This is a genomic window from Pseudomonas moraviensis, from assembly GCF_900105805.1.
GTDB classification, from domain to species: Bacteria; Pseudomonadota; Gammaproteobacteria; order Pseudomonadales; family Pseudomonadaceae; genus Aquipseudomonas; species Aquipseudomonas moraviensis_A.
The window spans coordinates 5,809,582-6,039,349 of sequence record NZ_LT629788.1 but is presented as its reverse complement, the minus strand read 5'-3'; the positions used below and the strand labels follow the sequence as shown (position 1 = coordinate 6,039,349).

Annotated in this window: 202 protein-coding genes and 2 pseudogenes (1 of these 204 cut by a window edge); 102 read left to right on the top strand and 102 right to left on the bottom strand. The window is 60.2% G+C overall.

What is annotated here, in order from left to right:
• On the bottom strand, positions 1 to 1,099 hold the 5' portion of the coding sequence (lptF, locus tag BLU71_RS26955) for an LPS export ABC transporter permease LptF (RefSeq protein ID WP_042607733.1). The gene continues 23 nt to the left of window position 1, outside the view; only the first 1,099 of its 1,122 coding nucleotides appear in the window; the start codon lies at positions 1,097 to 1,099; its stop codon lies beyond the left edge, outside the window.
• Positions 1,100 to 1,673: 574 nt separating this feature from the next.
• Between lptF and BLU71_RS26950 the strand changes: the two genes are divergently transcribed.
• From BLU71_RS26950 to BLU71_RS26935, 4 genes are all read left to right on the top strand, one after another.
• Positions 1,674 to 3,164 carry a leucyl aminopeptidase gene (locus tag BLU71_RS26950; protein ID WP_042607732.1) on the top strand — a complete coding sequence of 497 codons (1,491 nt, stop codon included), beginning with the start codon at positions 1,674 to 1,676 and terminating at the stop codon, positions 3,162 to 3,164.
• 57 nt (positions 3,165 to 3,221) lie between these two features.
• A complete protein-coding gene (locus BLU71_RS26945; protein WP_083354272.1) occupies positions 3,222 to 3,650 on the top strand; it encodes a DNA polymerase III subunit chi in 429 nt (142 codons plus the stop codon).
• Positions 3,651 to 3,658: 8 nt separating this feature from the next.
• Entirely contained in the window at positions 3,659 to 4,048 is a 390-nt protein-coding gene (locus BLU71_RS26940; protein WP_065615844.1) for a DNA polymerase III subunit chi, read from the top strand.
• A 267-nt stretch (positions 4,049 to 4,315) separates the two neighbouring features.
• A complete protein-coding gene (locus BLU71_RS26935) occupies positions 4,316 to 7,162 on the top strand; it encodes a valine--tRNA ligase (protein WP_083354271.1) in 2,847 nt (948 codons plus the stop codon).
• 82 nt (positions 7,163 to 7,244) lie between these two features.
• Here the strand turns inward: BLU71_RS26935 and BLU71_RS26930 are convergent, their stop codons facing one another.
• Complete coding sequence (locus tag BLU71_RS26930; protein WP_083353292.1) at positions 7,245 to 8,216, bottom strand: IS110 family transposase; 972 nt, start codon at positions 8,214 to 8,216, stop codon at positions 7,245 to 7,247.
• Positions 8,217 to 8,609: 393 nt separating this feature from the next.
• Between BLU71_RS26930 and rlmF the strand changes: the two genes are divergently transcribed.
• Complete coding sequence (rlmF, locus tag BLU71_RS26925) at positions 8,610 to 9,629, top strand: 23S rRNA (adenine(1618)-N(6))-methyltransferase RlmF (RefSeq protein WP_064364401.1); 1,020 nt, start codon at positions 8,610 to 8,612, stop codon at positions 9,627 to 9,629.
• Positions 9,630 to 9,824: 195 nt separating this feature from the next.
• Here rlmF and BLU71_RS26920 read toward each other — a convergent pair whose 3' ends face one another.
• Positions 9,825 to 10,106 carry an HU family DNA-binding protein gene (locus BLU71_RS26920; protein ID WP_003221909.1) on the bottom strand — a complete coding sequence of 94 codons (282 nt, stop codon included), beginning with the start codon at positions 10,104 to 10,106 and terminating at the stop codon, positions 9,825 to 9,827.
• Between the two features lie 395 nt (positions 10,107 to 10,501).
• Between BLU71_RS26920 and yejK the strand changes: the two genes are divergently transcribed.
• Positions 10,502 to 11,506, top strand: coding sequence for a nucleoid-associated protein YejK (gene yejK, locus BLU71_RS26915; protein ID WP_039759184.1), 1,005 nt, complete (start codon positions 10,502 to 10,504; stop codon positions 11,504 to 11,506).
• A complete protein-coding gene (locus BLU71_RS26910) occupies positions 11,506 to 11,856 on the top strand; it encodes a glutaredoxin family protein (protein WP_083354270.1) in 351 nt (116 codons plus the stop codon). The genes yejK and BLU71_RS26910 overlap by 1 nt, the downstream gene beginning before the upstream one ends.
• Before the next feature lie 148 nt (positions 11,857 to 12,004).
• Here BLU71_RS26910 and BLU71_RS26905 read toward each other — a convergent pair whose 3' ends face one another.
• The 5 genes from BLU71_RS26905 to BLU71_RS26885 form a co-directional block, all read right to left on the bottom strand.
• Positions 12,005 to 12,940: a glutathione S-transferase family protein gene (locus BLU71_RS26905; protein WP_083354269.1), complete on the bottom strand. Its 936-nt coding sequence runs from the start codon at positions 12,938 to 12,940 to the stop codon at positions 12,005 to 12,007.
• Between the two features lie 84 nt (positions 12,941 to 13,024).
• Positions 13,025 to 13,327 carry a GIY-YIG nuclease family protein gene (locus BLU71_RS26900; RefSeq protein ID WP_064364404.1) on the bottom strand — a complete coding sequence of 101 codons (303 nt, stop codon included), beginning with the start codon at positions 13,325 to 13,327 and terminating at the stop codon, positions 13,025 to 13,027.
• Between the two features lie 40 nt (positions 13,328 to 13,367).
• Positions 13,368 to 13,838: a nuclear transport factor 2 family protein gene (locus tag BLU71_RS26895; RefSeq protein ID WP_042607724.1), complete on the bottom strand. Its 471-nt coding sequence runs from the start codon at positions 13,836 to 13,838 to the stop codon at positions 13,368 to 13,370.
• 185 nt (positions 13,839 to 14,023) lie between these two features.
• Positions 14,024 to 15,328, bottom strand: coding sequence for a CynX/NimT family MFS transporter (locus tag BLU71_RS26890; RefSeq protein WP_083354268.1), 1,305 nt, complete (start codon positions 15,326 to 15,328; stop codon positions 14,024 to 14,026).
• Positions 15,318 to 15,977 (bottom strand): FadR/GntR family transcriptional regulator, encoded by a 660-nt coding sequence (locus tag BLU71_RS26885; RefSeq protein ID WP_042607722.1) that lies wholly within the window; start codon positions 15,975 to 15,977, stop codon positions 15,318 to 15,320. The genes BLU71_RS26890 and BLU71_RS26885 overlap by 11 nt, the downstream gene beginning before the upstream one ends.
• Before the next feature lie 166 nt (positions 15,978 to 16,143).
• Between BLU71_RS26885 and BLU71_RS26880 the strand changes: the two genes are divergently transcribed.
• On the top strand, positions 16,144 to 16,455 hold the full coding sequence (locus BLU71_RS26880) for a type II toxin-antitoxin system MqsR family toxin (protein WP_083354267.1): 312 nt from the start codon (positions 16,144 to 16,146) through the stop codon (positions 16,453 to 16,455).
• Positions 16,452 to 16,940 (top strand): type II toxin-antitoxin system MqsA family antitoxin, encoded by a 489-nt coding sequence (locus BLU71_RS26875; protein WP_042607720.1) that lies wholly within the window; start codon positions 16,452 to 16,454, stop codon positions 16,938 to 16,940. Before BLU71_RS26880 ends, BLU71_RS26875 begins: the two co-directional genes overlap by 4 nt.
• Positions 16,941 to 16,996: 56 nt before the next feature.
• Here BLU71_RS26875 and BLU71_RS26870 read toward each other — a convergent pair whose 3' ends face one another.
• The 4 genes from BLU71_RS26870 to BLU71_RS26855 all read right to left on the bottom strand — a co-directional run bounded on the left by BLU71_RS26870 (position 16,997) and on the right by BLU71_RS26855 (position 21,159).
• The gene (locus BLU71_RS26870; protein ID WP_016771581.1) at positions 16,997 to 17,761 is read right to left on the bottom strand and encodes an amino acid ABC transporter ATP-binding protein; all 765 of its coding nucleotides are present in this window, start codon (positions 17,759 to 17,761) and stop codon (positions 16,997 to 16,999) included.
• A gap of 13 nt (positions 17,762 to 17,774) precedes the next feature.
• The gene (locus BLU71_RS26865; RefSeq protein ID WP_083354266.1) at positions 17,775 to 18,869 is read right to left on the bottom strand and encodes an amino acid ABC transporter permease; all 1,095 of its coding nucleotides are present in this window, start codon (positions 18,867 to 18,869) and stop codon (positions 17,775 to 17,777) included.
• 10 nt (positions 18,870 to 18,879) lie between these two features.
• Entirely contained in the window at positions 18,880 to 20,061 is a 1,182-nt protein-coding gene (locus tag BLU71_RS26860; protein ID WP_065615838.1) for an amino acid ABC transporter permease, read from the bottom strand.
• A 66-nt stretch (positions 20,062 to 20,127) separates the two neighbouring features.
• The gene (locus BLU71_RS26855) at positions 20,128 to 21,159 is read right to left on the bottom strand and encodes an amino acid ABC transporter substrate-binding protein (RefSeq protein ID WP_016771583.1); all 1,032 of its coding nucleotides are present in this window, start codon (positions 21,157 to 21,159) and stop codon (positions 20,128 to 20,130) included.
• Between the two features lie 468 nt (positions 21,160 to 21,627).
• Between BLU71_RS26855 and BLU71_RS26850 the strand changes: the two genes are divergently transcribed.
• From BLU71_RS26850 to BLU71_RS26830, 5 genes are all read left to right on the top strand, one after another.
• A complete protein-coding gene (locus BLU71_RS26850) occupies positions 21,628 to 22,284 on the top strand; it encodes an alpha/beta hydrolase (RefSeq protein ID WP_083354265.1) in 657 nt (218 codons plus the stop codon).
• Between the two features lie 96 nt (positions 22,285 to 22,380).
• Complete coding sequence (gene rhlB / locus BLU71_RS26845) at positions 22,381 to 23,859, top strand: ATP-dependent RNA helicase RhlB (RefSeq protein ID WP_083354264.1); 1,479 nt, start codon at positions 22,381 to 22,383, stop codon at positions 23,857 to 23,859.
• Positions 23,860 to 23,976: 117 nt separating this feature from the next.
• The gene (locus tag BLU71_RS26840) at positions 23,977 to 24,930 is read left to right on the top strand and encodes an ornithine cyclodeaminase family protein (RefSeq protein ID WP_083354263.1); all 954 of its coding nucleotides are present in this window, start codon (positions 23,977 to 23,979) and stop codon (positions 24,928 to 24,930) included.
• Between the two features lie 131 nt (positions 24,931 to 25,061).
• Positions 25,062 to 26,189 (top strand): NAD(P)/FAD-dependent oxidoreductase, encoded by a 1,128-nt coding sequence (locus BLU71_RS26835; RefSeq protein ID WP_083354262.1) that lies wholly within the window; start codon positions 25,062 to 25,064, stop codon positions 26,187 to 26,189.
• An 84-nt stretch (positions 26,190 to 26,273) separates the two neighbouring features.
• Positions 26,274 to 26,900, top strand: coding sequence for a helix-turn-helix transcriptional regulator (locus BLU71_RS26830; RefSeq protein ID WP_083354261.1), 627 nt, complete (start codon positions 26,274 to 26,276; stop codon positions 26,898 to 26,900).
• Positions 26,901 to 26,983: 83 nt separating this feature from the next.
• On the opposite strand, the gene BLU71_RS26825 is transcribed toward BLU71_RS26830, so the two are convergent.
• The 6 genes from BLU71_RS26825 to BLU71_RS26800 form a co-directional block, all read right to left on the bottom strand.
• On the bottom strand, positions 26,984 to 27,760 hold the full coding sequence (locus tag BLU71_RS26825; RefSeq protein ID WP_042607712.1) for an ABC transporter substrate-binding protein: 777 nt from the start codon (positions 27,758 to 27,760) through the stop codon (positions 26,984 to 26,986).
• A 269-nt stretch (positions 27,761 to 28,029) separates the two neighbouring features.
• Entirely contained in the window at positions 28,030 to 28,482 is a 453-nt protein-coding gene (gene moaE / locus BLU71_RS26820) for a molybdopterin synthase catalytic subunit MoaE (protein ID WP_064364414.1), read from the bottom strand.
• A gap of 2 nt (positions 28,483 to 28,484) precedes the next feature.
• Positions 28,485 to 28,727, bottom strand: a complete 243-nt coding sequence (locus BLU71_RS26815; protein ID WP_042607710.1) for a MoaD/ThiS family protein — start codon at positions 28,725 to 28,727, stop codon at positions 28,485 to 28,487.
• Complete coding sequence (gene moaC, locus BLU71_RS26810; RefSeq protein WP_042607709.1) at positions 28,724 to 29,197, bottom strand: cyclic pyranopterin monophosphate synthase MoaC; 474 nt, start codon at positions 29,195 to 29,197, stop codon at positions 28,724 to 28,726. The genes BLU71_RS26815 and moaC overlap by 4 nt, the downstream gene beginning before the upstream one ends.
• Before the next feature lie 236 nt (positions 29,198 to 29,433).
• Complete coding sequence (locus BLU71_RS26805) at positions 29,434 to 30,828, bottom strand: PhoH family protein (RefSeq protein ID WP_042607708.1); 1,395 nt, start codon at positions 30,826 to 30,828, stop codon at positions 29,434 to 29,436.
• A gap of 338 nt (positions 30,829 to 31,166) precedes the next feature.
• On the bottom strand, positions 31,167 to 32,291 hold the full coding sequence (locus BLU71_RS26800) for a polysaccharide deacetylase family protein (protein ID WP_065615834.1): 1,125 nt from the start codon (positions 32,289 to 32,291) through the stop codon (positions 31,167 to 31,169).
• A 257-nt stretch (positions 32,292 to 32,548) separates the two neighbouring features.
• Here BLU71_RS26800 and yaaA point away from each other — a divergent pair, with 257 nt between their 5' ends.
• The 15 genes from yaaA to BLU71_RS26725 all read left to right on the top strand — a co-directional run bounded on the left by yaaA (position 32,549) and on the right by BLU71_RS26725 (position 52,345).
• Positions 32,549 to 33,328, top strand: coding sequence for a peroxide stress protein YaaA (yaaA, locus tag BLU71_RS26795; RefSeq protein WP_064364416.1), 780 nt, complete (start codon positions 32,549 to 32,551; stop codon positions 33,326 to 33,328).
• Positions 33,329 to 34,137: 809 nt separating this feature from the next.
• The gene (locus BLU71_RS26790) at positions 34,138 to 35,454 is read left to right on the top strand and encodes a nucleotide sugar dehydrogenase (protein WP_042607705.1); all 1,317 of its coding nucleotides are present in this window, start codon (positions 34,138 to 34,140) and stop codon (positions 35,452 to 35,454) included.
• Between the two features lie 98 nt (positions 35,455 to 35,552).
• Positions 35,553 to 37,034: a mannuronan synthase gene (gene alg8, locus BLU71_RS26785; RefSeq protein WP_162276426.1), complete on the top strand. Its 1,482-nt coding sequence runs from the start codon at positions 35,553 to 35,555 to the stop codon at positions 37,032 to 37,034.
• A 35-nt stretch (positions 37,035 to 37,069) separates the two neighbouring features.
• A complete protein-coding gene (locus BLU71_RS26780; protein WP_042607703.1) occupies positions 37,070 to 38,239 on the top strand; it encodes an alginate biosynthesis protein Alg44 in 1,170 nt (389 codons plus the stop codon).
• 9 nt (positions 38,240 to 38,248) lie between these two features.
• Entirely contained in the window at positions 38,249 to 39,754 is a 1,506-nt protein-coding gene (algK, locus tag BLU71_RS26775; RefSeq protein WP_173867379.1) for an alginate biosynthesis TPR repeat lipoprotein AlgK, read from the top strand.
• The gene (locus BLU71_RS26770) at positions 39,751 to 41,232 is read left to right on the top strand and encodes an alginate export family protein (protein WP_083354260.1); all 1,482 of its coding nucleotides are present in this window, start codon (positions 39,751 to 39,753) and stop codon (positions 41,230 to 41,232) included. The genes algK and BLU71_RS26770 overlap by 4 nt, the downstream gene beginning before the upstream one ends.
• 26 nt (positions 41,233 to 41,258) lie before the next feature.
• Entirely contained in the window at positions 41,259 to 42,830 is a 1,572-nt protein-coding gene (gene algG / locus BLU71_RS26765) for a mannuronan 5-epimerase AlgG (RefSeq protein WP_064364545.1), read from the top strand.
• Between the two features lie 11 nt (positions 42,831 to 42,841).
• A complete protein-coding gene (locus BLU71_RS26760; protein ID WP_042607700.1) occupies positions 42,842 to 44,308 on the top strand; it encodes an alginate O-acetyltransferase in 1,467 nt (488 codons plus the stop codon).
• Between the two features lie 8 nt (positions 44,309 to 44,316).
• Positions 44,317 to 45,441, top strand: a complete 1,125-nt coding sequence (locus tag BLU71_RS26755) for a mannuronate-specific alginate lyase (protein WP_064364419.1) — start codon at positions 44,317 to 44,319, stop codon at positions 45,439 to 45,441.
• Between the two features lie 285 nt (positions 45,442 to 45,726).
• Positions 45,727 to 47,292 carry an MBOAT family O-acyltransferase gene (locus BLU71_RS26750; RefSeq protein ID WP_065615832.1) on the top strand — a complete coding sequence of 522 codons (1,566 nt, stop codon included), beginning with the start codon at positions 45,727 to 45,729 and terminating at the stop codon, positions 47,290 to 47,292.
• A 10-nt stretch (positions 47,293 to 47,302) separates the two neighbouring features.
• The gene (locus BLU71_RS26745) at positions 47,303 to 48,475 is read left to right on the top strand and encodes an alginate O-acetyltransferase (protein WP_083354259.1); all 1,173 of its coding nucleotides are present in this window, start codon (positions 47,303 to 47,305) and stop codon (positions 48,473 to 48,475) included.
• A gap of 14 nt (positions 48,476 to 48,489) precedes the next feature.
• A complete protein-coding gene (locus BLU71_RS26740; protein ID WP_042607696.1) occupies positions 48,490 to 49,146 on the top strand; it encodes an alginate O-acetyltransferase AlgF in 657 nt (218 codons plus the stop codon).
• 156 nt (positions 49,147 to 49,302) lie between these two features.
• Positions 49,303 to 50,754 (top strand): mannose-1-phosphate guanylyltransferase/mannose-6-phosphate isomerase, encoded by a 1,452-nt coding sequence (locus BLU71_RS26735; protein WP_042607695.1) that lies wholly within the window; start codon positions 49,303 to 49,305, stop codon positions 50,752 to 50,754.
• A gap of 265 nt (positions 50,755 to 51,019) precedes the next feature.
• Positions 51,020 to 51,484: a multidrug transporter gene (locus BLU71_RS26730; RefSeq protein ID WP_083354258.1), complete on the top strand. Its 465-nt coding sequence runs from the start codon at positions 51,020 to 51,022 to the stop codon at positions 51,482 to 51,484.
• A gap of 36 nt (positions 51,485 to 51,520) precedes the next feature.
• Positions 51,521 to 52,345, top strand: a complete 825-nt coding sequence (locus BLU71_RS26725) for an SDR family oxidoreductase (protein WP_083354257.1) — start codon at positions 51,521 to 51,523, stop codon at positions 52,343 to 52,345.
• 89 nt (positions 52,346 to 52,434) lie between these two features.
• On the opposite strand, the gene BLU71_RS26720 is transcribed toward BLU71_RS26725, so the two are convergent.
• The 4 genes from BLU71_RS26720 to BLU71_RS26705 form a co-directional block, all read right to left on the bottom strand.
• The gene (locus BLU71_RS26720) at positions 52,435 to 53,301 is read right to left on the bottom strand and encodes an HlyD family secretion protein (protein ID WP_042607692.1); all 867 of its coding nucleotides are present in this window, start codon (positions 53,299 to 53,301) and stop codon (positions 52,435 to 52,437) included.
• A 23-nt stretch (positions 53,302 to 53,324) separates the two neighbouring features.
• Entirely contained in the window at positions 53,325 to 53,525 is a 201-nt protein-coding gene (locus tag BLU71_RS26715) for a DUF1656 domain-containing protein (protein WP_041479478.1), read from the bottom strand.
• On the bottom strand, positions 53,515 to 55,707 hold the full coding sequence (locus tag BLU71_RS26710) for an FUSC family protein (RefSeq protein ID WP_083354256.1): 2,193 nt from the start codon (positions 55,705 to 55,707) through the stop codon (positions 53,515 to 53,517). Before BLU71_RS26710 ends, BLU71_RS26715 begins: the two co-directional genes overlap by 11 nt.
• Positions 55,708 to 55,883: 176 nt before the next feature.
• Entirely contained in the window at positions 55,884 to 57,383 is a 1,500-nt protein-coding gene (locus tag BLU71_RS26705; protein ID WP_083354255.1) for an efflux transporter outer membrane subunit, read from the bottom strand.
• A 279-nt stretch (positions 57,384 to 57,662) separates the two neighbouring features.
• On the opposite strand from BLU71_RS26705, the gene BLU71_RS26700 reads away from it, so the two are divergent.
• The 4 genes from BLU71_RS26700 (at position 57,663) to BLU71_RS26685 (ending at position 61,986) form a co-directional block, all read left to right on the top strand.
• Positions 57,663 to 58,631 carry a LysR family transcriptional regulator gene (locus BLU71_RS26700; protein ID WP_042607688.1) on the top strand — a complete coding sequence of 323 codons (969 nt, stop codon included), beginning with the start codon at positions 57,663 to 57,665 and terminating at the stop codon, positions 58,629 to 58,631.
• A 413-nt stretch (positions 58,632 to 59,044) separates the two neighbouring features.
• A complete protein-coding gene (locus BLU71_RS26695; RefSeq protein ID WP_042607687.1) occupies positions 59,045 to 59,419 on the top strand; it encodes a DUF6124 family protein in 375 nt (124 codons plus the stop codon).
• A gap of 933 nt (positions 59,420 to 60,352) precedes the next feature.
• A complete protein-coding gene (locus BLU71_RS26690; protein ID WP_083354254.1) occupies positions 60,353 to 61,327 on the top strand; it encodes a 2-hydroxyacid dehydrogenase in 975 nt (324 codons plus the stop codon).
• 149 nt (positions 61,328 to 61,476) lie between these two features.
• Complete coding sequence (locus tag BLU71_RS26685) at positions 61,477 to 61,986, top strand: DUF2165 family protein (protein ID WP_042607685.1); 510 nt, start codon at positions 61,477 to 61,479, stop codon at positions 61,984 to 61,986.
• 18 nt (positions 61,987 to 62,004) lie between these two features.
• Here the strand turns inward: BLU71_RS26685 and BLU71_RS26680 are convergent, their stop codons facing one another.
• Complete coding sequence (locus tag BLU71_RS26680; protein WP_065615828.1) at positions 62,005 to 62,907, bottom strand: DMT family transporter; 903 nt, start codon at positions 62,905 to 62,907, stop codon at positions 62,005 to 62,007.
• A 141-nt stretch (positions 62,908 to 63,048) separates the two neighbouring features.
• Here BLU71_RS26680 and BLU71_RS26675 point away from each other — a divergent pair, with 141 nt between their 5' ends.
• Complete coding sequence (locus BLU71_RS26675; RefSeq protein WP_083354253.1) at positions 63,049 to 63,924, top strand: helix-turn-helix domain-containing protein; 876 nt, start codon at positions 63,049 to 63,051, stop codon at positions 63,922 to 63,924.
• 198 nt (positions 63,925 to 64,122) lie between these two features.
• On the opposite strand, the gene BLU71_RS26670 is transcribed toward BLU71_RS26675, so the two are convergent.
• From BLU71_RS26670 to BLU71_RS26645, 6 genes are all read right to left on the bottom strand, one after another.
• Positions 64,123 to 66,552, bottom strand: a complete 2,430-nt coding sequence (locus BLU71_RS26670; protein WP_083354252.1) for a TonB-dependent siderophore receptor — start codon at positions 66,550 to 66,552, stop codon at positions 64,123 to 64,125.
• A gap of 195 nt (positions 66,553 to 66,747) precedes the next feature.
• Positions 66,748 to 67,737, bottom strand: a complete 990-nt coding sequence (locus BLU71_RS26665) for a FecR family protein (RefSeq protein WP_083354251.1) — start codon at positions 67,735 to 67,737, stop codon at positions 66,748 to 66,750.
• The gene (locus BLU71_RS26660) at positions 67,734 to 68,300 is read right to left on the bottom strand and encodes an RNA polymerase sigma factor (RefSeq protein WP_064364430.1); all 567 of its coding nucleotides are present in this window, start codon (positions 68,298 to 68,300) and stop codon (positions 67,734 to 67,736) included. Before BLU71_RS26660 ends, BLU71_RS26665 begins: the two co-directional genes overlap by 4 nt.
• Position 68,301: 1 nt before the next feature.
• On the bottom strand, positions 68,302 to 68,628 hold the full coding sequence (locus tag BLU71_RS26655; protein WP_083354250.1) for a DUF3325 domain-containing protein: 327 nt from the start codon (positions 68,626 to 68,628) through the stop codon (positions 68,302 to 68,304).
• Positions 68,628 to 70,211: a PepSY-associated TM helix domain-containing protein gene (locus BLU71_RS26650; protein ID WP_083354249.1), complete on the bottom strand. Its 1,584-nt coding sequence runs from the start codon at positions 70,209 to 70,211 to the stop codon at positions 68,628 to 68,630. Before BLU71_RS26650 ends, BLU71_RS26655 begins: the two co-directional genes overlap by 1 nt.
• Positions 70,208 to 70,513 (bottom strand): DUF3649 domain-containing protein, encoded by a 306-nt coding sequence (locus BLU71_RS26645; RefSeq protein WP_042607677.1) that lies wholly within the window; start codon positions 70,511 to 70,513, stop codon positions 70,208 to 70,210. Before BLU71_RS26645 ends, BLU71_RS26650 begins: the two co-directional genes overlap by 4 nt.
• Before the next feature lie 188 nt (positions 70,514 to 70,701).
• Here BLU71_RS26645 and BLU71_RS26640 point away from each other — a divergent pair, with 188 nt between their 5' ends.
• The 4 genes from BLU71_RS26640 (at position 70,702) to BLU71_RS26625 (ending at position 75,203) form a co-directional block, all read left to right on the top strand.
• On the top strand, positions 70,702 to 71,190 hold the full coding sequence (locus BLU71_RS26640) for a sigma-70 family RNA polymerase sigma factor (protein WP_042607676.1): 489 nt from the start codon (positions 70,702 to 70,704) through the stop codon (positions 71,188 to 71,190).
• Positions 71,187 to 72,119, top strand: a complete 933-nt coding sequence (locus BLU71_RS26635) for a DUF4880 domain-containing protein (RefSeq protein WP_083354248.1) — start codon at positions 71,187 to 71,189, stop codon at positions 72,117 to 72,119. The genes BLU71_RS26640 and BLU71_RS26635 overlap by 4 nt, the downstream gene beginning before the upstream one ends.
• 144 nt (positions 72,120 to 72,263) lie before the next feature.
• The gene (fecA, locus tag BLU71_RS26630) at positions 72,264 to 74,597 is read left to right on the top strand and encodes a TonB-dependent Fe(3+) dicitrate receptor FecA (protein WP_083354247.1); all 2,334 of its coding nucleotides are present in this window, start codon (positions 72,264 to 72,266) and stop codon (positions 74,595 to 74,597) included.
• 237 nt (positions 74,598 to 74,834) lie between these two features.
• Entirely contained in the window at positions 74,835 to 75,203 is a 369-nt protein-coding gene (locus tag BLU71_RS26625) for an endonuclease domain-containing protein (RefSeq protein WP_083354246.1), read from the top strand.
• A gap of 369 nt (positions 75,204 to 75,572) precedes the next feature.
• Here BLU71_RS26625 and BLU71_RS26620 read toward each other — a convergent pair whose 3' ends face one another.
• Together BLU71_RS26620 and BLU71_RS26615 are read right to left on the bottom strand one after the other, a co-directional pair.
• A complete protein-coding gene (locus BLU71_RS26620; RefSeq protein WP_016771629.1) occupies positions 75,573 to 75,980 on the bottom strand; it encodes an HPF/RaiA family ribosome-associated protein in 408 nt (135 codons plus the stop codon).
• 200 nt (positions 75,981 to 76,180) lie between these two features.
• Positions 76,181 to 77,128: a LysR substrate-binding domain-containing protein gene (locus BLU71_RS26615; RefSeq protein ID WP_065615820.1), complete on the bottom strand. Its 948-nt coding sequence runs from the start codon at positions 77,126 to 77,128 to the stop codon at positions 76,181 to 76,183.
• A 135-nt stretch (positions 77,129 to 77,263) separates the two neighbouring features.
• On the opposite strand from BLU71_RS26615, the gene BLU71_RS26610 reads away from it, so the two are divergent.
• A complete protein-coding gene (locus BLU71_RS26610; protein ID WP_083354245.1) occupies positions 77,264 to 78,640 on the top strand; it encodes an L-serine ammonia-lyase in 1,377 nt (458 codons plus the stop codon).
• Positions 78,641 to 78,903: 263 nt separating this feature from the next.
• Complete coding sequence (locus BLU71_RS26605; RefSeq protein WP_083354244.1) at positions 78,904 to 79,221, top strand: DUF3509 domain-containing protein; 318 nt, start codon at positions 78,904 to 78,906, stop codon at positions 79,219 to 79,221.
• Here BLU71_RS26605 and BLU71_RS26600 read toward each other — a convergent pair.
• Positions 79,218 to 79,718, bottom strand: coding sequence for a phosphate-starvation-inducible protein PsiE (locus tag BLU71_RS26600; protein ID WP_016771633.1), 501 nt, complete (start codon positions 79,716 to 79,718; stop codon positions 79,218 to 79,220). The two genes, BLU71_RS26605 and BLU71_RS26600, sit on opposite strands and share 4 nt — an antisense overlap.
• Positions 79,719 to 80,053: 335 nt before the next feature.
• Between BLU71_RS26600 and BLU71_RS26595 the strand changes: the two are divergent.
• Positions 80,054 to 80,308 (top strand): annotated as a pseudogene (locus tag BLU71_RS26595) (YebG family protein); the annotation flags it as partial.
• Between the two features lie 166 nt (positions 80,309 to 80,474).
• Here BLU71_RS26595 and BLU71_RS26590 read toward each other — a convergent pair.
• Positions 80,475 to 81,494: a Glu/Leu/Phe/Val dehydrogenase family protein gene (locus BLU71_RS26590; protein ID WP_042607669.1), complete on the bottom strand. Its 1,020-nt coding sequence runs from the start codon at positions 81,492 to 81,494 to the stop codon at positions 80,475 to 80,477.
• 184 nt (positions 81,495 to 81,678) lie between these two features.
• Between BLU71_RS26590 and BLU71_RS26585 the strand changes: the two genes are divergently transcribed.
• A complete protein-coding gene (locus BLU71_RS26585; RefSeq protein WP_065615818.1) occupies positions 81,679 to 82,482 on the top strand; it encodes a SirB1 family protein in 804 nt (267 codons plus the stop codon).
• A 92-nt stretch (positions 82,483 to 82,574) separates the two neighbouring features.
• Here the strand turns inward: BLU71_RS26585 and BLU71_RS26580 are convergent, their stop codons facing one another.
• The 4 genes from BLU71_RS26580 to hmgA all read right to left on the bottom strand — a co-directional run bounded on the left by BLU71_RS26580 (position 82,575) and on the right by hmgA (position 87,350).
• Positions 82,575 to 83,945 carry an MFS transporter gene (locus BLU71_RS26580; RefSeq protein ID WP_083354243.1) on the bottom strand — a complete coding sequence of 457 codons (1,371 nt, stop codon included), beginning with the start codon at positions 83,943 to 83,945 and terminating at the stop codon, positions 82,575 to 82,577.
• A 144-nt stretch (positions 83,946 to 84,089) separates the two neighbouring features.
• The gene (gene maiA, locus BLU71_RS26575; protein ID WP_083354242.1) at positions 84,090 to 84,725 is read right to left on the bottom strand and encodes a maleylacetoacetate isomerase; all 636 of its coding nucleotides are present in this window, start codon (positions 84,723 to 84,725) and stop codon (positions 84,090 to 84,092) included.
• Positions 84,726 to 84,737: 12 nt separating this feature from the next.
• The gene (gene fahA, locus BLU71_RS26570) at positions 84,738 to 86,042 is read right to left on the bottom strand and encodes a fumarylacetoacetase (RefSeq protein WP_083354241.1); all 1,305 of its coding nucleotides are present in this window, start codon (positions 86,040 to 86,042) and stop codon (positions 84,738 to 84,740) included.
• A gap of 3 nt (positions 86,043 to 86,045) precedes the next feature.
• Positions 86,046 to 87,350 (bottom strand): homogentisate 1,2-dioxygenase, encoded by a 1,305-nt coding sequence (hmgA, locus tag BLU71_RS26565; RefSeq protein WP_065615814.1) that lies wholly within the window; start codon positions 87,348 to 87,350, stop codon positions 86,046 to 86,048.
• A gap of 163 nt (positions 87,351 to 87,513) precedes the next feature.
• On the opposite strand from hmgA, the gene BLU71_RS26560 reads away from it, so the two are divergent.
• A complete protein-coding gene (locus tag BLU71_RS26560) occupies positions 87,514 to 88,293 on the top strand; it encodes an IclR family transcriptional regulator (protein ID WP_042607663.1) in 780 nt (259 codons plus the stop codon).
• 27 nt (positions 88,294 to 88,320) lie between these two features.
• Here BLU71_RS26560 and BLU71_RS26555 read toward each other — a convergent pair whose 3' ends face one another.
• From BLU71_RS26555 to BLU71_RS26540, 4 genes are all read right to left on the bottom strand, one after another.
• Positions 88,321 to 91,785 (bottom strand): dermonecrotic toxin domain-containing protein, encoded by a 3,465-nt coding sequence (locus BLU71_RS26555; protein WP_083354240.1) that lies wholly within the window; start codon positions 91,783 to 91,785, stop codon positions 88,321 to 88,323.
• A 153-nt stretch (positions 91,786 to 91,938) separates the two neighbouring features.
• Entirely contained in the window at positions 91,939 to 94,494 is a 2,556-nt protein-coding gene (locus BLU71_RS26550) for a helix-turn-helix transcriptional regulator (RefSeq protein WP_083354239.1), read from the bottom strand.
• Positions 94,495 to 94,632: 138 nt separating this feature from the next.
• The gene (locus BLU71_RS26545) at positions 94,633 to 96,000 is read right to left on the bottom strand and encodes a DUF1329 domain-containing protein (protein WP_042607660.1); all 1,368 of its coding nucleotides are present in this window, start codon (positions 95,998 to 96,000) and stop codon (positions 94,633 to 94,635) included.
• A 23-nt stretch (positions 96,001 to 96,023) separates the two neighbouring features.
• Entirely contained in the window at positions 96,024 to 97,817 is a 1,794-nt protein-coding gene (locus tag BLU71_RS26540; protein ID WP_083354238.1) for a DUF1302 domain-containing protein, read from the bottom strand.
• A 709-nt stretch (positions 97,818 to 98,526) separates the two neighbouring features.
• Between BLU71_RS26540 and BLU71_RS26535 the strand changes: the two genes are divergently transcribed.
• Genes BLU71_RS26535 through BLU71_RS26530 form a run of 3 tightly spaced genes read left to right on the top strand, consistent with a single transcriptional unit; the run spans position 98,527 to position 101,211 of the window.
• The gene (locus tag BLU71_RS26535) at positions 98,527 to 100,740 is read left to right on the top strand and encodes an S-type pyocin domain-containing protein (protein WP_231982449.1); all 2,214 of its coding nucleotides are present in this window, start codon (positions 98,527 to 98,529) and stop codon (positions 100,738 to 100,740) included.
• The gene (locus tag BLU71_RS27845; protein ID WP_231982448.1) at positions 100,703 to 100,957 is read left to right on the top strand and encodes a hypothetical protein; all 255 of its coding nucleotides are present in this window, start codon (positions 100,703 to 100,705) and stop codon (positions 100,955 to 100,957) included. Before BLU71_RS26535 ends, BLU71_RS27845 begins: the two co-directional genes overlap by 38 nt.
• The gene (locus BLU71_RS26530; RefSeq protein WP_065615807.1) at positions 100,954 to 101,211 is read left to right on the top strand and encodes an immunity protein; all 258 of its coding nucleotides are present in this window, start codon (positions 100,954 to 100,956) and stop codon (positions 101,209 to 101,211) included. The genes BLU71_RS27845 and BLU71_RS26530 overlap by 4 nt, the downstream gene beginning before the upstream one ends.
• 44 nt (positions 101,212 to 101,255) lie before the next feature.
• Here the strand turns inward: BLU71_RS26530 and BLU71_RS26525 are convergent, their stop codons facing one another.
• The 4 genes from BLU71_RS26525 to BLU71_RS26510 all read right to left on the bottom strand — a co-directional run bounded on the left by BLU71_RS26525 (position 101,256) and on the right by BLU71_RS26510 (position 104,684).
• Positions 101,256 to 102,167: an SDR family oxidoreductase gene (locus BLU71_RS26525; RefSeq protein ID WP_065615806.1), complete on the bottom strand. Its 912-nt coding sequence runs from the start codon at positions 102,165 to 102,167 to the stop codon at positions 101,256 to 101,258.
• Between the two features lie 201 nt (positions 102,168 to 102,368).
• Positions 102,369 to 103,271: an alpha/beta fold hydrolase gene (locus tag BLU71_RS26520; RefSeq protein ID WP_064364446.1), complete on the bottom strand. Its 903-nt coding sequence runs from the start codon at positions 103,269 to 103,271 to the stop codon at positions 102,369 to 102,371.
• Positions 103,271 to 104,053: a class II aldolase/adducin family protein gene (locus tag BLU71_RS26515; protein ID WP_083354237.1), complete on the bottom strand. Its 783-nt coding sequence runs from the start codon at positions 104,051 to 104,053 to the stop codon at positions 103,271 to 103,273. The genes BLU71_RS26520 and BLU71_RS26515 overlap by 1 nt, the downstream gene beginning before the upstream one ends.
• Positions 104,054 to 104,228: 175 nt before the next feature.
• Positions 104,229 to 104,684, bottom strand: a complete 456-nt coding sequence (locus BLU71_RS26510; RefSeq protein WP_042607655.1) for a flavodoxin — start codon at positions 104,682 to 104,684, stop codon at positions 104,229 to 104,231.
• A 153-nt stretch (positions 104,685 to 104,837) separates the two neighbouring features.
• Here BLU71_RS26510 and BLU71_RS26505 point away from each other — a divergent pair, with 153 nt between their 5' ends.
• A complete protein-coding gene (locus tag BLU71_RS26505; RefSeq protein ID WP_083354236.1) occupies positions 104,838 to 105,314 on the top strand; it encodes a PAS domain-containing protein in 477 nt (158 codons plus the stop codon).
• Between the two features lie 54 nt (positions 105,315 to 105,368).
• Positions 105,369 to 105,974 (top strand): hypothetical protein, encoded by a 606-nt coding sequence (locus BLU71_RS26500; RefSeq protein WP_064364449.1) that lies wholly within the window; start codon positions 105,369 to 105,371, stop codon positions 105,972 to 105,974.
• A 3-nt stretch (positions 105,975 to 105,977) separates the two neighbouring features.
• Here the strand turns inward: BLU71_RS26500 and BLU71_RS26495 are convergent, their stop codons facing one another.
• Positions 105,978 to 106,937: a MerR family transcriptional regulator gene (locus BLU71_RS26495; protein WP_083354235.1), complete on the bottom strand. Its 960-nt coding sequence runs from the start codon at positions 106,935 to 106,937 to the stop codon at positions 105,978 to 105,980.
• A 211-nt stretch (positions 106,938 to 107,148) separates the two neighbouring features.
• Here BLU71_RS26495 and BLU71_RS26490 point away from each other — a divergent pair, with 211 nt between their 5' ends.
• From BLU71_RS26490 to BLU71_RS26470, 5 genes are all read left to right on the top strand, one after another.
• Complete coding sequence (locus BLU71_RS26490) at positions 107,149 to 107,718, top strand: antibiotic biosynthesis monooxygenase (RefSeq protein ID WP_042607651.1); 570 nt, start codon at positions 107,149 to 107,151, stop codon at positions 107,716 to 107,718.
• Positions 107,719 to 107,776: 58 nt separating this feature from the next.
• A complete protein-coding gene (gene folM, locus BLU71_RS26485; RefSeq protein ID WP_083354234.1) occupies positions 107,777 to 108,487 on the top strand; it encodes a dihydromonapterin reductase in 711 nt (236 codons plus the stop codon).
• 72 nt (positions 108,488 to 108,559) lie between these two features.
• A complete protein-coding gene (gene folX / locus BLU71_RS26480) occupies positions 108,560 to 108,931 on the top strand; it encodes a dihydroneopterin triphosphate 2'-epimerase (RefSeq protein ID WP_016771653.1) in 372 nt (123 codons plus the stop codon).
• Positions 108,932 to 109,026: 95 nt separating this feature from the next.
• Entirely contained in the window at positions 109,027 to 109,323 is a 297-nt protein-coding gene (locus BLU71_RS26475) for a DUF1244 domain-containing protein (protein WP_056782977.1), read from the top strand.
• The gene (locus tag BLU71_RS26470; protein ID WP_064364453.1) at positions 109,316 to 109,654 is read left to right on the top strand and encodes a HopJ type III effector protein; all 339 of its coding nucleotides are present in this window, start codon (positions 109,316 to 109,318) and stop codon (positions 109,652 to 109,654) included. The genes BLU71_RS26475 and BLU71_RS26470 overlap by 8 nt, the downstream gene beginning before the upstream one ends.
• Positions 109,655 to 109,843: 189 nt before the next feature.
• Here the strand turns inward: BLU71_RS26470 and trxB are convergent, their stop codons facing one another.
• The gene (gene trxB, locus BLU71_RS26465; protein ID WP_042607647.1) at positions 109,844 to 110,806 is read right to left on the bottom strand and encodes a thioredoxin-disulfide reductase; all 963 of its coding nucleotides are present in this window, start codon (positions 110,804 to 110,806) and stop codon (positions 109,844 to 109,846) included.
• A gap of 314 nt (positions 110,807 to 111,120) precedes the next feature.
• Between trxB and cysZ the strand changes: the two genes are divergently transcribed.
• On the top strand, positions 111,121 to 111,873 hold the full coding sequence (cysZ, locus tag BLU71_RS26455) for a sulfate transporter CysZ (RefSeq protein ID WP_083354233.1): 753 nt from the start codon (positions 111,121 to 111,123) through the stop codon (positions 111,871 to 111,873).
• Positions 111,874 to 111,913: 40 nt separating this feature from the next.
• Positions 111,914 to 113,113, top strand: coding sequence for a glycosyltransferase family 4 protein (locus BLU71_RS26450; RefSeq protein ID WP_083354232.1), 1,200 nt, complete (start codon positions 111,914 to 111,916; stop codon positions 113,111 to 113,113).
• Positions 113,114 to 113,240: 127 nt separating this feature from the next.
• On the opposite strand, the gene BLU71_RS26445 is transcribed toward BLU71_RS26450, so the two are convergent.
• The 3 genes from BLU71_RS26445 to BLU71_RS26435 all read right to left on the bottom strand — a co-directional run bounded on the left by BLU71_RS26445 (position 113,241) and on the right by BLU71_RS26435 (position 115,631).
• Complete coding sequence (locus BLU71_RS26445; protein ID WP_083354231.1) at positions 113,241 to 114,344, bottom strand: NADH:flavin oxidoreductase; 1,104 nt, start codon at positions 114,342 to 114,344, stop codon at positions 113,241 to 113,243.
• A gap of 195 nt (positions 114,345 to 114,539) precedes the next feature.
• Positions 114,540 to 115,022, bottom strand: a complete 483-nt coding sequence (locus tag BLU71_RS26440) for a glutathione peroxidase (protein WP_064364456.1) — start codon at positions 115,020 to 115,022, stop codon at positions 114,540 to 114,542.
• Between the two features lie 123 nt (positions 115,023 to 115,145).
• Complete coding sequence (locus BLU71_RS26435) at positions 115,146 to 115,631, bottom strand: FKBP-type peptidyl-prolyl cis-trans isomerase (RefSeq protein ID WP_016771661.1); 486 nt, start codon at positions 115,629 to 115,631, stop codon at positions 115,146 to 115,148.
• Between BLU71_RS26435 and BLU71_RS26430 the strand changes: the two genes are divergently transcribed.
• Genes BLU71_RS26430 through BLU71_RS26420 form a run of 3 tightly spaced genes read left to right on the top strand, consistent with a single transcriptional unit; the run spans position 115,600 to position 118,983 of the window.
• Positions 115,600 to 115,926 (top strand): DUF3565 domain-containing protein, encoded by a 327-nt coding sequence (locus tag BLU71_RS26430; RefSeq protein WP_073473919.1) that lies wholly within the window; start codon positions 115,600 to 115,602, stop codon positions 115,924 to 115,926. The two genes, BLU71_RS26435 and BLU71_RS26430, sit on opposite strands and share 32 nt — an antisense overlap.
• Before the next feature lie 51 nt (positions 115,927 to 115,977).
• Positions 115,978 to 118,077 carry a phosphate acetyltransferase gene (pta, locus tag BLU71_RS26425; RefSeq protein WP_083354230.1) on the top strand — a complete coding sequence of 700 codons (2,100 nt, stop codon included), beginning with the start codon at positions 115,978 to 115,980 and terminating at the stop codon, positions 118,075 to 118,077.
• A complete protein-coding gene (locus BLU71_RS26420) occupies positions 118,078 to 118,983 on the top strand; it encodes an acyltransferase (protein WP_064364458.1) in 906 nt (301 codons plus the stop codon). It begins immediately after the preceding gene.
• 171 nt (positions 118,984 to 119,154) lie between these two features.
• On the opposite strand, the gene cysN is transcribed toward BLU71_RS26420, so the two are convergent.
• From cysN to BLU71_RS26405, 3 genes are all read right to left on the bottom strand, one after another.
• The gene (gene cysN / locus BLU71_RS26415) at positions 119,155 to 121,053 is read right to left on the bottom strand and encodes a sulfate adenylyltransferase subunit CysN (protein ID WP_083354229.1); all 1,899 of its coding nucleotides are present in this window, start codon (positions 121,051 to 121,053) and stop codon (positions 119,155 to 119,157) included.
• A gap of 9 nt (positions 121,054 to 121,062) precedes the next feature.
• On the bottom strand, positions 121,063 to 121,980 hold the full coding sequence (gene cysD / locus BLU71_RS26410) for a sulfate adenylyltransferase subunit CysD (protein WP_007912374.1): 918 nt from the start codon (positions 121,978 to 121,980) through the stop codon (positions 121,063 to 121,065).
• Positions 121,981 to 122,229: 249 nt separating this feature from the next.
• Positions 122,230 to 122,988, bottom strand: coding sequence for a Nif3-like dinuclear metal center hexameric protein (locus BLU71_RS26405; protein ID WP_064364460.1), 759 nt, complete (start codon positions 122,986 to 122,988; stop codon positions 122,230 to 122,232).
• A 104-nt stretch (positions 122,989 to 123,092) separates the two neighbouring features.
• Here BLU71_RS26405 and algW point away from each other — a divergent pair, with 104 nt between their 5' ends.
• The 3 genes from algW to BLU71_RS26390 all read left to right on the top strand — a co-directional run bounded on the left by algW (position 123,093) and on the right by BLU71_RS26390 (position 127,176).
• On the top strand, positions 123,093 to 124,250 hold the full coding sequence (gene algW / locus BLU71_RS26400) for a Do family serine endopeptidase AlgW (RefSeq protein ID WP_042608743.1): 1,158 nt from the start codon (positions 123,093 to 123,095) through the stop codon (positions 124,248 to 124,250).
• Between the two features lie 88 nt (positions 124,251 to 124,338).
• Positions 124,339 to 126,444: a TonB-dependent siderophore receptor gene (locus tag BLU71_RS26395; RefSeq protein WP_083354228.1), complete on the top strand. Its 2,106-nt coding sequence runs from the start codon at positions 124,339 to 124,341 to the stop codon at positions 126,442 to 126,444.
• Positions 126,445 to 126,456: 12 nt separating this feature from the next.
• Positions 126,457 to 127,176 carry a DUF4198 domain-containing protein gene (locus BLU71_RS26390; RefSeq protein ID WP_065615793.1) on the top strand — a complete coding sequence of 240 codons (720 nt, stop codon included), beginning with the start codon at positions 126,457 to 126,459 and terminating at the stop codon, positions 127,174 to 127,176.
• A gap of 193 nt (positions 127,177 to 127,369) precedes the next feature.
• Here BLU71_RS26390 and hisC read toward each other — a convergent pair whose 3' ends face one another.
• The 10 genes from hisC to BLU71_RS26340 form a co-directional block, all read right to left on the bottom strand.
• Entirely contained in the window at positions 127,370 to 128,422 is a 1,053-nt protein-coding gene (gene hisC, locus BLU71_RS26385) for a histidinol-phosphate transaminase (protein ID WP_083354377.1), read from the bottom strand.
• Between the two features lie 2 nt (positions 128,423 to 128,424).
• Positions 128,425 to 129,762 (bottom strand): histidinol dehydrogenase, encoded by a 1,338-nt coding sequence (gene hisD / locus BLU71_RS26380; protein WP_042608748.1) that lies wholly within the window; start codon positions 129,760 to 129,762, stop codon positions 128,425 to 128,427.
• Positions 129,763 to 129,887: 125 nt separating this feature from the next.
• Positions 129,888 to 130,523 (bottom strand): ATP phosphoribosyltransferase, encoded by a 636-nt coding sequence (gene hisG / locus BLU71_RS26375; protein WP_016771668.1) that lies wholly within the window; start codon positions 130,521 to 130,523, stop codon positions 129,888 to 129,890.
• Positions 130,524 to 130,651: 128 nt separating this feature from the next.
• Positions 130,652 to 131,917 carry a UDP-N-acetylglucosamine 1-carboxyvinyltransferase gene (gene murA, locus BLU71_RS26370; RefSeq protein WP_042608749.1) on the bottom strand — a complete coding sequence of 422 codons (1,266 nt, stop codon included), beginning with the start codon at positions 131,915 to 131,917 and terminating at the stop codon, positions 130,652 to 130,654.
• A gap of 22 nt (positions 131,918 to 131,939) precedes the next feature.
• Positions 131,940 to 132,179 (bottom strand): BolA family protein, encoded by a 240-nt coding sequence (locus BLU71_RS26365; protein ID WP_008085051.1) that lies wholly within the window; start codon positions 132,177 to 132,179, stop codon positions 131,940 to 131,942.
• A gap of 115 nt (positions 132,180 to 132,294) precedes the next feature.
• Entirely contained in the window at positions 132,295 to 132,600 is a 306-nt protein-coding gene (locus tag BLU71_RS26360; protein ID WP_039759362.1) for an STAS domain-containing protein, read from the bottom strand.
• A complete protein-coding gene (locus BLU71_RS26355; protein ID WP_065615792.1) occupies positions 132,597 to 133,250 on the bottom strand; it encodes an MlaC/ttg2D family ABC transporter substrate-binding protein in 654 nt (217 codons plus the stop codon). The genes BLU71_RS26360 and BLU71_RS26355 overlap by 4 nt, the downstream gene beginning before the upstream one ends.
• A gap of 11 nt (positions 133,251 to 133,261) precedes the next feature.
• On the bottom strand, positions 133,262 to 133,729 hold the full coding sequence (gene mlaD, locus BLU71_RS26350; RefSeq protein WP_016771673.1) for an outer membrane lipid asymmetry maintenance protein MlaD: 468 nt from the start codon (positions 133,727 to 133,729) through the stop codon (positions 133,262 to 133,264).
• Complete coding sequence (mlaE, locus tag BLU71_RS26345; RefSeq protein WP_083354227.1) at positions 133,729 to 134,526, bottom strand: lipid asymmetry maintenance ABC transporter permease subunit MlaE; 798 nt, start codon at positions 134,524 to 134,526, stop codon at positions 133,729 to 133,731. Before mlaE ends, mlaD begins: the two co-directional genes overlap by 1 nt.
• The gene (locus BLU71_RS26340) at positions 134,526 to 135,335 is read right to left on the bottom strand and encodes an ATP-binding cassette domain-containing protein (RefSeq protein ID WP_083354226.1); all 810 of its coding nucleotides are present in this window, start codon (positions 135,333 to 135,335) and stop codon (positions 134,526 to 134,528) included. The genes mlaE and BLU71_RS26340 overlap by 1 nt, the downstream gene beginning before the upstream one ends.
• Before the next feature lie 272 nt (positions 135,336 to 135,607).
• Between BLU71_RS26340 and BLU71_RS26335 the strand changes: the two genes are divergently transcribed.
• The 10 genes from BLU71_RS26335 to BLU71_RS26290 all read left to right on the top strand — a co-directional run bounded on the left by BLU71_RS26335 (position 135,608) and on the right by BLU71_RS26290 (position 142,611).
• Complete coding sequence (locus BLU71_RS26335) at positions 135,608 to 136,582, top strand: KpsF/GutQ family sugar-phosphate isomerase (RefSeq protein ID WP_042608754.1); 975 nt, start codon at positions 135,608 to 135,610, stop codon at positions 136,580 to 136,582.
• A complete protein-coding gene (locus BLU71_RS26330; protein ID WP_016771677.1) occupies positions 136,582 to 137,106 on the top strand; it encodes a KdsC family phosphatase in 525 nt (174 codons plus the stop codon). The genes BLU71_RS26335 and BLU71_RS26330 overlap by 1 nt, the downstream gene beginning before the upstream one ends.
• Before the next feature lie 8 nt (positions 137,107 to 137,114).
• Positions 137,115 to 137,687 (top strand): LPS export ABC transporter periplasmic protein LptC, encoded by a 573-nt coding sequence (gene lptC / locus BLU71_RS26325; protein WP_042608756.1) that lies wholly within the window; start codon positions 137,115 to 137,117, stop codon positions 137,685 to 137,687.
• Positions 137,674 to 138,219 (top strand): lipopolysaccharide transport periplasmic protein LptA, encoded by a 546-nt coding sequence (gene lptA, locus BLU71_RS26320; protein WP_016771679.1) that lies wholly within the window; start codon positions 137,674 to 137,676, stop codon positions 138,217 to 138,219. Before lptC ends, lptA begins: the two co-directional genes overlap by 14 nt.
• On the top strand, positions 138,219 to 138,944 hold the full coding sequence (gene lptB, locus BLU71_RS26315) for an LPS export ABC transporter ATP-binding protein (RefSeq protein ID WP_024011621.1): 726 nt from the start codon (positions 138,219 to 138,221) through the stop codon (positions 138,942 to 138,944). Before lptA ends, lptB begins: the two co-directional genes overlap by 1 nt.
• A gap of 166 nt (positions 138,945 to 139,110) precedes the next feature.
• Positions 139,111 to 140,601 carry an RNA polymerase factor sigma-54 gene (locus tag BLU71_RS26310; protein WP_042608757.1) on the top strand — a complete coding sequence of 497 codons (1,491 nt, stop codon included), beginning with the start codon at positions 139,111 to 139,113 and terminating at the stop codon, positions 140,599 to 140,601.
• A 73-nt stretch (positions 140,602 to 140,674) separates the two neighbouring features.
• The gene (gene hpf / locus BLU71_RS26305) at positions 140,675 to 140,983 is read left to right on the top strand and encodes a ribosome hibernation-promoting factor, HPF/YfiA family (protein WP_042608758.1); all 309 of its coding nucleotides are present in this window, start codon (positions 140,675 to 140,677) and stop codon (positions 140,981 to 140,983) included.
• A 12-nt stretch (positions 140,984 to 140,995) separates the two neighbouring features.
• Positions 140,996 to 141,460 (top strand): PTS IIA-like nitrogen regulatory protein PtsN, encoded by a 465-nt coding sequence (gene ptsN, locus BLU71_RS26300; RefSeq protein WP_042608759.1) that lies wholly within the window; start codon positions 140,996 to 140,998, stop codon positions 141,458 to 141,460.
• A gap of 2 nt (positions 141,461 to 141,462) precedes the next feature.
• Complete coding sequence (rapZ, locus tag BLU71_RS26295) at positions 141,463 to 142,320, top strand: RNase adapter RapZ (protein ID WP_042608760.1); 858 nt, start codon at positions 141,463 to 141,465, stop codon at positions 142,318 to 142,320.
• Between the two features lie 15 nt (positions 142,321 to 142,335).
• A complete protein-coding gene (locus BLU71_RS26290) occupies positions 142,336 to 142,611 on the top strand; it encodes an HPr family phosphocarrier protein (RefSeq protein ID WP_065615791.1) in 276 nt (91 codons plus the stop codon).
• Between the two features lie 38 nt (positions 142,612 to 142,649).
• Here the strand turns inward: BLU71_RS26290 and BLU71_RS26285 are convergent, their stop codons facing one another.
• The 6 genes from BLU71_RS26285 to pmbA form a co-directional block, all read right to left on the bottom strand.
• A complete protein-coding gene (locus tag BLU71_RS26285; RefSeq protein ID WP_083354225.1) occupies positions 142,650 to 143,543 on the bottom strand; it encodes a ZIP family metal transporter in 894 nt (297 codons plus the stop codon).
• A 29-nt stretch (positions 143,544 to 143,572) separates the two neighbouring features.
• On the bottom strand, positions 143,573 to 144,184 hold the full coding sequence (locus BLU71_RS26280) for a superoxide dismutase (protein WP_083354224.1): 612 nt from the start codon (positions 144,182 to 144,184) through the stop codon (positions 143,573 to 143,575).
• A gap of 1 nt (position 144,185) precedes the next feature.
• Positions 144,186 to 144,626, bottom strand: coding sequence for a hypothetical protein (locus tag BLU71_RS26275; RefSeq protein ID WP_042608764.1), 441 nt, complete (start codon positions 144,624 to 144,626; stop codon positions 144,186 to 144,188).
• A gap of 27 nt (positions 144,627 to 144,653) precedes the next feature.
• Positions 144,654 to 146,030, bottom strand: a complete 1,377-nt coding sequence (locus BLU71_RS26270; RefSeq protein WP_083354223.1) for a class II fumarate hydratase — start codon at positions 146,028 to 146,030, stop codon at positions 144,654 to 144,656.
• On the bottom strand, positions 146,011 to 146,418 hold the full coding sequence (locus BLU71_RS26265; protein WP_042608766.1) for a hypothetical protein: 408 nt from the start codon (positions 146,416 to 146,418) through the stop codon (positions 146,011 to 146,013). Before BLU71_RS26265 ends, BLU71_RS26270 begins: the two co-directional genes overlap by 20 nt.
• A gap of 252 nt (positions 146,419 to 146,670) precedes the next feature.
• Positions 146,671 to 148,017 carry a metalloprotease PmbA gene (gene pmbA, locus BLU71_RS26260; RefSeq protein WP_083354222.1) on the bottom strand — a complete coding sequence of 449 codons (1,347 nt, stop codon included), beginning with the start codon at positions 148,015 to 148,017 and terminating at the stop codon, positions 146,671 to 146,673.
• A gap of 108 nt (positions 148,018 to 148,125) precedes the next feature.
• On the opposite strand from pmbA, the gene yjgA reads away from it, so the two are divergent.
• Complete coding sequence (gene yjgA / locus BLU71_RS26255) at positions 148,126 to 148,650, top strand: ribosome biogenesis factor YjgA (RefSeq protein ID WP_042608768.1); 525 nt, start codon at positions 148,126 to 148,128, stop codon at positions 148,648 to 148,650.
• A gap of 51 nt (positions 148,651 to 148,701) precedes the next feature.
• On the opposite strand, the gene tldD is transcribed toward yjgA, so the two are convergent.
• From tldD to mreB, 8 genes are all read right to left on the bottom strand, one after another.
• The gene (tldD, locus tag BLU71_RS26250) at positions 148,702 to 150,144 is read right to left on the bottom strand and encodes a metalloprotease TldD (RefSeq protein WP_016771693.1); all 1,443 of its coding nucleotides are present in this window, start codon (positions 150,142 to 150,144) and stop codon (positions 148,702 to 148,704) included.
• Positions 150,145 to 150,148: 4 nt separating this feature from the next.
• Positions 150,149 to 151,009: a carbon-nitrogen hydrolase family protein gene (locus tag BLU71_RS26245; RefSeq protein ID WP_083354221.1), complete on the bottom strand. Its 861-nt coding sequence runs from the start codon at positions 151,007 to 151,009 to the stop codon at positions 150,149 to 150,151.
• A gap of 151 nt (positions 151,010 to 151,160) precedes the next feature.
• Positions 151,161 to 154,964 carry a YhdP family protein gene (locus tag BLU71_RS26240; protein ID WP_083354220.1) on the bottom strand — a complete coding sequence of 1,268 codons (3,804 nt, stop codon included), beginning with the start codon at positions 154,962 to 154,964 and terminating at the stop codon, positions 151,161 to 151,163.
• 75 nt (positions 154,965 to 155,039) lie between these two features.
• Positions 155,040 to 156,497 carry a ribonuclease G gene (rng, locus tag BLU71_RS26235; protein WP_016771696.1) on the bottom strand — a complete coding sequence of 486 codons (1,458 nt, stop codon included), beginning with the start codon at positions 156,495 to 156,497 and terminating at the stop codon, positions 155,040 to 155,042.
• A 58-nt stretch (positions 156,498 to 156,555) separates the two neighbouring features.
• Positions 156,556 to 157,152: a Maf family protein gene (locus BLU71_RS26230; RefSeq protein WP_083354219.1), complete on the bottom strand. Its 597-nt coding sequence runs from the start codon at positions 157,150 to 157,152 to the stop codon at positions 156,556 to 156,558.
• A 37-nt stretch (positions 157,153 to 157,189) separates the two neighbouring features.
• Positions 157,190 to 157,681: a rod shape-determining protein MreD gene (mreD, locus tag BLU71_RS26225; RefSeq protein WP_042608773.1), complete on the bottom strand. Its 492-nt coding sequence runs from the start codon at positions 157,679 to 157,681 to the stop codon at positions 157,190 to 157,192.
• Entirely contained in the window at positions 157,681 to 158,784 is a 1,104-nt protein-coding gene (gene mreC / locus BLU71_RS26220) for a rod shape-determining protein MreC (protein WP_080902498.1), read from the bottom strand. The genes mreD and mreC overlap by 1 nt, the downstream gene beginning before the upstream one ends.
• Positions 158,785 to 159,089: 305 nt before the next feature.
• A complete protein-coding gene (gene mreB, locus BLU71_RS26215; protein ID WP_002555108.1) occupies positions 159,090 to 160,127 on the bottom strand; it encodes a rod shape-determining protein MreB in 1,038 nt (345 codons plus the stop codon).
• Positions 160,128 to 160,338: 211 nt separating this feature from the next.
• Between mreB and gatC the strand changes: the two genes are divergently transcribed.
• The 6 genes from gatC (at position 160,339) to BLU71_RS26185 (ending at position 165,554) form a co-directional block, all read left to right on the top strand.
• Positions 160,339 to 160,626: an Asp-tRNA(Asn)/Glu-tRNA(Gln) amidotransferase subunit GatC gene (gene gatC / locus BLU71_RS26210; RefSeq protein WP_024011606.1), complete on the top strand. Its 288-nt coding sequence runs from the start codon at positions 160,339 to 160,341 to the stop codon at positions 160,624 to 160,626.
• Between the two features lie 16 nt (positions 160,627 to 160,642).
• Complete coding sequence (gene gatA / locus BLU71_RS26205) at positions 160,643 to 162,094, top strand: Asp-tRNA(Asn)/Glu-tRNA(Gln) amidotransferase subunit GatA (RefSeq protein ID WP_042608774.1); 1,452 nt, start codon at positions 160,643 to 160,645, stop codon at positions 162,092 to 162,094.
• A 10-nt stretch (positions 162,095 to 162,104) separates the two neighbouring features.
• Positions 162,105 to 163,550: an Asp-tRNA(Asn)/Glu-tRNA(Gln) amidotransferase subunit GatB gene (gatB, locus tag BLU71_RS26200; RefSeq protein WP_016771702.1), complete on the top strand. Its 1,446-nt coding sequence runs from the start codon at positions 162,105 to 162,107 to the stop codon at positions 163,548 to 163,550.
• A 147-nt stretch (positions 163,551 to 163,697) separates the two neighbouring features.
• Positions 163,698 to 164,069: a septal ring lytic transglycosylase RlpA family protein gene (locus BLU71_RS26195; RefSeq protein ID WP_042608775.1), complete on the top strand. Its 372-nt coding sequence runs from the start codon at positions 163,698 to 163,700 to the stop codon at positions 164,067 to 164,069.
• Between the two features lie 97 nt (positions 164,070 to 164,166).
• Positions 164,167 to 165,177, top strand: a complete 1,011-nt coding sequence (locus BLU71_RS26190; RefSeq protein WP_064364547.1) for a calcium/sodium antiporter — start codon at positions 164,167 to 164,169, stop codon at positions 165,175 to 165,177.
• Complete coding sequence (locus tag BLU71_RS26185; RefSeq protein WP_065615782.1) at positions 165,174 to 165,554, top strand: carboxymuconolactone decarboxylase family protein; 381 nt, start codon at positions 165,174 to 165,176, stop codon at positions 165,552 to 165,554. Before BLU71_RS26190 ends, BLU71_RS26185 begins: the two co-directional genes overlap by 4 nt.
• Positions 165,555 to 165,670: 116 nt before the next feature.
• On the opposite strand, the gene BLU71_RS26180 is transcribed toward BLU71_RS26185, so the two are convergent.
• Positions 165,671 to 166,612 carry an AEC family transporter gene (locus tag BLU71_RS26180; protein WP_042608778.1) on the bottom strand — a complete coding sequence of 314 codons (942 nt, stop codon included), beginning with the start codon at positions 166,610 to 166,612 and terminating at the stop codon, positions 165,671 to 165,673.
• A 246-nt stretch (positions 166,613 to 166,858) separates the two neighbouring features.
• Here BLU71_RS26180 and BLU71_RS27405 point away from each other — a divergent pair, with 246 nt between their 5' ends.
• Entirely contained in the window at positions 166,859 to 167,356 is a 498-nt protein-coding gene (locus BLU71_RS27405) for a hypothetical protein (protein WP_156889247.1), read from the top strand.
• A gap of 190 nt (positions 167,357 to 167,546) precedes the next feature.
• Here BLU71_RS27405 and garD read toward each other — a convergent pair whose 3' ends face one another.
• From garD to kdgD, 4 genes are all read right to left on the bottom strand, one after another.
• A complete protein-coding gene (garD, locus tag BLU71_RS26175; protein ID WP_083354218.1) occupies positions 167,547 to 169,100 on the bottom strand; it encodes a galactarate dehydratase in 1,554 nt (517 codons plus the stop codon).
• Positions 169,101 to 169,111: 11 nt separating this feature from the next.
• On the bottom strand, positions 169,112 to 170,473 hold the full coding sequence (locus BLU71_RS26170) for an MFS transporter (RefSeq protein WP_051600602.1): 1,362 nt from the start codon (positions 170,471 to 170,473) through the stop codon (positions 169,112 to 169,114).
• A gap of 160 nt (positions 170,474 to 170,633) precedes the next feature.
• Positions 170,634 to 172,079 carry an aldehyde dehydrogenase family protein gene (locus BLU71_RS26165; RefSeq protein ID WP_042608781.1) on the bottom strand — a complete coding sequence of 482 codons (1,446 nt, stop codon included), beginning with the start codon at positions 172,077 to 172,079 and terminating at the stop codon, positions 170,634 to 170,636.
• A 71-nt stretch (positions 172,080 to 172,150) separates the two neighbouring features.
• The gene (gene kdgD / locus BLU71_RS26160; protein ID WP_039759443.1) at positions 172,151 to 173,062 is read right to left on the bottom strand and encodes a 5-dehydro-4-deoxyglucarate dehydratase; all 912 of its coding nucleotides are present in this window, start codon (positions 173,060 to 173,062) and stop codon (positions 172,151 to 172,153) included.
• A gap of 298 nt (positions 173,063 to 173,360) precedes the next feature.
• On the opposite strand from kdgD, the gene BLU71_RS26155 reads away from it, so the two are divergent.
• Together BLU71_RS26155 and BLU71_RS26150 are read left to right on the top strand one after the other, a co-directional pair.
• Positions 173,361 to 173,741, top strand: coding sequence for a hypothetical protein (locus BLU71_RS26155; RefSeq protein ID WP_083354217.1), 381 nt, complete (start codon positions 173,361 to 173,363; stop codon positions 173,739 to 173,741).
• A 131-nt stretch (positions 173,742 to 173,872) separates the two neighbouring features.
• Positions 173,873 to 174,235, top strand: coding sequence for a hypothetical protein (locus BLU71_RS26150; protein WP_083354216.1), 363 nt, complete (start codon positions 173,873 to 173,875; stop codon positions 174,233 to 174,235).
• Between the two features lie 7 nt (positions 174,236 to 174,242).
• Here BLU71_RS26150 and BLU71_RS26145 read toward each other — a convergent pair whose 3' ends face one another.
• From BLU71_RS26145 to BLU71_RS26130, 4 genes are all read right to left on the bottom strand, one after another.
• A complete protein-coding gene (locus BLU71_RS26145; protein WP_042608783.1) occupies positions 174,243 to 174,989 on the bottom strand; it encodes a FadR/GntR family transcriptional regulator in 747 nt (248 codons plus the stop codon).
• Between the two features lie 189 nt (positions 174,990 to 175,178).
• Positions 175,179 to 176,906, bottom strand: a complete 1,728-nt coding sequence (locus tag BLU71_RS26140; RefSeq protein WP_042608784.1) for an ABC transporter ATP-binding protein/permease — start codon at positions 176,904 to 176,906, stop codon at positions 175,179 to 175,181.
• Positions 176,907 to 177,002: 96 nt separating this feature from the next.
• Positions 177,003 to 177,563, bottom strand: a complete 561-nt coding sequence (locus BLU71_RS26135; protein ID WP_003221630.1) for a response regulator transcription factor — start codon at positions 177,561 to 177,563, stop codon at positions 177,003 to 177,005.
• Positions 177,556 to 178,818 carry an ATP-binding protein gene (locus BLU71_RS26130; RefSeq protein ID WP_042608786.1) on the bottom strand — a complete coding sequence of 421 codons (1,263 nt, stop codon included), beginning with the start codon at positions 178,816 to 178,818 and terminating at the stop codon, positions 177,556 to 177,558. Before BLU71_RS26130 ends, BLU71_RS26135 begins: the two co-directional genes overlap by 8 nt.
• 402 nt (positions 178,819 to 179,220) lie before the next feature.
• Between BLU71_RS26130 and BLU71_RS26125 the strand changes: the two genes are divergently transcribed.
• A complete protein-coding gene (locus BLU71_RS26125) occupies positions 179,221 to 179,937 on the top strand; it encodes an SIMPL domain-containing protein (protein WP_065615777.1) in 717 nt (238 codons plus the stop codon).
• Between the two features lie 169 nt (positions 179,938 to 180,106).
• Here the strand turns inward: BLU71_RS26125 and BLU71_RS26120 are convergent, their stop codons facing one another.
• Positions 180,107 to 180,469, bottom strand: a complete 363-nt coding sequence (locus BLU71_RS26120; protein WP_042608788.1) for a DUF6124 family protein — start codon at positions 180,467 to 180,469, stop codon at positions 180,107 to 180,109.
• A gap of 1,187 nt (positions 180,470 to 181,656) precedes the next feature.
• On the opposite strand from BLU71_RS26120, the gene BLU71_RS26115 reads away from it, so the two are divergent.
• The 9 genes from BLU71_RS26115 (at position 181,657) to BLU71_RS26075 (ending at position 194,288) form a co-directional block, all read left to right on the top strand.
• Positions 181,657 to 183,258: an ABC transporter substrate-binding protein gene (locus BLU71_RS26115; RefSeq protein ID WP_083354215.1), complete on the top strand. Its 1,602-nt coding sequence runs from the start codon at positions 181,657 to 181,659 to the stop codon at positions 183,256 to 183,258.
• A gap of 260 nt (positions 183,259 to 183,518) precedes the next feature.
• On the top strand, positions 183,519 to 185,144 hold the full coding sequence (locus tag BLU71_RS26110; RefSeq protein ID WP_042608790.1) for an ABC transporter substrate-binding protein: 1,626 nt from the start codon (positions 183,519 to 183,521) through the stop codon (positions 185,142 to 185,144).
• A 300-nt stretch (positions 185,145 to 185,444) separates the two neighbouring features.
• Positions 185,445 to 187,043: an ABC transporter substrate-binding protein gene (locus BLU71_RS26105; RefSeq protein WP_064364479.1), complete on the top strand. Its 1,599-nt coding sequence runs from the start codon at positions 185,445 to 185,447 to the stop codon at positions 187,041 to 187,043.
• Positions 187,044 to 187,219: 176 nt separating this feature from the next.
• A complete protein-coding gene (locus BLU71_RS26100) occupies positions 187,220 to 188,635 on the top strand; it encodes an OprD family porin (RefSeq protein WP_042608792.1) in 1,416 nt (471 codons plus the stop codon).
• Positions 188,636 to 188,711: 76 nt separating this feature from the next.
• A complete protein-coding gene (locus BLU71_RS26095) occupies positions 188,712 to 190,307 on the top strand; it encodes an ABC transporter substrate-binding protein (protein WP_042608793.1) in 1,596 nt (531 codons plus the stop codon).
• 73 nt (positions 190,308 to 190,380) lie between these two features.
• A complete protein-coding gene (locus BLU71_RS26090) occupies positions 190,381 to 191,391 on the top strand; it encodes an ABC transporter permease subunit (protein ID WP_016771720.1) in 1,011 nt (336 codons plus the stop codon).
• Between the two features lie 11 nt (positions 191,392 to 191,402).
• Complete coding sequence (locus BLU71_RS26085; RefSeq protein WP_016771721.1) at positions 191,403 to 192,329, top strand: ABC transporter permease subunit; 927 nt, start codon at positions 191,403 to 191,405, stop codon at positions 192,327 to 192,329.
• 10 nt (positions 192,330 to 192,339) lie between these two features.
• Positions 192,340 to 193,308 carry an ABC transporter ATP-binding protein gene (locus BLU71_RS26080; RefSeq protein WP_016771722.1) on the top strand — a complete coding sequence of 323 codons (969 nt, stop codon included), beginning with the start codon at positions 192,340 to 192,342 and terminating at the stop codon, positions 193,306 to 193,308.
• Complete coding sequence (locus BLU71_RS26075; protein WP_042608794.1) at positions 193,308 to 194,288, top strand: peptide ABC transporter ATP-binding protein; 981 nt, start codon at positions 193,308 to 193,310, stop codon at positions 194,286 to 194,288. Before BLU71_RS26080 ends, BLU71_RS26075 begins: the two co-directional genes overlap by 1 nt.
• A 192-nt stretch (positions 194,289 to 194,480) precedes the next feature.
• On the opposite strand, the gene BLU71_RS26070 is transcribed toward BLU71_RS26075, so the two are convergent.
• The 4 genes from BLU71_RS26070 to BLU71_RS26055 form a co-directional block, all read right to left on the bottom strand.
• Positions 194,481 to 194,744: a hypothetical protein gene (locus tag BLU71_RS26070; protein ID WP_042608795.1), complete on the bottom strand. Its 264-nt coding sequence runs from the start codon at positions 194,742 to 194,744 to the stop codon at positions 194,481 to 194,483.
• Between the two features lie 159 nt (positions 194,745 to 194,903).
• The gene (locus BLU71_RS26065) at positions 194,904 to 196,085 is read right to left on the bottom strand and encodes an MFS transporter (protein ID WP_083354214.1); all 1,182 of its coding nucleotides are present in this window, start codon (positions 196,083 to 196,085) and stop codon (positions 194,904 to 194,906) included.
• A gap of 674 nt (positions 196,086 to 196,759) precedes the next feature.
• The gene (locus BLU71_RS26060; RefSeq protein ID WP_156889246.1) at positions 196,760 to 197,230 is read right to left on the bottom strand and encodes a hypothetical protein; all 471 of its coding nucleotides are present in this window, start codon (positions 197,228 to 197,230) and stop codon (positions 196,760 to 196,762) included.
• Positions 197,231 to 197,535: 305 nt separating this feature from the next.
• Positions 197,536 to 199,119, bottom strand: a complete 1,584-nt coding sequence (locus tag BLU71_RS26055; protein ID WP_016771727.1) for a peptide chain release factor 3 — start codon at positions 199,117 to 199,119, stop codon at positions 197,536 to 197,538.
• Between the two features lie 450 nt (positions 199,120 to 199,569).
• On the opposite strand from BLU71_RS26055, the gene BLU71_RS26050 reads away from it, so the two are divergent.
• From BLU71_RS26050 to BLU71_RS26030, 5 genes are all read left to right on the top strand, one after another.
• Positions 199,570 to 200,259 carry an ABC transporter permease gene (locus BLU71_RS26050; RefSeq protein ID WP_172667905.1) on the top strand — a complete coding sequence of 230 codons (690 nt, stop codon included), beginning with the start codon at positions 199,570 to 199,572 and terminating at the stop codon, positions 200,257 to 200,259.
• A 21-nt stretch (positions 200,260 to 200,280) separates the two neighbouring features.
• Positions 200,281 to 201,174 carry a glycine betaine ABC transporter substrate-binding protein gene (locus BLU71_RS26045; RefSeq protein ID WP_083354213.1) on the top strand — a complete coding sequence of 298 codons (894 nt, stop codon included), beginning with the start codon at positions 200,281 to 200,283 and terminating at the stop codon, positions 201,172 to 201,174.
• 13 nt (positions 201,175 to 201,187) lie between these two features.
• The gene (locus tag BLU71_RS26040) at positions 201,188 to 201,841 is read left to right on the top strand and encodes an ABC transporter permease (protein WP_042608800.1); all 654 of its coding nucleotides are present in this window, start codon (positions 201,188 to 201,190) and stop codon (positions 201,839 to 201,841) included.
• The gene (locus BLU71_RS26035) at positions 201,838 to 202,995 is read left to right on the top strand and encodes a betaine/proline/choline family ABC transporter ATP-binding protein (RefSeq protein ID WP_039759487.1); all 1,158 of its coding nucleotides are present in this window, start codon (positions 201,838 to 201,840) and stop codon (positions 202,993 to 202,995) included. The genes BLU71_RS26040 and BLU71_RS26035 overlap by 4 nt, the downstream gene beginning before the upstream one ends.
• Before the next feature lie 650 nt (positions 202,996 to 203,645).
• A complete protein-coding gene (locus BLU71_RS26030) occupies positions 203,646 to 204,809 on the top strand; it encodes a type III PLP-dependent enzyme (RefSeq protein WP_016771733.1) in 1,164 nt (387 codons plus the stop codon).
• A gap of 264 nt (positions 204,810 to 205,073) precedes the next feature.
• Here BLU71_RS26030 and BLU71_RS26025 read toward each other — a convergent pair whose 3' ends face one another.
• Together BLU71_RS26025 and BLU71_RS26020 are read right to left on the bottom strand one after the other, a co-directional pair.
• On the bottom strand, positions 205,074 to 205,829 hold the full coding sequence (locus tag BLU71_RS26025) for a tetratricopeptide repeat protein (RefSeq protein WP_083354212.1): 756 nt from the start codon (positions 205,827 to 205,829) through the stop codon (positions 205,074 to 205,076).
• The gene (locus BLU71_RS26020) at positions 205,826 to 206,506 is read right to left on the bottom strand and encodes a Fe2+-dependent dioxygenase (protein ID WP_083354211.1); all 681 of its coding nucleotides are present in this window, start codon (positions 206,504 to 206,506) and stop codon (positions 205,826 to 205,828) included. The genes BLU71_RS26025 and BLU71_RS26020 overlap by 4 nt, the downstream gene beginning before the upstream one ends.
• 207 nt (positions 206,507 to 206,713) lie before the next feature.
• Between BLU71_RS26020 and BLU71_RS26015 the strand changes: the two genes are divergently transcribed.
• From BLU71_RS26015 to BLU71_RS26005, 3 genes and pseudogenes are all read left to right on the top strand, one after another.
• Complete coding sequence (locus tag BLU71_RS26015; protein WP_083354210.1) at positions 206,714 to 209,029, top strand: TonB-dependent receptor; 2,316 nt, start codon at positions 206,714 to 206,716, stop codon at positions 209,027 to 209,029.
• Between the two features lie 235 nt (positions 209,030 to 209,264).
• Positions 209,265 to 211,793 (top strand): PepSY domain-containing protein, encoded by a 2,529-nt coding sequence (locus BLU71_RS26010; RefSeq protein ID WP_083354376.1) that lies wholly within the window; start codon positions 209,265 to 209,267, stop codon positions 211,791 to 211,793.
• Between the two features lie 240 nt (positions 211,794 to 212,033).
• Positions 212,034 to 212,400: pseudogene (locus BLU71_RS26005) on the top strand (endonuclease domain-containing protein); the annotation flags it as partial.
• A 214-nt stretch (positions 212,401 to 212,614) separates the two neighbouring features.
• On the opposite strand, the gene BLU71_RS26000 reads toward BLU71_RS26005, so the two are convergent.
• From BLU71_RS26000 to ptsP, 4 genes are all read right to left on the bottom strand, one after another.
• Positions 212,615 to 214,156: an alkaline phosphatase D family protein gene (locus BLU71_RS26000; RefSeq protein WP_083354209.1), complete on the bottom strand. Its 1,542-nt coding sequence runs from the start codon at positions 214,154 to 214,156 to the stop codon at positions 212,615 to 212,617.
• 181 nt (positions 214,157 to 214,337) lie between these two features.
• Positions 214,338 to 216,071, bottom strand: a complete 1,734-nt coding sequence (locus tag BLU71_RS25995; RefSeq protein ID WP_083354208.1) for a PTS fructose-like transporter subunit IIB — start codon at positions 216,069 to 216,071, stop codon at positions 214,338 to 214,340.
• Positions 216,072 to 216,082: 11 nt separating this feature from the next.
• Positions 216,083 to 217,024, bottom strand: coding sequence for a 1-phosphofructokinase (pfkB, locus tag BLU71_RS25990; protein WP_083354207.1), 942 nt, complete (start codon positions 217,022 to 217,024; stop codon positions 216,083 to 216,085).
• Positions 217,024 to 219,885 (bottom strand): phosphoenolpyruvate--protein phosphotransferase, encoded by a 2,862-nt coding sequence (gene ptsP / locus BLU71_RS25985; protein WP_083354206.1) that lies wholly within the window; start codon positions 219,883 to 219,885, stop codon positions 217,024 to 217,026. Before ptsP ends, pfkB begins: the two co-directional genes overlap by 1 nt.
• A 305-nt stretch (positions 219,886 to 220,190) precedes the next feature.
• Here ptsP and cra point away from each other — a divergent pair, with 305 nt between their 5' ends.
• Positions 220,191 to 221,186, top strand: coding sequence for a catabolite repressor/activator (gene cra, locus BLU71_RS25980; protein WP_042608873.1), 996 nt, complete (start codon positions 220,191 to 220,193; stop codon positions 221,184 to 221,186).
• Between the two features lie 3 nt (positions 221,187 to 221,189).
• A complete protein-coding gene (locus BLU71_RS25975; protein ID WP_083354205.1) occupies positions 221,190 to 221,966 on the top strand; it encodes a TatD family hydrolase in 777 nt (258 codons plus the stop codon).
• 124 nt (positions 221,967 to 222,090) lie between these two features.
• Here the strand turns inward: BLU71_RS25975 and BLU71_RS28255 are convergent, their stop codons facing one another.
• From BLU71_RS28255 to BLU71_RS25955, 4 genes are all read right to left on the bottom strand, one after another.
• Positions 222,091 to 222,780: a methyl-accepting chemotaxis protein gene (locus BLU71_RS28255; RefSeq protein ID WP_370695133.1), complete on the bottom strand. Its 690-nt coding sequence runs from the start codon at positions 222,778 to 222,780 to the stop codon at positions 222,091 to 222,093.
• Between the two features lie 1,629 nt (positions 222,781 to 224,409).
• On the bottom strand, positions 224,410 to 225,249 hold the full coding sequence (ampE, locus tag BLU71_RS25965; protein ID WP_042608870.1) for a regulatory signaling modulator protein AmpE: 840 nt from the start codon (positions 225,247 to 225,249) through the stop codon (positions 224,410 to 224,412).
• Positions 225,246 to 225,806 (bottom strand): 1,6-anhydro-N-acetylmuramyl-L-alanine amidase AmpD, encoded by a 561-nt coding sequence (ampD, locus tag BLU71_RS25960; RefSeq protein ID WP_042608869.1) that lies wholly within the window; start codon positions 225,804 to 225,806, stop codon positions 225,246 to 225,248. The genes ampE and ampD overlap by 4 nt, the downstream gene beginning before the upstream one ends.
• A 64-nt stretch (positions 225,807 to 225,870) precedes the next feature.
• Complete coding sequence (locus tag BLU71_RS25955) at positions 225,871 to 228,045, bottom strand: DUF1631 domain-containing protein (protein WP_083354203.1); 2,175 nt, start codon at positions 228,043 to 228,045, stop codon at positions 225,871 to 225,873.
• A gap of 267 nt (positions 228,046 to 228,312) precedes the next feature.
• Between BLU71_RS25955 and nadC the strand changes: the two genes are divergently transcribed.
• Positions 228,313 to 229,161: a carboxylating nicotinate-nucleotide diphosphorylase gene (gene nadC, locus BLU71_RS25950; protein ID WP_065615757.1), complete on the top strand. Its 849-nt coding sequence runs from the start codon at positions 228,313 to 228,315 to the stop codon at positions 229,159 to 229,161.
• Positions 229,162 to 229,229: 68 nt separating this feature from the next.
• Here nadC and BLU71_RS25945 read toward each other — a convergent pair whose 3' ends face one another.
• Positions 229,230 to 229,529: a DUF6388 family protein gene (locus BLU71_RS25945; RefSeq protein ID WP_083354202.1), complete on the bottom strand. Its 300-nt coding sequence runs from the start codon at positions 229,527 to 229,529 to the stop codon at positions 229,230 to 229,232.
• Positions 229,530 to 229,768 lie beyond the last annotated feature (239 nt).

The window sequence follows — 229,768 nt, the reverse complement described above, 5'->3', positions numbered from 1 at the left end:
CGGCGCTGCGACGGCTGGCCAGCTTCAGGCGCATCGGCTCCCAATAGAGCAGGCCGAGGCCGATGACCAGGAAGATCGCGTGCACCCACCACAAGCCAAGGGCCGGCGGGATCTTGCCTTTTTCAAGGGCGCCGCGGGCGGCAATCAGGATGGTCAGGTAAGCCATATAAAGAAGGATCGCCGGGAGCAGCTTGAGGAAACGCCCCTGACGCGGATTCACCCGCGACAGCGGCACCGCCATCAGGGTCACGATGAACACCAGCAACGGCAGGGACATGCGCCATTGCAGTTCGGTTTTCGAACGGATGTCGTCACTGCCCCACAGGGACGAGGTCGGCATCGCGTCACGATCGGTGACTTCTTCGCTGACATCCGGCTTGGGCAGTAGCACGCCGTAGGTTTCGTAATGGATGGCACGATAGTCGGCCTGACCCGGACTGCCGTCATAGCGATAACCGTTGTCGAGAATCAGGTAGCGATTGCCGTCGGGGCGAATTTCCTGACGGCCCGATTCGGCAACCAGCACGGAAATCCCGCGATCCTTCTGGTCGGCGCCAAGGTTTTTCTGCGAGATGAACACGCTGCCGAGATTGACTCGATCGTCGCTCAGGGTTTCGGTATAGGTCACTCGAGTACCGTCACGCAACGCCTGGAAGCGGCCCGGTTCGAGCGTATCGAACTCGGTCAGCGCGTCCTGCTTGTTCAGCAACAGCTGAAACTGGTTGGCGCCCTGCGGAGCCAGGCCAAGGCTCAGCCAAGCCACCACCAGTGCCACCAGCGTCGCCGGAAACAGGGTCATGCGAAACAGTTTCTGCTGGCTCATGCCGGTGGCCGAGAGCACGGTCATTTCGCTTTCGAGGTACAGGCGACCGTAGGCCAGCAGGATCCCGAGGAACAGGCCCAGCGGCAGAATCAGTTGCAGGAAACCCGGCAGACGAAAGCCCATGATCAGGAACAGCGAGCCCGGATCGAGCTGACCGGCCGCAGCCTGCGCCAGGTATTTGATGAAGCGACCGCTCATGATGATGACCAGCAGCACGGCACTTACGGCGCTGAGGGTCAACAGGACTTCGCGGGACAGATAACGGAAGACGATCAAACCAGACACTCCAGGGTTGTCAGGCTAAGGCGGCCAAACAAGCAAACACATCGACCGCCCGCCATGCAGAGCGGTCGAAAAAAGATGCGGCATTATCCTGTGATTGGGTGCGCCTGTCACTGCGCACACTCATCCATCTCTGTAATCCTTTGCTGATCGTACAACCCAGGGGGCGTTCTCAATTAGTTTTCACACCGCGCCGGGTCTGCTGTTGTGCAGGACAAGGCGCGAGAAGCGTGGCTTGGTCATTCCAGATAAGCTTCGAGCAACGCAGCCCTGCACAACAGCAGGCCCGGCCCTTCGGGTTGTGCCTTAAAGCCGGCCAGTCTGCGTTGCAGGCCTTGGAAAGGGAACAACCATTCCCAGCGGCCTGCGCCTTGCCTGGCTGGCTTTAAGGCGACAACGCGGTGTGAAAACTAATTGAGAACGCCCCCTAGGGTTGTCAGGCGCGGGGAGCGAGGTTCAAACTGCGGCCCTTGTCGCGGGCTTTGGCCTGCGTCTCTTCTATTTATAAGCAGGCGACTGCGGACAGCGTCGAACGCCTGCATGTTGACCATTCATTAGGGATCCGGACATGGAACTGGTTGTAAAAAGCGTTAGCCCAGAAACGTTGAAAACCGCCACCCTGGTGGTTGCCGTCGGCGAAGGCCGCAAACTCGGTGTCGCCGCCAGACTGGTCGACGAGTCGAGCGGTGGTGCGATCAGCACCGTGCTCAAGCGTGGCGACCTGGCCGGCAAGGTCGGGCAAAGCCTGTTGCTGCACAGCCTGCCGAACCTGAAAGCCGAGCGCGTGTTGCTGGTCGGCGTGGGCAAGGACGAAGAACTGGGCGACCGTCCGTTCCGCAAAATCGTCGCCGGCATCCTCAACACCCTCAAAGGCCTGGGCGGCGGCGATGCCGTGCTGGCGCTGGATGAAGTCATCGTCAAAGGCCGCGACAGCTACGGCAAGACCCGTCTGCTGGCGGAAACCCTGGTCGACGGCGGCTACACCTTCGACCAGTTCAAGAGCCAGAAAGCCGAACCGCGCGCCCTGAAGAAAATCACCCTGCTGACCATCAAGGCTGCACAGGCCGAAGTACAGCGCGCCGTGAACCACGCCACCGCAATCGCCAACGGCATGGCCTTCACCCGCGATCTGGGCAACCTGCCGCCGAACATCTGCCACCCGACGTTCATGGGCGAACAGGCGAAAAACCTCGGCAAAGAGTTCAAGGATCTGAAAGTCGAAGTACTCGACGAGAAGAAGATCAAATCCCTCGGCATGGGTTCGTTCTATGCCGTTGGCCAGGGCAGCGCCCAGCCGCCGCGCCTGATCGTCATGCAATACAACGGTGGCAAGAAATCCGAGAAGCCGTACGCGCTGGTCGGCAAGGGCATCACCTTCGACACCGGCGGCATCAGCCTGAAGCCGGGCGCCGGCATGGACGAGATGAAGTACGACATGGGCGGCGCTGCCTCTGTGTTCGGTACGCTGCGTGCGGTGCTTGAGCTGAAACTGCCGATCAATCTGGTGTGCATCCTCGCCTGCGCCGAAAACATGCCGAGCGGCAACGCGTCGCGTCCGGGCGACATCGTTACCACCATGAGCGGCCAGACTGTGGAAATCCTCAACACCGACGCCGAAGGCCGTCTGGTGCTGTGCGATGCGCTGACCTACGCCGAGCGCTTCAAGCCACAAGCGGTGATCGACATCGCCACTTTGACCGGTGCTTGCGTGGTAGCCCTGGGCGCCCATACTTCCGGCCTGCTGGGCAACAACGACGAACTGATCGACCAGTTGCTCAGCGCCGGCAAGGCCGCCGACGACCGCGCCTGGCAACTGCCGCTGTTCGATGAGTACCAGGAGCAACTGGACAGCCCGTTCGCCGACATCGCCAACATTGGCGGGCCGAAGGCCGGCACCATCACCGCCGCCTGCTTCCTGTCGCGCTTCACCAAGAACCTCAACTGGGCGCACCTGGACATCGCCGGCACCGCATGGACCAGCGGCGGCAAGGACAAGGGCGCCACTGGCCGTCCGGTTCCACTGCTGACCCAGTACCTGCTGGATCGCGCCAAAGCCTGAACCTGCTGAGGGGCGGCGTCGCTTCATGGCGACGCCGCTCGCTGCTCTGGAACCGCAATGACCAAAGTCGACTTCTACATCCTGCCGAGCGCCGATCCTTCGGCGCGCCTGGATTTTGCCTGCAAGCTCACCGAGAAAGCCTGGCGCATGGGCCATCGCATCTACCTGCATTGCAGCGATGCGAGCCAGCGGGACGATCTCGATGCGCGCCTGTGGGCTTTCAAGGGCGAAAGCTTCGTGCCCCACGGCCCTGCCGACAGTGAACCGGACGGCTTGATCGTGCTGGGATTCGGGGAAGACTGCGGTGAGCATCAGGATCTTCTGGTCAACCTCGACCTGAAAGTCCCGGCCTTCGCCAGCAAGTTCGCCCGCGTGGCGGAGATGGTGGTGGAAGACCCGACCATCCGAGCGGCGGCGCGGGAGAGTTTCCGCTTCTATCGCGAACAGGGCTATTCTCTGCAAGACCACCGTTTACAGCGACTCTGAGCATTCCAATGGACACTCCGAAACCGCAACAGAAATCCGCACACCTGCTGGACGATCTTGAATCGATCCGCCAGTTGCTCGGCGATGACAACCTGCAACCGCCGCTCTTGACCGATACGGTCGATGACAGCGAACAGGAACAGATTCCAATGCTGTTCGATTCCGTCGGCAACGAGCCGGCGGCCGTCGCGCCACCCCCGGCACCAGCCCCGGCTGCCCAGGCTGCGGCACCGGTCGATAAAGGCCCGGACGCCCTTCTCCATCTGGACAGCGAACTGCGCGCGGCCGCGCAACTGATCATGCAAGACGTGATCGACGACTTCGCTCCGCACATCGAGACCGAAATCAAACGCCGCCTCGAGGCGCGGATGGAGCGGCTGCTCAGCCAGTACGAATAACCCCGCCTTCGGTATTTTTTGTGGCGACGGAGCTTGCTCCCGCTGGGGTGCGAAGCGCCCCCAAAACCATTCAACAGTGTTTTTGCCGCGAAGCCTGCGTGACAGTGTTTACGACTGCTGCGCAGCCGAGCGGGAGCAAGCTCCCTCGCCACAGAGTTCGCGATCACATTTAGATCTCCATCCGGCCCACCCCGCTCGCCCTCGGCACCATGCCCCGCTATACTTCCCGGCTTTTCCTGAATAAATGCCAATAGGGTCCCGCCGCGCATGGATAAGACCTACCAGCCGCACGCCATTGAAACTTCCTGGTACAAGACCTGGGAGTCCGAGAACTACTTCGCCCCGCAAGGCGCGGGCGAGTCCTACACCATCATGATCCCGCCGCCGAACGTCACCGGCAGCCTGCACATGGGTCACGGTTTCAACAACGCGATCATGGACGCCCTGATCCGTTTCCGCCGCATGCAAGGTCGCGACACCCTGTGGCAACCGGGCACCGACCACGCCGGTATCGCTACGCAGATGCTGGTGGAGCGCCAACTCGAAGCCCAGGGGCAGAATCGTCACGATCTGGGTCGCGAGAAATTCCTCGAGAAAGTCTGGGAGTGGAAAGATCAGTCCGGCGGCAATATCAGCCGACAGATCCGTCGCCTCGGCTCGTCCGTCGACTGGAGCCGCGAGCGCTTCACCATGGACGACGGCCTCTCGGAAGCGGTGAAAGAAGCATTCGTGCGTCTGCATGAAGACGGCCTGATCTACCGCGGCAAGCGTCTGGTCAACTGGGACACCAAACTGCACACGGCGATTTCCGACCTCGAAGTGGAGAACCACGAAGAGAAAGGTTTCCTGTGGAACCTGAAATACCCGCTGGCCGGCGGCGTCAAGACCGCTGAGGGCAATGACTTCCTGATCGTTGCCACCACCCGCCCGGAAACCATGCTCGGCGACTCCGCCGTCGCGGTTAACCCGAACGATGAACGCTACAAAGCCCTGATCGGCAAATTCGTCGAGCTGCCATTGGTTGGCCGTCGTATCCCGATCATCGCCGACGATTACTGCGACCCGGAATTCGGCACCGGCTGCGTGAAAATCACTCCGGCGCACGATTTCAATGACTACGAAGTCGGCAAGCGCCACAACCTGCCGCTGCTGAACATCTTCGACAAGAACGCCAACGTGCTGCCGGCAGCCCAGGTGTTCAACCTCGACGGTACGCTGAACGAAAGCATCGACGGCAAGATTCCGGCCGAGTTCGCTGGCCTGGAGCGTTTCGAAGCGCGCAAGCAGATCGTCGCCGCGTTCGACGCCGCCGGCCTGCTGGTGAGCGTCAATGATCACAACCTGAAAACGCCGAAAGGCGACCGCTCCGGCACGGTCATCGAGCCGTGGCTGACCGACCAGTGGTACGTATCGACCAAGCCTTTGGCCGAGCCGGCGATTGCTGCGGTCGAAGACGGGCGCATCCAGTTCGTGCCCAAGCAGTACGAAAACATGTACTTCTCGTGGATGCGTGACATCCAGGACTGGTGCATCAGCCGTCAGCTGTGGTGGGGCCACCGGATTCCGGCCTGGTACGACGAGTCCGGCAAGGTCTACGTCGGCCGCGACGAAGCCGAAGTGCGTGCCAAGCACAACCTCGGCCCGGACGTTGCGCTGCAACAGGACAACGACGTACTCGATACCTGGTTCAGTTCCGGCCTTTGGACATTCTCGACCCTGGGCTGGCCTGAGCAGACCGAGTTCCTGAAGAAATTCCACTCCACCGACGTTCTGGTCACCGGTTTCGACATCATCTTCTTCTGGGTTGCCCGGATGATCATGATGACCATGCACCTGATGAAGAACGAAGACGGCACGCCGCAGGTTCCGTTCAAGACTGTCTACGTACACGGCCTGGTGCGCGACGGCCAGGGCCAGAAGATGTCCAAGTCCAAGGGCAACGTTCTTGACCCGCTGGACATCATCGATGGCATCGACCTCGAGTCGCTGGTGCAGAAACGCACCTCGGGCCTGATGCAGCCGAAACTGGCGAAGAAGATCGAAAAGCAGACCCGCGAAGAGTTCGCCAACGGCATCGAAAGCTACGGCACCGACGCCCTGCGCTTCACGTTCTGCTCGCTGGCCTCGACTGGTCGCGACATCAAGTTCGACATGGGCCGCGTCGAAGGCTATCGCAACTTCTGCAACAAGATCTGGAACGCCGCGCGCTACGTTCTGGACAAGGGCGAAGACTGCGGCCAGAACGGCGAAGCCTACGAGCTGTCGCTGGCCGATCGCTGGATCATCTCGCAACTGCAACGCACCGAAGCCGAAGTGACCCGTCAACTGGATCAGTTCCGTTTCGACCTCGCCGCGCAAGCGCTGTACGAGTTCATCTGGAACCAGTACTGCGACTGGTACCTGGAGCTTTCCAAGCCCGTGCTGTGGGACGAGAACGCGCCGGTCGAACGTCAGCGCGGCACTCGCCGTACGCTGGTGCGCGTGCTGGAAGTGGCGTTGCGTCTGGCACATCCGTTCATGCCGTTCATCACTGAAGAAATCTGGCAGCGCATCGCGCCGCTGGCCGGCATTCAGGGCAAGACCATCATGCTGCAACCTTGGCCGGTGGCCAATGAAGAGCGCATCGATCCGGCGGCCGAAGACGATATCGAATGGCTGAAAGGCCTGATGCTCGGCACGCGCAACATTCGTGGCGAAATGAACATCGGCCCGGGCAAGCCACTGCCGATCTACCTGAAGAACGTCAGCGCTGAAGACCAGCGCCGTCTGACCGAGAACGAAGCGCTGCTGAAGAAGCTGGCGCGTCTGGAATCGATCACCGTTCTGAAGGCTGGCGAAGAAGCACCGCTGTCCGCCACCGCACTGGTCGGCGAGATGGAAGTGCTGGTGCCGATGGCCGGTCTGATCGACAAAGGCGCCGAACTGGCACGCCTGGACAAGGAAATCCTGCGTCTGCAGGGCGAAGTCCAGCGGGTTGGCGGCAAACTGTCCAACGCCGGTTTCGTTGACAAGGCCCCGGCCGAAGTCATCGAGAAGGAACGCGCCAAACTGGCCGAGGCTGAACAGGCCTTGGGCAAACTGGCCGAGCAGCACGCGCGGATTGCCAGCCTGTAACGGCAGATCGCAATGAAAAAGGGAGGCCCAGGAGGCCTCCCTTTTTGTTTCCCACATTTCCCTGTAGATACCGTCTTGAGCCTTACCGGGCAAGCGCAAGTTTCGGGTCATATGGCAGTCCTGACTTGAGCACTCCGTAAACGAAGTGCAGCAGCTTGCGCATTGCTGCGCAGATGATCTGCTTGGGAGCCTTGCCGTTGGCTTCCAGGCGTTCTTTCATCGCCTTGATCGCCTTATTGTGTTTCAGCGCCACCATGCCAGGCATGTAGAGGCCTGCACGCAGCCGTGCTGACCCTACTCTTGAGATCAGGGTATGACCTTTGAGCTTTCCTGATTCCTGCAGCTTTGGATTGAGCCCCGCAGCAGCGACCAGTTGGCGAGGGTCACTGTATTTGCGCAAGTCACCCAGTTCGGCCAGCAATCGTTCAAGCGTTTTTTGTCCGATGCCGTCGATGGTTACGATCAGATTCCGCATCTGACGCATATCCGGGTCGTCATCGATGTGTTTTTTGATCGCCTTATGCGTTTCCACGATCTCTTTTTCGATATGGCGCAGAACAGAGTTGATCGAGTCTTTGACCTTTTCGTCGGAAACGTCCAGACGATTAAGCTCCATTTGTTCCATTTCCTGAAGGTCATCCAGGCGGCGCACCATTGCTTTCAACTGGCGGTATTTCAGCGGCTCAGGCGCCCATGGGTGAAGTTTTTGATCCTTTTCCCGGGCAAAGTCAGCGATCAGTTTGGCATCACTTTTATCAGTCTTGATGCGGCGCAGTTCGCTGTCAGCGTACGCTTTGGTCGTAGCCGGGTTCACGACGCAGACCCGGAAGCCTTTGTTGTAAACGAACTCCGCGAGCTCCAAGTGGTAGACGCTCGTGGCTTCCATCACGATCAGGGCCGAACGCTCGGCGTTTTTTTCTAGCCACGCCTCAAACTCTTTAAAGCCCTTTGGGTCGTTGGCCAGCTTGGCCTTGGTTTTGTGCTTGCCATTGGGCAGGTGTGTAGCGATATCAAAGGTGTTCTTTGCGATGTCGACGCCAACGAAACCAGACATGATCGTTTCTCCACTTGTTCCCTGTTGCGATCATCACTTCACTCTGTCCAACCTTGCGAATGCGGGCTCTCGCCGGAGGCGGGCCCAAGATACCGTGCGAACTGTACGAGTGAGTGTGGAGGGCTGGAGCACGATCTACGTCACAGGCAAAAAGCCTAAGGAGCTGCGCGGCTTCCAAGTCCCTCCCTCGATGATCAGTCGAGAACTATCGCTCCTGGCGGAGCGTTAGTCGAGATACAAGGAGCTGCCGAAGGCTGCGATCTTTTGATTTGCTTCTAAAAATCAACATCAAAAGATCGCAGCCTTCGGCAGCTCCTACATGGGTTCGGCGTATGGCGCATCAATGTGGGACAATACCCGCCACTTTCAGCCATACCCGAATCGACCACGCCCATGACCGCCCCCCGCACACCCAAACCTGCGCGCAAGAAGCCTGACTCCGCGACCCCGGCCAAGACCGTAGAGCCGCGTGAGAAGGCCAGCCTGCATCCGCGCAATCGCCATCAGGGTCGTTACGACTTCCCGGCGCTGATCAAGACCACGCCCGAGTTGGCCAAGTACGTGATCACCAACCCGTACGGCAAGGAAAGCATCGACTTCGCCAGCCCCGACGCGGTACGCGTGTTCAACCGGGCGCTGCTCAAGTCGTTTTATGGCATCCAGCATTGGGACATTCCGGCGGACTACCTCTGCCCACCGGTGCCGGGGCGTGCCGATTACGTGCACTTTCTCGCCGACCTGCTGGCGAGCATGAACGACGGCAAGGTCCCGCGCGGCGCAATCGTCAATGTGCTGGACATCGGCATGGGCGCCAACTGCGTGTATCCGCTGATTGGCAACAGCGAATACCGCTGGCACTTCCTCGGCTCGGAGATCGATCCGACGGCCGTGGCGGCGGCTCGAGCCATCGTGCAATCCAACGACCTGAGCAAGGTGATCCAGCTGCGCCAGCAGGAAAACCGCAAGCACATCCTGATCGGCTTGCTGGAGCCGGGCGAGCGCTTTGACCTGACCATGTGCAACCCGCCCTTCCACGCTTCGATGGAAGAAGCGACCAAGGGCAGCGAGCGCAAATGGCGCGCCCTGGGCAAGGCCGATCCGAAACGCAAGTTGCCGGTGCTGAACTTCGGCGGCCAGTCGGCGGAACTGTGGTGTGAAGGCGGAGAAGCACGTTTTGTGACGCAATTGATCGCCGAGAGCGCGAACTTCCAGCACAAAGTGCTGTGGTTCAGCACGCTGGTGTCAAAAGCTTCGAACCTGCCAGCCATCGAAACCGCGCTGAAAAAGGCCGGCGTGCTGGAAAGCCAGGTCGTGGAGATGTCCCAGGGACAGAAGCAGAGCCGCTTCGTGGCCTGGACCTTCCAGACCAAGTCCGAGCAGCAGATCTGGCGGCGCGAGCGCTGGGTGCGCTAACACACTGCGGATTACCTTGTGGGAGCGAGCCTGCTCGCGAAAGCGGTCTATCAGTCGACATCCAAGGTGACTGAACCACCGCATTCGCGAGCAGGCTCGCTCCCACAATGCTTCAGTGACATACCCACCGAATTGCAGACACAAAAAAACCGTGCCCCGGATCTCTCCGAAGCACGGTTTTTTTATCGCTGCGTCTTACTTGTTCACAGCGTCGGTCAGGCCTTTGGCCACAACCAGCTTGATCACTTTCTTGGCAGGGATTTCGATGGCAGCGCCAGTCGAAGGGTTACGGCCAGTGCGGGCAGGACGCTCGGTCACTTTCAGCTTGCCGATACCTGGCAAGGTGATTTCGCCGCCGTTTTCCAGCTGATCGGCAACGATTTGGCCCAGTTGGTCCAGAGCGTTACGCGCGGTGGTTTTCGGCGCGTCGATAGCTTCAGCGATGTCGGCGATCAGTTGGTCTTTAGTAAGAGCCATGTAGTGTTCCTTCCCTATCAAATTCATATGGATTGCAGAGTGCAGTGTCAGCCATCGAGCCCGATCTTCTGGATCTGGCACCCTCGGCGATAACCACGACGAGTCGGGTTATAGATGCCGAAATCAGGGTTTGGTTCGACCTGACAAATGCTGAATGCACGCTTAACGCAGTGACTTCGCGTAAGACCGCGCAAAACTAGCACAGCGACAAGGAAATATCCGCCTCTAGCTACCCATTTGGTCAGCTTTATTGCGCTAAATCGGTAAAAAACCGCATAAGGCCGGGCGCGCGCCCCGGTTTTGCCGTGCAACCCGCGCCAAAACCAGTGGTTGCGGTACACTGAGCGCTTTTTCGGGGGAGCCTGCCCTCCTCCCTTCCAACAGCCGAGAAGCCCATGCCGATCCGTCATTGCATCGTCCACCTGATCGACAAAAAACCCGACGGCACGCCCGCAGTTCTGCACGCCCGTGACTCTGAACTGGCGGAGTCCGCAGCCATCGAAAACATGCTCGCCGACCTCAATGAGAGCTACAACGCCAAACAGGGCAAAGCCTGGGGCCTGTTCCATCCGGAGTCCGGCGCGTTCCCCTTCAGCGGCTGGCTGAAGGAGTACATGGAAGGCGGCCGTGACTTCACCGCATTCAGTAAAGTGGCGGTCGAGCACCTGCAGAAGCTGATGGAAGAATCCAACCTGTCGGTGGGCGGCCATGTGCTCTTTGCCCACTATCAGCAAGGCATGACCGACTACCTGGCGATCGCCCTGCTGCACCACAGCGAAGGCGTCGCGGTGACCGATGAGCTGGACGTTACGCCGTCGCGCCATCTTGACCTTGGCCAACTGCATCTCGCCGCGCGGATCAACGTCTCCGAGTGGCAGAACAACAAGCAGTCCAAGCAATACATCTCGTTCATCAAAGGCAAGAACGGCAAGAAAGTCTCGGAATACTTCCGCGACTTCATCGGCTGTCAGGAAGGCGTCGACGGCCCCGGCGAAACGCGTACTTTGCTCAAGGCCTTCAGTGACTTCGTCGAAAGCGAGGACCTACCGGAAGACTCCGCCCGCGAGAAAACCAAGACCCTGGTCGACTACGCCAGCAGCCAGGCCAAGCTCGGCGAACCGATGGGCCTTGAAGAACTGTCGGAGCTGATCGACGAGGAGCGCCCGAAAGCCTTTTACGATCACATCCGCAACAAGGACTACGGCCTGTCACCAGAGATTCCGGCAGACAAGCGCACCCTCAACCAGTTCCGCCGCTTCACCGGCCGCGCCGAAGGCCTGTCGATCAGCTTCGAAGCGCATCTGCTGGGCTCGAAGATCGAATACGACGAAGAGAACGGCACGCTGATCATCAAAGGCCTGCCGACTTCGCTGACCGACCAGTTGAAGCGGCGTAACTGATGCTCGGCAATGTGTTGAAGAAAGTTGCCCTGGTGCTGCTGGTAGTCGTGGTCTACCAGAACTGGGGCAAGATCGAGCGGGTGTTCAATCCCTCGCAAATGGTCTCGGAGCAGACGCGCGCGCAAGCCAATGTCGTGCTCTACGCCACCGACTGGTGCGGCTACTGCAAGCAGACCAAACGCTTTCTCGACAGCAAGGGCATACCTTTCAAGGAGTTTGATATCGAGAAGGATGCCCAAGCGCGCAAGGCGTACGAGGCATTGGGCGGACGCGGGATTCCGCTGATCGATGTGAACGGTACGTTGATCCGCGGGTTTGATCCGGAAGAAATTCTCGCCGCCCTGAAATAACACATAACCTGTGGCGAGGGAGCTTGCTCCCGCTCGACTGCGCAGCAGTCGCAAAACCTGCAAACCTGCTATCGCGCTGAAAAGCAGGGGCCGCTTCGCAGCCCAGCGGGAGCAAGCTCCCTCGCCACAGAGTGTTGCGTGTGATCCGTTATTTGGCTTCGATACGGAAACCAAAACGCGGAAAGTGCACATGCACCACGCCGCCACGTTCGTCTTCTCGACGGATGATCAACTCCTCGCTGCCGGCAAACAGCAATTCGCCTGCCACCGGATCGACGCCGTAATCGATAGCGGCAATCGCCACCTGCTGCCCGGGCTTGAACCCGTTCGGATCAACGAACTGCTCATCCGGCAATGCCGCCGGCGTCGCGTTACGCGCCACCTCCAGCGCCTCTGCAGAGCTCATCTCGCTTGCCGCACCATGGCCGAACCCCAGCACCCGACCCAGCCACGCCGCAACCGCCGGATAGTCATCCACCAGCGGCGCCGTCACGTGGGTCGCCTTGAGGAACCACAGCGGATGCGCCAGGGCGAAGTCAGCAATCGATGGTTCGCCAAACAGGAAGTCCCCCTGCTCGCGCTGCAACTGCTGCTCGAGCCGCGCCATGATCGTCGGCCACTGATGCTTGGCCTGCTCGGCGGACAGACGCGTGGCGCTGCCGCCGCTGAACAAACCGGCGCGGTCGGCGAGGAACGCCTTGATCGCTTCCGGCGGCAATTTGCCGAAACGCACGGCCACCGATTCCGGCTGGAACACCAGGCTCACCGCGTGTTGAAACACCACCGAATCGGCCCACGCGGCAAAACTGGCGCTGGTCATTTCCTGGCCTTCGGGGAAAAACGCCGGCAGGGCTTTTTCCTGTTCCAGGCGACGAGCAATCAGTGCAGTGTCGCAATAAATGTCTGCGCCAATCTGCAGCACCGGGGTCTTGCGGTAGCCACCGGTCAGAGCGGTCAGATCCGGTTTCGGCATCACCGGCGAGATATGCACCGAGCGCCACGACAAGCCTTTGAACCCCAGCAGGAGGCGGGCCTTCTCGGCAAAGGGGGAGGTCGGGTAATGATGCAGAATCAACTCGGACATGCTCGGCTCCGCCGCTCAGATAGTGAGCCAGCAGCTTAGCGCGCATTTGCTTAGCAGCCTACAGATCTGCCTGATGGGAACCAATCAGTCAGATTGATAAGACGCCACCAGGCACTCCTTGGCGCTCTTCCTGAGTTTCTTGATCAAGCGTTCCTGGCGCAACGCATCGCTCTTGTCGCGGCACAGCTCGGTATAAACCAGCGCCATGGCCGGACTGGAGAGGAAGAACCGCGCGCCTTTACCGCTTTGATGCTTGGCGAAACGGCGCACCGGGTCGTCGCTGATTCCGCAATACAACGAGCCATTGGCGGCACGCACGAGGTAGACGAACCAGGATTTGCTCACGGGTTCGGCAACATCGACGGTTTTTTCGCTAAGGCTGGTCACTTCGGGATCTGAACGTGTAGGAAAACAGGCGGCGATCTTATCAGCGCCCGGCCTGAAATGCCTTCAGTCCCTTCAACGCTTGCGCGCGTACGGCGTTGCGCACCAGCGGCGTCCAGCCCAGCAGCAGGCCTTTGAAACCCAGTGCCTGACGCGACCAGCGCCACAGATCGAAGCGGTCGTGGTGCTCGCAGATCTTGCCGTCGCGGAAGACGAAACGCGCGTGGATATCGTTGATAACGATGTTGCCGGTCTGGCTGAACAGGTAGGTCGCGACCCAATGCGCGCCACCGGTACGCTCGTCGGCGCGGACGTTGTCGAAGGTCAGCGAGAAGTCTTTGGCGCGGGTGGTGAGCATGCGCCACATGTCGCCGGCATCGCGCCCGTGCAGCTCGCCAAAGGCCGGATCGCTGAACACGACATCGTCGGTGTAGCAGGCGGCCATGGCTTCGGCGTCGAGGCGCTGAAAGGCCTGGTAGAAGCGGGTGATCAGGGCGCTATGGGCTTCGCTCAAGGCAATCTCCAAAGAAATAGGTACAGATTGCCAGCACCATAATCCGCCGCGCCCAGAAACACTATCGGCAATACGCAAAACCCTTGTCGGAGCGAGCCTGCTCGCGATAGCGCCCTTGCAGTCGACATTGTGCTGACTGAAGCACCGCCATCGCGAGCAGGCTCACTCCTACAGTTTCAATAGCGTCAGATCTTTTCGCTTTGCACCTGCACATACAGCGCCCGTCCGGCGCCCAGTCCGGCAATGATCGCACCCACGCCAATAACGCCGAAAATCCAGCCCAGGGCATTCCAGCCGCCGGTCCAGTCATGCACCACGCCCACGGCGAACGGCCCCATCGACGCCAGCGTGTAACCGAAACCCTGGGACATGCTCGACAGGTTCGCCGCGACATGGGAATCGCGCGAACGCAGCACGATCAGCGTCAACGCCAGACTGAACGTCCCGCCCTGCCCCAGTCCGAGCAGAATCGCCCAGCCCCACAGGCCTTCGATCGGTGCGTACAGGCAGCCGAACAGGCCCGCCAGCGTCAGCGCCATGACCACTACGATCGCCAGACGCTGATCCTTGCCACGAGTCGCCAGCCACGGCGCGGCCAGCGAACTGGCCAGTTGAATGATCACCGAACCGGACAGCACCAATCCTGCCTGGGTCGGTGTCAGCCCGCGTCCGATGAGGATCGACGGCAACCAGCCAAACACGATGTAGGCCAGCGATGACTGCAGGCCCATGTACAAGGTCACCTGCCAGGCCAGCGGATCACGCAGCAACCCGCGCACGCGATAGGCGACGTTGTGCGCGCCGTGCTTCGAGCCGACCTGAGGCAACCAGAACACCGCCGCCACCAAGGCTGGAATCACCCAGAAACCCAGGCCCATCGCCCAGCTGTTACCGAAATGTTCACTCAGTGGCACGGTCGAACCCGCCGCCATTGCCGCGCCCAGACACAGGGCCATGGTGTAGACACCGGTCATGGTGCCGGCGTGTCTGGCGAAGTCGCGCTTGACGATGCCGGGCAGCAGCACGCCGACGATGCCGATGCTGGCGCCGCCGAGCACACTGCCGGCGAACAGGCCGATCTCACCGAAGTTGCTGCGCAGGATAATCCCGCCGGCCAGCGTCAGCAGAATGCCCAACACCACCCGTTCAGCGCCGAAACGTCGCGCCAGAATCGGCGCCAGCGGCGCGAACAGGCCCAGGCACAGCACCGGCAACGTAGTCAGCAATCCCGCCTGCGCCGCGGACAGCCCGAGACTTCTGGAGACCTCGCTGAGCAACGGCGCCATGCTCGACAGCGCCGGGCGCAGGTTCAATGCCACCAGAATCAGTCCGAGCAGCAACAGCCACGGACGTTTTACCAACGGGTGGCTTTGCTGCACCTGCTCGTCATCGGCTTCGGCATCAATCAGCAGCTCTTCCAGCTCGGTGGTGCGTTTCGACGCTGTGGATAACTCAGTGCGGGACATGGCTTTCTCGGTTTCAAGGTTCATTGATCAACTGCCTCGACAAGGCTTTGGCCCGTTCCGGGTCGCGTTGCTCGACCGCATCGAGCAGGTCGATATGCAGGTCGAACACTTCCTGGCGGCGCGGGGAGATATTCAGGGTCTGGCGCAATTGCGCGCCGACGATGCTGGAGAAATAGCGATACAGCTCGCTGAGAGTCGGGTTATGCGCGGCGTCGACCAGACGTCGATGGAACACCAGATCGCAGGCGATGTAGGTGTCGAGATCGCCGTGGTAATGGCTGCCGCTGGTGCCGAGCGCTTCGCGCAGTGCGGCCAGATCCTCATCGGTACGGCGCAACGCCGCCAGGCCGATGGCCTCGACTTCAAGGATGTGCCGGGTTTCCCGGGCCTGCTCCAGGGAACAGCGGGACAACGCCTTCAGCGTATCCAGCGGGTCGACCACTGCACGCAGATAACTGCCGTCGCCCTGACGAATTTCGATCAGTCCGGAGAACGCCAGAACGCGCATCGCTTCGCGCACCGTGTTGCGGCTGATGCCCAGCTCGGCGCATAGCTCAGGCTCGGTGGGCAGACGCTCGCCGACCTGCCAGACACCACTGTTGATGCGCTGACGTAGTTGGTCCAGAGCCTGATCGACCAGGGACCGCTTGATCAAAGGGGAAATTTCGGACATGAGCCTCGCCTTTTCATCCAATCATAGGATGAATTTTCCGACATGTTAGTCAGACCCATGTAGGACGGCAACCACCTAGGGTCAATCGGAGACACATGGAGCGGCATTTTCGATTGGTCAAAATTACCCTTTAAGGGTAATTTCAGGGACAGGGTTTTGGCTTCTTATGGAAAAGAACACACCCCATTACGACTTGGCGGTGATCAAGTCTGAAGTGAGGCGACTGGGTCAAAATGCTTTCACCAAAACTTCAGTAAGGTCAGCTGAGAAGCTCGGCTTCAACGTCAGCGAAATGCAGGAGATTGTTTTCGAGCTACAAACCAGGATGTTGTACAAATCGATGACTGCCTATGACGATCATCGAATCTGGCAAGACGTGTATCACATCAATTCGCGAGATCAGGAGATTTACATCAAGGTGACATACCGCCCCGGCGGCAGCCCACCGGTGATCTCCTTTAAGGAGAAAAACCCATGAAAACCCAGCAATGTGTCAGCTGCGGGGCGCGTGAGGGAATGAGGCATTTTCAGGGGCGCGGCGAAACCCTGAGAGTCAAAGACATGGAGCGTCGTGTCGATAATCTTTCTGGATGGGAATGCCAGAAGTGCGGTGAGATCGAATGGGACCCCGACACCGATAGTGCGCAGCGGTATTGCAAAGCAGGTGATGAGTTGGTTATCGCTGCGAGGCAAATGATTGGTGACGAGATGAAGCGTATCCGTCGCAAATTGCACCTGACGCAAAAAGAGACGGTACAACTGCTGTCTGGGGGTGGGCATAACGCATTTTCCCGCTATGAGCGCGGCGATGTATTGCCGCCCAAAGCTCTCATACTGTTGATGCGTTTATTGGATCGTTATCCGTACTTGCTAACCGATGTAAAGACTCTCGGCGAAGGTGCCGACTTGAGAGGTTTCGAGCACATCGTCCACAAAGAACACGAATCCCTCTCCGTGTCCTGAACTGTTCAGAAAAAACAAACCCGGCACATCGCCGGGTTGGTTTTATACATCCGCCATCAATGCAAAATCTGACTCAAGAACAACTTCGTCCGATCATTCTGCGGATTATCGAAGAAGTCATTCGGCGCTGCCTGCTCGACGATCTCGCCCTTGTCCATGAAAATCACGCGGTTCGCCACGGTGCGGGCGAAGCCCATTTCGTGGGTCACGCAGAGCATGGTCATGCCGTCTTCGGCCAGGCCGATCATGGTGTCGAGAACCTCTTTCACCATTTCCGGATCGAGTGCTGAAGTCGGTTCGTCGAACAGCATGATTTTCGGCTTCATGCACAAGGCGCGGGCGATCGCCACACGCTGCTGCTGACCGCCGGACAGTTGCCCCGGGTATTTGTGCGCCTGTTCCGGGATGCGTACGCGTTCCAGGTAATGCATGGCGATTTCCTCGGCCTTGCGCTTGGGCATCTTGCGCACCCACATCGGCGCCAGGGTGCAGTTCTGCAAAATGGTCAGGTGCGGGAACAGGTTGAAGTGCTGAAACACCATGCCGACTTCGCGGCGGATCGCTTCGATCTGCTTGAGGTCGTTGGTCAGTTCCACGCCATCGACGACGATGCGGCCCTGCTGGTGTTCTTCCAGACGATTCAGGCAACGAATCGTCGTGGATTTACCGGAACCCGACGGGCCGCACAGCACGATGCGTTCGCCCTGTTTGACGTTGAGGTTGATGTCTTTGAGTACGTGAAACTGGCCGTACCACTTGTTCACGCCCTGCATCTGGATGATGCCTTCCGGACCCACAGGCTTTTTGATTGCTTCGCTCATTTACAGAGAACTCCTAACGCTTGTGGCCAGTGTCGAGCTTGCGTTCCAGATGCATGGAATAGCGCGACATACCAAAACAGAAAATCCAGAACACCAGGGCGGCGAACACGTAGCCTTCGGTGGCCATGCCCAGCCATTTCGGGTCGGCGGCGGCTTGCTTGACGCTGTTGAGCAGGTCGAACAGGCCAATGATGATCACCAGGCTGGTGTCCTTGAACAGCGCAATGAACGTGTTGACGATGCCCGGAATCACCAGCTTCAAGGCCTGCGGCAAAATCACCAGGCCCATCGAACGCCAGTAACCGAGGCCCATCGCCGCAGCCGCTTCGTACTGCCCTTTGGGAATCGCTTGCAGACCGCCGCGCACCACTTCGGCGACGTAGGCCGACTGGAACAGGATCACCCCGATCAGCGCCCGTAGCAGTTTGTCGAAGTTCATGCCTTCGGGCAGGAACAGCGGCAGCATCACCGAGGACATGAACAGCACCGTGATCAACGGCACGCCGCGCCAGAATTCGATGAAGGTCACGCAGACCACTCGAATCGCCGGCATGTTCGAACGCCGCCCCAGCGCCAGTACGATGCCCAGCGGCAAAGCGCCGGCAATGCCGACGGTGGCGATCACCAGGGTCAGCATCAGCCCGCCCCACTGGCTGGTCGGCACGGTGGTCAGACCGAAACCGCCGTGCAACAAGGTGAAGGCGATGATCGGGTACATCACCAGAAAGCTCAGGCCATAGACCGCTTTACGCGGCATCCGCGAGATGAACAGGGGTGCTGCGCCGATGACCGCCAGCCACACGGTCAGGTCGACGCGCCAGCGCAGTTCGGTCGGGTAATAACCGTACATGAACTGGCCGAACCGCTGCTGGATGAACACCCAGCAGGCGCCCTCCTTGGTGCAGTCGGCGCGGGTGGTGCCAACCCAGTTGGCATCGACGATCGCCCAACTGAGGATCGGAGGTACCACGAGATAAATCAGGTAGAACGCAAACAGCGTCAGCAGGGTGTTGAGCCAGCTGGAGAACATGTTCGCGCGCATCCACGCCACCACGCCGATGCTGCTGTTGGGTGGAGGCATGTCGGGTTTGAAAGTATGAGTACTCATGCGCTTTTCCTTACCGCTCGATCAGCGCAATGCGCTTGTTGTACCAGTTCATCAGCAGGGAAATGCTGATACTGATCGCCAGGTACACGCTCATGGTGATGGCAATCACTTCGATGGCCTGCCCGGTCTGGTTGAGCACGGTGCCAGCGAACAGCGAAACCATTTCCGGGTAACCGATACCGGCGGCCAGCGAGGAGTTTTTCGCCAGGTTGAGGTATTGGCTGGTCAGCGGCGGAATGATCACGCGCAAAGCTTGCGGGATGATCACTTTGCGCAGGGTCGGGCCGTTGCGCAGGCCAAGCGAACGCGCCGCTTCGGTCTGGCCATGGCTGACCGACTTGATCCCGGAACGCACGATTTCAGCGATGAAGGCCGCGGTGTACACGGTGAGCGCCAGGGTCAAGGCCAGCAGTTCCGGGATCAGCACCCAGCCGCCGACAAAGTTGAAGCCCTTGAGCTCGGGCATTTCCCAGTGCAGCGGAGCGCCGAAGATCAGCGCGCACAAGGTCGGGATCACCAGCACAATTGCCAGGCCGGTCCAGAACTTGTGGAACGGCACACCGGTTTCTTCGAAGCGCTTGTTGGCCCAGCGGCACATCAGCACGATGCCGACGATCGCCAGCACGATGCTGCCCACGAACGCCCAGAAACCGTCAGCTGCGAGTGCGGCCGGCATGTTCAGGCCACGGCTGCTGACGAAGAAGGTGTCGCCGAAGTTATGGCTGTTGCGCGGCCCCGGCATGGTCAGGAATACCGCGAAGTACCAGAACAGGATCTGCAGCAGTGGCGGAATGTTGCGGAACACTTCCACATATACCGTCGCCAGTTTGGCGATGATCCAGTTCTGCGACAGCCGCGCCACGCCGACGATGAAACCGAGAATCGTCGCCAGAATCACGCCGATAAAGGTCACCAACAGGGTGTTGAGCAGGCCGATGACAAACACCCGCGCGTAGCTGTCCGCTTCGGTGTAGTCGATCAGGTGTTGAGCGATGCCGAACCCGGCACTGCGCTCCAGAAAGCTGAAACCGGAAGTGATGCCCCGGTGCTGAAGGTTGGTTTGCGTATTGTCGAACAGGTACCAGCCAAGCGAGACCACCGCCACAACCGTGATGATCTGGAATAGCCACGCACGCACTCGTGGATCGCTGAGGCTGAGCCTCTGCTTTGGTGCGCCGATAGAATTTTGCATGAAGTGCCCCGAAAGAAATGGAACAAGAACATCACCCGGCGGTTGGCCCGCCGGGTGATAGAACCATTAGCGCACTGGTGGTGCGTACTGAATGCCGCCGTTGTTCCACAGGGCGTTCAGGCCACGGTCGATTTCCAGCGGAGTGCTCTTGCCGAGGTTTTTCTCGAAGATTTCACCGTAGTTGCCGACCTGCTTGACGATCTGCACAACCCAGTCTTTCGGCAGTTTCAGGTCTTTGCCGTATTCGCCGTCAGCGCCGAGCATACGGGCCACGTCCGGGTTCTTGGTCGACTTGGCTTCAGCTTCGACGTTCTTCGAAGTGATGCCGGCTTCTTCGGCATTGAGCAGCGCGTAGCCGACCCAACGCACGATCGCCAGCCACTCGTCGTCGCCATTACGTACGACCGGGCCCAGTGGCTCCTTGGAAATGGTTTCCGGCAGAACCACGTAGTCCTTCGGCGAGGCCAGCTTGCTGCGCTGGGCGAACAGCTGGGACTTGTCGGAGGTCAGCACGTCGCAACGACCGGATTCCAGCGACTTGGCGCTTTCATCGGAGGTGTCGAAGGTGATCGGGGTGTATTTCAGACCGTTGCCACGGAAGTAGTCGGAAACGTTCAGCTCGGTGGTGGTACCGGCCTGGATGCAGATGGTCGCGCCGTCGAGCTCTTTGGCACTTTTCACGCCCAGCTTGTTGTTCACCAGGAAGCCGATGCCGTCGTAGTAGGTAATGAAGCCCGGAAATTTCAGACCCATGCCCGCGTCACGGGAGCTGGTCATGGTGGTGTTGCGCGACAGGATGTCGATCTCGCCGGACTGCAGCGCGGTGAAGCGCTCCTTGGCGTTCAACTGGCTGAACTTGACCTTGTTGGCGTCGCCGAAAACGGCAGCGGCCACAGCGCGGCAGACGTCGGCGTCGATGCCGAGGATCTTGCCGGTCGCATCCGGTACCGAGAAGCCCGGCAGACCGTCGCTCACGCCACACTGCACGAACCCTTTTTTCTGTACCGCATCCAGGGTTGCACCCGCCTGAGCGAACCCGCTGACACCGAGTACTGCTGCAGCAGTCACGACCGCCAGAGTGGATTTCAACATCTTCATTCAAACCTCCAGTTTTGCTCTTGTTGTGTCGGAGCTTGAGTCCTGTCGCACCCTTTTGAGGCGTTGTTGACCCGTGTTGGCTTTTTTTGGGGTCAACCGACGTAAGACCTTCGCTATGAGTCTAGTAGGAGAAGATCCACATCATGGATCACTCACTTCTCACCAATCGGCCGAACGGGCTGTAGCCCTTTCACGTTCGCTAAGCCCGTAGCGGCCATTGGCGAACATCCATCACCGGATTCGTTGCTATCCCATCGCGCGACTGACACTGATAGTGTTACCGCCGCACAAGGGATGCTTCGTACGCAAAGCTTCATAGCAAAGGCCGTACCACACCGCTTGCCGAAGTCATTGCGCGACACGTCAATAGCTAAACTTGTAACCTTGCGACATCTTGTTAACGGATCAACCGGGCGCGCACTTCAATCACGCACTCAATGAGAGCGCCCGCACATTTTTGGAGCAGACATGACCGAGCCCTTGATTCTTCAGCCTGTTAAGCCCGCGGATGCCTGCGTGATCTGGCTGCACGGCCTCGGCGCCGACCGTTACGACTTCCTGCCGGTCGCCGAGGCGTTGCAGGAAAGCCTGCTGAGCACACGTTTTGTGCTGCCCCAGGCACCCACTCTTCCAGTGACGATAAATGGCGGATATGCCATGCCCAGCTGGTACGACATCAAGGCCATGAGCCCGGCCCGGGCGATTGACCGTGACCAGTTGGAAGCGTCGGCGGATCGCATCATCGAACTGATCGAGAGCGAGCGCACCAGCGGAATAGACGCCTCGCGGATTTTTCTGGCCGGATTCTCCCAGGGCGGCGCCGTGGTATTGCACACCGCTTTCCTGAAATGGCAGGGGCCGTTGGGTGGGGTGCTGGCATTGTCGACATATGCGCCGACCTTCACTGACGAGATGGAGCTTTGCGCCAGTCAGCAGCGCATTCCTGCGCTGTGTCTGCACGGTCAGTTCGATGGGGTGGTGCAGAACTCGATGGGGCGCAGTGCCTATGAGCATTTGGTGAAGCATGGTGTCACCGTGACATGGCAGGAATACCCAATGGAGCACGAAGTGTTACCTGAAGAGATTCGCGACATCGGCGTCTGGTTGAGCGAACGCCTGCGCTGATTGGCGACCAATCCCTGCCCTTTGATCCCTCCTACTACGCCGCGCCCGTTTCTTGCATTACACTGGCCGGCGTACATTCCTTAACCAATTGATGAGATGACCGTGCTCAAAGCACTCAAGAAAATGTTCGGTAAAAGCGAGGCTGAGCAGCTCGCGCCAGTTTCCAGCGCGCCGTCGCACGCCCCCGGTCATCGCACCGATGCCCCACAGGCCGACCGCCCCGCTCCCGCAGCCACACCGAAGCCAGAAGAAAAACCCGCTACGGCCGCGCCAATTGCCGCCGAGCCTGCGCGCAGCGAAGCACCGAAACCGGCCAGACCGCGTCGCGAACCGAAGCCCAAGGCGGCGGTAATTCCCTGGAAACTCGAAGACTTCGTCGTCGAGCCGCAGGAAGGCAAAACCCGCTTTCACGATTTCAAGCTCGCCCCGGAACTGATGCACGCCATCCAGGACCTGGGCTTTCCTTACTGCACGCCGATCCAGGCGCAAGTGCTGGGCTTCACCCTCGCCGGCAAAGATGCCATCGGCCGTGCGCAGACCGGCACCGGCAAGACCGCCGCGTTCCTGATCTCGATCATCACCCAACTGCTGCAGACGCCGCCGCCTAAAGAGCGCTACATGGGCGAACCGCGCGCGTTGATCATCGCGCCGACCCGCGAACTGGTGGTGCAGATCGCCAAGGACGCGACAGACCTGACCAAGTACACCGGCCTCAACGTGATGACGTTCGTCGGCGGCATGGACTTCGACAAACAGCTCAAGCACCTCGAAGCGCGCCATTGCGACATTCTCGTCGCGACCCCGGGCCGCTTGCTCGACTTCAACCAGCGCGGCGACGTGCACCTGGACATGGTCGAAGTGATGGTGCTGGACGAAGCCGACCGCATGCTCGACATGGGTTTCATCCCGCAGGTTCGGCAGATCATTCGTCAGACCCCGCCGAAGTCCGAGCGCCAGACCTTGCTGTTCTCCGCGACCTTTACCGAAGACGTGATGAACCTTGCCAAGCAATGGACCACGGATCCGGCGATCGTCGAAATCGAAATCACCAACGTCGCCAATGAGAACGTCGAGCAGCACATCTACGCCGTGGCCGCCGCCGACAAATACAAACTGCTCTACAACCTGGTCAACGACAACGGTTGGGAGCGGGTCATCGTGTTTGCCAACCGCAAGGACGAAGTGCGCCGCATCGAGGATCGCCTGGTGCGTGACGGCATCAACGCCGCGCAATTGTCCGGCGACGTGCCACAGCACAAACGCATCAAGACCCTGGAAGGTTTCCGCGAAGGCAAGATTCGCGTGCTGGTGGCCACCGATGTCGCCGGTCGCGGCATTCACATCGACGGTATCAGCCACGTGATCAACTTCACCCTGCCGGAAGTGCCGGACGATTACGTGCACCGCATCGGCCGTACCGGTCGCGCCGGCGCTGACGGTGTGTCGATCAGCTTCGCCGGTGAGGACGACTCCTATCAGTTGCCGTCCATCGAAGAAAAGCTCGGTCGCAAGATCAGCTGCGAAACACCGCCGACGCATCTGCTCCGCGCGGTTGAGCGCAAGCGCCCACAATAAGCCTCGCGATACGAAAAAGCGCAGCCGGAAACGGACTGCGCTTTTTTTACGCCCGACGGTTGCTCGCCAGAACCAAAAGTCCATAATGGAATAATAAGTTTATCTTTGGAGAGCGAGATGTCCGGTACCCCGTACGTGATCGATCAAGCCCTGGCCCGTGATCTGCTGACGCGAATCGACGTGCCGCAGATCCTGCGCAAACTGTTCCGTGATCTGGCGGCCGGTAACGCCGTGCAGCCAGCTCAGCAGTTAGTGGAATTCCCACAGGGCGCCGGCGACTTCATCAATTATCTGGGCGTGCTGGCCGAGGACGGCGTGTACGGCGTGAAGACTTCGCCGTATATCGTTCGTGAGCAGGGTGCGCTGGTGACGGCGTGGACCCTGCTGATGTCGATGAAAACCGGCCAGCCGCTGCTGCTCTGCGATGCCGGCGAACTGACCACCGCGCGTACCGCCGCGACCACGGCAGTGGCGGTTGACGCCCTCGCACCGGCGAATGCCCAACGACTGGCGATCATCGGCAGCGGGAAAGTCGCTCAGGCGCATCTGCATTACGTCAAAACCTTGCGCGAATGGCAAAGCATCAGCGTGTACTCGCCGTCGCTGCTGGAAGATCCTGAAACACAGGCCGTGTTGAGGACCACCGCGCCGAAACTGAAGATTGCCGACAGCCGCGAGGCCGCTATCGCCGAAGCTGACGTGATCATGCTCTGCACCTCGTCTGCCGGGCCGGTGATCGATCCTGCCGAATTGAGCAAACCGGCGCTGATCACCTCGATCAGCACCAACGCCCCCCGCGCACATGAAGTGCCGCCGGGCAGCCTCAACGACATGCAGGTGTTCTGCGACTATCGTCAGACCACGCCGGGGTCGGCGGGTGAGATGTTGATTGCCGCTGAGCAGCATGGATGGCACAAGGAATCGATTGTGGGCGATCTGGCGGATTTGCTCAGCGACAAAGTCCCGCGCCCTGATTACCAGCGGCATGTGTTTTTCCGTTCGATCGGTCTGGGCCTGGAAGACATTGCCTTGGCCAATGCGGTTTATCACCTCACCACAAATCCCTTGTAGGAGTGAGCCTGCTCGCGATAGCGGTCTGACATTCGATATTGATGTCGGCTGATCGACCGCTATCGCGAGCAGGCTCACTCCTACAGGGGGCGACGTCATTTCTGGATATCGCGTACACACCGGAGAGTTTCATGAACCACGCAGATTTCATCATCATCGGCGGCGGGATTGCCGGCGCTTCCACCGGGTTCTGGCTGGCGCCGCACGGCAAAGTGATCGTGCTCGAACGTGAAACCCATCCCGGCTATCACTCCACCGGTCGTTCCGCCGCGCTGTACACCGCCGCCTACGGCACCGCTCAGGTACGCGCACTCACTCAGGCCAGCCGCGCGTTCTTCGACAATCCTCCCAGCGGCTTCTGCGAGCATCCGCTACTGACCCCACGCGGCGAAATGACCGTCGACTTCATCGGCGACCCTGCCGAACTGAACAACCAATACCTCAGCGCCAAAGCCACCGTGCCGCAGATGCAGCTGCTCAGCGCCGACGAAGCCTGCGCACGCCTGCCGATCCTGCGCCGGGATAAAGTCCACGGTGCGATCTACGATCCTTCGGCGTGCGACATCGACACCGACGCGCTGCATCAGGGCTACCTGCGCGGCATCCGGCGCAACCACGGCGAAGTCCACACCGATTGCGAAGTGCTTGGCCTGGATCGCGATGCCGATGGCCTGTGGATCGTGCAAACCAACGGCGAGACGTTCAGCGCACCGGTGCTGATCAACGCCGCCGGTGCCTGGGCCGACAGAATCGGTGCCCTGGCAGGTGCGCAGCCGCTGGGTCTGCAACCGAAACGTCGCGCTGCGTTTATCTTTGCCGGTCCTGAAGGCGTGGATATTCATCACTGGCCGATGCTGGTCAGCCTCGACGAATCCTTCTACATGAAGCCCGACGCCGGCATGTTCCTCGGCTCGCCGGCCAACGCCGACCCGGTTGAACCGCACGACGTGCAGCCGGAGGAACTCGACATCGCCATGGGTATTTATCAGATCGAAGAAGCCACCACACTGACCATCCGCCGCCCGACCCGCACCTGGGCCGGTCTGCGCAGTTTCGTTGCCGACGGTGATCTGCTCAGCGGTTTCGATCCAAAAGTGCCAAGGCTGTTCTGGGTCGCCGCACAGGGCGGTTACGGCATTCAGACATCGCCAGCGATGGGTCAGGCCAGTGCGGCGCTGGTGCGCGGCGAGCCGTTCCCCGAGCAGCTGCAGCAATTCGGTCTGGACAGCGCCATGCTCTCCCCCGCCCGACTGGGGTGATCGCATCGACTCGCCCAAGAGATTGCGGCACACTCGCAGCGCCCCGGCACATGGGGCGCTGACGCTGCCTGGAGCTCCACTGTCATGACCGCCTCCGAATTCGACCCGGCGCTGGATAACTTCCGCGCCATCGCCGATGCCATCGCCACGCTGTTCTTTCCCCATGCCGAGGTGGTGCTGCACGACCTGCGCACGCAGAAGGTCGACTACATCGCCAACAACCTGTCCAAGCGTGAAATCGGCGACGACTCCTCGCTGGAAGACATGCTCAGCGAGGAGGTCAGCGAAAGAAACATCGGCCCGTACGAAAAGCTCAACTGGGACGGTCAGAAGATTCGCAGCCTGAGCACTGTGCTGCGCGACAGTGAAGGTCGACCGCTCGCAGTGCTGTGCATCAATCTGAATATTTCCCTGTTCGAGAACGCCAAAGCGGCGCTCGACCTGTTTCTGTCGCCGAGCAAACTGATTCCGCAGCCGGACTCACTGTTCCGTGATGACTGGCAGGAACGCATCAACACCTTCCTCCACGCGTGGCTGCGCGAGCGGCAGTTGAGCCTGAATCTGCTGACCCGTGATCACAAACGCGAACTGGTGCTGGCGCTGCACGCCGAGGGCGCGTTCAAGGGCAAAAGCGCCTCGAACTACGTGGCCAATGTGCTGAACATGGGCCGGGCGACGGTGTACAAGCATTTGAAGGAATTGAAGGGCTGAAAAGCAAAAGATCGCAGCCTTCGGCAGCTCCTACAGGAGAACGCATTCCCATGTAGGAGCTGCCGAAGGCTGCGATCTTTTTATCAGTCGCCGTAGATATCGGTCTGGAAATACTTCTGGGAAATCTTCTGATACTCGCCACTCGCGCGAATCCCGTCGATGGCGCTGTTCAACTGGCTGACCAGCTCGGCATTGCCCTTGCGCACCGCAATCCCCGCGCCTTCGCCGACATACTTGGGATCCTTCAACTCCGGACCGACAAACGCATAACCCTTGCCGCGGGGCATCGACAGGAAGTCATTGAGCGGAATGGTGTCGGCGAAAATCGCATCGAGGCGCCCCGCCGCCAGGTCCATGTAGATTTCTTCGTTATTGCTGTAGCGCTTGACGTTGATGCCCTTGGGTTCGAACACCTCGGTGGCATAACGATCGGTGGTGGTCGCGCGCTGCACGCCAACATTCTTGCCTTTGAGGCTGGCGTACTGATCATCGACGCTGGCGCCTTCCTTCATCACCAGGCGCGAGGATGTGAAGTAGTACTTATGGCTGAAATCCACTGACTTCTTGCGATCTTCGTTGATGGTCATCGACGACAGCGCCATGTCGATCTTCTTCACTTTCAGCGAAGGAATCAGCCCGTCGAACTCACCTTCGACCCACACACACTTGACCTTCATCTGCGCACACAAGGCATTGCCGATGTCGTAGTCGAAACCGACGATTTCACCCTTGTCGGTTTTCGACGCGAACGGCGGATAGGCCGCTTCGATGCCGATGCGCAGGGTTTTCTCGGCGGCGAACACGCTGGCGGAGGCCAACAGGCTGAGGGCCAGACCGGTGATGAGGGGAAGTTTCTTCATGTTCGTTCTCTCGCGAAGTTGTTGTTGGTTTGGCAAGAAAGCAGCTACAAGCGGCAAGCTATTAGCTGCAAGACAGAAGCTTTTTTTGTACTTGGAAATCCATACTGGACTCTCAGGTACAAATCGTCAATTGGCCTTAGCGGTGTGTCAGCGAGATTTTGGGTGATGCAGAAGGCGTCATCGCGAGCAGGCTCACTCCTACATTTGCAATGCGTTCCCCTGTAGGAGTGAGCCTGCTCGCGATAGCGGATTTGAGGGCAATACAGAACTTACTTCTTCCAGCGATCCGCAGCCACATGATCACTGTCCCGCCCCTCAACCCAACGGGGCCCATCGCTGGTGTTTTCTTTCTTCCAGAACGGCGCGCGGGTTTTCAGGTAGTCCATGACGAACGCGCAGGCATCGAACGCGGCCTGGCGATGGGCGCTGGCAGCGCCGACGAAGACGATCGGCTCGCCCGGCTCCAGCGCGCCGATGCGGTGCAGCACTTCCAGTTTCAGCAGCGGCCAGCGCTGCTGCGCTTCGACAGCGATCTTGCCGAGGGCTTTTTCGGTCATGCCCGGGTAGTGCTCGAGAAACATCCCCGCGACGTCGAGCCCGTCGTTGAAGTCGCGCACGTAACCGACAAAGCTCACCACCGCACCGACGCCCACATTGGCCGCGTGCATCGCATTGACTTCAGCGCCCGGATCGAACGGCATGGCCTGCACGCGAATCGCCATGTTCAGCCCCCGGTCACAGTTGGAAAAAACGCCACTTCGTCGCCGTCGGTCACCGGCTCGTCGAGCTGACAAAGATCCTCGTTGCGTGCGCACATCAGGTTCTGCTCGCTCAACACCTCAGCGCCATCACGTTGCGCCAACAATGCGCGAACGTCATCGACGCTCGCGAAATCGCCTTCAACCACGACTGAATCCACGCCCAGCGCCTCGCGGTAACGAGCAAAAAACTTCACGGTCAGTTTCATGCCGGGTCCGCCTGGAAATGGCCGCTCTTGCCGCCGACTTTTTCCAGCAGACGCACGCTTTCGATGGTCATGCCACGATCGACGGCTTTGCACATGTCATAGATGGTCAGGGCGGCGACACTGGCGGCGGTCAGCGCCTCCATTTCGACGCCGGTCTGCCCGGACAACTTGCAGCGGGCGACGATGCGCACGCTGTCTTCGCCTTCGGCGCTGAGTTCGACTTTGACCCCCGTCAGCATCAGCGGATGGCACAGCGGAATCAGATCGCTGGTTTTCTTCGCTGCCTGAATCCCGGCAATGCGTGCCACGGCGAACACATCACCTTTGGGATGGCCGCCGCTGACGATCATCTGCAGGGTTTCAGGGAGCATGCGCACCAGCGCTTGAGCCGTCGCTTCACGGAACGTCACGGCTTTTTCAGTGACGTCGACCATGTTGGCGCGACCTTGGGAATCGAGATGAGTCAGCACGGGATTACTCCTGATCAGGAGCGTGGATTGTAAACCTGTGGGTCAGATATCCGCATCACTGATTATGAAATCACCGCTATCACCTGTAGGAGTGAGCCTGCTCGCGATAGCGGTCTGGTATTCAACATTGATGTCGACTGATCGACCGCTATCGCGAGCAGGCTCACTCCTACATTTTGATTTGCATAGGCCATAAAAACGGGCGGCCGACTGGCCGCCCGGTTTTGGGTGAAGGATTACAAATGCGATTCGGCGTATTCGGCCAGGATCGAGCGAGGCACCCCTTGCAGGGTGATGTGCACACCGTTGGGGAAATCCTTGAAGCGTTCGGTCAGGTAAGTCAGCCCGGAGCTGGTCGCGGACAGGTAAGGGGTATCGATCTGTGCCAGGTTACCCAGGCACACCACTTTGGAACCGGCGCCGGCACGGGTGATGATGGTCTTCATCTGGTGCGGCGTGAGGTTCTGGCATTCGTCGATCAGGATCAGGCTCTGCTGGAAGCTGCGACCGCGAATGTAGTTGAGCGATTTGAACTGCAACGGCACTTTGCTGAGGATGTAGTCGACGCTGCCATGGGTGTTCTCGTCATCCATGTGCAAGGCTTCGAGGTTGTCGGTGATGGCGCCCAGCCAAGGCTCCATTTTTTCCGCTTCGGTGCCGGGCAGGAAACCGATTTCCTGATCCAGCCCCTGCACGCTGCGGGTGGCGATGATGCGGCGGTAGCGCTTGCTGACCATGGTCTGCTCGATCGCAGCGGCCAGCGCCAGGATGGTTTTACCCGAACCGGCGGCGCCGGACAGGTTGACCAGATGAATGTCCGGATCAAGCAACGCGTACAGCGCCAGACTCTGATAGATGTCGCGCGGCTTCAGCCCCCACGCCTCCTGATGCAGCAGCGGTTCCTGATGCAGGTCGAGGATCAGCAGTTTGTCTTCCTGGATTTCCTTGATCCAGCCGACAAAGCCCTGCTCGTCGATAATGAATTCGTTGATATGCACCGCTGGCAGGTTGTCGATCAGCTGCACCTGGTGCCAGGTGCGGCCATGGTCCTGGCGGGTTTCGACCTTGCTCACGCGGTCCCAGAAGGAGCCGGTCATGTTGTGGTAGCCATTGGGCAGCAGGGACACGTCATCGACCAATTGGTCGGTGCTGTAGTCCTCGGCGTCGATGCCGCAGGCGCGCGCCTTGAGGCGCATGTTGATGTCTTTGGTGACCAGCACCACCGGTTTCTGCGGATCGCGAGTGTGCAGATCGATCAGTTGGTTGATGATTTTGTTGTCGTTCAGGTGCTCGGGCAGAATCAGATTCGACTCGGCCTGCTTGCTCATCAGAATTGACAGCAAGCCCTTTGGCCCGCCCTTGCCACGCTGGATCGGCACGCCCAGTTCAACGTCTTCAGGGGACGCATCGCCCAGGGTCTTGTCGATCAGGCGGATCGCCTGGCGGCATTCGGCGGCCACGCTGTGATGGCCGCTCTTGAGCTTGTCCAGCTCTTCCAGCACGGTCATCGGGATGGCGACGTGGTGTTCTTCGAAATTCAGCAGGGCATTTGGATCGTGAATCAATACGTTGGTATCGAGTACATACAGGATTGGCTGGTTGGAGGAAGGGCTGCGTCCGTGATCATCCATACTCGGTCACCTATGTGGGAGCCATTCGACGCAATACCGTGACAGTGCTGCGCCTCGAGGTGACTGCCGAATTCATCCACGAGGGCCTGGATGAACTGCACACAATAGGAGTCTGGGAAGACGCCACCTGTGTTGCAGGTTTCGGCGGTCTGTCTTCGTAATACTCCAAAACCGATGACATAAAAAAGTACTTTGACGGTTTTTTTAAGTTTATTTTGCAGAGTGACGAAAAGGCCTTGGCGGACTCCCCAGACACCGCTAAAGTCGGAAGTCCGCCTGCATCGAATTCCCGTCAAAAATCACCCCAAGCCCAATGTTTCCGGGCTTTGTTTAGTTTCTCAACGAAACGCGTCCTGGCAGTCTTCCCAACCGATACCGCTCTGCGCAGTCTGGGTGATCAGCCACGGCAGCGAAGTCTTCACGGCGTCCTGTTTCATGTTGAAATTGATCACCCCGTGACGCCACAACAGCATCAGGGTCAACACCCGCTGCGCGCTGGCCGGGCCCTTGAGCTTGCCCGCGCCGTCTTGAGCATCGATGTCCCACAGCGCCACTTGCAGGCCCTGGGTATTGAAGAAACCTTGCGCGTCGCTGCGGCGCTGGCCATCCGGCGGACGGAACAGCGGCACGAAGTTTTCCGGCAGCTTGTTCTTCACCAGATCGGCGCTGCGCCGTACCGAATCCTGCCAGTCCTGCCAATGGCTGTGGGAGCGGAATTCCCAGCCCTGCACGCCAACGCACTGCCGGGAGAAGCTCGCTTGCAGGCTGCTGACCGAACGGCCGGCGAGCCGCGCCTGGATATCCTTGCCCAAGACGAAAAATGTTCCGCTCAGATTCGATTTACGCAGATATTCGGTCAGCCAGTCGGTGTTGTCCGGTTGCAGGTTGGCGGCGCTGTCGAAAGTCAGCAGAAACAGCCGGTCGTGCATGTCTTCGCCGTTACGCTCGTAGTCACCGAAACGATCGAATTCATTGCTGGTTTGCGGCGACAGCGCGGCCTTGCGCATCAGCTCGTCCAGATACTGCAAATGGAAGATCCGGCTCGGCTCGGCCCATTTGGTGTAATAACTGTCGTCGCTGACCACGAACTTGGCGGCCTGCTCGCGCAGGGTCGGCAGGTCTTCGACAAGGAAGCAGAACGAGGCGTCCTGATCGCAGCTTTGCTGGGCGTGATTGTAATTGGTCAGCAAGCGCTGCCAGAGACGCTGGCGCAACTGATTGATCGCATCGATATTGACCGTGCGCAGGCCCAGGCGCTGGGCGAGTGCCGCCTCGTCGATGGATTCGGTGCCGAGCAGGCCGCGAGCGAACATAAGGATTTCCGCCCGCGACGCGACGTCGAACAGGGTCGGATTGCTCAACTGCTCCGGCCAGGTCGTGCGATCCAGCGTCGCCGCATCGCCAGGCGCCGCCACGGCCGCGTAGCTCAGCAGCCACGCGGTGAATAAAAGAACAATGCGCAAAGGGATGCCTCCATAACAAAACCCGCGCGGCACTATATCGCGGGTGGATCAAAACAAAGATCAAAAGATCGCAGCCTTCGGCAGCTCCTACCTGTCCCCATTGAATTCATTGCGGTTTCATCTCGAGCGCAATCTGTAGGAGCTGCCGAAGGCTGCGATCTTGTTCCATGACACCACCGATCACCTATCACGCTCATAGCTGGAGTCAACAAGGACAACCCCCTAGAATCGCCCCCACGATTAAAGGAGACGACTTCATGCTGATGGTGATTTCCCCCGCCAAGACCCTCGACTACGAAACACCGCCGGCGACCCAGCGCTTCACCCAGCCGCAATACCTCGACCATTCCCAGGAGTTGATCCAGCAGCTGCGCGAGCTGAGCCCGGCGCAGATCAGCGAATTGATGCACGTGTCCGACAAGATCGGTGGCCTCAATGCCGCGCGATTCGGCAGCTGGACGCCAGCCTTTACCCCAGAGAACGCCAAGCAGGCCCTGCTCGCATTCAAGGGTGACGTGTATACCGGCCTTGACGCTCAGTCCTTCAGCGAGGCGCAATTCGATTACGCGCAAAAGCACTTGCGCATGCTCTCCGGCCTCTATGGCCTGCTGCGCCCGCTGGACCTGATGCAACCGTATCGTCTGGAAATGGGCACCAAACTGGCCAACGCCCGTGGCAAGGATCTGTATGCGTTCTGGGGCACGCGCATCAGCGAATGGCTGAATGAGGCGCTGGCCGAGCAAGGCGATGACGTGCTGCTCAACCTTGCATCAAACGAGTACTTTTCCGCGGTCAAGCGCAACGCTCTGAAGGCGCGGATCATCAACACCGAGTTCAAGGACCAGAAGAACGGCCAGTACAAAATCATCAGTTTCTACGCGAAGAAAGCGCGCGGCCTGATGAGCCGTTTTGTGATTCAGGAACGCATCAACGACCCGGCTCAGCTCAAGCAGTTCAATGTGCAGGGTTATCGCTACAGCGCCGAGCAATCGAAACCCGACAATCTGGTGTTTTTACGCGACCACGCCCCGGAATAAAGCATGCCCTTTGCACGACTCTTTTCTCTGGGAGTCGTGCAGTCCGCCCGAAGTCAAAATCCCCCCGCAGCATATCGCCAATTTCATGGCGCCAATAAAACCACGACCTGTTTTCTAATTTTAGTTTCACTCGACACTCAAGTTTTTTTTCAGTAGTGGCACCTAAATTTTTTACCCGTAGTGGCACAAAACTATCGACCCCGTTTTCACCTCGATCAATAAAGGCCCAAGTCGCTAGTGCTATCAATTTGCTCTCAGTGCCATCTTGGTCAATATTTCAAAAAATTTCGGGTGGCACGATGAGCGGGCTGGAACTATGTCCAAATGCGTTGCTCATACCACCGGTAACGATTCTCGCCGAGTTTGTACGAGATAACTTACGCAGAGCTGATAGCCATGTAACCAAGTTGTCACACCAACTTGCCTGAGTGACTAACGAGTCTCAAAACAATCGAAGGACAGGAGATACGCACCATTAATATCCCCTACTAAGGCCAAGGCCGCGCCCCTATAAACGTGCTCGCCTGAGCACCTAACTGCTTGATTTACGGGCCCCCTACCCGACGTCGAGCAGGCTACATAACTGCACAAGAGTCTTCCCGCACGGAAGATCGGCTGCATAACAGGGCAAGTCATAACAACAAGGCCTAGTTGCGCACTTCTTGAGTGCATTTATTAGACACTCGGAACTTTGTATGCCTGCACACGGCATTGTGGCGCCTGTAAGCCGCACTTTCGAGTGCACTAGTGACCGCTGAACACCATTAACTCCGGCCATCTAAGGCCAGATATATACAGAGGTAATTGCGATGCGCATCAGCATATTTGGTTTGGGTTACGTTGGCGCAGTATGTGCCGGTTGCCTGTCTGCACGGGGCCATGACGTAGTTGGCGTCGACGTTGCCAAAGACAAGATCGACATGATTAACGCCGGCAAATCGCCAATCGTTGAACCGGGCCTGGGCGAACTTCTGCAACAGGGCGTCCAGACCGCTCGTCTGCGCGGTACGACCAACTTCGCCGAGGCGATTCGTGATACTGACCTGTCGATGATCTGCGTCGGCACGCCAAGCAAAAAGAACGGCGACCTGGAACTGAACTACATCGAGGCCGTGTGCCGCGAGATCGGTTTTGTCCTGCGTGAAAAAACCACCCGTCACACCATCGTCGTACGCAGCACCGTGCTGCCAGGCACCGTGGCCAACGTGGTAATCCCGATTCTGGAAGACTGCTCGGGCAAGAAGGCTGGCGTCGATTTCGGCGTAGCGGTCAACCCGGAATTCCTGCGTGAATCCACCGCCATCGCCGACTACGATCACCCACCGATGACCGTCATCGGCGAGTTCGATACCGCGTCGGGCGACGTTCTGCAATCGCTGTACGAAGAACTCGACGCACCGATCATCCGCAAGGACATCGCCGTTGCCGAGATGATCAAGTACACCTGCAACGTCTGGCACGCCACCAAAGTGACCTTCGCCAACGAGATCGGCAACATCGCCAAAGCGGTCGGCGTCGATGGCCGTGAAGTGATGGACGTGGTCTGCCAGGACAAGACACTGAACCTGTCCCAGTACTACATGCGCCCGGGCTTCGCTTTCGGCGGTTCGTGCCTGCCCAAGGACGTACGTGCGCTGACCTACCGCGCCGGCTCCCTGGACGTCGAAGCACCGCTGCTCAACTCGCTGATGCGCAGCAACGAATCGCAAGTGCAGAACGCTTTCGACATCGTTGAAAGCCATGACAAACGCAAAGTCGCCCTGCTCGGTCTGAGCTTCAAGGCCGGCACCGACGACCTGCGCGAAAGCCCGCTGGTCGAACTGGCGGAAATGCTGATCGGCAAGGGCTACGACCTGAGCATCTACGACAGCAACGTCGAGTACGCCCGCGTCCACGGTGCGAACAAGGACTACATCGAATCGAAGATTCCGCACGTGTCGTCCCTGCTCAACTCGGACTTCGACTCGGTGATCAACAACTCCGACGTGATCATCCTCGGTAACCGCGACGAGAAATTCCGTTCGCTGGCCCACGAAGCGCCGCAAGGCAAGCAAGTCATCGACCTGGTGGGCTTCATGTCCAAAGCCACCAGCGCCGGTAGCCGCACCGAAGGCATCTGCTGGTAAAGCAGCCCTAAGCGACAAGCCTCGAGCTGCAAGCCAAAGCGTTTCGCTTGCAGCTCGAAGCTTGCGGCTTGAAGCCTTCTCACCTTCGGATGACGGTTATGACCAAGCTCAAACATTTTTTTCTGCAATCAGCCGGCTGGCTTTTTTATCTCAGTCTGCTGATGGGCCTGGCCTTGATGCTGCCCACGTCCACATTCGACTCCGAGTCGAAGGACTTCATTTTCCTGATTGGCGCCGTGGGTATCTGGCGCTACTCGATGGGTGCAACGCACTTTGTGCGCGGCATGATTTTTCTCTACATCGTTTACCCGCACCTGCGTCGCAAAGTACGCAAGCTGGGTAAAGCGGCCGACCCGTCGCATGTGTTTCTGATGGTCACCAGCTTCCGTATTGACGCGCTGACAACCGCGCAGGTCTACAGCTCGGTGATCCGCGAAGCCATCGACTGCGAACTGCCGACCACCATTGTCTGCTCGATCGTGGAAATGTCCGACGAGTTGCTGGTCAAGGCGCTGTGGGCGCGGATGAATCCGCCGGAGCGAGTCAAGCTCGACTTCGTACGCATTCCCGGTACCGGCAAGCGCGATGGTCTGGCGTTCGGTTTCCGCGCGATCTCCCGTCACCTGCCGGACGACCGTGCCGTGGTGGCCGTGATCGACGGCGACACCGTGCTCGGCGAAGGCGTCGTGCGCAAGACCGTGCCGTGGTTCCAGCTGTTCGGCAATGTCGGCGGCCTGACCACCAACGAGTTTTGCGAAGTGCGCGGCGGCTACATCATGAGCGAATGGCACAAGCTGCGTTTCGCCCAGCGCCACATCAACATGTGCTCGATGGCCCTGTCCAAGCGCGTACTGACCATGACCGGTCGGATGTCGGTGTTCAAAGCCTCTGTGGTGACCAATCCGGAATTCATCGCCGACGTTGAAAGCGACTCGCTGCAACACTGGCGTCTGGGGCGTTTCAAGTTCCTGACCGGTGACGACAAGTCGAGCTGGTTCAGCCTGATGCGCCTGGGTTACGACACCTTCTACGTGCCGGACGCCGCGATCAACACCGTTGAGCACCCGCCGGAAAAGAGCTTCATCAAGGCCAGCCGCAAGCTGATGTTCCGCTGGTACGGCAACAACCTGCGCCAGAACTCGCGCGCACTGGGCCTGGGTATCCGTCGCCTCGGCGTGTTCACCTCGGTGGTGCTGTTCGACCAGCGCGTGTCGATGTGGACCTCGCTGCTCGGTCTGACCGTGGCACTGATCGCCAGCTTCAAATACGGCACCGCGTTCATCCTCGTATACCTGCTGTGGATCGGCATCACCCGCCTGATCCTGACGCTGTTGCTGTCGTGTTCCGGCCACCGTATCGGCCCTGCTTACCCGGCGATTCTGTATTACAACCAGATCGTTGGCGCCATGGTGAAGATCTACGTGTTCTTCCGCCTCGACCAACAATCCTGGACTCGCCAGCCCACATCCCTGACCCGTGATCTCGCCAGCTTTCAACGTTGGTTCAACACCTGGTCGTCTCGGACCATGACCTTCTCCGCCGGCAGCATTTTTGTCGCCGTGCTGCTGATGATGGTCTGACCCGCTCCTATTGAATTAACAAGGAAATCGCCCCTATGAATACCGCCGTCAACGTCAACGTAGTGCATGAATCCGAAGCCCAGCGCCAGCACGCTCGCGTGAAAATCCCGGCCAAGCTGCGTTTCTTCGGCCCTGACCGGACTCCGCTCGAAGCGCGGGTCCTCGATCTGTCCGCTGGCGGTCTGGCGTTCAACGCCGGGCAGATGCCGCTGACCATCGGCGAGGTGTACAAGGCGCGTCTGCAATTCGTCATCGACAACCTCGGCCTGGCCATGGACGTTGAACTGCAGGTGCGCTCCTTTGATCGCGCTACCGGCCGTGCCGGCTGCCAGTTCCAGAACCTCGAGCCGCAGGACATTTCCACCCTGCGCCACCTGATCACTTCGCACCTGGCCGGCGACATCGTCAGCATCGGCGAAGTGCTGGCGACCCTGCAGCGCGACAACTTCACCAAGGCGCGCAAGAACAAGACCGACGATACCGGCATGACCCCGTTCGGCCGCCTGAAAGCCGTGACCTTCAGCGCCGGTATTTTCGCTGTCGGCCTGGTCGCTGCCGGTTTCATCTTCAAGTCGGTGTACGGCATGTACTTCGTCAGCCATGCGCAGGCCGGTCTGGTCAGCGTGCCGGGGATGAACATCACCATGCCGCGCGACGGCACCGTGCAAAGTCTGGTCAAGTCCGACGGCGTCGCTGCCAAAGGCGCACCGCTGGCGACCTTCAGCACCAGCATGCTCGACGTGCTCAAGGGCCATCTGGCCGAAGATCAACTGGCCCCGGCCAAGGTTGAAGAATTGTTCGGCAAGCAAATGACCGGCACCCTGACTTCGCCGTGCGACTGCACCGTGGCCCAGCAACTGGTGGCTGACGGTCAGTACGCGAGCAAGGGCGACGTGATCTTCCAGTTGGTGCCGCGCAACACCCAGGCCAACGTTGAAGCACGCTTCTCCTATCGCCAGTTCGGCGACGTGCGTCCGGGTACGCCAGTCAGCTTCCAGATCGCCGGCGAAGACAAGACCCGCACCGGCAAGATCGTCAGCAGCACCAGCCTGAAGAGCGCCGACCTGTCCTCCGACATCCGCGTGCAGATCCAGCCAGACGAGCCGCTCGACAGCAGCCTCGCCGGCCGCCCGGTGGAAGTGAACAGCGACCGTGGCCCGAACCTGAACTGGCTGATCGACAAAGCCATGGCTGCCGGTCTTTAAGTCGAGGACATGCCTGTGACTACGCATAACTTGAACACACCGCCGACCCTGTGGGAGCGAGCCTGCTCGCGATGGGATCGCCGCGGTTTGTCTGATGTACCGAGTCGCTTGCATCGCGAGCAGGCTCACTCCTACAAGGGAACGGTGTGTGCCCTGGCATTGGCAGTGAGTCTGGCCGGTTGCGCCGGGCTGCCCGATCAGCGTCTGGCCAACGAAGCGCTCAAGCGTGGCGACACCGCCACCGCCGCGCAGAATTACCAGCAACTGGCCGATCTGGGTTACAGCGAGGCGCAAGTCGGTCTGGCCGATATCCAGGTCGACAGCCGTGACCCGGCGCAGATGAAACAGGCCGAAGCGACCTATCGCGCAGCGGCCAGCGTATCGCCGCGTGCCCAGGCACGTCTGGGTCGTCTGCTGGTGGCCAAGCCGGGCTCCACCGAAGCCGAACACCATGAAGCCGAAACCCTGCTGAAAAAAGCCGCCGCCAATGGCGAAGGCAATACGTTGATCCCGCTGGCGATGCTGTACCTGCAATACCCGCACAGCTTCCCGAACATCAACGCCCAGCAGCAGATCGATCAGTGGCGCAAGTCGGGCTACCCGGAAGCCGGTCTGGCGCAGGTGCTGCTGTATCGCACCCAGGGCACTTACGACCAGCACCTGGATGACGTGGAAAAGATCTGCAAGGCCGCAATCAACACCACCGACATCTGCTATGTCGAACTGGCTACCGTCTACCAGAAACGTGGCCAGGCGGAGCAACAGGCCGAACTGATCAAGCAGATGCAGGCCGGTTACAGCCGTGGCACCGTCACCGCGCAGCGAGTCGATTCCGTGGCCCGCGTGCTGGCCGATTCGACCCTGGGCAAGACCGACGAAAAAACTGCGCAGGCGCTGCTCGAGCCGATCGCTCCGGGCTACCCGGCGTCGTGGGTCACCCTCGCCCAATTGCTTTACGACTTCCCCGAACTGGGCGACGTCGACCAGATGATGAAGTACCTGGACAATGGCCGCGCCGCCGATCAGCCGCGCGCCGAACTGTTGCTGGGCAAGGTCTACTACGAAGGCAAAATGGTTCCGGCCGACGCCAAAGTCGCCGAGGAACACTTCCAGAAAGCCGTTGGCCGCGAAGTCGCCGCCGACTACTACCTCGGCCAGATCTATCGCCGTGGCTACCTCGGCAAGGTCTATCCGCAGAAGGCCCTCGACCACCTGCTGACCGCTGCGCGCAACGGCCAGAACAGTGCCGACTTCGCCATCGCCCAGCTGTTTTCCCAAGGCAAGGGCACCAAGCCCGATCCGCTGAACGCCTACGTATTCAGCCAACTGGCCAAGGCGCAGAACACCCCGCAAGCCGATGAACTGGCAGCGACCCTCGAGGCGCAATTGCCGCCCGAGCGCCTTCCCGAAGCCCGCCGCCTGTTGCAACAGGAACAGGCCAGCCGTGGCGCCCTGAACTCGAACACGCTGCAACTGCACGCCCTGCAAGAAGAAGACGGCGAGGAAAAACTATGAAGCTGAACCCATTCGTGAAGGCCGGTATTGGCCTCACCTTCGCGCTGATCTGGTCTTGCCCGACACTGGCTGCGATGACTGAAAGCAAGAACTTCGGTCTGGAAGTGAAACTCACCGGTCAATCCGAAGACGACCGTGACCTCGGCACTGCCGGTGGCGGCGACGTCAACGGCGTCGGCCTGGACCTGCGTCCGTGGATCTACGGCGAAAGCGGCGCGTGGAGCGCCTACGCGATGGGCCAGGTGGTGACTTCCACCGACATCATCGAGACCGACACCCTGCAGCAGTCCGACGGTGAACAGACCACCGACAGCGGCGATCGCGAAACCAAGAAAAACTACCTGGCGATGCGCGAGTTCTGGGTCGGCTACAGCGGCTTCACGCCGTACCCTGGCGAGATCCTCAAGTTCGGTCGCCAGCGTCTGCGCAATGACGACGGCCAATGGCGCGACACCAACATCGAAGCCCTGAACTGGACCTTCGACACCACCCTGCTGCGCGCCAATGCCGGTGTGGCCGAGCGCTTCAGCGAATACCGCACCGACCTCAAAGAGCTGGCGCCGAAAGACAAGGATCGCCTGCACGCCTACGCCGATGCCGCTTACCAGTGGACACCGGGCCAGTGGGTCGGCATTCGCGGTCACCACACTCACGACGACGGCAAACTCGATTACGCCGAGCCGGGCGTCCCGCGCGACTCGCTGGACAAGACCGAGAACGGCGACATCAGCTGGATCGGCCTGACCGCTGACAGCGACGCCTACAACTGGCGCAACACCAACACCGTCAACTACTGGGGCAGCATCACCGGCATGAGCGGCGACCGCGATACGGTCAACGCGCTGAACGCCGATGGCACGCGCCCGACACAAGCCAAGCGCAGCGATGACATCAGCGGCTGGGCCGCCGATGTCGGCGTGCGCCTGCGCCTCGATCCGCAATGGCAAGTCGGCGGTGCCTACGCCCGCGCCAGTGCCGATTACGAACAGAACGGTCTGGAGAGCAACCGCTCCAACTACACCGGTACCCGTTCGCGCGTACACCGTTTCGGCGAAGCGTTCCGTGGCGAAATGAACAACATGCAGACCGCCACCCTGTTCGGTTCGTGGATGGTCAACGACGAGTACGACGCCAGCCTGATCTACCACAAGTTCTGGCGTGTCGACGGCAACAAGCCGGTCGGCAGCAACGGCATCAACGCGGTGGAAAACAACACCGACGACGTCACCGGCGCGATCCTCTCCAGCACCTCGCTGCCGCTTGAAGATGGCAACAAGGACCTGGGTCAGGAAATGGACCTGGTCGTCACCAAGTACTTCAAGCAAGGCCTGTTGCCGGCGGCGTTGAGCCAGTCGATCGACGAGCCTTCGGCACTGGTGCGTTTCCGTGGCGGTGTGTTCAAACCGGGCGATGCCTACGGCAGCCAGGTTGATTCCTACATGCACCGCGCATTCATTGACGTGATCTGGCGCTTCTGATGCAAACCGCCAAGGGAGTGCCCGACATGATCAGCACCAGAACAGGCTCACTCAGCCTGCTGGCCGGCGCGATGCTGCTGGCCAGCGCCGGCGCCTTCGCCAATGTTGAACCGGCGAAACCTGCGACCGTGGCCAAGGAACTGCAACAGGCCAAGACCTACACCGTCAGCAGCGCGCCGACCGAGGCGCTGCAACTGGCCAAGCCGAAACTGCCCGACCTGTCCGGCTTCACCGCCGAGGCCGCTGCGGCGAAAATCGTGCGTAGCAAACCGGGCAAGATCAGCGTGCGCCGGATGATGCAGGAAAACGCCCTGAAGGATTTCATCGGCGGCGATAACAAGATGGCCGAATGGGTCGTGCGTCAGCACGGCATCCCGCAGGCGATCTTCATCGACGACGGCTACATGAACCTCAAGGATCTGGCGAAAAAACTGCCCAAGCAGTATTTCAGCGAGACCTCGCCGGGCGTGTACCTGGCCAAATTGCCGATCGTGGTCGGCGAGAAAGGCATCCTCGAAATCGACGGTCAGACCCAGGAACTGCGCCTGTCGCAAGAGGCCGGTTCGTTCCTGATCAACGACGGTCAGTTGTTCGTGCGTGACACCAAAGTCACCGGCTGGCGCGAAAAGGACAACGGCCCGGCAACCTTCCGTTCGCCGAAGGAATTCCGTCCGTTCCTGCTCGCCTGGGGCGGCACCGAGACCTACATCGTCAACAGCAAGATGGCCAGCTTCGGTTACGCCAACAGTAAGTCGTACGGAGTGAGTATTTCCCAGTACACGCCGAACATGGCCAAGGTTCTCAAGCGCCCGGAACCGACCGGCTGGATCGTCGGCTCCGAGTTCTCGGACATGTGGTACGGCTTCTACTGCTACGAAACCCGCGACTTCGTGGTCAAGGGCAACACCTACAAAGACAACATCGTCTACGGCATCGACCCGCATGACCGCTCGCACCGTCTGATCATTGCCGAGAACACCGTTCACGGCACGAAGAAGAAGCACGGGATCATCATTTCCCGTGAGGTCAACGACAGCTTCATCTTCAACAACAAGAGTTACGACAACAAGTTGTCGGGCCTGGTGATCGACCGTAACAGCGTCAACAACATCATTGCCTACAACGAGATCTACAAGAACCACACCGACGGCATCACGCTCTATGAGTCCGCCGACAACCTGCTGTGGGGCAACAAGGTCATCAGCAATACCCGTCACGGCATCCGTATTCGTAACAGCGTGAACATCCGCCTCTACGAAAACGTCGCCATGACCAACGGCCTCACCGGTATCTACGGCCACATCAAGGACCTGACCGACACCGACCGTGACATCAAGCTCGACCCGTTCGACGCGCAGGTGTCGCTGATCGTGGTTGGCGGCGAACTGGCGGCCAATGGCAGCGGCCCGCTGTCGATCGACTCGCCGCTGAGTGTCGAGCTGTATCGCGTGTCGATGCTGGCGCCGACCAAGTCCAGCGGCATCAGCTTCAACGGCATCCTCGGCGAGCGCCAGGATGAAATTCTCGACCTGCTGGTGCGCCAGCAGAAAGCCGTGCTGATCGACCCTGTCGAACGCCAGACCGAATTGCAGGACTGAGGATAATTTTTATGCACCCACACATGATCAAACTGCTCAGCCTCTCGGCCCTGACTCTCGGCATTCTTGCTGCCGGCAACGCACGCGCCGACGCTGAAGGCGCAAGCGTCACCCCACCGAAGTTCACCGCCGAGCCATGCTGCAACCTGTGCCCGGCGGCCCATGACGCGAAAAACTACACAACGCGTTATCAGCAGAACTTCACCACCCTGGTACAGGCGCAGGGCGACTGGCTGTTCCGTACCCAGGAAGATTTGCGCACCGAGTTCAACACCACGCCGGCCGGCTACAAGCGCCTGCAACAGTTGCACGATGCGTTCAAGAGCAAAGGCGTCGAACTGGTGATCGTTTACCAGCCGACCCGAGGCCTGGTGAACCGCAACAAGCTCAACCCGCAGGAGAAAGCCGCGTTCGACTACGAGAAAGCCTTGGGCAACTACAAGACCATGCTCGGCCGTTTCGCGAAGATGGGTTACGTGGTGCCGGACCTGTCGCCCCTGACCAACGAATCGTTGCCGGACACCCTGCCCGCCCACGATTTCTACTTCCGTGGCGACCAGCACTGGACGCCATACGGCGCTCAGCGCACGGCAAAAATCGTGGCGGAAAAGGTCAAGCAGATCCCGGCTTTCGCCGACATTCCCAAGCGTGAATTCGAGACCAAGAAGTCCGGGCGCATGGGCAAGACCGGCACCCTGCACAACATGGCCGGGCAACTGTGTGGCACCAGCTACGCGATCCAGTACATGGACCAGTTCACCACCGAGCCGAAAGGCGAGGCAGGCGACGGCGATCTGTTCGGCGATTCCGGCAATCCGCAGATCACTCTGGTCGGTACGTCGCACAGCGGCAAGAACTACAACTTCGCCGGTTTCCTTGAAGAAGCCATCGGCGCCGACATTCTCAACGTGGCCTTCCCCGGCGGCGGTCTGGAAGGTTCGATGTTGCAGTACCTGGGCAGCGAAGAATTCCAGAAGACCCCGCCGAAGATTCTCATCTGGGAATTCTCGCCGCTGTACCGCCTCGACCAGGAAACCATCTATCGCCAGATGATGGCGCTGCTCGACAACGGTTGCGAAGGCAAAGACGCACAGATGTCCGCCAGCACCACGCTGAAACCGGGCAGCAAGCAAGAACTGCTGGTCAACAGCAAGAACCTGAACCTGCAGAACGCCAGTCATCAGGTCGACATCCGCTTCGCCGACACCTCGGTGAAAACCCTGCAAGCCACCCTCTGGTACATGAACGGTCGCCACGAGGACATCAAGATCGAGAAACCGGAAACCTCCGACACCGACGGTCGTTTCGCCTTTGAGCTGCGCACGGACGAAGACTGGGCCTCGCAAAACCTGCTGGCGGTCGAAGTCCAGGGTCCTGAAGCCGGACCTGGCGCCGCGCCACAAAAAGTCGAAGCGAAAATCTGCAAACGCAACGTATTCCCGGGCGCTGGTCAACAGACCGCGCAGCTCGGGCAATGAGGTCTGCTATGCGAAATCCGAAACTGAAAAATCTGTTGGCACCGACGCTCCTGAGCCTGGCGATGTTCGCCGGGGCGACCCAGGCCGCTGCGCCATTGCGTCCACCGCAGGGCTACTTCGCCCCGGTGGATAAATTCAAGACCGGCGACAACAGCGATGGCTGCGATGCCATGCCGGCGCCGTACACCGGACCGCTGCAATTTCGCAGCAAATACGAAGGTTCGGACAAGGCCCGCGCAACGCTGAACGTGCAGTCGGAAAAAGCCTTTCGCGACACCACCAAAGACATCACCACGCTGGAGCGCGGCACCGCCAAACGCGTCATGCAGTTCATGCGCGACGGTCGCCCGGAGCAGCTCGAATGCACGCTCAACTGGCTGACCGCGTGGGCCAAGGCCGATGCGTTGATGTCGAAAGACTTCAACCACACCGGCAAGTCGATGCGCAAATGGGCGCTGGGCAGCATGGCCTCGTCGTACATTCGCCTGAAGTTTTCCGACTCGCATCCGCTGGCCCAGCATCAGCAGGAAGCGCAGCTGATCGAAGCCTGGTTCAGCAAAATGGCCGATCAGGTGGTCAGCGACTGGGACAACCTGCCGCTGGAAAAAACCAACAACCACTCGTACTGGGCCGCCTGGTCGGTGATGGCCACCGCCGTCGCCACCAACCGCCGCGACCTGTTTGATTGGGCGGTGAAGGAATACAAGGTCGGCGTCAATCAAGTCGACGCCGACGGCTTCCTGCCCAACGAACTCAAGCGCCAGCAACGCGCCCTCGCCTATCACAACTACGCCCTGCCGCCGCTGGCGATGATCGCCAGTTTCGCTCAGGTCAACGGTGTCGATCTGCGTCAGGAAAACAACGGCGCACTGAAGCGTCTCGGTGATCGTGTGCTGGCCGGTGTGAAGGACCCTGATGAGTTCGAAGAAAAGAACGGCAAAAAGCAGGACATGACTGACCTGAAAGAGGACATGAAATTCGCCTGGCTCGAACCGTTCTGCACCCTCTACACCTGTGCGCCGGATGTGATCGAGAAGAAGCACGGCATGCAGCCGTTCAAGACCTTCCGCCTTGGCGGCGACCTGACCAAGGTCTACGACCCGTCCCATGAAAAGGGCAACAAGGGTTCTTGAAAGGCGAAAAGCAAAAGCCCCTCACCCTAACCCTCTCCCGGAGGGAGAGGGAACTTGACGAGGTGCTTTTCTGAAATTCGCCGACCTGCAATATCGAGCCGATCTCCTTTTCTGAAAACCATGGAGATCAGGCTCCCTCTCCCTCCGGGAGAGGGCGGGGGGTGAGGGGCGTGGTTTGACGGCCAGCCCAGACCTCAAGCAAACACTGTGTCACCCCTCCACTACCACGGGGGGTTTGGGGGGGCTTTGGCCCTTGACTGTTGGTTCAAACATGGAGAGATCGGGATGGTATTTTCATCCAACGTGTTCCTGTTTCTGTTCTTGCCGATCTTTCTCGGCTTGTACTACTTGAGCGGGCAACGCTATCGCAACCTGCTGCTGCTGATCGCCAGCTACGTGTTCTACGCCTGGTGGCGAGTGGACTTCCTCGCACTGTTCGCCGGCGTCACGCTGTGGAACTACTGGATCGGCCTTAAAGTCGGTGCCGCCGGTGTGCGAACCAAACCGGCGCAGCGTTGGCTGTTGCTCGGCGTGGCCGTCGACCTCTGCATCCTCGGCTACTTCAAGTACGCCAACTTCGGCGTCGACAGCATCAACGCGATCATGACCTCGTTCGGTCTCGAGCCGTTCATCCTCACCCACGTGCTGCTGCCGATCGGTATTTCGTTCTACATCTTCGAATCGATCAGCTACATCATCGACGTGTACCGTGGCGACACTCCGGCGACGCGCAACCTGATCGACTTCGCAGCGTTCGTGGCGATCTTCCCGCACCTGATTGCCGGCCCGGTTCTGCGTTTCCGCGACCTCGCCGATCAGTTCAACAACCGCACGCACACCCTCGACAAATTCTCCGAGGGCTGCACGCGGTTCATGCAGGGTTTCATCAAGAAAGTATTTATTGCCGACACCCTCGCCGTGGTCGCCGACCATTGCTTCGCCCTGCAGAATCCGACCACGGGTGACGCCTGGCTCGGCGCACTGGCGTACACCGCACAGCTGTATTTCGATTTCTCCGGTTACAGCGACATGGCCATCGGTCTGGGCTTGATGATGGGTTTCCGCTTCATGGAAAACTTCAAACAGCCGTACATCAGCCAGTCGATCACCGAGTTCTGGCGCCGCTGGCACATCAGCCTGTCGACCTGGCTGCGTGACTATCTGTACATCACGCTCGGCGGTAACCGCAAAGGCACGTTGATGACCTATCGCAACCTGTTCCTGACCATGCTGCTCGGTGGTCTGTGGCACGGCGCGAACATCACTTACATCATCTGGGGCGCCTGGCACGGCATGTGGCTGGCGATCGAAAAAATGCTCGGCCTGAACACCTCGCCGCGCAGCCTCAATCCGATCCGCTGGGCACTGACCTTCCTGCTGGTGGTGATGGGCTGGGTGATCTTCCGTGCCGAGAACCTGCACGTTGCCGGACGCATGTACGGCGCGATGTTCAGCTTCGGTGACTGGTCGCTGTCGGAACTCAATCAGGCCAGCCTGACCGGCCTGCAAGTGGCAACCCTGGTGGTGGCTTACGTGACCCTGGCGTTCTTCGGCCTGCGTGATCTGTACACCAATCAGCCGCCAGCCAAGACCAAACCTGAAGTCAACGTCGAAGCCGATGGCCCTGCCACTGCGACCCCGGGAATGATCAAGGCAGCGCCTGGTGAAAATCCTGCGAGCATCCATGAACCTGGCTACACCGTCGGCGTCGAAGCCCAGGTGCAACCGGCCTACTGGACCGCGGACTGGTCGCGCTACGTGATGCGCGGGCTGATCCTGCTGCTGTTCATCGCCTCGATTCTCAAACTCTCGGCGCAAAGTTTCTCGCCGTTCCTTTACTTCCAGTTCTGAGGGATCTGACATGACCCGCTCATTACGCATCTTCTACATCGCCCTGTTCCTGGTGACGCTGTTGGTCCTGGGCCTGTGGTCGGTTCGCAGCTTCTTCGGCTTCAGCACCAACGCCGATGCGACGGTGCTCAACGGCCGCTGGACGAAGGCGGTGGAAACCCACTATGACGATGAATTCCCGATCAAGCGTCTGGGCACCAACCTCTGGGCCGCGCTGGATTTCAAACTGTTCAACGAAGGTCGTCCGGGCGTCGTGCTCGGCCGCGACCAGTGGTTGTACAGCGATGAGGAATTCAACCCGATCGTCAACGAAGAGCAGAACCTGCAAGGCAACTACGCGCTGGTCGAAGGCGTGCGCCAGACCCTGAAAGAGAAAGGCGTGAAACTGGTGATGGCGATCGTGCCGGCCAAGGTGCGTCTGTACCCGGAGCATCTGGGTGAAGTGAAGCCTGCGAGCATTCACCAGAACCTGTATCAGGATTTCCACGCCCGTGTCGCTGCCGACAAGATCCTCGCCCCTGACCTGCTCGGCCCGCTGCAACAGGCCAAGCAGAATGGTGAGCAAGTGTTCCTGCGCACCGACACCCACTGGACCCCGGAAGGCGCCGAAATCGCGGCCAACACGCTGGCGAAGACCATTGCCGAGAAATTCCCGCTGAGCGGCGAGCCACAGCGCTTCGTCACCACGCCAGCTGAGAAGGTCACGCACAAGGGCGATCTGCGTCTGTTCCTGCCGCTCGATCCGCTGTTCGAAAACATGATGCCGGCGCCTGAGCCTCTGCTCAAACGCAACACCGTGGCCGCCGAGCAACCTGCCGGTGACGACGCCCTGTTCGCCAACAGCGAAGTACCGGTGGCACTGATCGGCACCAGCTACAGCGCCAACCCCAACTGGAACTTCGTCGGTGCGCTCAAGCAAGCGCTGCACAGCGACGTCGTCAACTACGCCGAAGACGGCCACGGCCCGATTCTGCCAATGCTCAGCTACCTGAAAAGCGATGACTTCAAGAACAGCCCGCCACAAGTGCTGATCTGGGAGTTTCCTGAACGATATCTGCCTGTGAACAACGAAATCGGCGACGCCGACCCACAGTGGGTCGCAGAGCTCAAACAAGCCGGCGCCCGCCAACAAAACGTAGCCATCAACACTAAATCCGAGACGCCCGATCGGGCGCAAAACTGAAAGAGAGGTACACCATGACTTTCACTACTACTCCTCGTCGTCTCGCTAAAAGCTTCGCACTGGTTGCTGGCCTCAGCGTGCTTTCCGTCCCAGCCTTCGCCGGTGGCGATGCTGCACTGTACGGCCCGACCGCGCCGAAAGGCTCGACCTTCGTACGTGTCTACAACGCCAGCAACGCTGAAGTCAGCGCCACTGTCGGCAGCACCAGCCTGAGCGATATCGCGCCACTGGCCAGCAGCGACTTCAGCTTCATGCCGGGCGGCGACTACAGCGCCAAGATCGGCAGCCAGACCCTGCCGGTGAAACTCGCCGGTGACCACTACTACACCCTGGTCAACAACGCTTCCGGCGCGCCACAACTGATCGAAGAACCACCGTTCAAGAACAAGCAGAAATCCCTGGTGCGCGTGCAGAACCTCAGCGACAAGCCGCTGACCCTGAAGACCGCCGACGGCAAGACCGAAGTGGTGCCGAACGTCGCGGCCAAGGGCCGTGGCGAACGTGAAATCAACCCGGTGAAAGTCAGCCTGGCGCTGTACGAAGGCGACAAGAAAGTCGGCGACGTAAAACCGGTCGCGCTGGAGCGTGGTGAGGCAGCCGTGCTGTACGTCACCGGCAACGGCAGCAACCTGTCGCCAGTCTGGGTAAAACGCCCGGTGTCGACTCGCTAACCCTTTTCCCGAACTGACGCAGTAACCCTTGTAGGAGCGAGCCTGCTCGCGAATACGGTCTGACATGCAGCATCAATGTCGACTGAGCCAGCGCTTTCGCGAGCAGGCTCGCTCCCACAGGGCTCTAACCAAATTGATTTTATGGAGTAAAAAACTATGATTCCGGTGATCTTGTCAGGTGGTAGCGGTTCGCGTCTGTGGCCTCTTTCGCGCAAGCAATTCCCCAAGCAATTCCTCGCCCTGACCGGCGAACACACCCTGTTCCAGCAAACCCTCGAGCGCCTGGTGTTCGAAGGTATGGACACGCCGATCGTGGTCTGCAACAAAGAGCACCGTTTCATCGTCAACGAGCAACTGGCCGCCCGCAATCTGGAATGCCAGCGCATCCTGATGGAACCGTTCGGCCGCAACACTTCGCCGGCCGTGGCCCTGACCGCGATGATGCTGGTCAATGAAGGTCGCGACGAACTGATGCTGGTGCTGCCGGCCGACCACGTGCTGGAAGACCAGAAAGCCCTGCAACGCGCCCTGGCCCTGGCCACCGTCGCGGCGGAAAACGGCGAAATGGTCCTGTTCGGCGTGCCGGCGACCAAACCGGAAACCGGCTACGGCTACATCAAGTCCACCGCTGATTCGCTGCTGCCCGAAGGCGTCAGCCGTGTCTCGCACTTCGTCGAAAAACCGGACGTGAAGCGCGCCACCGAGTACGTCGAATCCGGCGGTTACTACTGGAACAGCGGCATGTTCCTGTTCCGCGCCAGCCGCTTCCTCGAAGAACTGAAAAAACACGATCCGGACATCTACGACACCTGCCTGCTGACCCTCGAGCGCAGCCAGCAGGACGCCGACAGCGTCACGTTCGATGAAGCCACCTTCGCTTGCTGCCCGGACAACTCCATCGACTACTCGGTGATGGAAAAGACCCAGCGCGCCTGCGTGGTGCCGCTGACTGCAGGCTGGAGCGATGTCGGTTGCTGGTCGTCGCTATGGGAAGTCAACGAAAAAGACGCCAACGGCAACGTCAGCAAAGGCGACGTGGTGATTCAGGACAGCAAGAACTGCATGATCCACGGCAACGGCAAACTGGTTTCGGTAATCGGTCTGGAAAACATCGTCGTGGTCGAAACCAAGGACGCGATGATGATCGCCCACAAGGACAAGGTCCAGGGCGTCAAGCAGATGGTCAACACGCTCAACGAGCAGGGCCGCAGCGAAACCCAGAACCATTGCGAAGTGTATCGTCCGTGGGGCTCGTATGACTCGGTGGACATGGGCGGGCGTTTCCAGGTCAAGCACATCTCGGTCAAGCCGGGCGCGTGCCTGTCGCTGCAAATGCACCACCACCGCGCCGAACACTGGATCGTGGTCAGCGGCACCGCCGAAGTGACCTGCGACGAGAACGTGTTCCTGCTCACTGAAAACCAGTCGACCTACATCCCGATCGCCTCGGTGCACCGCCTGCGCAACCCGGGCAAGATCCCTCTGGAAATCATCGAAGTGCAATCGGGCAGCTACCTGGGCGAAGACGATATCGAGCGTTTCGAAGATATCTACGGCCGCTCCACCCCGGTCGAGCGCGGCGTCTCGGTGAAAACCATCGCGCAGTAATCGCTCGCTGAAACAAGAAGCCCTCGTCCAGCCCGTTGCGTCCCCTATCCGCAGCGGGCTGGGCGGGGGCTTTTTTTGTCTTGATTCTGTGTAGCCAGAAATGGCCTCTTCGCGAGCAGGCTCGCTCCCACACTTGAAAACTTTCCCTGTGGGAGCGAGCTTGCTCGCGAAGAGGCCCTCTCAGACACCCTTGGTGCCAATGCCCATCGCCAACCTCCCCTGCGCTTAGGTAGGATGCCTCTCTGTCTCTGCGAGGTTATCCGACATGTTCATCGGCATCCTGCTGGTCATCACCTGGTTGATCCTGCTGCTGCGCTATCCGGCCAAGGCCTTGCCGGTTTCGGTGGCGGCGGCAATCGGGCTGGGTTTTGTGGCCATGTGGGTGGTGTGGCTGGACAACCGCGAGATCAAGCAACTCGCGCGCCTGGAACTGCGCATCGCTTACGCTCCCGAACAATGCCCGGCCGACCGTCCGCTGCAATTGAAAATGAACAACCGCAACGACGTGCCGTTGACCGAACTGCGTTGGCGCATCGCTGCCTATGCGCCGGGCGATACGGTCAACCTGGCGGACAATCAATACACAGCCCCGCGTTATCGCGGCCCCGGCGAACTGCAGGCCGGCGCCACGTGGGAGGACTGCTTGCCACTGCCGCCGCTGCGCCCCGGCTATCGCCCGCAAAGCCTGGAGTTTCGCGCCGAGCACTTGCAGGGCAGTTTCTCCGACTGATCTCCTCCACACCTTATTTTGCACAAGGAATGCGCCATGCCCGTTGCGTTGATTACCGGTTGTTCCAGCGGCATCGGCCGCGCCCTTGCCGATGCGTTCAAAGCCGCCGGCTACGAAGTCTGGGCCAGCGCGCGCAAGACGCAAGACGTCGCCGCGCTCAGCGCCGCCGGTTTCATCGCGATCCAGCTGGACGTCAACGATGGCGCCGCGCTGGAACAACTCGCCGAGCGCCTCCACCAGCAACACGGCGGCCTCGATGTATTGATCAACAACGCCGGTTACGGCGCCATGGGGCCGTTGCTCGACGGCGGCGTAGCGGCCATGCAGCGCCAGTTCGAGACCAATGTCTTTTCGATTGTCGGTGTCACCCGCGCGCTGTTTCCGCTGCTGCGTCAGGCCAAAGGTCTGGTGGTGAATATCGGCAGCGTGTCCGGTGTGCTGGTCACGCCATTCGCCGGTGCCTACTGCGCGTCGAAAGCGGCGGTGCATGCGCTGAGCGATGCCCTGCGCATGGAGCTGGCGCCGTTCGGTATCCGCGTGATGGAAGTCCAGCCCGGCGCGATTCAATCGAGTTTTGCCAAAAACGCCGGGCACGAGGCCGAGCAGTTGATCAACGAGCAGTCGCCGTGGTTTCCGCTGCGTGAGGGCATTCGCGCGCGGGCCAAGGCGTCGCAGGATAAGCCGACACCGGCCAATGAGTTTGCCGCCGAGGTGCTCAAGGCTGTGCAGCAGAGCAACCCGCCACGCTTGATCCGCATCGGCAATGGCAGCCGCGCGTTGCCGTTGTTGGCGGCGTTGCTGCCCAAGGGTTTGCTGGAATCGACGTTGATGAAGCGGTTCGGCTTGCGCGCGAAACTCTAGGCAGGGCGGCCCGCTCTCACAGGGATCTTCGGTGCGGCCTGGATTCAGTGTGGGAGCGAGCCTGCTCGCGAAGGGGACGACGCGGTCTGTCAGAGCTTCGCAGCAGTCTGGTTCACCACCACCGTGCAAGTAATCCCTGCCGCCAACAAAACCCCTTCCGGCACCTCATCGATGTGTATCCGCACCGGCACGCGCTGCGCCAGGCGCACCCAGTTGAACGTCGGGTTCACATCGGCGATCAGCTCGCGACTTTCCGGGTTGTCGCGGTCGTAGATGCCGCGTGAAATGCTCTCGACATGGCCCTTGAGCACTTCGCCGCTCATCAATTGCATATCGGCTTCGTCACCGACTTTCACATGCGGCAGTTTGGTCTCTTCGAAGAAGCCGTAAACCCAGAACGAGTTCATATCGACCACAGCCATTTTCGCCTCGCCGATGCGTGCATAGTCGCCGCGATGCACGTTGAGGTTGGTCACGTAGCCGTCCACCGCGGCGCGCACTTCGGTGCGTTTGAGGTTGAGTTCGGCCGCTTCCAGTTGTGCCTGGGCATGTTGGTAGTCAGCCAGCGCGGCGTCGGCGATGTTGCTGGCGTCGTCGCGGTTTTCCTTGGAGATCACCAGGTTGTCGAGGTCGGCGCGGCGGTGGGCGTTGACCTTGCGCATCTCCCAGGTCGACTTGCGCGAGGCAACCAGCGACTGCGCCTGCCTGACCGCGATGCGGTAGTGCTCAGGGTCGATGCGCATCAGCAGATCGCCCTTCTTCACCAACTGATTGTCACGCACCGGCACTTCTACCACTTCGCCAGTGACGTCGGCGGCGACGTTGATGATGTCGGCACGAACGCGGCCATCGCGAGTCCACGGCGTGTTCATGTAGTGCTCCCACAACGTGCGGCCGATCCACAGCGCCAGGGCCAGTACCAGCAGGGTCGCGAGCAGGCTGAAAAACTTTTTCATCGGGGCCTTCTTCAGAGAGAGAGTCAGCGGTAGACAGTCAGCGCCATGGCGCCGAACAGACAGGTAAACAGGCTCAGACGCAGCAGCGCCGGGTGCCAGAAAAAACGGTACAGATCGAACCCCGAGAGAAAGCGGTCCAGCGCCCAGGCCAGCCCCGCAGCGACGAAAAACATCAGGGTCATGGTCGGCATGTACACGCCGTGGAAAGCGATTTCACGAGGCATGGGCAAGTCCTTCGGGCCTGACGGGAGCGAATTCGGCGAGGGGTGATTGCGGGTCGAGCAATGAGGTGCGGATGAAGTGCAGATAGCTTTTCACCCGCCGTAGCGCCGAGGTATCGAAGTGCGGCGCGAACGGTTCATCGGTGGCGGCGACGCGGCTGATGGCATGATCGACCGCCACCAGTGCACGCTCAAGATTGCTCGCGTTCGGCTGCAGGAACAGGCGCACCAGCGCGCGGCCCATCACACGGATTGCCTGGCGCCACGGCTGCGATTCGGCGTACGCCGGATGCACCGGCAGGATCGCCTGCTCCTTGCGCAACTCGATGATCGCGTGACCGACTTCGAGCACCACGAACATCCAGCGCAGCAGACTCTTCTGCACCTTCGGTTGCCCGGCCGCCAGGCCATACGCCTGATGCAACAAGTCGCGGGTGCGGCTCTCGAAACTCGAGGCCAGGCCCTTGAGCTTGCCGCTGATCGCGTAGACCACTTGCCCGCGCAGATCCTGCTCCAGGCGCTGCCATAACCAGCGGCTGTTCGGCGGCAGAATGATCGCCCCGGCGGCGGCACACACGAGCATGCCCATGACCATGGCGATGTAGTCGTTGATGAAGGTGTAAGGGTTGTAAATCGTGAGGTTGTCCGGCACCGAACCGGTGCTGAAAAAAATCAGCAGGCCCAGCCCGACACCGGCGTACTGCGGCCGTGAGGCGAGGAACGAACCGAGCACGATCACCGGTGCGAGCATCACGCAGAGCAAGGGGAAACCGTCGATCCACGGGAAGATGAAAAACATCTCGACGAAGCCGATCAACGCGCCGAGAAAAGTCCCGCAGGCCATCTGAAACGCCATGCGTTTCGGGTTCGGTGTAGCCGCAGACAAACCGACAGTGGCGGCGGCGATCAGGGTCATGGTCGCCCCGCTCGGCCACGCCGTCGCGACCCAGTAACTGCCCAGCACGATCAGGATGAACGAGGCACGGATCCCTGAGGCGGCCGCCGCCCACCAGTTGGTTTGCGGGGTGAACGGCTCGTCCCAGCGTTCACGTTCGTGGCGGTGTTCGGCCAGGGACGCGTGGGTCTGGGCATAACTGTGCAGGTCATCGACGAAGCGGTAGAGCAATTCGTAGGCGGTGTGGAAATCCAGTTGTTCGGCTTCACTCGGATCGCTGCTCTGGAAGATCCCGCGCAGGGTGCGCACCCGTGTCGGCAAGCCTTCCTTGTAGATCGAAAGCGCGGAAGCCAAACGGGCCGCGTCAGGGCTGGTCAGGGCGCGGCCGCTGAAGCCGTCGAGCACTTCGGCCAGATCCTGCAGACCCGGTTTTATTGCCGCCACGACATGTTCCTCGCCATTGCCGCGCAGGCGTTCAAGCAACTGATGCAAGGCGTTGAAGCGCGTGGTGATGCCCATGAACTCGCTGTTCAAACGACTCAGCCGACCGTTGCGCCGGCGCATGTGCGGGTCTTCGAACACGGTCACGCTGCGCAGTCCTTCCAGGCCGACGGCCTCGGCAATGAAGCGCACGTTGCTGGCTTCGAAGGCCTCGGCTTTGCTGCGTCCGCGCAAGCCGTCGGTGACGAACAGGGCGAACACACCGAAGCGCTGATACAAGGCGTTGCGCATCGCTGCGCTGGCGGTCTGCGGCAGAATCGCGGCGCTGATCAGCGTCGCACAGAGAATCCCCAGCGAGATCTCCAGCACCCGCCACACTGCAGCCATGAATGCGCCGTCGGGATGCGCCAGCGCCGGCAATCCGACCATCGCCGCTGTGTAACCGGCAAGGACAAAACCATACGCGCGAAAGTTGCGGCAACGGGCGGCACCGGCCGAGCAGATGCCGACCCAGATCGCCAGCGAGCCGAGAAACAGTTCGGTGTTCTGCGCGAATAAAGCGATCAGCGTGACCATCATCGCCGACCCGGCCAGCGTGCCGAGGAAGCGATAGAAACTCTTGGCGAACACCTGGCCGCTCTGCGGCTGCATGACGATGAACACAGTGATCATCGCCGTGCGCGGTTGCGGCAACTCCAGACGCATCGCCAGCCACAGCGTGAGAAACGCAGCGAGCAAAACTTTGAAGATATACACCCAGGTCACGCCATCGCTGCGTGCCCAGTCGAAGAAACCGCGACGCCATTCCAGGGAGTGGAGCCAGCGTAGAGGTGCGGGCAAGGGAGTCATTGAATCCTGCTCAATAAATGAGGATCGAAGAATTTTTTATGCAGTACACAAAACCTGTGGCGAGGGCGCTTGCTCCCGCTGGGCTGCGCAGCGGCCGCAAAAATCTTGCGAGCGCTGCGCACTCGAGCGGGAGCAAGCTCCCTCGCCACAGGGATCGGCGTAATCCCGAACTGGCTTCACCGCAGGAGCGCCGGGGTTTTCGGGGCTTGGGTCTGCTCGGCCGTCGGCACGTCCTCACCCGCACCGAGGCCACCACCCAGCGCCGTCACCAGTTCGGCATGCGCACTCAACCGCGCGGCCTGCACCTGCTGCTGCACCTGCTGCTGCTTGAACAGCAGCGTTTGCGCATTCAGCACATTGAGGTAATCGGTGAGGCCGCGTTGATAGGCGATCATCGCGATGTCGTAAGTCTTCTGCGCTGCGGCGACGGACTCGGCGGCGAAGTCCTGTTGCTTGTCCATCGACTCGCGGCGGATCAACTGATCGGAAATGTTCTTCAGGGCGTTGATGAGGGTCTGGTTGTAATGCGCCACGGCGATGTCATAACCGGCCGCCGCTTCGCCCAATTCGCCCCGCAGTCGGCCGCCGTCGAAGATCGGCAACGAGATGGCCGGGCCAACGTTGTAGTTGAGTTTCTTGCCGGTCAAAAACTCCAGCGCCCCACCGCCGGTGGCCATGTAGCCGAGGCTGCCGACCAGGTCGACGTTGGGGTAAAAACCGCCGTGGGCAACATCGATGCCGCGTGCCTGCGCCGCCACTTGCCAGCGACTGGCGACCACGTCCGGACGCTGGCCGAGCAGTTCGGCGGGCAACGCCGAGGGCAACTTCAACGGCGCCGCCAAGGACAGCGTCGGCCGTTGCAGCCGCGCACCCGCGCCAGGACCTTTGCCGGCCAGCGCGGCAATCTGGTTGCGGCTCAGGGCGATTTCCTCGTCCAGCGCATCGAGTTGCCGATGGGTTTCGGGCAGCGGCGCTTCGGCCTGGCTGACTTCGAAGTGCGTGCCGATACCGCCGCTGAGGCGTTTCTGCGCCAGATCGAGAATCTGCTGTTGCTGCTTGAGCGTCGCGGCAACGATGTCGCGCTGGGCGTAATGCAGTGACAGTTCGATGTAGGCCCGGACGATGTTGCTCTGCAGCTCCAACTGCGCCAAACGCGCCTCGGCGACGCTGACATGCGCCAGATCCACCGCCCGTTCACTGGCATTGCGCTCGCGGCCCCAGAGGTCGAGGGCGTAGCTGAAGCCCAGCGCGGCGTTGTTGTCCCACGTCGTGGTGTTGGCCAGGTCGCCCGGGCCATAGAACTGATCGGTCGGCCAGTTGTGCCGCTTGAGGGTCGACTGGCCGTTGATCTGCAACGCCTCGGCCGCTTCGGCAACACCGGCCATCGCTTTCGCCTGACGCACACGCGCGGCGGCCATGGCCATGCTCGGGCTGCCTTGCACGGCGAGGTCGATCCAGCGATTGAGTTGCGCATCACCAAACGCCTGCCACCAATGGGCGGTGGGCCAGTGGGCGTCTTTGGCGGCCTCGGCAATGGCCGCGTCAGTGGCCAGTGAATCGGCCTCCAGCGCCTCGCCGTGTGGGGCAATGCCTTGGGTAGAGATGCAGCCGCCGAGAGCCAGGGTTAAAGCCAGAACACTGAGCGGCAAAAGCGCTCTGTTGATGCGACGCGGCACAGCTGCGAATTCCTGAGAAAAGGATCAATCGAGGGACTTGTGCAGGAGCTGCCGAAGGCTGCGAGCTTTTGATCTTGCTTCCCTTAAAACAAAATCTACAGATCGCAGCCTTCGGCAGCTCCTACCCAGGGACCGGCGCAATTCTATGGAGGTGCCTCTGCGGCGATAAGCTGGGATTTCTGTGAATCTTTGTTACGGTTAACGAGATAATCCCTTGGTCGGGGGTCTCAGCCCCTGAAACTTCGTGTCACAATTTGCCATCTCCCTTGAGAGCACCCCATGGACACTTTGCAAAACATGCGCGCCTTTAGTTGTGTTGCCGAAGCGGGCAGCTTCACCGCCGCCGCCGTGCAATTGGACACCACCACCGCCAACGTCTCGCGCGCGGTCTCCAACCTGGAAGCCCACCTGCAAACCCGCCTGCTCAACCGTACGACCCGGCGCATCGCCCTGACCGAGGCCGGCAAACGCTACCTGCTGCGCTGCGAGCAGATCCTCGCCTACGTTGAAGAAGCCGAAGCGGAAGCCAGCGACGCCCACGCGCGCCCGGCCGGCCAGCTGAAAGTGCACACCATGACCGGCATCGGCCAGCACTTCGTCATCGACGCCATCGCCCGCTACCGCAAGACCCACCCCGACGTGACCTTCGACCTGACTCTGGCCAACCGCGTGCCGGATCTGCTCGACGAGGGCTACGACGTCTCGATCGTCCTCGCCAGTGAACTGCCCGATTCCGGCTTCGTTTCTCAGCGCCTGGGTATCACCTACAGCATCGTCTGCGCCTCGCCGGCCTACGTGAAAGCCAACGGCGCCGCGCAGAAACCCAGCGACCTGCTCAACCACGCCTGCCTGCGCCTGGTCAGCCCGGTGATTCCGCTGGAGAAATGGACCTTCGACGGCCCGGACGGTCAGGAAATGGTCACGATCAACAGCTCACCGTTTCTGGTGAACTCCGCCGACGCCATGAAAACCGCGATCACCAGCGGCATGGGCGTTGGCGTGCTGCCGGTGTATGCGGCGATCGAAGGTTTGCGTAACGGCACACTGGTGCGGGTGATGCCGAACTACCGCTCCCAGGAACTCAACCTCTACGCGATCTACCCGTCGCGGCAGTACCTGGATGCGAAGATCAAGACCTGGGTGGAATATTTGCGTGGATCGTTGCCGGAGATATTGGCGGCGCATCAGGCGGAATTGGTCGCGTACGAATTGAGCGGGAGCCTGGCTGGCGCGCGCGTCGCCACCTGACTTTAAACACCGCTGACTTCATGTAGGAGCTGACGAGTGCAACGAGGCTGCGATCTTTTGATTTTGCTGTTTAAAAATCAACGGATCGCAGCCTACGGCAGCTCCTACATGGACGCGTTTACAAGGAAGTTTCCGACAGGTTTTGCAGGTTGTCCGTCGGAAGTGCGCTGGCTAGGATTTGGTTGTCGCTGACGAATCAGCGACCGGGTCTGGAAAACCCGCAGGATCACAGCGCATGACATAATGCCGCGCTCTTTCAGCGCCGGTAATCAGTTATGGCGGCTGTACGTGGGAGACCTTCGGGTCTGCCGGGTTTGATCCTTTGCCGGTTTTTCCAGTCCGCGTACAGCTGCCACCCCTTTCGCCTGGAAAACGAAAAATGGCAGCTCCATTAATCCAAAAGGATCTTTGCCATGTTCAAACCCACACCCAATCCCCCCGAATCCGAAAGCACCTCCCCCTACCAATCCCCCGACTCGAAAAAACTCCACGGCGCCGCCGAGCGTGCGCTGGATCACTACCTCAAACCGTCCGCCAGCACGCAGCAAAACCACAAACCCAGCACCATGTTCCAGGTCGCCCCGGACCAGGACAACGAAAGCCTGCTGGCCCACGCCTGTGAATCCCTCGCCTCGGCCAGCATCATGAGCAGCGACATCGCCGCCCACGTCGACAGCCCACAACGGCACACGATATTGGCTATCCAACAAGTAATCATGCTGGCGGAACTGGCGGTGAATCGGGTGCTGGATAATTACGAAATCCACCAGCCCCCGTCACGCAGCTGACCTTCTGGGAGCGAGCCCGACCGCGAGGGCTTCGGCACATTCAACATTCTAGGTGTCAGATAAACCGCTTTCGCGAGCAGGCTCGCTCCCACAGTTTGAATCGAGTACATCAGCGAGAAACAGGTCGGCTGTCCGGCCGCCATCGCTGGCTAGCCAGCCCCCACAGGAAAGCAAAAGCAAGATCAAAAGATCGCAGCCTTCGGCAGCTCCTACCGCTGGATCGCGTGAACTCGATAGTAATTTGTTGACTAGCGGGCCGCCATCGCGAGCAGGCTCGCTCCCACAGTTTGAATCGAGTACATCAGCGAGAAACAGGTCGGCTGTCAGGCCGCCATCGCTGGCTAGCCAGCCCCCACAGGAAAGCAAAAGCAAGATCAAAAGATCGCAGCCTTCGGCAGCTCCTACCGCTGGATCGCGTGAACTCGATAGTAATTTGTTGACTAGCGGGCCGCCATCGCGAGCAGGCTCACTCCTACAAAAGCAAAAGCAAAGCAGCGCAGCTGCCCGCGGCGAAGCCGCCCCACTCAACAATGAGCGTTAGCTCGAGTGCTTTTGATCTTGATCCACGGGCGACTTCGGAAGGCTGAGTGGAGGGATTGATCCGGGGGTGGGAGCGAAGCGACCGTTTGGCGCAGCCAAACACAGCGAGTGTAGGTGCAGCGAAGCAAACCGGAGCCGCTGCGCCCGGATCGATCCCGCAGCGAAGGAACCCGAGCCTGCGAGGGCCGAACGCAGGAGCAAGCCTTTTGGGTTACCTTTTTGGCGTTTGAAAAAGGTGACCCGCCGTAAGGGCGGAACCGTAATCAGCAACACCCGCAGAAACGGATATACACCCAAACCACCCAAGGCATGGTCGGCCCAGAGGCCGCCAAGACAACCCGAGCGAGAAAATGTTAGCGTGCTTGCAATCAAGCCCCGACGAGCCCAAGCCCAATGAAAAAAACAGTCCTGGCCTTCAGCCGCATCACCCCGCCCATGATCGAACGCCTGCAAGACGAATTCGACGTCATCGTCCCCAACCCCAAGACCGGTGACATCAACGCCCAGTTCAACGAAGCCCTGCCCCACGCCCACGGCCTCATTGGCGTCGGTCGCAAACTCGGCCGCGCGCAACTGGAATCCGCGACCAAACTCGAAGTGGTCTCCAGCGTCTCCGTCGGCTACGACAACTACGACCTCGACTACTTCAACGAACGCGGGATCATGCTCACCAACACCCCCGACGTGCTCACCGAAAGCACCGCCGACCTCGCCTTTGCGCTGATCATGAGCAGCGCCCGCCGCGTTGCCGAACTCGACGCCTGGACCAAGGCCGGCCAATGGCAAGCCAGTGTCGGCGCGCCGCTGTTCGGCAGTGATGTGCACGGCAAGACCCTCGGCATTGTCGGCATGGGCAACATCGGCGCCGCCGTCGCCCGCCGTGGCCGCTTCGGCTTCAACATGCCGATCATCTACAGCGGCAACAGCCGCAAGAGCGAACTGGAACAGGAACTCGGCGCGCAGTTCCGCAGCCTCGATCAACTGCTCGCCGAAGCCGACTTCGTCTGCCTGGTAGTACCGCTCAGCGACAAGACCCGCCACCTGATCAGCCATCGCGAGCTGGCGCTGATGAAGCCGAGTGCAATCCTGGTCAACATCTCTCGCGGCCCGGTGGTTAACGAACCGGCGCTGATCGAAGCCCTGCAAAACAACCGCATCCGCGGTGCCGGGCTGGACGTCTACGAGAAAGAACCGCTGGCCGAATCGCCGCTGTTCCAGCTGAAAAACGCCGTCACCCTGCCGCACATCGGCTCGGCCACCACCGAGACCCGTGAAGCGATGGCCAATCGCGCATTGGCCAACTTGCGCAGCGCGCTGCTCGGCGAACGGCCGCAGGATCTGGTCAACCCCCAAGTCTGGCGCGGCTGAAAAAAGGGGCCAGCGTACTGTTGCGCTGGCCCTTGATTCATTCTCCCTACATAACTTGCAACCGAACAATAAAGCCATACCAACTAACTGCACTATAAGCTCTCGGGAATTATCAACTTATTGATTAATTGCCATGGAGAGCCAATCCCGTGAACACCCTGACCACCGACAAACTCATTCGTTACAGCAAAGTCGTCTTGATGGCTTATATAAGTTTCTTTGGCCTGCTGGTGATGATCCACAACTTCACCGACTATGAATCCAACTACACTTACGTCGCGCACATCCTGAGCATGGACACCACCAATGCCAGTGAAAACATCATGTACCGGGCGATTGACTCACCCATGATCCATCACCGGATCTACTGGTTCATCATCACCATGGAAGTAACTTACACGGTGCTGTGCCTGATCGGCACTTACCAGTTATATCGCTACGTCGATGCATCGGCCGCGGAATTTCATGAAGCCAAGAAGTTTTCGATCATGGGCATATTGGTTGCCATCTTCATTTACTACGTGTGCCTGCAAACGGTCGGCGTCGAATGGTTCGACATGGACACTTCGCAATCATGGAACGCCAAAGACTGGGCAAGACATATTGTCGACTTCATCTTCCCGGTGATGATTTACATCACATTGAAAGTTGAGCGCTGAACAGCAGCGCTCGTTCTATCAGGCCAACTTCCCCTGCCCTGCTGACAACAGCGTTTTCGGTTTACGAAACACCAACACGTTGCCCAGCATCACCAACACCAGCCCGACCAGCGCCGGCGCGGTCCATTGGTAGCCTTCGGCAAACGCCGACACGTTCAGCGCCACCACCGGAAACAGCACTGTGCAGTAAGCCGCACGCTCCGGGCCCATGCGCCCGACCAGCGTCAGGTACGCGGTGAAGCCGATCACCGAGCCGGGAATCACCAGATACAGCAACGCGCCGACATAACGTGGTGACCAGTCCATCTCGAACGGGATGCCTTTGAGCAGACACCACACCGACAACATCGCCGCGCCATAGGCCATGCCCCAGGCGTTGGTGGTTAGCGGTCTGAGGCCGGCTTTCTGTTGCAAACTCGAGAGCATGTTGCCGGCCGAAAAACACAAGGTTCCGCACAACGCCAACCCGAGGCCGAGCAGGGTTTGCGGAGTGGCCTGATGCCCGGCCACCTCCGGCCAGAACAACAGTCCCAGACCGAACAGCCCGAGCGCGCCGCCCATCAATACATTGCGCGCAATGCGCTGCCCGAAGAACACCCGCGCATTCAGTGCGTTCCACAGCGTCGCGGTGGAAAACACCACCGCCACCAGTCCGCTGGGAATCCACTGACTGGCGGTCAGGAAACACATGAAATTGATGCAGAACAGACACAAACCCTGAGCCACGCAGATCAGATGCCCGCGACGATCCATCGGCTGCAGGCGACGACTGAGCAGCAACAGCGCAAACAGGACCAGCGCAGCCAGGCCGAAGCGATAGACAATCGACACCGGAATTTCGACCACGCCCAATTGCCATTTCAAGGCAATCCAAGTGGTTCCCCAGATCAGCACGGTCAGCAGGTACAACGACAGGTTCATGGCAGACGCTCCTCAAACAGGCCTTGAGTGTCTGCCTCGCCCGCCCATGCACGCTTGCAGAATCTTGCGCTTTTGTCCGCCAGCAGGCTGGCAGCGCCACGTCTACGGAGTAGGATGCGAAGGCGTTGAAGAGAACCGAACATGGCCGCCATCGATACCCTGCAAGTCTTTCAAGCCCTCAACCGCTCGCCGAACGCACGCCTCGTGCACAGCGCCGAGCTCGGTGACGGCTTGTCAGCGGCCTTGTGGACCAACCACCACGACGCCCAGGAATACGAAGCGCCGAGTCATCACACGCTGTCCTGCTACATCGCCGGCGGCACCGGCACATTCCGGCGCGGCCAGCCGGGCCGCAAGGGCGGGCCGGACAAGCTGTGCATCCTGCCGGCCGATCACGAGTCAGGCTGGGTGATCAACGGTGATATCCGCTTGGCGCACCTGTATTTCAGCGCCGAACAATTCGCCCTCGGTTGCGTGACGTTGCTCGATCGCGAACCTCGTGAGATGCAGTTGCGCGAACAGACCTTTCTCGAAGATCCGCAGCAGGCGCAGCGCTTCCGGCAGCTGCTGACGCTGAATTGGGAGGAGCCTGCCGAACGTCTGCTGAGCAGTAGCCTCGCCCATGAATTGATCAGCCACACCTTGCTCAGTCAGGTCGGCGCGCGCCAGGGCTTGCGCTTGAAGGGCGGGCTGGCGCCGCATCAGCGCCGGCAGTTGGTGGAGTTCATCGACAATCAGTTGAGCGAAGCAATCAGCCTCGGCCAATTGGCCGGACTCTGCGCGTTATCGGAATACCACTTCGCCCGGATGTTTCGCGTGAGCTTCGGACTTCCACCGCATCAATATGTGCTGGCGCGGCGCTTGAGCCGGGCACGGGAATTGTTGCGCGGGACGACGTTGCCCTTGGGCGAGATTGCGCTGGCGTGCGGGTTTGCCAGTGCCAGTCATTTCACCAATCGCTTTCGTCAGGTTCTGGGTGGGACGCCGGGGGAGTATCGGCAGGCGTTTTTGCGGTGAGCCCATTCCCCTCACCCCAGCCCTCTCCCAGGGGGAGTGGGGGCCGACCGAGGTGTCTGGCGCTATACGTCGACCTGAAACACCGAATCGATTATGGATTCAAAGCATCACGTTCAAGGCGGTGTACCTCTGGAATATCCACGGTCAGTCCCCTCTCCCTCCGGGAGAGGGCTAGGGTGAGGGGCTTTTGACTTTGACTCAGAACTCCAGAGTGCTGGAAAGCGAAACCTGCCGTGAGTCCCCCATCGAGACGAAGAACCGGCTCGCTGATGACGTGTAGTAAGTGCGATCAAACAGGTTCTTCACGTTCAACTGAAACTTGACTTTCTGCCCTTCGACTCTGGTGTCGTAAGTGGCAAATGCATCAGCCACGGTGTAGCTCGGCAGATCGAAATCATTCACCGCGTTGCCGGCCCGCTCGCCGACATAACGTGCGCCGGCACCGACACGCAATTGATCGCCGCCAAACACATTGCCGAAGTCGTACACCGCCGACAGCGACCCGGAATTCTTCGCGACGTTCTGCAGGCGCTTGCCTTTGTAGTCCGGGTCCTCGGTGACTTCGGCATCGGTGTAGGCATAGCTGCCGATCAGGTTCCAGCGCTCGCTGAGTTGCCCGCTGACATCGACTTCCAGCCCGCGTGAACGCACTTCGCCTGCCGCACTGTAAATCGTCGTCGGACCTTCGGAGTTGGCCACCAGCACGTTGCGCTTCTTGATGTCGAACAACGCGATATTGCCGGTGATGCTGCCCGGCATATCCAGTCGCGCCCCCAACTCCCAGGACTTGGCTTCCTCCGGCGCGATACTGCCGTCGAGTACCGTGCTGCTGCCGCTCAGCGGGGCGATGGTCGAGTTGGGTTTGAACGATTCGGTGTAGCTGCCGTAGAACGACAAAGCGTCGGTGTAGCGATAGACCAGACCGGCGCGCGGCACCCACTTCTGCCCGTTGCTGTCGGTATTGGCCTTGAACGGCACGCCTTTGCCGGCGTACTGGTCGTACTCTTGAAAGCGTCCTCCCGCGACCAGAATCCACTGCTCGTTGAGGTGAATCGAATCCTGCAGGAACACCGAATCGCTGCGCAGCTCATCGGTCTGTGCGCTGTCGGGCGCACTCACCGTAGTGCCCATCACTTCTCGGCCATACACCGGATTGAGGTAGCTGAAAGTGCTCAGGCTTTTTTGCCGAATCAAGTCTTCGCGGTAGATCTTGCGGTACTCGTCATCGACGCCGAATACCAGGTCATGTTGCATGCCCAGTACATTGACTTTGCCTTCGAGGCTGGCGGTGGTGAAACGGTCGGTGCTGATCGCATTCCGGGTGCCGTCCATGCTGCGTGTCAGTGTGCCGTTGCGGGTATTAATGGCGGTAACGCGGACCTGGCTGGCGTCATAGGTTTCGCGGTTCCAGCTGTAGCCGAAGTGGGCTTTCCAGTCGTCGTTGAGTTCGTGGTCGGCTTCGAAATGGTACAGATCCGAGCGCCCTTCCATGTCGTTGAACGGCTCATCGAGACGCTCCTTGCGCGAGATATCCAGCGGATGATTGGTGCGCGGATCGATCAAGGTGCCACGGTCGAACGGAGTGAGAAATTCGCGGTGCTCGTAGGCAAACAGCAGCTTGGTGCGTTCGCCGTACCAGGCCAGCGACGGCGCGATCAGGGTCTCGCGGTGAGTGCCGAAGTTGCGCCAGTAATCTTCGTCTTCATGATCGACGATCATGCGATAGGCGAAACCGGAGTCGCCCAGCGCACCGGTGCTGTCGAAGGCGCCGCCGCTGCCGTTCTTGCCGTCACCGTAGGTCGAACCCCGCAGGGTCAAAGCGTTGTACTGGGTCAGTTCCGGCTTCTTGCTGACCAGATTGACCACACCGCCAGGATCCTGAATCCCGTAGAGCAACGAGGCCGGGCCCTTGAGCACTTCGACGCGGTCCACGCTGGCGTTCATGCCGCGGCCCTGCACCAGCGGCATGCCATCGCGCATGATCGAGCCATTGCGGTTGTCGCCGAAACCGCGGGTCATCACCGAATCCTGCGTACTGCCCAAGGTGTTGCCCTGAGTGATGCCACTGACGTTGGCCAGCGCGTCGTCGAGATTGCGCGGCGCCTGATCACGAATGACCTGCGCCGGAATGACATTGACGGTCTGCGGAATTTCTTGCAGCGACGCCGATGAGCGCATCACCGAACTGGTTTCCGGCGGCTGATAACTCAGCGATTCACCGCGCGTTGAGGTGATCGTTGTAGCGTCGAGATTGAGCGCGCCTTCGGTCGGCGCCGGCTCCAGTGCCAAGGTGTGACTGTCAGTGCGGCGAAAGCTCAGGCCGGAGTTGCCGAGCAGGCGTTGCAGGGCCTGCTCGGCGCTCATCTGCCCGTTGACTGCCGGAGCATTGAGGCCGTACGGCGCTTCGTCGGTGTAGACCACGCTTTGCCCGGTCACGCGGCTGAAATCGCTCAGGGCTTGCGGCAGCGGTTTGGCGGCGAGGGCGAAAATGAATTGCTGCTGCGCCTGATTGCTCAGCGCTTCAGCGGCCAGCGCCATGCTCATAGGCAGCAATGCCAACGCGGAAAAACTCAACGCCGACACGCTTAACCACTGTTTGACCGAACCGGATTTTGCCCTGGACTTCATTGCTCAATGACCTGTGTAGAACCGCAACGGATGCGAATGGCTCGCAGTTTCAGTCACTACACGGATGGGCCCCGGAGTTACCTCACCATAAATCGAAAATAATTTTGAAGATCAAAAGATCGTAGCCTTCGGCAGCTCCTACAGGGGAACGCATTCCAATGTAGGAGCTGCCGAAGGCTGCGATCTTTTGCTGCCTCAGCGCAAAATGATCAGGTGCCCCAACACCCGATGCTGCTCAAACCCCAACACTCCCTGCAGCGAATTGAGCACCGCCTGCGGGTCCTTGCTCGGAAAGCTGCCGCTGACCTTGCGCGCTGCCAGCTCATCGTTGATCAGCACAATCCGCCCCGGGTAATAGCGGCGCAGATCCTCGACCACATCAGCCAACGTGGTTTTGTAGTAAGTCAGCCAACCCTGACGCCAGGCCAGTTGTGCGTCACTGTCCACGGCATGCAGTTTTTCCGCCGTGCCGTTGGCATAGGCAACTTGCTGGCCGGCAGTGAGAATCTGCTGTTCGCCATGCTCATCCGCCGTCACCGCGACACGCCCGGACAACACCGTGACCTGCGCGCCGTGAGGTTGCCGGCGCACTTCGAACTGCGTGCCGAGTACCCGCGCCTCGCCCTGCTCCGCCGCCACCACAAACGGCTCGCCGGTGTGAGTGACGCTGAAGAAACCGGCGCCACGGATCAACTGCACGCGGCGCTGACCGTGGCTGAAATCCACGGCAATCGCACTATCAGCATCCAGCGTCACTTGCGATTGGTCGGCCAAGGTCACCGTGCGGATTTCACCGGGCGCCGAGACATGATCGGCGCGCAGATCGTCGAACCAGCGCTGCGCTTGCCAGCCGGTGCCGAGGCTGACCATCAGCAGCAGACACGCGGCCACCGCCAGCGCCCCAGACCAACGCAACAATGGCGAACGCCGTGGCGCATCCATCGCCTGCAGATAACCTTGCAACGCGAACGCCTCTTCATCGGCCAGCGTGCGTGCCGGGGCTTCGCTGAGTTCCCAGATCACCTGCGCCTGCGCATACGCCTCGGCGTGGGCGGGATCGGCGCGCAGCCATTGGCTGAAGGTCAGTTGATCATCAGTGCTCGGGCGGTCGTGCAACAGGCTCAGCCAGGCCAGCGCGGCCTGCTCCTGGGCCGGTGTCGGTGTGATCGGAGTGGATGGCTTCACGGTGCTTTCCCTGGCAGGCGTGGCGCGGGGTCGCGCAGGCTGGCCTTGCAGGCCTCGAGGGCGCGCATCATATGTTTTTCCACGGCACTTTGGGACAGCCCCATGGCCTTGGCGATTTCCGCGTACTTGCGCCCGTGAATGCGATTGAGCAGAAAAATCTGCCGCGTGCGTTCGGGCAAGGCGCGCAACGCTGCTTCGACATGACGCAGATCATTGCCGGCTTCGAGCGCGGCCTGGGGTTCGCTGCCGTGGCTATCGGGTTCGTCCGGCAGCCAGCCATCGTTGAACCGCGTGCGCGTGCCTTCGCTGCGCAAATGATCGATGGCGATGTTGCCGGCGCAGCGCAGCAGATAGGTGCTGAGTTCTTCGACCTGGACCAGCGGCCGCCGCCAGAAGCGCAAAAACAGATCCTGGACCAGATCCGCCGCCGTCGCCCGACAACCGACGCGCCGGTTCACCAGTGCTTCCATTTGCGCACGCTGGGACAGAAACACCTGGAGAAAATGCGCACGCGCGCCACGCGCTTCATCATCACGCGATTCCGGCGGCAGACCGATCAGCACTTCAGCACTGCGCCCAGGCCGCAACCGGACTCGCCAGCAGGCTCAACCCGGCCAGTGCCAAGGCCAGACGCGGGCGATACGGCAGCAACAGCACCAGTGCCAAAGCGCTGAGCATCAGCACCGCGAACCAGTCGACCAGACCAAAGCTCCAGCCATTGGCTGCGACCGCCGCCCACAGCGACAGCGCCAGCAACAGCCATCCCGCCAACGACATCGCTCGCTGCCGTCCAGTCGAAGGTTTGGCGCCGAGCAATTCAGCGTGATGGCGAGGCATCGACAGACACAATGCGGTGAAACCGGCGTAGGTGAGTAACAGGGCCAGCAGCATCAGTTGGCACTCTGTTCAAGGGTAATCGACCGAGGCGATGACTTTACTTTGGGAACGCTGACGCGGTTGCCAGCACGCTGCATCTTGCGCGCAGCCCAGCCGAGAAAAAGCCCCGTCGCCAGACAAGTCAGATCAAATCCGGCCAACGCCCAATCGCGCTGTATCAAGGTCGCGCCAAGATTCCACGGCGTAGTCAGCGCATTGATCAGCGGCACCGCGATAAACAGCGCGGCGCCGAGCGTCAGCTGTTCGATCCAGGCCTTGCGGCCCGGACGCAACACCGCATGCACCAGGCTCAGGCCCCAGGCAATGAAGAACGCATTCACTTCACAGTCGGCCCGTCCCGTCAGACTCACCGGCAACAACCGATTGGCCAAAAAGAATACCGCCACCGCCGACACCAGCCCGGCCATGCTGGCAATATTAAGCACTTCGACCAAACGCAATTCGAACGGCAGCGCTGGGCTTTTTGCGTGCTTGAGCTGACGCTTGCCCAGCCAGATCACCAGCCCGGTGCCGATCATCGCCGTGCCGGCCAGTCCGCAGATGAAATACAGCCAGCGCAACAGCGGCCCGGCGAAATGGCCCATGTGCAGACCGTAGAATGCACCACCCACCGACATCGCCATGGGTTGATCGGGGGTACTGCTCAGGAGCTGCCCAGTGACGCCGTTGAACGTCACCGCCCGGCCGAAATCATGCACCACTTGATCGCCTGCGCGGGACAGCACCACCGTGGCGCTGGCATCGCCCGGATTGCTCACCGACAGGCGCGCGGTGTGGCCGCCCGACCACTGCTCGCTGGCCTTGGCAAGTAGCGGAGCCATGGCGGTCAGCGGCGCGGCGATATCAGCACGTTCCGGCGTCTTCGAGGCGGGAAAGACTTCGTCGTAAAACTTGCGCACGTCACTGCCGTAAGAGGCAACGATGCTGGCCGGCATGACCATCGACATGAAAATCACCAGGCTGCTGTAGGTGATCATCAAGTGAAACGGCAGCACCAGCACACCCACCGCGTTATGCCCGTCGAGCCAGGAACGCTGGCCCTTGCGCGGGCGAAAGGTGAAGAAGTCCTTGAAGATTTTCTTGTGGGTGATGATGCCGCTGATCAACGCGACGAACATCACCATCGCAGCGATGGTCGCCAGCCAGCGGCCCCACGGATAAGGCATCTGCAACTGGAAGTGGAAGCGGTAGAAGAACTCGCCGCCCATGCTTTCGCGGCCCTGTACTTCGGCCCCGCTCTGGGCGTCGAGGGTCCTGGATTCGAAGCGACCGCGCTCCCCGGGCATGGCCGGGGCCTGCTGCCAGCGCACGGTAAGGCCGGGATCGCGGGCATCGGGCAAATCGATCAGCCAGCGCGAGGCACCGGCGGCGTGTTGCTGCAGATAGTTTTGCGCCAGGGTCAGGCTCGCTTCGGCATCGAGTGGATGCGCAGCCATTTCCGGCTGCATCCAGTGGCTGATTTCGTCTTTGAAGTAAGCCAGCGTTCCGGTGAAAAAGATCGCGAACAGCAACCAGCCGAACACCAGTCCGGCCCAGGTGTGCAGCCAGGCCATCGCCTGGCGGAAACCCTCTTTCATGCCAGCCCCAGACCGCGCGCGACACCGGAAATGGTGGCGAGAATCACGCTCGGCACCAGCAAGCCGACCCATGCCGACCATGCGCTGCGGCAGGCAAAGCACCAGAGCACTGCGACCAGATAGACGAGAAAGGACACGGTCATGCCGGTGACCACGGCTTCAGCGCGGTTCAACGGCAGCCACAGCGTCAGGGTGACACTGGCCAGCGCCGCGACCAGATAGCCGCCGAAAACCGCCGCCAGCACTCGCGAAGTGACGGCCAGACGATAGGACATGGGAAGCGTGGCGAGTTTGCCTTTCATGTTTCGACCCTGAAACGAAAAACGTTCGGCCGACAAGCCGAATCTACAGGCGAGCAATATTAATGATAAATATTCTCATACGCAAAAGCATCTGATTGCCGGACACGGTCCCCAGCCCCTACAATGCGAACCGTTCTTGTTCTCTAACGCACGTTCTCTACGCAAGCATTGCGTCCGGAGTCATTTCGTTGCCGCCCGCCCATCCTGTCGAATCGCTCTATCACGCCCATCACAGCTGGCTCACCGGCTGGCTGCGACGCAAGCTCGGCTGCCCGGACAGCGCGGCGGATCTGGCTCAGGACACGTTCGTCAAAGTGCTCACCGCCCGCGAGCCGCCGGTGATCATCGAACCGCGCGCGTTTCTCACCACCTTGGCCAAGCGTGTGCTGTTCAACCATTACCGGCGGCAGGATCTGGAACGCGCCTACCTCGAGACGCTGGCGCAAATGCCCGAGATGGTCGCGCCGTCGGAAGAACACAAAGCGATCATCCTGCAGACGTTGCTCGAACTCGATGAGCTGCTCGACGGTTTGCCGCAGCCGATCAAACGCGCCTTCCTGCTCGCGCAGGTCGATGGCCTGACTTATCCGCAGATCGCCGCTGAACTGGGTATCTCGATAGCCACGGTCAAACGCCATCTGAACAAAGCGGCGATGCGCTGCTATTTCGCTTTATGAATCGAGTGCCGGAATTTTCCGCGCAGGTCGCCGAACAGGCGGTGTACTGGCTGCTGGAAATGCAGCAGGGCACGCTCACCCCGCGCCAGCAACAGGCCTGGCAACAATGGCTGGATGCGCACAGCGAGCACCGCCGGGCGTGGGAGCACATGCAACGGGTCAACCAGCGCTTGCGCGGCGTGTCGTCACCCTTGGCCCACGCGGCGTTGAACGGGCCGAAGGCCGCCAGCCGTCGTCAGGCGCTGAAAAAGCTGCTGATTTTCGGTGCCGGCTCAGCGGCGACCTGGGGCCTGCGCGAGCACACGCCGCTGCCGTCGCTGCTCGCCGATTACCGCACACCGGTCGGGCAACGGCGCAAAGTTGCCTTGGGCGGCGCCGATTCCTTGCAGCTCAATACCGCCAGCTCCGCCGATGTCGATAACGCGCAGCGCCAGATTCGTCTGCTTGAAGGCGAAATGCTCCTGAGCGCTGCGAGCCCGTTCGACATACACACGGCGCACGGCGTGTTGAAAACCCAAGGGGCGCGCCTGAACGTGCGGCAGTTTGCCGATCGCACGCAGATCGCGCTGTTTGAAGGGCGAGTCGAACTCACCGCCAACCCGCGCGCGCCCCTGCTGCTGCCGGTCGCGCGGCAGTTGAGTTTTACTGCCAGCTCGGTCAGCGAGGCTAAACCGCTGGACGCCAACAGCGGCGCCTGGACCGATGGCATGCTGGTCGCCGCCCATATGCGCCTCGGCGACTTTCTTGAAGAGCTTGGCCGCTACCGGCGCGGTCAGTTGAGTTGCGCCAGCCCGGTCGCCGATCTGCTGATTTCCGGGACGTATCCGCTGGATGACAGTGAGCGGATTCTCGACCTGCTGGAAATCAGTTTGCCAGTGAAAGTGAGGCGCTTTACCCGATATTGGGTGAGCGTTGAAGCGCGGGTTTAGAAAGCAAGATCAAAAGCTCGCAGCCTTCGGCGGCTCCTACAAAAGCCTGCGATCTTTTTATTTTCAAAAAAATGAGCCGTTTTTCAGATCTGGCGTGACAGAGAAGGAAAGCCCCCTTGATTCCACCTTCTCAGGATCATCCACATGCAGCCCACCCGCCTTACGCCACTGGCCCGCAGCCTGCGCAATCTTCTGCTTGGCGCCAGCCTGAGTTTCACCGCCCTGCCCGCCGCGCTGGGCGCCGAGACCAAGGTCTATCACATTGCCCCGGCGTCGCTGGAAACCGCGCTCAACCAGTTTGGCCGTGAAGCCGGCGTGCTGATCTCCTTCGGCTCGCAAGTCACCAGCGGTGTGCAAAGCCGTGGTCTGGAAGGCAATTACACGACGCAGCAAGGTCTCGATGCATTGCTCGAAGGCACCGGTCTGCAAGCCCGCGCCGAGGGCGAAAATGCCTTCAGCCTGCAACCGTTGGGAGATTCCGCGCTTGAGTTGGGCACTTCGACCGTGGTCGGCGACTGGCTCGGCGATGCGGCGCAGGTCAACGTGTTCGAACACCCGGGCGCGCGTGATGTGATTCGCCGCGACGAATTTGAGCGCAAGGGCGCGACGCAGGCCCGTGACGTGCTCAACCGCATCCCCGGCGTCAATGCGCCGGAGAACAACGGCACCGGCAGCCATGACATGGCGCTGAATTTCGGCATTCGCGGTTTGAATCCACGTCTGGCCGCGCGCTCGACAGTCTTGATGGACGGCATTCCGGTGCCTTTCGCGCCGTACGGTCAGCCGCAGTTGTCGTTCGCGCCAATCAGCATGGGCAACATGGATGCCGTGGACGTGGTGCGCGGCGGTGGCGCGGTGCGTTACGGCCCGCAGAACGTCGGCGGCGTGGTCAACTTCGTGACCCGGGCAATCCCCGACGAGCCGACGGTCAAGGGTGGTTTCCAGACTGAAACCAGCCCGTCGTCGAGCCACGACGGTTTCAAGACCAGCGCCAATCTGCTGGCCGGCGGCACCAACGCCAACGGCCTGGGCGGCGCCTTGCTGTACTCCGGCACCCGTGGCGGTGACTGGCGTGAGCACAGCGATAGCGAGATCGACGACCTGATTCTCAAGGGCAAATACCAGCTCGACGAAGCCAACAGTTTCAACGCCATGGCCCAGTATTACGAAGGCAAGGCCGACATGCCCGGCGGTCTGAACGTCGCCGATTACGACGCCGATCCTTATCAGTCGACGCGCCCGAAAGACCAGTTCTGGGGGCGCCGGACGATGTTCAACTTCGGCTATCGCTATCAGGAAGATCGCCGCGAGTTCACCGCCAACACCTTCTTCACCAAGACTTTGCGCAGCGGCTATCTGGATCAGGGCACGTTCCTTTCGCTGTCGCCACGCGAGTATTGGGTGCGTGGCCTGGAAACCCGCTTCGCCCAAGGCTTCGACCTGGGTCCGAGCAGCCATGAAGTCGGCGTCGGCTACCGCTACATCAACGAGGCCGGTCACGAACTGCGCTACCGCACGCCGATCAGCGCCAACGAATACCCGACCACCAGCAGCCGCAACGACCGCGATACCCGTGGCGGCACCGAGGCCAATGCGTTCTTCGTCGACGACCGTATCGACATCGGCAAATGGACCATCACCCCGGGCATACGTTACGAGATGATCGAGTCGCAGCAGACCAACAACCTGACCAACGTCAAATACAAGGGCGACTACAACACCGCGCTGCCGGCGCTGAACGTGCTCTATCACCTGACCGACAGCTGGAATCTGTACGCCAACACCGAAGGCTCGTTCGGCAGTGTGCAGTACAGCCAGATGCCCAACCGCGTGAGCAGCGGCGAGGTGAAACCGGAAAAGGCCCGCACCTGGGAACTCGGCACGCGTTATGACAATGGTGCCCTGCGCGCGGAAATCGGCGCATTCCTGATCAACTTCGATAACCAGTACGAAAGCAACCAGACCAACGATTCGGTGATCGCCCGCGGTGAAACCCGTCATCAAGGCATCGAGACCAGCGTCAATTACGCCCTCGATGACTTGAGTCCGGCGCTGGCCGGTTTCGATGTCTACGCCAGCTACGCTTATGTTGACGCGACTATCCGCGAAGACGGGCCGAACAAGGGCAATCGCGTGCCGTTCTCGTCGAAACACAAAGGCACGATTGGTGTCGGTTACACCGAAGGCCCTTGGAAGTTGAATCTGGATAGCAGCTTCCAGAGCGATCAGTTCGCCGACAACGCCAACACCTCGAAGGAAAGTGCCGATGGCAGCACCGGCAAGATACCGGGGTACATGCTGTTCAGCAGCCGCGCCGGGTATGACTTCGGACCGCAACTGTCGGATTTGAATGTGGCCGTGGGGGTAAAGAACATGTTCAACACGCAGTACTTCACGCGCTCGTTCGATGACAACAACAAGGGCAAGTACGTCGGGGAGCCGCGGACGGTTTATGTGCAGACTTCTGTGGCGTTCTGAGGGTTGAAAAGCCCCTCACCCTAACCCTCTCCCAGAGGGAGAGGGGACTGATCGTGGGATGCTTGCGACGTACGCCGACCTGATTCTGCTTTGCCGAATCTATAATCGACTCGGTCTTTCAGGTCGATGTACCCCGCAAAACACCTTGGTCGGCCCCCTCTCCCTCCGGGAGAGGGCTGGGGTGAGGGGAATGGGCTACAGTGAAATATCAAACCAACTTCACAAGGATCGTGAAGCATGCAAACCCGCCCCACCCTCGCCCAATTCGCCCGCCAGTTACGCGTCAACCAAACCGATTGCGAACAGTTGCTCTGGCAAAAACTCCGCTCCCGCCAAATCGCCAATCTGAAATTTCGCCGGCAGTTTCCGTGTCCGCCTTACGTGCTGGATTTTTACTGTGCGCAGCTGAAATTGGCGATTGAACTGGACGGTGGTCAGCACTATGAAACAGCGGGATTGATTCATGACCAGCGCCGGACACGCTATCTGAACCAAAAGGGCATTGAGGTCGCGCGTTTCAGTAACCTCGAGGTGATCCAGCAGATGGACGATGTGCTAGAGCAGATCATAAGAATTGCGGCGAATCGAAAAATGCCCTCACCCTAACCCTCTCCCAGAGGGTTAGGGGACTGGCCGTGGGATGCTTGCGAAGTACGCCGACCTGATTCTGCTTTACCGAATCCATAATCAACGCGGTCTTTCAGGTCGATGTACCTCTTCAGACACCTCGGTCGGCCCTCTCCCCGAGAGAGGGGGAACTGATTGCGGGATGCTTCAGAAATTCATTGACCTGAACGTACTTTACCGAACCCATAATCGACTCGGTTTTGCAGGTCGATATATCACGCAAGACACCCCGGTCGGCCCCCTCTCCCTCCGGGAGAGGGCTGGGGTGAGGGGCTTTTCTGCTACCAACAAAAAACGGGCCTGCATCAGCAGGCCCGTTCTCCTTGTGTGACTTGTGAAATCAGCGCATCAACTGTTGATGGCTGCCTGTTCGTTCTCGTCGAATTCTTCCGCCAGCAGCTTGTCGTTGGCCTTGCCGGTAAATGGCACTACCGCGGCGCGTGGTTTACCTCGCAGTTTGCCGAACAGATGATCCAGTTTGTGCTCGAGTTTTTCGGCAGCACCGTCGATCGCCTGTTCCAGCGAATCGGCTTTGTGGGTCACGGAAATCGGTTGGTGGCCTTTTGGCCGCGCTTCCAGTTGGCAGCGCAAGTCATGGGGACCTGGCTTCTCGCCGTTCTCGTCGCTGAGGTGGACTTCGACACGGGTCAGGTCTTCTTCATAACGGTCGAGCGTGCTCTCAATAGTTGTACGTACCCACTCCTCCAGTCGCTTACTGCTTTGAATATGGTTATCGCTGTTGACTTGGATTTGCATAGTTCATCCCTTATTTCAGCTAGCTCGCTGGAGGCCTTGAGTTGAATTTCCTGACCTCCTGGTTACAACAATCGGCCCGAGCGCCGAACATTTCAACCCCTGAAAAAAGAAAAATATTCATTCGCAAAAAAAGCCGGACAACCGAGCAAAGCGCTGCTAAGGTCGGGAGTTGGGTCGACCCGCTCCGCTGAAAAATCTACTCACATCTGCTGCTCATTCAGCGGGTGCAGACTGCGAAAAATCCCCGCCTCCTCCACCAGCCAATCGTGCACGGCACGTACGCCCGGATGGCTCAACGCCCCCGGCGCATACAGCAGCACGTAGCGTTTATGGTTAGGCACCGACAAGCCGAACGGCACGATCAGAGTGCCGCGTTCCAGCTCGTCGTTGAGCAGCGTGCGCCGGGCAATTGCCACGCCCATGCCGGCAATCGCCGCTTCGATGGTCAGGTGATTGCGATTGAACGTATGCCCGCGGCGCACATCGGCGCCTTCGAAGCCGATCGCATTCAAATAGAACTCCCATTCCGCGTATTCGTAACTGCCACGCCAGGCGGTGATGTCGTGCAGCAGCGGGAAATGCCCCAGATCCGCCGGCCCGTGCAACGGCGGTCGCCCACGCAGCAGGCTCGGCGCGCATACCGGAAATATCTGCTCGTCGAGCAAGGCTGTGGATAACAATCCGGGGTAACTGCCATCGTTGAGATCGATGGCCAGATCGAAATCGCCTTCGTGCAACGGCACGCTGCTGTCCTCCGCCACCAGGCGCAACTGGATGTCCGGAAAGCGTTGCTGCAAGCGCGGCAGACGCGGCGTCAGCCACTTGCCGAGAAACGACGGAATCGAACGCAGCCGTAACGTCCCGCTGATCATCCCGGCATCCAGTCGGCGCAACTCCGCATCGATGCTGCCATAGGCTTCGTTGACAGTAATCGCCAGCCGCTGCCCCTGCGCGCTCAACTCAACGCCGCGCGCTCGCCGATGAAACAGGCGAAAGCCCAGGCGCTCTTCCAATTGGCGAATCTGCTGGCTGACCGCCCCCGGGGTGATGTGCAGCTCTTCGGCGCAGCGGGTGAACGACAGGTGCCGGGCCGCACAGGCAAATACCTGCAGCCAGACATAGGTCTGGGCATGCAATTGACGACTCATTGTTTAGTCCTGCTAAAGGCTGTCTTAGGAGGTTTCGTTGGTCACCTCGAACCGAGGCAGGCAGTATCGCCGACATTGCGCTTGTCCGACAAAAAATGGCAGCGATTCCTACTCCATTGCTTGTGAGGGTTTAGCATGGCTATCAGTGTTTTCGATCTATTCAAAGTAGGCATCGGCCCGTCCAGTTCCCATACCGTCGGCCCGATGCGCGCAGCGGCGACGTTTGCCCAGACCCTGATCGACCAGCATCTGCTCAATGACGTGCGACGGGTGGAAATCCGTTTGTATGGCTCGCTGTCGGCCACCGGCGTTGGCCATGCCACCGACCGCGCGACCGTCATGGGCCTGATGGGCGAGTGGCCGGACAGCATCGATCCCTCGACTATCGACCCACGCATCCAGCAAATGCGCGAAACCGGGCAACTGTCCCTCGCCGGTCAGCGTTCGATTGCTTTCGATTGGCAAAGTGATCTGCTGCTGCTCGACGAGAGCCTGCCCTACCACCCCAACGCCATGTCGCTGACCGCCTCTGGCGAAAGCGCCGAGTTGTTCACGCAAACCTATTACTCGGTGGGCGGCGGTTTCATCGTCGAAGCCGCTGAGGCCGAGTCAGGCGTGGCGCCGACCAGTGACGTGGTGTTGCCGTACGACTTTTCCAGCGCCGCCGAATTGCTCGCCCTGTGCAAGCAACACAATCTGCGCGTGTCGGAATTGATGATGGCCAACGAACGCGCCTGGCGTAGCGACGCCGAGATCCGCCAGGGCCTGCTGCACATCTGGTCGGTGATGCGCGAATGCGTCGAACAAGGTCTGCGCCACGAAGGCATCCTGCCCGGCGGTCTGAAAGTGCCGCGCCGCGCAGCGAAACTGCACCGCAGCCTTTTGGAAATCGGCAAACCGAATGTGATCAGTTCGACTTTGTCGGCAATGGAATGGGTCAACCTGTTCGCCCTCGCCGTCAACGAAGAAAACGCCGCGGGCGGGCGCATGGTCACCGCGCCGACCAACGGCGCCGCCGGGATCATTCCGGCCGTTCTGCACTACTACATGAAATTCAATCCGGATGCGTCTGACGATGACGTCGTTGCGTTCTTTCTCGGCGCAGCCGCCGTCGGCATTTTGTGCAAGAAAAATGCGTCGATCTCTGGCGCCGAGGTCGGTTGCCAAGGCGAAGTCGGCTCCGCTTGTGCGATGGCCGCCGCCGGCCTGGCCGATGTACTCGGGGCAACGCCAGAGCAATTGGAAAACGCTGCCGAAATCGGCCTCGAACATAACCTGGGTCTGACCTGCGATCCGGTCGGTGGCCTGGTGCAAGTGCCGTGCATCGAGCGCAATGCCATCGCGGCGGTGAAGGCGATCAATGCCACGCAAATGGCCCTGCGCGGCGATGGCAATCACTTCATCTCCCTCGACCGGGTGATCCGCACCATGCGCGACACCGGCGCCGACATGCACGACAAGTACAAGGAAACCTCGCGGGGCGGGCTGGCCGTGAACTGGGTGGAGTGCTGATTGACCTGACTGCACCGTCAGCGGTCGTTGACTCATTCCTGCCCTGAAAACGCGCCAAAAAAAACGGCGAGCCCCGAGGCTCGCCGTTTTTTTCACCGGGTTCATTGTTCGACAATTTTTCCGGCATGCGCCTTGCTACATCACTCTTGAGGCAAACGGACATTGCGAACCTCAGCGAACGAGATGCCAGTGGTCTGGTGTTGCGAACCAAATCGGATCATGGCCGGTCAACAACTGCACGTTCAATCAGGCGGTGACGCATCATGGACAACCCATTTCAAATCATTACCGATGCTTTCGCGCCGGACTATCAGATCAATCTGAGCATTCAGGGCCTGGACGGCAGCATCATGCTGACCCTGTCCAACGCCGGCCGCATCGTGGCCAAACGCATGATCAGCGCCGAACAGCGCAACGATCCTGAGCGGCTGAAGCGGCTGGTGCAAAGCATTCAATTCGGCATCGCCATCGAACAAGGCCACAGCGCCATGTCGATTCTCGAGACCATGACCAACGGCGCCGGGCTGACCCCGCCACCGCCACGGGTCAAAGGCCAGCCCGGCCAGGCGGCGGGCCTTTAAAGCTCGCCCTTCTCCACTTCAGGATGTTCGCTGGAGCCCGTGCCGATCTTGCGCTGCGGGTTCTCGATCTTCACCGAGGGGAACTGCGACGAGGCGTAACGCACCACCAGGATCGCGAACGCCAGCAGCAGAATGCCGCCGCACAGGTAGATGATGCCCATGTCGGGCGGGTTATGGTGCGATACATTGGAGATCAGCAGGCGCGTCAGCGCGGTGATCGCTACGTAGATCAGAAAGCGCACCGGCATGTGGTTGGTCTTGAAATAAATCCCGACCATCGCGCCCAGTTCCAGATAGATGAACAGCAACAGAATGTCATCAATCTTGATATGCCCGACTTCGAGCATGCCGAGAAACTCCATCACCGCCGCCCACGCCGTCACCGCGCCGATGGCGAACAACGCCAGGTAGTGAAAGGTTTCGACGAACAGGTTGCCCAGGGACTCGGCCAGTTGATGCACGTTACGCCGCAGTTTCTCGGCCCAGTTGATTTTCACGATGAGTTTCCTTAGCCCGTATCGGGCGGATGATGCGTATCGCACGTGACGGTTTTGCGCGTGCGCCTTGTAGCCACGGTTTTCATGCAGGTTCAGGGCCACGCATCATGGCGATCCGCCGCAAATCCCGCGCCGTGGCGTTTGGTCGCACCGCTGGGGTTCTGTGGGAGCAAACCTGCTCGCGATAGCAGCGCCACCGTCCCCCTGACAAACGCCAAATCCGGTCTACATTGAAAAGCCACTACCCATGGCGCAGGGATTCGCTTATCCTTTTCGCTGTATATGGATACAGTAGTCGTCAAGACAACTTAACGTGAAGGCATGTGAGGTGGTGAATGGCCGTCGAAGTGGTATACCGCAGCAGCCGAGATCTGGAGCGCTTGTTCATGGATAAAGCCGAAGCTGATCGTCATGACAAAATGCTCGAACTGGCCGAATATCTGGCCGATGTGCTGCAAAAAGCCGTTCCGTCCCTGACCGAACAGCAAGTGGAAGAAGCCGGAATCTACATGGCGAAGAACCGCGATGTGTTCGCCCGGGCGTTCAAGAGCCAGCCCGATGCGCTGTCGGAGCTGATCAATGCGCCGGCCGAGCCTGTGGAAAAGACCGAAGTTGCAGAACCTGACGAGGCACCGGCAAAGCCCGCCAAAGCAGCGAAAGCGCCGAAGTAATTCGCGCCCAATAAAAAGATCGCAGCCTTCGGCAGCTCCTACATTCCGAGTGTAGGAGCTGCCGAAGGCTGCGATCTTTTGCTTTTCAGCGATACAAAACCTTTTCGGCCAACTCATCGGCCACCCGTGCCGGCGAACGTTTTTCCGCCTGGGCGTGAGCGAACACTTCGGTCAGCCGCGAACTGATCTTCGACAGATGCGCCGTGATGGTCGGCAACTCCTCGCCACGATGTTTCAGCGAAACGTAAATCAGCCCGCCGGCATTGATCACATAGTCCGGCGCATAAAGAATCCCGCGTCGTTCCAGTTGATCCGCCACGTCCAGATGGGAAAGTTGATTGTTCGCTGAACCCGCCACAGCGGAGCAGCGCAATTGCGAGACTGAATGACTGTTGAGCACCCCGCCCAATCCGCACGGCGCCAGAATGTCGCAGGGCGTGCTGAGCAACGCATCGTTGGCGATCGGGTGGGCATTGAGCTGTTCCATCGCCAGTTGCACCTTGCCGTGATCGATGTCACTGACCAGCAACTCGGCGCCGGCAGCGTGCAGTTGCTCGGCCAGCGCATAACCGACATTGCCAAGTCCCTGAATGGCGATGCGCAAACCTTCCAGGTTGTCGCTGCCCAGGCGCGCCATCGCCGTGGCGCGGATGCCGGTGAACACGCCCATGGCTGCGTGCGGCGCCGGGTCGCCTGCCGAAGTGGTGCTGGTGACATGTCGGGTCTGCTGGGCAATGCAGTCCATGTCCGCCACCGAGGTGCCGCTGTCGATGGCGGTGATGTAGCGGCCGTCGAGCTGCTCGATGCAACGACCGAAAGCCTCGAACAACGCGCCGCGATTCTCGACATGGATCGGCCGCACGATTACCGCCACCCCACCACCCTGCGCAAGGCCGGCCAGCGCCGCTTTGTAGCTCATGTTTTGCGCCAGGCGAATGGCGTCCTCGACCGCAGATTCGTCGTTGGGATAGGCAAGGTAACGGCACCCGCCCAAGGCTGGCCCCAGACGGCTGTTATGAATGGCAATGACCGCCTTCAACCCGGTGACCGGGTCAACGCTCAGGTGCAGCGATTCCAGGCGAGTGCTTTGCATGAGAGCGAACATCGACAGGCTCCCGAATCACTTCTTGTAGAACGCCAGTATAGGCTTGCCCCTGAAAATTGCTGGCGCGCGCCGGCATAAGCCGCCGAGCGGGCAATGTCGTGCCGCGATAACTTGCGCTCAATGAGCCAGACACTGGACGAAGCACCCGGACGGGGCTAAAACGAGGCATTGGAGGGAGATTTAGATGAGTCCGCGCCAACGCTTTTTCGACTGCCTGCACCGTTCGCCGCCAGCCCTGCTGGAAGCTGCGCTGTGGATAAGTGCCGAGCACGACAAAACCCTTGAACCCGAAACCTGGTTGCGCACGTTCAAGGATCTGCAATTACGGATCAGCTACGGCCTGCCGATGCTGCCGGTCAGCGAACTGGCGCAACCGCTGTTGCGGCGCATGGTCGATCTTGGTTTCGCCCAGGATGATTTCCTGCCGCTGCGTCCACAGGCGGCGCTGCTGCATCGCGTCTTGCACACTCAACGTGGTCAGCCGCTGGCGTTGGCGTTGATTGCGCTGGAATTGGCCCACGGCCTGGAGATTCCTCTGGTCGGGGTGAATTTCCCCGGGCATTTTCTGCTGCGGGTTCCCGGCGCCGATCATTTGCTCGACCCTTGCGGCGGGCGGCGGTTGTATCCCAATGACTGTCGCGAATTGTTGCAGCGCCAGTACGGGCCAAACATGCAGCTCAGCGCCGAGCATCTGCTGACGGCAACGCCGGTGCAGATGCTGCAGCGCCTGTCACGCAACCTGCGGCAATTGCACCTGACCCACGACGATTACATCGCCGCGCTCATTGACGCAGAACGAGTGCTCGAACTGGGCGGCGCCAAGGCCGCTGATTACATGGCCCGGGCCAGTCTGTACCAGCGGCTCGACTGCCCCAACGCTGAGCGCTTCGATCTGGAGCACGCGCTGTTGCTCAGCGAAGACCCGATCCAGCGCCTGCGCCTGACCGAACGCCTCGGCCATCTGCCGCCCAGCTCCGTCGTCCATTAACCACCTTCTGCAGGCTTGCCCCCATCCTTGAGGCCCGTACAAACCTGTGTGGGAGCGAGCCTGCTCGCGAAGCAGGCACCTCGGTCTCCCGGTCAAACCGCGTTATCGTTCTTCGCGAGCAGGCTCGCTCCCACACTGGATCGGCGGATCTCAGTCGGCGAGCGCACCTGAATGATCAGCAGCGCAGCTATCACCGCCGGGATCGCGCAGAAGAAGAAAATCTGCTCCACCGGTATGTGCATTGCCAACAGCAGACTGCCAAACAGCGGCCCGAGGATCGAACCGAAACGCCCCACGCCCAGTGCCCATCCGGTACCGGTGGCACGCACATGAGCCGGGTAAAAATTGCTGGCAAAGGCATTCAGCGTCAATTGCCCGCCGATGATGCAGAACCCGGCGGCAAACACACAGGCCACCAGAAAACGCGGATCATCGTGGTTGAGCCCGAGCAGAGTCGTGCACAGCGCCGCACCTGCCAATACCCCGGACAGCAGGCGCACCTTGCGGTGCAAACGGTCGGCGAACCAGGCCATGCAAATCGCGCCAAGGGTCCCGGCGAACAGGAACATCGAGGTAACAAGGTTGGCCTCGTTAAGTTTCAAACCGCTTTCCAGCAGCAGCGTTGGCAGCCAACTGATCATGAAATACAACAGAATCAGGCTGACAAAAAATGTCGCCCAGATCAGCAGGGTCGGCCGCCCATAGCCGTTGCGAAACAACTCGACCACGGTCAGTTTGCTGCCCAGCTCGCGCTCGTTCTGCTCGACGCTGGCCACCGGTGGCTGCCAGTCCGGCAACATCCGCGTGGTGACCTTGCGCAGCCGTGCATACGGCGGTGCATCACGCAGCAAGCGCGGAAGCGACTCCGGCAGCATCCACCACAGGAAAGGAAACAGCAGCAATGGCGTCACGCCGCCGGCGAGGAACACTGCCTGCCAACCGAACTGGTCGATAAAACCGGCCGCGACAAAACCGCCCGCGGCGCCACCGAACGAGAAGCCACAGGCTGCCAGGGTCACCATCAAGGTGCGCAGACGCGGCGGCGAATATTCCGACATCAAGGCCATGGCGCTGGGCATCGCGCCGCCCATGCCGATGCCGCAGATGAACCGCGCAATCATCAACGTGTTCAGCGAATCGGCGAAAACCATCAGCACCGTCAGCGTGGCGTAGATCAATACGCAGGCAAGCAGAATTCGCCGCACACCAAAGCGATCAGCCAGCGGCGTAACCGCGAGAGACCCGAGAGTGAGACCGAGCAGGTTGGCGCTGAAAACCGGCCCGAACGCGGATTTTTCCAGCCCCCAATCCTGGGCCAGCGCGGGCACTACATAACCGAGCACCTGGGCATCGTAACCGTCGGTGACCAGCAGCAAGGCGAGCAGAATCAGCAGCAACCACTGATAACGAGACACAGGCCGGGCGTCGAGCGCCGCGCGGAAGCTGGCAATCTGGTTATGCATCGCAAGGTACCTGTTTTTGTTTTTATGGTTTTTATGTCGCAACCCAGCCCTTGTCGGAGCGAGCCTGCTCGCGAGAGCGGTGGGTCAGCTGAATGAGAGGCCACTGACACCACGTCTTCGCGAGCAGGCTCGCTCCCACAGGGACTACGGGGTGTCCGGTTGGTTGGCAGGGTGGGCCTTGATAAACGCCGGATGTTCAGCCGCCAACGCGGCCACACGGCGGATTTTCGGATACGCCTCAAGGCTGACGTTGAACCGTTCCGCCGCGTACAACTGCGGCATCAGATACACATCCGCCACGCACGGCCATTCGCCAAAACAAAAGCCACTGTCACCGATCAACTGCTCCACCGTCGCCAGCCCTTGGCTGATCCAGTGACTGATCCACTCCACCACCTGCGCCTCATCCTGTCCCGACTGGCGCAGGCGATTGAGTACGCTGACGTTGTGCAGCGGATGCACATCGCAGCCGATCACCGCCGCGACACCGCGCACCTGCGCGCGCGCCACCAGATCATCCGGCAGCAACGGCACCTGTGGATAACGTTCCTCCAGGTACTCGATGATCGCCGGCGACTGAATCAGCACCGCGCCGTCATCGGTCCGCAGCGCCGGCACTCGGCCCTGCGGATTGATCGCCAGATACGCCGCTTGCCGATGTTCGCCACCCGACGGTGCGATCAGGTTGACCGGCAGCGCCTGGTAATCGAGCCCCTTCAACGCCAGCGCAATTCGCACCCGATAAGAGGAAGTGGAGCGGTAATAGGAATAGAGATCCATAAGCCGCTCCTGTCAGCGCGCCGCAATCACGGTGCCGCGGCATTCGCCGAAGCCGATCGACGCAAAACCTTCGCGGGCGCAGCGGGCGCGCAAGATGATTTCGTCACCGTCCTCAAGGAATTTGCGCACTTCGCCGGACGCCAGTTCGATCGGTTTCTTACCGCCCTCAGTGATTTCCAGCAAGCTGCCGAACTGACCGTTTTCCGGGCCGGACAAGGTGCCTGAACCGAACAGGTCACCGGCCTGCAACTGGCAGCCGTTGACGCTGTGATGCGCGACCATTTGCGCGACGGTCCAGTACATGTACCGGGTGTTGCTCAGAGTCAGGCGATGGGCCGGCAGGTTCTGCTCGCGCATGGCTTCGGTGCGCAGCAGCACCTCCAGTTCGATGTCGAAGGCGCCGCCGTCCTGATCGCGCTTGTCGAGCAGATACGGCAGCGGCTGTGGATCGCCTTCGGGACGCGCCGGCTGTGCCGTGCGGAACGGTTCCAGCGCTTCGGCCGTTACTACCCAGGGCGAGACGCTGGTGATGAAACTCTTCGACAGAAATGGCCCCAGCGGCTGGTATTCCCAAGCCTGGATATCCCGCGCCGACCAGTCATTGAGCAGACAGAAACCGGCGATGTGCTCGGCGGCGTCCCCGATGGCAATCGGCTCTCCCATCTCGTTGCCCGGGCCGATCCAGATGCCCAGTTCCAGTTCGTAATCCAGACGTGCGCAGGGTCCGAATACCGGTTCGGTCTGCCCGGCCGGCAGCGTCTGGCCTTTCGGCCGGCGCACGTCGGTGCCGGATGCACGCACGGTGGACGCGCGACCGTGATAGCCAATCGGCACGTGCTTGTAGTTCGGCAGCAGCGGGTTATCCGGGCGGAACAGTTTGCCGACGTTCTGCGCGTGCTCGATGCCGACGTAGAAATCGGTGTAATCGCTGATTCGCGCCGGCAGGTGCATCTGGCAATCGGCAGCCAACGGCAGCACTGTCGCACCCTGCGCTTCGATGTTGCCGCGCAGGGTGCTGCCTTCACTGAACAGTTCGATCAGGCGCTCGCGCAAGGCAACCCGTGCCTCTCGGCCAAGTTCGAAGAAAGCGTTCAACTGCCCGCCGTGCATGGCTTCCACCGCGCTGCGGGCGACACCGTCGAAGAGACCGGCCTCAAGCGCCACTTGCAAATCGAAGATGTGCTCGCCAATCGCCACGCCCGCGCGCGGCGTCGAACCGTTCAGGCTGAACACGCCCAGCGGCAGGTTCTGCAAGGGGAAATCACTGTGACCATTGGCCGAAGCGACCCAGCTGCGGGGGATGGAATTGTGTGTCATGGGTTATCTCCGGGTCGGGTCGAACGTGGCGGGCAGAGTCGCCCAGCAGGCGTCGTAACTGGATTGCAATTGTGGGCAGTCGAGGGCGAAACGGCTTGGGCGCAACACTTGGCTGGTCTCGAACATGAAGGCCATGGTGTTGTCGATTTTCGCCGGCGCAAGCTCGGCATTGATGGCTTTGGTGCAGGTCTCGCCGTCCGGACCATGGGCGCTCATGCAGCTGTGCAGCGAAGCGCCGCCGGGCACGAAACCTTCAGCCTTGGCGTCGTACTCGCCCTGGATCAGGCCCATGAATTCATTCATCAGGTTGCGGTGGAACCACGGTGGCCGGAAGGTTTTTTCGGCGACCATCCAGCGCGGCGGGAAGATCACGAAATCGAGGTTGGCCAGACCGTGCACACTGGTCGGTGACGTCAATACCGTGAAGATCGATGGATCCGGGTGATCGAAACTCACCGTGCCGATCGTGTTGAAGCGGCGCAGGTCATATTTGTACGGCACGTTGTTGCCGTGCCAGGCGACCACATTGAGCGGTGAGTGATTGAGTTCAGTGGCCCATAACTGGCCAAGGAATTTCTGCACGAGGGTGGTGGGTTGTTGCAGGTTTTCGTAGGCGGCGACCGGGGTGAGGAAATCCCGTGGATTGGCCAGGCCGTTGCTGCCGATCGGCCCCAGGTCCGGCAAGCGCAGCGGCGCGCCGTGGTTCTCGGCGAGGTAACCGCGCGCCTGCGGATCGAGCAGTTCGACGCGGAATTTCAGGCCACGCGGCAGCACCACGATCTCCAGCGGCGCGACTTCCAGCACGCCCAGTTCGGTGGCGATGCGCAGGCGGCCCAGTTGCGGCACCAGCAGCATTTCTCCGTCGGCGTTGAAGAACACGCGCTCCATCGAACGGTTGGCGGTGTAGTTGTAGATGCTGATGCCGGACGGTTTTTCGGCGCCAGCGTTGGCCGCCATGGTCACCAGGCCATCGATGAAATCCGTCGGCTCGGTCGGCAGATCCAGTGGATTCCAGCGCAGACGATTGGGGGTCACCTCACCCAACGGTCCGCCCGCCAGTTGCCGCTCCAGTCTGATGAACGCCGGATGATTGGCCGACGGCTGAATCCGGTACATCCAGGTCCGCCGCGCTTCGCTGCGCGGCATGGTGAACGCGGTGCCAGAAAACAATTCGGTATACAGGCCGTAAGGGGCCTTCTGCGGGGAATTCTGGCCAACGGGCAGCGCGCCGGGCAACGCTTCAGTGCTGAATTCATTGCCGAAGCCTGACTGATAAGCCAAGGCCTGCGCGGTTGAATCGAGGTTCATGGAGCCTCCTGAACAGGGAGTCGGCAGTGGCCCATCGCTCTGGCTTAGAGGTCTCGGCACGCCGGGGTTGTTATTATCGTAATCTGATTACGCATAACGTAATTTGCTCGCTATCCAGCGTCAAGCTATAAAGACGCCCATTCGAACCGGAACCGCCAGCCCCATGGAAAAAACCAGCGACAGCAACGGCAAACAGAAAGTCCGCTCCGCCGAAGTCGGCACCGACATCCTCAAAGCCCTGGCCGAGTTGTCACCGTCGACTTCGCTGTCGCGTCTGGCCGAACACGTGCAGATGCCGGCGAGCAAGGTGCATCGCTATTTGCAGGCGTTGATTGCCTCGGGATTTGCCGAACAGAACACCGCTACCAACCATTACGGCCTCGGCCGTGAAGCGCTGCGCGTAGGGCTGGCGGCACTCAACAGCATGGACGTGCTGAAAGTCGCCGCCCTGCCGCTGTCCGATTTACGTGATGAACTCAATGAAACCTGCTTCCTCGCGGTATGGGGCAATCAGGGCGCAACCGTGGTGCACATCGAACCGGCGGTGCGCGCGGTGACGGTGGTGACGCAACTGGGTTCGGTCCTGCCGCTGCTCAGTTCGTCCACAGGACTGGTGTTCAGCGCCTATCTGCCGCACCGGGAAACCGATGAATTGCGCGCGCAGGAAATCGCTGTCGCGGAGCATCCGCTCAAGGACGAAAAAGCCTTTGCAGCGCTCTGTGAACAGATCCGCGAACGTGGCCTGCATCACGTGCATGGTTTGTTGATGCCGGGGGTGGATGCGCTCTCTGCCCCGGTGTTCAACGCGGTCGGGCAGATCGCCGCCGTGCTGACCATTGTCGGTCCGACCTCGCTGTTCCACGCCGACGAAAACGGCCCGGCGGCGCAGCGGCTGTTGGCTGCGACGCGGGCCGTAAGTTGGCGAATGGGCTATGAACGATAAGCCTGGCCTATGAGCGTCCGGAACGACTCAACGAACCGTGGTCTTGCTCAATGCGGCGTCAGCATCTTGCATCAGTGATTTGAAGAAGCCGATCAGCTCATCCTGGGGGTCTTCATGGCCGGTGTAATACGTAACGAGTTCGGCAACCGTCCGCGCGTCTTCGAACATATCGAGAAACGAGCGCTGCACACGGGTAAGTTGTTTCACGGTTGCGCCCGCCGCCGCAGCCTGCCCCAACGTCAGCAGTCCGCTCATTACGTCCCGTACATGCCCGAGCGCAGCGGAATAATCACCTCGTAGGTCCGATTGCGACGCGTCGTAGATGCTTTTCATCACCTGCACAGCTACCACGACAGTGCCCACGGGAGGCACCAACAGGCTGACGATATTCGCGACTTTCAACAGGTTGTTGTAGACAATGCCGGCGATTATTTCATTGAGACTGATGGTGCGTTCATCGATATCACTCAATACACGGCGCACTCGCTCATCATGGAAAGTGAACAGATCAGGCAATAACGAACGCTGTTGCGTGCGAATAACCGGCTTGGTGTCGACCGTTGCGACCAGGTTATCGAAGTAGTCATTGATCACTTTCTGGTCACGCAGCAATATCCGCTCGCTGTAGTAATGGCGGAACGGGCCGTTTCGAAAACGAATCGAAGGGATGAACTCAGCGATTGGCCGGAAGCTGACGAGATCAGGCGCGTCAGGCGTGTACAGCAAATCGAGAAGCCCTGACAACAACTTCAGTCGGAAGATATAGACGCCGCCAACTGTGCGGTCCCACGCAGCCGTGAAACCCAGTCCGCCGATATTGAATTTGTAAAGCCCGACGCCACCTTCAGAGCTGCTGTCTGGAATTGACTGATAGCCGCCACTCTCTTTCAGATTATCGATAATCCATTGGATAGCAGAGAACAACTCTGTCGATAATCTGCCATTGGTAAAGTCCGCATAAGCGTTGCGGTACATTTCACAGCGGATTTTTCGGGCGTGTACAGCGCGTTTGAACGGGTAATCAGGATGAGCCTTGTTCTGATGTCGCTCTTTGAGCATCGCGGTATATCTGTCACCGGGACGGAAAGTTTTCGACAGCGAAGAAAGGTCGCGGATATCCAGTTTTTCAACGGCAGGATGCCCATTCACCAAATAATATTTCGGGCTGAATTTCGTTTCGTAGGCCGGGTGGACAGCTTCAAAGGCCAGTCCCTCGAGCAGAACGTCGGTCACGCTCTTACGAAACTCTTCGGTCTGAACCATGATGTGGTCGGGGTTGACCGAAACGTTGCTGCCACGCTGACGCAAGATGTCTTCGATCTGAGCTTTCACCGCGTCATAGGTGAACTGTTCGAATGTCGGGAAACCATTGTCTCGTGCATCAACGGTGGACAGCGCCTTGAGTTCGGTTGTCAGACGCGAGTAGCGCTTGCGGCCCTCGACGCCAAGTGACCGATAACCTAAAGGGGCAATGGCCTTGTGCAGGGCAACTTCGGCTCGGTAAGCGACATTGACGTAGTCCGCCAGCGGTGTTTTGGCATTCAGGCCAAGATCGACCGGTCGGCTATCGAGCTTATAGCGGTAGTGCAACTGTGTTGGATCGCTGCCGAGCAACTCACCCGCGTCGTGCAGGTAGTCTGGATGGATCAGCAAAGCCGCATATTCACGATTTGCGGACAACGCCGACTCCAGCCAGCGATTCGCTGCGTAAATATCTGAGAATTTTTGCAGTTCGAATTCACCGCCAGGTGTTTTTACCAGCATCAGCGACGGTACATATTCTCTGGCCGAAATCATCAGGACGTCTTTCAACGCTGGCACCTGTAAATTGATTCGCACGCCCTGAATAGTCACCGCGGGGTCATTGGCCATGGCGCGAGCGATAATGTTCGCATCGGTGGAATCGAGCTTCCCGGAGTAGCGAGCAACGAAAACTGCAAACTCCATCTGGCTGAAGAGATAGTTGCGATAGGCCTCCTGGTAATCAACCGACGGCGAGAACGCCAGGCTGCCGGTATATTCCAGCCGCAGGTTGCGATTTGCCAGCCACTGCTCAAGCGCTGCGGCCGTCAGCCGACTTCCGTCGGGCGCGCCGGTGATAGTCAGGGTCGCTTGATAACCCGTGTCGTGCAGTCCGAAAACGATAAATTCGGTCAACGTCCGGGTGTCTTCCTGCTCGATGGTACGCCCGGCAATTTGCAGCCTGTACGAGCTATGGACACTTATCGTCTCTGGGTCCAGGTGTTCCCCGAGCACTCTGTCCGCCCATTCAGCGAATGTCCGCGCCACATAATCCTTGAACGAAAAGCACGCATCGAACGCGCTCGAATAGGCTGCCTGGTATTCATCCCTGGATTCTTCAAGTTCGGTGTAGCGCTGTTGAACATCGCTACCTGCGGCATGAAGCCAAAGCGGCCAATCGGTACGTTTCAATGCCGCCCAAAGCAGATAGAAACGGGTGTCGATACCGTAGCGCAGCACATGCAGGCCCTGGTTTTCCTGCAGCACGGAGGTAAGTGGACTCTCCAGTTGGTCCCGGCCGCTGAGCAACGAGGACACGCTTTCCAGCTGACCCTTCAGGTGAGCCTCTGCGCAGAAGGTGTGAGGACTCTGTGTCGCTTTCAGGTATCGGAACTGCTCGCTGCGCAAAGACAGCCGCTGCTGGAGTTTGCTGTGCAGCTCGGTATTTTTGTCAAAGAACTCGAAGCCGTTTTCCGGCGTGTGCATAAGGTAGGAAGTCGATTCGTTACCCAGCTGCATTTCTGCATCCAAACGCTCGGCGTTGTCCAGGACGAAACACGGCTGGAGCGAAAGCAAATAATCCTGCGCCGGTTGCAACTTGACTTCAAACGCTGCGCGACCGGCGTCTGCGTCGAGCAGATGGGCGAACCGCTCACCCAACCGGGCATCGAAATTGTTGGCCATGACCGAGAGCGACAGCTCCGCACTCGTGACCACGGCGTACGCTTCGATGAAAGCCTGCTTATTGGACAACGGTGCAGAGTCCGGGCGCATGGATCTGGCTGGCGCCGCCCAGAACTTTGCGATCTCGGCTCGCAACGTTTTTTCAAATCCGCCTGCTACGGCAGCGATCAGATCTTCGACAATAAGAGTATTGAGAACATTGACTTTTAATTGTTCACTGAATGTGTTTGGCAGAAAGAAAACACCATCGCCGCCGAGTATGTAGGCGGGACTGACATCATTATTCAAACAATGAACAGCAACATCCCAAAGAGTCCCCGAAGGGCGCTTTTGGTCAGCGGGGAAAGCGGGGTCGGTATTTATGTAGACCTTGTCGATATCAACCGTTTTGCCCAAACGCTTCAATTCATTTTCAAGCATGTTGCGAAGAATACCCAGCACGCTCGGCATGGCGTCGATAATCTTGAACAGATCTGCTTTTGCCCGGCTGGCCTTCTCCCATTCCTCAGCCCAGGAAACTTGCTCCCCCAAAGAACCACGCATCAGACTTTTGAACAACTTAACCATAACTTTTCCTTACTTATACTATCCAGAACTGCGAATGCAGCCGCTGTAGATAGTTGCAAGGTAGTTTCTTTTCCAACCGACATGAAGGGCGAACAATTTACAAAACATGCCAACAAACAGACAGAACCTTTTTGCACTACAAAACTTCACTGATCAGACCAGTATCCCCATCAACTTCGCTTTCGCCACCGCCTGAGTCCGGCGTTCCACACCCAACTTTCCGTTTATTCGCCGTGCATGGGTCTTTACTGTATGCAACGAAATAAAAAGTTGTTCGGCAACTTGCTGATTCGATGCACCTTGAGCAATCAACATCAGCACTTCGCGCTCGCGTCGGCTGAGGCCCGGGGCAAGATCACCGTTATCGCCCGGCCAGACAGTAACCTGATTGCCAGACACCGTGCCAACGCCGCCTCGGCGTAATTCCCACTCCCGCATGGCTTGCTGCAACCGGCAACGTTCCACCAGCGTTGCGGCTCGCTGCAAAGCCTGCTGCGCCGCCAGCGTGTCACCGTTGGATTCCGCCAACTGGGCGAAGGCCAGCAGCAACTCGGTTTGCGCCGTCAACATGCCTCTGGCCTGGGCGTGATCCAACCATCGCTCAATGGTTGGCAGACGGTTTTCGCCCGGATTCAATTGCGCCTGAGCGCAGGCCAGCAGATATTCAATACGGATGATCAGCTCGAATGTCGCGGGCGGCGCCTGTAGCCCGGAGGGTCCACGGTAATGCCGTAACAGCCGGCTCAACGCCTCCTGCACCCGTTGCGGCCGGCCCTGCTGTAACCAGAACTGACTGCTGACCTGCAGCACGACACCGCGATAGACGGTATCGGGAATCTGTCGCTGCTGCATCACCCTTTCGGCCTCGCGCAGACGCTCGAACGCGCAGGCATAATCACCGCGATTGCCGGCCAGTTGCGCCTGCCCCACGTAGCCATACAAGACCCGCTTGTCCTGGCTGCGCAGGCAATCCTCAAGACCCCGGCTGAACAGATCCGCAGCCTGCGCTTCAAGTCCCATGCACAGCGCCAGCCGTCCGCGGCGCAGCGCAATCCGGCCCAGCAGCGGCGTGGGTGCCATGGCGCGCTGGCGCAGCAAGTGCTCGATGTCCACCAGCAGACTTTCGGCGCGCACAGGCGCTCCTCGCTGCTCGAGCCATTGCGCATGGTCAAGCTCGAGCAACCCTTCGAACAGCAGGGAACCGTGCGCACGCGCCAGGCACAGCGCTTCGCGGTTGAGGGCATGGGCCCGATCGAGCTCACCGCACAGTAACGCCTGCTGGGTCAGCCCCGACAGGCACAACAAGCGCGCCTGCCAGGCGTCGTCAGCCAGCGCTGACAACGCCTCCTGAAAGCACGCGCGCGCAGGCTCCATCTGCCCTTGCAGGTGGCACAGCCAGCCGTGTTGCGCCAGCCAACGGGCCAGCAATTGCTGCTCAAGGTGTGCGGTCGGCTGCGGCATGAAGCGGGCGAGATGGCCGAGGCATTGCCCGGCCTGTTCGAAGCGGCCGGCGAACAGCAAAGCCCCGGTGACCAGCCCGATCAACTGCGGGGTCATCAGGGTCAGCTCCTGGCTTTGACGCTCATGCAGGCGCAAAAGAAGGACCACGATCTGGTCTTCGAACAAATCCTCGAAACTCAAATGCTGCAGCAGACTTATGGCGGTTTCGTATTCCTCGGCCAGCAACGCTTGCTCGAACGCAGCTCGCCAATCCAGCGTCGCGGTGAACCACTGACAGGCGCGCCGGTGCCAGGAACGCGCACACGGCCAATGCGACTCCTGCATGATGCGCGACAGCGGGCGGAAGACCTGAAGCCAGTCAGCGGATTGCTGCCATGGTTCGATAAAGCAGCCCAGCACTTGCAGATCATGCAGCAGCTGCGCGCCTTCGCCGGGGCCGAACAAATGCTCGCATAACGGCGCGTTGAACCGTGGCAGATGAGCCAGAACACGCCACGCCTCGTCCTGTTCCGGGGTCAGGTGGCTGAAGAGTTCGTGCTGCAGGTAATCGAGCAGCGTATCGACACGTTGCTGCGGCTGCAGGTTTTGCGACCAGTCGCATTTTTGCAGGATCGCCATGCGCGCCCCCGCGCACCAACCGCCGGTACGCTGGATGATATGAGCAGCGACACGGCTCGCCTGATCTGGCGGCAAATGGCCCAACACCGCTACAACCTCATCATGAGTCAGCGCCAGACTGGCGCACTCGGACTCGTAGAGCTCGTCATCGAGCAACAGACGCGGCCAGTTGCACTGTGGCCGGCGGCGAGTGCTGATCCACCAGGTCAGCGCCGGGCTGCTGACCGTCAGCAACCGATCCAGTAAAGCATCCAGCGCCGGATCCGGCAGACGGCTGTAGTCGTCGATAAACAGCGAGGTCGACCTGGACCAATGTGCCAGCTCCGCCATCAGTTGTGTAACGTCCAGGCCTTCGGCCAGCCCTAGCGCCCGAGTCAGTCGCAGGCAGAATGCCTCGGGGCTGAGCGCAACTCCCGCCAGCGGCAGCCAGATCGCCTCGCACTCCCCACGCACTTGCAGCAGACATTCAGTGAGCAGTGCGGTTTTGCCACTGCCCGCAGGCGCACACAACAGCCTGACCCGCGCGTTGGCGGCCAGCAACGGTTCGCTCAAGCGAGTGCGAGGCTGATGATGTGAAGAAAGCCTGGGCTGAAATCCGGGTCGATCCAGGCATGCTGTCATGGCGGTCATCGGCTGAGCCTTCTTATCGTTGTGCGCTCACCCTAGCCCTCTCCCGCAAGCTTGTTGACGAGTATTCAGCACGCTGATTGACGACCATAAAAAAGGCGACCGTGCGGTCGCCTTCTGTCCAGCGGTGTGGCAGAACCGTCAGCGCACGCCCTCGGCGCGCAGAGCCGATGGGGTGTAGTCGGCGGCCTTGGCTTCGAAGCCGAATTCGAAGCTGTGTTTCTCTTCGTTCTTCATGCCCAAGGCAATGTAGCGGCCGGCGATGATGTCGTAGAGCGCTTCGAGTGTGTAGGCCTGGGCCTGGTGATCGTAGTAGTACTGCGCGTGACCTTCGGCAACGCGCCACAGTTGCCCGCGACCGTCGTAGTGATCGGCCAGTGCCACTTGCCAGCTGTCCTCGTCGATGTACATGTGGCGCTTGGCGTAGATGTGTCGCTCGTTCGGCTTCACCGTGCCGATCACCTCCCAGACGCGGTGCAGTTCATAGCGGGTCAGGTCCTGATTGATGTGCCCGGCCTTGACGATGTCGTCGTACTTGAGCTTCGGCGAGTCGAGCTTGTAGCTGTTGTAGGGAATGTACATTTCCTTCTTGCCGACCAGTTTCCAGTCGTAGCGATCCGGCGCGCCGGAAAACATGTCGAAGTTGTCGGAAGTGCGCAGACCATCGGCCGCTGTGCCCGGGCCGTCATACGCCACTTGCGGCGCGCGCCGGACGCGGCGCTGACCGGCGTTATAGATCCACGCCAGACGCGGTTCCTTCACCTGATCGAGGGTTTCGTGGACCAGCAGCACGTTGCCGGCCAGCCGTGCCGGGGCGGTCACCGATTGCTTGAAGAAGGTCAGCACGTTGGCGGCTTTATCCGGGTCGATGTCCTTCATCAGTTGCGGCACGGCGATCTCTTCTTCGAAGCGGATCGGCGTGTAGCTGCCATTGGTCTGCGGCGTGACCTGGGTGATGATCCGCCGCAAATTGCCGCCGTGATAACGGGTGATGTGGTTCCACAGCACCTCGACGCCGTTCTTCGGAATCGGGAAGGCGTAATAGCGATTGCCGGTGAAATTGGCCAGGCCGTTACCGTCGTTGATCGCATTCACATTCAGGGCGCTGCGCTTGGCCGACTCGTAGATTTCCGCCGGTGCGCCCACGGTGCGGTGGGTCGGGTAAACCGGGATCTTGTAGGTTTCCGGGTAGCGTTTGAACATCGCTATCTGGCCATCGGAGAGCTTGCTCTTGTACTGCTCGACGTTCGCCGCAGTGATGGTAAACAGCGGTTTTTCGTTGGCGAAGGGGTCGGCAAGGAAACCCTTGCTGTCCACCGCGCCGGCGTTTTTCGCGATGCCGCCGGTCCACGCCGGAATCGAACCGTCGGCATTGCCGGCCTTCTCGGCGCCGAGCGGAGTCAGGCTGGTGCCGAGTTTGTTCGCTTCATCCGGCGAAACCGCCGCCATCACATTGGCCGCCAGCAGACTCAAGGCCAGCACGCCACATTGCAGAATCGTTTTGCGCATTGCAGTCATCCTTCTCGGGCAGATCAGAAGTTCACGCCGAAGCTCAGGGCCACGAAGTCACGGTCTTCGAGGACGTTGTAGTCGCCACCGAAAAAGTCGGTGTAACTGAGGCTCGCGGTGTAGGTGTTGCGGTAGTCGGCATCGACGCCGAAGCTCACGGCTTTCGCACCTTCGTTGAACAGACCGTTGGGGCCGTAACCGGCGACGTCGTGCGACCACGACAGGTTGGGCTTGAGGTTGATCCCGCCGATGACGTTGGCGTAATCGAGAATCGCCCGGGCGCGATAGCCCCACGAGGTCGAGGTGACGAAACCGTCGGTGTCGCCGCCAAAACCGTACTGGCCGTAGACCGAATCACGGCCATAACGCAGCTCACTGCGCGACTCCAGGCCACCGACATGCACCACCGCCGCTTCGCCGACTACGGTCAGGCGTTCAGCGCCCAGCACCTGATCGAAGAAGTGTGTGAGGGTGCTCTGGATCTGCGTGACTTCCTTGCGCCGGTAGCCTTTGTTGTCCGCGCCCGGCGAAGTGGCGACTGGCGATGCCGTGCCGCCGGCAATCGGGTTGACCAGCGCCAGGGTCAGGTCGTTGGTGTTGACCTGCACCGGCGCGTTCGGCCGGTAGCTGATCTCGCCGGTCCACGCGGTACCGGTCGGCAGAGTGGTCGAGAAACTCGCGCCGTACAGGCGAATGTCTTCCGGGTATTCGAGGTAGTACTGACCGCGCCCGAGCATCACGCTTTGCGCCAGCCCCGCGCCGCTGCCAGGCGCCAGGCCGTTGGCAATGCCGACCAGGCCAGGCAGTGCCGCCAGTGTCGACAGCCCCGCCGTGGTGGTGCCGACTGTCGGCGTACGGCTGTGGTAGTTCATGAAGTAGAGGCCGTATTCGGTGTCTTCGCCGAGCCAGCGCAGCGCCGTGCCCCACTGCCCCGAATCGCGCGCATCGCGGTCGCCGCCACGGGGGATCACCACGCCTTCGCGGGTGACCTGAATGCCTTGGCCGAACACGGTGGTCAGCGGCACCAGTGGCGCCACCGCCGGACTGCCGACGGTGTAGCCGTTGTTGCAACCGTCCGCGGCTACGTCGACACCGAAGAACGTGCCGCAGTTGTCGAGAACGGTCTGGTCCCATTCCAGTTGATAGAAGCCTTCGACCGAGAGTTTGTCGGTCAGGCTCTGCGAGCCGAACAGCATGTTCACCGGGATCAGGCCTTCCTTGATCTCGGCACCGGGCCGCCGGAATGCCGAGACGTCGATCGGGTTGATGCTGTTGATCGAGTTGCCAATGAACGTGCTTTCGCCCCAGCTCACCACCTGCTTGCCGGCTCGCACGGTGCCCGGCAGATCGGCGATGGCGTAGTTGTGATAGACGAAGGCATCGAGAATCTGCGCGCCGGAAGACTTGGCGCCTTCCTTGCGGCCGCTGTCGCTGATCTGCTTGAACTCGCGGTCTTCGTCCTTGAGTTCAAAGTCGTACCAGTATTTGCCACGAACGAACACGCCAGTGTCGCCGTACTTCAGTTCGAGGTCGTGGATGCCCTTGAAGATTTTCGAGAAGGTTTCGCCCTTCTTGAAATTCAGACGCCCGTCATCACCGGTGGAGGATTGTCCGCTGCCGCCATTGACCGTGCTGACCAGCGAGCTGTCGGCATCGCGCAGGCCCCAGCTCGCGCCGATCGAGAGTGACGAGTCGAAGGTGCCTTCGATTTCGCCGATGTTGAAGGCAACCGCTTGCGCCTGGGCACAGCAACCCAAAGCCACCGCAGCGGCTAGCGCCTGCGGTGTGAAGATGGCGCGCATTGTTGTTTTTGTCATGCGTCTTCCCCGGTGAGTGACAGAAGGCCCCACCCTACTGCCGGGGGAAGCGGTCGATAAGCGCACCAAGGAGGTATTTGCGTTGTCGCTCGAAAGGATGAATGTCCTTGCAGGGCGGGGCCTGGAACCGTTCATGGACTGGCTGGATGGCCCATCATCAGCGCCATGCATGGGCACGCAACTGTTGCGCGCCCCGTAACAGTGCATGTCTGGAATTGGTATTTTTCCTACAGACTCAAGCCCTTATCCTGAGCGCGCTTACCCGGAACACGCCGGAAAGCGCGAAGCCCGCTGCGCAGATAGCGCAAGCGATTGGCTACCGATTTCGGATAAATCGATTTTTCGGTCTATCGCCCCGCTGTTCACTGACGTTGATTTGTAGCTCCTTGATCCAACGTCTTACCTTGGCCGCTGCGTTTGCAGCGGCCTTTTTTATGACTGTTGAAAAGCCCAGACCTTCGTCCTGCTGAAACTTCCGAGAACAACGTCGGATACTTCCGATTGCTCAGAAGATTTTCACGCCCGCGGTTCTTAATCCGCGAAAAACCTCTCAAAACAACGCCCTGTTACTGACGGGCTTCTCAGACTCTTCAACCGCAAGTCTGTTGTAACTTGAAACACCTCAACCCTTCGCTGGTGACACGGACGTCACCAACCGGCCGTGCTGACTTGCCAGCGATTTATCACGCACATTCAAAAGGACATGAATATGCAAAAGCCTCCACCCTTTGTGTTAACCGAAGCTGTTCATACGACAGCAACCGCCCCCCCAAACACACCTTTGATTCGAGGGACATCTCCGAACCTCTCCCAAAGCGGCACATTTGGTATTCCCAACAATGTTCAAGTCAACTCTCGGGAATTTACTGCCCACAGCCTGAGAACTGCTCGTGAGTTTCAAACCCGAGCAGAGCAACTGTCCCAATCAATCGAGCAGGATCTGGCCGCAACGCGGCTGGAAGGCGCAACCCACCCACTTCCTCCCGCGCAAGCAATCATTCGTGAGCCGGGTGTACGGCATACCCTGATTCAAAGAAAAACCGCTGAATTTCATCAAAAAACAGCACAGGCCAATCAGTTCTTTGGAGATGACCCACTTAATAAAGACTTCCATGCCTACTTTCGAAAAGCCCAGAGCATCGATAGAACCGTTAATGCGCGGGGGATTGCGATGCAGACCTGGGCTGCCTCGTACAGAGCCGCACATGAAGCGAAATTGCTGGCGCAATCAATTCAGATGCTCAACCAGCAACAGGTCAACGTACAGAACTGGCTGGCCACCGTTCAGGCAAATGATCAGGCGCAAGCACAAGCGGCGGCAGAAGCTCAGCGATTGGCAGCAGAACGTGCGCGAATCGCGGCCGAACAGCAACGTCAAAGAGAACTCGCCGAAGCAGCGCGTGTGGAGCAAGCAAGACTTGCGGCTCTGGCAGAGACTCAGCGCTTGGCTAAAGAACGTGCCCGCATCGCAGCCGAGCAACAACGAAAGAGTGACATTGCCAAGGCCGCTCGTCTTGAACAGGAACAGGTCCGCGCACGGGAACAGGCACGAATCGCCGCGCGAGCTGAGAAACAGCGTCAGGACGCCCATCTGGCGCGCCTGGCTAGCGAAGTGGCTCGCATCAACGCTGAAGCTGAATCTCAGGAAAAAAAACGCGTCGCGACATTGAAAGCAGCATTGGCAGAAGCGCAATTCAACATGGAAGCGGCTGCACAGGCGTTCGCTGCGGAACAGGCTCGTCTTAACGCTGAAATGGAACAGCGTATCGAGGCTATTCAAAGTCAGGTCCTAGCAGAGGAGCAAAGCCTGGAAATTCGCCGCAAGGTGATCGAGACCGCAACTAACGTTGCCAAAAGACAAGCGCAACTGGCGACGCTTAAAATCCAGCAACAACACGAAAACCAACGACATCTGCATGAGCTTCAAGCGGTTTCCGAACAAGAGGTGGAAGCCCAAAAGCAGCAACGTCAACCGCCAGAAATTCAACAGGTTTACCCTGCCTCAGGCGTTGTGGCTTCCACCAGCCCGCACCTCTCCTTCTCCTCGAAAGCCATTGCTCTTCCTTCCTCAGCAGCATCGGCAATTCTCAATTCGCTGAGGGCGGGATTACTGACAGTGAAAGCGGCAGCCGCTGCGCTGATCAGCGGTCCGTTACTGGTAGGTTTCGCGGCGCTGCTGATGCCTTCACGCTTGGGCAACGGCGAGCGCTTTGCCATGAGCGTGCCGCTTGCCGAGTTGTCGTCGGAGTCTGCACAGACACTGCGTGAAATAGCCGATCGGCAAGGCACGCTGGAAATGCCCGTGGGCTTGGGCGTAAGGCGACTCGGTATTGGTGCGGAAGTCTTCGTCGCCACAAGCGATGACTTCCATATCCGCTCGAGTGTCTTGGTTCTCAATGCCGCCTATGACTTGCTGAATGATGTTTACGAAGTGGCACTGCCAGATTCGCCGACGGACTTTCTTACCTGGACACCCGCTATCTCGCCAGATGGCAGTTCGACTGAATCTCCCATAATTGATAGCGACCCCCCTGCTTATACGGGCGCTCCAATTGTTCCGATCGAAGGACGGCTGGACCTGAATCCGATTCTGGTCGAAGGCTGGGAGCGATTCATCATCGTGTTCCCCGATGACTCAGGGATTGCGCCGCTTTATGTGGTGTTCAGCAGTCCGTATGCGGGAGGTTATGTCAAAGGGGAATACAGCGGTCGGCTTTACAACCCAGAGCAGTCTGGTGGACCAATACTTGATCTGGATTGGCGAGCGGCGGTTATTACTCAAGCCGGAATTGATGCGGTGAGACTACATATCGCGAGGCTTGACCAATCAGATGCCAACGAAATCATGATTCAACGTCTGGAGAAAAATTCTCAGCGGGCACTGGATGCTCACCGATACGGATTTACGCTATTACACTCATGAGTTACGCGAGCTCGAGAGGTTTCGCGCGCTGGGACTTGGTGACGATTTCAAGCCAGACAAAGAGTCGCCTCTTTGGAACAATGCCCATACGGCCACACTAGAAGATTTCAAGCTTCGCGACGATGAGTCTTTGCTCTACACCAAAGACGCCATTGCCGCTGCAGACAAGCAAGATGATCTGTTTTACAAGAATCTGTTGAAAGGAGGTAAGCAATGAGCATCGTCGAGCGAATAGTAAAAAATGAATCTGTAGAAGATGTACTAACCGTGTTCGCACTCGGTTCCGCCATACCTTCCCTAGACAGAATGTTCGGGCGCTACAGGTACGAAGTTATTGCAAGCGGCGAATTGCTTGAAACCTATGCACGACTCTTCGAACAAGGCGTTTTGGCCAATGGTAGCGGACCAGTTGCCGTCAAAGGGCCTAATTGGCGAGCGCCCAGGTTTATGACTGACAACACATATTCTTAAGTAGCAATGCAGGCCACCAAGCCCAAGCTTGGTGGCCTAATCACTTAAAGCGAATACTTCTGCAAATTCGCCATCATTTCCTTTAGCGCTTCAATATTGTCCTTCGGGTGCGCCGCCCCTTCGAAGTCACAAATCTGCTGCCAGTGCGCCGCGACATCTTCCGGCGAGAAGCCTACGCGCGGATCGAAACCGGCGCCGAGGCTGCGTTCCCAACGCACCTTACCCATCCAGCCGCCGCCGACTTCGAACAGCCCGGACGTTTCCTGGCATTGCTCGCTGGCCAGATACACCACCAGCGGGCTGACCAGTTCCGGCTTCAGTTGCTCGAATACCTGCGGCGGAATCAGGCCCTCAGTCATCCGTGTGCCACCGGTGGGGGCGATGGCGTTGACCAGAATGTTGTTCTTGCGCCCTTCGATCGCCAATGTTCGGGTCAGACCGTAAAGGCCGAGTTTGGCCATGCCGTAGTTGGACTGACCGAAGTTGCCGTAGATGCCCGAGGTGGATGCAGTGAAAATCACTCGCCCGTAGTTTTGCTCGCGCAGATGCGGCCATGCGGCGCGGGTCACTTTATAGGCGCCTTCGACGTGCACGCGATAAACCAGATCCCAGTCGGCGTCGTCCATCTTGTGAAACGATTTGTCGCGCAGGATCCCGGCGTTGTTGACCACCACATCAACGCGCCCGAAGGCATCGAGGGCGTTCTGCACCAGTTTGTCGCCGTCGGTGACCGAGTCGTGGTTGGCTTCGGCAATACCGCCAGCCTCGCGGATTTCCGCCACCACGCGGTCGGCAGCCGAGGCGTTGGCGCCCTCGCCCTGTGTCGAGCCGCCGAGGTCGTTGACCAGCACCCTGGCGCCCTGTCTGGCGAACAGCAGCGCATGCGCACGACCGAGGCCGCCACCGGCGCCAGTGACTATCACGACTTTATCTTCGAAGCGCACAGGCTCATTCATCGCAGCTACTCCAGCAGGCCAGTATTGATCCTGAGTGTCAGGCACAGGGCTTTGAGTCACAACGAACACGGCTGAGGCTGAATGGTGCGCGATAAGGTTGCGCGATGATGAAGGCGTCAAAAGATCAAAAGATCGCAGCCTGCGGCAGCTCCTACACAAATCCAATGCAGGAGCTGCCGCAGGCTGCGATCTTTTGATCTGTCAGGAGTACGCCACTTTGCGCGGAGGCAATACCAGACGATCACGAAACGCCAGATAGTGCTTGAGTACCTGCACCGGCGCCTCGGTTTGCGGATAGTGACCGATGCCCGGCAACAGCACGGTGTCCGCATCAGCAATCAACTCGCGATAACGCTCAACCATGTGCACACCGGAAATTGGATCGACCGCGCCGTCGATCACCCGCAAGGGGATGTCACCACGCTGCATGGCCGTCACCCAGCGCTCACGTTGAACCCGGCGCTCGGGGATGTAAGTAATCAATTTGTGCAGGATGCGCGGGCCATGGTTGCTGTCGACCAGACTCCAGTAATCATCCAGTTCGCTTTCGCTCGGCTGCGTCTGCGGGCCGAAGATCTGCCGGAAACCTTTGACCAGCGCCTCACGACTGAATGTGCGACCGAGCAGCCAGCCAATCGGGCTGAGCAGCAGTTTCTGCATCAGTAACGGCCGGTGGGTTTCCGGAAACAGACCGCCATTGAGGAACACGCAACTGGCTACTTCGATGCGTTTCTCGTAATGCCGCGCGAGCAATTCCTGAGCAACGCTGTCGCCATAGTCGTGAGCGAGAATATGCACCGGCTGTTCGACCAGCAGATGGGCGAGCAACGCCTGTTGCAGATCGGCCTGTTCCAGCAGGCTGTAAGTGTGATTGCGCGGTTTCGCCGAGTCGCCGAAGCCGAGCATGTCGCAGGCGATCACCTGATAACGCTGCGCCAGTGGCTGCCAGAGGTAATGCCAATCCCAACTGGCAGTGGGGAAACCGTGAATCAACAGCAGCGGTTCACCCTGCCCGACCATCCAGTAGCGGATCGACTGGCCACGAAAAACGAAGGTCCGGCTGCGCTTGCGCCAGACACACAGAGGAATCTCGGCGAGCGGCATTAGAATTTATACCCCGGGTCTTGTAGATCGAGTTTGCGCAGTAGCGCCGGCCAGGCCAGCGCGCCGCCCATGCCTTGCGCGCTCCTGGTGACGCCGGCAATCATCGCCTTGGCGCCAGCGAGAATCTGCGGTTCGATGGCGATCAGTTCCGCGCCGCCCGTTTGCGCCATGACCTGAATGTCGCAGGCACGCTGGAACGTGAACATCATCAGAAAGGTATCAGCAATGGTGCTGCCGCAGGTCAGCAGACCGTGGTTGTGCAGCATCAGGAAATTGTTGTCAGCCAGATCGGCCTGCAAGCGTGCTTTCTCTTCGTGATTGAGCGCCACGCCCTCGTAGGCGTGATAAGCCAGGCTCGACAACACGAACAGCGACTGCTGACTGATCGGCAACATCCCCTGCTTTTGCGCCGACACCGCAACACCCGACGCAGTGTGGGTATGCAGCACACAAACCACATCATGGCGCACTTCGTGGACGGCGCTGTGGATGGTGTAGCCGGCGGGGTTGATCTCGTACGGACTGTCCATCAGTTTGTTGCCGGCCTGATCGACTTTCACCAGGCTCGAGGCGGTGATCTCGTGAAACATCAGGCCAAACGGATTGATCAGGAAGTCTTCGGTGCCGGGCACCTTGGCGGAGATATGCGTAAAGATCAGATCGTCCCAGCCGTGCAGCGCGACCAGACGATAACAGGCGGCAAGGTCGACACGGGTCTGCCACTCGGCAGCGCTGACCTGGTCTTTGACACTCGGCGACGATGGGACGGGGGCTACGCTCACTGTATGCACCTCTGCGTTCTTCTTGTTCTGCTCGTGTCAGCAGTCTAGTCAGGCGCGGGGCATCGCGTAGTTGCATTGGCAGCCAGCTTGATGACTGAACGAGTCAGCCGGGCAAACAGCCTGTAGCCGTTCCAGTGCAACCACGCTTGCAAGGTGCAGCGAGAATGTCTGGCGATCAGCCCTTGAGCGCGTCCATCAACTGCGCCAGCCACGGTTCGGCATCGGTTTCCGGCGTGACGCTTTCGCTGGCGTCGATGCGCAGCATTTCCTGCACCTCGTTCACACCCAGTTCGGCAAACAATTCACGCATTTGCTCGCCACCGCCGCAAAAGGTGTCGCCGTAGCTGGCATCACCCAGGGCGATCACTGCGCCTGGCAGCCCGCGTAACGTAGCAGGCAACTGATCGCGCAGGGACGAATACAACGGTTGCAGGTTGTCCGGCAGCTCGCCCATGCCCGTGGTCGAAGTCACAGCGAGAAGGGCCTCAGGGCCGAACGCCTGAATATCAGCCAGCGAGGCGCGCGAGTTGTAAAAGGTTTCAAAGCCGGCGGCTTTCAGCAGATTCTGGGCGTGGCGGGCGACTTCTTCGGCGGTGCCGTAGACCGAACCGGAGAGGATGGCGACTTTCATCAATCTGATCCTGAAACTGAAAAAAAGAGCCGCGATAGTAACAGCCCTCGCGCGGCAGTTGCGATCAGCTCCCACTCCACGCTGATGGCCTATAGACAGTCCGCGCCATTCTTCTAGAATGCCTGCCACTGACACAACGGAAGGGATTCTCGGATGATCAACGCCAGTCTGCTGCAATTGGTGATCAATGCCTCGAACGATGGGATCGTGGTGGCGGAAAAGGAGGGTGATCAGGACAACATTCTCATCTACGTCAACCCTGCCTTCGAGCGCATGACCGGTTATACCAGTGAGGAGATTCTTTATCAGGACTGTCGTTTCCTGCAGGCTGGAGACCGTGACCAACCGAGTCTGCAGCTGATTCGCGAGACATTGCGAGAAGGCGGTTCGTGCCGGGAAATCCTGCGTAACTATCGCAAGGACGGCACGCCATTCTGGAACGAGCTGTCGCTGTCGACGGTGAAGAATGCCGATGACGGGCAGACGTATTTCATCGGCGTGCAAAAGGATGTGACCGTTCAGGTCAAGGCGCTGCAACGGGTCGCGCAGCTGGAAGCACAAGTGGCGGCACTGCAAAGCGAGCTCGCGACAGTCAAAGCGACGAACGGCGCAAACAAAACCGCGAACTGACGGTCATTAACTACAATCACCAATGACTTTGTAACTATTCACTTCGAGTTAACCATGCAGCGCGACGCCCTCCTCACCCAGGACGAGCTGGATTTCATCCAGACCATGCAGCACAACCCGCAACTGAATGTGCGGGATGCGACGTCGAGTCTGCTGGTTAATGGCGGTTCGCAGATCCGTGATCTGCTGACCCGTCTTGCCGCTCATGAGCAAGTGACGATCCAGGCGAACTTCGAAAATCAGCAGATGACTTTCCCGCTGCATCTGGTGGAAGACGAGTTTCACGCGCTGCATCTGCGTCTCGGTGTGCCGAGCATTTACGAAGACGGGCCGATGGTACGCCCGTGGCGTCTGGTACTTGAAGAGCCGGTGGCGCTGGAAAATGCCAAGGGCCAGCCTGGCATGCTGTGGGTGCACGAAGTGTCGCACAAAGGCGTATTGCTGGAAGTGCGCAACAAGACCAAACCACCGAAGAACTTCGCCCTGTGGTTCAGCCCTTCCGGTTATGAGCGTATCTCGTTACGCGGCCATTTCGAGCGGGAAAACGAGCAAGGTTTCTACGCCTACGAACTGAGCCAGACCGATGCCGACGAAACCGAGCGCCTGCGCCAGTTCATTCTGCAACAGCATCGGCTGACCCACCCCGCCCTGCACGCCTGAGGTTCAGGTATCCAGTTTGCCTGCCATGAATTGCTTCATGCGTTGCCGCATTGTCCCGCCCTCGTTCCCCAGGCACGCCACCGCCGAGCCGGCCAGGCTGTCTTCGGCCAGTTCGGAGGCATCGCCTGCCAGCATCAACTGACAATCCAGGCTCAGCGCCAGACGATTCAGGCGCCGGGGCAGCTCTGGCCCGGGGGCATGATTGGAAAACAGCACAAGTGCCTCAGGTTTGACCTTTTCGCAGACCAGCGTCAGCTCGTCGAAGGGTTGGCCGGTGGTCAGCACCCGTACGCCGGAATCGTTGCCGCTGAGAAACAGCGCCGCCACCAGTAACTCAAGCTCACGACACTGCCCGGCGAGCGCACTGACGATTATTCGCCGCGGCTGCGCGCCACGCAGCATGACGATGCGCTGCAACACACGCACTCTGAGAAAACCGTCGAGAAACAACCATTCGCTGGTTTGCCCGAAAGCTTCCTGCCGCTGCAGCAGTTGCCGCCACAACGGCATGATGATGGCCTCAAACACCACCGGCAGCGTGTACGACGAGAAGATCTGTCCATAAACGCGATCCAGTTGCTGGTCATCGAACGCACTCACCGCCTGCTGAATCTGCTCCTGCCATTGCTTGTAATCGGCCTGCACATGGTCTTCGGGGATGAAGTTCGCCAGCACCTTCAAGGGCTCTGTCTTCGCCAGGATCTTGCCGACTTTGCTCACGGCCACGCCGCGGTCGATCCAGTCGACAATGCTGCGAACGCGCTCGATATCGTTCATTGAATACAGGCGATGCCCGCTTTCGGTGCGGGTCGGCTGGATCAATCCATAGCGACGCTCCCAGGCACGCAGGGTCACCGGGTTGACGCCGGTCAGGCGCGCCACTTCGCGGATGGGAAACAGCTCCTCACGCTCGAGCGTGACGGGCACTGTCGAAGCCGGGCGAATGTCCGTGATTGCAGGCATCTGGCGGTCAACTTCCATGTCGGTGAATTGGATCCCATTCTAAACACGATGGGGCGCAAGCGTTCAAGTAATGATCTGCGACGAAAGTGGCTGGTTTAATCGACAAAATCAGGAATAATCCTTGCTTGTGGTAAAGCGCAGGCCTCTACCCCGGCCTGCGTCAGGCGAAGCTCTTACCCGGAGCAACGCGCTCGAAATACGGAGATACAAAATGTCTACTTCCCCCGTCACGCTGATGGTAGCGCGTCGCGTCGCCGATGGCCGTTATCACGATCTGATCGCCTGGCTGCGCGAAGGCGAACAATTGGCTACCGACTTCCCCGGCTACCTCGGTTCCGGCGTCCTTGCGCCACCGCCCGGCGATAACGAATTCCAGATTATTTTCCGTTTTGTCGATGAGCAGACGCTGCATGCGTGGGAATATTCTGCGTCGCGCACAGCCTGGCTGAACCGCGGCAGCGACTTGTTCGAACACCCCAAGGAGCATCGGGTCAGCGGCATCGAAGGCTGGTTCGGCGCTGCCGGGCAACGCCCACCTCGCTGGAAACAGGCCGTGGCGATCTGGCTGGCGTTTTTCCCGGTGTCGCTGATATTCAATTTTGTCCTCGGCCCGCTGCTGGCTGAACTGAGTCTGTTACCACGCATCTTGATCGGCACGGCTTGCCTGACACCGCTGATGGTGTATTTCTTCATCCCGTTGTCGACGCGCCTGCTGGCAAACTGGTTGAACAGCACGCCGACGAGGCCATTACCGGCCACGGCGTCGACGCAGAATCGTTGATCTCCAAGGGGCGGCGAGCCTGTTATAGTTTTCGCTTCAACCGCAATACGAGCCGCCCATGCCAGATTCCGCAGCCCCGATCCTCATCACCGGCGCCGGCCAGCGTGTCGGCCTGCACTGTGCACAGCGCCTGCTCGAGGATGGCCATCGGGTCATCTTCACGTACCGGACCGAACGCCCGGGCGTGCAGCGATTGCGCGATCTGGGCGCGACAGGCCTGTACGCGGACTTTTCCGGTGAGCCCGGGATTCTTGCCTTTATCGAAGTGCTGAAAGCCCACACCGACACTTTGCGCGCGATCGTGCACAACGCCTCCGAATGGCTGGCGGAAACCCAGGGCAGCGAAGCTGAAGCTTTCAGTCGCATGCTCAACATTCACATGCTCGCGCCCTATCTGATCAACCTGCACTGCGCCGAGTTGCTGCAGCGCTCGGCGCCAGCCGACATCATCCACATCAGCGACGACGTCACCCGCAAGGGCAGCAGCAAACACATCGGTTATTGCGCCAGCAAGGCCGGCCTCGACAGCCTGACCCTGTCGTTTGCCGCGCGCTTTGCGCCCGCCATCAAGGTCAACGGCATCGCTCCGGCACTGGTGCTGTTCAACCCCGACGACGACGCCGCCTACCGCGCCAAGGCACTGGCCAAATCTGCATTGGGGATCGAGCCCGGCAGCGAAGTGATCTACCAGAGCCTGCGCTATCTGCTCGACAATCCCTATGTCACCGGCACGACGCTCACCGTCAACGGCGGCCGGCACGTCAAATAGGCCGTCCCGCTTCGGCCGCGAGTCGAGTAAGATCCACCAGAACGCCTGCAATAGTCTGGACGGAGCTAATCAATGCCACAACTTCAACCGGGAATGGCGCGCATCCGGGTCAAGGATCTGCGCCTGCGCACCTTTATCGGCATCAACGAGGACGAAATCCTCAACAAACAGGATGTGCTGATCAATCTGACCATCCTGTACGCAGCTCAAGAAGCGGTGCGCGACAACGATATCGACCACGCGCTGAATTACCGCACCATCACCAAAGCGATCATCGCTCACGTCGAAGGCAACCGCTTCGCGCTGCTCGAACGCCTGACGCAAGAATTGCTCGATCTGGTGATGACCAATGCATCGGTGCTGTACGCCGAAGTCGAAGTCGACAAACCCCACGCGCTGCGCTTTGCCGAGTCGGTATCGATCACGCTCGCGGCAAGCCGCTAGCTACAAGCTTCAAGCCGCAAGCTGTAAACTTCGTTCACCGACACCCATCTTGCAGCTTGAAGCTTGCCGCTTGAAGCTGTCTCGCAGAGACTCCCATGACTGATCAACAACGCCTGGAACTCGAAGCCGCCGCCTTCCGCCGACTGGTCGCTCACCTCGACAGCCGCAAGGACGTGCAGAACATCGACCTGATGAACCTCGCCGGGTTCTGCCGCAACTGCCTGTCCAAGTGGTACAAGGCTGAAGCCGACCAACGTCAGATCGAGGTCAGCCTCGATGACGCCCGCGAAGTGGTGTACGGCATGCCCTACGCCGAGTGGAAGGCCCAATACCAGCAAGAAGCCAGCGCCGAACAGCAAGCGGCGTTCGCCAAAGGAAAACCCAATGACTGATCTGACCACCCTGCGCGCCAGCCTCAAGAGCGGCGAACACGCTTTTGCCGACACCCTTGCATTCATTGCCGCCGGTTACGACTACCAGCCTCAAGCGTTCAACAATGGCGGCGTGGAAAACGCTGCCGGGCAAAACGAAGGTTCGTGCAAGACGCTGGGTCTGGCCCTGCTGGAAGGCTTGAGCGATGAAGAAGCGTTGCTGGCGTTCGGCGAGCATTACCGTTCGGTGCTGGCGACGCCTGAGGGCAGCGATCACGGCAACATCCGCGCGCTGATCAAGCACGGCCTGGCCGGGGTGAAATTCACCGCGCCACCCCTGACCCGCCGCTGATCCCAACAGCCACCCATACCCCCTGTGGGAGCGAGCCTGCTCGCGAAGACGGACTGACATTATCGTTGATGTCGACTGATAGACCGCTTTCGCGAGCAGGCTCGCTCCCACACTGGATAGGTGGTGGCGGTGAATAGCGAGCGTAAAAAAACCGGCCGTCTCTGGCCGGTTTTTTTGTGCCCTGCGGTCTTAGAACGTGGCGTTCTGCAGGCCGTCCAGGTAACGCTCGGTGTCCAGCGCCGCCATGCAACCGGCACCGGCCGAGGTGATCGCCTGACGGTAAACGTGGTCAGCCACGTCACCGGCAGCGAAGATGCCTTCGACGCTGGTGGCCGTTGCGTTGCCTTCACGGCCACCGTGCACCACCAGGTAACCGTCTTTGAGGGTCAACTGGCCTTCAAACAGCGAGGTGTTCGGGGTGTGGCCGATGGCGATGAACACGCCGTCGACTTTGATCTCGTCGAAGCTGCCATCGTTGTTACGCAGACGCGCACCGGTGACGCCCATGTTGTCGCCGAGGACTTCGTCCAGGTTGGCGTTCAGCTTGAGGATGATCTTGCCTTCGGCCACACGGGCGTTGAGCTTGTCGATCAGGATCTTCTCGGCGCGGAAGGTTTCGCGACGGTGGATCAGGGTCACGGTGCTGGCGATGTTGGCCAGATACAGCGCTTCTTCCACAGCAGTATTGCCACCGCCAACCACGGCGACCGGTTTGTTGCGATAAAAGAAACCGTCGCAGGTCGCGCAGGCCGACACGCCTTTGCCCATGAACGCTTCTTCCGACGGCAGGCCCAGGTAGCGGGCGCTGGCGCCAGTGGCAATGATCAGCGCGTCGCAGGTGTAGACGGCGCTGTCGCCGGTCAGGGTGTACGGCTTGGCTGCAAAGTCCACGGCGTTGATGTGATCGAACACGATCTCGGTTTCAAAACGCTCGGCGTGCTCGCGCATGCGCTCCATCAGCACCGGACCGGTCAGGCCGTGCACATCGCCCGGCCAGTTGTCGACTTCGGTGGTGGTGGTCAGTTGACCGCCAGCCTGCATACCGGTGATCAGCAGTGGCTTGAGGTTGGCGCGGGCCGCGTAGACCGCAGCGCTGTAACCGGCAGGGCCGGAACCGAGAATGATCACTCGCGAATGACGGACTTCAGACATGAATCTGCTCCTGTTGGCCGGCCATGAAAGATCTCTGGCGCGGACGCCGGACTGCCGGCGGAATAAAAAAGGACCGTGGACACCTTGGGGAAGGCTTGAACTCGACAGTCCTGTAAAAAGTTGGGTGCAGCGTATCGAGGGGGGCAAGATTAAGGAAATACGGTTTAACAATCCAGCTCATAGGTGGTCTCTATGCCGAGTCGCTGACCAGATGAGCGTCTTTGTTACAGTGAATGTCGATCGCTCTGCCACGCTTTCGCCGCTGCGACAAAGCCGGTAACGTCGGCGCGTTTTCCCTAGCTTCGGAGCACCTTATGCCCGCCCCCGTTCTGTCCGGCCCGCAATACCTGCGCGAAGGCCTCAAACTGGTCTTGAGCCCGGGCTTGCGCCTGTTCGTGTTGCTGCCGCTGGCGATCAACCTGGTGCTGTTCGTCGGATTGATCTATCTGGCCGGCCACCAGTTCAGCCTGTGGGTCGACACGCTGATGCCGTCGTTGCCTGAATGGCTGAGTTTCCTCAGCTACATTCTGTGGCCGCTGTTCGTGGTCCTCGTGGCCTTGATGGTGTTCTTCACATTCACCATGCTCGCCAACATCATTGCCGCACCGTTCAACGGTTTTCTCGCGGAAAAAGTCGAAGTGGTGGTGCGCGGCACCGATGATTTCCCGGCGTTCAGCTGGGGCGAGCTGATCGCAATGATCCCCCGCACCCTGGCCCGGGAAATGCGCAAGCTCGGCTACTTCCTGCCGCGCGCCATCGGCTTGTTCATCCTCTCGTTTATCCCGGGAGTGAACATCGTCGCCGCGCCGCTGTGGTTGTTGTTTGGTGTGTGGATGATGGCGATCCAGTACATCGACTACCCGGCGGACAACCACAAACTGGGCTGGAACGAGATGCTCGCCTGGCTGCGGCAGAAGCGCTGGCAGAGCATGAGTTTTGGCGGGATTGTCTATCTGGTGTTGCTGATTCCGGTGGTCAACATTCTGATGATGCCGGCAGCGGTGGCGGGAGCGACGTTGTTCTGGGTGCGCGAGCGTGGTGCCGAGAATCTGGTGATACAACACTGATCGCGTCACAAATCCGTCATCCGAACGTCACAACGTCGACATGGCCTCAGCCGACACTGAGGTCATGACGACAGCTCTACACATCACCCTCATCAGCGAAACCTTCCCACCGGAAATCAACGGCGTGGCCAATACCCTTGGCCGCTTGTGCGAGGGCTTGCGCGCGCGCGGGCACCGGGTGGAGCTGGTGCGCCCACGTCAGGCCGGTGATCCGCAGCGCAGCCAAGACGATGCGCTGTTGCTGTGTCGCGGATGGCCGCTGCCGGGCTATCCGGGGCTGCAATGGGGCCAGTCGTCGATGCATAAATTGCTGCGCCGCTGGAAACGCCAGCGTCCGGACGTTCTCTATATAGCCACCGAAGGCCCGCTCGGGTTGTCGGCATTGCGCGCCGCGCGGCGCCTGGGGATTGCGGTCGTCAGCGGCTTCCACACCAACTTTCAGCAGTACACCAGCCAGTATGGTCTGGAGCTGCTGACACGTTTGCTCACCCACTACCTCCGCTGGTTTCACAATCGTTCGGCAATGACCCTGGTGCCTAGCGTCAGCCAACGCCTGGAGCTGGAGCGCCGGCACTTCGAGCGATTGGCGTTGTTGTCGCGGGGAGTGGACAGCCAGCTGTTCCATCCGAGCAAACGGCAGAACGCGTTGCGTGAGCAATGGGGACTGTCCGAGCAGGATATCGCTGTGATTCACGTCGGACGGCTCGCCCCGGAGAAGAATCTGGGACTGCTCAAGCGTTGCTTTGACACCCTGCGGGAAACCTATCCACAGCGCCGTTTGAAACTGATCGTGGTCGGAGATGGCCCGCAGCGTTCATTGCTGGAAAAACAAATGCCGGACGCGATTTTCTGCGGTGCTCAGCGTGGAGAAGCACTGGCAGCGCACTATGCTTGCGGTGATCTTTTCGTGTTCCCCAGCCTGACGGAAACCTTCGGCAACGTTGTGCTGGAAGCCTTGGCTTCGGGACTTGGCGTAGTGGCGTACGACCAGGCAGCGGCGGCGCAACATATTCGCCACGGCTACAACGGCGTGTCAGCCATGCCCGGCGATGAGCAGGCGTTTTGCGAAGCGGCGGCGTGGTTGCTGGAGGAGGATGAGCGCTTGCGTTGCGTGCGGCTGAATGCGCGTCAGCATGGCAGTCGCCAGGGATGGGCGGCGATTATCGAGCAGTTCGAGGGGTATTTGCGCGGGGCTTGTATCGGGGAGCAAGCGATTCCTCGGGCGCAGACACAACCTTAGATTTTCGTCGACATAAAAACAGCTTTCGCGAGCAGGCTCGCTCCCACATGGGCACCGCATTCCGTCATATGAAATGCGATCAAGGGTGGGAGCGAGCCTGCTCGCGAATGGTTCGAACTGGCGCCGCTTAGACCAAGGTCATCAACGCCTCTCGGCTGAACGGCAGGATATCCTGCTCGCGCCCTTCACGAACTTTCTGCGCCCAGTCCGGATCGACCAGCAGCGCACGGCCTACCGCCACCAGATCGAACTCCTCTTTGTTCAGACGCTCCAGCAGGTTTTCCAGACTGGCCGGTTGCGCGACCTTGTCGGTGTTGACCATGAACTGCAGGAACTCGCCGTCCAGCCCCACGCTGCCGACGGTGATGGTCGGCTTGCCGGTCAACTTGCGCGTCCAGCCGGCCAGGTTCAGATCGGATCCGTCGAACTCCGGTTCCCAGAAACGTCGGGTCGAGCAGTGGAAAATGTCTACGCCGGCGTCGGACAGCGGCTTGAGAAATTCGCCAAGCGCTTCGGGGGTCTGCACCAGACGCGCGGTGTAATCCTGCTGTTTCCATTGCGAGAAGCGGAAGATGATCGGGAAGCCTTCACCGACGGCCGCGCGCACGGCTTGAATCAATTCGATGGCAAAGCGCGAGCGGTTGGCCAGGCTGCCACCGTATTCGTCGGTGCGCTGGTTGCTGCCTTCCCAGAAGAACTGATCGACCAGATAGCCGTGGGCGCCGTGGATTTCCACGCCGTCCATGCCGATGCTCTGCGCATCTTTGGCAGCCTGGGCAAACGCAGCGATCACGTCCTGGATGTCCTGTTTGGTCATGCCGTGAACCACGACCTGACCGTCCTTGAGTTTTTCCGACGGGCCGTAGCCCGGCACGCTGGCGTCCGGCTCGGTGCCGAGGCGGCGTACGCTGCCGACATGCCACAGTTGCGGGACGATCTTGCCGCCCTCGGCGTGTACGGCGTCGACGACTTTTTTCCAGCCGGCCAGCGGCGCGTCACCGAAGAATTGCGGAACATTCGGATAGCCGTTGGAAGCGATGTGGCCCACCGTCGTGCCTTCGGTGATGATCAAACCGACGCCAGCCGCCGCGCGCCGACGGTAGTACTCGATGACCTTGGAATTGGGCACGCCGCCCGGCGAGAACGAGCGGGTCATTGGCGCCATGACCACGCGGGTCGGCAGTTCGAGGGCACCGAGGTGGAATGGTTTGAACAGGGACTGAACAGGCATCGGGAGGCTCCATGGCGATCGCTTTATGACGGCGATAATATGGAGAGCCGGAGCCTTTGAACAGCATTATTGATTTTGGTGATTAAGGATTAAAAGGATGAAAAGCAAAAAATCGCAGCCTTCGGCAGCTCCTACCCAGAGTTTGTGGTCCCCCTGTAGGAGCTGCCGAAGGCTGCGATCCTTTGATCCTGCTTTTCAGCTCAGCGCTTTTTCAATCGCATGCACGATCGTCGGATCATCCGGCGCCGTTCGCGGCGAAAACCGCGCCAGCACCCGGCCGTCCTTGCCGAGCAGGAATTTCTCGAAATTCCAGGTGATGTCACCGGGAAACTCGGCGCCCTCACCCGCCAGCAGGCGATACAACTGATGCCGCTCGTGGCCGTTGACTTCGAGCTTGCTCGACAACGGAAACGTCACGCCATAGTTGAGGCTGCAGAACTCCTGGATTTCTTTCTCAGAGCCCGGCTCCTGACCGGCAAACTGATTGCACGGCAGGCCCAGCACGGTAAAACCTTTGCCTTTGTATTGCTGATAGAGGTTTTCCAGTGCTGCGTACTGGGGGGTCAAGCCGCACTTGGAGGCCACGTTGACCACCAGCACCACTTGGCCCTTGAACGGCGCCAGCGGTAGCTCCTGACCATCCAGGGCTGTCAACTTCAGGTCGTGAAAAGCACTCATGCCGAACTCCAGGATTCTCGTGTTCTACTCGAAACAGCCACTTGGCGAGGCCACCAAGGACAGCCGCGGACTAAAAAGGCGCCCACAGGCGCCTCTCCAGTACTCGAAGCTTAGCGCAGAAAATCAGTGGTGATGGCCACCTTCGCCATGGACGTGACCATGAGCGATTTCTTCCTGGCTGGCGTCACGGATATCAACGATCTTCACTTCGAAGTTCAGGCGCTGACCGGCCAGAGGGTGGTTGCCATCAACGGTGACGTCGTCGCCGTCCAGATCACGGATGGTGACGATCTGCATCTGGCCGTCCGGCGCCGAAGCGTGGAACTGCATGCCGACTTCCAGCTCGTCAACGCCTTCGAACATGCTGCGGCTCAGGGTGCTGACCAGCTCGGCGGCGTATTCGCCGTAAGCGTCTTCCGGCTCAACGGCCACTTTCAGCTCGTCACCGACGGCTTTGCCTTCCAGGGCTTTTTCCAGGCCCGGGATGATGTTGCCTGCGCCTTGCAGGTAAACCAGCGGAGCGCCGCCGGCGGAGCTGTCGATGACCTCACCAGCGTCGTTGGTCAGGGTATAGTCGATGGAGACAGCCTTATTGGCGGCGATCAGCATGGGGCGAGACCTTTTGCATAAGAATATAGAAAGGCCAAGTTTAGCGAAGCAATCGCGTGAAAGCGACCACAACCCGGACAAACGGGTTTCGACCATCACCGGCTTCCATCAGGACGAAGACGGCCACTGGGTGGTCGAGCTTTCCTGTGGCCACACCCAGCACCTGCGCCACCAGCCGCCATGGCAAACCCGCGCCTGGGTCTTGGATCCGGCGCAACGTATTGAAAAAACAGGTCAACCCTTTGCCTGCGGTTGGTGTGCACAGGGCTCGGTTAGCGCTAACCTTGGCGACTGAATTTCGGTAGTCGGCCAGACATAGGCTGACACCCTTGCATAGAGAATTCCCATGCAAACTTTTTTTATCGCACCCACCGATTTTGGCGTGGGTCTGACCTCCATCAGCCTCGGGCTGGTGCGCACGCTTGAACGCGCCGGCCTGAAAGTCGGTTTCTTCAAACCGATCGCCCAGCCGCACCCGGGCGACACCGGCCCTGAGCGTTCCACCGAACTGGTGGCACGCACCCACGGTTTGAAACCGCCGCAACCGTTGGGCCTGGCGCATGTCGAGCGCATGCTCGGTGACGGTCAGCTCGACGAGTTGCTCGAAGAAATCATCGCCCTGTATCAGCAAGCGGCAGTCGGCAAGGATGTGCTGGTGGTCGAAGGCATGGTGCCGACTCGCAGCGCCAGTTACGCCGCGCGGGTCAATCTGCACCTGGCCAAGAGCCTGGATGCCGAGGTGATTCTGGTCTCGGCGCCGGAAAACGAAGTGCTCGCCGAGCTCTCTGGTCGGGTCGAGCTTCAAGCGCAATTGTTCGGCGGCCCGAAAGATCCGAAAGTTCTCGGCGTGATCCTCAACAAGGTCAAGACCGATGAGAGCATGGACGCCTTCGCTACGCGTCTGAAAGAGCATTCGCCGTTGCTGCGCAGCGGTGACTTCCGCCTGCTCGGCTGCATCCCGTTCCAGCCGGAACTCAACGCGCCGCGCACCCGCGACGTCGCCGACCTGATGGGCGCGCAGGTGCTCAATGCCGGCGACTACGAAAGCCGGCGCATGAGCAAAATCATCATTTGCGCACGAACCATGCGCAACACCGTCGAGCTGCTCAAGCCCGGCGTGCTGGTGGTGACGCCGGGTGATCGCGACGACATCATCCTCGCTGTCAGCCTCGCAGCCATCAACGGTGTGCCGCTGGCCGGCCTGCTGCTGACCAGCGACACCCTGCCCGACCCACGCATCATGGACCTGTGCCGGGGCGCGTTGCAGGCCGGTTTGCCGGTGTTGTCGGTGAGCACCGGCTCGTACGACACCGCCAACCTGCTCAATGGCCTGAACAAGGAAATCCCGATCGATGACCGCGAGCGCGCGGAGATCATCACCGATTTCGTCGCCAGCCACCTCGACGCCAGTTGGCTACACCAGCGCTGCGGCACGCCACGGGAAATGCGCCTGTCGCCAGCGGTGTTCCGCTATCAATTGATCCAGCGTGCGCAGGCGGCGAACAAGCGCATCGTTCTGCCTGAAGGCAGCGAGCCGTTCACCGTGCAAGCGGCGGCGATCTGCCAGGAACGCGGGATCGCCCGCTGCGTGCTGTTGGCCAAACCCGAAGACGTCGAAGCGGTCGCCCGCGCCCAAGGCATCGTGCTGCCGCCGGGTCTGGAAATTCTCGACCCGGACCACATCCGCGAACGCTACGTCGAACCGATGGTCGCTCTGCGCAAGAGCAAAAGCCTCAACGCACCGATGGCCGAGCAGCAACTGGAAGACACCGTGGTGATCGGCACCATGATGCTTGCGCTGGATGAGGTCGACGGGCTGGTGTCCGGGGTGATCAACACCACCGCCAACACCATCCGCCCGGCCCTGCAACTGATCAAGACCGCGCCGGGCTGTACGCTGGTGTCTTCAGTGTTCTTCATGCTCTTCCCGGAAGAAGTGCTGGTCTACGGCGACTGCGTGATGAACCCGCACCCGAGCGCTGCCGAACTGGCGGAGATCGCCCTGCAAAGCGCGGATTCAGCAGCGGCATTCGGCATCATCCCACGGGTGGCGATGATCAGTTATTCCAGCGGCGAATCGGCACGCGGTGAAGAGGTCGAGAAAGTCCGCGAGGCGACCCTGCTCGCCCATGAGCAACAAAACTCACTGTTGATCGACGGCCCGCTGCAATACGACGCTGCGGCCAACGCCGACGTCGCCCGGCAACTGGCGCCGAACAGTCAGGTCGCCGGACGCGCCACGGTGTTCGTGTTCCCCGATCTCAACACCGGCAACACCACGCACAAAGCCGTACAACGCAGCGCCGATTGCGTCAGCCTCGGGCCGATGCTGCAAGGCCTGCGCAAACCGGTGAACGACTTGCCGCGCGGCGCGCAAGTCGATGACATCGTCTACACCATCGCACTCACCGCGATTCAAGCCGCCAACCGACCTATGGATGTGTAAATGCTGGATTTTCTACCCGCACCCGTGCGCGGCGTGATCGCCTCGCTGCTGTTGGCGCTCAACACGATTCTGCTCTGCTCGTTCCTGTTCTGCGTGGCGCTGGTCAAGGCCCTGCCGTTTGCCGTTACCCAGCGCATTGCCGGTTGGCTGATGAGCCACACCCACGAGGCGTGGATCAGCAACAACAAGGGCTGGATGAACCTGGTACGGCGCACCCGCTGGCACCTCAGCGGCCTGCAGGGTCTCGACTATCAGCACTCGTACCTGATCACCAGCAACCACCAGAGCTGGGTGGATATTCTGGTCCTGCAATACGTGCTCAACCGCAAGATTCAGCCGCTGAAGTTTTTCCTCAAGCAGGAGCTGATCTGGGTGCCGGTGATCGGTCTGGCCTGGTGGGCGCTGGGCTTTCCGTTCATGAAGCGTTACTCCAAGGCGTATCTGGAAAAGCATCCGGAGAAGAAAGGCAAGGACCTGGAGACCACGCGCAAGACCTGCGCAAAATTCCGGCATAACCCGGTGGGGATTTTCAACTTCGTCGAAGGCACACGCTTTACCGAAGGCAAGCATGCGCAACAGCAGTCGCCGTTCAAGTATTTGCTCAAGCCCAAGGCTGGCGGGATCGCCTTTGTGCTCGATGCGATGGGCGAACAGCTGGAGTCGATCGTCAATGTGACGATTCATTACCCGGCCGGACGACCGGGGTTCTGGGATTTGCTCTGCGGCAACGTGCGCGATGTGGTGGTGCATTTTGAAGAAATCAAAATCCCGCCGGCCTTCATCGGCAAGAACTACGACCAGGACGGCGAGTACCGTTTGCAGTTTCAGGGCTGGATCAATCAGCTGTGGCTGGACAAGGATGCGCTGCTGGAGCAGATGCACCGCGAGTATCCGCCCAAACACTGAGCCGCCTGTAGGAGTGAGCCTGCTCGCGATAGCGGTGGATCAGCCGCCACCATTGTTGAATGACACACCGCTATCGCGAGCAGGCTCACTCCTACAATTGACCGAGCTGGCCCGAATAAAAAAGCCCGCCGATGATTGCTCATCGGCGGGCTTTTTATTTGGCGCTAACGCTTATATGGCGCCACGCTGACGCAACAGCTCCAGCACTTGCTTGACGCTTTCTTCCAGACTCAGCGACTGCGTATCGATCACCAGGTCGGCGTTGAGCGGCACGTCGTAGGGGAAGGATTCGCCAGGGATATTGTCGCCGCCAGCGGCATACAGACCTTGCGGATCACGTTCGGCGCATACGGTTGGCGAGGCCTGCACGTAAACCGTCAGCAAGCGATCCTTGCCGATCAGTTCCTTGGCCTGCTCGCGACCTTCGGCGCTCGGCGCAACGAAGGCGGCCAATGTCAGCAGGCCCGCTTCGTTGAACTGACGCGCCACGTGTGCAGCACGACGCCAGTTCTCGGTGCGACCGGCGCGATCCTGTGGCAGACCTTTGTTCAGATCGTGACGCAGGTTCTGGCCATCCAGTACAAACACCGCACGGCCCATGTCGAACAGCTTGCGCTCGACCGCATACGCCAGGGTGCTTTTACCCGCACCGGACAGGCCGCTGAACAGCACGGTGGCCGGTTGCTGGCCGAAACGCTGGGCACGTTCTTCAGTTGCCACGTGAGCCAGTTTGCCGTGGTGCGTGGCGGTGCCATGAGCCACTGGCTGAGCGACGATCATGCCGGCGCCAACGGTGCCGTTGGTCAGGCGATCGATGACAATGAATGCGCCGGTGGTGCGGTTGCTTTCGTAACCGTCGAGGGCGATCGGTGCATCGAGTGCGATCTTCACCTTGCCGATTTCGTTGAGCTGCAACGCGCTCGCCGGGCCTTCTTCCAAAGTGTTGACGTCGACCTTGTTGACGATGCTGGCAATCGAGCCCGGCACGTAACTGGTGGCGCGTTTGATGTCGTATTTCTTGCCCGGCAGCATCGGCTCTTCAGCCATCCACACCAGCATCGCTTCGAAGCTGTCGGTGACCGGCGGCACGTTGTCGGCATGCACCAGCAGGTCGCCACGGGAGATGTCGATTTCGTCTTCCATGGTCAGCGTCACCGCCTGACCGGGACCTGCGTGTTCCAGCTCACCTTCGAACGTGACGATGGACTTCACCCGGCTGCTCTTGCCGGACGGCAGCACCACGACTTCGTCGCCCTTGTGCACGATGCCGCTGGCCAGAGTGCCGGCGAAACCACGGAAGTTCAGGTTCGGACGGTTGACGTACTGCACCGGGAAACGCAGGTCGGTGAAATTGCGATCGCCCGCCACTTCCACGGTCTCGAGAATTTCCATCAGCGACTGGCCGGTGTACCACGGCGAGCGCTCGGACTTGTTCACCACGTTGTCGCCCTTGAGGGCAGACATCGGCACGAAGTGCATGCTGGTCGGCTTCATCTTCAAGCCTTCGGCGAACTTCAGGTAATCGGCCTTGATCGACTCGAACACGCCTTCATCGAAGTCCTTCAGGTCCATCTTGTTGATGGCGACGACGATGTGTTTGATGCCCAGCAACGAAGCGATGAAGCTGTGGCGACGGGTCTGGGTCTGCACGCCGTAACGGGCATCGACCAGAATGATCGCCAGGTCACAGGTGGATGCACCGGTGGCCATGTTGCGGGTGTACTGCTCATGGCCGGGGGTGTCGGCGATGATGAATTTGCGCTTGGCGGTAGAGAAATAGCGGTAGGCCACATCAATGGTGATGCCTTGCTCACGCTCGGCCTGCAGACCGTCGACCAGCAACGCCAGGTCGATGTCGTCACCGGTAGTCCCGGATTTTTTCGAATCGCGGGTGATCGCTTCGAGGTGATCCTCGTAGATCATCTTCGAGTCGTGCAGCAGGCGCCCGATCAGGGTGCTCTTGCCGTCGTCGACGTTACCGCAGGTCAAAAAGCGCAGCAGCTCTTTACGTTCGTGCTGGCCCAGGTAGGCGAGGATGTCCTCGCTGATCAAATCAGATGCGTGCGACATGACAACCCCTTAGAAATAACCCTGACGTTTTTTGTCTTCCATCGAGCCTGCGCCATCGTGGTCGATGACCCGGCCCTGGCGCTCGGAAGTTCGCGTCAGGAGCATTTCCTGAATGATGTCCGTGAGGCTTTCGGCCTCGGACTCCACCGCGCCCGTCAACGGGTAGCAGCCCAGGGTGCGGAACCGCACTTTCTTTTTCACGATGCGCGCTTTGTCTTCGTCGGACAGGTGTTCAAGGATGCGCTCGTCGTCGATCATGATCAGCGTGCCGTTCTTCTCGATCACTTCGCGTTCGGCGGCAAAATACAGCGGCACGATCGGGATGCCTTCGAGGTAGATGTACTGCCAGATGTCCAGCTCGGTCCAGTTCGACAACGGGAATACACGGATGGATTCGCCCTTGTTGACCTTGCCGTTGTAGACGTTCCACAGTTCGGGACGCTGGTTTTTCGGGTCCCAGCGGTGCTTGCTGTCGCGGAACGAGTACACGCGCTCTTTAGCGCGGGACTTCTCTTCATCGCGACGGGCACCGCCGAAGGCTGCGTCGAAACCATGCTTGTCGAGTGCCTGCTTCAGGCCTTCGGTTTTCATGATGTCGGTGTGCTTGGCGCTGCCGTGGGTGAACGGGTTGATGTTCTGCGCCACGCCATCGGGGTTGATGTGGGTGATCAGGTCCAGGCCCAGTTCTTCGACCATCTTGTCGCGGAACTTGTACATCTCCTGGAATTTCCAGCGGGTGTCGACGTGCATCACCGGAAACGGCAGTTTGCCCGGGAAGAACGCCTTGCGTGCCAGGTGCAGCATCACGGCGGAGTCTTTACCGATGGAGTACAGCATCACCGGGTTATCGAACTCGGCGGCCACCTCGCGGATGATGTGGATGCTTTCCGCCTCCAGCTGTTTCAGATGCGTCAGTTTGTCGACCATGGCTACTCACGAAAGCTTTCTTATGAACGGCCAGCGGGCCGTGTTCGAGCGGGGAATCCTAGCACAGCGACCTCTTCTAATCAGGACGCCAACTAGATCGAAAGGGTATATGAATATGCCCACTCGTTTGGGCGCAAAGCCCCCTGTAGGAGTGAGCCTGCTCGCGATAGCGGTGAATCAGTCACAGCTATGTTGGATATGACAAAGCTATCGCGAGCAGGCTCACTCCTACAGGGGAAACGCGGTGTGTCAGATAGGGTTCGGGATGTCGATGAAGATGTGCTCAAGGGCAAAGCGCTTCGCCAGATAATCGCCCAGCGCCTGCACGCCATAGCGTTCGGTGGCGTGATGGCCGGCGGCGATGAAGCTGATGTCGTTTTCCCGCGCGCTGTGAAACGTCTGCTCGGAGGCCTCGCCACTGATGAACAGGTCGACCCCCGCCGCCACGCCCTGATCGATATAACCCTGGCCGCCACCGGTGCACCAGCCGACGCGGCGGATCATACCGCTGCCTTCGATCAGCAGTGGCTCGCGGCCCATGACTTCCTGCACCTTGCGCGCGAAATCCCGGGCAGTCATCGGCTCATTCAGCGAACCGACCAGACCCACGACTTTCGGGTTGCTCGGGTCCAACGGCCCTTCGACAGTGATGTCGAGCTGACGCGCCAGTTGCACGTTGTTGCCGACGTCCGGGTGCAGATCCAGCGGCAGGTGATACGCCAGCAGACTGATGTCGTGCTTGAGCAAGGTCTTCAAGCGGCGCTGTTTCATGCCGGTGACGCAGGGGTTTTCGCCTTTCCAGAAATAACCGTGGTGGACCAGGATCAGATCGGCCTCGGCTTCGACGGCGGCGTCCAGTAAAGCCTGGCTGGCGGTGACGCCACTGACGATGCGCATCACCTGCGGGCGGCCTTCGACCTGCAATCCATTGGGGCAATAGTCGGCAATTTTCGCACTGGTCAGGTAACGGTCGGCTTCTTCGACGAGGGTGCTGAGGGCAACGGCCATGAAAGACTCCTAAATATCCCGTTCAGAGGCACGCGCGGCCTCGTATAATGCGCGACATTATGGGCGGTCTGACCTCGCCTGCAACCTTTCCAGGAACGTGCTTAATGCTCAAGGCGCTGCGTTTTTTCGGCTGGCCACTGTTGGCCGGTGTGCTTATCGCTCTGTTGATTATTCAGCGTTACCCCGAGTGGGTCGGGCTACCGAGCCTCGACGTCAATCTGCAACAGGCGCCACAGACAACGATCGTGCAACAGGGGCCGGTGTCCTATGCGGATGCGGTAGGTATCGCCGCACCGTCGGTGGTTAACCTGTACACCACCAAGGTCATCAACAAACCGGCGCATCCGTTGTTCGAGGATCCGCAGTTCCGCCGCTTCTTCGGTGACAACTCGCCGAAACAGAAGCGCATGGAATCGAGCCTCGGTTCCGGCGTGATCATGAGCCCGGAGGGCTATATCCTCACCAACAACCACGTCACCAGCGGCGCCGACCAGATTGTCGTGGCGCTCAAGGATGGTCGCGAGACGCTGGCACGGGTGATTGGCAGCGACCCGGAAACCGACCTCGCGGTGTTGAAAATCGACCTGAAAAACCTCCCGGCGATCACCGTCGGCCGCTCCGACAGCATTCGCATCGGCGACGTCGCGCTGGCCATCGGCAACCCGTTCGGCGTCGGCCAGACCGTGACCATGGGCATCATCAGCGCCACCGGGCGTAATCAGTTGGGCCTGAACAATTACGAAGACTTCATCCAGACCGACGCGGCGATCAACCCGGGCAACTCCGGCGGTGCGCTGGTCGATGCCAATGGCAACCTCACTGGCATCAACACGGCGATCTTCTCCAAGTCCGGCGGCTCGCAAGGCATCGGATTTGCGATTCCGGTGAAACTGGCGATGGAAGTCATGAAGTCGATCATCGAGCACGGTCAGGTGATCCGTGGCTGGCTGGGCATCGAAGTGCAACCGCTGACCCAGGAACTGGCCGAGTCGTTTGGCTTGTCCGGACGTCCGGGAATTGTCGTCGCGGGGATTTTCCGTGACGGCCCGGCGCAGAAAGCCGGCCTGCAGCTGGGCGATGTGATTCTGAGTATCGATGGCGAACCGGCCGGCGATGGTCGCCGTTCGATGAACCAGGTGGCGCGAATCAAACCGACTGACAAGGTGACGATCCAGGTCATGCGCAACGGCAAGGAGCTGAAGCTGAGCGCTGAAATCGGCCTGCGTCCACCGCCGGCACCAGTGAAAGAAAAAGAAGAGTAGAAATGTTTTCGCGCCAGCGGCGCGAATAACAGACATTCTCAACGGGCATGTTATATTGTTTCAATTCTGACAATTGGAACAACATAACATGTCGTCTCGAAAAAAGGCTTCGCTGCTGGGCCTGACCCTGGGTTTGCTCTGCGATCCCGCCTTCGCCGATGAACCGCAGCCCGTTGAGCTCGAAGCCATCAGCGTCACCTCCGACTATGAATCTCCTACCGGCCCGGTCAGCGGCTATCGCGCGACTCGCTCCGCCAGTGCGACCAAAACCGACACGGCGATTCGCGATATCCCGCAAGCCATCAGCGTAGTCCCGGCCAGCGTGCTTTCGGATCTGGGCAGCGCCAGCGTTGAACGCGCGCTGGATTTCGCTGGCGGGGTATCGAAACAGAACAACTTCGGCGGCCTGACCCTGTACGAATACAGCGTGCGCGGCTTCACCACGTCCGAGTTCTACAAGGATGGCTTCAGCGCCAATCGCGGCTACCCGAGCACGCCGGATGCGGCGAACATCGAACGCATCGAAGTGCTCAAAGGCCCGGCCGCCAGCCTCTACGGTCGAGGCGATCCCGGCGGCACGGTGAACATCGTCACCAAGAAACCCCAGCCGCAAGCGTTCACCACTCTACAAACCAGCGCCGGTAGTTGGGACCGCTATCGCACCGCGCTGGACGTCAATACGCCCCTCGATGAACAGGGCGACGTACTCTCGCGCATCAATCTCGCCGTCGAGGACAACCACAGCTTTCGCGATCACGTCGACAGCCAGCGGGTCTTCGTCGCGCCCTCGATCAGTTGGCAGTTGAACCCGGACACCTCGCTGCTGGTGGAAAGCGAAATCGTTCGTCACAACTCGACGTTCGATCGCGGCGTGGTGGCGCCAAACAATAAATGGAGCGGCGTATCGCGTTCGACGTTCCTGGGCGAACCCAACGACGGCAACATCGACAACCACAACAACCTGCTTCAGGCCACGCTTGAGCACCATCTGAACGACAATTGGAAACTGCGTCTGGCCAGCCACTACAAGGAAGGCAAGCTCTGGGGCGACGCCTCGGAACAACGCGCGCTGAACGCCGACGGCCACACGGTCAACCGCCGCTTGCGCGAACGCGATACGAATTGGCACGACAGCATCACCCAACTGGAACTGCGCGGTCTGTTCGACCTCGGCCCGTGGCAGCATGAATTGCTGGTGGGCACCGAGTACGAGAATTACCGCAAGGACGAACGCGTCACCACCGTCGCCGGCGGCCCCTACGCCATCGACATCTATAAGCCGGTCTACGGCCAGCCAAAACCCAACGGTGCGCGCTCGGGCACTGACTTCTTCGAACACGTCGAAAGCCATGCGTTGAACCTGCAGGACCAGATCATCTTCTCCGACAAGCTGCGCGGCATGCTCGGCGCGCGCTTCGAACACTTCGATCAGCGCATCGACGACCACAGCCGTAACGCCAAGAGCCAGCAGCGCCACGACGCGCTGACCCAACGCGCCGGCCTGCTCTATCAACTCACGCCGAACACTGGCCTGTTCGCCAACGCCTCGACCTCGTTCAAACCGAACAACGGGCTGGATGCTTCGGGCAAATCCTTCGATCCGGAAGAAGGCGTCGGTTACGAAGTGGGGATCAAGAACGAATTGTTCGATGAGCGCGTGAGCAGCACCCTCGCCTTCTTTCACATCGACAAGGAAAACGTCCTCGCCCTCGATCCGGGCACCGACACCAGCCGCGCCATGGGCAAGGCGCGAAGCCGGGGTTTCGATTGGCAATTGAGCGGCCAGGTGACCGACGCGGTGCGGGTCATCGGCGCCTTCGCCTACATCGACGCCGAGGTGACCAAGGGTGACGCGACCATTCCCGCCGGCAGCCGCATCCTCGGCGTGGCCAAGCGCAGCGGCAGTCTGCTGGGTGTGTATGAATTTCAGGATGGCCGTCTGCGCGGTTCAGACGTCGGCGCAGCGTTCACTTACGTCGGCGATCGCTCGGGCGAGTCAGGCAGCGACTTCGAATTGCCGGCCTACCAAACCGTCGACCTGCTCGCGCACTACAAGGCCAGCGAGAACGTCACGGTCGGCCTGAACCTGAACAACATCTTCGACGAGAAATACTACGAGCGCTCCTACAGCAACTACTGGGTCAACCCCGGCGAACCGCGCAATTTCACCGTCAGCCTGACACTCAACCTGTAAAAGGACGTCACCATGCACTACGGCAAACCCCTTCTGCTCATCGCTGCGTTGTTCGCAGGCCAGGTTTCGGCCCACGGCCTGTGGACAGAGGAACGGCGCGGCAATATCGAAGTGATCTACGGCCACGGCGCCGAAGACAACGCCTTCAAGGCGCAGAAAATCAGCGGTGCCTGGGCTTATGACGCGGGCGGCAAGATGATCCCGGTCAGCGTCGAGCGCCTGGCTGATCATGCACGGCTGAAACCGTTGAAGCCGCCGGCAGTGATGGCCGTAGCGCTGAACAATGGCATGTGGTCACAGACGGCGGACAAGAAGTGGATCAACGAAGGACGCAGCAAAGTGCCCGGCGCCACCGAGGCCACACAAACGTTCAAGTACAGCCTGGCGATTTATCAACCGGGGGCAAAGTTGCCGAAGCTGGATCAAATCAAACTGCTGATCCTGCCGGAGGTCGATCCGCTGACGGTAGGGCCGGGCAAATCGTTGCCGGTGCGGGTGTTGCTCGATGGCAAACCGGCGGCGGGGGTGAAGTTGTACGGCGACTATCGCAGCGCGCCGAATACGCTGAGCACCGAGACCGACACGGATGGGCGTGCGCAGGTGCTGGTGAGGAATGAGGGATTGAATGTGATTGCGGCGCAGGTTGAAGTGCCGGTGAAGGACAGTGTGGATGTGGATAGTCGAGGGCTGTTCAGTTCACTGACGTTCCTTGGCGAGCCGCATCACGAATAAAAAGCTCCCCTCACCCCAGCCCTCTCCCGGGGGAGAGGGAGCCGACCGAGTTATCTTGCGGGATACATCGACCTGAAAGAGCGAGTCGATTATGGATTCGGTAAAGCAAATTCAGGTCGGCGTACCTCAGCAATATCCCCCGATCAGTCCCCTCTCCTTTTGGGAGAGGGTTAGGGTGAGGGGCTTTTTGCTTTTAGAGGTTGCCCAGTCCATCGATGAGTGCCTGATTCTGCTCCGGCGTGCCAATCGAAATCCGCAGGAACTGCGCAATCCGCTCCTGTTTGAAGTGCCGCACGATCACGCCCTGCTCGCGCAGTTTCGCAGCCAGCCCCGCCGCATCATGCTGCGGGTGCCGGGCGAAGATGAAGTTGGCCGCCGACGGCAGGACTTCAAAGCCCTTGGCCTGCAATTGCGCAACGACCCAATCGCGACTCTCGATCACCTGACGACAGGTCTCGTCGAAATATTCGCGATCTTCAAACGCCGCCGCCGCACCTACAATCGCCAGACGATCCAGCGGATAGGAGTTGAAGCTGTTCTTGATCCGCTCCAGCGCCTCGATCAGATCCGGATGCCCTACCGCCAGACCGACACGCAGACCGGCCAGCGAGCGGGACTTGGACAATGTCTGTGTCACCAGCAGGTTCGGATAGCGGTCCACCAGACTGATCGCGGTTTCGCCGCCGAAGTCGATGTAGGCCTCATCCACCACGACCACCGAATCCGGGCTGGCCTTGAGGATTTGCTCGACGGCGTCCAGCGCCAGCAGGCAGCCGGTCGGGGCGTTCGGGTTGGGGAAAATGATCCCGCCGTTCGGCTTGGCGTAGTCCGCCGGGTTGATCTGGAATTGCGCATCCAGCGGCACCGCGTCGAACTCAATTCCATAGAGCCCACAATAGACCGGATAGAAGCTGTAGCTGATATCCGGGAAGAGCAGCGGCTGATCGTGTTGCAGCAGACCGTGGAAAATGTGCGCGAGCACTTCGTCCGAACCGTTGCCGAGGAACACCTGACTGGTTTGCACGCCGTAGTATTCGGCCACGGCGTTTTTCAGCAGATCACTGTTCGGGTCCGGGTACAGGCGCAGATTGTCGTTGAGCTCGGCTTGCATCGCCGCCAATGCTTTTGGCGACGGGCCGTAGGGGTTTTCGTTGGTGTTGAGCTTGACCAGTCTGGTCAGCTTCGGCTGTTCGCCCGGTACGTACGGCACCAGATCCTTGACGAACGGGCTCCAGAATTTACTCATGCTCATTCCCCCTGCTCTTTCAGAAAGTCTTCATCTTTGATGCGGTATTCGGCGCTACGGGCGTGGGCGCTCAGCGATTCGCCACGGGCCAGTACCGATGCAGTCTTGCCCAGCTCCGAAGCACCGGCCTCGGAGCAGAAGATGATCGAAGAACGTTTCTGGAAATCGTAGACACCCAGCGGCGAGGAGAAACGCGCAGTGCCCGAAGTCGGCAAGACGTGGTTCGGGCCGGCGCAGTAGTCGCCCAGCGCTTCGGAGGTGTGGCGGCCCATGAAGATCGCGCCAGCGTGACGGATCTGCGGCAGCCAGGCTTGCGGATCAGCGACCGACAACTCCAGGTGTTCCGGCGCGATGCGGTTGGCGACTTCGATGGCCTGGGCCATGTCGCTCACCTGGATCAGCGCGCCACGGCCATTGATCGAGGTCTCGATGATGGTTGCGCGGTCCATGGTCGGCAGCAGTTTGTCGATGCTCGCGGCGACCTTGTCGAGGAACTCGGCGTCGGGGCTGACCAGAATCGCTTGCGCGTCTTCGTCGTGCTCGGCCTGAGAGAACAGGTCCATGGCGATCCAGTCCGGATCGGTCTGGCCATCGCAGACCACAAGGATTTCCGAAGGGCCGGCGATCATGTCGATGCCGACCTGGCCAAACACGTGACGCTTGGCGGTGGCGACGTAGATGTTGCCCGGGCCGACGACTTTGTCGACACGCGGCACGCTTTCAGTGCCGTACGCCAGCGCAGCAACCGCTTGCGCACCGCCGATGGTGAATACCCGGTCAACACCGGCGATGCAGGCAGCGGCCAGCACCAGTTCGTTGAGCTCACCGCGCGGGGTCGGCACGACCATGACCACTTCGGTCACGCCGGCAACCTTGGCCGGAATCGCATTCATCAACACCGATGACGGATACGACGCTTTGCCACCCGGCACATACAGGCCGGCACGATCCAGCGGCGTGACTTTCTGGCCGAGCACCGTGCCGTCGGCTTCGGTGTAGCTCCAGGAATCCTGCTTCTGCTTTTCGTGATAGCTGCGCACCCGGGCAGCGGCTTTTTCCAATGCTTCGCGCTGCGGCACCGTAATGCGGGTCAGGGCCAGCTCGAGGCGCTCGCGCGGCAGGATCAGGTCGGCCATCGAGGCGACTTCGAGGCCGTCGAACTTCTGGGTGAACTCGACCAGCGCCGCGTCACCGCGTTCGCGCACAGCCTTGATGATGTCCAGCACGCGCTGATTGACCGAGTCGTCAGACACACTTTCCCAGCTCAGCAGATGATCCAGATGATGCGCGAAATCCGGGTCAGCAGCGTTGAGTCGGCGAATTGCAGTGGTTGCGGTCATAGCGAGAGCCTCATAGGAATGGCAAATAACTCAGGCGCCCGAAACTAGCATTCGATCCGCTTGGGCACCTGAGAATTCTGGCTATGAGGCGGATAGACGGCGCGGCCTTGGGCCACGCAGGTAGATCAGCCGCGGTGTCGCGATTCCACTGCGTTGCGCAGGGTGTCGATCAACGCCTGGATTCGGGCGTGCTGCATTTTCATTGAAGCCTTGTTGACCACCAGGCGCGAGCTGATCGTGGCGATCAGTTCCTGTGGCTCCAGGCCGTTGGCGCGCAGGGTGTTGCCGGTGTCGACCACGTCGATGATCTTGTCGGCCAGACCGATCAGCGGCGCCAGTTCCATCGAGCCGTACAGCTTGATGATGTCGACCTGACGGCCCTGCTCGGCGTAGTAACGCTTGGCAACATTGACGAACTTGGTCGCCACGCGCAGACGGCCCTTGGGCTCGGCCGCGCCGATTTTGCCGGCAGTCATCAGCTTGCACTGCGCGATCTGCAGGTCCAGCGGCTCGTACAGGCCCTGGCCGCTGTATTCCATCAGCACGTCCTTACCGGCGACGCCGAGGTCGGCCGCGCCATGCTCGACATAGGTCGGCACGTCGGTGGCGCGCACGATCAGCAGACGCACGTCGTCCTGGGTCGTGGGGATGATCAGCTTGCGGCTCTTGTCCGGATTCTCGGTCGGCACGATGCCCGCTTCAGCGAGAAGCGGCAGTGTGTCGTCAAGGATGCGGCCCTTGGACAGTGCGATGGTCAACATGGGAAACGTCAGTCCTTATCAAGGTACTCATGCCCGGTCGCAATCGGCGCCGGACACACATCGAGGGTGCGCACACCCTCGACTCGAAACGAATTCAGTGGACACGTCCGTGTGTCCCGATGCAGCGATCAGCCCGGAACGCGACGGATCTTGGCACCCAGCATTTGCAGTTTTTCTTCGATGCACTCGTAACCACGGTCTATGTGGTAGATGCGATCGATCAGCGTGTCGCCTTCGGCCATGAGTGCCGAGATCACCAGACTGGCCGAAGCCCGCAGGTCGGTGGCCATCACAGGCGCGCCCTTGAGGATTTCGGTACCGGTGACGATCGCGGTGTTGCCTTCGACCTGGATCTTGGCGCCCATGCGGTGCAGTTCGTACACGTGCATGAAGCGGTTTTCGAAGATCGTCTCGATCACCGCACCGGTGCCTTCGGCAATGGCGTTGAGCGAGATGAACTGTGCCTGCATGTCGGTCGGGAACGCCGGGTACGGCGCGGTGCGCACGTTGACCGCTTTCGGGCGCTTGCCGTGCATGTTCAGCTCGATCCAGTCTTCACCGCAGGTGATTTCCGCGCCGGCTTCACGCAGCTTTTCCAGCACCGCTTCGAGGATGGTCGGATCGGTGTCCTTGACCTTGACGCGGCCACCGGTGACGGCTGCAGCAACCAGGTAGGTGCCGGTTTCGATACGGTCAGGCATGACCTTATAGAAAGCCGAACCCAGACGCTCGACGCCATCGATGGTGATGGTGTCGGTGCCGGCGCCGGAAACCTTGGCGCCCATGGCGTTGAGGAAATTCGCCAGGTCAACCACTTCAGGCTCGCGGGCGGCGTTCTGCAACACGCTGCGACCTTTGGCCAGTGCTGCGGCCATCATGATGTTTTCGGTACCGGTCACGCTGACGGTGTCGAAGAAGAAGTGCGCGCCGCGCAGGCCACCTTCAGGCGCCTTGGCCTTGATGTAGCCGCCTTCGACGTCGATGACCGCGCCCATGGCTTCCAGGCCACGGATGTGCAGGTCGACCGGACGCGAACCGATGGCGCAACCGCCCGGCAGTGCGACTTCGGCTTCACCGAACCGCGCGACCATCGGGCCCAGTACGAGGATCGACGCACGCATGGTTTTCACCAACTCGTACGGCGCGATCAGAGTTTTGATGGTGCGCGGGTCGATTTCGACGCTGAGCTTCTCGTCGATCACAGGCTCAATGCCCATGCGCCCGAACAGCTCGATCATGGTGGTGATGTCGTGCAGGTGCGGCAGGTTGCCAACGGTCACCGGGCCATCGCACAGCAGGGTCGCGGCCAGGATCGGCAGGGCAGAGTTCTTTGCCCCGGAAATGCGGATCTCGCCATCAAGACGAGCGCCACCGGTAATAATCAATTTATCCATTAGTATCTCGACGCCCTAGGGCTCAGGTGCGCTCGGCCCAGGCCGCGCTGCTGAAAAATTTCATAGTGACCGCATGGATGCTGCCATCGGTGATCCATGGGTTCAAATGGGCATAGACCTGCTGCTGACGCTTCACCGGGCTCAACGCCGCCAGTTCATCGCTGATCACGTTCAGCTGGAAGTTGCAGCCTTCGCCTTCAACTTCTACCAGCGTTCCTGGCAGCTTTCCTTCAAGGAAGCTCTTCACTTCTACGGCCTGCATGCTCAACCTCAATCGGCGCCCTGTGCGCACGGGTCGGACATCATACAAAAAAGCCCCGCGCCTGCGAACCCCGCAACGCAGGACTCTGACGGGGGGCTTCTTTATAGATGAGGGTTCAGGGGTGCGCCAACAGCTCGGTCAACTCGCTGACCTGAGCGATTTCGCGCATGTCTTCGGGCATCGCGCGGATGCTGACGGCCTTGCCGGCCGCCTGAGCATCACGCATGAAGCACAGCAGCAACGACAGGCCGACGCTGCTGGACTTCTGCACCGCCGAACAATCGATGACCAGCGCCGACGCCTTGCTCGACTTGATCAGCGCCTGCCCTTCCTTGCGCAGGTCAGGCCCGGTGCGGTAATCCAGCACGCCGCTGAGTACCAATTCGTCGACATCACTCATCCGTACTGCCGCCTCACTCATTGGGCTGGCTTCGCGGCGGCTTTGTCGGTTTCCTGCTTGGCCTTGGCCACTTCACCGGCCCAGCCATCGATGGTCTTGTCCAGATCGTTGCCATTGCGCTGCATGGCGTCGGCGAACTGGTCACGGAACAGCTTGCCGATGTTGATGCCGTTGATGATCACGTTGCGCAGCTTCCACTCGCCATTGATCTTCTCAAGGGTGTACTGCACTGGATAGATCGCGCCGTTGCTGCCCTTGACGGTCATGTTGACGCTGGTGCGGTCGCCCGATTCGTCTTTGGCCGGGTCAACGGTGATGCCCTGGTTGTTGTATTCCAGCAGAGCGTTGCCGTAGAACTGGAACAGACCGCGCTTGAAGTTTTCCTGGAAGCGCTGCATCTGCGCAGGCGTGGCCTTGCGCGAATACTTCACGGTCATGATGCTTTTGGAGATGCCCTCGGCATCCACCACGGGACCGACGATGCCGTTCAGCGCCGCATAGAAATCCTGCGGATCCTGCTTGTACTTCTCTTTATTGGCCTGCAAATCGGCAAGCATCCGGTTCGTGGTGTCCTGAATCAGGTCATGAGCCGATTGTCCCGGTGCAGCGTTAGCCATCAACGGCAGGGCCGCGAGCAACACCAACAGGCCACGTCGCAAGATAGAGATCATTCAAAAGCTCCTCATTTGGCGTCTTTGCTAACGGTATTGAGCAGGAATTTACCGATCAGGTCTTCCAGTACCAGTGACGACTGCGTGTCATGGATGGTTCCACCGTCTTTCAACTGAGTGTCTTCACCGCCGACGCTGATACCGATGTATTTCTCGCCCAGAAGGCCCGCGGTGAGGATAGACGCAGTCGAATCAACCGGCAGGTTGTCGACCTTTTTATCCACCTGCAGCGTGACCCGACCGGTGAAACTGTCGCGATCCAGATCGATGGCGGTGACCTTGCCGATGGTCACACCGGCCATGGTCACTTTGGCTCTGACCGTCAGACCGGCGATATTGTCGAAATAGGCATACAACTTATAGGTGTCGGTGGACGAAGTCGGAGACAGGCCGCTGACGCGCAAGGCGAGCAGCAGCAAAGCCAGGATCCCTGCCAGCAGGAACAGGCCGACACCGATTTCCAGGGTGCGGTTTTGCATCAGAAATCTCCAAACATCAAAGCGGTCAGAATAAAGTCCAGACCGAGCACTGCCAGCGAGGCAAAGACCACGGTCTTGGTGGTGGCACGACTGATTCCCTCGGAAGTGGGTTCACAGTCATAGCCTTGGAATACGGCGATCCAGGTCACGACGAAAGCGAAAACGACACTCTTGATCACGCCGTTGAGCACGTCGCTGGTGAAGGTCACACTGTTCTGCATGTTCGCCCAGTAGGAGCCTTCGTAAACGCCCAGCCAGTCGACCGCGACCCACGAACCGCCCCAGATGCCGACGACACTGAAGATCATCGCCAGCACCGGCAGGGAAATGAACCCGGCCCACAGGCGCGGGGCAATGATGTACTTGAGCGGATCGACACCGATCATTTCCAGGCTGGACAACTGCTCGGTGGATTTCATGTTGCCGATCTCGGCGGTCAATGCCGAACCGGCGCGACCGGCAAACAGCAACGCCGTGACCACCGGCCCCAGTTCACGCAGCAACGTCAGGGCGACCATCTGCCCCACCGCCTGCTCTGAACCATAGCTGGAAAGAATGCTGAAGCCCTGCAGCGCGAGCACCATGCCGATGAAAATGCCGGAGACCACGATGATCACCAGCGACATGACGCCGACCGAGTGCAGCTGCTTGACCAACAGGCCGAAACCACCGCTGATACCGCCACGGCCAAACAGGGCGTGAAACAGGAACAGGGTCGCCCGACCAAACACCGCGACCGCGTCGATCGCCGATTCGCCGAACCGACGCACGCGTTCCATCAATGAAATTCTGCGCATCAGCGCTTCCCCAGAAGATCTGCGCGGTAATCCGTCGCTGGAAAATGGTACGGCACCGGACCATCGGGATCGCCGGTCATGAACTGGCGGATACGCGGCTCATCCGAATTCATCAGCTCCTCCGGCGTGCCCTGCCCCAGCACCTGACCATCGCCCACTACATAAATGTAATCGGCAATGCTCGCGGTCTCCGCCAGATCGTGGGACACCACGATACTGGTGATGCCCAGTGCATCGTTGAGCAAACGAATCAGGCGCACCAGTACGCCCATGGCGATCGGGTCCTGGCCCACGAAAGGCTCGTCGTACATGAGAATCTGCGGATCGAGGGCAATTGCCCGGGCCAGCGCGACGCGGCGCTTCATGCCGCCGGACAGCTCGTCCGGCATCAGTTCGATGGCACCGCGCAGCCCCACGGCCTGCAACTTGAGCAGGACGATGTCGCGGATCATGTCTTCCGGCAGTTGCGTGTGAACCCGCAGCGGAAAGGCTACGTTCTCGAACACATCGAGGTCGGTGAACAGCGCACCGCTCTGAAACAGCACGCCCATGTGCTTGCGCGCATCGAACAGGTCACTGCGCGACAGCGTCGGCAGGTTCTGCCCGTTGACCCAGACTTCGCCGCTGGACGGGCGCAACTGCGCGCCCATCAGACGCAGCAGCGTGGTCTTGCCGCAGCCGGAAGGCCCCATGATGCCGGTGACCTTGCCGCGCGGGATGCGGATATCGACGTTATTGAAAATGCTCCGCGCACCGCGCTTGAAGGAGACTCCCTTCAGCTCGACCGCGTAGGCGTTATCGGCACTCATCTAAACTCCTTGCGATGCAGCCTCTCACTGGGATGCCAGACTTTCCTCGGAAACACCTGCATCCCGGGCAGGCCGAACTGGCGGCGAACTATATCACTGCAAAGGCTGAGCGCCCAAGCGAGAACCCGGCCTGAATCGCCGACAGATGAGGGTCGCAGCGACTTTCAGAGGGTTTTGGTAACCAGTAATGACAAAGCACGACGAACTTGCGTGAGGCTTTGCCACATAACCGCTATAATCGCCGCCTTTTCATCGGCCCATACGATTCTGACATGAGCAAAACCCGCGACCTGATTCAATCGGCACAACGCACCATCCGCCTCGAAGTGGAAGCCGTCCAAGGCTTGATGGCCCATATCGACGCCGATTTCGTACGCGCTTGCGAGATGATTCTGGCCAGCAAGGGCCGTGTGGTCGTGGTCGGCATGGGCAAATCCGGGCACATCGGCAACAAGATCGCCGCGACCCTGGCCAGCACCGGCACTCCGGCGTTTTTTGTCCATCCCGCCGAAGCCAGCCATGGCGACATGGGCATGATCACCCGCGACGACGTCATTCTGGCGCTGTCGAACTCCGGTTCGACCAACGAAATCATAACGCTGCTGCCATTGATCAAACGCCTGGGCATCCAGTTGATCAGCGTCACTGGCAACCCGCAGTCGCCGCTGGCGAAGGCTGCCGAGGTCAATCTCAATGTGCACGTTGAGCACGAAGCCTGCCCGTTGAACCTGGCACCGACATCTTCGACTACCGCAGCGCTGGTCATGGGTGACGCCCTGGCCGTGGCCTTGCTGGAAGCGCGCGGTTTTACCGCCGAAGATTTTGCCTTCTCGCATCCGGGCGGCGCACTTGGCCGGCGCCTGTTGCTGAAAGTGGAAAACGTCATGCACGCCGGGGAGGAACTGCCGCAGGTCCAGCGCGGCACCCTGCTCAAGGATGCGCTGATGGAAATGACCCGCAAGGGCCTCGGCATGACCGCTATCCTTGAGGCCGACGGCAAACTCGCCGGGATCTTCACCGACGGTGATCTGCGTCGCACCCTGGACCGCACCATCGACATTCGCAACGCGACCATCGACGAAGTGATGACCGCACATGGCAAAACCGCGCGGCCCGACATGCTTGCCGCCGAAGCCCTGAAAATCATGGAAGACCATCGAATCAGCGCCCTGGTAGTCGTCGACGAGGAGGATCGCCCGATCGGCGCCTTCAACCTCTCCGATCTGCTGCGCGCAGGAGTCATGTAATGAGCAACGATCTGCTGCAACGCGGCAAAGCGATCAAACTGGCAGTCTTCGACGTCGACGGTGTACTCACCGACGGTCGGCTGTACTTCCTCGAAGACGGCAGCGAGTTCAAGACTTTCAATACTCTCGACGGCCAGGGCATCAAGATGCTGATGAATGCCGGCGTGCAAACCGCGATCATCAGCGGTCGCAAGACCCCGGTGGTCGAGCGCCGCGCGAAGAATCTCGGCATCCCGCATCTGTTTCAGGGGCGCGAAGACAAATTGGTGGTTCTCGACGGCCTGCTCGCACAACTGGGCCTAAGCTATGAAGAAGTCGCCTATCTGGGCGACGATCTGCCAGACTTGCCGGTAATCCGCCGCGTAGGGCTGGGCATGGCGGTGGCCAACGCTGCCGATTTCGTCCGCGAACACGCCCACGGCGTTACCCGCGCCCGTGGCGGGGAAGGTGCTGCCCGCGAATTCTGCGAATTGATCCTGCGCGCCCAGGGCCGCCTCGAAGCGGCCAACGCCGCGTACCTGTGAGCCAGACCATGTTTAGCAAAAAGTTTCGCAACTTCCTGCTGTTCGGCTGCATCGCGGCGATTTTCGCTGCGGTGGGCTATTGGAACATCAGCCCGGAACGCTTCCTCGACAAGCCTCCGGTCTCGACTGCCGAGAACCCGATCGACTGGTACGCGACCAACACGCACACCATCCAGTACCTGCCCGACGGCAAGGTGCAATACGAGATGACCTCCGACAAGGCCGAGCACGTCAAGGCCACCGATGTCACGCTGGTGACCAAGCCTGATTTGAACATGTATCGCGGCACCGACTTCCCGTGGCACGTGACCAGCGAGCGCGGCGAAGTGAACTCGGGCGGTACCGAAGTGGAATTGATCGATTCGGTCCGCGTACAGCGCACCGATGAGAAAAAGCGCGGCACCCTGATCACCAGCACCCGCATGACGGTGTTCCCGCAGCAGGAATATGCGCAGACTGCGCAACCCGTTAGAATCGAGGGCGCTGGCGGCGTGTCGACTGGCGTCGGAATGAAAGCGTACCTGAAGGACAGCAGGATACACCTGCAATCGAACGTAAGAGGACAGTATGAGGCTCGTTAAAACCCTCCCTATTTTGCTCAGTCTGGGCGCAGCACTGGGAAGCGCGAGCGCCTGGTCCCTGCCGAACGATCAGCAGCAACCTATCCGCATTCAGGCCGACGACGCCCAGCTGGACGACAAGAATGGCATCGCCACCTATAAAGGTGACGTGATCATTACCCAGGGCTCGATGATCGTTAAAGGCAACACGGTGACCATGACTCGCGCGCCCAACGGCGATATCGACGTGGTGACCTCGGTGGGCAATCTGGCTTACTTCGAGCAGTTGCAGACCCAGGGCGACGCCAACCCGGTCAAGGGCTACGGCGTGACGATTCAATACCACGCCCAGCAGAACCGCGTGGTGCTGATCGACAAGGCCAAGGTTATCGACAAGGATAACAACGTCACCCAAGGCGAAAAAATCGTCTACGACACCGTGAAGAAACTGGCCAGCGCCGGTCGCGCCACGGGCAGCAAGGTCACCGAATCGCGTCCGCGCATCGACATGGTGATCCAGCCGAAGAAGAAAACCGAAGAGAAATCCCAGTAATGGCAACTCTGAAAGCTCAGCACTTGGCCAAGGCCTATAAAAGCCGCCAGGTCGTGCGTGACGTCAGCCTGTCGATCGACAGCGGGCAGATCGTCGGCCTGCTCGGCCCGAACGGCGCCGGCAAGACGACCTGCTTCTACATGATCGTCGGCCTGGTGCAGGCCGATCAGGGCCGGGTGCTGATCGATGATCTGGACGTCAGCCACCAGCCGATGCATGGCCGCGCCAAGGCCGGTATCGGCTATCTGCCGCAAGAAGCGTCGATCTTCCGCAAACTGTCGGTCGCCGACAACATCATGGCGATCCTCGAGACCCGTCCTGAACTCGACAAGGCCGGTCGTCGCAAGGAGCTGGAAAGCCTGCTGCAGGAATTCCACATCAGCCACATCCGCGACAACCTCGGCATGAGCCTGTCCGGTGGCGAGCGTCGCCGGGTGGAAATCGCTCGCGCTCTGGCCACTGCGCCGAAATTCATCCTGCTCGACGAACCGTTCGCCGGTGTCGACCCGATCTCGGTCGGCGACATCAAGCAGATCATCCACCACCTCAAGGCCAAGGGCATCGGGGTGTTGATCACCGACCACAACGTCCGTGAGACGCTGGATATCTGCGAAACCGCTTACATCGTCAACGACGGTCAACTGATCGCTGAAGGCGATGCCGAGACCATCCTGGCCAACGATCTGGTCAAGGAAGTGTATCTGGGTCACGAGTTCCGCCTGTAAGCGCGCCAGCGCTGTATCGATTCAAGGCGCATTTATCCGCTTTAATTGTTACAGCGCTCTAGGCAAACACTTCAGTTTCAGGCATATAATTTGCTTAAGTTTGGCGCTTCGGCGCCCTGTAGTGGATGGCGCAAAGCGCCGGCGAATAAGGTGTTAAGCCCCTGCCATGAAACCATCGCTAGTCTTGAGAATGGGCCAGCAGCTGACGATGACACCGCAGCTGCAACAGGCCATCCGCCTGCTCCAATTGTCGACCCTGGACCTGCAACAGGAAATCCAGGAGGCTCTGGAATCCAATCCGATGCTCGAACGCCAGGAAGAAGGCGACGACTTCGATAACGCCGATCCCTTGGCCGACAACGCCGAACAGAAGCCCGCCGAAATCCAGGAACCCTCCTATCAGGAAGCCGCCCCGACGGTGGACAACCTTGAAGATGGCGAATGGAACGAGCGCATCCCCAACGAACTGCCGGTAGACACCGCCTGGGAAGATGTTTATCAGACCAGCGCCAGCAGCCTGCCCAGCAGCGATGACGACGAGTGGGATTTCACCACCCGCACTTCCGCCGGCGAGAGCCTGCAGAGCCATCTGCTCTGGCAACTGAACCTGGCGCCGATGTCCGACACCGATCGCCTGATCGCCGTGACTCTGATCGATTGCATCAACAATCAGGGTTACCTGGACGAAACGCTCGAAGAAATTCTCGAAGCGTTCGACCCGGAACTGGACATCGAGCTCGACGAAATCGAAGCCGTCCTGCATCGCATCCAGCAATTCGAGCCCGCCGGGATCGGCGCACGCAACCTCAGCGAATGCCTGCTGCTGCAATTGCGCCAGCTGCCCGCGAAGACGCCGTGGCTCACCGAGGCCAAACGTCTGGTCGCCGATTACATCGACCTGCTCGGCAGCCGCGATTACAGCCAGTTGATGCGGCGCATGAAGCTCAAGGAAGACGAACTGCGCCAGGTCATCGAACTGGTGCAGAGCCTCAATCCGCGTCCGGGCTCGCAGATCGAATCGACCGAAGCCGAATACGTCATTCCCGATGTGATCGTGCGCAAGGACAACGAGCGCTGGCTGGTGGAACTGAACCAGGAATCAGTGCCACGTCTGCGCGTCAACGCCCAGTACGCCGGTTTTGTGAAGCGTGCCGACACCAGCGCCGACAACACTTTCATGCGCAATCAGTTGCAGGAAGCCCGCTGGTTCATCAAGAGCCTGCAGAGCCGCAACGAAACCCTGATGAAAGTGGCCACGCAGATCGTCGAACATCAGCGCGGTTTCCTCGAATATGGCGACGAAGCGATGAAGCCGCTGGTGCTGCATGACATCGCCGAAGCGGTCGGCATGCACGAGTCGACGATCTCGCGGGTGACCACACAAAAATTCATGCATACCCCGCGCGGTATTTATGAACTGAAATACTTTTTCTCCAGCCACGTCAGCACCTCCGAAGGCGGCGAATGCTCGTCCACGGCGATTCGCGCGATCATCAAGAAACTGGTCGCGGCGGAAAATCAGAAAAAGCCGTTGAGTGACAGCAAGATCGCTGGTTTACTGGAGGCACAAGGCATTCAGGTGGCTCGCCGCACCGTCGCCAAGTACCGCGAATCCCTCGGAATCGCGCCTTCGAGCGAACGCAAGCGGTTGATGTAAGCCACGTTACAGCGTTCCAGTGGCAGGCTTTTCGGCCTGCCGCTTTATGCACTGGCAACGAAGGAGAAGCTGTATGCAAGTCAACATCAGTGGACACCAACTGGAAGTGACCCAACCTCTGCGTTCCTACATCGAGGAAAAACTCCAACGACTGGAGCGACATTTCGACAAGATCACCAACGTGCAGGTCACGATGTGCGTCGAAAAACTGCAGCAGAAAATCGAAGCCACCTTGCATATTCCCGGAAAAGAAGTGGTCGCCAACGCAGAAGATACCGACATGTATGCTGCGATCGACTCACTCACCGACAAGCTGGACCGCCAACTCAAAAAGCATAAGGAAAAGACCGAGAGCCTCCTCCAGGGCGCAACCGGTCGTTAACCCCCCTATCCCATGATCCGACTTGAAACCATCCTGACCCCCGGCCGTTCCCAGGTGAACGCGCCGGGCGGCAGCAAGAAAAAAGCCCTCGAACAGATTGCCAACCTGATCCACCGCGAAGTGCCGGATCTGGCGATGCAGGATGTCTTCGAGGCGCTGATCGCCCGTGAGAAACTCGGCTCCACCGGTTTCGGCAACGGCATCGCCATTCCCCACTGCCGCCTCAAGGGCTGCACGGCGCCGGTCAGCGCGCTGCTGCACCTCGAAGCCCCGATCGATTTCGACGCCATCGACGGCGCCCCGGTGGACCTGCTGTTCGTGCTGCTGGTCCCGGAAGCCGCGACCGATGCGCACCTGGAATTGCTGCGCCAGATCGCCAGCATGCTCGACCGCAAGGAAGTGCGCGAAAAACTGCGCAGCGCTCCGAGCAACGAGGCCCTGTACCAGGTTGTACTGGACGAGCAGAACGGGCACTAATCATGCGTTTGATCATCGTCAGTGGCCGTTCGGGCTCGGGTAAAAGTACCGCCCTGAATGTCCTTGAAGACAACGGTTACTACTGCATCGACAACCTCCCGGCCGGCCTGCTGCCGGAACTGGCCGAGCGCGCGTTGATCCACACCGAGCTGGCGCAGCCGCTGGTCGCGGTATCGATCGATGCGCGCAACCTGCCGAGCCATCTGTCTCGTTTCCCCGAATTGCTCGAAGACGTGCGGGCCAAGCATATCAAGTGCGATGTGCTGTATCTGGACGCCGACGAAGAAACCCTGCTCAAGCGTTTTTCCGAGACCCGTCGTCGTCACCCGTTGAGCAACGCCAATCGCTCCCTGGCCGAAGCCATCCACGATGAAAGCGCCCTGCTCGGCCCGATCGCCGATCTGGCCGACCTGAAAATCAACACCACCCACCTCAATCTGTATCAACTGCGCGACACCCTGAAGTTGCGCCTGTTGAATCAGCCTGAGCCGGGTACGGCGTTCCTGGTCGAATCGTTTGGTTTCAAGCGCGGCATGCCGGTCGATGCCGATTTGGTCTTCGACGTCCGCTGCCTGCCCAATCCGTACTGGAAACCGGAGCTGCGTGCGCAGTCCGGACTAGATGCACCTGTGGCCGAGTACCTGGCGGAACAGCCGGATGTCGAAGAAATGTATCAGGACATCTACGCCTATCTGAACAAGTGGCTGCCACGTTTCGCCGCCAGCAACCGCGCCTACGTCACCATTGCCATTGGCTGCACCGGCGGGCACCACCGCTCCGTCTACCTGACCGAACGCCTGGGTCAGGCCCTGCAGAAAACCCTGAAGAACGTCCAGGTTCGCCACCGCGACCTCACCTAAAGGATTCACACCGCGATGCCTGCTCGTGAAATCGAAATCATCAATAAGCTGGGCCTGCATGCCCGGGCATCGGCCAAATTTGTCGGCGTGGCCGGCAAGTTTCCGGAGACTACGATAAGAGTCGGTCGCACGCCCGAGACAGCAGTGGACGGTAAAAGCATCATGGCGATGATGATGCTCGCGGCTGGCAAGGGCACCAAAATCCATTTGAGCACCGAGGGCGAACAGGCTCAGGAAGCTATGGACGCCTTGGTGGAGCTGATCAACAACTACTTCGACGAAGGCGGCTGATCCGCCAATGAGGGAGCTTGCTCCCTCCTCACCTTCATTCAACCCAACGCCGTATCCATCACCATCATCAGACAAAACCCGATCAACAAGCCAAGACTCGCCAGCTTGTCATGTCCATGCCGGCGCGACTCCGGAATCACTTCGTGAGTCACCACCAGCAACATCGCCCCGGCCGCCAGCGCCAGCCCCAGTGGCAACAGCACTTGAGCCAGACTCACCAGCCACGCGCATAACAGCGCAAACACCGGTTCGACCAGCCCTGACGCCGCGCCGATCAGAAAGGCCCTGACCCGCGACATTCCCGCCCCGGCCAGCACCAGTGCAATCACCAGACCTTCCGGCACATCCTGCAACGCGATGCCCATCGCCAGACTGTCGGCATCCGCCATACCGCCACCGGCAGAAACGCCGACCGCCATGCCTTCCGGAATGTTGTGCGCGATGATGGCGAACACGAACAGCCAGATGCGCGGTGGAATCACCGGACGCTCAAGCGTGCCGACGAGCATCTCCGGCGTAGCACCGGAAACCCTGCGATCCACCAGATACAGGCCGAACGCGCCGAGCAGGATGCCAAAGCAGATCAAACCACTGGCGGCCCACGGCGTCAGGCCAAGACTCTCAGCCGCAGCAATGCCCGGCACGATCAGCGAAAACGCCGTCGCCGCCAGCATCACCCCGGCACCAAATCCCAGCAAGGTGTCGCTGAGTGCCTGCGGCATGCGCCGGATTATCAGCACCGGCACCGCGCCGAGCGCCGTGCCCAAGGCGCAGATAGCGCCGCCCTGCAATGCGCGCAGCAACCTGGGTTCAAGATTCAGCCAGTGCAAACCGTGGGCGACCAGCAGAGTCATCCCCGCCAACAGCAACAGCGAGCCCACCGCGTAACGAAACATCCGCCCGCTGCCAATCGCCAGTGTTTCAGTGCCCATAGTCAGCCCTGATTGTTTTTATTGAAGGCTCAAACCAGTGCGGCTTGGTAGCGCGCAGCAACTTCCGGCCAGTTGATCACGTTGTAGAACGCGTTGATGTATTCCGGGCGACGGTTCTGGTAGCGCAGGTAGTAGGCGTGCTCCCAGACATCGAGGCCGAGGATGGGTGTATTGCCGTTCATCAACGGGCTGTCCTGGTTGCCGCTGCTTTCCACCACCAGCTTTTTCTCCGGGGTCACGCTGAGCCAGGCCCAGCCACTGCCGAAACGGGTCAGCGCGGCTTTGGTGAACGCTTCCTTGAAACTGTCCAGTCCGCCCAGTTGCTCGTCGATGGCCTTGGCCAGCTCGCCGTCGGGTTTACCACCACCGTTGGGCACCATGACTTCCCAGAACAGCGAATGATTGGCGTGACCGCCGCCCTGGTTGATCACCGCCGCGCGAAGTTTTTCCGGCAGTTGCTGCACGCTGGCGACGAGCTTTTCCACCGGCCACTCGGCAAACTCGGTGCCTTCCACGGCGGCGTTGAGGTTGTTGATGTAGGTCTGGTGATGCTTGGTGTAATGGATCTCCATGGTCTGCGCATCGATGTGCGGCTCGAGGGCATCGTAGGCGTAGGGCAAGGCGGGCAAGGTAAAAGCCATTTCAATGGACTCCGTACTGATGAGAAGTTGAGGCGCGGCGGGCATTGCCGGTGTCGGGATGCAGCAGACGCTGGGTGCGCGGGTACTCACCGTGCTCACTGATGAAATTCAACAGCTCGACGTAGGTCTTGCTGCTCTGGCGCAGCGCCGCCTCACGCAGGGCGGGGCGCAGGCGTTCGTCCTGCATGGTCTGCAACAGGCGTTGGTGGATGGCGCACAGGTACTCGGCGCTCTCCTCCGGTTGGTTCAGGCGCAGATGCAGGTCGGCGAGGTTGTGATGAGAGACGACGCAGGCCGCCACTGCTTCGTCGGCATCCGCCCAGCGTTCGAACAGCACTTGCGCCAGGGCCAGGGCTTGCAGGTAAGCCTCGCGGGCGTCGATCAATTCGCCCAGCATGAAGCAGCGATTGGCCCGTTCGATCGTGCGTTTCCAGTGCTCCATGGTGAGCCTCCAAAGCTGTTGCGGGGTTTACACGCCGCCGGCGGTGAGCTTCTCGGGGTTGAGCAACTCTTCCAGCTGGCTGCGCGACAGGTCGGTGTGTTCCAGGGCAACGTCAATCACCGCGCGGCTTTCCCGGTAGGCCTGCTTGGCGATGTCTGCGGCTCTCTGGTAGCCGATGATGGGGTTGAGGGCGGTGACCAGAATCGGGTTGCGCGACAACGCTTCTTGCAACCGCGATTCGTTGACCTTGAAGCTGGCAATCGCCTTGTCACCGAGCAGGCGACTGGAATTGGCCAGCAGTTCGATGCTGCTCAGCAGGTTGTGCGCGATGATCGGCAGCATCACGTTCAGTTCGAAGTTGCCCGATTGCCCGGCCACGGTGATCACCGAGTCGTTGCCGATCACTTGCGCGGCGACCATGGCGGTGGCTTCCGGGATCACCGGGTTGACCTTGCCGGGCATGATCGACGAGCCCGGCTGCAGCGCTTCGAGTTCGATTTCGCCGAGGCCGGCCAGCGGGCCGGAGTTCATCCAGCGCAGGTCATTGGCGATTTTCATCAGCGACACGGCGGTGACCTTGAGTTGGCCGGAGACAGCGACGGCGGTGTCCTGCGAGCCGATCAAAGCGAACAGGTCCTTGCCCGGAGTGAATTGCACGTCGGTCAATTGGCTCAGATGCCGACTGAATCGCGCGGCGAACTCCGGATGCGCGTTGATCCCGGTACCCACCGCGGTGCCGCCCTGCGCCAGGGATTGCAGGCTCGGCAACAAATCCTGCAGATGTGCGACGTTGGCCTTGAGCTGCTGCGCCCAGCCGTTGAGCACCTGACTCATGCGCACCGGCATCGCGTCCATCAGATGGGTGCGTCCGGTTTTGACGTGATGATGCACCTGTCCGGCCTTGCGCTCGATGACCTGGACCAGATGCAACAGCGCCGGCAGCAATTGTTCATGCAGCGCCAGCGCGGCGCTGACGTGAATGGTGGTCGGGATGATGTCGTTGCTGCTCTGCCCGCAGTTGACGTGATCGTTGGCATTGACCGGCTCACCGAGCATGCGGCTGGCCAGCGTGGCGATCACTTCGTTGGCGTTCATGTTCGAGCTGGTGCCGGAACCGGTCTGGAAGATATCCACCGGAAAATGCTGCATGAAATCGCCTTCGAGCAGACCTTGCGCGGCATCGCTGATGGCTTTGCCCTGGGCCACGCTGATCTGGTTCAGCTCAACATTGGCCCGGGCCGCGGCGGCTTTGGCGAGAATCAGCGCGCGGATGAATTGCGTCGGCATCGGCTTGCCGCTGATCGGGAAGTTGTCCACTGCGCGCTGGGTCTGCGCGCCATAGAGCGCGTCGACCGGCACCTGCAGCTCGCCCATGCTGTCGCGCTCAATACGTGTCTTGGTCATTCGAATGTCCTTGCAGCAAATCAATAAGAGGAATCGACGGTTGCAACTCGCAAGTGGCGAGCTGCCAGGTGTAGCGTTGCCAGCGCTGCAGGCGGCATTGGCACAGCGACAGGCGCTCCATGTCACGCAACGGGCGCCAGGCTTGATCGAGACAGACGCTGCGCCAGTGCCACGGCAACGCGGTGTCGCTGGCCGTGTCGAGCAGCAGACGGAAAGACGTTTCGGCGACGGTCCAGGGCGAAGTGGCTGTGCAACAGGACAGATAGCGCCCTTCGGCGAGGTAATGTTCGATCAGGCGCGGTTCGTCAGGATCCAGTGCGCAACGGATTTGGCGGCTCATCCAGCGCCAGCTTTCGAGGTAGGGCTGCTCGTGCAAGGCAGAACTCATGATCCGGAACTCTTTCGGAGATGAGATTCATTATTAGATGATAATGAGAACCAACACAAGCGATCGAGTTTGCGCTGCCCATTTGTGGGAGCGGGCCTGCTCGCGAATGCTTCTGCCCGGTTGGGATGTATTATCCGGTCCACCGCTTTCGCGAGCAGGCTCGCTCCCACAAGGAATTTGTGGCGAAGCGAATAAAAAAGGCGCGCCATCCAGAACGGATGGCGCGCCTTTTTGAATGGGCGGAATCGCGGTTTAGCTGCCGGCGACGGTCATCCGCTCGATCAATACCGAACCGGTGCGGATGTTGCTGCGCAGCTCCAGGTCGTTACCCACCGCAACAATCTGCTTGAACATGTCGCGCATGTTGCCGGCGATGGTCACTTCCTGCACGGCGAACTGGATCTCCCCGTTCTCCACCCAGAAACCCGCCGCCCCGCGCGAGTAGTCGCCAGTGACCATGTTCAAGCCATGGCCCATCAACTCGGTAACCAGCAGTCCTCGGCCCATGCGTTTCAACAGCGCTGCCTGATCCTCATCGCCATAGGTGACGAAAAGATTGTGCACACCGCCCGCGTTGGCGGTGCTTGGCATGCCCAGTTTGCGCCCGGAGTACGTACCGAGGATGTACGAGACCAACTCGCCCTTCTCGACGAACGGTTTAGCGTAAGTCGCCAGGCCGTCACCGTCGTAGGACGCACTGCCCATCGCGCGCATCAGATGCGGACGCTCATCGATGGTCAGCCATTCCGGGAACAGCTTCTGCCCCAGCGTGCCTTCGAGAAACGACGATTTGCGATACAGGCTGCCACCGGACACTGCCGAGAGGAAACTGCCGAACAGGCCGCCCGCCAGCTCCGCGGAAAACAGCACCGGCACTTCGCAGGTCGGCACCGGACGCGCGCCCAGACGGCTGGCCGCCCGCTGCGCGGCACGCTGGCCGATGCTCACCGGATCGGCGAGCAGGCTGCCCTGGCGATTGACGTCGTACCAGTAATCACGCTGCATCTGGCCGTCGGCTTCAGCGATCATCACGCAACTCAGGCTGTGCCGGGTCGACGCGTAACCGCCGATAAAACCGTGGCTGTTGCCGTAAACGCGGCAACCCTGATGGGTGCTGAGGGTGGTGCCGTCGGCGTTCTTGATCCGCGCATCGGCGTCGAAAGCCGCAGCCTCGCAGAGCAGAGCCTTCTCGATGGCTTGCTCCGGGGTGATGTCCCACTCGTGGAACAGGTCGAAATCCTGCACATCCCTGGCCATCAGTGCCGCATCGGCGAGGCCCGAGGCTTCATCTTCGGAAGTGTGTCTGGCGATGGCCAGCGCAGCTGCGACCGTTTCACGGATCGCCTCAGGGCCAGTGGCCGAGGTGCTGGCCGAGCCTTTGCGCTGGCCAACGTACAGGGTGATGCCAAAACCCTGATCACGATTGAACTCAACGGTTTCGACCTCGCGCTGACGCACCGAGGTCGACAGGCCCTGCTCCAGCGACACCGCGACTTCACAGGCGCTGGCGCCCTGGCGCTTGGCTTCGGCGATGATCTGCTCGACCTGTTCTTGCAGTGCCGGCAATGCCTGCGGGCCGACGCTTTGAACTGCACTCATGCTCATCTCCACTCAAATTCTGCTTTCGGCTGGGGTCATCGAGCGACCGGGCCGGACAAGCGGCCCCCGACTGGTTATCATGGCGGCGTTTCTTTGCGGACTGCCACCATGGTTGATTCTTACGACGACTCCCTCGATACGGGAGAAAAAAGCAAATCTCAGGTCAAACGCGAGCTGCATGCGCTGGTTGACCTCGGCGAGCGCCTGACCACACTCAAGCCTGATCTGGTCGCCAAACTGCCCTTGACCGACGCTCTGCGCCGGGCACTGGCCGATGCGCCCAAGCACACCGCGAACATCGCGCGTAAACGGCATTTGCAGTTCATCGGCAAACTGATGCGCGATCAGGACACTGACGCGATTCTGATTCTGCTCGATCAACTCGATGCCTCCACTCGCCAGTACAACGAGCGTTTCCATAATCTGGAACGCTGGCGTGACCGCCTGATCGCGGGCGATGACGCCGTGCTGGAGAAATTCGTCGTCGAGTACCCGGACGCCGATCGCCAGCAATTGCGTTCCCTGATCCGTCAGGCCCAGCATGAGGTTGCGCAAAACAAACCCCCAGCTTCGAGCCGCAAGATCTTCAAATACATTCGGGAGCTGGACGAGACTCAACGCGGCCTGCGTTGATCATCGCCACCGGGTGGCCGTCCTGCGCGCCACCCGAAAGCCCCACCGTTCTTATGCGCCCGTGCCACCCACGGTGATCGCATCGATTTTCAGCGTTGGCTGGCCGACACCCACCGGCACCGACTGCCCATCCTTGCCGCACGTGCCCACACCGCTGTCCAGCGCCAGATCGTTACCGACCATCGACACCCGGCTCATCGCCTCTGGGCCGTTGCCGATCAACGTCGCGCCTTTGACCGGCGCGGTGATCTTGCCGTCCTCGATCAGATACGCCTCGCTGGTGGAGAACACGAACTTGCCGCTGGTGATGTCGACCTGACCGCCGCCGAGGTTGGCGCAATAGATGCCCTTCTTCACCGAGGCGATGATTTCCGCCGGATCGCTTTCGCCACCGAGCATGTAGGTGTTGGTCATGCGCGGCATCGGCAGATGCGCATAGGATTCGCGGCGACCGTTACCGGTACGCGCCACGCCCATCAGCCGCGCGTTGAGCTTGTCTTGCATGTAGCCCTTGAGCACGCCGTTTTCGATCAGCGTGGTGCACTCGGTCGGCGTGCCTTCGTCGTCGACGCTCAGTGAACCGCGACGGCCGCTCAAGGTGCCGTCATCGACGATGGTGCAGAGTTTGGAAGCAACCATTTCGCCCATGCGCCCGCTGTAGGCGGAGCTGCCCTTGCGGTTGAAATCGCCTTCCAGACCATGGCCGACCGCTTCGTGCAGCAGCACGCCGGACCAGCCGGAACCGAGCACCACCGGCAAGGTACCGGCCGGCGCCGGAATCGCTTCCAGATTGACCAGTGCCTGACGCAGTGCTTCGCGGGCATAGCCCATGGCGCGGTCTTCGGCGAGGAAGTAGCGGTAATCGGTACGCCCGCCGCCGCCATGCCCGCCGCGCTCGCGCCGGCCATTCTGTTCAACGATGACACTGACATTGAAGCGCACCAATGGGCGCACATCAGCGGCCAGACCACCGTCGGTGGAGGCAACCAGAATCCGCTCCCAGACGCCGGCCATGCTCACGCTGACCTGCTGAATGCGTGGATCGAGTGCGCGGGTGGCGACGTCGATGCGTTTGAGCAATTCGACTTTTTCCGCGCGGCTGAGCACTTCCAGCGGGTTATCCGGTGCATACAGTTGCGCGACGTCCTGGCTGGTGAACGCCTGCACGGTGCCATTCTGCCCGGCGCGGGAGATCGAGCGTGCGGCACGGGCCGCGGCGCCGAGGGCTTCGAGGGTGATCGCATTGCTGTAGGCAAATCCGGTTTTTTCACCGGACTGCGCACGTACGCCGACACCTTGGTCGAGGTTGAAGCTGCCTTCCTTGACGATGCCGTCTTCCAGCGCCCACGACTCGGAGATCTGGCCCTGGAAATACAGGTCGGCGGCATCGATGCCCGGCCCGGCCAGATCGCCGAGCACGCCTTGCAGGCTCTCGATCGTGACACCGCCGGGTGCCAACAGGTGATCACTGACTGAGGACAACAACTCGCTCATAGGTTTACGCCTTAAATTCGTGTTCTGAAGCAGGCCGCTGGGCGCCCTGCGAGAAAAACCGCCGATGACGCGTCACCGGCATGCGCGCCCGGATGGACGCTTGTTCATCGCTGTCGCGGGCGGCCAGCAACACCGCCTCGCCTTGATCCTGCTGGGACAGCACGCGTCCCCACGGGTCGACAATCGCCGCATGCCCGAAGGTTTCCCGAGGCCCCGGATGGGTGCCGCCCTGTGCTGCCGCCAGCACATAACATTGTGTTTCGATGGCCCGTGCACGGATCAGCACATCCCAATGCGCGGCGCCGGTCACGGCAGTAAACGCCGACGGTGCAGTAATCAACTCGGCACCGGCGGCGCGCAATTCGCTGTACAACTCTGGGAAGCGCAAGTCGTAACACACGCTCAGACCGACGCGGCCTACCGGTGTATCCGCCACCACCACGCCACCGCCATAAGCATAGTCATCGGATTCACGATACCGGCCACGATTGTCGGCGACATCGACATCGAACAGATGCAGCTTGTCATAACGCGCGACGATCTCGCCGTGATCATCGACCAACAGCGAGCAGGCATTGGCTTTGGCCGTGGGTTGGCCCAGCGGTGGCAACGGCAATGTACCGGCGACTATCCATAAGGTGAGGTCGCGGGCGGTCTGTTTCAACCAGGGCAGGATCGGCCCTTCGCCCAAAGCCTCGGCGCGGCCGATATCGGCCACGTCGCGACGGCCCATGGCGGCGAAGTTTTCCGGCAGCACCGCGAGTTTCGCCCCGCCGGCGGCTGCCTGTTCAAGCAGGCGTCGGGCCTGGGCCAGGTTGGCCAGCACGTCGCTCTGGCTGACCATTTGAATCACCGCTAAAGACATGGCCGCTCCTCGGAATTTACGCAGAACTGTGTAGGAGCTGCCGAAGGCTCGGGCCGCGATCGGACGATCTCTTGATCTTGATCTTGATCTTCAACAACAAGATCAAGAGATTGCAGCCTTCGGCAGCTCCTACGGGGCTAGTGTCTGCTAGTTAAAAAGGCTTGTCGAAGGTGATTTTCGGCTCTTTCCATGGGCCTTTGACGGTGTACTTGACGCTGGCGAAGCGCGCCACGCGGTCACCGATCAGTTTGTCGATGAGAAATAGCGCGCCGCCTACCGCCGGTGCGCCGACGATCAGCGCAGCAATCGGCAGATTGTTGGTCACCGGCAAGGTCACCAGCAATTTCGCATCGACCTTGTCGTCAACCAGATCCAGCGTGCCGTCCAGCTCGAGGTTGCTCGAAGGCCCGGTCAGGCGAATCGGCTCACGGGTGACGTAGACGCCATTGTTCGCCACCAGCAAACCCTTGACCCGGTCGTAGCTCAAGCCTTTGCCGAACAGGTCGGAGAAATCCAGACGCAAACGCCGGCCAATCGAGTTGAAGTTGAGCAGGCCGAACACCCGCAACGCCTGAGCGCCGCCCTCGACCTCGACAAACTGGCCCTTGTTCAGCGAGGCGTCGAGGGTGCCGGAGAAACGCTTGGTCGCCAGCCACGCCGGCGAGCCCGGCCAACGGCCGTCGACGTCCATGTGGAATTCTTCGCTGGTCACGCTCGGCGCGAAGCCCCAGCCCTTGAGCACGTCAGCCAGGTTCTTGCCGCCAATGCGGCCCTTGTACCAGCTGCTGGTCGAACCCGGCGTGCCTTCCCAGCCGCCGTTGCCTTGCAGAAGGATGCCTTTGAGCCCCATGTCGAGGTTGTTCAGGGCGATGCCTTTGGCGGTCGGCCTTACTTTCAGCGACCAGCCACCGACCAGATCGGGACCGAGGAACAGTTGGTTAAGGGTGATATCCAGCGCCGGAATTTTTGTCGGGTCGACAGAGGCCAGTGGATCCGGCGCGTTTTCGTCAGCCTGCACGGCCGGGTCCGGCGCCGGCAGTTTCACGTACTGCAGATTCACCGCGATCGGCACGCCTTTGGCGTCCGGCAGACTGGCGCTGCCCTTGGCCTGCTGGCTGTCGAGAGCGAGATTCCATGCGCCGGGCTTGCGATTGATCTGCACCGAGGCCTGATCCAGTGTGGTGCCGAACGCAGTCAGTTTGCCGACCTTGATGTCAGCGCTGCTGAGCAGTTGCTTGGCGCTACCGCCAGGATCCTGCCCGGCGTATTTATTGGCCAGATCCTGCCACGGCGCCACGTCCAGCTCCGACAGCACGCCGCGAATCCGCAGGCCTTTGGCGCCCGGCAGGACGGCTTCGCCCGTGCCGAGAAACAGCTCGCCACGGCCATCGGCGAAATTGCTCGGTGGCGCGGCGAAGGTGAAATTGGCCAATTGGTCGTAGTTGACCCAGTAGCGCCGCTCCTGACCTTGCAGAGTCATGCGGAACACCGTGTCCCGCCCGACATCGGCGGCCATGCCGAAAGGCGCCGGCAGATCCACCGCCACGCCCTTGAGGCTGGAGCTGACCATCAACTGGCTGTCGGCCCCGGAAAGATTCAGCTGCAACTGATAAGGCAGGGTCCCGGACACCGGCAACGGTTGGGTGACGCCCAGCCAGTCGGTAAGCTTTTTGACTTCGACCTGCCCCGACGCCGCCACCCGAGTCTTGATCTGGTTGGGGCTGCCATCCGCGAAGATCTGCGCAGTGACCGGTTTGTCGAAGGCCCGCGCAGAAATGTTCTGACCGCTGAGGCCTTTGTTGCTGTCGAAGCGGAAATCGCCCTTGAGCTGGCTCAGTTCCAGCTTCGGCTCGGCCAGTTTCAGCCGCGCATTGGCGGTTTTGAAGTCGACGAGGATTTTCGGCTGCTCGCCCTTGGCCAGCGGAATATCGAGCTTGAGCTTGCCGTTGAGATCGCCCGCGCCTTCCCAACCGGCAAAGGTCTCGCCAGTGCCGATCGGCGCGTCCTGGAGGATCTTCAAGCCATCGCCCAGGCCACCGGCAAATGCGCCATCAAGCAACAGATGCGAATTCTGTCCGGCCGGTACATGAGGAATATTGACGAAGACATCGCTGACCTGCGTGTCGAGCAACTGGCCTTTGCTGGCCCAGATGCGCACGCCGCTGTCTTCGATGAACACATCGCCACTGACCTTGCTCACATGTGGCCACCCCGGCTGAAAGGCCAGTTCGGCGTCGTGCACTTTGAAGAACAGACTGATGCTGCGGTCAGCCTCACCGGCGTTCTTGTTCAGCGAACCCTGATACTGGAAGAAGCCCTGATCCACCGCACCGTTGAGGATCGCCGTGCGCAGCCATTCATCAAGCGCTGGGCTCAACACGGCCGGCAGGTATTTGGCGGTATAGCGACCGTCGCCGTCGACCAGACCGACGCGCAGGTCCATGTAGTCTTCCTGGCTATGGTCGAAGTGCAGGCGGATGAGGAAGTCGCCGGCAATCTTGCCCTCCTCGCCCAACACCTTCAGATACGGCGCGATCAGGGTGAAGCCATCCTTGTCGAGTTTCCAGGTCAGGCGCGCATTGGCCTGCAGGTATTGCCATGGCTTGGCGAAAATCGGATCGAGGTGCAGGACGAAATCCTTGCTGTCGAGGCGCAACTCGCCGCCGTCGAGATTGCCGCTGAGGCTGCCGCTGACATTTCGCGCCGCCGGAGCGCCGTGGTAGGCGTCAAAACCGACGTTGTCGAGGTTGGCGGCAAAGCCGAATTTGTTGCCGTCGGTGGCAGTCGGACGGAAATCCATCAGAACATTGCGCAGGCCGCCGGTCACTTTCAAGCGTTCAACCACCGTGGCAAGACTCTGCGGCAAAGGGCCCAGCGCATTGAGCAGCGGCGTAATCGGGGTCAGATCGAGGCGATCCGCCTGCAAATGCCAGAGCTCTTCAGCCTTGGCGCTGGCGCGGGTCTGCTGTATCTGCACGCGGGATTCCCAGCGGGTTTCGCCAAAGCTCATCGCCAGTGAATCGAGGGTGACGTTCACGCCCTCGGCGCTGTTGCGGTAGTAGGCGTTGAGCGCCAGATTGTTGATCTGGATTGGCTTGCGCTCGGCGTAGGCGCCCGTCACTTGCGGCGCATTCAAGCGCAACGCGGCGCTCTGCAATGCGCCTTCGGCCCAATCGACCCAGAGTTCGCCGCCGGCCTTGATCTCGGAAAAATTCCATTGCTGGGTCAGCCGCTCGGGCAGCCACTTCGACCAGTCGCTCTGCGGCAGGCTGGCGTAACCCTCGATGGCGCTGTTCTGCCATTGATCGGGACGAAGCTGGCTGCGCAGGCTCAGCGCAACGGGCTGGCCATCGGGCAAGGTCAGACGCGCGTCGAGCCGCTGACGGCTTGCGCCGGTGCGCAGATTGAGGCCGACATAGGTGAGCGTCATGGGCGGGTGATCGAGTGGTTGCAGGGTCACCTGGCTGTCGAGCACCGACAATTGCCTGATCATCTGCGAGCGCTGGAACAGTTGCGCCGCATCTAACGGTTGATCCTTCTGCACCGGCAAGCCTTCCAGCGCCCAGGTGCCGTCTTCGGCTTCCTTGAGGCTGATCTTCAGACCATTGAGTTCGATATGCGCGAGGCGCACTTCGCGAGCCAACACACTGGCCCACAGATCCGGCACTACCCGCACGCGATCAAGGCGCAGTGCGTTGGCACCGTCGCCGACCATCACGTCATGGGCCAGCAGGATCGGCGCGAAACCGCTCCAGTTGCCTTCCAGCTCACCGATCTGCAAGGGCATGCCGAGGGCGGCACTGGCCTTGTCTTCGATGTCGGCGCGGTATTCGGCCACCAGTGGCGTCAGCTCGCGGCCGAGGCTGACGTATAGCGCCATCAACACCAGAACCAACGCGCACAGGCCCAGCCCCCAGCGGGTGAGTGCGGCCAGTATGCGTGTCAGACGCTCCATGTCAGTTGGCTCCCATGGCAAAAAAACTGCGAAAAGCTGAGGCCAGCCGCGTTGAATGAAAGGTGTTGCAGCGCTTCAGAGCAGCACCACGTCATATTGTTCCTGGGAATACATGGTTTCCACCTGGAAGCGTATGGTGCGACCGATAAAGCCTTCAAGCTCGGCGACGTTACCGGACTCTTCGTCGAGCAGGCGATCGACCACTTTCTGGTTGGCCAGTACCCGGTAACCCTCGGCCTGATAGGCACGAGCCTCGCGCAGAATCTCGCGGAAAATCTCGTAACAGATGGTTTCGGCGGTTTTCAGTTTGCCGCGTCCCTGGCAACTGCTGCATGGTTCGCACAGCACCTGTTCAAGGCTTTCACGGGTGCGCTTGCGGGTCATCTGCACCAGGCCCAACTCGGTGATACCGATGATGTTGGTCTTGGCGTGATCGCGCTCCAGCTGTTTCTCCAGAGTGCGCAGGACCTGGCGCTGGTGCTCTTCATCTTCCATGTCGATGAAGTCGATGATGATGATCCCGCCGAGATTGCGCAGGCGCATCTGCCGGGCAATCGCGGTGGCCGCTTCGAGATTGGTCTTGAAAATGGTTTCTTCGAGGTTGCGGTGACCGACGAACGCCCCGGTGTTGACGTCGATGGTGGTCATGGCTTCCGCCGGATCGATGACCAGATAGCCGCCAGACTTCAGCGGCACCTTGCGCTCCAGCGCGCGCTGGATTTCGTCTTCGACGCCGTACAGATCGAAGATCGGCCGCTCACCCGGATAGTGCTCCAGACGATCGGCGATTTCCGGCATCAGTTCGGCGACGAATTGCGTGGTTTTCTGGAAGGTTTCCCGGGAATCTATGCGGATCTTCTCGATCTTCGGATTGACCAGATCACGCAGGGTGCGCAGGGCCAGGCCGAGGTCTTCGTAGATCACGCTTGGCGCGGCGATGGTCTTGATCTGCTCATTGATCTGGTCCCAGAGCCGGCGCAGGTAACGGATGTCCATGAGGATTTCGTCAGCGCCTGCGCCTTCAGCGGCGGTGCGCAAAATGAAGCCGCCGGCTTCCTTGATGCCTTCTTTGGCCACGCAATCACTCACCACCTGCTTGAGGCGCTCGCGTTCGGCTTCGTCTTCGATCTTCAGGGAAATGCCAACGTGAGCGGTGCGCGGCATGTACACCAGGTAGCGTGAAGGGATCGACAGTTGCGTGGTCAGGCGCGCACCTTTGGAACCGATCGGATCCTTGGTGACCTGCACCACCAGACTCTGGCCTTCATGCACGAGCGAGCTGATGCTTTCTACCGCCGGGCCTTCGCGCAGGGAGATTTCAGCGGCGTGAATGAAGGCGGCGCGATCCAGACCGATGTCGACGAATGCCGCCTGCATGCCCGGAAGAACACGGACGATCTTGCCTTTATAGATGTTGCCGACGATCCCGCGTTTCTGCGTGCGCTCGACGTGGACTTCTTGCAGCACACCGTTTTCGACCACCGCCACGCGCGACTCCATCGGCGTGATGTTGATCAGAATCTCTTCACTCATGGCAGGATCTCGTTCAGGCATGTTCACGATAGTGGCCGCATCTGGATTCGTACGACGCTCAGGGCGTGTTCAGGTTTTGCCAACAGGGTATGCCGAAATGGCCCAACACCTCGCAGGTTTCGCACAACGGCAGGCCGACCACCGCCGAATAGCTGCCTTCGAGCCCGGCGACAAACACCGCACCGAGGCCCTGAATGCCGTAACCGCCGGCCTTGTCACGCGGTTCGCCACTGGCCCAGTAGGCGGCGGCCTCATCGCGGCTGATCGTGCGGAAATGCACCCGACTGCGCACCACCCGCGACTCGCAACGCTCGCCTTCGAGCACGGCGATGGCCGTCAGCACTTCGTGTTCGTTGCCGGACAACATCATCAGCATGGCGCATGCATCGGCTTCGTCCACCGGTTTGCCAAGAATTTTGCCGTCGAACACCACAGCAGTGTCGGCGCCGAGCACGCAGAACGGCCGATCAGAGACGACCGAGCGGCGACCGGCCTCAGCCTTGCCGCGCGCGAGGCGTTCGACATAGGCTGAAGGGGATTCATCAGGAAGCGGGGTTTCGTCGATATCCGCACTGATGGCGGAGAACTGCACGCCGACCTGCGTGAGCAATTCACGGCGACGCGGTGAGCCGGAGGCGAGGTAAAGCAGTTTCATCAAAACATCTCCCTGTTCAGTGCCCTGCTTCACCGGCTCAATAGATTCTGTAGCGTCGGCACATCCCGCGCAGGGCGAAGCTGACCCACGGCCAGAGCAAGGCACTGACCAGTGCCGGCAAGACCAACGCCAGGGTTGGTTGGCGATTGCCGGTCAAGGCGCTGAGCCACAGTTGCGCCAGTTGTGCGAGGCCGAAGATCACCAGGATCACCAGGCACTGTTGCCACATCGGGAACATGCGCAGACGCTGCTGCAACGACAGTACAAGGAACGTGATCAGGGTCAGGATCAGCGCGTTCTGCCCAAGCAGGTCGCCCTGCAGGACATCTTCGGCCAGCCCCAGACAGAACGCGGTGACCATGCCGACCGTGTGCGGCATGTACAGCGCCCAAAAGGTCACGAGCAAGGCCAGCCACAGCGGGCGGAGGATTTCCATGAAGATCGGCAACGGTGAAACGCTGAGCAGGATGCCGACGAAGAAGGTCAGCCAGATCATCCAGCCGTTTGCGGATTTTTTCGCGCCGACCATTATTCTCGTCCCCCGGTAGTCGCTGGCGGTTTCGCCGGTGGTTTGCTGGCGGCCGGTGGCTTGGCCGCGGCCGGCGCGGCAGCGGGCGGTTTGCTCGCGGCGGGCTTGGCTGGCGTGGCGGCAGGCGCTGCGGCTTCGGCGGCCGGCGCGGCGGTAGCGGTGGAAGGCGTGGCAGGCATGATCAACGGTTTCGGCACGCTGGCCGGCAACATCGGGCCGCCACCGTGGGCGTCGAGCTGTTCCTGGGCCTGGGCGGCGTCATTGGCGCGTTCCTCTGCGGTGCGGCTGTCGCTGAACACCAGCAGCAGGTAGCGGCTGCGGTTCAGGGCGGCGGTCGGCACAGCGCGGACAATGGCAAACGGTTGGCCGGAATCGTGGATGACTTCCTTGACCGTGGCCACCGGATAACCGGCCGGGAAACGCTGGCCGAGACCGGAACTGACCAGCAGATCGCCTTCCTTGATGTCCGCCGTGTCGGCGACATGACGCAATTCCAGGCGCTCCGGGTTACCGGTGCCACTGGCAATCGCGCGCAGACCGTTGCGGTTCACCTGCACCGGAATGCTGTGGGTGGTGTCGGTCAGCAGCAGGACACGCGAGGTGTAAGGCATCAATTCCACCACCTGGCCCATCAGCCCCCGTGCATCGAGCACCGGTTGGCCGAGCACCACGCCGTCGCGCTCGCCTTTGTTGATGATGATGCGATGGGTGAAGGGGTTGGGGTCCATGCCGATCAACTCGGCCACTTCGACCTTTTCGTTGACCAGCGCAGAGGAATTGAGCAGCTCGCGCAGCCGAACGTTCTGCTCGGTCAGGGCCGCGAGCTTTTGCATGCGTCCCTGCAACAGCAGGTTTTCGGTCTTGAGTTTTTCGTTTTCGGCGACGAGCTCGGTGCGGCTGCCGAACTGGCTGGCGACCCCTTCCCACAAGCGGCCGGGCAGGTCAGTGATCCAGTAGGCGTCCATGAGCACCAGCGACGCTTGTTTGCGCGCGGGCTTGAGCAGGTCGAAACGCGCATCGACCACCATCAGCGCGACCGCGAGCACGGCCAGCACCAACAGGCGTACGCCCAACGAAGGGCCCTTGGTGAAAAGCGGTTTAATAAGCCGCTCCTCCCAGGCAAATGTTCTGTTTATTCATACGGCATCAAACCGGCCTGGATGAAGACTGACAGAAGATAAACGCCAACAGGCAGCACTGCAAAGTGCTGCCTGTGCGTTCACCCACGTATTACATTCGAAGCATCAAATGGTGTGAAAGCGTAGCGAGCGACGGCAAGACAAGGCAAAAACAGGCGAGGAAGCGGAGTTTACGGGTTGTAAATGAGCATTCCGAGCCTGTTTTTAACGCAGTATTGCGCGCGTAAAGCCGAAGGCTCCCAGCCCTGAGTAGCTTTCACGCCGTTTGATTATTCGCTCGAAAGCAGATCCATGGTGTGCTTATCCATCATTTCCAATGCACGGCCACCGCCGCGAGCAACGCAAGTCAACGGATCTTCGGCAACGATCACTGGCAGACCGGTTTCCTGGGCCAGCAACTTGTCGAGGTCACGCAGCAGCGCGCCACCACCGGTCAGCACCAGGCCACGCTCGGCGATGTCGGAAGCCAGTTCCGGCGGCGATTGTTCCAGAGCGCTTTTCACGGCCTGAACGATGGTCGCCAGCGACTCTTGCAGAGCCTCGAGCACTTCGTTGGAGTTCAGGGTGAATGCGCGTGGAACGCCTTCGGCCAGGTTGCGACCGCGAACATCGACTTCGCGCACTTCGCCGCCCGGGTAGGCGGTACCGATTTCCTGCTTGATGCGCTCAGCGGTGGATTCACCGATCAGGCTGCCGTAGTTGCGGCGCACGTAGGTGATGATCGCTTCGTCGAAACGGTCGCCACCGACACGGACGGATTCGGCGTAAACCACACCGTTGAGGGAGATCAGGGCGATTTCAGTGGTACCACCACCGATGTCCACGACCATCGAACCGCGCGCTTCCTCGACCGGCAGACCGGCACCGATCGCAGCAGCCATTGGCTCTTCGATCAGGAACACTTCACGGGCACCGGCGCCAAGGGCCGATTCACGGATGGCACGACGCTCAACCTGGGTGGACTTGCATGGAACGCAGATCAGCACACGAGGGCTGGGCTGCAGGAAACTGTTTTCATGAACCTTGTTGATAAAGTACTGCAGCATCTTTTCGCAGACGCTGAAGTCGGCGATTACGCCATCCTTCATCGGACGAATGGCAGCAATGTTGCCCGGCGTACGGCCGAGCATGCGCTTGGCCTCGGTGCCGACAGCGACGACACTTTTCTGGTTACCGTGTGTCCGAATGGCCACAACCGATGGCTCATTCAGGACGATACCGCGCTCGCGCACGTAAATAAGGGTGTTGGCAGTGCCCAGGTCAATGGAAAGATCGCTGGAAAACATGCCACGCAGTTTCTTGAACATGGGAAAGGGACCCTAGGCAACGCGTGGGTAAAAAAGTGCGGCAAACTCTAACAACGACAGGGATTTTGGGCAAGGCGCCAATATGTTAAATTGGCCGCTTTTCTGTGCACCAAGCCCCACAATCGCGGCCTTATGACCGTAGAAGTGCGGTAGTGTTCCGACAATCTAACACACGGACGCCGTCCGTTCTGTTTTCCACTGGAGAATCCCGATGGCGCTAGAACGCTCCGACGTGGAAAAAATCGCGCACCTGGCCTGCCTTGGCCTCAATGATGCCGATCTTCCGCACATTACTTCCGCCCTCAACAGCATTCTCGGGCTGGTCGACGAAATGCAGGCCGTTGATACCGACGGTATCGAGCCGCTGGCCCACCCCCTGGAAGCCAGTCAGCGCCTGCGCGCCGACGTGGTGACCGAGACGAATAATCGCGAGGCCTACCAGTCCATCGCACCAGCGGTCGAAAACGGCCTGTATCTGGTTCCGAAAGTCATCGACTAAAGGGAAAGAGCCTGCAATGCATCAAATGACTCTGGCCGAGATCGCCCGCGGTCTCGCCGATAAAAAGTTTTCCTCCGAAGAGCTGACCAAAGTCCTGCTGGCGCGTATTACCCAGCTCGATCCGCAGCTCAACAGCTTCATCAGCCTCACCGAGGACCTGGCCATCGAGCAGGCGAAAGCCGCCGACGCACGCCGGGCCAACGGTGAGAGCGGCGCCCTGCTCGGCGCGCCGATCGCCCACAAGGATCTGTTCTGCACCCAGGGCATTCGCACCAGCTGCGGCTCGAAAATGCTCGACAACTTCAAGGCGCCCTACGACGCCACCGTGGTCGCGAAACTGGCCGCTGCCGGCGCCGTGACCCTGGGCAAGACCAACATGGACGAATTCGCCATGGGTTCGGCCAACGAGTCGAGCTGGTACGGCGCGGTGAAAAACCCGTGGAACCTGGAACATGTGCCGGGCGGTTCGTCCGGTGGCTCGGCGGCGGCGGTTGCTGCGCGCCTGTTGCCAGCAGCCACCGCAACCGACACCGGCGGCTCGATCCGTCAGCCGGCGGCGTTCACCAACCTCACCGGCCTGAAGCCGACCTACGGTCGCGTTTCGCGCTGGGGCATGATCGCTTACGCCTCCAGCCTCGATCAGGGCGGTCCGTTGGCGCGCACGGCCGAAGACTGCGCGATCCTGCTGCAAGGCATGGCCGGCTTCGATCCGAACGACTCCACCAGCATCGATGAGCCGGTGCCGGATTACTCCGCCAGCCTCGGTGATTCGCTGCAAGGCCTGCGCATCGGCGTGCCGAAGGAATACTTCAGCGCCGGTCTCGACCCGCGCATCGCCGAGCTGATCCAGAACAGCATCCAGCAGTTGCAGAAGCTCGGTGCGGTGATCAAGGAAATCAGCCTGCCGAACATGCAGCACGCGATTCCCGCGTACTACGTGATCGCCCCGGCAGAAGCCTCCTCCAACCTGTCGCGTTTCGACGGCGTGCGTTTCGGCCACCGCTGCGAGAACCCGGAAAACCTCATCGACCTGTACAAGCGCTCCCGTGGCGAAGGCTTCGGCGCGGAAGTACAGCGCCGGATCATGGTCGGTGCCTACGCGCTGTCCGCCGGTTACTACGACGCCTACTACCTGAAAGCGCAGAAGATCCGTCGTCTGGTGAAAAACGATTTCATGGCTGCCTTCAATGAAGTCGACATCATCCTCGGCCCGACCACACCGAACCCGGCGTGGAAACTCGGCGCGAAGAACAGCGACCCGGTCGCTGCCTATCTGGAAGACGTCTACACCATCACCGCCAACCTCGCCGGCCTGCCGGGCCTGTCGATGCCGGCCGGTTTTGTCGACGGTCTGCCGGTGGGCGTGCAGTTGCTCGCGCCGTATTTCCAGGAAGGCCGCCTGTTGAACGTTGCCCACCAGTATCAGCTCAACACTGACTGGCACACCCGCACCCCAACCGGCTTCTGAGGAGACACACATGCAATGGGAAGTCGTGATCGGGCTGGAGATTCACACTCAGCTCACCACCCGGTCGAAAATCTTTTCCGGTAGTTCCACCACCTTCGGTTCCGAGCCGAACACCCAGGCCAGCCTGATCGACCTGGGCATGCCCGGCGTGCTGCCGGTGCTCAACCAGGAAGCGGTGCGCATGGCGGTGATGTTCGGTCTGGCGATTGACGCCGAGATCGGCCAGCACAACGTGTTCGCCCGTAAGAACTACTTCTATCCAGACCTGCCGAAGGGCTACCAGATCAGCCAGATGGAATTGCCGATCGTCGGCAAGGGCCACCTGGACATCGCCCTGGAAGACGGCACGGTCAAACGCGTCGGCATTACCCGCGCGCACCTGGAAGAAGACGCCGGCAAGAGCCTGCACGAAGAGTTCAACGGCGCCACCGGCATCGACCTCAACCGTGCCGGCACGCCGCTGCTGGAAATCGTCTCCGAGCCGGACATGCGCAGCGCCAAGGAAGCCGTGGCTTACGTCAAGGCCATTCACGCACTCGTGCGTTATCTGGGCATCTGCGACGGCAACATGGCCGAAGGCTCGCTGCGTTGCGACTGCAACGTCTCGGTGCGCCCGAAAGGCCAGGTCGAATTCGGCACCCGCTGCGAGATCAAGAACGTCAACTCGTTCCGCTTCATCGAGAAGGCGATCAACTCCGAAATCCAGCGCCAGATCGAACTGATCGAAGACGGCGGCAAAGTGATTCAGCAGACTCGCCTGTACGATCCGAACAAGGACGAGACCCGTCCAATGCGTTCGAAAGAGGAAGCCAACGACTACCGTTACTTCCCCGATCCGGACTTGCTGCCGGTGGTCATCGAAGAGTCGTTCCTCGGTGAAGTGCGTGCGACCTTGCCGGAACTGCCACCGCAAAAGCGCGAGCGCTTCCAGAGCCAGTTCGGTCTGTCGGCCTACGACGCCAACGTGCTGGCCACCAGCCGTGAGCAGGCGGATTACTTCGAGAAAGTCGCGGCCATCGGTGGCGACGCGAAACTGGCGGCGAACTGGGTGATGGTCGAGTTGGGCAGCCTGCTCAACAAGCAGGGCCTGGACATCGAGGATTCGCCAGTGTCCGCCGAGCAACTGGGCGGCATGCTCCAGCGCATCAAGGACAACACCATTTCCGGCAAGATCGCCAAAGTGGTGTTCGAAGCGATGGCCAATGGCGAAGGCAGTGCTGACGAGATCATCGAAAAGCGCGGCCTCAAGCAGGTCACCGACACTGGCGCAATCTCCGCGGTGCTCGACGAAATGCTCGCAGCCAACGCCGAACAGGTCGAACAGTACCGCGCGGCAGACGAAGCCAAACGCGGCAAGATGTTCGGCTTCTTCGTGGGCCAGGCCATGAAAGCCTCCAAAGGCAAGGCCAACCCGCAGCAGGTGAACGAACTGCTGAAAAGCAAGCTCGAAGGCTGACCACAATGGAGCCAGATCCAAAGCCTGGCTCCATCCCCTGTAGGAGTGAGCCTGCTCGCGATAGCGAAATGTCAGACACTGAAAAAGTGACTGTCGAACCGCTATCGCGAGCAGGCTCACTCCTACATTTGATCCGGGAAACCTTGAATGAAGCGCCTGTTTTTGAGCAGCGCCCTGCTCTCCCTGCTGGCCGGTTGCGCCAGTACTGACACCATCGACCCGCACGGTTACGACCAGACCGGCGTCGCCTCCTATTACGGAGCCAGACACCACGGTAAACGCACCGCCAGCGGCGAGGCGTTCAACCAGCACTCCCTGACCGCCGCCCACCGCCAGTTGCCGTTCGGCACGCGGGTAAAGGTCACCAATCTGAAAAACGATGAATCGGTCGTGGTCCGCATCAATGACCGTGGCCCACACACCCGTGGCCGATTGATCGATCTGTCACGCGAGGCTGCCGACGAGATCGGCATGCTGCGCAGCGGCACCGCGCGGGTTCGCGTGCAGGCCCTCGACTGATGGAGCGCCGACCATTTTCGCACTAGCCGATCTGCCGCTGATCAACGTCATCGAACTGTTCAGCGGCTTGTGTCTCTTGATCATCGGCGCCGAGCTGATGGTGCGGGCCGCCGTGCGCCTGGCCGAGCGGCTGCATGTGCGTCCGCTGATCATCGGCCTGACCATCGTCGCCCTCGGCAGCAGCGCGCCGCAGATGACCGTCAGCCTGCAAGCGGCGCTGACCCACAACCCCGACATCGCCGTCGGCAGCGTGGTCGGCAGCGGCATCTTCAACATTCTGGTGACCCTCGGCCTGTCGGCGCTGATCATCCCACTGCGCGTGTCTCGGCAACTGGTGCGCCTGGATATCCCGCTGATGATCGGCGCCAGCCTGCTGGTGTTCATCCTCGCCTGGAACAAAGACCTCGGACGCTTCGACGGCATTCTTTTGCTCGGCGCTCTGGCGCTGTACCTCGGCTTGCTGTTCCGCCAGTCGCGACATTCGACCCGCCCCCATGGCGCAGAGCCGCCGGAAACGCAGCAATCCTGGCTGATCAGTGTGCTGATGATTCTCGCTGGTCTGACCCTGCTGGTCTTCGCCGGTCGGTTGCTGCTCGGCGCCGCCGTGGCCGTGGCCACCGACCTTGGGCTGTCGGAACGGGTCATCGGCCTGACGGTCGTCGCGGTCGGCACTTCGCTGCCGGAACTGGCAACCTCGCTGATCGCCGCGTTGCGCGGGCAGCGCGACATTGCCGTGGGCAACGTGATCGGCGCCAATCTGTTCAACCTGCTCGGGGTGCTGGGGCTGACCGCGTTGCTCGCACCGGCGCCGCTTTCGGTTTCGCCCAACGCGCTGGATTTCGACTTGCCGGTGATGCTCGGCGTCGCCGCGCTGTGTCTGCCGGTGTTCTATTCCGGCTACCGCGTGACCCGGGCTGAAGGCTTGCTGCTGCTGGGTTTGTATCTTGTCTACGGGCTGCACGTGGTGTCGTTCACCACCGGCATGCCGCTGGCCGGCAAGCTCGAGCGCTTGATGCTGTTTTATGTCCTGCCGGCGCTGCTGACGTTTCTGGCGTTCACGTCGATCCGCGCCTGGCGTCGCCAACACCACAAGAGAGATGTGCCATGAGCGAGTCGAAGCAGTCCGGGGTTGAAATCCGTCGTCAGGTCATGGGCGATGCGTTCGTTGATCGCGCGCTGGGCAATGCCACTGAATTTACCCAGCCGTTGCAGGATTTCGTCAATGAACATGCGTGGGGCGGCGTGTGGAATCGCCAAGGCTTGTCGCTGAAAACCCGCAGCCTGATTACCCTTGCAGCGTTGACTGCATTGAAGTGCCCGCAGGAGTTGAAGGGCCACGTGCGCGGCGCGTTGAACAATGGCTGCACAGTGGAAGAGATTCGCGAAGCGCTGCTGCATTGCGCGGTGTACGCCGGCGTGCCGGCGGCGATCGACGCGTTTCGCGCGGCGCAGGAAGTGATTGATAGCTACCAGAAGCCGGAGTGATTCGGCGCGGCTGAAATAGCCATCGCGAGCAGGCTCACTCCTACAGGGGAACGCATTCCAAATGTAGGAATGAGCCTGCTCGCGATGGGGCCATGAGCAACACCGCAAAATCCAGATCAGATCCACCCACCCCACTGCAACACGAAGATCCCGACATTGGTGGTGATCGCCGCCATCAATGTGGTCATCACGATAATCGCCGCCGCCAATTCATGATTGCCCTGTGCCGCGCGGGCCATGACAAAACTCGCCGCTGCCGTCGGACTACCGAAGTAGAGAAACAGAATCCCCAACTCCGCGCCGCGAAAGCCCCACAACCACGCTCCGAGGGTTGCCAGTATCGGCAGACCGACCATCTTCACCAGACTGGAGCTGAGCGCCATGTTGCCGCTCTTGCGCAGCGCCGCCAGTGACAGCGTGCCACCGATACAAATCAGCGCCAGCGGCAAAGTGGTCTGCGCCAGATACTGGCCGGAGGTTTCCAGCCAGCCCGGCAGGCCGATCTTGAAATAGGCGAACGGCGCGGCAGAAATCACGCTGATGATCAGTGGATTGCTGAACACGCTTTTACAGATACTCCACGGATCGGACTTGATCACCGGGCTGTACACCGCCAGCACAATGGTCGACAGCGTGTTGTAGAACAGGATCACCAGCGCCGCGAGAATCGCCCCGAGGGAAATACCATAATCGCCATACATGCTCGCGGCGAGCGCCAGACCGATCACGCCGTTGTTGCCGCGAAACGCGCCCTGGGTGTAAATGCCGCGATCTTCACGCGGACACTTGAAAATCGCCCAGCCCCAGGCCACGGCAAAGCTCACCAGGGTGGCCAGGGAAAAGTAAATGAGGAGCGAAGGTTGCAGCGCGGCGTGCAGGTCAGCGTGGAGGATGCCGAGAAACAGCAGTGCCGGCATCGTGACGTTGAACACCAGCGACGAGGCCGTGTGAATGAAGTTGTCGTTGATCCAGTCGATGCGCTTGAGCAGCACACCGAGAAACAGCATGGCAAACACCGGCGCGGTGATGTTCAGGGTTTCGAGAAAGATTGCCAGCATGCCGGAGAGCCTTGGGTGAGCGTCGATAGGGGGCTAATGATAAGCGACGGGGAGGCACATGTGTGCAAGGACATCTTGGCAGGCAATGCCACATCCGGTACCGGTCCTCTAATAGAAGATCTCATTATCGTAGGTAGCTCCCTATACGACCGTTCGTCGTAACTGTCAGATCTGACAGTGGCGAACTTTCTGCCGTGCGCGCTCAATAACTCCCGTAAAACAAAATAACTTACAGGAGATACAACAATGTCAACTCAATCATCAGGCACTTCAAACACCAATGATGTTTCAGCCATTCACACCGAGAACTTCGAAAATGAAAATTACCAATCCTTTGAAACAGGTCAAAAAGTTTCATTCAGGAGCGGATTGGACATCACTATCGAGCATCAACCGACCCAAACAAATTCGAAGATAGCTAAACTCGACGAGCCGGGCTTCGGAGCTAAAAGTCTATTTTTGCCCGCTGGCTCCAGATTGAAGCTTTCATTTGGAGAATCGATAAAAAGTATTAATTTCAAAGTCAAGCCAGTGAGCGAAAACGAACATGGAACTGCCTATATTTGGGCATGTAGAGATGGTGTGGGGATGAGCGGCACCCCTATCTTTATCGACAGTGACGAATATAAATACTCACCAACAAGTACCTTGGACTCGCTATTTATCACTGGCTTTAGTGGATTGAGTTCCGTGACGGCGGGCGAGTTATATTTGGATAATGTAACGTGGACTACACTAACTTGATCGGCCTGATACACCCTTGAAAAACTTTTTTACTTCATCCACAAGCCTTTGGATTTCAATCGTTTCAAGAAGCCGTTTTCCATTGCTACAGGCAACCAGTAATCGTGGTAGCAATGGAAAAACGGCACCGCTATACATCACCTATGAATGCTGAATACCGGGCTATTCCCGGAGAGTATTGTCGACCACCTCAAGTAATCGGCGCCGGGTTGAACAAGGTGATGTCGTTGTGCAGCTTGTGTTTCTCCGCCCAGGTCTGTTGCTTGCCACTGGCAACATCCAGGTAATAGTGAAACAGCTCCCAGCCGAGTTCTTCGATGGTCGCGCGCCCGGTAGCAATGCGCCCGGCATCGATGTCGATCAGGTCCGGCCAGCGTTGCGCCAGTTCGGTGCGGGTCGACACTTTGACCACCGGAGCCATGGCCAGCCCGTAAGGCGTGCCGCGACCAGTGGTGAACACGTGCAGGTTCATCCCCGCCGCCAGTTGCAGCGTACCGCAGACAAAATCGCTGGCCGGCGTTGCGCAGAAAATCAGGCCCTTCTGCTTGAAACGCTCGCCCGGGCCGAGCACGCCGTTGATCGCGCTGCTGCCGGACTTGACGATCGAGCCCAGTGACTTCTCGACAATGTTCGACAACCCGCCCTTCTTGTTGCCCGGCGTGGTGTTGGCACTGCGATCAGCCTCGCCCTTGGCCAGATAACGGTCGTACCAGTCCATTTCCCGCACCAGCTCTTCGGCGACGACCTGCGTCTGCGCCCGTGAGGTCAGCAGGTAGATCGCATCGCGCACTTCGGTGACTTCGGAAAACATCACCGTCGCCCCCGCGCGCAACAGCAGGTCCGAGGCATAACCGAGCGCCGGGTTGGCGGTGATGCCGGAGAAGGCATCACTGCCGCCGCACTGCATGCCGAGAATCAGCTCGGAGGCCGGCACGGTTTCGCGGCGGCGCTGGTCGAGTTTCTTCAAACGGACTTCAGCCAGTTCCATGATCTGCTCGATCATTTCGGTGAAACCGTGACTGGAGTCCTGCAAGCGGTACAGCCACGGATCGCTGAGATCCACAGACGCATCGTCCTCGTGCATCACCTGCCCGGCCTGCAATTTCTCGCAGCCCAGACTGATCACCAGCGCCTCGCCGCCCAGGTTCGGGTTGCGCGCCAGATTGCGCACGGTGCGAATCGGGATGTAGGCGTCGGTGGCGGTGATCGCCACGCCGCAGCCATAACTGTGAGTCAGCGCCACCACGTCATCGACGTGCGGGTACTTCGGCAGCAGCTCCTCCTTGATGCGCTTGACCGCGTGATCGAGCACGCCGGTGACGCACTGTACGGTCGTGGTAATCCCGAGAATGTTGCGCGTGCCGACGGTGCCGTCGGCGTTGCGATACCCCTCGAAGGTGAAGCCTTCCAGCGGTGCCTGCGCGGCCGGCACGTCGGTGGACAGCGGCAGGCTGTCGAGCGGCGGCGCGGTCGGCATGCGCAGTTGATCTTCCTTGACCCAACTGCCACGACGGATCGGCTGCAATGCGTAGCCAATGATCTGCCCGTAACGAATCACCGGGCCGCCCTCGGGAATATCCTCCAGGGTGACCTTGTGGCTCTGTGGCACGAAATCCACGGTGACCAGGCCATCGGCAAACTCGGTACCGGCCGGTACGCCCTGATCGTTGACCACCACTACAACGTTGTCCCGCTCGTGCAGGCGGATGTAGCGCGGCGAGTCGGAATGTTCAATCAACTGCATGACGCCGCTCCTCAGGAATGCGCTTGAGACAAATTGCCGGTGGCTTCATTACCGCCCTTCGCAGGCGGCTCTTTCAACACCACACGCTTGATCGGGCCGACGATCACCAGGTAGCTGAACACCGCGACCAGTGCGTTGGCGCCGACAAACACCAGCGCCCATTTGAACGAACCGGTGGAGCTGATGATGTAGCCAATCACGATCGGCGTGGTGATCGAAGCGATGTTGCCGAAGGTGTTGAACAGGCCACCGCTCAGACCGGCGATCTGTTTCGGCGAAGTGTCGGAGACCACCGCCCAGCCCAGTGCGCCAACGCCTTTGCCGAAGAATGCCAGGGCCATGAAGCCAACCACCATCCATTCCACTTCAACATAGTTGCACGCAACGATGCTGCTCGATACCAGCAGACCGGCGATGATCGGCGCCTTGCGGGCGAAGGTCAGCGAGTGGCCCTTGCGCAGCAGGTAATCGGAAATCACCCCGCCGAGCACGCCGCCGATAAAGCCGCAGATCGCCGGCAACGAAGCGATGAAACCGGCCTTGAGAATGGTCATGCCACGCTCTTGCACCAGATACACCGGGAACCAGGTCAGGAAGAAATAGGTGATGCCGTTGATGCAGTACTGGCCCAGATACACACCGAGCATCATGCGGTTGGTCAGCAGCTGACGGATGTAGTCCCATTTCGGACCGTCGGACTTCTTGCCCTTCTGATCCATGTCGACCATGCCGCCGTTGTCAGCGATGTGCTTGAACTCGGCCTCGTTGACGCGTGGGTGCTCACGCGGGCTGTAGATGACTTTCAGCCATACCAGCGAGAACACGATGCCGAGGATACCCATGACGATGAACACGTGCTCCCAGCCGAAGCTGTAGACGATCCAGCCCATCAGCGGCGCGAACAACACGGTGGCAAAGTACTGCGCCGAGTTGAAGATCGCCGAAGCGGTGCCGCGTTCAGCGGTCGGGAACCACGCGGCGACGATGCGCGCGTTGCCAGGGAACGATGGCGCTTCGGCCAGGCCCACGAGGAAGCGCAGCATGAACAGCGCAACCACTGCCGTGGACATGCCGAATTCACCGACGAAGCCTTGCAGCACGGTGAACAGCGACCAGGTGAAAATGCTCAGGGCATAGACTTTTTTCGAGCCGAAGCGATCGAGCAACCAGCCACCGGGAATTTGCCCGGCGACGTAGGCCCAACCGAATGCGGAGAAGATGTAGCCGAGGGTAACGGCGTCAATGCCCAGATCCTTTTGCAGGCTGGAACCGGCAATGGCGATCGTGGCACGGTCGGCGTAGTTGATCGTGGTCACCAGAAACAGCATGAGCAGGATCAAATAGCGGACGTGAGTCGGCTTGGAGGATTGCATGCAGATGTACTCCCACTGATTATTTTTATGCGCGGGTGAAGCTTCTTTGGTCCCCGGTTTGCCGGGTGTTCCCTGTAGGAGCTGCCGAAGGCTGCGATCTTTGCTTCTAAAGATCAAAAGATCGCAGCCTTCGGCAGCTCCTACAGGGGTATTGCGTGTATCAGGAGCCGATGTAACTGGTCTTCACGACCGTGTAGAACTCTTGCGCATAGCGGCCTTGCTCGCGGGAGCCATAGGACGAGCCTTTACGGCCACCGAACGGTACGTGGTAATCCACACCGGCAGTCGGCAGGTTGACCATCACCATCCCGGCTTGGGAGTGGCGCTTGAAGTGGTTGGCGTACTTCAGCGAGGTGGTCGCGATGCCGGCCGACAGGCCGAATTCGGTGTCATTGGCCATCGCCAGCGCGGCGTCGTAATCGGCCACCCGCACAATGTTGGCGACCGGGCCGAAGATCTCTTCGCGGCTGATACGCATCGACGCTTCACTGTCGGCGAACAGCGTTGGTGCGAGGAAGTAGCCTTCGGTATCGCAGGTCACCACACCACCACCGCTGACCAGACGTGCACCTTCGGACTGGCCGATGTCGATGTACTTCATGTCCTGTTCAAGCTGCGCCTGGGAGACCACCGGACCGATGTCAGTGCCGGCTTTCAGCGCGTGACCGACCTTGATCGACTTCATGCGCTCGGCCATGGCCTCAACGAACTTGTCGTGAATGCCGGCGGTGACGATCAGACGGCTCGACGCCGTGCAACGCTGGCCGGTGGAGTAGAACGCGCTCTGCACCGACAGCTCGACCGCTTGCTTGAGGTCGGCGTCGTCGAGAATGATCTGCGGGTTCTTGCCACCCATTTCCAGCTGAACCTTGGCCTGACGCGAAACGCAGTTGACCGCGATCTGCCGGCCAACGCCTACCGAACCGGTGAAGCTGATGCCGTCGACTTTCGGGCTCTGCACCAAGGCATCGCCAACCACACGACCGCTGCCCATCACCAAGTTGAACACACCGGCCGGGAAGCCTGCGCGGGAGATGATTTCCGCCAGCGCCCAAGCGCAGCCCGGAACCAGATCGGCAGGCTTGAGCACGACGCAGTTGCCGTAGGCCAGCGCCGGAGCGATTTTCCAAGCCGGGATGGCGATCGGGAAGTTCCACGGGGTGATCAGACCGACCACGCCCAGCGCTTCGCGAGTGACTTCAACGTTGACGCCCGGGCGTACCGACGGCACGTAGTCACCGGACAGACGCAGGCACTCACCGGCGAAGAATTTGAAAATGTTGCCGGCGCGGGTCACTTCACCGATCGCTTCCGGCAGGGTCTTGCCTTCTTCACGGGCCAGCAGCGTGCCGAGTTCTTCGCGACGGGCGAGAATTTCAGTGCCGACTTTATCCAGCGAATCGTGACGGGCCTGAATGCCCGAAGTGGAATACGCCGGGAACGCAGCCCGAGCGGCGTCGATGGCGGCGTTGACCTGAGTCAGATCAGCCTTGGCGTAGTCGCCGATGGTGTCGCTGAGTTCGGACGGGTTGATGTTGGCCGAGTAATCGGCACCGGCGACCCATTCGCCGTTGATGTAATTGTCGTAGCGTTTTGCAGTTGTCACAGGGCAGCCCTCAACTCTAAAAGCCTTCACGCAAAAAGCCGCTGATTGCTCAGCGGCCTCGCTTTTCTCGTTTACTGCGCGCCTTGCTTGTCGATCAGCGCAGCGAGCATTTCGTACTCTTCGCCGGTCAGGTCGGTCAGCGGTGCCCGCACCGGGCCTGCGTCATAGCCGGCGATTTTTGCACCTGCCTTGACGATGCTCACGGCGTAACCGGCCTTGCGGTTGCGGATGTCCAGGTATGGCAGGAAGAAGTCGTCGATGATCTTGCCGACGGTGGCGTGATCTTCGCGAGCGATCGCGTGGTAGAAGTCCATCGCGGTTTTCGGGATGAAGTTGAACACCGCCGAGGAGTACACCGGCACGCCCAGCGCCTTGTAGGCAGCGGCGTAGACTTCGGCGGTCGGCAGACCACCCAGGTAGCTGAAACGATCACCGAGGCGGCGACGGATCGACACCATCAACTCGATATCGCCCAGGCCATCCTTGTAACCGATCAGGTTCGGGCAGCGCTCGGCCAGACGTTCCAGCAGCGGTGCGGTGAGGCGGCAAACGTTGCGGTTGTAGACGACCACGCCGATCTTCACCGATTTGCACACGGCTTCAACGTGCGCGGCAACACCGTCCTGGCTCGCTTCGGTCAGGTAGTGCGGCAGCAGCAACAGGCCTTTGGCGCCCAGACGTTCGGCTTCCTGAGCGTATTCGATGGCCTGACGGGTCGAACCACCGACGCCGGCGAGGATTGGCACGCTGGTGGCGCAGGTGTCAACGGCAGTCTTGATGATTTCCGAGTATTCGCTGGCGGCCAGGGAGAAGAACTCACCGGTGCCGCCGGCAGCGAACAGAGCTGAAGCGCCATACGGAGCCAGCCATTCCAGGCGTTTAATGTAGCCCGCGCGGTTGAAATCGCCCTGCGCGTTGAAATCGGTCACCGGGAAAGACAGCAGGCCGGCAGAGAGGATGGACTTCAGTTCTTGTGGATTCATTATTCGAACACCCTGGTAGCAACGTTTTATTGTGAGTGGACCGTTCAGCCTTCGCCGAAGTTGTAGGTCATCGTACAACTTAAAAGATAACCGTCAACTGCATTTCATCGTTGGCAGCGCTTTTTTGTCCGACAAAATCGCTTTTTGCGCTTGCTGAAATCGCTGGAAGGCCTGTCCTTGAAGCCTTCGCTCGCGGAAATATCTGGTCTGGATTCGTTTAATTCCTGAGGGACCAGCGGCTCGTAAAGTACGTCGACTGCCACGAAGGATCGTGGCGGACCACTCAAAGGAAGCCTTTATGTCGATGCATTTTGCCGCCCCCACCCTCCCCCACGCCGCCCCTGCGCAGGATGACTGCGTCACCGTTCAACTCTCGCAACTGCCGGACATCCTCACCGTGCAGGTGCCGGATTCCAGCGATTTCGCAGCGAACTGGAGCGTTTACGCGATCCTCGGCAGCGACGCCGAGGATCCTGAATGGGAAGGCGATGAGGTGGACACTGGCGCCTGGGACGACGCCGAGGATGAAATGGAAAAGCTGTTCGACATCGAGGTGCAACTGCCGAAAGAGGCGCTGCAACCGTATCTGAACCGCGAGGTGGAGCTGAGGTACAAATTTCGGGATGAGTCGAGTATGGAACCGTATTCGCAGGCGTTGAGGTTGCGGGTTGAGGCGTGAGGGATTGGGTGTTTGAGGAATGACCGTTGGTCGGGACTGGTATTTCTTACAGGTGCCAGGCTTTCGCGATCCATACGTTAATCAGCTTGAGCTGCCAACGGCTCGTTTCGACAACTAAAAGGATTTTGAACATGACAGATAAACGTTTCGCTATCCAAATGCTGCCTGCACCTGTGCTGGAGGAAGCAATCAATGGCGTCCTGCACGTATCTAGCCTGGTGGACCCCGCTCACGGAATAGTACCTGCGTCTCAAGAAGCGGCCTTAGGGGACACAATTACACTGAACGTGTACGACTCTGACGGCGCCGAGCAGTGGTCACATTCCGTAGTACTGACTGAAAGCTCCGCTGGAGAGCCCGTTGAGTTTGCAATCCCGAAAGCGCTATTTGAAAAAATGCTCAATGCTGGCATGAATGCGCGCTTGCAGTACTCCAACGACAGAGCAGGCAACGTCCGGCAATCATTACCATTGGAAATCACGCTTAAAGGCTGATCCAACCTCAGCCCTGCGCCTGCGCCTCTTCATGGGCCTGGCGCAGCCTTTCGCGGCTGTTGGTCAGGTGCAGACGCATCGCCGCACGCGCGGCATCGGAGTCCTGACGGGCAATCGCGTCGTAGATTTCCTCGTGCTCGCGGCTCAGGCGGCTCATGTAATGCTGTTGATCATCGTGGGCCAGGCGCGCCGAGTTCAGCCGCGTACGCGGAATGATGCTGGTGCCCAGGTGGGTCATGATGTCGGTGAAGTAGCGGTTGCCAGTGGACAGGGCGATTTCCAGGTGGAAAGCGAAGTCCGAAGACACCGCATCGCTGGCATGCGAGGCGCTTTCGTTCAGGGCGTCGAGGGCGGCGCGCATGGTTGCCAGTTGCTCGGCACTGCGACGTTGCGCGGCGAGGCCGGCGGATTCGACTTCGAGGCTGATACGCAATTCGAGAATCGCCAGGACGTCACGCAGAGTGACGACAGTGGCCGGGTCGATGCGGAAACCGCTCGGGCTCGGTGTGTCGAGAACAAAGGTGCCGATGCCGTGGCGGGTTTCCACCTGACCGGCAGCCTGCAAACGGGAAATCGCTTCGCGCACCACAGTGCGGCTGACACCATGGGCTTCCATGATCGCCGACTCGGTGGGCAACTTGTCGCCACGCTTGAGCAGGCCATCGCGGATCTGCTCGCTCAACACCGTCACCAGTTCCTGGGCGAGGCTGCGGCGCTTGCGGGGGAGGCGCGGGGTGTCGATCAGCTTTTCCATGATTTGTATCTTGTCTCGAAAGTTCGGCTTGCGGCCATCATAGCTCAAGCGAGTTGTACGATCACCGCCCAGATCACATACCCTTTGTAGGAGTGAGCCTGCTCGCGATAGCGTTCTATCAGCCACATCCATGTTGAATTTATCGACGCTATCGCGAGCAGGCTCACTCCTACAGGGGTTGTGTGGGCGTCAGGCAGTCACGGGTTGCTCCACCAGACGCCCGCTGTCGATCCGCACATGCCGTGGATGGAATCGTTTCAAACTGCTTCGATGGCCGACGCTGACAATGCTCAACCCCGGAATCTCATCGATCAACGCCTGATAAAGCGTCGCCTCGTCCTCTTCATCCATCGCCGAAGTGGCTTCGTCCATGTACAGCCATTGCGGTGCATAGAGAAGTGCGCGGGCGAAGGCCAGGCGTTGCTGCTCGCCCGGCGAGAGCATGCGCTGCCAGTGATTGGCCTCATCCAGACGTCCAACCAGGTGCGGCAGACGGCAGGTTTCCAGTACTTGTGCATAACGCTCTGGCGCGTAGGTGTCGCCCGGTTGTGGATAACTCAGTGCCTCACGCAATGTACCGATGGGCAGATAAGGTTTCTGTGGCAGGAACAGGTAGCGCGCCGCCGGCAAACGAATATTGCCGTGGCCCGCCGGCCACAAATGCCCCATCGCCCGCAGCAGAGTGGACTTGCCGCTGCCGGAACGGCCGCTGAGCATCACTCGCTCACCCGCCTCCACGGTCAAATCGGCGTTGGTCAGCAGGTGACGACCGTCGGCCAGATCCAGGCCGAGGCGGTGCACCTGCAATTCGCTGCCCTGATTCTGCACATCGATGGCGGGCACGCGCTCCTCGTTGTTGCTCATGGCATTGCGGAAACTCAGCAGACGATCGCAAGTGGCCCGCCACTCGGCCAGATCCTGGTAAGCGCTGATGAACCAACTGAAGTTCTCCTGCACATTGCCGAACGCCGAGTTGATTTGCATCAGCTCACCCAGCTCGATCTTGCCGCTGAAATACCGCGGCGCTGCAACGATGAACGGAAAAATGATTGCGATCTGGCCATAGCCCGAAGTGAAAAACGTCAGGCGCTTGGACACGCGCATGATGTCCCAGAAGTTATGCCAGACCAGTCCGAAGCGATTGCTCAAACGACGGTTTTCATTCGGCTCGCCGTTGTACAACGCGATGCTTTCAGCGTTTTCGCGTACCCGAACCATCGAAAAACGCAGGTCGGCTTCAAAGCGCTGCTGATTGTTGTTCAAACCGATCAGACGTCTACCAATCAAGTGCGTCAGCCAACTGCCGACCGCCGCATAGACCAGTGCACACCAGAACATATAGCCGGGAATAGTGAAACCGAACACCTCGATGCTCCCGGACACACCCCACAGGATGATCGAAAACGACACCAGACTGACGACCGTACGGATCAAGCCCAAGCCCAGCGCCAGCGTGTTCGCGGTGAATTTATTAAGGTCTTCGGAAATTCGCTGATCGGGGTTATCGGTGTAACCGCCCTGCTCCAGCTGATAGTAATTCTTGTGTTCAAGCCAACGGGTGAAGTGCTTTTCGGTCAGCCATGCCCGCCAGCGAATGGTCAGCATCTGCGTCAGATATTGGCGATAAACCGCAGCGAGAATCGCCACAGCCGCAATACCGCAGAAGTACAGGATCAACTGCCAGAACGCCGCCTCGTCCTTTTTCTGCAGGGCGTTGTAGAAATCCTTGTACCAACTGTTCAGCCACACCGCGATCCATACGCTGAACAACGTCAGCGCGATCACGGCAATCAGCAATGTCCAGGCCTTGCCCTTCTCTTCGCTGCGCCAGTAAGGCGTGGTCATCGCCCAGACTTTGCGAAAAAACTGCCCGCGCACAGCATCGTTGACCGCGGAATATTCAGCGTTCTGATTCATGGATAAGGCTCGATAGAAAAAACAACAGACACGCGCCGATCATAGATGATCGGCGCGATTTATCGCGAGGGCAGGCGATAGTCGTTCAGCGCAGGTTCAGCGACGCACCGGACGCTTCTGCAGTTTGCGCTGCAGGGTGCGGCGGTGCATGCCCAGCGCTCGCGCCGTGGCGGAGATGTTGCCTTCGTGCTCGGTGAGCACGCGCTGGATGTGCTCCCACTGCAGGCGGTCGACCGACATCGGGTTTTCCGGCACCAGACTGTCGAGGTCGGCGTGCTCGGACAGCAGCGCGGCCAGTACGTCGTCGGCATCGGCGGGTTTGCACAGATAGTTGCAGGCGCCGCGCTTGATCGCCTCGACCGCGGTGGCAATGCTCGAATAACCGGTGAGGATCACCACGCGCATTTCCGGGTCCAGCTCCAGTAGCTTGGGCAGCAACACCAGGCCGGAATCGCCGTCCATTTTCAGGTCCAGCGCGGCGTAATCAGGCAGATCGGCCTGGGCGATGGTCAGGCCTTCTTCAGCGGAACCGGCGGTGCTGACGCGAAAGCCGCGGCGGGCCATGGCACGGGCCATGACGCGGGTGAAGGTCGCGTCGTCGTCGACCAGCAGCAGATGCGGCAGTTCTTCGCCTTCGACTTGGATTTCGTCACTCATGTTGGTCTCCTCGGGCGCCGTGGGGCAGGCGCAGCTCGGTGAGCGTGCCGCCTTCCTCATGACTATAGAGTTTCACTGAGCCGCCGGCGCGTGTCACGCTGGCCTTGCTCAAAAACAGGCCCAGGCCGAAACCTTTGCCCTTGGTGGTAAAAAACGGTTTGCCGATCTGCTCGGCAATGGCCAGCGGCACACCGGCGCCGTGGTCGCGAATGCTGATGGTCAACGTTTCCGCATCCCAATCCAGCGTCACCTGGAGATTTTCCGGGCAGGCGTCAGCAGCGTTGTTCAGCAAATTAAGCAGCGCCTGAGTCAGATCCGGCGGCGGCGCCATGCGCGGCACCGTGCCCTGGCCGAGACGCTGGAAGCGATAACTGGCCTCCGGGCGCATCAGGTGCCAGCGGTTCAGCGCCTCGTCGAGCCAATCGGTGACGTCCTGCATTTCTACTGCCAGACGCCGGTTGGCCTCAGCGGCGCGGACCAGTTGCTGCAAGGTTTCCTTGCACAGCTTGACCTGATCCTGCAGCACTTTCAGATCGTCCTGCAGCAGTGCATCGGGGTGATCCTGCTGCATTTCCTTGAGCAACACGCTCATGGTCGCCAGCGGGGTACCCAGCTCATGCGCCGCACCGGCAGCCTGGGTCGCAACGGCCAGCAACTGCTGATCGCGCAGACCCTCTTCGCGACGAATCGCACGCAACTCTTCCTGCCGGCGCAGCTCTTCAGCCATGCGCGCGGCGAAGAACGTGATTACTGCAGCGGCGAGGGCGAAGCTCAGCCACATGCCGTAGATCTGCAGATTCTCACGGGCGACCGGCAAGGTTTCCAGCGGGTAGAAACGCGTCAGCATCACCGTGTACAGCGCTAGTGCGATGCCGGACAGAATCACCGAATAACGCCACGGCAACGTCACCGCCGCGATGGTCAGCGGCACCAGATAATAGGAAACGAACGGGTTGGTCGAGCCGCCGGAGAAATACAGCAGCGCACTGTGAATCACCAGATCGCAGGCCAATTGCAGCGCGTATTCAAGCTCGGTCACCGGCCACGACGTACGCAGGCGCACAGCCGTGAACACGCAGAGCAGAATCGAACAGCCCAGGGTCATCGCCAACTGCACCCACGGCAATGGCAACAATTGCAGCCAGTACGCCAGGCCCACGGATCCGGCCTGCGCGGCCAGCACCAGGGTGCGGATGAAAGTCAGCCGCCAGAGGTTCTGGCGAGTGGCGGAAGTCAGTTGTACGGGGGCGAGCATGAGCTCTCCTGATGAGCGCTCCAGGCGGATCGCACGGAGTATAACCAAGGCGCGGGGTTCAGAGGCGAAAGTGCGGCAAACGACCACATGGCGCTGCCCGTAAATTCAAACGAGGCGATTTTTTGTTGCGGCATATCACCTGTGGCGAGGGAGCTTGCTCCCGCTGGCCTGCGGAGCAGGCCCGAACCCGGCTACCATGATCTTTCTGAAACAGCGCTGCTGCTGATTTTACGACTGCTGCGCAGCCGAGCGGGAGCAAGCTCCCTCGCCACAAAGGCACTGCCGCCCCACCAGGCCGATCTGTATCGAAGTTGTAACTGGGCGAACCGGATCATAGAAGTTAGAGTCTGATGGTTCACGCAGGCCGAGACCCAACACCTGCGCCTCATTCAAGGAGCCTTCATGCACACATTTCGCCGCAGCGCCGCCCTCCTCGCCCTGACCGTCGGCAGCGTCGCCAGCCTTCCGGCGCTGGCCGCCGATGAGCTGCACTACAACCAGATTTCCCTGCGCGCCGAAGTCAGCCAGGAAGTCGCCCGCGACCAGATGATCGTGACGCTCTACACCGAAGAGCAGAACACCGACCCGGCCAAACTCGCCGCCGCCATCAGCACCACCATGAACAAGGCCACCGCCCAGGCCAAACAGGTCAAAGACGTCACCCTGCGCACCGGCAGCCGCAACAGCTACCCGATCTACGACACCAAGGGCCAGAAAATCACCGGCTGGCGCGAACGCGCCGAACTGCGCCTGGAAAGCACCGACTTCGCCGCCCTGTCCAAACTCACCGGCGAACTGCTGACCGACCTGAAAATGGGCGGCATGGACTTCGCCATCGCCGACCCGACCCGCAAGGCCAGTGAAGACCAATTGCTCAAAGAAGCCGTCACCGCCTTCAAGAATCGCGCGCAACTGGCCACCGACGCCCTGGGCGGCAAGGGCTACAAAATCGTCAACCTGAACCTCAACAGCAACGGTTACCCACAACCGTACCTGCGCGCGCCGATGATGATGAAAGCCGCGGCCATGGATTCGGCACCGGTGACGCCGGAAGTTGAAGCGGGCACCAGCCAGGTCAGCATGACGGCTGATGGCGCGATTGAAGTGTTGATGCAGTGATTTGAGCTTGGCTCAATGAAGGACCGCCGATCGGTGAATGATCGGCGGTTTTTTTATGCCCGGGATTTGTGGTGAATGTTCCACCGCCTTCGCGAGCAGGCTCGCTCCCACAGGTTGAACGCATTTGGATGTGGGAGCGAGCCTGCTCGCGAAGAACGATGACGCGGTCTCAAGCGTGCGGATCCACCCGATCCAGCGCCCGATTCACCGCCAGCTCCGCCAGCATGATGATCTGCTGAATCGCCAGCGCCGTATTGCGCTGCGGACGGCCGAGCTGATCGGCGAAATCGCTGGCCAGCGTGTTGGCTGACGCGAGGGATTCACAGGCGTGGGCGAGCAGGCTTTCAGTATCGATGTCGGGCTGGATCAGAAACATCGTGCTGGGTGGATGGGGTTTGCTGGGTGCCGGGCAGAGATAGAAATCGAGGGCACGCTTGATGGCTTCGCGGTTTTTTGCGAGATCGTCGGCGCGCAGCGCGGCTTCGAGGGGGGTTGGGGTTTCTTCGGGTGGGTCGGGGACTGGCTTGGTCATACGCTTCACCTATGAGGTTGAGCCATCTCGATGCCGTTTCTCACACGGCGAAGAGGTGGCAGCTTTGTGCGGGGTGAGAAAACCGGTCATAGGCACCCGGCCGGACATAAGTCCGCCCGCACAGAGCCGCCATAACGCACTTTGCAGGCAGCAGACTTGCTGGCGGCAATTATGCGGATCTGGGCACTGAATGACTATGAATGTCGGGTTCTCACACCCGATCGCTGAACAACCAGCGACGCCCCAGACTAGAGAGCGGACGTCCGACGGACAACCTGAAAACCTTGTGGGAAGGTTCTGGTTATTTGGCAGCGGATTTAAACAGCCAAAAGCAAACCCTCACCCTAACCCTCTCCCAGAGGGAGAGGGGACTGACCGAGGTGTTTGGCAGACCTGCGCCGACGTGGAATACCGAGCTGAATGCAAATATGCAGAACATCAAAAGCCCCTCACCCTAGCCCTCTCCCGGAGGGAGAGGGGACTGACCAAGGTGTTTGGCAGACCTGCGCCGACGTGGAATACCGAGCTGAATGCAAATATGCAGAAGATCACAAGCCCCTCACCCTAACCCTCTCCCAGAGGGAGAGGGGACTGACCGAGGTGATTGCGAGAGCTACGCCGACGTGAGGTACCGAGTCGAATGCAGGTTTTGAACACCACCCAAATCGGCCCCCTCTCCCTCGGGAGAGGGCTGGGGTGAGGGGCAGCAACAACACAAATCAAAAGCCGGCCCCCCCACGCTTTTCACCACTCAATAGGCCGAGTGTCAGCTCGCCTGCTCTTGATCTTGATCCACGGGCGACGTCGGAAGGCTGATCGGAGGGATTGATCCGGGGGTGGGAGCGCAGCGACCGTCTGGCGCAGCCAGACACAGCGGAAGGAGGTGCAGCGAAGCAAACCGGAGCCGCTGCGCCCGGATTGATCCCGGAGCGAAGGAACCCCGAGCCCCAGCGAGTGGGACGAACGTAGGAGCTAGCGTTTTTTGCTTACTTTTTTTGGCGCTTGTAAAAAAGTAAGTCGCCGTCAGGCGAAACCGCCAGCCGCAGCACCCGAAGCAACGGATATGCACCCAAAACACAGCCACATATACCGAGATAGACACTCCCACGAGAAAAACGATATTTCCGGACGCCCCCGAATCCCCGCTAATCTCAATCCACCACCACCGCCAATTCCCCGGGGACTCCATGCCAAGATCCACCCTCAAACCGCTCTTGATCTCCCTGGCCCTTGCCGCCACCGCACCGATCGCCAACGCCGCCACAACCCTCGTCTACTGCTCCGAAGCCAGCCCCGCCGGCTTCGACCCGAGCCAATACACCAGTGGCACCGACTTCGACGCCTCCGCCGAAACCGTCTTCAACCGCCTCACCCAATTTCAGCGCGGCGGCACCGACATCGAACCCGGCCTGGCGACCAAATGGGACGTCTCCAGCGACGGCCTGCACTACACCTTCCACCTGCGCGAAGGGGTGAAATTCCACACCACCGACTATTTCACCCCGACCCGCGACTTCAACGCCGACGACGTCCTGTTCACCTTCCAGCGCCTGCTCGACCCGGACAACGCTTTCCGCAAGGCCTACCCCGCCGAATCCCCCTACTTCACCGACATGGGCCTGAACACCACGATCCAATCGGTGGAAAAACTCGACGACCACACCGTGCGTTTCAACCTCAACAACGTTGATGCAGCCTTCGTACAGAACCTCGCCATGAGCTTCGCCTCGGTACAATCGGCCGAATACGCCGCACAACTGTTGAAGGACGGCAAAGCCGCCGACCTCAACCAGAAACCGGTCGGCACCGGTCCGTTCGTGTTCAAGCGCTATCAGAAGGATTCACAGATCCGCTACGCAGCGAACAAGGCCTACTGGAAACCCGAAGACGTGAAAATCGACAACCTGATTTTCTCGATCACACCTGATGCCGCCGTGCGCCTGCAGAAGCTCAGGGCCGGTGAATGCCAGGTCAGCGGTTACCCGCGCCCGGCCGATATCGAGGTGATGGGAAAAGACCCGAACCTGCGCGTGCTCAAACAGGCCGGCTTCAACCTTGGCTTCCTCGCCTACAACACCACCCACCCGCCGCTTGATCAGCTCAAGGTGCGTCAGGCGCTGGACATGGCCATCGACAAACCGGCAATCATCAAGGCGGTTTACCAGGGCGCCGGCCAACTGGCGCAGAACGCTTTGCCACCCGCGCAATGGTCGTTCGACCCGAACATAAAAGACGCACCTTACGACCCGGTCAAAGCCAAGGCGCTACTCAAGGAAGCCGGGGTTGCACCCGGTACAACCATCAACCTGTGGGCGATGACAGTGCAGCGTGCCTCGAACCCGAATGCGCGAATGTCGGCGCAGATGATCCAGCAGGACTGGGACAGGATCGGCATCAAGGCCAACATCGTCAGCTATGAATGGGGCGAGTACATCAAGCGCGCCAAGAATGGCGAACATGACGCCATGATCTACGGCTGGACCGGCGACAACGGCGACCCGGACAACTGGCTCGGCGTGCTTTACAGCTGCGCGGCCGTCAAAGGCAGCAACTATGCGAAATGGTGCGATCCCGCCTACGACAAACTGGTGCAGCAGGCCAAAGTGGCCACGGATAAAGCGCAACGGGTAGAACTGTATCAACAGGCGCAACTGATCCTTAAACAGCAGGTGCCGATCACGCCGATCGCCAACTCCACGGTCTTCCAGCCGTTGCGCAAAGAGGTCACTGACTTCCGTATCAGTCCTTTCGGTCTAACCCCTTTTTATGGCGTGGGTATAAATAAGTAACACCCAGCCCCAAGGCGGCGCGCAGAAGATGACTGCCGCACCGTTTTGGGGCTCGGTTTGCACCTTAAAAACCACCCGCAAACGGTCAAATGCGTCAAAAGTTACACGGATGCGACATTAAGGTACGTACGTGCCACCGTTTAACGCCGCCGACCGCTCTGGATCTTGCATTGGGTATGGGCCCTGCATAAGTATCCGCAGGCACGACTCACGAGGTCGTACCTCACTACTAAAAAATGACAACAAATCATGAGGCCAACATGCTTAAACACGCGGTCATTCCGTTTCTAGTCGGCGCAGGCTTGTTAGCCTCCGCACCTTTCGCCACCGCTGCGACTAACCTGGTGTTCTGCTCCGAAGGGAGCCCGGCCGGTTTTGATCCAGGCCAGTACACCACCGGAACCGACTTCGACGCCTCAGCCGAAACCATGTTCAACCGCCTGACCCAGTTCGAGCGCGGCGGCACCGCCGTGATTCCTGGTCTGGCGACCAAGTGGGACATTTCCGACGATGGCCTGACTTACACCTTCCACCTGCGCGAAGGCGTCAAGTTCCACACCACCCCGTATTTCAAGCCGACCCGTGAATTCAACGCCGACGACGTGCTGTTTACGTTCAACCGCATGATCAACAAGGACGACCCGTTCCGTAAGGCGTATCCGACCGAATTCCCGTACTTCACCGACATGGGGATGGACACCAACATCACCAAGATCGACAAAGTCGATGACCACACCGTCAAGTTCACGCTGAAAGAAGTCGACGCCGCGTTCATCCAGAACCTGGCCATGAGCTTCGCTTCGGTACAGTCCGCCGAATATGCCGCCCAGTTGCTCAAGGATGGCAAAGCCGCCGACATCAACCAGAAGCCGATCGGCACTGGCCCGTTCGTGTTCAAGAGCTACCAGAAAGACTCGAACATCCGTTACACCGGCAACAAGGATTACTGGAAGCCTGAAGACGTGAAGATCGACAACCTGATCTTCGCCATCACCACCGACCCGTCGGTGCGTATCCAGAAGCTGAAAAAGAACGAGTGCCAGGTCACCCTGTTCCCGCGTCCGGCCGATCTGAAAGCGCTGAAAGAAGACAAGTCGCTGAAGATGCCGGATCAGGCCGGCTTCAACCTGGGCTACATCGCCTACAACGTGATGGACAAGGTCAAGGGCAGCAACGAGGCCAACCCGCTGGCTGACCTGCGCGTGCGCCAGGCGCTGGACATGGCCGTGAACAAGCCGCAGATCATCGATTCGGTTTACCAGGGCGCTGGCCAGCTGGCCGTCAACGCCATGCCGCCGACCCAGTGGTCCTACGACACCACCATCAAAGACACCAAGTACGATCCTGAGAAAGCCAAGCAGCTGCTCAAGGAAGCCGGCGTCAAGGAAGGTACCGAAATCGTTCTGTGGGCGATGCCGGTTCAGCGTCCGTACAACCCTAACGCCAAACTGATGGCTGAGATGCTCCAGTCCGACTGGGCCAAGATCGGCTTGAAAGTGAAGATCACCAGCTACGAATGGGGCGAGTACATCAAGCGTTCCAAAGGTGGCGAGAACCAGGCCATGATCATTGGCTGGAGCGGTGACAATGGTGATCCGGACAACTGGCTCAACGTGCTGTTTGGCTGCGACTCGCTGAGCGGCAACAACTTCTCCAAGTGGTGCGACAAGAAGTTCGACGGCCTGGTGAAAGAAGCCAAACGTACCACCGACCAGGGCAAGCGCACCGAGCTGTACAAACAGGCGCAACACGTCCTTAAAGATGCAGTCCCAATGACACCTATCGCTCACTCGACGGTGTATCAACCCATGCGCGCCAACGTGCAGGATTTCAAGATCAGCCCATTTGGCCTGAATTCCTTCTACGGCGTCAGCGTCAGCAAGTAAGACATTGCAGCGGCGGCGTTTCTGACGTCGCCGTTGCTTTATCTACCGGGAAAAAAGGAAAAGGCCTACACCCAAATCCGCCGCAGATGATTGCTTCGGTATAGGCGCGTCGACTTTTCCTACGAGCATTAAGGCAATTACGTATTTACTGCCAGCAGCACGGTGCCTACCGTCGCGTACTGACCAGTGTCTGCGTGGGCCACCGGTTTTGCCGTACGTATTGGATTGAGCTCAATGCGGCCAAAAAGTCCCGGGATCGGGCCGAGGCGCATTGCACAACACTAAAAAAGAGGGAGCGTCATGCGCCATACCTTGGTTTTTTCCGCACTGTTGGGCGCCGGCCTGTTGGCCGCCACGTCTGCAAGCTACGCCGCCAGCGACAGCCTGGTGTTTTGCTCGGAAGGCAGTCCGGCGGGTTTCGATACCGCGCAATACACGACGGCCACCGACAACGACGCCGCCGAGCCGCTGTACAACCGTCTGGTCGAGTTCGAAAAGGGCGCGACCAACGTCGTACCGGGTCTGGCGACCCAATGGGACATTTCCGAAGATGGCCTGAAATACACCTTTCACCTGCGTGAAGGCGTGAAATTTCATACAACCCCTTACTTCAAGCCGAGCCGCGATTTCAACGCCGACGACGTGTTGTTCACGTTCAATCGCATGCTCGACGCGCAACAGCCGTTCCGTAAGGCCTACCCCACCGAGTTCCCGTACTTCAACGGGATGAGCCTGAACAAGAACATCGCGAAGGTCGAAAAGACCGGGCCGCTGACCGTGGAGTTCACGCTCAACAGCGTCGACGCCGCGTTCATCCAGAACATCGCCATGAGTTTCGCCTCGATTCTGTCCGCCGAATACGCCGACAAGTTGCTGGCCGACGGCAAGCCGAGCGACATCAACCAGAAGCCGATCGGCACCGGGCCGTTCGTGTTCAAGAGCTACCAGAAAGACTCGAACATCCGCTACACCGGCAACCCGCAGTACTGGGATCCGAGCCGGGTCAAACTGAAGAACCTGATTTTCGCGATCAACACCGACGCCTCGGTACGCGTGCAGAAACTCAAGGCCAACGAGTGCCAGATCACCCTGCACCCGCGCCCTGCCGATGTCGAAGCGCTGAAAACCGATCCGAAGCTGCAACTGATTACCAAGCCTGGCTTCAACCTCGGCTACATCGCCTACAACGTGCGCCACAAGCCGTTCGATCAACTGGAAGTGCGTCAGGCGCTGGACATGGCGGTGAATAAACAGGGGATTCTCAACGCTGTTTATCAGGGCGCCGGCCAACTGGCCGTCAACGCCATGCCGCCTACCCAGTGGTCCTACGACGACACCATCAAGGACGCCGCCTACAACCCGGAAAAAGCCAAAGAGCTGCTCAAGGCTGCCGGTGTGAAAGAAGGCACCGAGATCACCCTGTGGGCGATGCCGGTGCAGCGCCCGTACAACCCGAACGCCAAACTGATGGCCGAAATGCTCCAGTCCGACTGGGCCAAGATCGGTCTGAAAGTGAAGATCGTCAGCTACGAATGGGGCGAGTACATCAAGCGCACCAAGAACGGCGAGCATGACATCAGCCTGATCGGCTGGACCGGTGACAATGGGGATCCGGACAACTGGCTGGGCACGCTGTACAGCTGCGACGCGATCGGCGGCAACAACTACTCCATGTGGTGCGATCCGGCGTACGACAAGCTGATCAAACAGGCCAAAGTCGTCACCGATCGTGACCAGCGCACCGAGCTTTATAAACAGGCCCAGCAATTGCTTAAACAGCAAGTGCCGATCACGCCTGTCGCCCACTCGACGGTCAACCAGCCGTTAAGCACCAGGGTCGAAGGGTTCAAAGTCAGCCCGTTCGGCCGCAATGTGTTCTCGGGTGTCAGTATCGATTAAACCAACCGATTAGCCGCAATGCTGAGGGGAGCCGTCTACTCCCCTCACGCAAGCGCTTTGCCGAAATTCGCCAATCCGGCCTTTTGCAAACGTTTGCGATGTGTGAACGAGTTCTAAACCAATAACCGGCATACCAAAAAAAGCCGGGATAAAAAGAAAGTAAAGGAGCTTCACCCATGAAACTGAGCAGCACCGCGATACTGGCCTTGGCCATCAGCAGCATCACCGCCACGGCTTATGCGGAAACCCAGAGCCAGGCGTTTACCCCGGTTACCGTCAACGAGAAGAGCGCCCAGGCCGAAGCCACCGGCTTCCTCGAAGGGCAATCGATCAGCGGTTCGACCCGTAACTGGTACGCCAACGAACAACTCAAGCGTGGCGGCAAGTTCGCTTACCGCAAGAACGGCCAGTCGACCGAAACCGATCGCCGGATCAACTGGGTGCAAGGCACGATCATCAAGTACAACTCGGGCTTCACCGAAGGTACTGTCGGCTTCAGCACCGAAGTGGCTGCCTACAACGCAATCGCCCTTGAGCGCGACCGCGAGAACCTCGCCGCGAACAACGGCGGCGCGCCGGGCACCCGCCCAGGCGCGGGCAACAACCGTACCCTGACCCGTGAAGGCGGTGACGCGGTAGGTCAGTGGAGCAAGCTGGGCCTGGCCAACGTCAAGGCGCGCATCTCCAACACCACCCTGACCGCCGGCCGCATGAACTTCAGCAGCCCGCAAGTCGATGTGATCGGTAACCGTCCGTTGCCATCGAGCTTCGAAGGTATCGCGATCCACAGCGAAGAGCTGAACAACCTGGCGTTCGACGTCGCCACCTTCGACCGCGTTTCGCCACGTACCGAAGAAAGCCTGAGCAAATTCCGCTCGGAATACGGTGACATCAACGCCGAAGCCGATCACGTCAACACCGCCGGTATTTCGTACCAGCCGTTCGCCAGCCTGACCACCAGCCTGTGGGGCACCCAGGCCGAAGACCTGTGGAACCAGTACTACTTCGGCGCCACCCACGTGCTGGGCGACAGCTCGGTGCTGAGCCTGACCACCGGCCTGAACTACTACAAGACCGTCGACGAAGGCAAAAAACTGCTCGGTGACATCGATAACGACACCTACTCGCTGTCGTTCGGCCTGACGCATCAGGCGCACACCGTGACCTTCTCCTATCAGGAAGTGAACGGTAACGAGTACTTCGACTACCTGCACGAAACCAACGGTATCTACCTGGCCAACTCCCTGCTCTCGGACTTCAACGGCCCGAACGAGAAGTCCTTCCAGGTTTCCTACGGCATCAACATGGCCGAATACGGCGTGCCTGGCCTGAAATTCAACATCTACCAGGCACGCGGCTGGGGCATCGACGGCACTCACTACAAGGGTGGCGGCTACGATGGCGTGCAGGCGATGGACGGCGAACACCACTATGAATACGGCGTCGGTGCAGCCTATGCAGTACAAAGCGGCCCGCTCAAAGCCACGACGATTCGCGGCACCTACACCGCGCACCGTGCCAGCGAAAACCAGGCTGACGGCAGCATCAACGAGTTCCGTCTCGTGACCACCATCCCGTTCAACATTCTGTAAAAACGCAACCGGCGGCTGACTCATGATGAGTCGGCCGTTCGGTTTTCTGTCTTCAACCGATTGCAGAGGGTTATCGATGAAAATGCTTCCCCTACGTGCGGCCATCGCGGCTGCGTTGCTGAGTGTCGCTGTCGGCGCCTCGGCCAAACCCTTGGTGGTCTGCACCGAAGCCAGCCCGGAAGGCTTCGATATGGTCCAGTACACAACTGCAGTCACGGCGGACGCTGTGGCCGAAACCATCTTCAACCGGCTCGCCGATTTCAAGCCCGGCACCACTGAAGTGATCCCGGCACTTGCCGAGTCCTGGGACATCAGTGAAGACGGCCTGAGCTACACGTTCCACCTGCGCAAAGGCGTCAAGTTTCACACCACCGAATATTTCAAGCCGACCCGTGACATGAATGCCGACGACGTGGTCTGGAGCTTCCAGCGCCAGCTGGACCCGAATCACCCGTGGCACAAACTGTCGAGCGTGGGCTTCCCGTACTTTGAGAGCATGGGCTTCAAGGAACTGCTGAAAAGCGTCGAGAAAATCGACGACAACACGGTCAAGTTCACCCTGACCCGCCGCGAAGCGCCGTTCCTCGCCGACCTCGCCATGGCGTTCTCATCGATCTACCCGGCCGAATACGCCGACCAGTTGCTCAAGGCCAACAAGGCCGGCGACCTCAACAACAAGCCGATCGGCACCGGCCCGTTCATCTTCCAGCGCTACGCCAAGGATGCCCAGGTACGCTTCAAGGCCAACCCGGATTATTTCCGTGGCAAGCCACCGGCCGACGCGTTGATCCTGGCGATCGCCACCGACAACAACGTGCGTCTGCAGAAGCTCAAGGCCAACGAATGTCAGGTCGCCCTGTATCCGAAACCGGATGACATCCCGAGCATCAAGAAAGACAGCAACCTGAAAGTCGACGAGCTCGACGCGATGACCGTTTCGTACGTGGCGATGAACACTCAGCACAAGTACATGAGCGATGTGCGTGTGCGCAAAGCCATCGACATCGCGTTCGACAAGGAAGCCTACGTCAACGCGCTATTCGGCAAGGGCAACGCGTCGGTGGCGGTCAACCCGTACCCGCCGACCCTGCTCGGTTACAACCATGACCTGAAGAACCCGCCACGCGACCTCGATGCAGCGCGCAAGCTGCTCAAGGAAGCCGGGGTTCCGGAAGGCACCACGTTTACCCTGTTCACCCGTAACGGCGGCGGTCCGACCAACCCCAATCCGATGCTCGGCGCACAAATGATGCAGGCTGACCTGGCGAAAGTCGGGATCAAGATCGACATCCGCGTCATGGAATGGGGCGAGATGCTCAAGCGCGCCAAGGCCGGCGAGCACGACATGGTCTCGGCCGGATGGGCGGGCGACAACGGCGACCCGGATAACTTCCTGACGCCTATGCTCAGTTGCGAGGCCGCCAAGAACGGCGAAAACTACGCACGCTGGTGCAACGAAAAATTCCAGGCACTGCTGGATGAAGCACGGGCTAAAGTAGATCCGGCCGAACGCGCCGCGCTCTACGAACAGGCTCAAGTGCTGTTTAATCAGGACCAGCCATGGATCAGCATGGCCCATACTCGGATGTTCACTGCAATGCGCAAAAATGTAGAGGGCTACCACATCAGCCCTCTCACCACTAATAACTTCGCCACCACCCAGGTGAAGTAGATAAGAAACGCCCGGCGTCCCTGACCTGAGGGACGCCGGACACGCCTAACCGGCTGATGAGGTACCACACAAGATGTTTAGTTTTATTGCCCGCCGACTGGGGTTGTTGATCCCCACGTTTTTCGGCATCACCTTGCTGACTTTCGCGTTGATTCGCATGATTCCGGGCGACCCCGTGGAAGTGATGATGGGCGAACGTCGGGTCGACCCCGAAATGCACGCTCAGGCAATGGAACGCCTGGGGCTGAACAAGCCGCTGTATGCCCAGTATCTGGACTACATCGGCAAACTGGCCCAGGGCGATCTCGGTGAGTCGTTGCGTACCCGTGAAAGTGTGTGGACCGAGTTCACCTCTCTTTTCCCGGCGACCCTGGAACTGTCCATGGCCGCCCTGCTGTTCGCTGGCATCCTCGGGCTCTTGGCCGGGGTGATCGCGGCACTCAAACGAGGATCGCTGTTCGACCACGGGGTGATGGGCATCTCCCTCGCGGGCTACTCGATGCCGATCTTCTGGTGGGGCCTGATCCTCATCATGTTCTTCTCGGTGAGCCTGGGCTGGACCCCGGTTTCCGGGCGCATCGACCTGCTGTATGACATCGAGCCGAAAACCGGCTTCATGCTGATCGACACGCTGCTGGCCGATGACGTCGGCGCGTTCTTCGACGCCCTGCATCACCTGATCCTGCCAGCCATCGTGCTCGGCACCATTCCGCTGGCGGTGATCGCGCGGATGACCCGTTCGTCGATGCTCGAAGTGCTGCGCGAAGACTACATCCGCACCGCCAAGGCCAAAGGCCTGTCGCCGTCGCGCGTGGTGTTCGTGCATGGTCTGCGCAACGCACTGATTCCGGTGCTGACCGTGGTCGGCCTGCAAGTCGGCACGTTGCTGGCCGGTGCGGTCCTGACCGAAACCATTTTCTCCTGGCCCGGCATCGGCAAATGGCTGATCGAAGCCATCGGCGCCCGGGACTATCCGGTGGTGCAAAACGGCATCCTGTTAATCGCCTGCCTGGTGATTCTGGTCAACTTCGTGGTGGATATCCTCTACGGCTTTGCCAACCCACGCATCCGTCATCAGCGCTGAGGTCAATACCCATGAGCACTCCAACTTCCTCAGTAGCCACCGCCACGTCCGCCGTGGATCAAAGCCTGCTGTACCCGTCACCGTACAAAGAATTCTGGCAAGCGTTCTCGAAAAACAAGGGCGCGGTTGCCGGCCTGCTGTTCATGCTGCTGATCATTTTCTGCGCGATCTTCGCGCCGTGGGTCGCGCCGCATAACCCGAGCGAGCAATACCGTGACTTCCTGCTGACGCCGCCGGCGTGGCTCGAAGGCGGGCAGATGCAGTTCCTGCTCGGCACCGACGAACTTGGCCGTGACCTGCTGTCGCGTCTGATCCAGGGCTCGCGCCTGTCGCTGCTGATCGGTTTGTCGTCGGTGGTGATGTCGCTGATTCCGGGGATCCTGCTGGGTCTGTTCGCCGGTTTCTTCCCGAAAGTGGTCGGCCCGACCATCATGCGTCTGATGGACATCATGCTGGCCCTGCCGTCGCTGCTGCTGGCTGTGGCGATCGTCGCCATCCTCGGCCCTGGCCTGATCAACACCGTGATCGCGATTGCCGTGGTTTCCCTGCCGTCCTACGTGCGTCTGACCCGTGCTGCCGTGATGGGCGAATTGAACCGCGATTACGTCACCGCCGCGCGCCTGGCCGGTGCCGGTCTGCCGCGTCTGATGTTCATCACCGTGCTGCCCAACTGCATGGCGCCGCTGATCGTGCAGGCGACCCTGAGCTTCTCCTCGGCAATTCTCGATGCCGCCGCACTGGGCTTCCTCGGTCTCGGGGTACAACCGCCAACCCCTGAGTGGGGCACCATGCTGGCCTCGGCCCGCGACTACATCGAACGCGCCTGGTGGGTCGTAAGTCTGCCTGGTTTGACCATTTTGCTCAGCGTGCTGGCAATCAACTTGATGGGCGACGGCCTGCGCGATGCGCTGGACCCGAAACTCAAGAACGCCGCCTGAGGAGATTCAAATGTCACTGCTAGAAATCAAGAATCTCAACGTCCGCTTCGGCGACAAGACCGCCACGCCGGTGGTCGACGGCCTCGACCTGAAAGTCGACAAAGGCGAAGTACTGGCCATCGTTGGCGAGTCGGGTTCGGGTAAATCCGTGACCATGATGGCGCTGATGGGTCTGATCGAGCATCCCGGCATCGTCACCGCCGACTCACTCAGCTTCGACGGCAAGGACATGCTCAAACTGAGCAATCGTCAGCGTCGGCAGATCGTCGGCAAAGACCTGTCGATGGTTTTCCAGGACCCGATGACCGCGCTGAACCCGAGCTACACCGTCGGTTTCCAGATCGAAGAAGTGCTGCGCCTGCACCTGAAAATGTCCGGCAAGCAAGCGCGCAAGCGTGCCATCGAACTGCTGGAAAAAGTTGAAATCCCGGGCGCCGCCAGCCGTATGGACGCCTACCCGCATCAACTGTCTGGCGGTATGAGCCAGCGTGTTGCGATCGCCATGGCGATCGCCGGCGAGCCGAAACTGCTGATCGCCGACGAACCGACCACGGCCCTCGATGTGACGATTCAGGCGCAGATCATGGATCTGCTGCTGGCGTTGCAGAAAGAGCAGAACATGGGCCTGGTGCTGATCACCCACGACCTCGCCGTCGTTGCCGAAACCGCTCAGCGCGTCTGCGTGATGTACGCCGGCCAGGCCGTTGAAGTCGGCCAGGTGCCGCAACTGTTCGACATTCCGGCGCACCCGTACAGCGAAGCATTGCTCAAGGCGATTCCCGAGCACAGCCTCGGCGCCTCGCGTCTGTCGACCCTGCCGGGCATCGTCCCGGGCCGCTACGACCGTCCGCAGGGTTGCCTGCTGTCGCCGCGCTGCCCGTACGTGCAGGACAATTGCCGCACCCAGCGTCCGGGCCTCGATCCGAAAGCCAACAGCCTCGCCCGCTGCTTCTACCCGCTGAACCAGGAGGTGGCGTAATGGCCGTCGTACTTACCGCCCGCGACCTGACCCGTCACTATGAAGTCTCCCGTGGCCTGTTCAAGGGCCACGCCACCGTGCGCGCGCTCAACGGCGTGTCGTTCGAACTGGAAGCCGGCAAGACCCTCGCCGTGGTGGGTGAATCGGGCTGCGGCAAATCCACCCTCGCCCGCGCCCTGACGCTGATTGAAGAGCCATCGTCGGGCTCGCTGCAGATCGCCGGCCAGGAAGTTGCCGGCGCCGACAAGGCCGAGCGCAAGCAACTGCGCAAAGACGTGCAGATGGTGTTCCAGAGCCCGTATGCGTCGTTGAACCCACGGCAGAAAATCGGTGATCAACTGGCCGAACCGCTGCTGATCAACACCAAACTGTCGGCCACTGAGCGTCGCGAGAAAGTCCAGGCGATGATGAAGCAGGTCGGCTTGCGTCCCGAGCATTACCAGCGCTATCCGCACATGTTCTCCGGTGGTCAGCGTCAGCGTATCGCCCTCGCCCGGGCCATGATGCTGCAGCCGAAAGTGCTGGTGGCAGACGAACCGACTTCGGCGCTGGACGTGTCGATTCAGGCCCAGGTGCTCAACCTGTTCATGGACCTGCAGCAGGAGTTCAACACTGCCTACGTGTTCATCTCGCACAACCTCGCGGTGGTGCAGCACGTGGCCGATGATGTGATGGTGATGTATCTGGGTCGCCCGGTTGAACTGGGTCCGAAGAACGACATCTACGAGCGCCCGCTGCACCCGTACACCCAGGCGCTGCTGTCGGCGACCCCGACCATTCACCCGGATCCGCACAAGCCGAAAATCAAGATCGTCGGCGAACTGCCCAACCCGCTGAACCCGCCACCGGGTTGCGCGTTCCACAAGCGCTGCCCGTACGCGACCGAGCGTTGCAGCACGGAAGAACCGCTGTTGCGTGAACTGGATAACCGGCAGGTGGCTTGCCACTACGCCGAGCAGTTCCTCGACGGCGCGGCGTAAGCCACAGCAAAACCTGTAGGAGCTGACGAGTGCAACGAGGCTGCGGTCTTTTGATTTTCAGAATCAAGATCAAAAGATCGCAGCGTTCCGCAGCTCCTACAGGGGATTTGCGTCGAACCAGAGTTAACCAAACCCCTTCCACCTCGATTGCGCATCAATCGAGGCAGAAGGGGTTTTTCTTTGCCCGGTGAATTACGTCTGGCTATCGCCTTCATCATCCGGGTCATCGGTGTCCGGCTCGTCCGTGGTCGAGTCGTCATCATCGGCGCTGCCGCCCTGATTCATATCCCCCGGCTCCGCCTCGGACTTGGCGAGCATCAGCCCGCTATGCCCGACCTGGCCGTTGAACGCCTGTGAATCGTGATCCTCGCACTCGGCCCAGGCCGTTGCAGTGCCGAGGGACAGCATCACCATCACTTTCAACAACATCAAAATCCGTAGCAATCTGCTTTTCATGGCCGACTCCATCCTGTTGCGCTAAGACATGCTTGCCGGGCTGGCTTAGTGTGAAATCTAGTCGCGATCCGCCCGGCTCACCACTTAGGACGCGGCGACGCGGACAGAAATGCCCTGGAGTCACAGATTGCTTTCGAATAACAGTAATAACCGATGCAGCTAAGTGGCTCGCGTGGCCTGCCAAGTCAGTGGAATGGAGAACAGCACCAGCAGCGCACTCATCAGCCACACGCTGTGCCCGCCAAACTGGCCGTAGAGCTGACCGCTGAGCACCGGTGACAATAGCGCGCTGGCACTCCAGCTCATAAAGAACAAGCCGAAGTACTGACCGCTTTTGCCGCTCTGCGCAAACTGCATCGCCAGTACATTCAACGGCGGCATGAACAAGGCCTCGCCCAAGGTCCATATCAGTGTCGACAGACAGACAAAAGCCAACCCGGAACCGAACGGCAACATGCCCAGCCCACAGGCCAACAGCACGCTGCCGACAAGCATCTGCCAACGTGAGCCCCAGCGTTCGACCGAGTGCGACAGCGGGATCTGCAGCGCGATCACCAACAGCGCATTGAGCCCGAACTGCCAACCGATCGCCTCTGTGCTCAGGTGGTAGTAGTCACGCAGATAATTGCCCAGCGTGCTGTAGACCGTGTCGAACGCAATGCCGAGCACGGCCGTCGCCGCCAGCAGCCAGAGGAACGGCTTGTCGCGAAGCGGCACGTTCGAGCCATCGGCGGATTCGTCTTCAAGCACCAGCACCGGCCGCCGCCACGTCGTGCGCACGAACCACAGCAGCGCCAGCATGGTCATCGCCGCACTGCCGAAAAATACCCAACGAAAATCCGCCTGCGCCAACACCCCACCCGCCACCCCGGCAGCCGCCATGCCCAGATTGCGCGCCACCCGACTCAATGCTTGCGCCCGCGAGCGCTGCGCAACTTCGCAATATTCCATGATCAGCCGCTGGTGCAACGTGCGAATCGCCCCGTCGATGACTCCGCTGAGCAGCAACAAACCGGCCAGCCACGGCACCTGCGTCACCAGCCCCAACAGCATCAGCACCCACACCGAAACGAAAAACAGCGCCGCCGTCAGCCGCGCCGTGCGCACGTGATCACTGAGCCAACCGCCAAGCATCGAACCAACCAACAACCCCGCGCCATACGCCGAGAGCAACCAGCCGACGGTTTCAATCGCCAACCCCAGTTCCTGACGCAGGTACAACGCCATGAACAGCTTGACCATGGCGCTGAGGCGATTGATGAACAAAAGCGCTGCGAGGACCCACGCCATGGGGGCGAAATAGCCGTTGGGGTGCAACAGATGAGTCAGTCCTTTGAGCATGTAACGTCCGCTGTGGGCGAGGGTTCGCTGAACAGTAGACGGGTTGGATTGGAATGTCGTGGGGGTGGGGTCAGGCAAAGTAAAAGCAGAGTAGGGCTACGACGCTGAAGGAAAATGCCTTACAGAGAAATCACCTGACCTGGATGCAACTCCGTTTTTCACGCGGCGCTGAAGATTAAAAGCCCCTCACCCTAGCCCTCTCCCGGAGGGAGAGGGGACTGACCGAGGCGTATGGGCGAGGTACGCCGACGTGCGATACCGCGTCGAACACAGCTTTTGAAAAATCCAAAAATCGGCTCCCTCTCCCTCGGGAGAGGGCTGGGGTGAGGGGCAGCAACAATGCAAATCAAAAGCCGAACACCCACGCTTTTCTCCACTCAATAGGCCGAGTGTCAGCTCGCCTGCTCTTGATCTTGATCCGCCGGCGACGTCGGAACGCTGAGCGGAGGGATTGATCCGGGCGTGGGAGTGCTGAGACAATCTGGCGCAGCTAAACGCAGCGAGAACAAGTTTAATCAAGCAAACAGCAGAAAACCGGCGGATTGAAAAAAACTGCGAGCGGGTCCAGGCGTATTCATTGTTAACGGTAAATACCCAACGTTGATGCACTCATATAAACCTGCGGCTGACTACATTAAGCCGCAGGCATAAAACCGAGGAAATTCTTTCATTGATTAGTTCTTACGACGAAAATCTCGCTCGAATGATTTGTTCTCGGGCCCGTCGAACCTGAATTTCATCGATGCTGTTATTTTGCTTTGCCGGTCAGAATTCGCGGCCTTTGCAATAAATTCAAAGTCCATTTGAACTACACGCTCTTCCAAATTGATCAAGCCTTTATAATTGCCCGACGCCGCTTCCCATGTCTCCAAAGGATCATGAGGATTGAAAAACGCGTGGAATTTTCGATCTGTACCAAAAGCCCCCTCGACACTTTGGCTTTGTTCAATATCGGCGAACTCAAAAAAAACAGAATCATCATTTCGAATGACTCCTCCCACCTGGCCTCGACCATTAGGGTCGATTACAAACCAGCCCGCGCCCACTACTGGATTGTATACAACTCCATCGATCGAGAATTCCATCTGACCAATTGGTTTACGATGCGGAGGGAGTTCATTAATGGTAGACGCAGTGACTTTCATGGTGTTTCTCCGAGTAGTTTCAGGGGCTATACCCCTTGATGCTTATAATCGCTATACCGTATTGGAGCCACTGTAAGACCTGACAGTTGACATCTCATTTGAAACATGCAAAAGGCACTAGGTTGAATGTCCATTTGGCTGCTTTATTTTTTGTTTCCATGCCAACTTAAAGGCGACAGTTCCTCTTTGATACACCGATGAATAGCCACTCTCTGAGGTAGCGGGACAAGCCGCCAAAAACAGCAGGCAACAAAAAGCCCCCAAGGCATTCACCTAGGGGGCTTTCGATCAAGCCAGCTCAGCGCTTAATGATGCTCACGCGTCGCGCGGAATTTCACATCCGGCCAGCGCTCTTCCATCAACGCCAGATTCACCCGCGTCGGCGCCAGATAGGTCAGATGACCACCGCCATCCAGCGCGAGGTTCTCCACCGCCTTGTTGGAAAATTCCTCGAGCTTCTTCTTGTCGTCGCACTCGATCCAGCGCGCGGAATACACGGTGATCGGCTCATATGAACACTCGACTTTGTATTCCTCTTTCAAACGGCTGGCGACCACATCGAACTGCAGTACACCCACGGCGCCGAGAATGATGTCGTTGCTGCGCTCGGGGAAGAACACCTGGGTCGCGCCCTCTTCCGCCAACTGCTGCAGGCCCTGACGCAATTGCTTGGATTTCAGCGGATCACGCAGACGCACACGACGGAACAGTTCCGGGGCGAAGTGCGGGATGCCGGTGAAACCGAGGACTTCGCCTTCGCTGAAGGTGTCGCCGATCTGGATGGTGCCGTGGTTGTGCAGGCCGATGATGTCGCCGGCATAGGCTTCTTCGAGCTGTTCACGCTCGGAGGAGAAGAACGTCAGGGCGTCGCCGATGCGCACGTCCTTGCCGGTACGCACATGACGCATCTTCATGCCTTTTTCGTACTTGCCGGAGCAGATACGCATGAAGGCGATGCGGTCGCGGTGTTTCGGGTCCATGTTCGCCTGGATCTTGAAGATGAAGCCCGAGAACTTCTCTTCCACCGGCTCGACGGTGCGCTCGTTGGCCACCCGGGCCAGCGGGCGCGGCGCCCAATCGACGACAGCATCCAGCACGTGGTCGACACCGAAGTTGCCCAGTGCGGTACCGAAAAACACCGGGGTCAGTTGACCGTCGAGGAATTCCTGCTGGTTGAATTCGTGGCAGGCGCCCTGCACCAGTTCCAGCTGTTCGATGAAGCGCTCGTACTCGTCGCCCAGGTGCGCGCGCGCTTCGTCGGAGTCGAGTTTTTCGATGATCTTGGTTTCGGTGCGTTCGTGACCGTGACCGGCGGTGTAGACAATGATGTAGTCATCGGCCAGGTGATACACGCCTTTGAAGTCGCGATAGCAACCGATCGGCCAGGTGATCGGCGCCGCCTTGATCTTCAGAACGGCTTCGATTTCGTCGAGCAGTTCGATCGGGTCGCGGATGTCGCGGTCGAGTTTGTTGATGAAGCTGACGATCGGCGTGTCACGCAGACGGCAGACGTCCATCAGCGCGATGGTCCGTGGCTCTACACCCTTACCGCCGTCGAGAACCATCAACGCCGAGTCCACCGCCGTCAGGGTGCGGTAGGTGTCTTCGGAGAAGTCTTCGTGGCCCGGGGTGTCGAGCAGGTTGATCATGTGTTCGCGATAGGGGAACTGCATGACCGACGTGGTAATGGAAATACCCCGCTGCTTCTCCATCTCCATCCAGTCGGATGTCGCATGGCGATCGGATTTACGGGATTTCACCGTACCGGCCACTGCAATCGCCTTGCCCATCAACAGGAGCTTTTCGGTGATCGTGGTTTTACCGGCATCGGGGTGGGAAATAATGGCGAAAGTGCGGCGTTTCGCGACTTCGGCGGCCTGTTGGGTCATGGGAAATCGCCTGGCGGTGATTCAAAAAAGGGCGGCGAGTATAGCTTAAAAAGTGATCGCCGAACCACCGTCCCTCGGCCGCGCGAAACCCCGCAGGAGCTGCCGCAGGCGGCGATCTTTTGATCTTGTTTTCAGCAGCAAAGTCAAAAGATCGCAGCCTTCGGCAGCTCCGACAGGGTGGCCAAATAGTGTCTAACGTGGGAACCTTTTAAAGCCTGGAGACGTCCATCCCCTGTTACGAATCTTCGTCAGGGGCTGAAAAATCAGCAAGTTAGCCTGACGAGGCTGCGCTCATGGCTCGCTTTCACGCCGCTTGGCCGGTGCTGGAAAACGGCTACTTTTCGCGAACGCTGACTTCGGCAACCAGGAATGGTCTTGCCACGTGGAGCAGCGCTCGCCGACTACAAAAAAAGGAGTCCGCCTGTGGCTATCCGCTATGGCAAAGGGCTGATGGGAGGTGCGGTGGTGATCGCGCTCCTGGCCCTGCTGGTCCACTGGATCGGCATCAACACGATCGAACACTACCGCGACGATTTGTTGTTTTACCTGCAAGCTCATCTGATTCTTGTCCTCGCGTCCATGCTGGCCGCCCTTGTCGTGGGCATCCCCGCCGGCATCTTCCTCAGCCGCCCGACCATGGTCGGCCGCGCCGAACGCTTCATGCAGATCTTCAATATCGGCAACACCGTGCCACCGCTGGCCGTGCTCGCGATCGCGCTGGGCATCCTCGGCATCGGCAGTGGCCCGGCAATCTTTGCGCTGTTCCTCGCCTCGCTGTTGCCGATCGTGCGCAATACCTACGAAGGCCTGAAAAACGTTCAGGGCTCACTAAAAGAAGCCGCCGTCGGCATCGGCATGACCCCGCGCCAGGTGTTGTGGAAAGTCGAATTGCCCAACGCCGTGCCGATCATCGTCGGTGGCGTGCGTGTCGCACTGGCCATCAACGTCGGCACCGCGCCGCTGGCGTTCCTGATCGGCGCCAACAGCCTCGGCAGCCTGATTTTCCCCGGCATCGCCCTGAACAATCAGCCGCAACTGCTGCTCGGCGCCGCGTGCACCGCGCTGCTGGCGCTGTTGCTCGATGGCGTGGTCACCCTCGCCAGCCGTCTCTGGCTGGAACGCGGTTTGCGCCCGTCTTAAGGCTCTTGCGAAGGAATATTCATGAAACGTCTTAGTTTGATCTTAGGCTGCGTCCTGCTATTCGCAGGATTGGCGCAAGCCGCCGAAAAACCGGTTATCCGCCTTGGCGCGCGGGTATTTACCGAGCAGACCCTGCTCGCCGAAATCACCGCGCAATACCTGCGCAGCAAAGGTTACGACGCGCAGATCACCGGCGGTCTGGGCAGCAACCTCGCTCGCAGCGCCCACGAAAGCGGCCAGTTGGACCTGCTCTGGGAATACACCGGCGTGTCGCTGGTGGCCTACAACCATGTCACGGAAAAACTCGACAGTGCGCAGTCCTACGCCCGGGTCAAAGAACTCGACGCGAAAAAAGGCCTGATCTGGCTGACGCCGTCGAAATTCAGCAACACCTACGCCCTCGCCCTCCCCAAGAAAGTGGCTGAGGAATATCCGCAGATCAACAACATCAGCCAGCTCAACGAAGTGCTGCGTGCGGAAGCCAAGAGCAATCATCTGGTGGCGCTGGATACCGAGTTCGCCAATCGCTCCGACGGTCTCGATGGCATGGTCAAGCTCTACGACATGAACCTGACCCGCAAGAATATCCGTCAGATGGACGCCGGCCTGGTCTACACCGCGCTGCGTAACGGTCAGGTGTTTGCCGGCCTGGTCTACACCACCGACGGCCGCCTCAACGCCTTCGGCCTGAAATTGCTGGAAGACGACAAGCATTACTTCCCCGACTACACCGCAGCTCCCGTGGTGCGTCAGGCCACGCTGGATGCCAATCCGAAACTGGCCGAACAACTCAAGCCGCTGGCTGAACTGTTCGATGACGAAACCATGCGCCAGCTCAACGCGCGGGTGGATGTCGATCATGAAAGCCCGTCGTCCGTTGCCGCCGATTTCCTGCGCCAGCATCCACTGAATTAAGAGAGGAGAAGTCATGGAATTTCTGAACGCCTTTTCCCATCTCGACTGGCAGCAGGTGATGCACCTGACCTGGCAGCACATCACTCTGGTCGGCATCGCCGTGACCCTGGCGATTGTCATCGGCGTGCCTCTGGGCATTCTGATGACGCGCTTTCCGAGCCTCGCCGGCCCCTTGCAGGCCAGCGCCACGGTGCTGCTGACCGTGCCGTCGATTGCCCTGTTCGGCCTGCTGCTGCCGTTCTACTCCAAGTTCGGCCAGGGCCTGGGGCCACTGCCGGCGATCACTGCGGTGTTCCTGTATTCGTTACTGCCGATCATGCGCAACACCTATCTCGCCCTGACTGGCGTTGAACCGGGCATCCGTGAAGCTGCACGGGGTATCGGCATGACCTTCGGCCAGCGCCTGCGCATGGTCGAACTGCCGATTGCGGTGCCGGTGATCCTCGCCGGTGTGCGTACCGCCGTGGTGATGAACATCGGCGTAATGACCATCGCCGCGACCATCGGCGCCGGCGGCCTCGGTGTGTTGATCCTCGCCTCCATCAGCCGCAGTGACATGTCGATGCTTATCGTCGGCGCGCTGCTGGTCAGTCTTCTGGCGATTTTCGCCGATCTCGTTTTGCAGTGGCTGCAACGCTCGCTGACTCCAAAAGGACTCCTGAAATGATCGAACTTCAAAACCTCAGCAAGACCTTCCAAAGCAACGGCAAAGATGTCAAAGCCGTGGACTCGGTAAGCCTGACCGTCAATGAAGGCGAGATCTGCGTGTTCCTCGGGCCATCGGGTTGCGGCAAAAGCACCACGCTGAAGATGATCAACCGCCTGATCAAACCGACCTCGGGCAAGATCCTCATCAACGGCGAAGACACCACCGATCTCGATGAGGTGACCCTGCGCCGCAACATCGGTTACGTGATCCAGCAGATCGGTCTGTTCCCGAACATGACCATCGAAGAGAACATCGTCGTCGTGCCAAAACTGCTCGGCTGGGACAAACAGAAATGCCACGACCGCGCCCGCGAACTGATGAGCATGATCAAGCTTGAGCCCAAGCAGTATCTGCATCGTTATCCGCGGGAACTGTCCGGTGGTCAGCAACAGCGGATCGGCGTGATCCGCGCATTGGCGGCAGATGCTCCGCTGCTGTTGATGGACGAGCCGTTCGGCGCCGTCGACCCGATCAACCGCGAGATGATCCAGAACGAGTTCTTCGAGATGCAGCGCGCGCTGAACAAGACCGTGATCATGGTCAGCCACGATATCGACGAAGCCATCAAGCTGGGCGACAAGATCGCGATTTTCCGCGCCGGCAAACTGCTGCAGATCGACCACCCGGACACTCTGCTCGCGCATCCTGCGGACGATTTCGTCAGCAACTTCGTCGGCCAGGACAGCACCCTCAAGCGCTTGCTATTGGTGAAGGCCGAAGACGCGGCGGACAACGCGCCATCGGTGAGCCCGGAAACCCCGGTGGCCGATGCGCTGGAATTGATGGACGAGCACGACCGTCGCTACGTGGTGGTCACCTGCGCCGAGAACAAGGCACTGGGTTATGTGCGTCGTCGCGACCTGCATCGCCAGACCGGCACCTGTGCGCAATTCCTGCGTGAATTCAACGCCACGGCGGCGTACGACGAGCACCTGCGCATCCTGCTGTCGCGCATGTACGAGTTCAACCGCGCCTGGCTGCCGGTGATGGACGCGGAACGGGTGTTCCTCGGCGAGGTGACGCAGGAGTCGATCGCGGCGTACCTGAGCTCGGGACGTTCGCGAGGGATGAAGACCAATATCGTCTCGCCGGCTGAGACCGTGGTCGCGTAATCCTCCGGACCGAATACTGCACCTGTGGCCAGGGAGCTTGCTCCCGCTGGGTCGCGCAGCGGCCCTTCTTTGAATAAAAGCGAGGACTGCTTCGCAGTCCAGCGGGAGCAAGCTCCCTCGCCACAGGTTTTCGGCGAATGCAATGGCTGGAAAAGAATCTCAACAACCCGGGGTCTTTTGCTCTCGCCATCATCTTCAGCGTTTCAGCTGAAAAGCCTCTGAATCAGCACTAATGCCGGGAACGTCGCCGATGTTGTAGTCATCGGACTTATCGACAACTTGGCTGACAAAAACCCCGAACGTGCAGATATGTTTAACACTCGGAAATCCCTCGGGAACATCTGTCCGTCATCTCGGTCGGGTACAAGGAGTGATGAACGCGACGCACGTCAGAAGCGTGCAAAAACGCGACATTTTTAGTTGATCTCACGCCCCTCACGCCCTAAAGTTCGCGCCGAACGTCCATGCTGGAAACGATCCATCCGGCTCAAGTACTGACGACGAGACAGCAAGGCCAAGGGATAGCGGCACATCCCTGGGCCTTTTTGCTTTCGGCGACATGCCTTGGGAAGTAGGCGAACCAAAGTGGGGATACGGAGGACGTTCATGCACCCATTGTTAATTACAGTTTGCCAGTAGGAGTTCCCAGCATGTCGATCCAGGTCGAAGACTATTTCGCGCGCGCTACATTCGACAAAATGAAGGCGTTCGCCGACAAACAGGAAACCCCGTTCGTGGTGATCGACACCGCGATGATCGCCCAGGCCTACGATGACCTGCGCGCCGGTTTCGAATTCGCCAAGGTCTACTACGCGGTCAAGGCCAACCCTGCCGTCGAGATCATCGACCTGCTCAAAGACAAGGGTTCGAGCTTCGACATCGCCTCGATCTACGAGCTGGACAAAGTGATGGATCGTGGCGTCAGCCCGGACCGCATCAGCTACGGCAACACCATCAAGAAATCCAAGGACATCCGCTACTTCTACGAGAAGGGCGTGCGTCTGTTCTCCACCGACTCCGAAGCCGACCTGCGCAACATCGCCAAGGCTGCCCCGGGCTCGAAAGTCTATGTGCGTATTCTGACTGAAGGCTCGACCACAGCTGACTGGCCGCTGTCGCGCAAGTTCGGCTGCCAGACCGACATGGCCATGGACCTGCTGATCCTCGCCCGCGACCTCGGTCTGGTGCCGTACGGCATCTCGTTCCACGTTGGCTCGCAACAGCGCGACATCAGCGTCTGGGACGCGGCGATCGCCAAGGTCAAAGTGATTTTCGAACGGCTGAAAGAAGAAGACGGCATTCATCTGAAGCTGATCAACATGGGCGGTGGCTTCCCGGCCAACTACATCACCCGCACCAACAGCCTGGAAACCTACGCCGAAGAAATCATCCGCTTCCTCAAGGAAGACTTCGGTGATGATCTGCCGGAAATCATTCTCGAGCCGGGCCGTTCGCTGATCGCCAACGCCGGTATTCTGGTCAGCGAAGTGGTGCTGGTTGCACGCAAGTCGCGCACTGCCGTCGAGCGCTGGGTGTATACCGATGTGGGCAAGTTCTCCGGCCTGATTGAAACCATGGACGAAGCGATCAAGTTCCCGATCTGGACCGAGAAGAAAGGCGAGATGGAAGAAGTCGTGATCGCCGGCCCGACCTGTGACAGCGCCGACATCATGTATGAGAACTACAAGTACGGTCTGCCGCTGAATCTGGCGATTGGTGACCGCCTGTACTGGTTGTCGACCGGTGCGTACACCACCAGCTATAGCGCGGTTGAATTCAATGGCTTTCCGCCGTTGAAGTCGTTTTACGTGTAAGAGGCAGCGGCAAGTTTCAAGCTGCTAGCTGCAAGTGAAAAGCCCACGATGTTGTGGGCTTTTTTGTGGGTGTTCGGCTGGGGGTTCATTTGCACTTGAGACCGAAGCCCCTCACCCCAGCCCTCTCCCGAGGGAGAGGGAGCCGATGTGCATGCTTTTCAAAATTGAGTTCGACTGGATATTTCAGGTCGATGTATAGCGCAGGAACGACGCGGTCAGTCCCCTCTCCTCCTGGGAGAGGGCTAGGGTGAGGGCTTTGCGGTTTCAGCCGCGCTGCAACTCTGCATACCGAGCGGCATACTGACTAGCCATCACCTGAATCCGCAGATCTGTCGCATCAGCCAGCGTCTGACTCGCCACCCGCAAGAAATTCAGATTACCGCCGGCCAAGGCTTTCTCAAGCCAGTCGACCGCCTCATCAATCCGTCCTTCACCCGCCAACACCGCCGCATAACTGAACTGCCCACGAAAATCCCCACCCTCAGCCGAACGCCGATACCACTCGCGCGCCGCTGGCGGATCCGCCGGACACACCTGCCCTTCCTCCAGATAGCGCCCAAGCAGATTCATCGATTTGGCATGGCCCAACTCAGCCGCGCGTCGATACAACACCAACGCCTGCCGATGATCAGCCGTCACCCCGCGCCCGGTCGCCAGCAGGTTGGCGAGGTTGTACATCGCCCAGTCCAGGCCCGCCTCGGCGCCGATTCGATAATGCTGCGCCGCGACTGAGGCATCCGCCGCACAACCCCAACCATGCTCATGGCAACGTCCGAGCATGTTGCGCGCCATCAGGTGCCCGCGTCCGGCGGCGATGGCGAACCAGCGCAGCGCCAGCGCTTGATCCTGCGCGATGCCCTGGCCGTCGAGCAGGATCTGCCCGAGCAGCGCCTGCGCTTCAACCTCGCCCTCACCCGCCGCCAGCAAAATCGCCTGCGCCGCTCGAGCCGGGCTTTCTTCAAGCATCGCCGCCAACCCGGCGGCGTCGAGGACTTCCTCGCGGCGTAGCAGGAAACTCATACCTCGACCCACCGCCGCAGCAGGTTGTGATAAGTGCCGGTGAGGCGGATCAGCGAGGGATGATCGGGGACGTCCTGGGTCAGCTGCTGAATCGCCGCGTCCATCTCGAACAACAACGCGCGCTGACTGTCCTCGCGCACCAGGCTTTGGGTCCAGAAGAACGACGCATAACGCGCGCCACGGGTGACCGCATTGACCTTGTGCAAACTGGTGCCCGGATACAACACCATGTCGCCAGCCGGCAACTTCACTCGCTGGCTGCCGTAGGTGTCCTGGATTTCCAGTTCGCCGCCGTCGTAATCCTCAGGCTCGCTGAAGAACAGCGTCGCCGACAGATCGGTACGCACCCGTTCGATGCTGCCCTTGGGCTGGCGTACGGCATTGTCGATATGGAAATCGAAACTGCCGCCGGCGGTGTAACAGTTCACCAAGGGTGGAAAGACTTTGTGCGGCAATGCGGCGGACATGAACAGCGGATTTTTCCACAGCCGCTCAAGCATCGCCGCGCCGATTTCCTTGGCCAGCGGATGGCCTTCGGGCAATTGCAGGTTGTGCTTGGCCTTGGCCGACTGGAAGCCCGCAGTGATCTTGCCATCGGCCCAGTCCGCCTGCTCCAGGGCCCGGCGGATGCGCTGCACTTCGTCTTTTGCGAACAGCCCGGGAATGTGCAGCAGCATGGCAATGTCACCTGATGGCAAGAAGGCGGCAATGGTATTGATTCTTATTGACCGTGTAAAACCCGCAAGACGAATGAACGGACAGAAACCGTAAGGGCAAATTGTAAAGAATGTAAATTCAATGCGAATAACAATGTTTCGCAATTGATACGAATACCTGTTTACCCTATATTCCGCCGCCTCAAATCCTTGGGGAGGGGAATAAAAATGGCACGTCAACACGCACAACTACCGGTCAGTTCACCACGTCTGCTCGCCTCGGCAATCGGTGTCGCAATCACCGCCGGCTCTGCGGGGCAGATGGTCTTTGCAGCGGAAAAAACCGAGAGCAAAGCGTCCGGCAATGCCATCGCCCTGGACGCCACCGCCATCACGGGCGAAGCCCAGGACGCGACCTCCTACCAGGTCGAAAAAGCCTCCTCCCCCAAGTACACCGCGCCGCTGGTCGACACGCCGCGCTCGGTCACCGTCATCCCGCAACAAGTGCTCAAGGACACCGGCGCGCTGAACATGCAGGACGCACTGCGTACCGTGCCGGGCATCACCTTCGGTGCCGGTGAAGGCGGCAACCCCCAGGGCGATCGTCCGTTCATTCGTGGCTTCGACGCTCAGGGTGACACCTATCTGGACGGCGTGCGTGACACCGGATCGCAGAGCCGCGAGATCTTCGCCGTGGAAAACATCGAAGTCAGCAAAGGCCCGAACTCGGCCATTGGCGGTCGTGGCGCAGCCGGTGGCAGCATCAACCTGGTGAGTAAGAAAGCGCACCTGAGCAACTCGTTCGACGGCGGCTTCACCTACGGCTCCGACCAGACCCAGCGCTACACCCTCGACGGCAACTACCAGTTCAGCGACAGCGCTGCTGGCCGTCTCAACCTGATGAGCCATGAGAGCAACGTCGCCGGTCGCGACAAGGTCGATTACGACCGCTGGGGCATAGCACCCTCCCTGGCTTTCGGCCTGGGTACCGATACCCGCGTCAACCTCGACTACTACCACCTGGAAAGCAACGACACTCCGGACTCGGGCATCCCGTACACCATCCCAACCGGTGGTTCGGCCGCACGCACCAAGTCCAACCCGGACAAGCCGTACGCCGGTGGCGATCACGACAACTTCTACGGTCTGGATCGCGACTTCCGCAAGGGCCGCACCGACACCGCGACCTTCGCCATCGAGCACGACCTGAACGATGCGCTGACCATCAAGAACACCCTGCGCCACGGCACCAGCATGCAGGATTACATCCTCACCCAGCCGGACGACAGCAAGGGCAACGTCAACAATGGCAGCGTCTGGCGTCGCGCCAACACACGGGTGAGCAACACCGAAACCACCACCAACCAGACCGACCTGTTCGGCACCTTTTACGTGGCCGGTTTCAAGAACAGCTTCTCCACCGGTGTCGAGTACACCCGTGAGCAGAGCGAAAAATCCTCGTACAACGTCAACACCGACACCACACCGCGCACCAGCGCCGTAACGACCAACTGCAACCCGGGTCTGATCGGCGCGGCCAGCGGTTACAACTGCACCTCGCTGTCGAACCCGAACCCGAACGATCCATGGAACGGCGCGATTTCGCGCAACTACGCCGGCACCGACACCCAGGCCGACACCTACGCGCTGTACGTGTTCGACACGCTGGAATTGTCCGAGCAATGGCTGGTGAACATGGGCCTGCGCTACGACCACTTCGACACCGATTACAAGACCTACAACGCCGCTGGCCGCACCACCTCCAAGGGCGATGACACCAGCGAGTTCGTCACCGGCCAGTTCGGCGTGGTCTACAAACCAGCGGAAAACGGCAGCATTTATGCTTCCTACGCGACCTCGGCGACGCCGCCGGGCAACACCTTGGGCGAAGGTCAGGAAGGCAATCCGCTGGGCGGTACGCCGGATCGCAGCGGCAACCTGCTGAGCAGCGACATGGAGCCGGAAACCACCAGGAACTACGAGATCGGCACCAAGTGGGATCTGCTCAATGATCGCCTGTCGCTGACCGCCGACATCTTCCGCACCGAGAAGGAAAACGCTCGCGTGCAGGTCGATACCAGCTCCTACGAGAACGCCGGCAAGACCCGCGTGCAAGGTTTCGAACTGTCGGCCAGCGGCAGGATCACCGACAAGTGGCAGGTGTTCGCCGGTTACGCCTTCATGGACAGCGAACAGGTCGACGGCGGCCCGCTGGGTCGCGCCAACGACGGCAACGATCTGCCGAACACACCGAAAAACAGCGCCAGCCTGTGGACCACCTATCAGGTCACGCCAAAGCTGACCATCGGTGGTGGCGCGTTCTACGTCGACGACGTCTACGGCAGTGTGGCGAATACAACGATGGTCGACTCGTACGTACGTTACGACGCGATGGCGGCCTACAAGCTGACCAAGAACGTCGACCTGCAACTCAACGTGCAGAACCTGACTGACGAAACCTATTACGACAAAGCCTTCTCGACCCACTTCGCCAATCAGGCGGCGGGACGTACGGCGCTGTTGAGTACCAACTTCCACTTCTGATTGCTGTGGAAACCTGTAGGAGTGAGCCTGCTCGCGATAGCGGTGTGTCAGTCAGCATCAATCCCTCTGACAGATAGCTATCGCGAGCAGGCTCACTCCTACAAGGGATGTGCCGCGAGGCTCGGCCCCGTTCATTCAGTTGAACGGGGCTTTTGTGTGTTACGCAAAACGCTTCTTGATAACCCACGGCATAATGCCCGCCGTGATGACAATTTCCGAACGGACGGCGAGTGACGTGTTGAAGAAAACCCTGTTCCAGTTGCACTGGTTTTTTGGCATCACCGCAGGGCTGGTGCTGGCCCTGATGGGCATCACCGGCGCGGCGTATTCGTTTCAGGACGAGATCCTGCGCGCCCTCAATCCGTCCGTTTTGCAGGTGGAAAAGCAGGTCGCCGGCGTGTTGCCGCCGGTGGAACTGGTGGAGCGCATCGAAGCCGCGTCCGGCAAGAAAGTCGCCATGCTCTGGGTCGAGACCGACAGCGGTCACGCCGCACGGGTTTACTTCACCCCGCCCAAGGGTGAACGGCGGGGCGAGATGCGCTACTTCGATCCGTACACTGCCGAGTTCAAGGGCGACGCCACTGGCCAGGATTTCTTCGGCCTGATGCTGCAACTGCACCGCTTCCTCGCCATGGGCGACACCGGGCGCAACATCACCGGCGCCTGCACACTGATGCTGTTGTTCTTCTGTCTCTCCGGCCTCTATCTGCGCTGGCCACGCCAGTGGAACAGCTGGCGCGTGTGGCTGACGCTGGACTGGAAAAAGAAAGGTCGCGCGTTCAATTGGGATCTGCACTCGGTCGCCGGCACCTGGTGCCTGCTGGTCTATCTGCTGCTGGCATTGACCGGATTGTCGTGGTCGTACGAGTGGTACAACAAGGGCCTGACCCGGCTGCTTTCCGACGCACCGCAGAACGAGCGCGTACGCGGCGGTCGCGGACCGGCGCCAGAAGGCCCGGCACCGACGGCCGACTACGCGGCGATGTGGAGCAGCATCTACAGCGCCGCCGGCCCGGGTCTGGCGGCGTACAACATCCGCATGCCAGCGGTGGCCGGCCAGCCGGCGACGGTGTTCTACCTGCTCGACAGCTCGCCCCATGACCGTGCGCTGAACCAGATCACCCTCGACCCGGCGACCGGCGTGGTCAAACGCGTCGACCGCTATGCCGACAAAAGCTTCAAGGCACAACTGCTGACCAGCATTTACGCGCTGCACGTCGGCAGTTATTTCGGCCTGGTCGGGCGGATCATCGTGACGATGGCGGCGGTGTGCATGCCGCTGTTTTTCATCACCGGCTGGCTGCTGTATCTGGATCGCCGGCGCAAGAAAAAGCAGATCAAGGATGCCCGTGAGGGCCTGGCGCAACCGTCCGCTGATGCGTCGGCATGGCTGATCGGCTTCGCCAGTCAGAGCGGTTTCGCCGAGCAACTGGCGTGGCAGACCGCCGGGCAATTGCAGGCCGCCGGACTGCCGGTCAACGTGCAGCCGCTGGCCAATCTCAGCGAACAGGATCTGCGCGATTCGAACAATGCGTTGTTCGTGGTCAGCACCTTCGGCGACGGCGAAGCACCGGACAGCGCCCGTGGCTTCGAACGCAAAGTGCTGGCCAAGGCCTCGACACTCGACGGCCTCAACTACGCCGTGCTCGGCCTCGGCGATCGGCAATACGCGCACTTCTGCGGCTTCGCCAAACGCTTGCATCAATGGCTCGGCGAACACGGCGGCAAAACCCTGTTCGCCCCGGTGGAAGTCGACAGCGGCGATCCTTACGCGCTGCGCCACTGGCAAACGCAACTCGGCCAGCTGACCGGACAGGCGCCGAGCGAAACCTGGCAAGCACCCAGCTACGACAACTGGACACTGGTCCGTCGCGAACTGATGAACCCCGACAGCAGCGGCGCGCCGGTCTATCTGCTCGGCCTCAAGGCCCCGGATACGCGCAGCTGGCTGGCCGGTGACCTGGTCGAAGTGCTGCCACGCAATTGCCCGTGGGCCATCGAGCATTTCCTCGACGGCCTCGGCATCCGTGGCGAAACTCCGGTCAAGGTCAACGGCATCGACGAGCCGCTGGAAGTGGCACTCGCGTCACGCCAGCTGCCTGAACATCGTGCGCATCTGGTCGGCCTGCATGCGCAATCGCTGGTCGACGCAATGGTGCCGCTGGCGATGCGCGAATACTCCATCGCCTCGATCGCCGCCGACGGCGTGCTGGAGCTGATCGTGCGTCAGGAACAGCACAACGACGGCAGCCTCGGCATCGGCTCCGGCTGGCTCACCGAGCATGCGCCAGTGGGCGGCAGCATCAGCCTGCGGGTTCGGCGCAACAGCGGCTTCCATCTGCCGAACGAGCCGGTGCCGATGATCCTGCTGGGCAACGGCACCGGCCTGGCCGGCCTGCGCAGCTTGCTCAAGGCACGCATTGCCTACGGTCAGCAGCGGCAGTGGCTGCTGTTCGGCGAGCGCAACCGCGAGCACGACTTCCTCTGCCGCGCCGAGCTGGAGGAATGGCTGGTCAATGGTGATCTGGCGCGCCTCGATCTGGCGTTTTCCCGAGATCAGGCCGAGAAGATTTATGTGCAGGATCGCTTGCGTGAGTCAGCGGATGAATTGAAGAAATGGTTGGCTGATGGTGCCGTCATCTACATTTGCGGCAGCCTTCAGGGGATGGCTTCGGGGGTGGATCAGGTGCTCAATGATCTGCTGGGTGCCGATGAAGTTCAACGGCTGATCGAGCTGGGACGGTATCGCCGGGATGTTTACTAACGCCTGCGAGAAGCCCCTCACCCTAGCCCTCTCCCGGAGGGAGAGGGGACCGATTGGGGGATGCTCGAGATCGACGCCGACCTGAGCGTCCTTCACTGAATCCAAAGCCATAATCACCTCGGTCTTCCAGGTCGATGCATGACGCAGGACACCTCGGTCAGCTCCCTCCGGGAGAGGGCCTGGGTGAGGGAAATGGACTACTGTTAAATCTCCAGTCAACTTCACAAGGATCGTGAAGCCATGCCAATCCGCCCCACCCTCGCCCAATTCGCCCGCCAGTTACGCACCAACCAGACAGATTGCGAACTCCTGCTCTGGCAGCGCCTGCGTTCCCGGCAGATCGCCAACCTGAAATTCCGCCGACAGTTTCCATGTCCACCGTATGTGCTGGACTTCTACTGTGTAGATTTGAAGTTGGCGATTGAGCTGGATGGGGGGGCAACACTATGAAACGGGCGGGATGATTCACGACCGGCGCCGGTCGAACTTCCTGTATCAACAAGGCATTCAAGTCGTGCGATTCAGTAATCTTGAGGTACTTCAGCAGATGGACAATGTGTTGGAGCAGATCATCAGAATTGCGGCGGACCGGAGAATGCCCTCACCCTGGCCCTCTCCCAGAGGGAGAAGGGACCGACCGCAAATCATTTACGCTATACACCGACCTGAACGTCCTGCACTGAATCCAGAATCGTGCTGATTGCGGTACCCGATCCATAATCGCCTCGGTCTCCCAGGTCGATGTATGACGCAAGACACCTCGGTCGGCCCCCTCTCCCTCCGGGAGAGGGCTGGGGTGAGGGGCTTTTGATCTGGAGTAATTAAACAGGCTGCAACTTCTGCTCAAACACCGCCACGCCATCCAGATCCCGCAACACCACACTCATTTCGCCACTCTGCCCTTCAATATTCACCTCACCAAAAAACTGAAACCCGGCAAACGGCGAGGTGTTCTGCGCAGGCGGCGCTTTCTCGAACACCACCTCCGGGCCAAACGTCTTGTCCAACGGATTCGGCCCGAAACTGCCGGCATTCAGCGGCCCGGCGACGAATTCCCAGAACGGTTCGAAATCCTGAAACGCCGCGCGATCCGGATGGTAGTGATGCGCCGCGCAGTAGTGCACATCCGCCGTCAAAAACACGAAATTGCGCACCTGCTGCGCGCGCAGGAATCCGAGCAATTCGGCAATTTCCAGTTCGCGCCCCTGCGCCGGTCCAGGGTCGCCGTTGGCCACGGCTTCCCAACGCGCAACGCCCGGGCTGACCTCGCCGTCCGGGACGCCAAGGCCGATGGGCATGTCCGCCGCAATCACTTTCCACTGCGCCTTCGATGCCTTTAATTCGCGCTTGAGCCAGTCCAGTTGCTCGCGCCCGAGAAAAGGTTTGGCCGCGCCAAAATTGTCATCATTGGCTTCGCGATAACTGCGCATATCCAGCACGAATACATCGAGCATCGGCCCGTAACTGAGCTTGCGATAGATCCGCCCGCCACCGTCCGCCGCCTGTAAGCGCATCGGCGCATATTCGAGCCATGCTTGCCGCGCGCGCCCCACCAGCTTGTGGATATCTTTCTCCTGATAGCGCTCATCCAGCTGTTTGCCTGGTGACCAGTTGTTGACCACTTCGTGATCGTCCCACTGCCAGATCTGCGGCACTTCGGCGTTGAAGCGGCGGATGTTTTCGTCCATGAGGTTATAGCGATAGTTGCCGCGATAGTCGTCGAGAGTCTGCGCGACTTTGCTCTTGGCTTCGGTGGTGATATTGCGCCAGACGCGGCCACTCTCGGTGGTCAGTTGCGCAGGCACCGGGCCGTCGGCGTAGATGGTGTCGCCGCTGTGGATAAAGAAGTCCGGCAGGCGCAGGCGCATGGCTTCGTAGATGCGCATGCCGCCGATGTCCGGGTTGATGCCGAAGCCCTGGCCGACGGTGTCACCGCTCCAGACAAAACGGATGTCACGCCTGGCCGTCGGCACGCTGCGCAGATGACCGAACCACGGTTCGCTGGCGACGCCAGTCTGGGCGTCTTCGAAGTGCACCCGATAGAAGATTGCCTGGTTGGCCGGCAGGCCGGTGAGTTCAACGCGGGCGGTGAAATCGCTACGCGCATCGGCTAACGGCGAGACGAATTTGCGCGGGTTGCCGAACAGGCTGCCGGTGTCCCACTCGACCACCATGCGCGCCGGGCGATCGCTGCGGCTCCAGATCATCGCGCGGTCGCCGAGCAGGTCGCCGGACTGCACGCCGTCGGTGAGCTGCGGACGATCCTTGACCGAGGCAATCACCGCCGGCGCCAGCCCCGGCAGCAACAGCCCGGCACCAACCGCTTGCATGACGCGACGCCGGCCGAGATTGAAATCGCTCATGGTGTTCTCCCTGCAAAAGGGAAAACTTAAACACGGGTGTATGAACCCGCTATGACATTGGCCACACAGCAATTCAAATGTAGGAGTGAGCCTGCTCGCGATTGCGGTGGGTCAGTAACTTCAACACTCACTGACACATCGCTATCGCGAGCAGGCTCACTCCTACAAGGGGATCGCGTTGTCAGGCGTTGACGGGTTCGACTGCCAGCTCGACAGCCTCAGGCCTTTTGAGCAGCGCATACACCACCGCCGTGACCAGGCTCCCCGCGACAATCGCCAGCAGATACAGCAGCGCATGGTTGATCGCATTCGGGATCGCCAGCACGAACAAGCCACCGTGCGGCGCCATCAGTTTGCAGCCGAAGTACATCGACAAGGCACCCGTCAGCGCGCCGCCAGCGATGCTCGCCGGGATCACCCGCAGCGGGTCTTTGGCGGCAAACGGAATCGCCCCTTCGGAGATAAAGCACAGGCCCAGCACGAAAGCCGCTTTGCCGGCCTCACGTTCAGTCTGGGCAAACTTGCGCCGGGCAATGAACGTGGCGATGCCCAGGCCAATCGGCGGCACCATGCCGGCGGCCATGGTCGCGGCCATCGGTGCGTAACTCTGCGAGGCCAGCAGCCCCACCGAAAACGCATAGGCAGCCTTGTTGATCGGCCCGCCGAGGTCGACGCACATCATGCCGCCGAGCAACACGCCGAGCAGAATTGCGTTGGTGGTGCCCATGCTGTCGAGGAACTGCGTCAACGCGGCGAGCATGCCGGCGACCGGTTTGCCGACCACGTAAATCATCACCAGACCGGTGACCAGACTGGCCAGCAACGGGATGATCAGAATCGGCTTCAACGCCTCCAGGCTCTGCGGCAACTTCACATAGCGGGCGATGGCTTTGGCGGCATAACCGGCAATGAAACCGGCAATGATCCCGCCGATGAAGCCGGCGCCCAAGGTGCCTGCGAGTAGACCGCCGATCATCCCCGGCGCAAGGCCCGGGCGGTCGGCGATCGAGTAGGCGATGTACCCGGCCAGCAGCGGCACCATCAATTTGAACGCGGTTTCGCCGCCGATCTGCATCAGCGCCGCCGCCAGCGTGCCTTCTTCCTTGTACGCGGTGATGCCGAACACGAAGGACAGCGCAATCAGCAAACCACCCGCCACCACCATCGGCAGCATGTACGACACACCCGTGAGCAGGTGCTTGTAGACGCCGGTTTTCTCGGACTTGGCAGCAGCCTTGCCGTCGCTTGCCGCACTTTCTACAGCGCCTTCAGCCAAGGCTTTTTTCAGCGTCGCTTCGGACTGCTTCAGCGCAACGCCAGTGCCGCAGCGATAGATTTTCTTGCCGGCGAAACGCTCGGTGGCGACGTCGATATCCGCCGCCAGCAGGACCACATCGGCCTCGGCGATGGCCGTTGCGCTGAGCGGGGTTTTCGCGCCCACCGAGCCTTGGGTTTCGACCTGCAATTCATAGCCCAGACGCTTGGCAGTCTGCTGCAATGCTTCGGCGGCCATGAAGGTGTGGGCGACACCGGTCGGGCACGCGGTGATAGCAACGATGCGCGGCGCACGCGGCGTATCGATCGCCGGTTCGACCTCGCTCGCCACGTAGACTTCTGCTTCTTCAGCACCGCGACGCAACACCGCTTCGACATCCTGCAAGGCCTGCGCCGGAGCAATCTGGAACACGCGCTTGCCGACAAACCGACTCATGTCCACCGCGCCAGTGGTGACCAGCAAGACCCACTCCGCCGCTTCAATGGTGGCGGCCGACAATTCGCGTTCCGGGTGCGCCGGATCGACCACTTCGACGCTGGTGCTCCAGCCCTGGCGCTGCGCCGCTGCATCGAGCAGACGCGCGCACAGGACACTGGTGACCATGCCGTTCGGGCAAGCCGTAACAATGGCTAACTTCATGACAAACCCTCTTATTGTTCTGTCAGGGGGCGCACGCGCACGCCCTGTTCGAGCTGCGCCAGTTGCGCAGGGTCGTTGATGCCAAAACCGATCTGGGTCACCGCCATCGCCGCAATCGCGGTGGCGGTGCGCAGGGTTTGTTCGGGGGTGTCGGCGCTGAGCAGACCGTGGAGCATGCCGGCGAGCAATGAATCGCCGGCACCGACCGTGCTGGCCACGCTGACCTTCGGCGGCGAGGCATGCAGGGCCGAGCCGACACTGAACCAGTTCACGCCGTCAGCGCCGTGGGAGATCACCACGTGCTCGATACCTTGCGCATGCAAGCGTGCGGCGGCTTGTGCTTCGGCGATTGGCGAGACCACTTCGCAGCCGAGTGCGTGGGCCAGTTCTTCGGTGTTCGGTTTGATCAGCCAGGGGCTGGCCTGCAACGCGGCGCGCAGGGCTTCACCGCTGGAATCGAGGGCGACTTTCAAGCCGAGTGCATTGAGCTTGTCGATCAGCTCGCGCAGCCACTGCGCAGTGACGCCGCGCGGCAAACTGCCGGCGACCACTACCGCATCGTGCCCCGGCGCGATCTGCAGCAGGCGATCAAGCAACGCTTGCTGCGCATCTGCATCGACCACCGGGCCCGGGCCGTTGATGTCGGTGATGCGCCCGTCCTGCTCGGCGACCTTGATGTTGCTACGCGTCTCGCCGGGCACGCGGATGAACGCGTCGACAAAACCACGCTTGACGAACAGGGTTTCGAACGCTTGCAGATTGTCTTCACCGAGAAAGCCGCTGACGGTGAGCTGATGGCCGAGGTCCGCCAGCACCTGGGCGACGTTGACGCCTTTGCCCGCAGCGTGGGTGTGCATCTCGTCGCTGCGATTGACCTGACCAGCATCCAGCCGTGACAGCTCGACGGTCAGGTCGAGTGCCGGGTTGAGAGTCAGGGTGAGAATCTTGGCCATTACAGGGCCTCCACTAATGCGCGCACTTCATTGGCGCTGCCCACGGCCAGGGCCTGTTGAGCGAGGGTTTGCGCCTGGGTCAGGCTGAGTTCACGGATGCGCGCCTTGACTTCGGCAATGCTGCGACCGGACACGCTGAGCTCGTCGACACCGAGGCCGACCAACACCGGCACCGCCAGCGGATCGGCCGCCAGCTCGCCGCAGACGCCTACCCATTTGCCATGGGCATGGGCGGCGCGCACGGTGATGTCGATCAGTTGCAGCACCGCCGGGTGCAAGCCATCCGCCTGCGCCGACAGGGTCGGATGACCACGGTCGATGGCCAGGGTGTATTGCGTGAGGTCGTTGGTGCCGACGCTGAAGAAGTCGACTTCCTTGGCCAGCACCGGCGCGAGCAATGCGGCCGACGGTACTTCGATCATGATCCCCAGTTGCAGATCGGCGACCGGGATTTCCTTGCGCAGGCGTTCGGTCATGTCGCGGGCCTGACGCCACTCTTCGACGCTGCCGACCATCGGGAACATGATCCGCAGCGGGCGGTTGTCCGCCGAGCGCAGCAGGGCGCGCAGTTGCGCTTCCATGATCTGCGGACGCTGCAGGGTCAGACGAATGCCGCGCACACCGAGGAACGGGTTTTCTTCCTTGGCGATCGGCCAATATGGCAGCGGTTTGTCACCGCCGACGTCGAGCGTACGCACCACCAGCGGACGCCCGGCGAGACCATCGAGGACGCGACGGTACTCGGCCTCTTGCGTGGCCTCGTCCGGCGCCTGCGGGTGGGCCATGAAAATCAGTTCGGTGCGCAGCAGACCGATGCCTTCGGCGCCCTGCTCCACCGCACTGGTCACGCCTGCGCTTTCGCCGATGTTGGCGAACACTTCGACCGCGTGACCATCGGTGGTGTGCGCCGGTTGATGGCGTTGTTCGGCGGCGATCTTCAGGCGTTGCTCGCGGGTGTCGCGTTCTTCAGCGGCGCGTTGCAGCGTCGCGGCATCGGCGTCGACATGCAGACGGCCACGCTGACCGTCGAGCAACAGTGGCGTGCCCGGTTCGAGCAGCAACACCGCCGCACCCGCACCGACCAGCGCCGGAATTCCAAGGGCACGGGCGACGATGGCGCTGTGCGCGGTAGCGCCACCGCGCGCGGTGAGGATCCCCGCGACTCGCGCAGGATCCAGCCGCGCCACATCGGACGGGCCGACTTCGTCCATCACCAGAATGTACGGCTGCTCCGGCTCATTCGCGGTCTGCACGCCACACAACTGCGCCAGCACCCGGCGACCGATGTCACGCAGATCCGCGGCTCGCTCGGCGAGCAAAGCGTCCTGCAGCGATTCCTGCTGTTTGGCGGCGGCTTCGATCACCGCCATCCACGCCGCTTCAGCGCTTTCGCCTTGCTTGAGGCGGGTATCGACTTCGTCAGTCAGATCCGGGTCGTCGAGCATTTCCTGGTGAGTGATGAAAATCTCGCGGATTGCTTTGGCCTTGCTGCGTTCGATCAAGCCCTGAATGTCGCGGCGCACGTCGCTCAGCGCTTGCTTGAGGCGCTCGCGCTCGATCGCCGCCGACTCGCCGCGCAACGGGTAATCGATGGCCTGCAGCACCTGAATGTGCGCCGGGCCGATGGCGATGCCCGGGGCGGCGGGGATCGCTTGCAACAGGCTGCCGGAGGCCGGAGCGACCAGCACTTCGGCGATGTCGGCGATCACTTCGCGCTGCTGACTCACGGCCGGCAGCGGTTCGACCTCTTCACCGAGGCCTTCTTCAATCGCCGCGAGCAGGGCCGGCAAGGCATCAGCGGCGATGCTCGGTTCGGCGATCAGCTCCAGCACCTGACCGCGCCGGGCGCCGAGGCTGAGCAGTTTGCTCAGGCTCTTCACCGACACGGCACTGTCCTGACTGTCGACGATGCGCACGCGAATTTCGCCATCAAAACTTTTCGCCAGCTGCGCGAGGATCTTCGCCGGGCGTGCGTGCAAACCGTGGGCATTGGCCAGGGCAATACGCGCGCTCGGCCAGTCAGCAGGCAGTTCACCGCCCAACACTTCGAGGACTTTGCGGCTGCTGGTGGCGCGGCCCAGTTCGTGGCCGCGACCTTCGATCAGCAACGCGCACAAACGCTCGAGCAGTGCCTGATGCGCCTCGCCCAGGCTCGCCAGGCAGAACAGACCGCTGAGCGGCTGGCCGAGGTAGCGCATCGGTTTGTCCGGGGTGACGAATGCCAGCCCCGGACGCTTCACGGTTTGCTCGCTGTGCAGCCACCACAGACCATCGCCGAGTGGTAGCGCTTCAACCTGCTGCAACACGCCGGCAAAGCCGTTGCTCACGCAGTCGGCCTGACGCAGCAGACGCGCGCCGCGCCAGACCAGTTCTTCGAAATCGTCGGCCGACACACCGAGGCCGATCATCTGTGCGTCCAGCGCCAGTTCCTGCGGCGCGCCTTGCAGCAACTTCAGCAACGCTTCGGGCGAGCTGGCGCGACGCAACGCCTGGCCCAGATCGGTCTCACCGAGGGCACGGGTCAATAGTTGCAGCAGACGCAGGTGTTCGTCGGATTTCGCCGCGATGCCGATCGCCAGATAGACGATCTGGCCATCGCCCCAGTCGACGCCGTCAGGAAACTGCATCAGGCGCACGCCGGTGGCGAATACCTGATCGCGGGTTTCCGGGGTGCCGTGGGGAATGGCGATGCCTTGACCGAGAAAGGTCGAGCCCTGGGCTTCCCGAGCCTGCAGGCCGGCGAGGTAGCCGTCGGCCACCAGACCGTCGGCGACCAGATGACTGGCGAGCAATTGCAGGGCGGCGGGTTTATCCACGGCCGACTGGCCCATGGATATCTGCTCTATAGTGAGCTCGAGCATGCGATCTCCTTTTTGGCGCAGTTCAACGCCAGGTATTGTTTTGAATGGTTCACAGCTTAGGCGCTCTGCCGCGCTTTTCAGCGGCAGTTTTGGCGGTTTCACGGCAGGACCGGCCAAAGGCGTCCAAAACGTAGAAAATACGCTTGCTGAAACGTTTAATCTAGATTGATCGGCACGTTACTCGATAATGTCTCATCCTTGAAGTCCAACTGGTCGGATCTGCCTGGGCAATAAGTCGGCTGCCCTTATCGGGTAGGATTGGCGAAAATGTCGCGGCATGCTCGAAAAAACAAGGAAATACCGGGTTGAAACTCAGTGATATCGCGCGGTTGGCCGGCGTCTCCGTCACCACCGCCAGCTACGTCATCAACGGCAAGGCCGAACAGCAACGCATCAGTAACGCGACCGTCGAGCGCGTGCGCGCGGTGGTCGATCTGCACGGCTTTACGCCCAATCCGCAAGCGGCCGGCCTGCGCAGTCGGCACACGCGCACCCTGGGTTTTATCCTGCCGGATCTGGAAAACCCCAGTTACGCGCGGATCGCCAAGTTGCTCGAACAAGGCGCGCGGGCACGCGGTTATCAGTTGCTGATCGCCAGTTCCGACGATGCGCCGGACAGCGAACGCCAGCTCCTGCAACTGTTCCGCGCCCGGCGTTGCGACGCGCTGATCGTCGCCAGTTGCCTGCCCGCTGGTGATGACAGCTATCGCCAGTTGCAGGCCAAGGGTCTGCCGATTATCGCCATCGACCGGGTCATGGAACCGGAGCATTTCTGCTCGGTGATCAGCGACGACCGCGAGGCCAGCCTGCACCTGACCCAGAGCCTGCTCGATCCACAACCGAAGCAGATCGTGCTGCTCGGCGCCCGTCCGGAATTGAGCATCAGCCAGGAACGTGCTGCCGGTTTCCGCGAAGCGCTCAAAGATTTCCAAGGCGAGGTGCTGATCGAGCACGCCGAGTCGTTCAGCCGCGAGTGCGGCAAGCAACTGATGGAAGAACTCCTGCAGCGCCTGGGGCATTTGCCTGACGCGCTGGTGACCACTTCTTACGTGCTGCTGCAGGGCGTGTTCGATGCACTGCATGATTTCCCGCTGAAATCGCGGCCGCTGCGCCTTGGCACCTTCGGCGACACGCAGTTGCTGGATTTCCTGCCGCTGCCGGTCAACGCCATGTCCCAGCAACACCAGTTGATTGCCGACAAGGCCTTGGAACTGGCACTGGCCGCCGTCGAGCAGGACGATTACCAGCCGGGCGTGCAAGCCATTGCGCGGACCTTCAAGCAGCGTATTCATCGGGACTGAAGCGTGGAGCTGATCGACAGTCACACCCATCTCGACTTTCCCGACTTCGACGCCGATCGCGCGGCGCTGCTGGCCGAAAGCCGCGCCCTCGGGGTGCGGCGCATGGTCGTGCTCGGAGTGCATCAGGGCAACTGGCAACGGGTGTGGGACCTGGTGCAGAGCGATGCCGACCTGTATGCGGCGTTCGGTCTGCATCCGGTGTTCCTCGATCAGCATCGCCCTGAGGATTTGCACGCATTGGGTGACTGGCTGACGCGCCTGCGCGGGCATCGGCAGTTGTGTGCGGTGGGCGAGATCGGTCTGGATTATTTCATCGAAACCCTCGACCGCGAGCGCCAGCAAGCGTTGTTCGATGCGCAACTGCAACTGGCGGCGGATTTCGACTTGCCGGCGCTGATCCACGTTCGCCGCAGCCATGCGGCGGTGATCGCCACGCTCAAACGCTTCAAGCTCAAACGCGCCGGCATCATCCACGCCTTCGCCGGCAGCCGCGAAGAAGCGCGGGAATACATCAAGCTCGGTTACAAACTGGGTCTTGGCGGTGCACCGACCTGGCCGCAGGCATTGCGCATGCATCGGGTCCTGCCGGAACTGCCACTGCACTCGGTGGTGCTGGAAACCGACTCACCGGACATGGCCCCCGCCATGTTCCCCGGCCAGCGCAACAGCCCGGCGCATCTACCGGCGATTTGCGCGGCGCTGGCCGAGCTGATGAATATCACCCCTGAACAACTCGCCAACGTCAGCACCACCAACTGCTGCGAAGTCTTCGGCTGGTAACACCGCTATCCCCTGTGGGAGCGAGCCTGCTCGCGAAAGCGATCTGTCAGTGAGATCGTCAGTGCCTGCCCCACCGCCTTCGCGAGCAGGCTCGCTCCCACATTTTTGATCCGGCACCAGCCTCTCAGACGCGAAATGCGCTGATCAGTTGTTTGAGTTCAACCACCTGCGCCGACAGCGCGCGGCTGGCATCTTCGGTCTGGTGCGCGCCTTGCGCCGTGCGTTCGCCGGCGCGGTTGATCTCGACGATGTTCTGATCGATGTCATGGGCCACGGCGGTTTGCTGTTCCACGGCAGCGGCGATCTGCTGGTTCTGGTCGACGATCATGCCCACCGCGCCGAGAATATTTTCCAGCGCTTGCTGGACCTTCTCCGACTGCCCGACCGTGCCATTGGCCATCTGATGGCTGACGCCCATGGCCTTCACCGCCGCGCCGACGCCGCCATGCAGTTTGGCAATCATCTGCTCGATCTCCTCGGTCGATTGCTGGGTGCGCTTTGCCAGGGTGCGTACTTCGTCGGCGACCACGGCAAAACCGCGCCCCTGCTCGCCGGCCCGGGCCGCTTCAATGGCGGCGTTGAGCGCCAGCAGGTTAGTCTGCTCGGCGATGCTCTTGATCACTTCCAGTACACGGCTGATCGACTGGCTGTCACTGGCCAGTTGATTGATCACCAGCACCGACTGATCAATCTCGCTGGCCAGCGCGGCAATGCTGCCCTGCTGCGATTCCACCAGACCGCGCCCGCTCAGGGTTTCGTCGTTGACGCTGTGGGCGCTGCTCACCGCTGCCGCAGCACTGCGGGCAACTTCCATTGAGGTCGCCGACATCTGGTTCATCGCCGTCGCCACTTGTTCGATTTGCGTACGCTGGCCGGCGACAGCCTGATTACTCTGCGCCGACACGCTCTCCACTTGCCCGGCCTGACGCTCGACTTCGCCGACGGTGTGGCCGACGCGTTCGATCAGGTCGTGAATCTTCTTCACCGTGCCGTTGAACACCTCGCCCAATTCGCCCAGTTCATCGCGGCTGCTGGCCTTGAAGTTGACGGTCATGTCACCGGCCGCGACTCGGTCCATCATCGCCCCGAGGCTTTTCAGGGTGGTGCGGGTCGAGGCGTAGAAACCGCCGTAAAGATAGAAAATCAGCACGAACACCACCGACAGCGCCGACGCTTGCAGAACCATGTGCATGCGGTTCTGCGCCAAACGTTGCTGCAACTGGCTGTCGAGAAATTTCAGCGTGGCTTGATTCAGCTGATAGGTGTGTTCCATCAGGCCGGTGACCTGATCGTAAAACCCCTGCCACGGCGCATCGAGGGTGTCGGCCATCACCACTTGTTCTTCGAACAATTCGCTGGCCTGCTTGAGCGAGGCCTTGCTGCTGTCGGCCTGAGCGCTGAGGGATTCACGGGCAGCGCTGCTGGAACCGAGGGCGTCTTGCAGCTTCAGGGCGTACTCGGCCTGGAGTTTTTCGATCTGCACCAGCAACTCGTCAAAACGCGTGCTGGAAGAACTGTTGAGAAAGCCCTGGCCCAACGAATACGAACCCATCGCCCGGCCTTCGCCGAGCGTCTGCGTGACGCTCGGGGTGATCAGCGTGACCAGTTCGCTGAGCTGGCGAATATCACTCTGGTTATCGCGGCTCAGCCCGGCCTGACTGGTGATGATCTGGCTGAAAATCTGCGCACTGGCCAGCAACTTGCCGATCAACGCGCTTTTGCTTTGCAGCGAGCTTTCCGCTTGTTGGGCTTTGAACGCGGCGATCATTTCATCGCGTTTGGCTTCGAATTGCCTGATCTGCTCGGGGTCTTCGGTCATCGCCGTCAGCCCTTCGAGGCGCGCGAGCACGGCCTGCTCCAGCGTCTGGATCTGCGCTTCGACATTGCCCGCCTTGCCGGACTGGCCGAGGGTGACGTCGATCTGCACCAGATTGTTCAGGGTTTCCAGATCCCGACGCAGGCTCAGGCTGCTGCCCAGCAGGTCGAGGCTTCGCAGTTCGACACGGGTGCCCTGAAATTCGCGATAGGAGTCGCGCACCAGATAGAAATTGGTCACCAGCATCGGCACCAGGAACAGCACGCTGATCAGGCTGAACTTCATGCCGAAGCTCAGACGGTTCATCAGCGAGACGGCGGGATAGAGCAAGCTCTTCACTGGAAGTCTCCCTTGGTTTTTCTTGTTTTTATTGGCAGGCGCGGGGCGACAGCAGATAGCCACTATCGGGCGCTATCCCTGTATAGCGCAAAACGACGGGGGGTTTTGTAACTTAAGGTTAACAACGCAAGGACCAGCAACAGAGCACTGTGGCGAGGGAGCTTGCTCCCGCTCGGCTGCGTAGCAGTCGCCAATCAGACAAAAGCGTTGCAGGTGACGAACAGCGAGGGCGGCTTCGCCACCCAGCGGGAGCAAGCTCCCTCGCCACAATATGTTCATTTCAGATCGTTAGTGAACCAGAACAGTCCACAAGGCAAACCCGGCATACCACAGCACTGCCGCGCGCAGCAGCAGTTCCCACAGGCAGTCGAGGGTGTTGATGCCGTCCGGGCCGACCGCTGGCGGCGGGATTTCCCCGGCGGCCAGGCCGACCTTGTTGATCAACTGTGCAGCGCTGATGTTCCAGTTGAGCAGCTCATGCAGCATCACTCGGCTGACCGCGACGAAGTTGCCGACCAGGGCCAGACTCGCCGCCAGCAAACGCACCGGCACCCAATCGAAGGCGTGACGCAACTGCGCCGCACGCTCGACCAGCGCCGGATTGTTGCCGTGCTCTTCGGCCAGCGCCAGCAAGCGATAGGCCAATGCCGCCACCGGGCCGAGGAGGAAGTACCAGAAGATCACCGCGAAGAAACTCTGATAGGCCTGCCACAGCAGATGCCCTTGCACCCGCTCGAGCAATTGCTCGCCGCTGTCGGCGCAGATGTTCAGGTCGCGCTTGGCCACGTGCGCCGCCGCTTGCAGGTCCTCGCGGCGCCAGGCATCGCGGAACGGGCCGAGGCCGCCGAGCAGATCGCCGCGTCCGAGGCTGTAAATCACCACCAGCAAATGCACCGGCAGCGCCAGCAAACCGTACGCCACCGGCTCCAGCACCAGCAACAACAGCGCCAGCAATGCCACCGGGAACAGCACCAGTATCGTCAGCACCAGCCACGGTTGTTTCGCCAGCCGCTCACCGGCTTCGAGTTTGTGCAGTTCGCGGATCCATCCGCCATCGCGTTGAAGCCGATGGCGCAGGGCCGAAAACTTCTCGATCCACAGCGCCAGCAGTAACACCAGAAAACTCATTGTCCTTCCTCTTTTGCCAGGGCCGCGCGGTAGCGTGCCCAGTCGAATGCCGGTCCCGGATCGGTCTTGCGCCCCGGTGCGATATCGCTGTGGCCGCAGATGCGCTGATCGGTGATCGCTGGAAAACGCTCCTGCAACTGCCGGGTCAGCGCAATCAGCGAGCGATATTGTTCGTCGGTGAACGGCAGATCATCGGTGCCTTCCAGCTCGATGCCCACGGAAAAATCGTTACAGGTTTCACGACCTTCGAACAGCGAAACGCCGGCATGCCACGCCCGCTCCAGACAGGAGACAAACTGGGTGACCTTGCCGTCACGTTCGATCAGAAAATGCGCCGAGACGCGCAGGTCAGCGATGCCTGCAAAGTACGGGTGTTCGGTGACATCCAGACGATTCTGGAAAAATTCCTGCACCTTGCCCGTGGCGAATTGCGCCGGCGGCAGGCTGATGTTGTGGATGACCAACAGGGACACTTCGCCCGCCGGGCGCTCATTGAAGTTGGGTGACGGGCAGATCTGCACGCCATGACACCACCCGCTCGCGGGATCCAACTGCATACCGATTCCTTCAACGCCGACCATGTGGGCGCCCAGTATGCCGCGATCCGCCCTTGCCGCGCGATCACTTGCCGCGATTGAGTCGCCGCAGGTCGCCCAGCACCGTTTCCAGTGCGCGGTCGAACAGCAAAGTGTCCTCCAGCGCGCGGGCGCCACCACGGCTGAACGCCATGGCCAGATCGGTGCGATCGCGCTCCAGTACTTTCATGCCGGTGCGGTCGACGAAAACGTACTTGCCGGTCTCATCGATGATCGCCGCGAGCTTGCAACGCAAGGTCTGCTCGTCGTTCTCGTCGAACACCACCCAGTTGCCCACACGCAACTGCTCGACCTGACACAGACCGGCATCGTCTTGCGCCGGGCGCGGCGATGGCGTGGCGGCATCAGCCAGGTCGGCGCTGTGCTGCAAGAGCTGCGGCGTGACTTCGATCAGGCTGTGATCGGCGTCGTCGGAGCGTTCCAGCACGCGCACGTGCAGTGCCTCCAGTTCACTGAAGAATTCGCTGGTGGCAAACGGGTCGAACGCCGTGCTGCTCAGGCCATCGCGCAGCGACTTGAGCAAGCCGGGCACCAGTGCCAACAGACGCAGGCTGGATTCGCCGTCGTCATGGCGTTGCACACTCCAGATCAATTGTTCCATGGTCTGCACGTCGGCGTGCCATTCGGCGGACTGATCGCCATGCTTCAGACAGGTCAGCAACAGCACGTTGCTCCAGGCCTGCTGAACGAAACCGACCACCGAGGCCGGCAGCACTTTGCCCGACAACGCCTGCTGCAGCGCCTGCGCTACGCGACGCTGAGCCAGCTCGGCTTTCGCCCGACCTTCCTCGGCATCGCGCAGGCGTTGTTCGAGCAGTTCGGTGCGGCGGCGTTCGTCCTGGGTGAAGGCGAGGAAATCGGCAAGCAGTTCGGAGAAGATCGCCGGGTCGTCGACGAACTCGCTCAGCAAGCGCTGCACCACTTGCTCGATGCGCACGTAGAGGCTGTCCCGCTCAGCACCGTCGCAATCGCTCCAGCCCATTGCGGCCTCGGCGATTTCATTGAGCAGGCGCCGCGCCGGATGGGTGCTGCGGCTGAAGAAACTCTTGTCCAGTACGGCGACCTTGAGCATCGGAATCTGCAATCGGGCGATCAGTGCCTTGAGCGCGTCGGGCACGTTGCGATCCTCGAGGATGCAGTCGAAGACCATGGCGATCAGGTTGATCACATCTTCATCGGCAGTCGCGACGACGCGGGAGCGGCCACTTCTGACGCTGACCCGGGTCAGCAGCTGTTCGAGCTGATGACGCAGATCGAAATCTTCCTGAGCCTCCAGCGCCGGTACGTATTGCTGCAAGTGCGACAACAACCGCAGGAGGTCGCGGGTATTGATCGGATGCGCCGGAGCGCCGGGCTCCAGTGTCGGGGTGACACGGCCGCGCACGTGAGCGAGCAGTTGCTGCAGCGCGGCAAATACTTCCTCGACGCCTTCGTCCGCTGGCGGCGGCGCGTCGAGTTCTTCAACGAACGGGTCGCCTTCCCCACGCTCGACAGGACGCCGCGTTGTGGCCGGTTTCAGATGCGGCAATACGCCGGTGGCGAGCAGCAACTGATTGGCCTCGGCATACAGCTGTTCGGTGTCGGCCAGCACGTAGCGTTCGAACAGCTTGAGCAGGATCAGCTTGACCTTGATCTCGACGCCAAGATTACGCCCGGCCTGCAGGAAATATTCGCAGAGCATCGCCGGACTCAGCGGATTGTGCTGATCGTCGAGACGCTTGCCGAGCATCGAGCTGAACCGCGCGGTCAGTTGATCGAGGGCGAAGCCGTCGCGCTTGAGCACGCGGCTGACCATGGTCTGCACGGCGACGGTGCGTTCCATGGCATCGGTGCGCGGCGCCGCATCTTCGACCACCAGCGTGCGTGGCAAGGTAATGGCGGCAGGGTCGTATTGAGTGAGACCGGCGAAGGCTTCGAAAAACAGCTCGAGAAAGCCGCGCTCGATGTTCTTGCGCTTGAGGCGCAGGTCGCGCATGGCTTCGAAAAAGATGTTCTGATCGACGTCGTTGCGCGCCCGGTCGGCCATTTCGAACAGCGTGTCGTCGGCGTTATCGAACAGTTCCTGCAGATCGTGGCGCAGCTGCTGCGCAGCCTTGTCGCGAACCTGCAGCAGAATCACCGGCAGGCGGGCAAGCGGCGAGTGCTCCGCCAGATCGGCAGTCGCCCGGTGCAGAGGCACCACTTTCCCGTCGTTACGCATCCAAGCCTCCTGGAACAGTGATTCGGTTCGTCGCTTTGACACCGCCTCTCGCAGAGTCGTTCGTCAAAGCCATGACGTCAAATACAAGGCGGATTATCTGGCAAAAGATGGCGGCGATGCTATAGGCCTCAGGGTTTCCCCTATACGCCACGAACCCCGCACTCGGCTGAGAAAATCGACCAGATGCAGGCAGGCACGCGCGTTCTCGCCTTGGGTTGGCTCGCGCCCTGCCCCTATAATCGAATCACTTTGTTTGTGGAGTCCGTTATGCCGAATCTACGTCTCGCCGATCTGACCGCCGAAATCGAAAACAACGTGCGCCGTGCGTTGCTCGAAGACGTCGGCAGCGGTGACATCACCGCGCAACTGATCCCGGCCGAACGCCTGGCCAAAGCCACCATCATCACCCGTGACGACGCCGTCATCTGCGGCACCGCGTGGGTCGATGCGGTGTTTCGCCAGCTCGATCCGCGCGTGGCGGTGCATTGGCAAGTGGTGGACGGCCAGCGGGTCAAGGCCAATCAGCCGCTGTTTCACCTGGAAGGCCCGGCTCGCTCACTGCTGACGGGTGAACGCAGCGCGTTGAACTTCCTGCAGTTGCTGTCCGGCGTGGCGACGCGCGCGCAGTACCTGGCGGACTTCGTCGGCGAGACGCAGGTCAAGTTGCTCGACACCCGCAAGACCCTGCCCGGCCTGCGCCTGGCGCAGAAATACGCGGTAACCTGCGGCGGCTGCCACAACCACCGGATCGGTCTGTACGACGCCTTCCTGATCAAGGAAAACCACATCGCTGCCAGCGGTGGCATCGCTGAAGCCGTGGCCGCCGCGCACAAGATCGCCCCGGGCAAACCGGTGGAGATCGAAGTGGAAAGCCTTGAGGAGTTGCAGCAAGCGCTGGAAGCCGGCGCCGACATCATCATGCTCGACGAACTGAGTCTGGACGACATGCGCGAAGCGGTGCGCCTGACCGCCGGCAAAGCGAAACTGGAAGCCAGCGGCGGCATCAACGAAAGCACACTGCTGCCGATCGCCGAAACGGGCGTGGATTACATCTCGATTGGCGCGATGACCAAGGATGTCAAAGCGGTGGATCTGTCGATGAGACTCAGTCTCTGAGCTGCAAGCTGCAAGCTGAGCGATTGTGCTTTTACTTGTAGCTTGCAGCTTGAAACTCGTAGCTGCTTTTAAACGACGAGATTATTCATCTCGCAGTACTCATCCCACTCGACTCCCAAGACGTCAGCCGCTTCCTTGTGCAGTACGAGGCGCTGCGCTTCGAACTCTTCCGGCGTGCTGGTGTACTTGAGGGTCAACTCCCAAGGCTGCAAGCCCTGCGCTTCGGCTTCGTCTTCGAAGGCCCACTGGATCTGGTCTTTCTGATCATCGGGACTCAAGTCCTTGATCTCTTCCTTCAGGTCCGGCACATCCAGAAGGTATTTTTCCAGCGCTTGTTCGTGGCGTTGCTCTTGGGTCAATTCAGTCATGGGGTTCTCTCTGATCTGGGAATGGAGGATGGATCTGGATCATCAAGGATCTCTCTGACGCGGACTGGCCGGCCTTCGGAACCATTCGGGATCATCTGAAAACTGCTAAGCGATGCTCATGCAGGCACAGAATATAGGACGTTTGCATGACGAATTACACGGCTCTTTACATCTCTTGCACAAAAAGCTGACCTGCGGAACATAAACGCGTAATCCAAGTCATAGCGATGTGCCACTTC

What these genes read in the sequence shown, in the direction of transcription:
- BLU71_RS26725 (WP_083354257.1), top strand. Translation starts at nt 51,521, where the DNA reads ATGCCCGTTGCGTTGATTACCGGTTGTTCCAGCGGCATCGGCCGCGCC.
- tldD (WP_016771693.1), bottom strand. Translation starts at nt 150,144, where the DNA reads ATGAGCGAGTTGTTGTCCTCAGTCAGTGATCACCTGTTGGCACCCGGC.
- BLU71_RS26180 (WP_042608778.1), bottom strand. Translation starts at nt 166,612, where the DNA reads ATGCTGGCAATCTTTCTCGAAACCCTGAACATCACCGCGCCGGTGTTT.
- BLU71_RS26840 (WP_083354263.1), top strand. Translation starts at nt 23,977, where the DNA reads ATGTCCGGTACCCCGTACGTGATCGATCAAGCCCTGGCCCGTGATCTG.
- hpf (WP_042608758.1), top strand. Translation starts at nt 140,675, where the DNA reads ATGCAAGTCAACATCAGTGGACACCAACTGGAAGTGACCCAACCTCTG.
- BLU71_RS26860 (WP_065615838.1), bottom strand. Translation starts at nt 20,061, where the DNA reads ATGCAAAATTCTATCGGCGCACCAAAGCAGAGGCTCAGCCTCAGCGAT.
- BLU71_RS26420 (WP_064364458.1), top strand. Translation starts at nt 118,078, where the DNA reads ATGCTGGATTTTCTACCCGCACCCGTGCGCGGCGTGATCGCCTCGCTG.
- BLU71_RS26580 (WP_083354243.1), bottom strand. Translation starts at nt 83,945, where the DNA reads ATGCATAACCAGATTGCCAGCTTCCGCGCGGCGCTCGACGCCCGGCCT.
- BLU71_RS26885 (WP_042607722.1), bottom strand. Translation starts at nt 15,977, where the DNA reads ATGTCCGAAATTTCCCCTTTGATCAAGCGGTCCCTGGTCGATCAGGCT.
- rapZ (WP_042608760.1), top strand. Translation starts at nt 141,463, where the DNA reads ATGCGTTTGATCATCGTCAGTGGCCGTTCGGGCTCGGGTAAAAGTACC.
- BLU71_RS26150 (WP_083354216.1), top strand. Translation starts at nt 173,873, where the DNA reads ATGACAGATAAACGTTTCGCTATCCAAATGCTGCCTGCACCTGTGCTG.
- BLU71_RS26445 (WP_083354231.1), bottom strand. Translation starts at nt 114,344, where the DNA reads ATGCCTGTTCAGTCCCTGTTCAAACCATTCCACCTCGGTGCCCTCGAA.
- BLU71_RS26275 (WP_042608764.1), bottom strand. Translation starts at nt 144,626, where the DNA reads ATGGAGCACTGGAAACGCACGATCGAACGGGCCAATCGCTGCTTCATG.
- BLU71_RS26635 (WP_083354248.1), top strand. Translation starts at nt 71,187, where the DNA reads ATGAATCGAGTGCCGGAATTTTCCGCGCAGGTCGCCGAACAGGCGGTG.
- BLU71_RS26085 (WP_016771721.1), top strand. Translation starts at nt 191,403, where the DNA reads ATGAGCACTCCAACTTCCTCAGTAGCCACCGCCACGTCCGCCGTGGAT.
- BLU71_RS26585 (WP_065615818.1), top strand. Translation starts at nt 81,679, where the DNA reads ATGAGTCCGCGCCAACGCTTTTTCGACTGCCTGCACCGTTCGCCGCCA.
- BLU71_RS26130 (WP_042608786.1), bottom strand. Translation starts at nt 178,818, where the DNA reads ATGCTCGCCCCCGTACAACTGACTTCCGCCACTCGCCAGAACCTCTGG.
- BLU71_RS26850 (WP_083354265.1), top strand. Translation starts at nt 21,628, where the DNA reads ATGACCGAGCCCTTGATTCTTCAGCCTGTTAAGCCCGCGGATGCCTGC.
- BLU71_RS26620 (WP_016771629.1), bottom strand. Translation starts at nt 75,980, where the DNA reads ATGCAAATCCAAGTCAACAGCGATAACCATATTCAAAGCAGTAAGCGA.
- BLU71_RS26190 (WP_064364547.1), top strand. Translation starts at nt 164,167, where the DNA reads ATGGTGCGGGCCGCCGTGCGCCTGGCCGAGCGGCTGCATGTGCGTCCG.
- BLU71_RS26880 (WP_083354267.1), top strand. Translation starts at nt 16,144, where the DNA reads ATGGAAAAGAACACACCCCATTACGACTTGGCGGTGATCAAGTCTGAA.
- BLU71_RS26435 (WP_016771661.1), bottom strand. Translation starts at nt 115,631, where the DNA reads ATGCTGATCGCCGCCAATAAGGCTGTCTCCATCGACTATACCCTGACC.
- rhlB (WP_083354264.1), top strand. Translation starts at nt 22,381, where the DNA reads ATGACCGTGCTCAAAGCACTCAAGAAAATGTTCGGTAAAAGCGAGGCT.
- BLU71_RS26865 (WP_083354266.1), bottom strand. Translation starts at nt 18,869, where the DNA reads ATGAGTACTCATACTTTCAAACCCGACATGCCTCCACCCAACAGCAGC.
- BLU71_RS26520 (WP_064364446.1), bottom strand. Translation starts at nt 103,271, where the DNA reads ATGCCGCTCGCCGAGATTCCTCTGTGTGTCTGGCGCAAGCGCAGCCGG.
- BLU71_RS26025 (WP_083354212.1), bottom strand. Translation starts at nt 205,829, where the DNA reads ATGAGTTTCCTGCTACGCCGCGAGGAAGTCCTCGACGCCGCCGGGTTG.
- BLU71_RS26500 (WP_064364449.1), top strand. Translation starts at nt 105,369, where the DNA reads ATGCAGCGCGACGCCCTCCTCACCCAGGACGAGCTGGATTTCATCCAG.
- murA (WP_042608749.1), bottom strand. Translation starts at nt 131,917, where the DNA reads ATGGATAAATTGATTATTACCGGTGGCGCTCGTCTTGATGGCGAGATC.
- BLU71_RS26920 (WP_003221909.1), bottom strand. Translation starts at nt 10,106, where the DNA reads ATGGCTCTTACTAAAGACCAACTGATCGCCGACATCGCTGAAGCTATC.
- ampD (WP_042608869.1), bottom strand. Translation starts at nt 225,806, where the DNA reads ATGCAGTTGGATCCCGCGAGCGGGTGGTGTCATGGCGTGCAGATCTGC.
- yaaA (WP_064364416.1), top strand. Translation starts at nt 32,549, where the DNA reads ATGCTGATGGTGATTTCCCCCGCCAAGACCCTCGACTACGAAACACCG.
- BLU71_RS26030 (WP_016771733.1), top strand. Translation starts at nt 203,646, where the DNA reads ATGTCGATCCAGGTCGAAGACTATTTCGCGCGCGCTACATTCGACAAA.
- BLU71_RS26355 (WP_065615792.1), bottom strand. Translation starts at nt 133,250, where the DNA reads ATGATCTCTATCTTGCGACGTGGCCTGTTGGTGTTGCTCGCGGCCCTG.
- BLU71_RS26045 (WP_083354213.1), top strand. Translation starts at nt 200,281, where the DNA reads ATGAAACGTCTTAGTTTGATCTTAGGCTGCGTCCTGCTATTCGCAGGA.
- hmgA (WP_065615814.1), bottom strand. Translation starts at nt 87,350, where the DNA reads ATGAACCTCGATTCAACCGCGCAGGCCTTGGCTTATCAGTCAGGCTTC.
- BLU71_RS26690 (WP_083354254.1), top strand. Translation starts at nt 60,353, where the DNA reads ATGAAAAAAACAGTCCTGGCCTTCAGCCGCATCACCCCGCCCATGATC.
- mlaE (WP_083354227.1), bottom strand. Translation starts at nt 134,526, where the DNA reads ATGCGCAGAATTTCATTGATGGAACGCGTGCGTCGGTTCGGCGAATCG.
- BLU71_RS27405 (WP_156889247.1), top strand. Translation starts at nt 166,859, where the DNA reads ATGTCAACTCAATCATCAGGCACTTCAAACACCAATGATGTTTCAGCC.
- BLU71_RS26605 (WP_083354244.1), top strand. Translation starts at nt 78,904, where the DNA reads ATGGACAACCCATTTCAAATCATTACCGATGCTTTCGCGCCGGACTAT.
- algG (WP_064364545.1), top strand. Translation starts at nt 41,259, where the DNA reads ATGATCAGCACCAGAACAGGCTCACTCAGCCTGCTGGCCGGCGCGATG.
- BLU71_RS26015 (WP_083354210.1), top strand. Translation starts at nt 206,714, where the DNA reads ATGGCACGTCAACACGCACAACTACCGGTCAGTTCACCACGTCTGCTC.
- BLU71_RS26145 (WP_042608783.1), bottom strand. Translation starts at nt 174,989, where the DNA reads ATGGAAAAGCTGATCGACACCCCGCGCCTCCCCCGCAAGCGCCGCAGC.
- yjgA (WP_042608768.1), top strand. Translation starts at nt 148,126, where the DNA reads ATGGTTGATTCTTACGACGACTCCCTCGATACGGGAGAAAAAAGCAAA.
- BLU71_RS25945 (WP_083354202.1), bottom strand. Translation starts at nt 229,529, where the DNA reads ATGACTGAATTGACCCAAGAGCAACGCCACGAACAAGCGCTGGAAAAA.
- BLU71_RS26655 (WP_083354250.1), bottom strand. Translation starts at nt 68,628, where the DNA reads ATGCTGCTGGCCCTGTTACTCACCTACGCCGGTTTCACCGCATTGTGT.
- BLU71_RS26755 (WP_064364419.1), top strand. Translation starts at nt 44,317, where the DNA reads ATGCGAAATCCGAAACTGAAAAATCTGTTGGCACCGACGCTCCTGAGC.
- BLU71_RS26365 (WP_008085051.1), bottom strand. Translation starts at nt 132,179, where the DNA reads ATGCAGGCCGTAGAAGTGAAGAGCTTCCTTGAAGGAAAGCTGCCAGGA.
- BLU71_RS26625 (WP_083354246.1), top strand. Translation starts at nt 74,835, where the DNA reads ATGCAAACCCGCCCCACCCTCGCCCAATTCGCCCGCCAGTTACGCGTC.
- ptsP (WP_083354206.1), bottom strand. Translation starts at nt 219,885, where the DNA reads ATGCTCGAGCTCACTATAGAGCAGATATCCATGGGCCAGTCGGCCGTG.
- ampE (WP_042608870.1), bottom strand. Translation starts at nt 225,249, where the DNA reads ATGAGTTTTCTGGTGTTACTGCTGGCGCTGTGGATCGAGAAGTTTTCG.
- BLU71_RS26185 (WP_065615782.1), top strand. Translation starts at nt 165,174, where the DNA reads ATGAGCGAGTCGAAGCAGTCCGGGGTTGAAATCCGTCGTCAGGTCATG.
- maiA (WP_083354242.1), bottom strand. Translation starts at nt 84,725, where the DNA reads ATGGATCTCTATTCCTATTACCGCTCCACTTCCTCTTATCGGGTGCGA.
- BLU71_RS26135 (WP_003221630.1), bottom strand. Translation starts at nt 177,563, where the DNA reads ATGAGTGACGAAATCCAAGTCGAAGGCGAAGAACTGCCGCATCTGCTG.
- BLU71_RS26360 (WP_039759362.1), bottom strand. Translation starts at nt 132,600, where the DNA reads ATGAGTGAGGCGGCAGTACGGATGAGTGATGTCGACGAATTGGTACTC.
- BLU71_RS27845 (WP_231982448.1), top strand. Translation starts at nt 100,703, where the DNA reads ATGCTCACCGATACGGATTTACGCTATTACACTCATGAGTTACGCGAG.
- BLU71_RS25995 (WP_083354208.1), bottom strand. Translation starts at nt 216,071, where the DNA reads ATGAAGTTAGCCATTGTTACGGCTTGCCCGAACGGCATGGTCACCAGT.
- mreD (WP_042608773.1), bottom strand. Translation starts at nt 157,681, where the DNA reads ATGGTCGGCGCGAAAAAATCCGCAAACGGCTGGATGATCTGGCTGACC.
- BLU71_RS26805 (WP_042607708.1), bottom strand. Translation starts at nt 30,828, where the DNA reads ATGGATGATCACGGACGCAGCCCTTCCTCCAACCAGCCAATCCTGTAT.
- BLU71_RS26770 (WP_083354260.1), top strand. Translation starts at nt 39,751, where the DNA reads ATGAAGCTGAACCCATTCGTGAAGGCCGGTATTGGCCTCACCTTCGCG.
- hisG (WP_016771668.1), bottom strand. Translation starts at nt 130,523, where the DNA reads ATGTTGACCATCGCACTGTCCAAGGGCCGCATCCTTGACGACACACTG.
- BLU71_RS26830 (WP_083354261.1), top strand. Translation starts at nt 26,274, where the DNA reads ATGACCGCCTCCGAATTCGACCCGGCGCTGGATAACTTCCGCGCCATC.
- BLU71_RS28255 (WP_370695133.1), bottom strand. Translation starts at nt 222,780, where the DNA reads ATGGAAGTTGCCCGCAGTGCTGCGGCAGCGGTGAGCAGCGCCCACAGC.
- BLU71_RS26540 (WP_083354238.1), bottom strand. Translation starts at nt 97,817, where the DNA reads ATGACAAAAACAACAATGCGCGCCATCTTCACACCGCAGGCGCTAGCC.
- BLU71_RS26590 (WP_042607669.1), bottom strand. Translation starts at nt 81,494, where the DNA reads ATGTTCGCTCTCATGCAAAGCACTCGCCTGGAATCGCTGCACCTGAGC.
- BLU71_RS26110 (WP_042608790.1), top strand. Translation starts at nt 183,519, where the DNA reads ATGCTTAAACACGCGGTCATTCCGTTTCTAGTCGGCGCAGGCTTGTTA.
- BLU71_RS26140 (WP_042608784.1), bottom strand. Translation starts at nt 176,906, where the DNA reads ATGAATCAGAACGCTGAATATTCCGCGGTCAACGATGCTGTGCGCGGG.
- BLU71_RS26700 (WP_042607688.1), top strand. Translation starts at nt 57,663, where the DNA reads ATGGACACTTTGCAAAACATGCGCGCCTTTAGTTGTGTTGCCGAAGCG.
- BLU71_RS26195 (WP_042608775.1), top strand. Translation starts at nt 163,698, where the DNA reads ATGAAGCGCCTGTTTTTGAGCAGCGCCCTGCTCTCCCTGCTGGCCGGT.
- cysD (WP_007912374.1), bottom strand. Translation starts at nt 121,980, where the DNA reads ATGGTCGACAAACTGACGCATCTGAAACAGCTGGAGGCGGAAAGCATC.
- BLU71_RS26070 (WP_042608795.1), bottom strand. Translation starts at nt 194,744, where the DNA reads ATGAAAAGCAGATTGCTACGGATTTTGATGTTGTTGAAAGTGATGGTG.
- BLU71_RS26950 (WP_042607732.1), top strand. Translation starts at nt 1,674, where the DNA reads ATGGAACTGGTTGTAAAAAGCGTTAGCCCAGAAACGTTGAAAACCGCC.
- BLU71_RS26555 (WP_083354240.1), bottom strand. Translation starts at nt 91,785, where the DNA reads ATGGTTAAGTTGTTCAAAAGTCTGATGCGTGGTTCTTTGGGGGAGCAA.
- folX (WP_016771653.1), top strand. Translation starts at nt 108,560, where the DNA reads ATGCCACAACTTCAACCGGGAATGGCGCGCATCCGGGTCAAGGATCTG.
- BLU71_RS26390 (WP_065615793.1), top strand. Translation starts at nt 126,457, where the DNA reads ATGCACTACGGCAAACCCCTTCTGCTCATCGCTGCGTTGTTCGCAGGC.
- BLU71_RS26230 (WP_083354219.1), bottom strand. Translation starts at nt 157,152, where the DNA reads ATGAAACTGCTTTACCTCGCCTCCGGCTCACCGCGTCGCCGTGAATTG.
- BLU71_RS26935 (WP_083354271.1), top strand. Translation starts at nt 4,316, where the DNA reads ATGGATAAGACCTACCAGCCGCACGCCATTGAAACTTCCTGGTACAAG.
- BLU71_RS26040 (WP_042608800.1), top strand. Translation starts at nt 201,188, where the DNA reads ATGGAATTTCTGAACGCCTTTTCCCATCTCGACTGGCAGCAGGTGATG.
- BLU71_RS26835 (WP_083354262.1), top strand. Translation starts at nt 25,062, where the DNA reads ATGAACCACGCAGATTTCATCATCATCGGCGGCGGGATTGCCGGCGCT.
- BLU71_RS26825 (WP_042607712.1), bottom strand. Translation starts at nt 27,760, where the DNA reads ATGAAGAAACTTCCCCTCATCACCGGTCTGGCCCTCAGCCTGTTGGCC.
- pfkB (WP_083354207.1), bottom strand. Translation starts at nt 217,024, where the DNA reads ATGGCCAAGATTCTCACCCTGACTCTCAACCCGGCACTCGACCTGACC.
- rng (WP_016771696.1), bottom strand. Translation starts at nt 156,497, where the DNA reads ATGAGTGAAGAGATTCTGATCAACATCACGCCGATGGAGTCGCGCGTG.
- mlaD (WP_016771673.1), bottom strand. Translation starts at nt 133,729, where the DNA reads ATGCAAAACCGCACCCTGGAAATCGGTGTCGGCCTGTTCCTGCTGGCA.
- algW (WP_042608743.1), top strand. Translation starts at nt 123,093, where the DNA reads ATGCTCAAGGCGCTGCGTTTTTTCGGCTGGCCACTGTTGGCCGGTGTG.
- BLU71_RS26650 (WP_083354249.1), bottom strand. Translation starts at nt 70,211, where the DNA reads ATGAAAGAGGGTTTCCGCCAGGCGATGGCCTGGCTGCACACCTGGGCC.
- BLU71_RS26610 (WP_083354245.1), top strand. Translation starts at nt 77,264, where the DNA reads ATGGCTATCAGTGTTTTCGATCTATTCAAAGTAGGCATCGGCCCGTCC.
- BLU71_RS26905 (WP_083354269.1), bottom strand. Translation starts at nt 12,940, where the DNA reads ATGTCCGAGTTGATTCTGCATCATTACCCGACCTCCCCCTTTGCCGAG.
- fecA (WP_083354247.1), top strand. Translation starts at nt 72,264, where the DNA reads ATGCAGCCCACCCGCCTTACGCCACTGGCCCGCAGCCTGCGCAATCTT.
- BLU71_RS26290 (WP_065615791.1), top strand. Translation starts at nt 142,336, where the DNA reads ATGCCTGCTCGTGAAATCGAAATCATCAATAAGCTGGGCCTGCATGCC.
- BLU71_RS26875 (WP_042607720.1), top strand. Translation starts at nt 16,452, where the DNA reads ATGAAAACCCAGCAATGTGTCAGCTGCGGGGCGCGTGAGGGAATGAGG.
- BLU71_RS26930 (WP_083353292.1), bottom strand. Translation starts at nt 8,216, where the DNA reads ATGTCTGGTTTCGTTGGCGTCGACATCGCAAAGAACACCTTTGATATC.
- kdgD (WP_039759443.1), bottom strand. Translation starts at nt 173,062, where the DNA reads ATGAATCCACAAGAACTGAAGTCCATCCTCTCTGCCGGCCTGCTGTCT.
- BLU71_RS26170 (WP_051600602.1), bottom strand. Translation starts at nt 170,473, where the DNA reads ATGCAATCCTCCAAGCCGACTCACGTCCGCTATTTGATCCTGCTCATG.
- lptA (WP_016771679.1), top strand. Translation starts at nt 137,674, where the DNA reads ATGAGGCTCGTTAAAACCCTCCCTATTTTGCTCAGTCTGGGCGCAGCA.
- BLU71_RS26050 (WP_172667905.1), top strand. Translation starts at nt 199,570, where the DNA reads ATGGGAGGTGCGGTGGTGATCGCGCTCCTGGCCCTGCTGGTCCACTGG.
- gatB (WP_016771702.1), top strand. Translation starts at nt 162,105, where the DNA reads ATGCAATGGGAAGTCGTGATCGGGCTGGAGATTCACACTCAGCTCACC.
- BLU71_RS26020 (WP_083354211.1), bottom strand. Translation starts at nt 206,506, where the DNA reads ATGCTGCTGCACATTCCCGGGCTGTTCGCAAAAGACGAAGTGCAGCGC.
- trxB (WP_042607647.1), bottom strand. Translation starts at nt 110,806, where the DNA reads ATGTCTGAAGTCCGTCATTCGCGAGTGATCATTCTCGGTTCCGGCCCT.
- BLU71_RS26000 (WP_083354209.1), bottom strand. Translation starts at nt 214,156, where the DNA reads ATGAGCGATTTCAATCTCGGCCGGCGTCGCGTCATGCAAGCGGTTGGT.
- BLU71_RS26530 (WP_065615807.1), top strand. Translation starts at nt 100,954, where the DNA reads ATGAGCATCGTCGAGCGAATAGTAAAAAATGAATCTGTAGAAGATGTA.
- BLU71_RS26430 (WP_073473919.1), top strand. Translation starts at nt 115,600, where the DNA reads ATGGAGACAGCCTTATTGGCGGCGATCAGCATGGGGCGAGACCTTTTG.
- BLU71_RS26330 (WP_016771677.1), top strand. Translation starts at nt 136,582, where the DNA reads ATGAGCAACGATCTGCTGCAACGCGGCAAAGCGATCAAACTGGCAGTC.
- BLU71_RS26340 (WP_083354226.1), bottom strand. Translation starts at nt 135,335, where the DNA reads ATGAGTGCCGATAACGCCTACGCGGTCGAGCTGAAGGGAGTCTCCTTC.
- BLU71_RS26750 (WP_065615832.1), top strand. Translation starts at nt 45,727, where the DNA reads ATGGTATTTTCATCCAACGTGTTCCTGTTTCTGTTCTTGCCGATCTTT.
- BLU71_RS26100 (WP_042608792.1), top strand. Translation starts at nt 187,220, where the DNA reads ATGAAACTGAGCAGCACCGCGATACTGGCCTTGGCCATCAGCAGCATC.
- BLU71_RS26735 (WP_042607695.1), top strand. Translation starts at nt 49,303, where the DNA reads ATGATTCCGGTGATCTTGTCAGGTGGTAGCGGTTCGCGTCTGTGGCCT.
- BLU71_RS26090 (WP_016771720.1), top strand. Translation starts at nt 190,381, where the DNA reads ATGTTTAGTTTTATTGCCCGCCGACTGGGGTTGTTGATCCCCACGTTT.
- BLU71_RS26155 (WP_083354217.1), top strand. Translation starts at nt 173,361, where the DNA reads ATGTCGATGCATTTTGCCGCCCCCACCCTCCCCCACGCCGCCCCTGCG.
- BLU71_RS26245 (WP_083354221.1), bottom strand. Translation starts at nt 151,009, where the DNA reads ATGTCTTTAGCGGTGATTCAAATGGTCAGCCAGAGCGACGTGCTGGCC.
- BLU71_RS26075 (WP_042608794.1), top strand. Translation starts at nt 193,308, where the DNA reads ATGGCCGTCGTACTTACCGCCCGCGACCTGACCCGTCACTATGAAGTC.
- BLU71_RS26120 (WP_042608788.1), bottom strand. Translation starts at nt 180,469, where the DNA reads ATGACCAAGCCAGTCCCCGACCCACCCGAAGAAACCCCAACCCCCCTC.
- BLU71_RS26615 (WP_065615820.1), bottom strand. Translation starts at nt 77,128, where the DNA reads ATGAGTCGTCAATTGCATGCCCAGACCTATGTCTGGCTGCAGGTATTT.
- BLU71_RS26080 (WP_016771722.1), top strand. Translation starts at nt 192,340, where the DNA reads ATGTCACTGCTAGAAATCAAGAATCTCAACGTCCGCTTCGGCGACAAG.
- BLU71_RS26125 (WP_065615777.1), top strand. Translation starts at nt 179,221, where the DNA reads ATGCACACATTTCGCCGCAGCGCCGCCCTCCTCGCCCTGACCGTCGGC.
- cysZ (WP_083354233.1), top strand. Translation starts at nt 111,121, where the DNA reads ATGCCCGCCCCCGTTCTGTCCGGCCCGCAATACCTGCGCGAAGGCCTC.
- BLU71_RS26115 (WP_083354215.1), top strand. Translation starts at nt 181,657, where the DNA reads ATGCCAAGATCCACCCTCAAACCGCTCTTGATCTCCCTGGCCCTTGCC.
- BLU71_RS26720 (WP_042607692.1), bottom strand. Translation starts at nt 53,301, where the DNA reads ATGAAAAAGTTTTTCAGCCTGCTCGCGACCCTGCTGGTACTGGCCCTG.
- folM (WP_083354234.1), top strand. Translation starts at nt 107,777, where the DNA reads ATGCCAGATTCCGCAGCCCCGATCCTCATCACCGGCGCCGGCCAGCGT.
- BLU71_RS26285 (WP_083354225.1), bottom strand. Translation starts at nt 143,543, where the DNA reads ATGGGCACTGAAACACTGGCGATTGGCAGCGGGCGGATGTTTCGTTAC.
- BLU71_RS26780 (WP_042607703.1), top strand. Translation starts at nt 37,070, where the DNA reads ATGAATACCGCCGTCAACGTCAACGTAGTGCATGAATCCGAAGCCCAG.
- fahA (WP_083354241.1), bottom strand. Translation starts at nt 86,042, where the DNA reads ATGACACACAATTCCATCCCCCGCAGCTGGGTCGCTTCGGCCAATGGT.
- BLU71_RS26560 (WP_042607663.1), top strand. Translation starts at nt 87,514, where the DNA reads ATGGAAAAAACCAGCGACAGCAACGGCAAACAGAAAGTCCGCTCCGCC.
- BLU71_RS26910 (WP_083354270.1), top strand. Translation starts at nt 11,506, where the DNA reads ATGCTCGGCAATGTGTTGAAGAAAGTTGCCCTGGTGCTGCTGGTAGTC.
- ptsN (WP_042608759.1), top strand. Translation starts at nt 140,996, where the DNA reads ATGATCCGACTTGAAACCATCCTGACCCCCGGCCGTTCCCAGGTGAAC.
- BLU71_RS26510 (WP_042607655.1), bottom strand. Translation starts at nt 104,684, where the DNA reads ATGAAAGTCGCCATCCTCTCCGGTTCGGTCTACGGCACCGCCGAAGAA.
- BLU71_RS26525 (WP_065615806.1), bottom strand. Translation starts at nt 102,167, where the DNA reads ATGAATGAGCCTGTGCGCTTCGAAGATAAAGTCGTGATAGTCACTGGC.
- BLU71_RS26440 (WP_064364456.1), bottom strand. Translation starts at nt 115,022, where the DNA reads ATGAGTGCTTTTCACGACCTGAAGTTGACAGCCCTGGATGGTCAGGAG.
- BLU71_RS26870 (WP_016771581.1), bottom strand. Translation starts at nt 17,761, where the DNA reads ATGAGCGAAGCAATCAAAAAGCCTGTGGGTCCGGAAGGCATCATCCAG.
- gatC (WP_024011606.1), top strand. Translation starts at nt 160,339, where the DNA reads ATGGCGCTAGAACGCTCCGACGTGGAAAAAATCGCGCACCTGGCCTGC.
- BLU71_RS26490 (WP_042607651.1), top strand. Translation starts at nt 107,149, where the DNA reads ATGTCTACTTCCCCCGTCACGCTGATGGTAGCGCGTCGCGTCGCCGAT.
- BLU71_RS26545 (WP_042607660.1), bottom strand. Translation starts at nt 96,000, where the DNA reads ATGCGCAAAACGATTCTGCAATGTGGCGTGCTGGCCTTGAGTCTGCTG.
- BLU71_RS26740 (WP_042607696.1), top strand. Translation starts at nt 48,490, where the DNA reads ATGACTTTCACTACTACTCCTCGTCGTCTCGCTAAAAGCTTCGCACTG.
- BLU71_RS26815 (WP_042607710.1), bottom strand. Translation starts at nt 28,727, where the DNA reads ATGAAACTGACCGTGAAGTTTTTTGCTCGTTACCGCGAGGCGCTGGGC.
- moaE (WP_064364414.1), bottom strand. Translation starts at nt 28,482, where the DNA reads ATGGCGATTCGCGTGCAGGCCATGCCGTTCGATCCGGGCGCTGAAGTC.
- BLU71_RS26105 (WP_064364479.1), top strand. Translation starts at nt 185,445, where the DNA reads ATGCGCCATACCTTGGTTTTTTCCGCACTGTTGGGCGCCGGCCTGTTG.
- BLU71_RS26670 (WP_083354252.1), bottom strand. Translation starts at nt 66,552, where the DNA reads ATGAAGTCCAGGGCAAAATCCGGTTCGGTCAAACAGTGGTTAAGCGTG.
- pmbA (WP_083354222.1), bottom strand. Translation starts at nt 148,017, where the DNA reads ATGAGTGCAGTTCAAAGCGTCGGCCCGCAGGCATTGCCGGCACTGCAA.
- yejK (WP_039759184.1), top strand. Translation starts at nt 10,502, where the DNA reads ATGCCGATCCGTCATTGCATCGTCCACCTGATCGACAAAAAACCCGAC.
- BLU71_RS26550 (WP_083354239.1), bottom strand. Translation starts at nt 94,494, where the DNA reads ATGACCGCCATGACAGCATGCCTGGATCGACCCGGATTTCAGCCCAGG.
- pta (WP_083354230.1), top strand. Translation starts at nt 115,978, where the DNA reads ATGCAAACTTTTTTTATCGCACCCACCGATTTTGGCGTGGGTCTGACC.
- BLU71_RS26055 (WP_016771727.1), bottom strand. Translation starts at nt 199,119, where the DNA reads ATGACCCAACAGGCCGCCGAAGTCGCGAAACGCCGCACTTTCGCCATT.
- BLU71_RS26310 (WP_042608757.1), top strand. Translation starts at nt 139,111, where the DNA reads ATGAAACCATCGCTAGTCTTGAGAATGGGCCAGCAGCTGACGATGACA.
- alg8 (WP_162276426.1), top strand. Translation starts at nt 35,553, where the DNA reads ATGACCAAGCTCAAACATTTTTTTCTGCAATCAGCCGGCTGGCTTTTT.
- BLU71_RS26535 (WP_231982449.1), top strand. Translation starts at nt 98,527, where the DNA reads ATGCAAAAGCCTCCACCCTTTGTGTTAACCGAAGCTGTTCATACGACA.
- BLU71_RS25955 (WP_083354203.1), bottom strand. Translation starts at nt 228,045, where the DNA reads ATGCGTAACGACGGGAAAGTGGTGCCTCTGCACCGGGCGACTGCCGAT.
- BLU71_RS26450 (WP_083354232.1), top strand. Translation starts at nt 111,914, where the DNA reads ATGGCCTCAGCCGACACTGAGGTCATGACGACAGCTCTACACATCACC.
- BLU71_RS26890 (WP_083354268.1), bottom strand. Translation starts at nt 15,328, where the DNA reads ATGAACCTTGAAACCGAGAAAGCCATGTCCCGCACTGAGTTATCCACA.
- rlmF (WP_064364401.1), top strand. Translation starts at nt 8,610, where the DNA reads ATGACCGCCCCCCGCACACCCAAACCTGCGCGCAAGAAGCCTGACTCC.
- BLU71_RS26470 (WP_064364453.1), top strand. Translation starts at nt 109,316, where the DNA reads ATGACTGATCTGACCACCCTGCGCGCCAGCCTCAAGAGCGGCGAACAC.
- BLU71_RS26855 (WP_016771583.1), bottom strand. Translation starts at nt 21,159, where the DNA reads ATGAAGATGTTGAAATCCACTCTGGCGGTCGTGACTGCTGCAGCAGTA.
- BLU71_RS26060 (WP_156889246.1), bottom strand. Translation starts at nt 197,230, where the DNA reads ATGAAAGTCACTGCGTCTACCATTAATGAACTCCCTCCGCATCGTAAA.
- BLU71_RS26760 (WP_042607700.1), top strand. Translation starts at nt 42,842, where the DNA reads ATGCACCCACACATGATCAAACTGCTCAGCCTCTCGGCCCTGACTCTC.
- BLU71_RS26335 (WP_042608754.1), top strand. Translation starts at nt 135,608, where the DNA reads ATGAGCAAAACCCGCGACCTGATTCAATCGGCACAACGCACCATCCGC.
- hisD (WP_042608748.1), bottom strand. Translation starts at nt 129,762, where the DNA reads ATGACCGCAACCACTGCAATTCGCCGACTCAACGCTGCTGACCCGGAT.
- BLU71_RS26745 (WP_083354259.1), top strand. Translation starts at nt 47,303, where the DNA reads ATGACCCGCTCATTACGCATCTTCTACATCGCCCTGTTCCTGGTGACG.
- nadC (WP_065615757.1), top strand. Translation starts at nt 228,313, where the DNA reads ATGCCGAATCTACGTCTCGCCGATCTGACCGCCGAAATCGAAAACAAC.
- BLU71_RS26240 (WP_083354220.1), bottom strand. Translation starts at nt 154,964, where the DNA reads ATGGAGCGTCTGACACGCATACTGGCCGCACTCACCCGCTGGGGGCTG.
- hisC (WP_083354377.1), bottom strand. Translation starts at nt 128,422, where the DNA reads ATGAGTAAATTCTGGAGCCCGTTCGTCAAGGATCTGGTGCCGTACGTA.
- BLU71_RS26405 (WP_064364460.1), bottom strand. Translation starts at nt 122,988, where the DNA reads ATGGCCGTTGCCCTCAGCACCCTCGTCGAAGAAGCCGACCGTTACCTG.
- BLU71_RS26680 (WP_065615828.1), bottom strand. Translation starts at nt 62,907, where the DNA reads ATGAACCTGTCGTTGTACCTGCTGACCGTGCTGATCTGGGGAACCACT.
- algK (WP_173867379.1), top strand. Translation starts at nt 38,249, where the DNA reads ATGCCTGTGACTACGCATAACTTGAACACACCGCCGACCCTGTGGGAG.
- BLU71_RS26505 (WP_083354236.1), top strand. Translation starts at nt 104,838, where the DNA reads ATGATCAACGCCAGTCTGCTGCAATTGGTGATCAATGCCTCGAACGAT.
- lptC (WP_042608756.1), top strand. Translation starts at nt 137,115, where the DNA reads ATGTTTAGCAAAAAGTTTCGCAACTTCCTGCTGTTCGGCTGCATCGCG.
- BLU71_RS26475 (WP_056782977.1), top strand. Translation starts at nt 109,027, where the DNA reads ATGACTGATCAACAACGCCTGGAACTCGAAGCCGCCGCCTTCCGCCGA.
- BLU71_RS26270 (WP_083354223.1), bottom strand. Translation starts at nt 146,030, where the DNA reads ATGACCAAGACACGTATTGAGCGCGACAGCATGGGCGAGCTGCAGGTG.
- BLU71_RS26730 (WP_083354258.1), top strand. Translation starts at nt 51,020, where the DNA reads ATGTTCATCGGCATCCTGCTGGTCATCACCTGGTTGATCCTGCTGCTG.
- BLU71_RS26715 (WP_041479478.1), bottom strand. Translation starts at nt 53,525, where the DNA reads ATGCCTCGTGAAATCGCTTTCCACGGCGTGTACATGCCGACCATGACC.
- BLU71_RS26395 (WP_083354228.1), top strand. Translation starts at nt 124,339, where the DNA reads ATGTCGTCTCGAAAAAAGGCTTCGCTGCTGGGCCTGACCCTGGGTTTG.
- BLU71_RS26495 (WP_083354235.1), bottom strand. Translation starts at nt 106,937, where the DNA reads ATGCCTGCAATCACGGACATTCGCCCGGCTTCGACAGTGCCCGTCACG.
- BLU71_RS26095 (WP_042608793.1), top strand. Translation starts at nt 188,712, where the DNA reads ATGAAAATGCTTCCCCTACGTGCGGCCATCGCGGCTGCGTTGCTGAGT.
- garD (WP_083354218.1), bottom strand. Translation starts at nt 169,100, where the DNA reads ATGCAGTTGATTGAACATTCCGACTCGCCGCGCTACATCCGCCTGCAC.
- mreB (WP_002555108.1), bottom strand. Translation starts at nt 160,127, where the DNA reads ATGTTCAAGAAACTGCGTGGCATGTTTTCCAGCGATCTTTCCATTGAC.
- cysN (WP_083354229.1), bottom strand. Translation starts at nt 121,053, where the DNA reads ATGTCGCACGCATCTGATTTGATCAGCGAGGACATCCTCGCCTACCTG.
- BLU71_RS26945 (WP_083354272.1), top strand. Translation starts at nt 3,222, where the DNA reads ATGACCAAAGTCGACTTCTACATCCTGCCGAGCGCCGATCCTTCGGCG.
- BLU71_RS26790 (WP_042607705.1), top strand. Translation starts at nt 34,138, where the DNA reads ATGCGCATCAGCATATTTGGTTTGGGTTACGTTGGCGCAGTATGTGCC.
- BLU71_RS26265 (WP_042608766.1), bottom strand. Translation starts at nt 146,418, where the DNA reads ATGAGTTCTGCCTTGCACGAGCAGCCCTACCTCGAAAGCTGGCGCTGG.
- BLU71_RS26645 (WP_042607677.1), bottom strand. Translation starts at nt 70,513, where the DNA reads ATGAAAGGCAAACTCGCCACGCTTCCCATGTCCTATCGTCTGGCCGTC.
- BLU71_RS26035 (WP_039759487.1), top strand. Translation starts at nt 201,838, where the DNA reads ATGATCGAACTTCAAAACCTCAGCAAGACCTTCCAAAGCAACGGCAAA.
- BLU71_RS26940 (WP_065615844.1), top strand. Translation starts at nt 3,659, where the DNA reads ATGGACACTCCGAAACCGCAACAGAAATCCGCACACCTGCTGGACGAT.
- BLU71_RS26280 (WP_083354224.1), bottom strand. Translation starts at nt 144,184, where the DNA reads ATGGCTTTTACCTTGCCCGCCTTGCCCTACGCCTACGATGCCCTCGAG.
- BLU71_RS26695 (WP_042607687.1), top strand. Translation starts at nt 59,045, where the DNA reads ATGTTCAAACCCACACCCAATCCCCCCGAATCCGAAAGCACCTCCCCC.
- BLU71_RS26675 (WP_083354253.1), top strand. Translation starts at nt 63,049, where the DNA reads ATGGCCGCCATCGATACCCTGCAAGTCTTTCAAGCCCTCAACCGCTCG.
- lptB (WP_024011621.1), top strand. Translation starts at nt 138,219, where the DNA reads ATGGCAACTCTGAAAGCTCAGCACTTGGCCAAGGCCTATAAAAGCCGC.
- gatA (WP_042608774.1), top strand. Translation starts at nt 160,643, where the DNA reads ATGCATCAAATGACTCTGGCCGAGATCGCCCGCGGTCTCGCCGATAAA.
- BLU71_RS26065 (WP_083354214.1), bottom strand. Translation starts at nt 196,085, where the DNA reads ATGCTCAAAGGACTGACTCATCTGTTGCACCCCAACGGCTATTTCGCC.
- BLU71_RS26710 (WP_083354256.1), bottom strand. Translation starts at nt 55,707, where the DNA reads ATGACTCCCTTGCCCGCACCTCTACGCTGGCTCCACTCCCTGGAATGG.